This window comes from Acidiphilium sp. C61, assembly GCF_905116885.1.
Taxonomy (GTDB): Bacteria; Pseudomonadota; Alphaproteobacteria; order Acetobacterales; family Acetobacteraceae; genus Acidiphilium.
Map to the genome: position 1 here is coordinate 345474 of NZ_CAJHNI010000005.1, position 228689 is coordinate 574162.

Consider the following 228689-nt stretch of genomic DNA (forward strand, 5'->3'; position numbering starts at 1 on the left):
GCGGATCGGTCTGCCCGGCCGGCATGAACGACAAGCCGGCGTCACGGGAAGGGATGATTTTTGGAAAACCCAACATGACAACCACAAACCTCATCGAGGCACTGCACGCGGACACGCGCGCGAAACTCGCAGTCCTGCACACGCTCCGGGACCTCCACGAAGCGGTGGCGGTGCTGACCGAAACGATCAACCTGACGCGCACAGCGCCGGACGATCGGTCCCATGCCGCCTTGGGTGAAGATCCTGAACGGCGTCTCGCCTGCGATCTGCTGATGCTCGAGACCGCGCGCGCGGATCTCGTGACACGCCTCGATACGCATGGCCGCGCCCTCGAGGCCGGCTTGTTCGGCCTCCATCAGGCGACCGACAAAATCTGACCAGAACCCCACCTCGCACTCCGCGGGGTGGGGTTTTGGCGTTTCTGTGCCGGAAAGAACCATGTGAATAAGAATTGTGATGTGGCTTTCGCAACTGCAGATGCCCCCTGACACCGCGATGTGCAACGCACTCGGAAAGTCGCACAGGGGCCGGGAGCGGGATGGCGGGTTGCGGGTCACGCACAGAGGAAAGCCGATTTTCAGGCCAGGACCGGCATTGGCCCGAGTCGACCCTTCTGCGACATCAGATCCAGATTTGATTGCACCCGAAAGCGGACATCGCTCGAATGTGCCGGCGGGCCGGGTTCGCTGTAGCGACAAACGACATGCTCGCCGGGGCCTGGTAGGTGCGGCCAGAGACGGATTTCGAGTAACGCGACCGCAGGAGCTTCGCTAGTGAACGTGCAGCCGGAATAAGGTGAACAGTGCAAGCCCGATCAGGCTTGTCGCTCCCATCAGTAGCACGATGATGGTTTCCGAACGGTTCTCAGAGTTCGTTTTCCGCGGATGGGCTGGCGGCATCGTATGTCTCCTGTCCAGGCGCTTTTGCGAGTTGCTGATATAGGGAGAGACTGGCGCTGATCCAGATTCTCGCTTTGTGCCCGGTGCAGGCTGAGCTGGTCAGGCATTGGTGGGATGTTTCTTCTGTCGTTGAGCCATTCGCCTTGCCGGATTTATGCCTCCCACCCAGAGCAACGCAGACTTTCATCAGACCGGCAAAGCGCAGCTCCTCAAATAAAAATCAAAAAATTATTCGCCTCCTGTATCCGATCGACGGTTTTAGCCGTTCTTTAGCATGAGACAGAAGACGCAACCCGCGACGCCGGGTGTAAAAGTTCTATGAAGGAAGAGACCAATGGAAGGCAACGAAGCGGATCGTGACAGGCGGGCGCGCCGAGGTGGCGCCGTTATGGTAAAATTGGCCATTGGGGTCGCGCTGTCGTGCGGGATTGTCACGTCGGCTCATGCCCAGAACGCGTTGTTTGCACCGGGTCGGCTGGCGGCGACCGGCGGCATCACGGACATCGATGGCTCGGCCGGCGGTGGCATCAACCCCTGGGCCGTGATTGCCGGCTACGGAACGGATGACCAGATCGGCGGAACTGTCGCCTATACCCATGTGGGCCTGGCGAATTACGGACTTAACGATTTCGCCGCGGCGATCGGGTTGTATGACCGGGTTGAGCTCTCTTACGCCCACCAGCAGTTCAACCTGGGCAGTACTGGCGCGGCACTCGACGGTGCAATTGCCGGGTTCTTCAACGCGCCGGTTTCGGCCCTGCCGCCGCAATTGCAGTTCGGCAACAACTATTCGTTCAAGCAGGACGTGTTCGGCGTGAAAGTGAGGCTGCTTGGCAATATCGTCTATGACCAGAACACGCTGGTGCCTGAGGTTTCGGTCGGGTTTCACTACCGGCACAACGAGAACGGCGGCACGATCCGCGCGATCGGCGCGCGTCCGAACGGCATGGATTTCTATGTCGCTGCGAGCAAGTTGTTCATCGACGGCCTGTTCGGCCGCTACACCTTCGTCGATTTCACCCTCGATGTGACCGACGCGAACCAGGATGGCCTGCTGGGCTTTGGCGGGCTCGCGCGTGACGGCAGCTATCAGCGGAACTACTCGGTCGAACCCGCCGTCTCTGTGGCCCAGTTCATTACCCGCCGGATTGCCGTGGGCTACGAGTTCCGTGCGATGCCGCAGAACCAGCTGGTCGGCTACAATGCCCTCGGCAATGCGGTGAGCAAGACCGACCCGTGGCAGGACGTGTTCGCCGCCTTCTTCATCAACAAGCATTTGTCGCTGACTGCGGCTTACACGCATCTGGGCCGCATCGCCTCGGTGCCGCACCAGAACGGCTTCTATATCTCGCTCACCGGCAGCTTCTGAACGCGAAAGGTCACTCAGTCATGAAAGCTCGTCTTGAAAGCACCATCGCCATCTTGGGGTTCGTCGCAGGCATGGCGCTCGCAACCCCCGCGGCGCGCGCATCGACCTCCTACTACCAGCAATTCGGCGGCGAAAGCGGCATGCACTCGCTGGTGAACGACTTCGTCAATCGCGTCACCTCGGACACGCGGATCGATTTCTATTTCGCGCATACGAATATACCGGCGCTAAAGGCCGCGCTGACGACGCAGTTCTGCATGCTCGAGGGCGGAGGCTGCAAGTTCGACATGAGCATGAAGAGCGTGCACCAGGGCCTGAACATCACCCAAGCGGCCTTCAACGCGCTAGCCAATGACCTGAATATCACGATGGACAAACATGATATTCCGGTCGCCGCCCAGAACAACCTGCTGGCCAAGCTTGCGGCGATGGAGTCGCAGGTCGTGACGAAATAGCTGGAGACAGCCGACCGCAGGATTAACCCACGCGCGCTCTTCACCAATCGTTGTCCAGAGGCGGCAACAAAAAAGACGCCGCAGGCACATCGCGGCACGGGTGAGAGTACGAGGCGGATGATTTGTGAGGTTGTACGACGCCTTGATTGGAACAACAAAACTAGGAGCGTGACAGCACAACACCGGTATCCAAGTGCACTTGCTCAAAAGCGGTCATTCCGCTGTCCAACCAAGCCGGTCGACCCGTTACACGTCCACGAGTGTCGGCTTCGGAGCATGTCCTCAGCAATGCCGGGCGCCCGGAACGGGCGCAGAGCGGACAGGGCACATAACCCCGTGCTTTGTTACGAGCGTGTCCTCACGGTCGCCGCGCAAGCGAGAAAATCGACACATCGGCACATGGCAAACCGTCCGTGTATGCGCTTTGCACATATCAAGGCGTAATAGCTCCGCTTCCAGAGAAATCGCGGTCGCCGCGCAAGCGAAAATTCGAGCGAATAGAAAAATTTTTCGAGATTCAAAGGGGCAAGTTTCAGCGGACGCGGCGACCGATGCCTGATGAATGGGGTGTCTCATTTTTTTGGAGACACCTCGGATGGCACCAGATAATGCCAACCAACCTACCCTTCAGGCTCCCACAGACCCACGCAGGGTACCGCCCGTCGCAAATAGCAGCACCAAGCGCCGCGGATCACGCACGAAGGTATTGCCGCCACTCCAGATGGAAATGCCGGAGGCACTTGTCGTAACCGACGCCGAAGTCGATCTGGTGCTCGGCACGCTCGGTGCTACCATCGCGAGGATCTTGAGGGACGACGCATGAACTCGATCACATCCCCCCGGCCGCAGCACACACGCCACGTAAAAGCGCCGACCAGCGGAATCGATGGGCCCGGCCGTGTGGCTATCTACGCACGGGTCTCGACCGGCAAGCAGGCCGAGCAGGACCTCTCAATTCCTGATCAGATCGCCCAGGCAGAATCCTGGGCGGCTCAGAAAGGAGCGGGTGTCATTGCCCGTTTCATCGAGCCTGGCGCATCCGCCACCGATGACCGCCGGCCCGAGTTCCAGCGGATGATCGACGCCGCCACCGGCCCTGATCGGCCCTTCGACACCGTGCTGGTGCATTCGATGTCGCGCTTCTTTCGCGATCAGTATCTCTGCGAGATGTATCTCCGCAAACTCGCGAGGGCGGGCGTTGCGGTGGTCTCGATCACCCAAAACTTCGCGGACGACCCAACCGGCCAGTTGATTCGCAAGGTGGTCGGGATCTTCGACGAATATCAGAGTGCCGAGAACGCCAAGCATACGACCCGTGCCATGAAGGAGAACGCCCGACAGGGGTTCTGGAACGGATCAAAGCCACCCTTCGGCTATCGCGCCGAGGCCGCCGGACAACGGGGGGCGAAAATCAAAAAGCGCTTGGTAATCGACGATGCCGAGGCAGCCACGGTTCGGCGCATTTTTGGAATGGCGCTCGGGCGGGAGGGGCCGCTGATGGGCGTCAAGGCCATCGTCAGCCGACTGAACGGTGAAGGTGTCTCGTTCCGCGGCAAGCAATTCCAGATCTCCAACGTGCACCGGCTTCTCACCCGGCGCACCTATCTCGGCGAGCATGCGTTCAACCTGCGGAACGCAAAAACAGGCCAGCCAAAACCAGAGAGCGAGTGGGTGGTCACCTCGATTCCGCCGATCATCGATCGCGTGGACTTCGATCGCGTCCAGCAGACGCTCGATGCCCGGAACCCGAAAAAGAACCCGCCTCAGGCAATCTGCGGCCCGACATTGCTGACCGGGCTCATCCGCTGCGCGCATTGCGGCAGCGGGATGACGATCCGCACCGGCAAGAGCGGGCGGTATCGCTACTATGTCTGCGCCGGCCGCGCCCAGAAGGGTGAATCAAAGTGTCGGGGCCGCTCGATTGCCATGGAGGCGCTCGACGGCATGATCCTCGACGCCTTGTCTGACCGCCTGTTCACGCCCGACCGCCTGCGCGTCATTCTGGAGACCTACATCTCCCGAAGTGCTGAGGCCGACAGCGAACGCCAGCGTCGGCTTTGCCTCGCGAAGAAGCGTCAGACGGAAATCTCGGGAAAGATCAACAGGCTGCTGGACCTCGTAGCCAACGGTCTGATGGAACCCGAGGACTCCTCGCTCGCAGAAAAACTGTGGGCGTTGAAGGCAGAGCGGGCAACCGTCGAGCAGGACATCAACCTGCTCGCCAGTTCAGCCTCGGATTCAGGTGCCTTGATCACCGATGCGAAAATCGAACGCTTCGCTCGGGCCATGCGACAAGCGATGCACAACGACGATCCAACGTTCCGGAAAGCTTATTTGCGGATGTTCGTCAGCGAAATCGTGGTTGCAATCGATACAGTGACCGTAAACGGTCCGCATTCAACCTTGGTGACAGCCGTCGGGCGAGACCTTTGGCCCGGTAAGATTGATGGTGCCCAGATCCATCGCGAGTGGCGTCCCGTAGGGGATTCGAACCCCTGTTATCGCCGTGAGAGGGCGACGTCCTAGGCCTCTAGACGAACGGGACCGCGTGGTCGTGGGGTAGCGGAGTGGCGGGGGCAGGTCAAGCGGGGGATGCGTCGATCAGGATCAGACTTACCGTCGTGCGGCCATTCCATTGCTCTGCGCGAATGTGACCGGCGAGATTCAGTGGTTCCCCGCCCGGGCGGCTTAGCGCCGCCGCAAGGTCGCTGATGCCCGCACGAAACAGAATTGTCTTGAGCCGCCCGCCTGTCTCACCCTCGACAATGGCCCGGATCGTCTTTTCGTTACGCCCGATCCTGTCGGAGCGGACGATGCGGGCGCGAGGGACGACAAAGACCGGCTCCTCATTGCCGGCGCCAAACGGCCCCACCCGGCCGATCGCAGCCGCAAGTGTCTCGTCGATTCCGGTAACCGCGGCGGTGCCCTCGATCGGCAGATCCGGAGCGTCGGGCAGCATTGCTGCCGCTGCCAATCGTTCGACCAGGAAATCACGTAACGCGTCGATACGCCCCGCCTCGAGTGTGAATCCCGCGGCCATTGCATGGCCGCCCCCTTTGATCAGCAACCCCGCGTCACGCGCGGCAATGATCGCGCCGCCGAGATCGATCCCGGATACCGACCGGCCGGACCCGACCGCCCTGCCCTCCGCGATTCCCGCGACCAGGGCCGGGCGGTTGAACGCCTCCTTGATCCGGCCGGCGATGATACCCACGACGCCCGGATGCCATTGGTCGCCGGCAACCAGTGCTACAGCGGCGCCGGCAGCGAATTGCGCTTCCGCCTGAGCCATCGCCTGATCAAGCAAACCAGCCTCGACCGCCTGGCGTTCGCGGTTGATCTCGTCAAGGCGGCGGGCCAGCACGGCGGCGGTCGCCGGTTCGGGGGCAAGCAGTGTCCGCAGGCCCAGATCGGCTTCATCGATGCGGCCGGCGGCATTGATGCGGGGGCCGATCGCAAAGCCGCAGGTCATCGTGCCCGGCGCCTCCTTCACCTGGGCAACATCGAGCAGCGCGGCAATGCCCGGCCGTTCCCGCCGCGCCATCACCTTTAGCCCCTGCGCCACCAGCGCGCGGTTGAGGCCTGTGAGCGGCATCACGTCGCAGACGGTTGCAAGAGCAACCAGGTCGAGCATGGAAATGAGGTCGATTTCACGCCGTGCGGCAAAAAAGCCGCGCCGGCGGAGTTCGCGCTGCACAGCGACGAGGGCGAGGAAGCTGATCGTCGCCGCACAAACGTTTCCAAGACCGGAGAGATCGTCAGGCCGGTTCGGGTTTACCGTTGCCACGATGGCCGGCGGCGCCCCCTCGCTCTTGTGGTGGTCGAGCACGATGGCGTCAGCCCGGCCGTTCAGGGCCGCAAGGGCATCATGTGCCGCCGTCCCGCAATCGACGCAGACTACCAATTCCGCCCCCTGCGCTGCCAGAGCCAGCAAGGCCGGCGCATTCGGCCCGTAACCCTCGCGTTGCCGGTCGGGCACATAGTTGATGGTCCGGGCGCCAAGCCCCCCGAGCCCGGACGCCATAAGTGCGCCCGAGCAGGCCCCATCGACATCGTAGTCGCCGAAGATCGCAATGGTTGCGCCACGCTGCACTGAGTCAGCGATACGCGAAGCGGCGACATCCATGTCGGTCAAAGCCGAAGGATCCGGCAGATAGGCGCGCAAGGTCGGGCCGAGAAAATCGGCGGCGCGATCAGGCATCACGCCACGCCCGGCGAGCAGGCGTCCGATCACGTCTGGAACGCCGCAGCGCTGGGCGATCGCCTGCGCAATGCGATCTTCGGCAGAACGCCAGAGCCAGCGCCGGCCAGACAGGCTGCGCTCGACCCCAAAGGCCGGCGGGATCTCGCTCAGACGTGCGCCCACGGCTTTGTCTGGAAGTTGTGATGCGCCTCGATGTAGCGGACCGTGCCGGATTTCGAACGCATCACGATCGAGTGCGTCACCGCGCCTGTGGCGTAGCGGCGCACGCCGCGCAGCATCTGGCCCGTCGTCACGCCGGTTGCCGCGAACATCACGCTGCCGGATGCCATCTCATGCACCTGATAGAGGCGGGAAGGATCGGTGATGCCCATGCCCATCGCCCGTTCGATCTGGGCATTGTCCTCGAACATGAGGCGTCCCTGCATCTGCCCTCCCGTGCAGCGCAGCGCCGCCGCCGCAAGAACCCCCTCGGGGGCGCCGCCGGAGCCGACATACAGATCGATCCCTGTTTCGGGCTGGGCCACCGCGATCACGCCAGAGACGTCACCATCGCCGATCAGGGTAATGCGGGCACCGGCCTGGCGGCAGCGGGCGATCAGCTCGGCATGGCGCTCGCGCTCCAGCGTGCAGACCATGAGGTCGGAAATGTCGCAGTTCTTGGCGCGGGCGAGGTTGCGGAGATTTTCCTCGACCGGCGCATCCAGCGTTACAACCCCCTCCGGCAGTCCCGGGCCCACGGCGATCTTGTCCATATATATGTCGGGTGCATGCAGGAATTTACCTCGCTCGGCCAAAGCGATCACCGCGATCGCGTTCGGCGCCCCCTTGGCGGCGATCGTCGTACCCTCCAGCGGGTCAACGGCAATGTCCATTTCCGGCCCGCCGGCGCCGACGCGTTCACCGATATAGAGCATCGGCGCCTCGTCCATCTCGCCCTCGCCGATCACCACCAGACCAGCGATCGCGACGGCGTTGAAGGCCTGGCGCATCGCACCGACGGCAGCCCCGTCCGCACTGTTCTTGTCGCCCCGTCCAATCCAGCTCGATGCGGCAAGCGCGGCGGCTTCGGTCACGCGAACGAGTTCGAGGGCAAGGTTACGGTCCGACTGGTCCGGGGTCTTGGCGTTGTCCATCTACGCGATCTCCTTGGGTCGAGCTTCTGTCAGGCTTGTTCGATGCGGATCAGCGCCGGCGGTTCCTGCACCGCCGGAAGTGCCGCGATCTGCACCAGGGCCGCCGCCATCGCGGCCTCTCCGGTCTCATGGGTGATGATCACCACCGGCACCACATCACCCGGGCTGCGGCCGCGCTGGAGCATCGTCTCGAGCGAAATACCGTGGTCGCGCAGCACCGCGGTGACATCGGCGATCACGCCCGGCTGGTCCAGCACCATCAGGCGCAGGCAATAGGCCCCGCGATGCGCTGCCATCGGGACCGATGCCTCTGCGCGCAGCGCATCTGGCGCCATGCCCAGCATCGGCGTCTGCCGGCCGCGGGCAAGGTCGATCAGGTCGGCGACCACGGCCGAAGCGGTCGGCCCCGCCCCGGCGCCGCGCCCCTGGATCACGATATCGCCCACAGGCTCGCCGCTGATCACGACAGCGTTGTTCACCCCATCCACCTTTGCCAACGCCGAGGTCTCAGGCACCATCGCAGGATGCACACGGGTTTCGATCCCCGCTGCGCTCGCGCGGGCGATGCCGAGCAGCTTGATCCGGTAGCCAAGCTCGTCGGCGAAGGCGATATCGACGGCGCTGATGCGGCGGATGCCCTCGACATGCACGGCACCGAAATCGACCTGGCGGCCGAAGGCGATGGCCGCAAGAATCGCGAGCTTGTGGGCGGTGTCCACCCCGTCGATATCGGCCGAGGGGTCTGCCTCGGCATACCCCAATGCCTGCGCCTCGGCGAGCACGTCGGCAAACTCCATCTTCTCGTCGCGCATGCGCGTGAGCATATAGTTGCAGGTGCCGTTGAAGATGCCGGAAACGCTGGCGATGCGGTTGGCGCCAAGCCCCTCGCGTAGCGCCTTGATGACGGGAATGCCGCCAGCCACCGCCGCCTCGAAGCGGATGCCCGGCCCGCCGCGGATCAACCCGGCGAGCTCGCCGCCCGCCTGGGCAATCAGCGCCTTGTTCGCCGTCACCACCGGCTTGCCGGCGGAAAGAGCCGCCTCGACGAGATCGCGCGCGGCGCCTGAAGCGCCACCAATCAGCTCGACGACGACATCCACCGCGGGATCGGTGGCGAGCACCAGCGGATCCTCGACCCAGCGAATGCCCTCCAGAGAGACCCCGCGGTCACGCGTGCGATCGCGGGCGGACACCGCCACCACCCGCACCGGTCGCCCGGCCCGCGCGGCGATGATGCCGGCATTCTCCCGCAACAGCCGCACGACACCGGCACCGACCGTCCCGAGACCGGCGATTCCGACCGACAATTCGCGATTCATGCCGAGACGTTCTCCTGCTGGGACGGCGCATTGCCCGGCGCCATGAAGGCGCGGATGTTGCGCACCGCCTGCCGGAGCCGATGGGTGTTCTCAACCAGCGCGATGCGGACATGGCCATCGCCATACTCGCCAAAGCCGATCCCCGGCGCGACCGCGACCTTGGCGCGTTCGAGCAGCAGCTTCGCGAAATCAACCGAGCCGAGATGCGCGTACCGCTCCGGGATCGGCGCCCAGGCGAACATGGATCCCGCCGGGCTCGGCACGTCCCAGCCGGCCTGCGCAAGGCCCTTGATCAGCACGTCGCGCCGCTCGCGATAGAGCGTGCGCATCTGCTCGACGCAGTCCTGCGGGCCGTTCAGCGCCGCCGTAGCCGCGACCTGGATCGGCGTGAAAGCGCCGTAATCGAGATAGGATTTCATGCGCGCGAGGGCGGAGACCAGCCGCGGGTTGCCGGCAGCGAACCCCATGCGCCAGCCCGGCATCGAATAGGTCTTCGACATCGAGGTGAATTCGACCGTGATGTCTTTCGCCCCCTCGACCTGCAGCACCGAAGGCGGCGGCTCGCCCTCGAAATAGATTTCGGCATAGGCGAGATCGGACAGGATGAAGATCTCGTGCTTGCGGGCGAAGGCGACGATTTCCTTGTAAAAATCGAGCGTCGCCAGATACGCCGTTGGATTTGAGGGAAAATTCACGATCAGCGCCGTCGGCTTCGGCACCGAATGGCGCACTGCACGGTCGAGCGCGCGGAGCATCTCGTCATCGGGCGTGGCCGGCACCGAACGGACCGAGGCGCCGGCGATGATGAAGCCGAACTGGTGGATCGGGTAGGACGGATTGGGCACCAGGATCGTGTCGCCCGGCGAGGTGATCGCGTTGGCGAGGTTGGCCAGCCCCTCCTTCGAGCCCAGCGTGGCGATCACCTCGGTTTCCGGATTGAGCTTCACGCCGAAGCGCCGATCGTAATACGCCGCCAGCGCACGACGCAGGCCGGAAATGCCCTTGCTGGTCGAATAGCGATGGCTGCGCGGGTCGGCAACGGTTTCCACCAGCTTGGCCACGATATGGGGCGGGGTCGCGCTGTCCGGATTGCCCATGCCGAGGTCGATAATGTCTTCGCGCCGGTTGCGCGCAGCCGCCTTGGCCTGGTTGACCTCCGCGAAGACGTAGGGAGGAAGACGGCGGATTCGGTGAAATTCCTCGGTCATGATCGGTCCTGGGCGTCCGGTGTGGTGGAAAGATCGCGGGGGTATATCACCTGCGCCACGCCACCGCGACCGCCTGCAAGCGCTTCAATGCGGATATCCGAAGGTGGCACGCCGGCAGCTTCCAGCGCGTTGGCAACGGCCGTGGCGCGCAGCAGGGCGAGGCGCAGGCTTTCAGGCTCGTCTGCCGGCGCGAATCCGGCGGCAATGACCGGATGGCCGCCCCGCCGGGCAGCGAAACCCCGCAGCAAAGCAACTTGCGTCGATGACAGCACAGCCCCGCGCGGAGCAAATCCCAGACGCAAGGGTGGCACGGCCGGCGCGGGCGGGGCCTGTTTCGGTGACGCCGGCGGGTGCCCACCCAGGCTGTTCTGGCCGCGATTGGCCGCCTCGAGGCGGGTGCGGATCGCAGTCTGGGCAGCGGGCGAAAGAGAAACCGGACGCGCCGGCACGGTCGCCAGATTGGGCCATGGGGATTGCAGGCCCGGTGCCGGTGGCGGCGCCGAATTGATCACCCCTCCCTCGTAGCGATGGAGCAGTGCTTCAGGGCTGTAGGCCGCGCAGCCCGAGAGGGCGAGGCCGGCCAGCGCCATGATTGCAAACGCGATACGGCGCGGGGTTTCGGGATCAGGCGGAATCTGGCTATAGGTCACTTCGGCTCCTCGCTTGCACCCTAGACCTTAGCGCCTGCATCCCGGAGCCGGAAGGAGCGTCAATGGCCGAACAGCAAAATCCGCGGACTACCGAGCCGAACATGTCCGATCCCGCGGCCTATTCGCGGACCATGGCCGACATTGCGGCCAGGTCGCAGCGAATCGTCGCCGAGTGGCTGGACCGCCAGCACGAGGTCGACGTCGCGATCGATCCGCTCAACATCGGCAGCGCCTTCATGGAGATGATGGCCAAGCTGATGTCCAATCCGTCCATGCTCATCGATGCGCAACTCGGGTTCTGGCAGGACTATGTCACGCTTTGGCAGCATTCCACGCGCCGGATGATGGGGCTGGAGACGGCTCCGGTAGTGCCGCCCGATCCGCGGGACAAGCGCTTCCAGCATGAGGAATGGAAAGAGAACGAGATTTTCGACTTCATCCGGCAGAGCTACCTGCTCTCGGCGCGGTTCGTGCAGGATGTGGTCAGGCGGGTCGACGGGCTCGATCCGAAAACGGCCCAGAAGGTCGATTTCTACGCGAGGCAGTTCGTCGATGCGATGAGCCCGTCCAACTTCGCGCTGACCAATCCGCAGGTCTTGCGCAAGACGGTCGAAACCCGGGGGGAGAATCTGCTGCGGGGCCTGTCCAACCTGCTGCGCGACCTCGAGGCCGGGCGCGGCCAGCTCCACATCCGCATGACCGATGCCGAGGCCTTCAGCGTCGGCGGGAATATCGCGGTCACGCCGGGAAAGGTCGTCTTCCGCAACGAGTTGATGGAGCTGATCCAGTACACGCCGGCAACGCAAACTGTCCGGAAGACACCGCTGGTGATCTTCCCGCCCTGGATCAACAAGTTCTACATCCTCGACCTGCGCCCCAAGAACAGCTTCATCCGCTGGGCCGTCGAGCAGGGGCATACCGTCTTCGTCGCGAGCTGGGTGAACCCGGATGAGCGCCTCGCCGAGAAGGATTTCGCCGACTACATGAAACTCGGCGTGTTCGCCGCCCTCGACGCGATCGAGCAGGCCACAGGCGAACGCCAGGTGAACGCGATCGGCTACTGCCTCGGCGGCACGCTGCTGGCGGCCACCCTCGCGGTGATGGCGCGCCGGCGGGACAACCGGATCAAGTCAGCGACGTTTCTTGTGACATTGACGGATTTCGCTGATGTCGGCGAACTCGGGGTCTTCATCGACGAGGAGCAACTCGTCGCTCTCGAGGAGAAGATGAACCGTCGCGGCTATCTCGAAGGCTCGGCGATGGCCACCACCTTCAACATGCTTCGCTCGAACGACCTGATCTGGAGCTTCGTGGTCAACAACTACCTGCTCGGCAACGAGACCTTCCCGTTCGATCTGCTGTACTGGAACTCCGATTCCACCCGCATGCCGGCGGCGATGCATTCGTTCTATCTCCGGAACATGTATCAGAAGAACCTGCTGAGCCAGAAGGATGCCATCACGCTGGACGGCACGCCGGTCGATCTCCGGCGGGTCAAGGTGCCGGTCTATTTCCTCTCCTGCCGCGAGGATCACATCGCCCCCTGGGCGAGCACCTACCGTGCGACCCAGATGATGGCAGGGCCGAAGCGCTTCGTGCTCGCCGCCTCCGGCCACATCGCCGGCGTTATCAACCCGCCGGACAGCGGCAAATACAACCATTTCGTCAACGCGACCCTGCCGACAAGCCCCGAGGATTGGTTCGCCGGTGCGACCGAAGTGGCAGGCTCCTGGTGGCCGGATTGGCAGCGCTGGATCGCGGCGCAAGGCAGCGAACAGGTTCCCGCCCGCGGACCGGGCGACGGCGCGCTTCCCGCCCTCGCCGATGCACCCGGCAATTACGTGAAAGTCCGATCTGCTTGAACCAGCCGGACTCGGCCGGCAGCATCGCGATGGTGCTGCCGGCCAGTGAAGCCTTTTCCCCTGGCCGGGCCGGCGCGATCGCCCTGGTTGTCCGGCGGCTCGCTGCTGCGACCGGCGCTTCGGTGATCGGCGCAGCCTGTCCGGAGCCGAGCTTTGCCGGCATTCCGTATAATGCGGTCAGCTTCCGCGCGCCGCTTGCCTACAATGCCGGCGTGCTGCGCCGGCTGCGGCGGCTGCGCCCGGCCAATATCGACATCCACCAGCAGCCGCGCCTTGCCCGGCTTGCGGCACGTTTGCTGCCCGCCAGCCGGGTGATGCTGTTCCTGCACAACGAACCGACGACGATGCGCGGCCTCACCAGCCCGCAGGCCCGGGCGCGCACGCTGCGCCGCCTGCACGCGGTGGTGTGCGTGTCCGATCATCTCCGCGCCCGCTACGCGACCGGCCTTGCCGACACAGCCGGCCTCGTCACGCTGCACAACCCGCTCACCCTCGCCGGACTACCGGCCTCTCCCGCGATACGGCAGCACGAAATCCTGTTTGCCGGCCGCATCGTCGAGGGCAAGGGGATCGCCGATTTCATCGCCGCCAGCGCCGCCGCTTTGCCACGCCTGCCAGGCTGGTCCGCGCGCATCATCGGTGGCGACCGCTTCGGGCCGGACAGTCCGGAAACCCCGTTCGTGCGCGAGATGCAGGCCCGCGCAAACGCCGCCGGTATCGCCTGGGGCGGCTATCGGCCGCACGAGGAGGTTGTAAGGGCGATGGCCAGCGCCGCGATCGTCGCGGTCCCGAGCCGATGGCCCGAGCCCTTCGGCCTGACCGCGCTCGAGGCAATGGCGACCGGTGCCGCGCTGGTCGCGGCACGGGCGGGTGGGCTGCCGGAGGTGGTGGGCGAGGCCGGGCTGCTGGTGCCGCCCGGCGACGCCTCCGCTTTGGCAGCCGCCTTCCTGCATCTGGCGGGCGACTACGCGGCGCGCGACCGCCTTGCCGCCGCCGGCCGCGCTCGCGCGCGATTGTTCGACACGCCCGTCATCGCCGCCCGCCTGCAGCGGTTGCGCGAAGCGGAAACGCCGGTATGAGCGGAGCATGACGATGCAACGCGCCGCCCTGATCGCCGCCCTGATCCTGCCGTTTGGCCTGCTTTACGCCCGTGCCGGCGCGGAGTTCGCGATGGGGGCGGTCGATATCCTGTTCCTCATCCACTCCGCTCGCACCGGCGATTGGCGCTGGGTGCGGCAACCCTGGTTCGTGCTCGGATGCCTCTGGTGGATCGCGGTGATGATCTGCTCCGCGCCGATCCCGGCCCTCGGCCTCGGGCCGGGCGGCTGGAAATCCTTCACCCAGGCGCTGGTGCTCATCCGCCTGCTGGTACTCGCCGCCGCCCTTGGCCACTGGGTGCTCGACATTGAAGCCGCACGGACCCGGTTCTGGCTCGCCCTCGCCGCCTGCGAAGCCTGGATCCTGCTGCAAAGCTGGCAGCAGGAGATCATCGGTGTGAACATTTTCGGCGACCACCGCTGGGCCGACGGCGCGCTCACCGGCCCATTCTGGGCGCCGCGCGCCGGCCCCCCATTCAGCCACCTGCTGTTTCTCACCGCCCTGCCGGTCATCGCGGCGCTGATCGCGCGGCCCGGAATCGCGTCGAAACTCGCCGCGGCGGCCGTCGGCGGGCTCGGCTTCGCGACAACGCTGGTGATCGGCCAGCGCATGCCCTTCGCGCTGGCCTTGCTTGGCCTCGCCGTCACAGCCCTCGCCTTCCGGCCGATCCGCCTGCCGGCGATCGGCCTCGGCGTACTGATCATGCTCGCGATTCCGGCGCTGAAGCTGGTCTCGCCGCCCAGTTTCGACAAGCTGGTGCTGGAGACCAGCCGCCAGGTCAGCCATTTCGCGAAAAGCCCCTATGGCGAGCTCTACACGCGGGCGACAGTGATGATCGAGCACGCCCCCTGGCGCGGCTATGGCTTCAATGGTTTCCGCGATTTCTGCCCCGAACCGCGGTTCGATCGCGGCCTCCCCGCGCTGGGGGTCGGCCCGACCAGCCTGAAGCGCGGCGCCTGCAACATCCATCCGCATAATTTCTATCTTCAGGCCGGGCTCGATGGCGGGCTGCTCGGGCTCGCGCTGTTCGCCGCGATGAACGCGGCCTGGCTGCTGGCACTTGGCCGCGGGATCATGCGCCGCCCGCTGGCACTCGGCGCCTTCATCGGCGTGCTGACCTATGCCTGGCCGCTCGCCTCGACCGACAATTTCGCCGTCCTGCCGATGGCGGGCTGGCTGTTCCTCATGCTCGGCCTCGGCCTCGCCGCGCCGCGCACTGGTCCGCCCGAGCCCGCCTGCCTATATCCCGCAGCAACGACACGCCCCTCTATGACAGGATCTCCCGCATGAGCGATCTCGTTCCCGTCACCGTCCTCACCGGCTTTCTCGGTGCGGGCAAGACCACCCTGCTCAACCGCATCCTCACCGAGGATCATGGCCGCAAATACGCGGTCGTGATCAACGAGTTCGGCGAGCGCGGCGTCGACAACGACCTCGTCGTCGATACCGACGAGGAAGTCTTCGAGATGAACAACGGCTGCATCTGCTGCACCGTGCGCGGCGACCTGATCCGCATCATCGGCGGGCTGATGAAGCGCCGCAACCGCTTCGATGGCATCATCGTCGAGACCACCGGCCTCGCCAACCCTGCCCCCGTCGCGCAGACCTTCTTCGTCGACGAGGATGTGAAGGCAAAGACGAGGCTCGATGCGATCGTCACCGTGGTCGACGCGAAGAACCTGCCCGCCCGCCTCGCCGATGCGCCGGAAGCCGAGGACCAGATCGCCTTTGCCGACGTCATCGTGCTGAACAAGCTCGACCTCGTCACCCCGAAGGAACTCGCCGATGTCGAGGCGCGGATCCGCACGATCAACCGTTTCGCGCAGATCCACCACACGACCCGCGCCGACGTCCCGGCCGACCGCCTGCTCGGCATCAACGCCTTCAGCCTCGACCGCGTGCTGCAATCGGTGCCGGATTTCCTTGAAGAGGATTCCCACACCCATGACGAGCACATGAGCAGCATCAGCCTGTCGGTGACAAAGCCGCTCGACCCCGAGCTGTTCAACGCCTGGATCGGCGGCATCCTCGCCACCCAGGGGCAGGACATCCTGCGCACCAAGGGCATCCTCGCCTTCGCCGGCGAGGATCGCCGCTTCGCCTTCCAGGCCGTGCACATGATGGCGGATGGCGATTTCATCCGCCCCTGGAAGGAGGACGAGGAACGCGAAAGCCGCATCGTCTTCATCGGCCGCGATCTCAACCGCCCGATGCTGCGCCGCGGCTTCGAAAGCTGCATCGCCGAATGAGCGGCATGGTCACTGATGCGGACGAGATGCTCCGCGTGCGCGGTGTGACGCACGATTGCGCCGAGTTCGTCACCGCCCTCGCTTTCGACCGTGCCGGCGGCACCCTCGGCGCCGGGCTCGGCGACGGGCGGATCGTGCTCCGCCGCGTCAGCGGCGGCGACTTCGCCGAGCACGCCTGCCATGACGGCGCGGTGCTCGCCCTCGTGCCGGATATCGACGAGCGCGGCTTCTGTTCGGGCGGCGATGACGGCGCGCTCAAACGTCTCGATCCGGCGACCGGCGAAAGCACCGAACTCGCCAGCTTCGGCATGAAATGGGTCGAGCACGTCCTCACCGTGCCGGATCGCAAGGCGCCGCTACGGGCTGCCGCGGTCGGGAAGACGATCCACCTGCTCGATGCCGGCGGCGCCACGCTCCGCACCCTCGTCCATCCCTCGACCGTCGCCGGCATGGCGCTCGATCCGAAGCACCGCCGCCTTGCCGCGGCGCATTACAACGGCGCCTCGCTCTGGTTCGTCCGCTCCGAGAACGCGAAGCCGCAGGTCTTCGAGTGGAAGGGCAGCCACCTCGCCGTCGCCCTGCATCCCGATATCGAGGCGATGGTCACCGCCATGCAGGAAAACGAACTTCATGGCTGGAAGCTGCCCGACGGCCAGCACATGCGGATGAGCGGCTACCCGACAAAGCCCGAATCGCTCGACTTCACCCGCTCCGGCAAATGGCTGGCCACCGCCGGCGCCGAGGCCATCGTGATCTGGCCGTTCTTCGGCGGCGGGCCGATGGGCAAGGCGCCGCTCGAACTCGCTGCCGGCGATACCGTGGTCCGGCGCGTCGCCTGCCATCCGCAGCACGAGGTCGTCGCCGCCGGTTTCGCCGATGGCTCTGTCGTGGTGGCCGACATCGCGCGCGAACGCATCCTGCCCGTTGCCGCCGCCGGGCGCGGCGCGGTCTCCGCCCTCGGCTGGAGCCCGAACGGCGCCTATCTCGCCTTCGGCACGGAAACCGGCTTTCTTGCCCTGATCGACTTCTCGCGAAAGGACTGACATGACAGGCATGCCCATCACCGGCGGCGCGCTCGCCATGCCCAAGCTCGGTCTCGGCACCTGGCGGATGAGCGGGCGCGACTGCACCGCCGCCGTCACCCGCGCGCTATCCCTCGGCTATCGCCATATCGACACCGCCGAGATGTATGGCAACGAGGAAGCCGTCGGCGCCGCCCTCGCCAGCAGTTCCATTCCGCGTGACGAGATCTTTCTCACCACCAAGGTCTGGTACGAAAATCTCACCCCGGATGGCGTGCGCCGCGCCATCGAGGCCAGCCTCGCCAAGTTGCGCACCGATCATGTGAACCTCTTCCTGATCCACTGGCCGTCACCGTCGATGAACCTCGCCGCGGTGCTGGCCACCATGGCGCATCTCAAGCACGAGGGACTGGTGCGGCATATCGGCGTGTCGAACTTCACGGTCGCGCTGATGCGCCAGGCGGTTGAGTCGATCGGTGCCGAAATCGCCTGCAACCAGGTCGAATATCACGTCCTGCTCGGGCAGAAAGCGGTGCTGGACTATGCCCGGGCCCACGGCATCACGGTCACCGCCTATTGCCCGCTCGCCCAGGGCCGGCTGGGCGACCATCCGGCGCTCGCTTCGGTCGCTGCGAAGCACGGAGCAACTCCGGCACAGATCGCCCTCAAATACCTTCTCGACCAGGACGGTGTCGCGGCGATCCCGAAAGCGGCGCGCGAGGAAACCCAGCGCGCCAATCTCGCAGCCCTCACCATCGCCCTCGACGACGAGGACCGCGCCGCCCTCGCCGCCCTGCCGAAAACCCAGCGCTTCGTCGACCCGGCCTTCGCGCCGGAGTGGGACTAGGTTCTGTACCTATTGCCATGACTACGGGGCGTCTGATTCAAGTCTGTTCGGAGGACTTGGAACATGGCGGAACTTTTCTGGCTGAACGACACGCAATGGGCTGCGATCGAACCATTGCTGCCGAAGCTTGGCGGCAAGCCTCGGGTTGATGACCGCCGGGTGCTGAGCGGCATCCTGCATCGCTTTCGCGAGGGCTTGCGATGGCGAGCGCTTCCTGAGGCCTATGGGCCACGAACCACTGTGTTCAACCGGTTCAACCGCTGGAGCCAGCGTGGCCTCTGGCAGGAGATCTTCGCGGCGCTTGTCGCCTGCGCGGATCCGCCGCGCATCGCCATGGTGGACAGCACCTCGGTTCGGGCACACCGCGCGGCCGCGGGCGGTAAAGGGGGGCGCAAAGCCAGGCCATCGGCCGGTCGAGGGGTGGACGGACGACCAAGATCCACGCCGTCGCAGATGAGCAGGGGCGCATCGCCGCACTCCTCCTGACGCCAGGACAGGCCTCCGACATCAGCGGCGCGAGGGCGCTTCTGCCCACAATACCGCCACCAGAAGAGCTGATCGCCGACAAGGCCTACGACGCTGATGATCTTCGCGCCTTCCTCACCCGCCAAGGCACCAGGCCGGTGATCTCGCCCATGCCCAACCGCCGCGCCATTCCGCCCTTCGACCCCGTCGCCTACAGAAAGCGCAATCTCATCGAACGCGCCTTCTGCAGGCTCAAGGACTGGCGCGCCATCGCCACACGCTACGACAAAACCGCACGAAATTTCCTCGCAGGTATCTGCCTTGTCCTCGCCGTCACATCATGGATCAGTTGAGTCCAGAGCCTAGAGCACTTTCCGATCCGAAAGGATCGGAAAGTGCTCTAACAAAAAACCGGCCGGCGTTGTCGCGCCGGCCGGTCTACCTCAATTCAGAACGATATTCCCGCCGGATCAGGCGGCGTCGGACGCCCGCTCCGCCTTCTTGCGCGCATGCGGATCGAGATGCCGCTTGCGCAGCCGCACCGCGCTCGGCGTGACCTCAACCAGTTCGTCGTCCTCGATATAGGCAATCGCCTGCTCCAGGCTCATCCGGCGCGGCGGCGTCAGCAGCAGCGCCTCATCCTTGCCGGCGGCGCGGATATTGGTCAGCTTCTTCTCCTTGATCGGGTTCACGTCGAGATCATTCTCGCGGCTGTGCTCGCCGATGATCATCCCCTCGTAAACCTTCTCGCCGCCGCCGATGAACAGCGCGCCGCGATCTTGCAGGGAGAACAGCGCGTATTGCACGCTCTCGCCATCGGCATTGGCGATCAGCGCGCCGTTACGCCGCCCCTCGATCGTGCCCTTCCAGGGGCCGTAGCCGATGAAGTGGCGGTTCATCACGCCGGAGCCGCGCGTGTCGGTCAGGAACTCGCCGTGATAGCCGATCAGTCCGCGGCTCGGGATGTGGAACGTCAGCCGCTGCTTGTCGCCGCCCGAAGGACGGATATCCTGCAACTCGCCCTTGCGGCGGCTCATCTTTTCGACGACGACACCGGAATAGGGCTCATCGACGTCGATCAGCACTTCTTCCATCGGCTCCTCGCGAACGCCGGTCTCCGGATTGTCACGGGTCAGCACGCGCGGCCGGCCGATGGTCAGCTCGAAGCCCTCGCGGCGCATCGTCTCGATCAGCACGCCGAGCTGCAATTCGCCGCGCCCAGCCACCTCGAACGCCTCGGTTTCATTCGAATCCGTCACGCGGATCGCGACATTGGCTTCCGCCTCGCGGAACAGGCGATCGCGAATCTGCCGCGACGTCACCTTCTTGCCCTCGCGCCCGCCGAGCGGGCCATCATTGATGCGGAAGGTCATCGACAGCGTCGGCGGGTCGATCGGGATCGCCGGCAGCGCGGCGCTGATCTCCATGGCACCGATCGTATCCGGCACGGTCGCCTCCTTGAGGCCGGCGACGGCGATGATGTCGCCCGCCGAAACCTCGTCCACCGGCACGCGCTCCAGGCCGCGGAAGGCGAGCAGCTTGGTCAACCGCCCGGTCTCCACCGCGCGCCCGTCGAAGCTGATGGCGCGCACCGGCATGTTCACGGTCGCCCGCCCCTGCTCGACGCGGCCGGTCAGCACGCGGCCGAGGAAGTTGTCGCTCTCGAGAATGGTCACGACCATGGCGAAGGGTGCGTCGGCATCCAGGCCGGGCGCGGGCACATGGCTCACGATCAGGTCGAACAGCGGCGAGAGGTTCTCGCGCGGTCCGTCCAGGGTCGCCGTTGCCCAGCCCTGACGGCCGGAGGCGTAGAGCATCGGGAAATCGAGCTGCTCGTCATTCGCGCCGAGGGCGGCGAACAGGTCGAACACCTCGTTGTGCACCTCGTCGGCGCGGGAATCCGGACGGTCGATCTTGTTGACGACGACGATCGGCTTCAGCCCGCGCGCCAGCGCCTTGCCGACCACGAACTTGGTCTGCGGCAGCACGCCTTCGGCGGCATCGACCAGGACGACCACGCCGTCCACCATGTTCAGGATGCGCTCGACTTCGCCGCCGAAATCGGCATGGCCTGGCGTGTCGACGATATTGATCCGCACGTCGCCCCACTGCACGGCGGTGCATTTGGCGAGGATGGTGATGCCGCGCTCGCGCTCAAGGTCGTTGCGGTCGAGCGCGCGCTCGGCCACCTGCTGATGCGCGCCGAACGAGCCGGACTGCTTGAGAAGATTGTCCACAAGCGTTGTCTTGCCATGGTCGACATGGGCGATGATCGCCACGTTGCGCAGCTTGGTCTCGGTCATGATACAGGTCTTTCGGGGTTCAACGCGGTTGCTCTACACGTTTTGCATTGCAAAAGCGAGCTTCATGACGCAGACGGGATATGAAGAGTTGAAAAAGGGGCGGCCTTAGAGCACTTTCCGATCCTCTCGGATCGGATGTAGTGCTCTATCATATTGATAAACAGAGCATCTTTATCCGATCAGATGACTCAATCTGGTCGGATGATGCTCTAGCCGCCCGCCCGGCAGGCGAAACGTGGTCCCGGCCGTTATTTTGCCGCCGGTGCCGGCGCCGGCATCATGGGCGCACTGCCGTGGACGGGCATTCCGTTGGCGCCCTGAGCCGGCATCATCGAACCGCTCCCCTGCGCCGGCATCGGCGCCCCCATTGCGGCGCCGCCGCTGATCATCGTTATCGCCCGATGGACCAGCATGCGCGCCCTGGCGTAGTCACCGCGTTCGACAGCGCTGCGGGCCCGCCGCACCGCGTCGATGGCCGGTGTGCGGATCATCCCCTGCACACTCCCCTCGACATAGGAGTTGGTCAGCAGATCGGTCTCGGCCCGGCCGAGCGCGACCCGCGCCCGTGTTTTCTGATGTGCCGCCACCGCCTGCCCGGCGATGCCGAGATAGGTTCCGGCCGAGGCGCCATCGGGCAGCGCGCCGCCCATGCGGGTCGGTGCCGGTGCCTGCGCGAAGGCAATGCCACTCGTCAGGGCCAGGACAAAGCCAGTCAGCATGATGGTCTTCATGATGGTCTCCCTCCTTGAAATGAGGTTTCGCAGTCCCCCGCGAAGCCACGTTCCGCCACAGACGTTGGGTGCGGCACCACAGGGAGCAACAGCGCAAGCGTCTCCGTCCGATTAAACCACCGTCACGAAATCCCGCCCGAGGCTTGACGGCGCCGGGCGCGGGACTGGCAAATGGCGGCATGAACCGGATTCGCGCCATCGCCCTGATCGGCCTGCTCGGCTTTTCCTCTGGCTTGCCGCTCGCCCTGTCCGGCTTCACGCTCCGCCTCTGGCTCGCCCGCGCCCATTTGCCCCTGGAGGCGATCGGGTTCACCGCCAATCTAGGCATCGCCTATTCGCTGAAATTCCTCTGGGCGCCGGCGCTCGACCAATTCCGCCCCCCGCGCCCGTTCCGCGCGCTCGGCCGCCGGCGCGGCTGGCTGCTGCCAATCCAGCTCTGCCTCGCCGCCGCCGTCCTCGCTCTTGCCCTCACCAGCCCGGCGCACGCCCTTGCCGCGACGCTGCTGGCCGGCGGCCTCGTCGCCTTCCTCTCGGCAAGCCAGGACATCATGATCGATACCTGGCGGATCGAGATATTCCCCCAACACCTGCAGGGTGCCGCCACCGCCGGCTATGTCTGGGGTTACCGCGCGGCGATGCTGATCTCGGGCTCCGGCGTCATCGCCCTGTCCACCCTCACCGGCTGGCATGTCGCGATCCTCGCGATGGTTCCGCTCCAGCTCGTCGGCGCCGCCGCAACGCTGGCCTGCGCCGAGCCCACCCCACCGCCGGCGCGCGGGCCGGTCTCGATCGGCGCCCGCTTCCGCGAGGCGGTGATCGCGCCGCTCGCCGATTTCCTCAGCCGCGAGGGCGCCTGGATCATCCTCGCCTTCGTCATCCTGTTCCGCCTCGGCGAAGCGCTGGCCGGGGTGATGCTTGCGCCCTACTACACCCATCTCGGCTTCGACCGCGCGACCATCGCCATTGCCAACGGCCCGCCCTCACTGGTGGCCGTCCTCGCGGGCACGGCACTCGGCGGCGTCGCCGTGGCACGGCTCGGCGTCGGGCGCGCCCTGCTCACCGCCGGCGCCTTCCAGACCCTCACGCTGATCCTCTACCCGCTGCTCGGCCTCTACCCGCATCTGCCGCACATCCTGCTCGCGACCAGCGTCGCGGAAAGCTTCGCAGAAGGCATCGCCGATGCCGCCTTCATCACCTATCTCTCCGGCCTCTGCACCAAGGCCTACACCGCGACGCAATACGCCCTGCTCTCCTCCGTCGCAGCGCTTGCCCTACGCACAATCGGCGGCTTCTCCGGCGTCCTCGTCCATGCGATGGGCTGGCTGCCCTTCTACGAATTCACCGTGATCTCGGCGCTGCCCGCGATGGCGGTGATGCTCTATATCCTGCGCCGCTACCCGCCGCCCGCGCCGGCTGCTCTTGCCGCCGAATGAGGCCGGACGGTCAGCCGGCGGCGGCTTCCAGCGCCGCCTCGGCTTCAAGCCAGGCAGCCTCCCTGGCCTCGATCTCGGTGGCGATGGCAGCGAGGCGGATATTGATCGCCGAAATCTCCTCTGGCTTCGCCCGCGCGTAGAACCCGGCATCGGCGAGCTTCGCCATCAGCGTCCGCTTCTCCGCCTCGAGCCGGCCGATCGCCGCCTCGGCGTCGCGTGCGGCCTTGCGCAGCGGCGCTGTCGCCTCGCGGGCAACGGCGCGGGCCCGCCGGTCATCCTTCGCCGCCGGCGCCGCCTTGCGCTCGCCGGTGCCGGACGGCTTCTGGGTGATCAGCCGACGATAGGACTCGAGATCGTCGTCATAGGCCGCGACCCGCCCGTCCGCGACGAGCAGCAGCCGGTCGGCCACGAGGTCGAGCAGATGCGTATCATGGGTCACCAGCACCACCGCGCCGGCGAAATCGGTGATCGCGCGTACCAGCGCCTCGCGGGCATCGATATCGAGATGGTTGGTCGGCTCGTCGAGGATCAGCACCTGCGGCGCGTCGCGCGTGGCGAGGGCGAGGAGAAGCCGCGCCTTCTCACCGCCGGAAAGCTGGCCGACCACCGTCTCCACCCGGTCGGCGTCGAGGCCGAACCGCGCGGCCTGCGCGCGCAGCTCCGTCACCGTCGCCTTCGGCAGCGTGCGGGCGAGATGGCCGAGCGGGGTGTCCGCGAGGTCGAGATCGTCCTCCTGGTGCTGCGCGAAATAGCCGACGGTGATTCCCCTCGTGCGGAATGACGTCCCCGCCATCGGCTCCAGTCGCCCGGCCAGCGCCTTGGCGAGAGTGGATTTACCGTTGCCATTGGCGCCGAGCAGGGCGATCCGGTCTTCCATGTCGATCCGCAGCGACACCTCGCGCAGCACCGGCTTGCCGTCATAGCCCAGCGTCGCGCGGTCGAGGGCGAGCAGCGGCGGGGAGAGCGGCCGCGGCTCGGGAAAACTGAACCGCGTCGGCGCGTCTTCGACGATCGTGTCGATCACCGGCATCCGCGCCAGCGCCTTGAGGCGGGACTGCGCCTGCCGCGCCTTGGTAGCCTGGGCGCGGAAACGGTCGACGAAGGCCTGCATGTGGGCGCGCTGGGCGGCAATCCGCGCCGCCTCGCGGTTCTGCTGCTCGGCCCGCTCGGTGCGGATACGGACGAATTCGGCAAAGCCGCCGGGCGTCAGCGTGATCCTGCCACGGTCGAGATGGGCGATCGAGTCCACCGCGCGGTCGAGCAGGTCGCGATCATGCGAGACCATCAGCACCGCGCCGGGAAACCGGGCGAGCCAGGTTTCAAGCCATAGCGTCGCTTCCAGATCGAGATGGTTGGTCGGCTCGTCGAGCAACAGCAGGTCAGGGGCGGCGAACAGCGCGGCAGCGAGGGCGACGCGCATCCTCCAGCCGCCTGAAAAGCTCGACATCGGCCGGTTCTGCGCCGCCTCGTCGAACCCGAGCCCGGCGAGAATCGCCCCGGCCCGGGCGGGCGCTGATTCAGCGTCGATCGCGATCAACCGGTCATGGATCGCCGCCAGCCGCTCAGGGTCGGCGCTGGCGGCCTCGTCGAGCAGCGCGCCGCGCTCGGTATCAGCGGCGAGCACGACGGCGGCGGGGGTGATTGTGCCGGCCGGCGCCTCCTGCGCGACCGTGCCGAGCCGCGCGCGGCTGGCAAGGCGGATACTGCCGCCATCCGGCGCGTAAATACCGGCGATCAATTTCAGAAGAGTCGATTTTCCTGCACCATTGCGCCCGATCAGACCGATCTTGCGGCCGGGATCGACGACCAGCCCCGCCCCTTCGAGCAAGGCGCGGCCAGCGATGGAAAAGGACAGGTCTTCGATCCGCAACAGGCTCATGGCCGCTTGCTATCCCACAAGGCGGGACTTGCCCACCCCGGCCCGGCCCTGTATGGGCGCGCCCAACAGCTCAACTCCAGACACGAGGCTCCCATGGCAACCGAACGCACCCTCTCGATCATCAAGCCCGACGCCACGCGCCGCAACCTCACCGGCCGCATCAATGCGAAGTTCGAGGAAATCGGGCTGCGCATCGTCGCCCAGAAGCGCATTCACCTGACCAAGAGCCAGGCCGAGGCGTTCTACGGCGTTCACAAGGAGCGTCCGTTCTTCGCCGGCCTGGTCAGCTTCATGACGTCGGGCCCGGTCGTCGTCCAGGTGCTTGAAGGTGACGACGCGGTAGCCCGCAACCGCGCGATCATGGGTGCGACCGACCCCAAGAAGGCCGAAGCCGGCACCATCCGCGCCGAATTCGCCGAGGACATCGAGGCGAACTCCGTCCATGGCTCCGACGCGGCCGACACCGCGGCGCAGGAAATCGCGTTCTTTTTCGCCGGCACCGAGATCGTCGGCTGATCTGGCCAGACGAGACCATCGGCTGATCTGACCCGATCAGCAGGACAACAAAAAAGGGGGTGAAAGCCCCCTTTTTCATGCTTGCTCCGGATGGTGCCGAAGCGGTGGCGGGATTATGGCACGTGGCCCAGATTGATCTGGTTCGGGTTCGTCACAGCACCGCCGATCGCACCCACGGCACCGCCGATCAACGCGCCCGTCGCGGCAGAGCCGCCGGTTGCGGCGCCGAGGATGGCGCCCGTTCCGGCACCGATGGCGCCGCCGGAGAGGGCGCGCTGGCCGGGCGTATAGCCGCAGCCGGCAAGCCCAAGCGCCGTAGCGCAGAGCAGGACGGGCAGGATGAAGCGTTGTTTCGATCTCAAGGCCATTGTCTAGGTCTCCTCATTCCATCCGACGCGATATAGGTCTCGGCGTTGCGTCTGGATGTCCGCCGGATGTCGGCATTGTAACGACGGCGTTTTGGCAACTTCATGGGGCTTTTACGGATACACGGGGCAGGTACGGACGGCCTTGTTAATCTGGCGGGTAGCCTGTAATCCGGCCGCTGCATCGACACTCCGAGTTGAGATGCGTTAACAGACGACATTTACTGAACCAAAGCCAGACTGAAAACCGGCGCCGGGAACCGCATGCGAACCCGGCCTGGCCGTGCGGAAAGGATTTCATGCTCTCCAGACTTCTCGGGCTCATGTCCGCCGACATGGCCATCGATTTGGGAACCGCCAACACCCTTGTCTACGTGAAGGGCCGCGGCATCGTTCTCGACGAGCCTTCCGTTGTTGCGATCGCCGAGGTGAAGGGGCGCAAGCAGGTGCTTGCCGTCGGCGAGGAAGCCAAGCACATGCTGGGCCGCACACCGGGCAACATTTCAGCCATTCGTCCGCTGCGCGACGGCGTGATCGCCGATTTCGAGGTGGCGGAGGAAATGATCAAGCATTTCATTCGCAAGGTGCATAACCGGCGGGGATTTGCCTCGCCGCTGATCATCGTCTGCGTTCCGTCCGGCTCGACCGCGGTGGAACGTCGCGCCATCCAGGAAAGTGCCGAGAGTGCCGGGGCTCGCAAGGTTCTGCTCATCGAGGAACCGATGGCGGCGGCAATCGGCGCCGGACTGCCGGTAACCGAGCCTTCGGGTTCGATGGTGGTCGATATTGGCGGCGGCACCACCGAGGTCGCCGTGATCTCGCTCGGCGGCATCGTCTATGCCCGGTCCGTCCGTGTGGGCGGCGACAAGATGGACGAGGCGATCATTTCCTACCTGCGCCGTGGTCACAACCTCTTGATCGGCGAATCCTCAGCCGAAAAGATCAAGCTGGATATCGGCGCGGCGTGGGCAAATCCCGCGACCAACAACGACTGGCACGAGGTGAAGGGCCGGGATCTGATCAACGGCGTCCCGCGCGAGGTCAGGGTTACAAGAGCCCAGATCGCCGAGAGCCTCGCCGAACCGGTCGGCCAGATCGTGGAAACGGTCAAGGTCGCGCTTGAAAACACACCGCCGGAACTTGCCGGCGACATCGTCGATAAAGGGATCGTCCTTACCGGCGGCGGCGCCTTGCTGCGTGGCCTCGACGACGTGCTGCGCGACGCCACCGGCCTGCCTGTCGTCGTTGCCGACGAAGCGCTGCAATGCGTTGCCAAGGGTACCGGCCGCGCGCTCGAGGAACTGAAGCGCCTGCGGACCGTTCTCTCGACGATGTACTGACTCGCTGCCAACGATGTAGCATCATACGCATCATCGAAGCGGTCTGGAGGAATTGACCATGGCGATCCGCAAGATTCTTCTGCCTCTCGCGGGCGCAGCTTCGGCCCGCGCAGCGCTCGGGACGGCGCTCCTGCTCGGCATGCGCTGGCAGGCGCACGTCCACGCCCTTCACGTTCGAACCGATACGCGCGACGTGGCGCCCCTGGCCGGCGAAGGCCTTTCAGGGGCGATGATCGAAGAGATGATGGCGACGACCGAAAAAGAGGGGAACACCGAGGCTCGCGCCCTCTCGGCATTGTTCGACGCCGAAACCGCCGCCCGCGGCATTGCCGTGGGCGCGCCGGTGCGGGCGGCGGGTGGTGCCGTCGAGCAGGCCAGTGCGTGGTTCACCTCCGTTGTCGGCCGCGAGGATGAGCTGGTTGCCAGCGAGGCGAGGCTGTCGGATCTCATCGTTGTGCCGCATCCCAAATCTGCCGAGGATGTCGCCTCGGCGGACGCGCTTCATGCCGTTCTGTTCGATTCTGGCCGGCCCGCCCTGATTGCTCCCGTCGAGCCGGCGAACACGATCGGCACACGAATCGCGATCGCCTGGAACGGCACGGCGGAAAGCGCCTCCGCCGTCGCCTCAATCATGCCCTGGCTCGCCAGCGCCGGGCATGTGCGGATTTTTCACTCGCCGGACTACCAGCGGCAAGGTCCACCGGCCGCCCAGCTCGCGGCCTATCTCGAACTTCACGGCGTCGCCGCCGACGACACCGAATTCCGCGCCACCGACCGCAGTGCCGGCGCCGGGCTCCTCGCAGCCGTGACCGAATACGGGGCGGATCTGCTGGCGATGGGCGCGTATTCGCACTCGCGCCTGCGTCAGCTGATCCTTGGCGGCGTCACCCGGCACGTTCTTGAATATGCCCGACTTCCGGTGCTGATGAACCGATAGACCGATGTTCGGCGTCGAGGATGAAGCCACGGAAACCGCAGTTCGCGCCTATGTCAAGCTCATGCGCGCAAGCCATTCCGTGCTCAACCGCACGCAACCGCGCCTTGCGGCCGCCGGTCTCACGCATGTTCAGCTCGGTGTGCTGGAAGCCCTGCTTCATCTCGGTCCGCTGACGCAGCGCGACCTGACGCGCAAGTTGCTGACCAGTCCCGGCAACCTGACCGACGTGATCGACAAGCTGGCCCGCCGCCTCCTCGTCGAGCGGGTGCAATGCCCCGAAGACCGGCGACGGGTCAGGGTTGTCCTCACCGACGCGGGGCGTCGCTTCATCGAGGAGCTTTTCCCTCAGCATGCCAATGACATCGCCACCGCGATGCGTGGCCTGGATCAGGACGAACTCCTGGTCTTGCAGGGATTGTTGCGGCGGCTCGGCAGCGTTGCCGCCGAGGATTGAACGCCGGCATCTCCACCCCATATATCATTCGATATCGAATAATATCGCGATCCCTCGGATGGATCGTGCAGGAGAAGAAAGATGATCGACATTCGTCCCTTCGCGACATTGGGCAGTTTCCGCAATGACTGGCTGAATGCGCGCCACCATTTCAGCTTCGGCGGCTATCATGAGCCCGCCCGCATGGGCTGGGGCGCGCTGCGGGTCTGGAACGACGATGAAGTTGCCCCGCAAGCCGGGTTTGATCCCCACCCGCATCGCGACATGGAGATCATCACCTTCATCCGCCAGGGCGCGATCACGCACCAGGACAATCTCGGCAATCGCGGCGTGACGCGCGCGGGAGATGTCCAGGTCATGCATGCGGGAACCGGCATTGTGCATGCGGAATACAACCTGGAGGCGGAGCCGACCCGGCTGTTCCAGATCTGGGTATTGCCCGACCGGCGCGGCGTTGAGCCGGGCTGGGCAACCCGGGCGTTTCCGAGATCGACCGGCGCTGGCCTGACCGTGCTGGCCGGCGGGCGGGAGGGCGATGCCGAACGTGGCGCCTTGCCCCTGCATGCCGACGCCGCCGTGCTGGCCGCTCGCATGGCCCCCGGCGAGCGGATCACCCAGCCCATCGCACCCGGCCGCGCCGCCTATCTCGTTCCCGCCAGCGGCTCTTTCACCGTGAACGGCCATGCGGCTGCAACGCGCGATGGCGCGGCGGTGCAGGGAGAACGCGAGATTGTGATCACCGCGGACGCGGACGGCGCCGAGCTCGTGCTTGTCGACATCCGTGAATGAAACGAGTTTCATGGGGGCGGGATAGTGCTGTTTAGGAACCGCTCTATATGCGCTTTCAGGCGATTGATCCGTTTCGGGAACTGTCCCGCTTGTGGAACGGACCAATAGTCCAGATCGGTGCCCCTAGCCTCTGCCCCTCGCGGGGCAGCCCCTCTTCCGCCGGCGCGGCCGGCCGAACAAGAAGGATAGACTGAATGAACCTGTTCCTCGCCCGCCGTCGGCCCGGGCGCCTTGCCGCCCTCACCGCAGTGATGCTGGCCAGCGCCTCGCTGGCCGCGGTTTCGGCCGGCAGCGCTTTCGCCAACAACCAAGCATACGACGCAACGGCCAAGGTCCAGAAGGACTTCAAACCCATCCCGAGCTTTGCCCCGCTGGTCAAGGATGTCAGCCCGGCTGTCGTCTCGGTCACCGTTCATCTCAAGACCCAGACCGCGAGCGATACCCAGTCGCAGAACGGGCTTCCGCCTGGCATGCCCTTCCCCTTCCCCTTCGCGATGCCGCATCCGCAGCGGCCCCAGGCGGTCGAAGCCAAGGGGTCCGGCTTCTTCATTTCCTCGACCGGCTACCTCGTGACCAACAACCACGTCGTGAAACACGCCAAATCTGTGTTCGTCACCCTGTCCGACGGGTCGAAACTGCCGGCCAAGGTCATCGGCACCGACCCGAGCACCGACCTCGCGGTGCTCAAGGTCACGCGCGACAAGCCGTTTCCCTATCTGCAGCTTGGGGACTCGTCCAAGGTCGTACCCGGCCAGTGGGTGATCGCGATCGGCAACCCGTTCGGCCTCGCCGAAACGGTGACGACCGGCGTGGTTTCGGCACTCGGCCGCGATATCGGCGACGGTCAGTATGACAGCTTCATCCAGATCGATGCGCCGATCAACGAAGGCAATTCCGGCGGTCCGCTGCTTAACCAGAGGGGCGAGGTGATCGGCGTGAACACCGCGATCCTGACGCCATCCGGTGGTTCGGTCGGCATCGGTTTCTCGATCCCGTCGGACATGGTGAAACAGATTTCCGATGAGCTGATCAAGTCCGGCCACATCACCCGCGGCTTCATCGGTGTGCAGGTGCAGACGATCACCCCGGAAATGGCGCAGGCCATGGGCGTCTCCGTGCATGATGGCCATGCCGATGGCGCGCTGATCGCGGAAACGATGCCCGATGGTCCGGCGGCCAAGGCTGGCCTCAAGCCCGGCGACATCATCACCAAGGTCGATGGCAAGATGGTGCGCGATCCGCGCGAACTCGCGCTTGCCATCTCCGGGATCAAGCCGGACGGCAATGCCAGCATTACCTATCTGCGGGGCGGCGCATCGCACGAGCTGAACCTGCGTGTCGAGAAGATGCCGGCAAACGCCCAGGCCGCCTTCGGCCCCGGCGGCAACCAGGGCGGCGGCGCGGTGCACAAGCCGGAACTCGGCCTCTCCCTTGCACCGCTGACCGATGCAGCCCGCCAGCAGCTCAATCTGCCGGGCGGTGTCTCCGGCGCGCTGATCGCGCATGTCGCGCCGAATTCGCCGGCGGACGAGGCTGGGCTCCGTCCCGGCGATCTGATCGTCGGTGTCGGCAGCACGACCGTGAACGATCCCGAGCAGGCGGTTGGCGCGATCCACAAGGCGGAAGCCGGCCACGCCAAGGCGATCGCGCTGCGGGTGATGCGCGGCAACCAGGCTCTGTTCGTTGCGGTGCCGTTGCCGCAGGAAAAGACCTCCAAGTAACGGCAAAGCGTTTCACTGCCGGGCGGGGTGCGCGGGGGAGGAAAAACTCCGCGCGGGCCATCCGGAAACCGGTTTCTGCTCAATTCGCCCCCGGCTCTTGCGAGCCGGGGGCGTTTCTGTTTTCCAAAGGTTATTCCTTACGGAAACGAGGCCCGTCATGAGCGCGACAGAGACTATGACCGCCACGCTGGATGCCGATCTCGCGGCACTCGAGGCGGAAAGCATCGAGATCATCCGCGAGACCGCAGCGGGGTTCCGCAACCCGGTCATGCTCTATTCGATCGGCAAGGACAGCTCGGTGATGCTGCATCTCGCGATGAAGGCATTCTACCCGGCGAAACCGCCCTTCCCGCTGATGCACGTCGATACCGGCTGGAAATTCCGCGAGATGATCCGTTTCCGCGACGAAACGGTACAGCGCCTCGGCCTCGATCTCATCGTCCGCCACAATGCCGAGGCCGCCGCTCGCGGTGTGAACCCGTTCGACTACGGCGCCTCGACCTACACGCAGGTGATGAAGACCGAAACGCTGAAGGCCGGGCTCGACGAGTTGCAGTTCGACGCGGCCTTTGGCGGCGCCCGGCGCGACGAGGAAAAATCCCGCGCCAAGGAACGCATCTTCTCGGTTCGTACCGCCGGCCATGGCTGGGATCCGAAGGCGCAGCGGCCGGAAATCTGGAACCTGTTCAACACCCGCCTCGCCCCCGGCCAGACCATGCGCGTCTTTCCGCTCTCGAACTGGACCGAGGCGGATATCTGGAACTACATCGCCCGCGAGAATATTCCCGTCGTGCCGCTCTATTTCGCGAAGGAGCGCCCGGTGGTCGAACGCGGCGGCCAGCTCCTGATGGTCGATGACGACCGCCTGCCGCTCCGGCCCGGCGAGGTGCCGCAGCTGCGCAAGGTCCGCTTCCGCACACTCGGCTGCTATCCGCTGACCGCCGCGATCGAATCCGATGCCGAAACCCTCGATGCGGTACTCGCCGAAATGCGCGCCTCGCGGATGTCCGAGCGCCAGGGACGGCTGATCGACCACGACGATGCCGCGGCGATGGAAAAGAAGAAGCGCGAGGGATATTTCTGATGAACGCGATGAGCATGATCGCTTCCCGCTCGCTGCTGCGCCTGCTGACCTGCGGCTCGGTGGATGACGGCAAGTCGACCCTGATCGGCCGGCTGCTGTTCGACACCGACAACATCCCCGACGACCAGCGCGCTGCCCTCGAACGCGATTCACGGAAATACGGCACCGACGGCGCCAATATCGACTACGCCCTCCTCGTCGACGGGCTGGAAGCCGAGCGCGAGCAGGGCATCACGATCGACGTCGCCTACCGCTTCATGGCGACGAAACGGCGCAAGTTCATCATCGCCGACACGCCCGGCCACGAGCAGTATACCCGCAACATGGCCACCGGCGCCTCGACCGCGCAGCTCGCCATCCTGCTCGTCGATGCCAGCCAGGGCCTGCTGACCCAGACCCGCCGGCACGCCTTCATCGCCGACCTGCTCGGCATCCGCCACATCGTCCTTGCGGTGAACAAGATCGACCTGATCGGGTTTGACCAGGCGCGCTTCGACGCCATCGCCGAGGAGTTCCGCGCCCTTGCCGCGCGGTTCCATTTCGAGACGATCACCCCGATCCCGCTCTCCGCCCGCCATGGCGACAATGTCGTCCATCGCAGCGCGCGCATGACCTGGCATCACGGCCCGACCCTGCTCGAGCATCTGGAAACCATCGAGCCAGGCGGCACCGGCGCCGGGCCGTTCCGCTTCCCCGTGCAATGGGTCAACCGGCCAGACGCCGATTTCCGCGGCTATGCCGGCACGCTCGCCGGTGGCGAAATCAGGCCGGGCGACGAGGTGTTGGTTGCAGCCTCCGGCCAGCTCACCCGCATCGCCCGCATCGTCACCGCCGATGGCGACCGCCCCGCCGCCCGCGCCGGCGAGGCCGTCACCCTCACCCTCGCCGACGAGGTCGATCTCTCGCGTGGCGATATGCTCGCCAGCCCCGGCGCCCGGCCGGATGTTGCCGACCAGTTCGCCGCCGACCTTGTCTGGATGGGCGAGGCGCCGCTCTTCGCCGGCCGGCCCTACATCGTGAAGCTCGGCACCGCGACCGTCTCCGGCGTCGTCTCGCGCATCAAGCACAAGGTCAACGTCAACAATTTCGACGAACTCGCCGCCGAGTCCCTCATGCTTAACGAGGTCGGCTCGGTCAATGTCGCCCTCGCCACGCCGGTCGCCTTCGACCCCTACACGCTGAACCCGCGCACCGGCGCCTTCATCCTGATCGACCGGATGACCAACGCCACCGTCGCCGCCGGCATGATCCGCCATCCGCTGCGCCGCGCGAGCAACATCCACCGCCAGGCACTGACCATCGACCGCACCGCCCGCGAGGCGCTGAACGGCCACCGCCCGGCGATTCTCTGGTTCACCGGCCTGTCCGGCTCGGGCAAGTCGACCATCGCCAACGCGCTGGAAACAAAGCTGCACCTGCTCGGCGTGCATACTTACCTGCTCGATGGCGACAATGTGCGCCACGGGCTCAACCGCGATCTCGGCTTCACCGATACCGACCGGGTGGAGAACATCCGCCGCGTCGCCGAGGTGGCGAAGCTGTTCGCCGATGCCGGCATGATCGTGCTGGTCAGCTTCATCTCGCCCTTCCGCGCCGAGCGAAACATGGCGCGCGAACTCGTCGAGCCGGGGCTGTTCCACGAGGTTTTTGTCGACACGCCGATCGAGGTCTGCCGCGAGCGCGATCCGAAGGGGCTCTACCGCAAGGCGGGTGCCGGCGAGATCCGCAACTTCACCGGCATCGACAGCCCCTACGAGCCGCCGGAAGCGCCGGAGTTCCACCTCCGCACCACAACGGCAGACCCCGACGCGCTGGCCGACTCGCTCCTCGCCGCCTTGCGTCCGCAACTCGGCCTCGGGCTTTGACCGACCCTTCGCCGGCCGCACCGGGCGGCCGGCGGAGACTGCAGCACGTTCCGATCCATCCGGATCGGATGCCCTGCCCTATCTGATTGGTTATCAAAGCATCCGTATCCGATCAGAGGCTTCCATCCGATCGGATACGGATGCTCTAGGGTTTGTGGGGATTTTGGATTCCCATTTGGGTGTTGCTGTGATTCAAGCTGTGAATGGAACGATTTGTACTGACGGACGCCCAATGGGCGAGGATGGAACCGCATTGTCTTGGCAAGGCGAGTGACCCTGGCCGCAGCGGGCGGGACAATCGGCTGTTTCTGGAAGCGGTACTTTGGATTGTCCGCACTGGCAGTCCGTGGCGTGATCTGCCTTCGATGTTTGGCAACTGGAGCACGGCCTACCGCCGGTTCAACGACTGGCGCCGCGCTGATGTTTTCAAACGGATTTTCGACGCGGTATCTGATGAACCCGATATGGAATACGCCATGGTCGACGCCACGATCGTCAAGGTCCACCGTCACGGCCAGGGCGCAAAAGGGGGACTCAAAGCCAGGCCATAGGCTGTTCCAAAGGTGGCATGACAACCAAAATCCTGGCGCTGACGGATGCCCTGGGCAACCTTGTGCGCTTTCGTCTCATGCCGGGCAATCGCCATGACGGCATCGAGGTCCCGCCACTGATCGACAACGTCGAATTCGGTGGATTGATCGCAGACAAGGCATTCGACAGCAACGCTCTGGTCGCAGAACTCAACGAAAGAGGCGCCCGGGTCGTCATTTCCCAGCATCCGGCCCGGGCACTGAAGCTGAAAATCGACCGCGAAATCTACAAATGGCGTCATCTGGTCGAGAATTTCTTCTGCAAGCTCAAAGAGTTCAAACGCATCGCCCTGCGCGCCTGCAAAACAGACCAGAGCTTCCAGGCAATGATCTACCTCGCCGCAGCCGTCATCAACTCACGATGAATCCCCACAAACCCTAGCGAAACACCGCCGCCAGCGCCTATAAACCGGCATGTCGTACAACAGTTTCGGCCATCTCTTCCGCGTCACCACCTGGGGCGAAAGCCACGGCCCAGCGATCGGCTGCGTCGTCGACGGCGTGCCGCCGCGCATCCAGCTCTCGGAAGCGGACATCCAGCCCTTTCTCGATCGCCGGCGGCCCGGCCAGTCCCGCTTCACCACCCAGCGCCGCGAGCCGGACATCGTCCGCATACTCTCGGGCGTACATGGCGGCATGACCACTGGCACACCAATCGCCCTGCAGATCGAGAACACCGACCAGCGCTCGCAGGACTACGCCAACATCGCCGATCGTTTCCGCCCCGGCCATGCCGACATCGCCTATCACTGGAAATACGGGATCCGTGATCCGCGCGGCGGCGGCCGCTCATCGGCCAGGGAAACCGCATCCCGCGTTGCCGCCGGCGCCATCGCGCGCAAGATCCTGGGCGCACGCGTGCAAATCAGGGGCGCGCTCGTGCAGATGGGCAAGCATGTGATCGACCGCGCCCGTTTCGACTGGGACGAGGTCGACCGCAACGCCTTCTTCTGCCCCGACCCGGTTGCCGCAAAGGAATGGGCCGACGAGCTCGATGCCGTGCGTAAGGCCGGCTCCTCGCTCGGTGCCGTGGTCGAGGTCGTTGCCGAGGGCGTGTCCCCCGGCCTCGGAGCGCCGGTCTATGCCAAGCTCGATGCCGATCTCGCGGCGGCGATGATGAGCATCAACGCGGTCAAGGGCGTGGAAATCGGCGACGGTTTCGCCGCCGCCGCCCTGCGTGGCGAGCAGAACGCGGACGAGATGCGCATGAACGAGGACGGCACGGTCCGCTTCCTCGCCAATCACGCCGGCGGCGTGCTCGGCGGCATCTCGACTGGCCAGCCCGTCATCGTCCGTTTCGCGGTGAAGCCGACCAGTTCGATTCTCACCCCGGTACACAGCGTCGATTCCGACGGCGACGAGGTCGACATCCAGACCAAGGGGCGGCACGATCCCTGCGTCGGCATCCGTGCTGTGCCGGTGGGCGAGGCGATGATGGCTTGCGTGCTGGCCGACCAGCTCCTGCTGCACCGCGCGCAGTGCGGCGATACCGGCTCAGGTCACCTGCCGCTAGAGCACTTTCCGATCCTTTCGGATCGGAAGTAGTGCTCTATCCTATTGATAAACAGAGCATCTTTATCCGATCAGATAACGCCATCTGATCGGATGATGCTCTGGAGCACTTTCCGATCCATCAGGATCGGAAGTAGTGCTCTATCCTATTGATAAACAGAGCATCTTTATCCGATCAGATAACGCCATCTGATCGGATGATGCTCTGGAGCACTTTCCGATCCATCAGGATCGGAAGTAGTGCTCTATCCTATTGATAAACAGAGCATCTTTATCCGATCAGATAACTCCATCTGATCGGATGATGCTCTGGAGCACTTTCCGATCCATCAGGATCGGATGGCGAGCGCTATCATATTGATGCTCTGGCAAAAAAGTGATGGCGGCCCGCCGGCGCGTGAGGTAGACACTTTGCTTATGAACAATTCACGCGCACCGGCCGCAACCCGAAAGCAGATTGTCGCCCTGATCGATCGCGCCGGGCGAAAATCCTGGTCTGCCAGGATCGGTCGTCTGCGTGACGAGGCTGCGGCAAGCCCGCGCTATGGGCGCCTTGTTGTGCTGCGCCATGCGGCCGAATTCGCCGCCGAGAAGGTTGTCCGGGATCTCCCGCTCTCGCCGGCCGATCAGGTGCTCGCCGGCCGCGTGGCGGCTCTTCAATTCCTCGCGGCAGGGCTCGGCAAATCCGGACAGGAGAGGTTTGACGCCGCCCTTGCGACGGATGGAACGCTGATCCCGTTGCTGCATCTCCATGACACCGCAGAGCGGCATCGCGCGATGGGGTTTGAGGTCGAATTCGCGGGGCTGGAGGACGCCACCACGTATGACCTCCTCGCAACGCGCGAAGATACAGCGGTTGAAATTGTTTGCGACACGCTCTCCGCAGAGGCCGGCCGCCTCGTCCATCGCGCCGCGTGGATGCAGTTGATGGATCGGATCGATCCGGATCTGCAGACATGGCTATCCGCCCATCCTGGTCGCTATCTTCTGAAAATGACACTGCCGCGCGGCCTGCGCGTCGTCGAGCCGGATGGTACCACCACCCTCGCCGAACTGCATCGCCGCATCAATGAAATGCTCACCGGCGCGAAGCGGTCGGATCAGGACGAAGCGGCGGTCCTGCGTCTCGATCCGCTCATGCTGGCCGCAGCGCAGGCCAACGAGAACGGGCTGATGAACCGGTTGCGGCACGAATTCGGCCCTGAGGCGAACCTTGCCGTGACCGGCGACGGCCAGGGCGTTTTTGTGCTCGCTGCCCGCGCCGGCAGCGAGAATGAGGTGGCGGTGGCGATGCGTCATCGTCTTGCCGCGCTTGCCCCCGCGCGGCTGACCGGCGCCCGTCCAGGCATTCTCGCAATGTTCATCGAGGATACCGATCGTCTGGAATGGCGCCTGCTGCGCGAACAACTCACCCTCGAAGGCGAGGCACGGCAGTTTCTCACCTTTCCGGAAGCAAGGCCGGTGGTCGCCGTCACCTGTACATCACGGATCGAACTCTGTGCCGAGGACAGGGCCGATGCGCTGCGATTTCGCAATCCCACCCATCCGGCAGGCAAGCTGCCCGCCCTTGAACCCGCCGTATTGTCGGTATGCTAGGCTCAGCTAGAGCACTTTCCGATCCGATTGGATCGGATGTAGTGCTCTATCATATTGATAAGTCGAGCATCTTTATCCGATCAGATGATTCCATCTGATCGGATGATGCTCTAAGCTAGGCTAGGCTACGCCAGCCGCTTGCCCCGGCAGGCATGAAGGGTTGCCAAGGGCTCATGTTTCGGCACAGTCTTCCCTGACCGGCGTCCAAGCCGGTCACCTGACAGGGGAGAGAAACATGAATTCTGGAACAGGGCGCCGGTTACGGCGCAAATCCGTGGGTATGCTCGCTGTCGCCGCACTGACAGGGCTCCCGTTGCTGGCCCAAGCCAACCCGAAGCCGATCGTGGTCGGGATCACCGCCTGGCTCGGCTCGATTCCCGGCCGCTCGATCGCCGACGGCGCGACCCTCGCCGCTGCGGAAATCAATGCCAAGGGCGGTGTGAACGGCCGGTCGATCAAGCTCGTCATCGAGGACAATCACAACTCCACGACCGACGCCATCCGCTCGTTCCAGCGCATGGTACGGCAGGATCATGCGGTGGCCGTCGTCGGCGATTTCACTAGTGAGGTCGGCCTGGCACTCGAGCCCTGGGCGGCGCGCATGCACGAGCCCTTCCTCATCACCGGTGCGGCCTCGAACAAGCTCACCGAATTCGTACATGCGAACTACGCTCAGCATAAATACATCTTCGAGCCGAACGAGAACTCCGCCGAACTGGCGCAGAACATCTGCGACGCCGCGAAATCCGTCCTCGTCGGCAAGCTGCACATGAAGACCGCCGTGGTGATGAGCGAGGACGCCGCCTGGACCCTGCCGCTCGATGCCGGCTTCAACAAGTGCCTGCCCAAGGTCGGTCTCAAGGTACTGAAGGATCTCCGCTTCGCGCCGGATACCACGGATTTCACCCCGATCTATCAGAAGATCGAGGCGATGCACCCGGACGTGATCATCACCGGATGGGCGCATGCCGGCGCCAAGCCGACAACGCAATGGGCCGAGCAGAACGTGCCGATCCCGCTGATGGGCATCAGCTCCCAAGCGACGTCGACGACGTTCTGGAAGGCGACAAGCGGGGCAACGCAGGGTGTCATCACGATCGCGCCAGCCGCCGCCGGCATCGCGATCACGCCGAAGACGCAACCTTTCATGAACGCGTATCAGGCGAAATTCCACACCTCGCCGGCCTATACCGGTTTCACCACCTATGACGCGATGTATGCCCTCGCCGATGCGATCGAGCGGGCGAAATCGACCAAGGCGGGACCGCTGGTTGCCGCCCTCGCCAAGACCGACCGGATCGGCACCGAGGGGCGGATGCAGTTCAACGGGCCGAAGGCGCGCTTTGCCAACGGGACGGTCTATGGCAAGGGTCACATGCGCTGGGTCGACCTGCAATGGCAGGATGGCGAGCAGAAGGTGATCTGGCCCGCCAAGCTGGCCAATGCGCAGCCGAAATTCCCGAGCTTCGTGAAGGTGCCGAATTCGAAATAAGCCCGACAAGAAGCCAGACTGACAGACCCGCGGCCGGAGAAGCCCCTCCGGCCGCGGTTTTTGTATCACCCGGTCTGGACTTCGCGGCCGGTCACCGCGAAAACCCCGGCGTAAACTCGTCCAACGGAGAAATCGCATGCCCCGTCTCACGCTTGAAGCCGCCAACCGCATCATCGAGGCCGCCCGCGCCAAAGGCCGCGACCTCGGCCTCGCCCCCCTGACCGTGGTCGTGCTTGATGCCGGCGGCCATATGGTCGCGCTCGCCCGCGAGGATGGCTCTGGCATCGCCCGCGTCGAGATCGCCACCGGCAAGGCCTGGGGCGGCCTCGGCGTCGGTGCTGGCTCGCGCATGCTGTTCGATCGCTGGAACGCTGGCGGCGCCGGCTTCATCACCGGCCTCGCTGCGGCAACCGGCGGGCGCATGGTGCCGGTGCCCGGTGGCGTTCTGGTTACCGCCGATGGCGCGGTGCTCGGCGCGGTCGGGATTTCGGGGGATACCTCGGACAATGACGAGGCCTGTGCCGTCGCCGGCATCGAGGCCGCGGGGTTCGCTCCCCGCGCGAACTAAGGGCCTCATCCGGCCAGACGTATGAATCGTCTGGCCGGACCGCGCTTTCAGCCGTGCGCCGTGCCCACCGGCACAACGATCCAGCTCGCACCCTGCGGCCCATCGACCAGCAAGGGTACGGCATCGCCGCTGGCCTTCACGCCCTGCTGCAACGCCGCACTGGTCGTCACGAAATGCGGACCGACCGCCTCGATCAGCGTATCCGGCGCGAGCCCGGCCCGCGCCGCGGGGCCATCCTTTGCAACCGTCACAACGATCACCCCCGCCCCGCCGGGATGGGTCGCAACACCAATGCCGAGTGCTGGAATGTCGGTCGGCTTGAGCATCGGCATCGCGGTCTGAAAATGCGCCTTTCCGGCCTTGCCGCGATGCTGGGGGGGTGCCGCAATGGTTATCGCCGCATCTTCGGTCTTGCCGCCGCGTACAAAGATCATCCTCGCCTCATGCCCGACCGGGATCTCCGCCAGCGAGACCCTGAAATCATGTACGGTGGTGACTTTCCGGCCATTGACCGCCGTGACGACGTCACCCGGGCCGAGCTTGCCGGCGGCAGGCCCGCCAGCCACGACACCGCCGATCACCACGCCATCGGTCGAGGGCAGGCGCCACGCCGTTTTCATCTCCTCCGACACATGCTCGATCCGCAGCCCGGCCCAGCCGCGCTTCATCGCGCCCTTGGCAATGATCGCCGCTGCCACCGGCCTGACCATGCTGGACGGGATCGCGAACCCGATCCCGACCGAACCGCCAGAGGGCGAGTAAATCGCCGAATCGACACCCACCACGCGCCCTTTCGCATCCAGCAGCGGTCCGCCCGAATTGCCCCGGTTGATGGCCGCGTCGGTCTGGATGAAATCGTCATACGGCCCCGAACCGATATCGCGGTGCAGCGCGCTCACCACCCCTGCCGACACGCTGAAGCCGAGGCCGAACGGATTGCCGATCGCCACCACCCAGTCACCGAGATCGAGGCGCGAGCTGTTGCCGAAATGCAGGAAGGGCACAGGACGATGCGCGTCGATCTTCAATACCGCGAGATCGGCCTTCTTGTCCGAACCGATCAGCTTCGCGGTGAAGATCGAGCCATCGTGCATCGTCACCTTGATTTCGCTCGCCCCGGCGATGACGTGGTGATTGGTCACGATGTAGCCATCCGGGCTGATGAAGAACCCCGTCCCAAGCGCCTGTTCCGCCTTTGGCGGAACAATGAGGGTGTTCGTATCCGCTTGCTGTGGCTCTGAATGCGCTGCGGCCCCCTGGTCGGGCGTCGGGATTGCCTCGGGCTTTTCACCCTTGGCCTTCGAGGGATCTATGCTTTCGACATCGACGACCGCGGGAAGCGCCGCGCGGGCCACCTGCGCGATCGCGGGCGGTGTCGGCACGGCATGAGCCGGTGGCGTGGAAAGCAGCAGGCCAAGCGCGAGAGCCGTGCCGGCGGTCGGGACCAGAATCAGAAGACGCTTCATGGTATCTAGAGTGAGGCGAGATCACCGATCCGGCAAGAGACCATCTCGCGGATTTGCGCAGGCGTGGCGCCACTTTCCCTGAGTTCGCGCAATGTCGTCGCCCGGTCGCGCTTGGCCAGCCGCCGCCCCGCCGCGTCGCGAATCAGCGGGTGATGGGCATAGGCCGGATGCGGCCAACCCAGCAGCGCCTGCAGCAGCACATGAATATCCGTCGCAGCCCGCAGATCCTCGCCCCGCGTCACATGCGTCACACCCTGCAACGCATCGTCATGACAGACGCAGAGATGATAGCTCGCCGGCACGTCCTTGCGCGCCAGCACCACATCGCCATGCGGCAGCGGATCGGCCTCCACCCAGCCTTCCGCCGCCTCGTGATAGCGCAGCCGCCCTGCGATCGTCGCGGCCCGGTCAACCCGCAGTCGCAGCGCATAGGGCTCGCCTTGCGCCGCCCGCGCGTCTGCCTCTGCCGGGTCGAGCCCGCGGCAAGTGCCGGGATAGGCCGCCTCCACGCCGTGCGGCGCGCCGAGGGCGGCGGCAATCGCCGCCCGCGTGCAGAAACACCGATATAGCAGCCCCATCGCCTCCAGCCGCGCCAGCACCGCCCGATACGCGTCGAAATGCGCCGATTGCACCCGTACCTCGCCATCCCAGCCCAGGCCGAGCCAGGTCAGATCCTCCAGGATCGCCTCGGCGAATCCGGGCCGGCAACGCCCGGCATCGATATCCTCGAGCCGCAGCAGGAACCGCCCGCCTGCCCCACGCGCCAGGTCGTATCCGGCAAAGGCCGAGGCCGCGTGGCCGAGATGCAGGTAGCCGGTCGGGCTCGGCGCGAAACGGGTGACGATGGACATCGGCTTCCACGATGATACGCTCCCCCGCAAATGCAAGGAGCAGGACTTCATGGCTGAACTGGACGGACCGCGCTGGGGCCCGGCAAACGGCGGCAAGGCGCGGCAATTGGTGGTGCTGTGCCATGGCGTCGGCGCCGATGGCAACGACCTGATCGACCTCGCGCCCTATTGGGCCCGCGCGATCCCCGATGCCGCCTTTGTCGCCCCGCACGCGCCCGACCCGTTCGACCTTGCCCCCTTCGGCCGCCAATGGTTCCCGATCGGCACGCTCGACCCGCACGCGCTCGGCGGCGGTGTGCGCCGGGCCCGCGCGGCGCTCGATCCGTTCATCGATGCCGAACTCGCCCGTCTTGGCCTTCCGGCGGATGCCTATGCGCTGATGGGATTCAGCCAGGGTGCGATGACCGTGCTGTTCACCGGCCTGCGCCGGGCGGTGCCGCCGAGAGCTATTCTCGCCTATTCCGGCGCGCTGCTCGCCCCCGAATCGCTGCCGGCCGAGATCGCCGGCCGCCCGCCGGTCCTGCTCGTGCATGGCGAGATCGACGAGATCGTGCCCCCCTCCCGCTCGCGCGACGCCGAGACCGCCTTGCGCGCCGCCGGCGTGCCGGTCGAGAGCCTCTTCGTTCCGAAACTCGCCCACGGAATCGACGATTCCGGCCTCTCGCTCGGCGCCCTCACGCTCCAGCGCGCCTTCGCCGCCCCGGCCTCGCCCGCGTGAAAAGCTGTTGACATTGCGAAACCCGCGCTTGCAGCGCCGCAGACTTGGCGGCATATTCCTTCACATGGATTCGACGCAGTTCATTGCAGGGCGTTTCCAGTCCAAGGCCGGCCGGTTGATCTGGTCGCCCTTCTGGGAGCGGTTCAGTAATGCCTGACGGCGGGCAGAATTTTCCCGCACTCGTCCTGAATGCGGATTTCCGTCCGCTCTCCTATTTTCCGTTGTCGCTCTGGTCCTGGCAGGATGCTGTAAAGGCCGTGTTCCTCGATCGTGTCTCCGTCCTGTCGGAATACGAGCACGAGGTGCACTCCGTCTCCGCGGCGATGCGCCTGCCATCGGTCATCGCGCTGAAGGATTTCGTCCCCGGCCTGCGGCAGCCGGCCTTCACCCGCTTCAACGTGTTTCTGCGCGACGGCTTTACCTGCCAGTATTGCCACAACCGCCTGCCAGCGCCGGAGCTGACCTTCGACCATGTCATCCCGCGCGCCCGCGGCGGCCGCACCACCTGGGAGAACGTCGTCACCGCCTGCGGTGCGTGCAACCTGCGCAAGGGCTCGAAACTCCCCCGCGAATGCCACATGTTCCCCTATGAAACGCCGCGCCGGCCGAACAGCTGGGAGCTGCAGGATCGCGGCCGCGCCTTCCCGCCCAACTACCTGCACGAAAGCTGGCGCGACTTTCTCTACTGGGATACCGAATTGGAGACCTGATCCGGTTTCATCTGCCTGACATATCGGCTATCCGTGCAGGACGGAGAGCCAGCATGAACAAGCCGATACCCAATTCCCTGCGCACCCTGCCCGACGATCGCGGCCGCTTCGGCGAGTTCGGCGGCAGATTTGTCGCCGAAACCCTGATGCCGCTGATCCTCGAGCTGGAAGCGGCCTATGAGGCGGCGAAGGATGATCCCGATTTCATGCGGGAATTCCAGTATTACCTGCAGCATTACGTCGGCCGGCCCAGCCCGCTCTGGTTCGCCGAACGGCTGACCAGGGAACTCGGCGGCGCGAAAATCTATTTCAAGCGCGACGAGCTCAACCATACGGGCGCGCACAAGATCAACAATTGCATCGGCCAGATCCTGCTCGCCAAGCGCATGGGCAAGACCCGCATCATCGCCGAGACCGGCGCCGGCCAGCACGGCGTCGCCACCGCGACCGTCGCCGCCCTCTTCGGCCTGCCCTGTATCGTTTACATGGGCGCCACGGATGTCGAGCGGCAGCAGCCCAACGTCTTCCGCATGAAACTGCTCGGCGCTGAGATCCGTCCCGTCACCTCCGGCGCGGCGACGCTGAAGGACGCGATGAACGAAGCGCTGCGCGACTGGGTCGCGAATGTGCGCGACACGTTCTACATCATCGGGACCGCCGCCGGTCCGCACCCCTATCCCGCCATGGTGCGGGACTTCCAGTCGGTCATCGGCGTCGAGGCCCACGCCCAGATGATGGAGGCCGAAGGCCGCCTGCCGGATGTCGCGATCGCGGCGATCGGTGGCGGATCGAACGCGATCGGCCTGTTCCATGCGTTCCTCGACGAACAGGTGAAGCTGATCGGCGTCGAGGCCGCAGGGCGCGGTCTCGATTCGGGCGAGCACGCCGCCTCGCTCTCGCGCGGCCGCCCCGGCGTGCTGCACGGCAACCGCACCTACCTGCTCCAGGACGATGACGGCCAGATTCTCGAGGCCCACTCGATCTCCGCCGGGCTAGACTATCCGGGAATCGGCCCCGAACATTCCTACCTGCATGACATCGGCCGCGTCGAATACGTCTCCGTGACCGACGACGAAGCCCTCGCCGCCTTCCAGCTCTGCTGCCGCACCGAGGGCATCATCCCCGCCCTCGAACCCTCGCACGCCCTCGCCCATGTCGCGAAGATCGCCCCCGGCATGGACAAGGAGAGCATCATCCTGATGAATCTCTGCGGTCGCGGCGACAAGGACATTTTCACCGTCGCCCGCCATCTCGGAGAACAGATTTGAGCCGCATCGCCGACACCTTCGCCCGCCTCCGCGATGAGGGCCGGGCGGGCCTGATCCCCTTTGTCGAGGCGTTCGACCCCGATCGCGAAACCTCCGCCACCCTTCTCGCCGGCATGGCTGCCCGCGGTGCCGACCTGATCGAGATCGGCATGCCCTTCACCGACCCGATGGCCGATGGCCCGACCATCCAACAGGCTGGCCGACGGGCACTGCGCGCCGGCGCCACCCTCGCCGGGACGCTCGGCCTGGTGCGCGACTTCCGCGCAGCCAACGACACCGTGCCGCTGATCCTGATGGGCTATCTCAACCCCATCCTCTCCTACGGCGTCGAGCGCTTCACCGCCGATGCCGCCGCCGCCGGCGTCGATGGCATGATCGTCGTCGACCTGCCGACCGAGGAGGCGGATCTGCTGCTGCCGCATCTGCGCCAGCACCGCATCGACCTGATTCGCCTCGTCGCCCCCACCACGACAGACGAGCGCCTGCCCGTCGTGCTCAACGACTCCTCAGGCTTCGTCTATTACGTCTCGATCACCGGCATCACCGGAACCCGCACCGCCTCGGCCGAGGACCTCGCCCGCGACATCCCGCGCGTCCGCAAGGCGACGGACCTGCCGATCGCCGTCGGCTTCGGCGTCCGCACCCCCGCCCAGGCCGCAACGGTCGCACGGTTCGCCGATGCGGCCGTGGTCGCCTCGGCCCTGATCGACAAGCTCGCTGCCGGCCTCGATGCGGAGGGCAAGGCGCCGCCCGCCATCGTCGAGGCAGTGCTAGACGATGTCGCCGCCCTCGCCGCGGCGGTGCGCAGCGAACGCCGCGCCGCCTGAGTGGTCAGAGCACTTCCGATCATGATGGATCGGATGATGCTCTACCAGATTGATAAGCCGAGCGTCTTTATCCGATCAGATGACGCCATCTGATCGGATGATGCTCTACCACATCGACAAGCAGAGCATCTTTATCCGATCAGATGACGCCATCTGATCGGATGATGCTCTATACCGCCTTGGCGCCGATATCCCGGCGGCAGAATCCGCCGGGAAAGCCGATCCGCCGCACCGCGACATAGGCGCGGTCGATCGCCTCACGCAGGTCATCGCCCGTCGCCGTCACCGCCAGCACCCGCCCGCCGGCACTTACCAGCGATCCGTCGCGCCGCGCCGTGCCCGCCTGAAACACCGTCGTCTCCGGCAAACCGGCCGCGCCGGTCAGGTCGATCTTGTGGCCCTTCTCATAGGCGCCGGGATAGCCTTTCGCCGCCATCACCACGGTTGCCGCGGCGCCGTCCCGCCAGTCGAGCCGGGTTTCAGCATCGAGACGCCCCCGCGCCGCATCGGCCAGCACCGGCAGCAGGTCGGTCTTCAGCAGCGGCAGCAGCGTCTCGCATTCCGGATCACCGAACCGCACGTTGAACTCGATCAGCCTGGGGCCGGAGGCGGTCAGCATCAATCCCGCGAACAGGAACCCGCGGAACGGCGCCCCGCGCCGCGCCATCGTCCGCAGCGCCGGGCGGACGATCCGCTCCATCGCCGCGCCGATCACCGCCTCCGAGGCCGCCGGCGGCGGCGCGATCGCGCCCATTCCGCCAGTATTGGGCCCGGTATCGCCATCGCCTACCCGCTTGTGGTCGGAAGCGGTGCCGCAGAACAGCGCGGTCTCGCCATCGCAGATCGCGAACAGAGAGATCTCGGTGCCGATCAGGCATTCCTCGATCACGATCTCAGCACCCGAGGCGCCGTGCAGCCCGCCTTCGAGCATCGCCGCGACGGCCTCGCGCGCCTCGGCGTCGGTCGCGGCGACCACCACGCCCTTGCCCGCCGCAAGCCCATCCGCCTTGATCACGATCGGCGCCGGATGCTCGTCGAGATAGGCGCGCGCCGCGTCGGCATCGGTAAAGCTCGCCCAGGCGGCCGTCGGAATCCCCGCCTCATCGCAGATTTCCTTGGTGAACCGCTTCGAGGATTCGAGCCGCGCCGCCACCTCCGTCGGGCCGAAACAGGGGATTCCCGCTGCCGCCAGACGATCCGCGAGGCCGAGCGCCAGCGGCGCCTCCGGCCCCGGCAGCACGAGGTCGATCCGCTCCGCCCGCGCGAACTCGACGAGCGCGTCGATCTCCTCTGCACCGATCCCCACGCATTCGGCCAACGATTCCATGCCCGGATTCCCCGGCGCAACGAAGAGTTTCTCCAGCACCGGGCTCTGCGCGAGCTTCCACGCCAGCGCATGCTCGCGCCCGCCGCCGCCGACAACCAGAACCCGCATGATCAACCCCCATGAGCTTGTGCAACCGGCGCGCGCTTAGCATAGTCCGCCGCCATGAGCGAAACTGCTGACGCCGCCACCGGCAACCTTCCCGAACTCACCGTTTCCGAACTCGCCGGCGCGGTCAAACGCACGGTCGAGACCGCTTTCGGCCGCGTGCGCGTGCGCGGCGAGATCACCGAGATGAAGACCTACGCCTCCGGCCACACCTACATGGCCCTGAAGGACGAGGGGGCGAAGATCCGGGCGATCATCTGGCGCGGCAATGCCGCGCGACTCGGGCTGAAGCCGGAGAACGGCGTCGAGGTCATCGCCACCGGCCGCATCACCACCTATCCCGAGCGCTCGGAATACCAGCTCATCATCGAGCGACTGGACTATGCCGGCGAGGGCGCGCTGCTCGCCCGCATCGAGAAGCTGCGCCTGCGCCTGACCGAGGAAGGCCTGTTCGACGCCACCCGCAAGCGCGCCCTGCCTCTGCTGCCGCGCATCGTCGGCGTCGTCAGCTCGCCCCAGGGTGCCGTGATCCAGGACATCCGCACCACCATCGCCCGCCGCTTTCCCAGCCGCATCATCCTCTGGCCTGTCGCCGTCCAGGGCGAGACCGCCGGCGCCCAGATCGCCGCCGCCATCCGTGGCTTCGGCGCGCTGCCGGAAGGCGGTGAGGTGCCGCGGCCAGATGTTCTGATCGTCGCCCGCGGCGGCGGCTCGCTCGAGGACCTGATGGCCTTCAACGACGAGGAGGTGGTCCGCGCCGCCGCGTCCTGCCCGATCCCGCTGATCTCCGCCGTCGGCCACGAGACCGACACGACGCTGATCGACTTCGCCTCCGACCGCCGTGCGCCGACCCCCACCGCCGCCGCCGAACTCGCCGTGCCCGACCGCATGGCGCTGGCCGCCGATCTCGCGCAGAGCGGCGCGCGGCTGACCGGCGCGCTCACCCGTGTCACCCAGTCGGTCCGCCTGCGGCTCGATCGCGCTGCCGCTGCCCTCCCCGACCTGCCCTCGATGATCGGCACCGCCCGCCAGCGACTGGATGATCGCGGCGAGCGCCTCGCCCTCGCCTTGCCCCACCTTGTTGCCGCAAAGCGAGCCAAGGCGCGGGAAGTCGCCGCCCGCCTCGTGCATCCGCGCGAGATCATCGCCGCTCGCCGCCACAGCCTCGCCCTGCTTGGCCAGCGCCTCGCCGCCCCGGCCCCCGGCCTGCTGCGCGAAAACCGGCTCCGCCTCGGCGCGCTCGCCGCGCGTCTCGAAGCCCTGTCCTATCACGCGACACTCGCGCGCGGCTTCGTGATGGTGGCGACCCCGTCCGGCGATCCCGTCACCACGCGACGCGACGCCGGATCGAAGCGCAGCCTCGTGCTGCATTTCAGCGACGGCACGCTCGGCGTCCGCCCCGAAGCCGAGCGGGCGCCGCCGGAGCAAATCAGCCTCGATCTCTGATCCGGCCGGATATCAGGACGTTGTCGGCGCCACCGGAAGCAGCGGCCCGGCGAAGACGATCGGCATGGTCGGCTTGCCGGTGGGCGAACCGCCAGGCGGCTCGACCGTCACCGCGATCAGCGTATGCGCCCGGCGCAGCCGCGCGGGAACGTCGTTCGCCGGTAGCCTTGTCGCCCCCGCCTGCACGAAGCCGATCGGCACCGGCGCCTCGCCCTTGCCCACCGCCCAGAGCTGCCAGACCTTGCCAGCCGGCGGCGCAGCACGCCCCACCGGCGCGATGTTCAACGCTCCGTTCGTCTTCATCGCCACGGTGAACACCGGGCCCGACTTCGCCGACAGCACCGCGACCATTGCCGGCCCCGTCGCCCCGCGCGGCAACATGAGCACCAACGCCGCCGCCACCGCGCCAGCGAGGGCGATACCCCGCCAGACGAACAGATTGTCCCAGATCTCGCGCAGGCGGTTCCGCCGGACGGGTATGGCCGCGCCCGGGCTCGTCGCGCGCTCGATGGCCGCCCATACCGCCGGCCCCGGATCTACTGGCGGCACCGCGAGCGCCAATGGCAGCAGCCGTTCCTCCCAGGCCGCCACCTCGGCCGCCAGCGCCGGATCGCGCGCGCACGCGACCTCGAAATCCCGCCGCTCTTCGCCGCGCAGAAGGCCAAGAACATAAAGTCCCGCCCGATCTGCTCCGAAATCCGGTGCGTCGCTCATTGTTCGAGACACCTCTTCAGCGCGTCGAGCGATCTCACGATCCAGCTTTTGACTGTTCCCAGCGGCGTGTCGGTGCGCGCTGCGATCTCGCTGTGGGAATAGCCCTCGACATAGGACAGCAGAACCATCTGCCGCCAGTGCTCGGGCAGCGTGGCCAGACAGCCGGCGAGCGCCCGGCCATCCTCGACGGCGATACCCTCTTCGGCGGCAATATCAGGAATTTCATCACCGGTGACCGGCAACCGCCGCTCGCTATCGAGCCGGTCAAGCGCCCGGTAGCGCACGATCCCGATCATCCAGGCCCGCGCCGAACCCCGCGCGCGATCGAAACGCGATGCATTGCGCCAGATCTGCAGGAACGCCTCCTGCAACACGTCTTCGGCCAGCAGGCGATCTCGCAGCAGCCGCAGCGCCACGCCAAGCATGACAGGCGACATGCGCCGGTAGAGTTCCCGCAGCGCGGCCGCATCCTGCCTCTGGCACGCCTCGATCAGCAGGCCGAGACCATCATCCATCGTGTTCGCCCCACGCGGCGACGCCATCAAGATACTGTTTCCCGGACCATCGAACATTGCTTATGGCATTACCGTCGCCGAGACAATCTGGATGCAGCCCGCCGCACCCGATGCCGGATCGCGCGTGAACAATTGAAGAAAATACAATTTAAAAGTGTTTTTTATCTCGATATAACTCTGGATTGCAATCCAGGGAGGCAGGCCATTCCGCATCATCCGCGCCGCTACTGGCTTGAAGTCGTCACGGGTCTCGTCACGCTGCTGGCCGCGAAGGAAACCGAGACCTTCAGGCCGAAAGCCTCGCGGGTCGCGTCCGGTTATCGGCCGCACCCCTTCGGAAAAGGCGCCAGCTGCGGCAACTGCGCCAACTACCGCGACATCACGCAAAGCTGTGCGCGGGTACGAGGGGCTGTTGCGAGCAACGGGTTCTGCAATTTCTACACCCCGCGCAGACCCCGTCTCTAGGCACTTGAACCTGGCGGACGGAATGGGGTGGACCGCGCCGCCGAGATGGTTCACAACGCAGCGGATGGAGACCCGCATCGAACGTCTGTGCGTGGCAAACGGGCTCAGGATGACGGGCCCGCGACGTATTATTGCTCGCGTATTGTCCGAAGCGAATGGCCACCCCGATGTCGACGAACTGCACCGGCTGGCCCATGGCATTGACCCTAGAATATCACTCGCCACCGTCTACCGCACCGTTCGCCTGTTCGAGCAGCACGGGATCCTTGAACGGCGCAATCTCGGCAGTCGCCGTGCGCGGTATGAAATGTCTGGCGAGCATGATCATTTTCATCTTGTTGATCAGGAAAGCGGCCAGGTGATCGAATTTGACGAGCCGGAAACCGAGATGCTGATGCGCAAAGTTGCCGCACGCCATGGTTTTGAACTGGTTTCCCTGAAGATCGAGTTGTTCGGCCGCCGGCTTGGTGCGATGACGCGGACGACCGAAACCATCGACGGAGCGCCAGGCCGATGACGATCCAGCACCCGGCCGACAATATTGTCGCTTTCCCGGAAATCCGCGTCGGCAATCTGGGCGTGCGGCTCGCCACCACCGCCGCCGAGCTCGATGCGGCGCTCGCGCTGCGGTTCCGGATTTTTTACGAGGAACTCGGGGCCCATCCCGACGAGGCAACCCTCGCCTCCGGCCGCGACAGGGATGCGTTCGATGCGATCGCCGATCACCTGCTGGTGATCGATCATGACATCGCGGACGATGCGCGGGGCGTGGTCGGCACGTACCGGCTGATTCGCCAGGATGCGCTCGCCCCCGGCCAGCGGTTCTATTCGGCCAATGAATACGACCTCGCCCCGCTCCAGCATTCCTCCGGCCGCCTGCTGGAGCTTGGCCGTTCCTGTGTCGACCAGGCGCATCGTTCGCGCGCCGTAATGCAGCTGCTCTGGCGCGGAATCGCCGCCTATGTGTTCCAGCATGGAATCGAGCTGATGTTCGGTTGCGCCAGCCTGCACGGCACCGACCTCGACGAGCTGGCGCCGTGCCTGACCTACCTGCACGCCCATCACCTCGCCCCGCAGAACATCCGGCCGCGGGCGCTTGACGCGCGCTATGTCGAGATGCGCCGGTTGGGTGACGACGAATACGACGCCCGGCAGGCTCTCGCCGAGTTGCCGCCGCTGATCAAGGGCTACCTCCGGCTCGGCGGCTTCGTCGGCGATGGCGCGGTGATCGACTGGCAGTTCAATACGACGGACATAGCCGTGGTGGTGCAGACGGATCTTGTGACCGAAAAATATTACCGTCATTACGAACGACAGTCCCGCTGACCAGCCCGGCGCCTTTGCCGGCGCCGCACGCATCCCGACTGCAAGGTGAATTCGACGACATGGCCGAAGACGACGATACGCCGATCCCCGAAAGCCTCCTGCCCTACGATGAATGGACCGAGGACGCGCTTCGCCTCGTCGTGCTGCGCGCGCTCGACCATGCATCGCGCGAGGGCCTGCCGGGCGAGCATCATTTCTACATCACCTTTGCGACAGGCCATCCGGGCGTCATCATGCCGGACCGTCTGCGCGCCCAATATCCGGACGAGATGACGATCGTCCTGCAGCACCAGTTCCGCGAGCTGTCGGTGGATGCCGAGGCGCGCCGCTTCGTGGTCCGCCTCTCCTTCGGCGGCGTGCCAGCGACGCTCGACATCCCGCTCGACGCCATCACCGCCTTCGCCGACCCGGCGGTGCGCTTCGGCCTGCAATTCACCGTCCGCGAAGCCGATGCGCCGGAGGAAGCGCCGGCCCCCGAAACCGAACCCGCGCCGCCGCCAGCGGAACAGGGCCCCGCCGAGGTCGTCAGCCTCGATGCCTTCCGCCGCCGCCCGCCAGCCAAAGACTGAGCCTGGAGAACCGCCATGAACGCGATCACCAAGAAAACGCCCGATTTCGCCTTCAGCACCATGTTCCCCCTGGGCCATGACGAAACGCCCTGGCGCAAGCTCGATCTCGGCGGCGTCTCCACCATCGAGGCGGCCGGCAGGACCATCCTGCAGATCGCCCCGGAAACCCTCTCCGCCCTCGCCTTCCAGGCGTTCCACGACGTCTCGCACCTGCTGCGCCCGGGCCATCTGCGCCAGCTCCGCGCGATCCTCGACGATCCCGAGGCCTCCGGGAACGACCGCTACGTGGCGATGGAATTCCTCAAGAACGCCAACATCGCCGCCGGCGGCATCCTGCCGATGTGCCAGGATACCGGCACCGCCATCGTCTTCGGCAAGAAGGGCCAGCGCGTCTGGGTCGAGGGCGACGAGGAGGAAGCCTTTTCCCACGGCGTCTACCGCACCTATACCGAGACCAACCTGCGCTACTCGCAGATGGCGCCGCTTTCGATGTATGACGAGCGGAACACCGGCACCAACCTGCCGGTCCAGTGCGACATCATGGCCGCCCCCGGCGAGGCCCATGCCGAGGAATTCGAGCTTATGTTCGTCGCCAAGGGCGGCGGCTCGGCCAACAAGAGCTTCCTGTATCAGGAAACGCGGGCGATCCTGAATCCGAAAAAACTTCTCGAATTCATTGAAACTAAAGTAAAAACACTCGGAACCGCAGCCTGCCCGCCTTACCACCTCGCCATCGTCATCGGCGGCACCTCGGCCGAGACCACGATGAAGACGGTCAAGCTCGCCTCCACCCGCTGGCTCGATTCCCTGCCGACCCAGGGCTCGCCCACCGGACACGCCTTCCGCGACCTCGAGCTTGAGCAGCAGATCCTGGAGATGACCCGCCAGCTCGGCATCGGCGCTCAGTTCGGCGGCAAATATTTCTGCCACGACGTCCGGGTGGTTCGCCTGCCCCGCCACGGCGCCTCGCTGCCCGTCGGCATCGGCGTCTCCTGCTCGGCGGACCGGCAGATCCGCGCGAAGATCACCAAGGAGGGTGTCTTCCTCGAACAGCTCGAAACCGACCCGGCGAAATACCTCCCCGAGGTGACCGACACCCATCTGGGCGGCGAGGTGGTGCAGATCGACCTCAACCGCCCGATGGCCGACATTCTCGCCGAACTCTCGAAACACCCGGTCAAGACCCGCGTCGCCCTCACCGGCCCGATCGTCGTCGCGCGCGACATCGCCCACGCCAAGCTGAAGGAACGGCTCGACCGCGGCGAAGGCCTGCCCGACTATATCAAGGACCACCCGGTCTATTACGCGGGCCCGGCGAAAACCCCGGAGGGCATGGCAACCGGCAGCTTCGGCCCCACCACCGCCGGGCGGATGGACAGCTATGTCGAACAGTTCCAGGCCGCCGGCGGCTCGCTGGTGATGCTGGCCAAGGGCAACCGCTCGCGCGCCGTGCGCGACGCCTGCAAGGCGCATGGAGGCTTCTATCTCGGCTCGATCGGCGGCCCCGCCGCCGTGCTCGCGCGCGACAACATTCGCAAGGTCGAAGTGCTGGAATACCCCGAACTCGGCATGGAAGCGGTCTGGCGCATCGAGGTCGAGAACTTCCCCGCCTTCATCGTGGTCGATGACAAGGGCAACGACTTCTTCGCCGATCTCGCCTGAGCCCGCCATGAAGTTCACCGTCGACCGGATCGACCATGTCGTACTGACCTGCTCGGATATCGACGCCACCGCCGACTGGTACGAGCGCGTCCTCGGCATGGAGCGCGAGGAATTCGGCGCAGAGCGGCGGATCGCCCTGCGCTTTGGCGCGCAGAAGCTGAACCTGCACCAGGCCGGGCGCGATGTCGGCCCGCAGGCGGCGAAACCCGCCCCCAGCGCGCTCGACATCTGCTTCGTCACCGCCCTCGGCACCGATTTCGTGGTGAACCACCTCAAGGCCCAGAAAGTCGACATCGTCGAGGGTCCGGCGCCGAAGATCGGCGCGCTCGGCGCCATGCGCTCGGTCTACTGCCGCGATCCGGACGGCAACCTGGTCGAGATTTCCAGCTACCTCGAAGAATGAATCTCACCGATTTCGACTATCACCTGCCGCCCGAGTGCATCGCGGCCGAACCGGCGCGACCGCGCCATGCCGCGCGGCTGCTGCATGTCCACGGCGACGGGCTCGATGACCGCACCATCCTCGACCTGCCCGCCCTGCTTGCCCCCGGCGACCTGCTGGTGGCGAACGACACCCGCGTCATCCCCGCCCAGCTCACCGGGCGGCGCGGCGATGCGCGGATCGGCATCACCCTCGACCGCCCGCTGGCCGACGGCGCATGGCGCGTCCTGCTGCGCAACGCCCGCCGCGCCCGCCCTGGCGAGACCATCACGATCGACGGCGCTGACGGCATCACCGCCGAGGTGATCGCCCGCGCGCCCGATGGCTCGGCGACCCTGCGCTTCGACTGCGACGCAGAAACCTTCCGCACCATGCTCGACCGCGCGGCGAGCCTCGCTTTGCCGCCCTACATCCCCCGCCCCACTGGCATCTCCGAGCAGGACCGGCAGGACTACCAGACCATGTTCGCTGCCGAAGAGGGCGCCGTCGCCGCCCCCACCGCCGGGCTGCATTTCACCGAAACCGTCCTCGCCGCCCTCGCCGCGCGCGGCATCGGCCTCGCCACGGTCACGCTGCATGTCGGCGCCGGTACCTTCCTGCCGGTGCGCGAGGACCAGCTCGAGCGCCACAAGCTCCACGCAGAACGCGGCCTGATCGGCCCGGAGGCCGCCGCCCTGGTCAACGCCACCCGCGCACGCGGCGGGCGCATCGTCGCCGTCGGCACCACCAGCCTGCGCGTGCTGGAAACCGCCGCCGCCGATGACGGCACGCTGGCCCCCTGGCACGGCGAGACCGAGCTCTTCATCACCCCCGGTTACCGCTTCAAGCTGGTCGACCGGCTGATGACCAATTTCCACCTGCCGAAATCGACCCTGCTGATGCTGGTCGCCGCCTTCGCCGGGCTGGAGCGCATGCGCGCCGCCTATGCCTACGCCATAGCACGGGGCTACCGGTTCTATTCCTATGGCGATGCCTCGCTGCTGGAGCGCGCATGACCGGCTTCGCCTTCTACAATCTCGGGCAGGACGGCGCCGCCCGCCGCGGCCGCCTGATCACCGCCCACGGCACCGCCGAAACTCCTGCCTTCATGGCGGTCGGCACCGCCGGCACGGTCAAGGCGATGACGGCGGACGCCGTTCGCGCCACCGGCACCGAGATCGTCCTCGGCAACACCTATCACCTGATGCTCCGTCCCGGCGCCGAGCGAGTCCGCGCCCTTGGCGGGCTGCACCGGATGATGGACTGGCCCGGCATCATCCTCACCGATTCCGGCGGCTTCCAGGTCATGTCGCTGGCCAAGCTGCGCAAGATCGACGAGGTCGGCGTCACCTTCCGCTCGCATCTCGACGGCTCGGCCCACCACCTTACCCCCGAATCCTCGACCGCGATCCAGAACGCGCTCGACGCGACCATCACCATGGCCTTCGACGAGTGTACGCCCTTTCCCGCCACGCATGAGGAGGCCGCCGCCTCGATGCGCCTGTCGATGCGCTGGGCCGAACGTTCGCGCGCGGCCTTCGAACCGCGCCCCGGCTATGGCCAGTTCGGCATCGTCCAGGGCAGCGTCTTCGCCGATCTCCGCGCCGAATCCGCCGCCGCCCTCACCGGCCTCGGCTTCGAGGGCTACGCGATCGGCGGCCTCGCGGTTGGCGAGGGCCAGCAGGCGATGTTGGACACGCTGGATGTCACCACCCCCCTGCTGCCCACCGACCGCCCGCGCTACCTGATGGGCGTCGGCACGCCGGACGACCTGCTCGGCAGCATCGCCCGCGGTGTCGACATGTTCGACTGCGTGATGCCCACCCGCGCCGGCCGCACCGGCCGCGCCTTTACCTCGCGCGGCATCCTCAACCTGCGTAATGCCCGTTTCGCCGCGGAAGACCGCCCGCTCGACCCGGCCTGCCACTGCCTCGCCTGCGCGCGCCACAGCCGCGCCTATCTGCACCATCTCTTCCGTTGCGACGAAATGCTCGGCCCGATGCTGCTGACCACCCACAATCTGAGCTATTACCAGACGGTGATGCGCGGCGCGCGCGAGGCGATCGAGGCCGGACGCTTCGCCGCCTACGCCGCCGCCACCCGCGACGCATGGAGCCAGGGCGATGACCGACACACGCTATGACGCGCTGCAACAACTCGGCCGCGAGAGCCGCATGCCGGCTTCGCCCGAGGCCGCCGTGCTCGAACGCGTCGCCGCCCCGTCGCAGGGGAAGAACTACGTGGTGCGCTTCACCTGCCCCGAATTCACCTCGCTCTGCCCGATCACCGGCCAGCCCGATTTCGCCCATATCGTGATCGACTATATCCCCGAAGCGTGGATCGTGGAGAGCAAGTCGCTCAAGCTCTATCTCGGCAGCTTTCGCAATCACGGCGCCTTTCACGAGGCCTGCACGCTGATGATCGCCGAGCGCCTGGTCGACCTGCTCGCCCCGCGCTGGCTGCGCATCGGCGCCTACTGGTATCCGCGTGGCGGCATCCCGATCGACGTGTTCTGGCAGACCGGCGCCCCGCCCGAGGGCGCCTTCCTGCCCGACCAGGGCGTGCCGCCCTATCGCGGCCGTGGCTGAGACGGATCTCCGCACCGCCATCGCCGCACGCGCCGCCGCTCTCGGCTTCGATGCGATCGGCATCGCCCGCGCCCGCCTGCCCGAGAGCGTCCGCGACAATCTCCGCGCCCATCTCGCCGCCGGCCATAACGGCACAATGGGCTGGATGGAAGATCGCGCGACCCAGCGCGGCGACCCGGCGTCACTCTGGCCGGAGGCGGTCAGCGTCATCTCCCTCGGCCTGTCCTATGCGCCTGACGGCGACCCGCTGGCGACACTCTCCCGCCCCGATCGCGGCAACATCTCGGTCTATGCCCGCAACCGCGACTATCACGACATCATCAAGGGCAGGCTGAAGCACCTCGCCCAGTTCATCGCCGCACGCGGCGCGGGGGTGAAGGTGTTTGTCGACACCGCGCCGGTGATGGAAAAGCCGCTCGCCGCCGCCGCCGGGCTTGGCTGGCAGGGCAAGCACACCAACCTCGTCTCCCGCCGCCACGGCTCGTGGCTCCTGCTTGGCGAGATCATGACGACACTCGCCCTCCCCCCCGATCCGCCGCACGCCGACCGCTGCGGCACCTGCACCGCCTGCCAGACCGCCTGCCCGACCGATGCCTTCCCCGCCCCTTACCGGCTCGACGCCAGGCGCTGCATTTCCTACCTCACGATCGAGCACAAGGGCCCGATCCCGGAAGAGTTTCGCGCCGCCATCGGCAACCGCATCTATGGCTGCGACGACTGCCTCGCCGCCTGCCCCTGGAACAAGTTCGCGGCCGCCGGACGCGAGCAGAAACTCGCTGCGCGCGACGATCTCCGCGCGCCCCGCCTCGCCGATCTCGCCGCCCTCGACGATGCTGCTTTCCGCGCCCTCTTCGCCGGCAGCCCGATCAAACGCATCGGCCGCGCCCGCCTCGCCCGCAATGTCGCCATCGCCATCGGCAATGCGGCCGATCCGGCACTTGCCCCCGCCACCGCACGCCTCGCCGCCGATGACGATCCCGTTGTCGCGGAAGCAGGACGCTGGGCGCAACGCCGCCTTGAAATCGGGCTGGCTCCCGCGCGCAAACCCGGCTAGCCTTCATTCATGCGATCGTGACCGGCTAACGGTCATGAAAAGCAACTGGCCGAAAACGGGCAGTTACATAATGGGAGCATTCGATGTCTGACTCTTTCAAGCCAAAACGGCCCGCCTGGGTCGATGAATTCAAGACCTTCCTGATGCGCGGCAATGTGGTCGATCTGGCCGTTGCCGTTGTCGTCGGCGCTGCGTTCTCCAATATCGTCAAGAGTTTCGTTGCCGATATCGTCAATCCGGTCATCGGCCTGCTCACCGGCGGGGTCGATTTCTCCAACCATTTCGTCACGCTGAAAGGCACGGTCGAACCCACCCTCGCCGCGGCAAAGAAGGCCGGCGCGGTCACGCTGAACTACGGCGCCTTCGTTAACACGCTGTTCAACTTCGTGATCATCGGCTTCGCGATCTTCTGGATGGTCCGACTGATCAGCAAGCTGCACAAGGCACCGGAACCAGCCCCGGCAGCACCGCCCGCACCGACACCGACCGAGCAGCTTCTCACCGAAATCCGCGACCTGATGAAAGATCGCAGCGCGAGCTGAGTACGGGCGCGATCCCAGTCGGTTCATCTCGGCAAGCTCGTCGCCACCGACCCGCCGCGGCGCGCCCGGTGGCGGCTTGTCCAGCAACCGTGTGGAAAACGCTCGATCGGGCCCCTGACAATGCGGGGAAAGCGGACCGGGCAAAAAATATCGCATCCGGCGCGTAACCATCCTGAAGCGGGCAACGTAAGGTATAGGCCGGCTGATTGGCCGGACGGCGTCGCGACGCCGGACTGACGCCCCGCACAGGAGAGCCACGCCGATGAGTTCGACCGGACCCAGACAGGAAGCCGCCGAGGATGGCGTCGCGAACCGCCTGCTTGAGACACTCTCGACGGTTCGCTGGAACCGGTTTCACACGGTAGCGGTGCTGCTGTTCGGCCTTGGCTGGGCGCTGGATGCGTTCGAGGTGACGCTGATCGGCAATGTGCTGGGGGCGTTGCGGCAGCATTTCGGGCTCGGCAGCAACGCGATGTCGGTCATTCTCGCGGCGTGGTTCGTGGGGCTGATGATCGGGGCGGCAGGGTTCGGCGCGCTGTCCGACCGGTTCGGCCGGCGGCGTGTGTTTCTGGCCAGCCTCGTTCTGTATGGCGTGGCGACGCTTGCCACCGCCTTCGCGCCCAATCTCGCCACCCTGCTGGTGCTGCGGCTGCTTGGCGGGATCGGCGTGGGAGCCGAATACTCGGCGATCAACGCGGCGATCGCCGAGCTGGTGCCAAGCCGCTCGCGCGGGCGGGCGGCGGCGATCGTGCTGAATTTCTGGCCGCTGGGCAGTTTCATCGCCGCCTTGCTGGCCTGGCTGGTGCTGTCGTCCCTGCCGCCGGATCTGGGCTGGCGGGTGGTGTTTGGCCTCGGCGGCGTGGTCGCCCTGTCGGCGGCGTGGTTCCGCCGGCATCTGCCCGAAAGCCCGCGCTGGCTGATCGATGCCAACAGGGCGGAGGATGCGCGCGCCATCGTCGCCGGGATCGAGGCGGGGCTGACGACGCTGCCGCCAGCGTCCGCGGTGCCGGTGGCGCACCGGATCCGCCGCGAGGCGGGGCAGTTCGGGCGGCTCGTGCGGCAATATCCGGGACGCCTCCTGCTCGGCGCCGCGCTCGATTTCGCCGAGGCCGCGGGATATTACGGGCTGTTCGCCTTCCTGCCGATCGTGGTGCTGCCGGCGCTGCATCTGCCGGCGGACCGGCTGCCGCTGTTCTACCTCGCCGGCAGCGTCGGCGCCGCCGTGGGCGGGCTCGCCGCGGCGTCGCTGCTCGACCGGATCGGGCGGAGCTGGACGGTGGGCGGATTCTACCTTGCCACCGCACTCGGCCTCATGCTGTTCGCCCTGGTGACCGGGCTCGGTGCCGGGCCGATCATGCTCGGCTTCGCGCTGGTGAACCTGCTGGCGACGGGAAGCTGGATCGCCGCCTATCCGACCTTCTCGGAACTGTTCCCGACCGCGCTGCGGGCGACGGGGATCGGCGCCTCGGTTGCGGTGGGACGGGTGGGGGCGGCGCTCTCGCCCTTCCTGGTCGGCTATGTCGGCTCGCGCTCGATGCCGGCGGCACTCATCATGCTCGCCGGGTTCTGGGCGCTGGGGGCGGTGGCCATCCTGATCTGGCGGCTGCGCGGGGGGATCGAGGCGCGAGGGCTCGCCCTTGAGCAGCTCAGCGCCGCACCCGCGCGCGGCGTATAGGGCGCGGCCGATGCTTGACATGGCGGGAAGCACGAAGGTGGTTGTGCCAGAGGTTGTAGCAGAGAGCATACCGGTGATCAGGGCGGATGGGCCGGTGCTGGTGTTTGGCGGCTGTTACAGCAACCTGCAGGCGACGCGGGCGCTGCTGGAGGCAGCAAAGGCGCACGAGATTCCGCCGGAGCGGATGATCTGCACCGGTGACGTCGTGGCCTATGGCGCCGATCCGCAAGCCTGCGCCGCGCTGATCCGCGACCATGGGATCGCGACGGTGATGGGCAATTGCGAGGAGCAGCTCGGCGCGGGGGCTGCCGATTGCGGCTGCGGCTTTACCGAGGGCTCGTCCTGCGACCGGCTCGCCGCCGCCTGGTTCGCCTATGCCGATGCGCGGATCGACGACGCGACGCGGCGCTGGATGGCCGCCCTGCCCCGGCGGATCGACCTCATGATCGGCGGGCGGCGTCTGGCGGTGGTGCATGGCGCGCCGAGCCGGATCAACCGCTTCCTCTTCGCCTCCGACCTCGATCCCGTGCTGGAAGGGGAAATCGGCATCACCGGCTGCGACGGGGTGATCGCCGGGCATTGCGGCATCGGCTTCACCCGCCAGATCGGCGATCTGGTCTGGCATAATGCCGGGGCGATCGGCATGCCGGCGAATGACGGCACGCCGCGCTGCTGGTATTCGATCGTCACCCCCGCCGACGCCGGGCTGGAGATCGTGCTGCATCCGCTCGACTACGATCATCGCGCGGCGGCGGCGGCGATGCGCTGTGCCGGGCTGCCGGAGGAGTACGCCAGTACGCTGGAGAGCGGGATCTGGCCTAATCTCGACATCCTGCCGCATGCCGAGCGGGCGGCGACGGCGACGCGGCTGGAATGCGCGCCGGCCGCGGATGCCACGGTCGCGCTGGACGCGCTGGAGACGCTCTGGTTCAACACCGGCACGCTCTGCAACCTCGCCTGCGAGGGTTGCTATATCGAAAGCTCGCCGCGCAACGACCGCCTCGCCTGGCTGCGGCTCGACGGGTTCCGCCGGGTGCTGGACGAGGCGGCAGACCGCCATCCGGAGCTGCGCGAGATCGGCTTGACCGGCGGCGAGCCGTTCATGAACCCGGATATCGAGGCGCTGATCGGCATGGCACTCGACCGGGGCTATCGGGTGCTGGTGCTGACCAACGCGATGACGCCGATGCGCCACCACATGGCGACAATCGCGGGGTGGCGGGGGCGGGATTTGCACATGCGCGTCTCGCTCGACCATCATACCGAGGCCGGCCACGCGGCGCTGCGCGGCGAACGCGCCTGGGGGCCGGCGCTGGAGGGGATCGGCGCGCTGTTCGCGTCCGGCTTCCAGCCCTCGATCGCGGCACGGTTCGACCCGACGGTAGAGGACGAGGCGGCGACGCGGGCGGGGTTCGCCCGGCTGTTTGCGGCGCGCGGCTGGGAGATCGACGCGTTCGACCCCGACCATCTCGTGCTGTTCCCGGAGATGGACGTGCCGGCGGCGGCGGCGGGCGTGAGCGCTTCCGCCTGGGCGGCGCTGCGGCCGCGCGGGGTGGATGCGATGTGCCGCACCTCGCGCATGGTGGTGCAGCGCAAGGGGGCGGAGACGCTCTCCATCGTCGCCTGCACGCTGCTGCCCTATGAGGAACGTTTCGATCTCGGCGCCACGCTGGAGGACGCATCCCGGGCGGTCACGCTCGATCATCCGCATTGCGCGCGGTTCTGCGTGTTCGGCGCATCCTCCTGCATGAGTGCGAGGTAAGACAGACATGAGCACGACGACGATCGGCCGCGCGGGGCGGCGGGGCACTGCGCGGGCGCTCGGCTTCGCGGCACTGGCGCTGGCGCTGGTCGCCCTGGTGGTAGCGTTGCAGCGCCAGGGACTTGGCATCGCGCGGCTGGAGGGCGATCTCGCGGGGCTGCGCGCTTCGGTGGCGGCGCATCCGCTCGCCGGGTTCCTCTCCTATTTCGGACTTTATGTCGCGGCAACTTCGCTCTCTGTGCCGGGGGCGGCGGTGCTGACACTCGGCGCCGGCGCGCTGTTCGGCGTGGTCGAGGGCGCGGTGCTGGTCTCCTTCGCCTCGTCGATCGGCGCGAGCCTCGCCTTTCTCGCCGCCCGCTTCCTGCTGCGGGATTTCGCCCTCGCCCGCTTCCCCGCTCTGTTCGAGCGGATCGAGCGCGGCATCGCCCGCGACGGGACGTTCTATCTCGTCTCGCTCAGGCTGGCGCCGGTGGTGCCGTTCTTCGCGGTCAACCTGCTGGCAGGGCTGACCAGAATGCGGCTGCGCAGCTTCTACCTCGCGAGCCAGATCGGCATGCTGCCGGCGACGCTGATCTATGTGAATGCCGGCGCCTCGCTCGCCACGCTCGGCGGGCATGGCCCGATCCTGACGCCACGCCTTGTCATCGGCCTGCTGCTGCTCGCCGCCCTGCCGCCCGTGGCACCGCGCCTGCGCGACGCGCTCGCCGCCCGCAGGCTCTATGCGCGGTTTTCCCGGCCGAAGCGGTTCGACCGCAACCTCGTCGTCATCGGCGCAGGGGCCGGCGGACTCGTTGCCGCCTATGTCGCCAGCGCGGTGAAGGCGAAGGTAACGCTGGTCGAGGCCGGCGAGATGGGCGGGGACTGCCTCAATTCGGGCTGCGTGCCGTCCAAGGCGTTGCTCCACGCCGCGCGCGAGGGCAAGGATTTTCGCGCCGCCATCGCCGATGTCCGCGCCGCGATCGCGGGGATCGCACCGCATGATTCGGTCGCCCGCTACGAGAGCCTCGGCGTCGAGGTCAGGCGGGGACGGGCGGTGATCGAAACGCCCTGGCGCGTCGCGGTCGACGGAGTGCCGATCACCACGCGGGCCATCGTGATTGCGGCCGGAGCAGAACCCTTCGTGCCGCCCATTCCCGGCCTTGCCGAGGCGCCCTATGCCACCTCGGAAACCCTGTGGGACATCGAGGCCCTGCCGCGGCGACTCGTCATTCTCGGCGGCGGGCCGATCGGCTGCGAGATGGCGCAGGCCTTTGCCCACCTCGGCAGCGCGGTGACGCTGGTCGAGATGGCGGACCGGCTGCTGGTGCGCGAGGATGACGAAGTGTCGGCGGCGATGGTGGCGGCGCTGGCGCGCGATGGCGTCGCGATCCACACCGGCCACAAGGCCGAGGCGGTGACGCGCACGGAGGCGGGCTTCGCGCTCGTCGCGACCAGCGGGGCGCAGACCGTCGAATTGCCGTTCGACCGGCTGCTGGTTGCCATCGGCCGCCGCCCGCGGGTGAGCGGCTACGGGCTGGAGGCGCTCGGCATTCCACTCACCCCGACGAAGACGATCGAGACCGATGACGGGCTGCGCACGCTCTATCCCAACATCTTCGCCTGCGGCGACGTCGCCGGGCCCTACCAGTTCACCCATATGGCCGGGTATCAGGGCGGATATGCCGCGCTGGGCGCGCTGTTCGCCCCGTTCTGGCGGTTTCGTCCGCGCTACAAGGCGGTGCCGGCGGTGACCTATACCAGCCCGGAGATCGCCCGCGTCGGGCTGAACGCGCGCGAGGCGGCGGCGCGCGGCATCGAAGCCGAGATCACCCGCTACGATTTCGCCGAGCTCGACCGCGCCATCGCCGAGGGCGATACCGAAGGCTTCGTCACCGTGCTGACAAGGAAAGGCAGCGACCGCATCCTCGGCGCCACCATCGTCGGCACCCAGGCCGGCGAACTGCTGACGAGCTTCACCCTCGCGATGCAGCACGGGCTCGGGCTGAAGCAACTGATGGGCACGATCTTCCCCTATCCGACCCGCTCGGAGGCGGTCCGCGCCGTCGCCGGGCAGTGGCGGCAGGCACATGCCTCGGCGCGCGGGCTTGCGATCCTCGAGCGGTTCCACCAATGGCGGCGCGGCTGACCGTCGTCATCCCGGCGCTCGACGAGGCGGACAATCTTGCCCGCCTGCTGCCGCAACTGCTGGGCGCACCGCGCCTCGTGGAGCAGGTGATCGTCAGCGACGGGGGCAGTCGCGACGGCTCGGCGGCGCTGGCGCGACGGCTCGGCGCGCTTGTGATCGAGGGGGCGGCGGGGCGCGGCGCGCAGCTTGGCCGTGGTGTGGCCGCCGCCGGGCCGGGCTGGCTCTGGCTGCTCCACGCCGACACCGCGCTGCAACCTGACTGGGCGGCGGCGCTGTCCTCATGCCTTGCCACCGCCGATCCGGCGAAGGCCCATTATGGCAGGCTGCGCTTCGCCTCGCCGCGGTGGCAGGCGCGGTGCGCCGAGGCGTTGATCCGCCTCCGCTGCGCGCTGTTCGCCCTGCCCTATGGCGACCAGTCGCTGCTGGTGCTGGGCGCGTTGCTGGCGGCGGCGGGCGGTGTGCCGGAGCTGCGGCTGATGGAGGATGTCGCACTCGCGCGGCGGCTGGGCCGGCGGCGGCTCGCGGCGATGAAACTCGTCGTCATCACCGATGCCGCCGCCTATGAGCGTGATGGCTGGTTGCGGCGCAGCGCGGGCAATCTCTGGCGCCTCGCCCGCTTCCTCGCCGGCGGCGATGCCGGACGACTGGCGGGGGGCTACCAGCGGTAGGGCGCGCGGGGCGGATCAGTCCTTGCCGGATTCGTCCTTCTTGTGGGCCATCAGCGCCATCAGCCTGCGGTCGCGCCAGGCCGAGCGCGCGCCGAGTTCGGACTCCGGCAGGATAGCGCGGCGCTGGCGCTCGACCTCGCTAATCAGCCCGTCGGTCCAGCCCAGCGTCACACCGCGGGCGCTGGCGATGGTGTCGTACATGCCGCGGAAGCGGCGGGCGTAATCGGCCACGCCGCCGGGGGCGTTGAGGTCGATCGTCTCGAACGGGCCCATGAAGCTCCAGCGCAGGCCAAGGCCGGCGGAGACCGTACGGTCGAGATCGGCGACGGAAATGATGCCCTCGTCCACCAGGCGGAAGGCCTCGGCGAGCAGCAGGCCCTGCAGGCGGTTGAGGGCGAAGCCCTCGATCTCGCGGGTCAGCTCCACCGGCTCCTGGCCGACCTGTTCCATCAGCGCGCGAACCCGCTTCACGACATCCGGCCCGGTCCAGGGCGCCGGCACCAGCTCGACCACGGGGATGAGATAAGGCGGGTTGACCGGATGGGCGATCAGGCAGCGCGCGCGGCAGGCGACATGATCGGTGAAGGCGGAGGCGGGAATGCCGGAGGAGGAGCTGCCGACCAGCGTATCCGGGCCCAGCACCGCATCGAGCGCCGAGAAGATCAGCCGCTTCTGCTCGACCGTCTCGAACACGCTTTCCTGCACATAGACGGCGCCGGCAACCGCCTCCTCCAGCGTGGCGGCGAGGCTGACGCGGGGGAGGATGGCGGCGGCACTCTCGACCAGGCCTGCTTCCTCGAGATCGCGCAGGCGCGCCTCGATCAGGCTGGCGGCGCGGGCGGTGCCGCCCTCCGCCGCATCGAATACCGCGACATCGTGCCCGGCGCGGGCGAACACGATGGCCCAGGCCGAGCCGACAAGCCCGGCGCCGACGACAGCAATCTTCATGCAACTCTCCATCATGCCTTAGAGCGTCATCCGATCGGATGGAGTCATCTGATCGGCTAAAGATACTCGGTTTATCAATATGCTAGGGTTTGTACCGGGAATGGCGGGCGGCGCGGCTCAGAAGCCGACGCGGTCCGCCCCCTTGAGCGACAGGATCTCCCGCGCCTCGTCCGGTGTGGCGATGCCAAGGCCGAGGCCCTCGATGATCTGGCGGACCTTGCGGACCTGCTGGGCGTTGGACTCGGCAAGGCGGCCAGCGCCGATCCAGAGCGAATCCTCAAGCCCGACGCGGACATTGCCCCCCATCGCCGCGGCCTGGGCGGCGATCGGCAGTTGGTTGCGGCCGGCGCCGAGGACGGACCAGCGATACTGGTCGCCGAACAGCCGGTCGGCGGTGCGCTTCATGTGCATCACGTCTTCCGGATGCGGGCCGATGCCGCCGAGAATGCCGAAGACGGTCTGGATGAAGAGCGGCGGCTTCACCAGGCCGCGGCCGAGGAAATGGGCGAGATTGTAGAGATGGCTGGTGTCGTAGCACTCGAACTCGAAGCGTGTGCCGGACTCGCCCAGCGTGCGCAGGACGTATTCGATGTCGCGAAAGGTGTTGCGAAAAACGAGGTCACGCGAGTTTTCCAGCATCTCGGCTTCCCACGGATGGCGGAACTCCTTGAAGCGGTCGAGCATCGGGAACAGGCCGAAATTCATCGAGCCCATGTTCAGCGAGGCGACCTCGGGGCGGAAGCTGGCTGCGGGGCGAACCCGTTCCTCGACCGTCATGTAGGGCGCGCCGCCGGTGGTCAGGTTGATGACGGCGCCGGTGCGCTGCTTCACCCGCGGCAGGAAGCGGGCGAAAGCCTCGGGCGACTGGTCCGGCCTTCCATCCTGCGGATCGCGGGCGTGGAGGTGGAGGATGGCGGCACCAGCCTCGGCGGCGGCGACGGCGGAATCGGCGATCTCCTCCGGGGTGACCGGCAGATGCGGCGACATGCTCGGCGTGTGGATCGCGCCGGTAACGGCACAGGTGATGATGACCTTGCGTGGTGATCCGCGCGACTCGCTCATGATGTTTCCCCCGGTTTCGGCGCCCCCCGTTCCGGGGCCGTTTCATGGCGGCAAACAGGACATGTGCGCGGCTTTTTGGCAAGCGCGGCGGCGGCAGGGCTGCCACGGCGAGGCCGAAGCAGAGACCTCGGACATAATATCAATATTTTGTTAATTTATAATCATCAATCGATACAAGAACTTGCTTCGGCATTCAATTGAAATGGGCTAGTTATATTTCGTTGATCGGACGTTCGTATTGACGTTTCGGCAAGGAAGAGACGGCTATGAAATTAAAGACTACGGTTTTGACTTCCGCTTTATTGATATCGATCTGTTCTCCCGCGGCGCAAGCGACGCTCGAGACCTATAACCTGCAATCTCCCGCGTTCGGCGGCACCAATGCCTATTCTGCCGGGCTGGCGCAGCAGACCTATTCGAGCAAGGAATCCAAGATCCAGGCGCAGATCTCGGCGTTGAAGGCGGCACAATCGGCGGCGGCGCAGGCAGCCGCCAGCAGCCCCTCCGCCCAATTCACCAACTCCATCCTGTCGCAGTTGAACGGGCTGGTGGCCTACAACATCGCCTCGAAGATCGCGAACGCCACGCCCGGCAGCACCGGAGCGTTCCAGTCGGGCAACAATACAGTGTCGTATGTGAATTCGGGCGGGGTGACGACAGTCACGATCACCTCGCCGAATGGCACGACCACCCTCGCACTTCCCTCGAATTGAAGGTTTACGCCATGCCCGGACCTGCCATCCGCAAGGCGGCTGTCGCCGTGGCCTCGCTGGTGTTTCTCGCGGGATGCGCGGTGCCGCCGCCGCCCTCGGCCAAGGTCAATCTGAACCTCACCCGCCCGATCGCGATCGCGGCCGGCAAGACGCCCGCCGCACCGGTCTATGTCGGCGTGTATAGTTGCACTGACACGACCGGACAGCACGCGCCGACCGGGGCGATCGAGGAACTCAGCACCGCGGTGCCGCAGGATTGCACGCCCTATCTGATCAGCGCGCTGGAGGCGATGCCGCACGGTTATTACGACGTGCTGGAACGCGAGCATCTGAGCAACCTGCTGACGGAGCGTCAGCTTGCGGGGCTGATGCTGACCGACCGTGCGGCGCAGCTCAAGGCGGCACACAAGAAGGCGGCGCTGCCGCAGGTGCCGCCGCTCTCGATCGCCGAGATCGAGATGGTTGGTCAGGTCGTCGCGTATGACCGGCAGGTGACGCAGGCCTCGGCGGGGCTCGCCATTGGCGGGATCGGCGGGCAGGCGAAATATGTGACCGACCTGATTACTTTCAGCCTGCGCGCCGTCTCGGTCACGACCGGGCGTGTGCTCAAGCAGGTGACTGTTACCAAATCTGTGACATCGCTGGAGGCCGGCGGAACGTTGGACGCGGCCTACTCGACCACTCTTCTGAACGCCGAAGCCGGCGGCTCGACCAACGAGCCGGTGGGACTGGCGCTTGCACTGGCGGCCCGCAAGGCCGTGGCGGTGCTGAGCCGGGACGGCGTTCAGCAGGGCTGGTGGCACTTCAAGGGAAAGCCGAAACCGGTTTCCTGACGCGCCCCCAGTATTTTTAATGACTAACGAACTCCGGAGCAAAAAATGTCTCGCATGAAACTCTCGCTGATGGCCGGCGTGGCGATGCTGATCGCCGCCCCCGCCGCGTTCGCTACATCGCCGAACATCCTGAACCTGAACTCGGCCACCGGCAGCGTGGGCGGCACCGTAACGGCGGGCACGATCACCAGCCTGAAGACGACGCAGGATGCAACGGCCGGCGGCAACCAGATCGGCTCCACAAACACGCCGTTCTATGTCGAGGGCGCGTGGAACACGCTCAACATTTCGCAGAGCGGCGCTGGCAACACGCTGAACGGCGCTATCAACACCAACACCGCCGCTGGCTCGACCGCGAGCGTTACCGCCACCTATTCGGGCGGTAGCAACGTGCAGACCCTGAATATCGGCCAGAACTCGGCGCCGAACTCGGTTGCCTCGACCATCAGCGTCACCAATAACGGCGCCGGCACCAACACGCTGACCAGCAACCTCGACACCACGGGCGCGCTGACCTTCAACCCGACCGTCACCGGCACCTCGAACACCCTCACCGACACGGTGGCGGGCGGCACGGCCGCGGCGAGCCTGACGAGCAACGTGACCGGCGACAGCAACAACCTCACCAACAAGGTTGGCACCGTTGCCGGCTTCACTGGGAGCAATACGCTGGCGACCACCGTTTATGGCGGGTCGAACACGATCTCCAACACGATCGACGGCAACACCTCGGCGTCGACCTACACGACCAATGTCGGAACCGCGGCGACGGCAGCCTCCGGTAACACCCTGACCCTCGCCTCGACCACGCCGGGTGCTGCCACCTACAACATGACGGTCGACACCACGGGCAACACTGTGGGCACGACGATGAACCCGGCTTCGGGCAACTCGTCCGTGACCGCGACCGTTGGCACCGGCAGCCTGGTGAATGCGACCATCGCGACCGCGGCGCCGGGTGGCTCGATCAACATGTCTCTGACTAATGTGACAGGTGCAACGGCCACTCCGGTTAATGTGACACAGACCTCCGCGGCCACGGGTGCAACCCTGAACCTGACGGTTAACGCCGTTGCCGGGACCACAACCGGCACGGCTGGCATCAGCGTCACACAGGCGCAGGCCGGTTCGAGCGTGAACATTAACTCCGCCCCGTCCACCAACGGCTACACGATCAGCGTCAGCCAGTAATCCGGCGGGGCTAGTTTCCCCGGGTCCGTCAGCGCGCCGGCAGAATTCGGTGTGGCGCTGGCGGGCTGGTCATGCAGGTGGCGCAGCCGCGCCACCTGTTTTTTTATGCGTGGGCAGAGCGGGTGTGCGGCGCGTCAGCCGGTTCGGGCGATGGCGGGACCGCGGAGCTGGCGCAACAACTCGGCCTCCGGCACCGGGCGGGAGAAGAAATAGCCCTGCGCCCAGTCACACCCGAGGCTCGTCACGTAATCGAGCTGGACGGCGGTTTCGACACCCTCGGCGGTGACCGGCAGGTTGAGCGCCGCGGTCATGCCCATGATTGCCTCGAATATGGGTTGGCGGTCGCCCGGGGCGCGGATGCGGGAGAGGAAGGATTTATCGATCTTGACGACGTCGACCTTGAACGTGTCGAGATAGGACAGCGAGGAATAGCCGGTGCCGAAATCGTCGAGCACCAGCATCACGCCGCGTTCGCGCAGATTTTGCAGCAGGCGGGCGCTGGCGGCGTTCTGCGAGAGCAGCACCGATTCGGTAATTTCGAGCTTGAGACGGTTGGCGGGCAAGCCGGTCGCTTCAAGGGCCTCGGTGACGGTGGTGCGGATGTCGCCGATCTCGAACTGGCGGGGCGAGACATTGACGGAGATCTTGACGTCGCCCGGCCAGGCGCTGGCGGCGGCGCAGGCGCGGTGCAGCACCCAGGCGCCGAGGGCTGCGATCTGTCCGCTTTCCTCGGCGAGCGGGATGAATTCGGCGGGCTGGATGAGGCCGCGGACCGGATGGTGCCAGCGGACCAGCGCCTCGACGCCGACGATGCGGCGGGTCGCGAGATGGACGATGGGCTGGAAATCGAGCCTGAACTCGCCGCGGCCGAGCGCGCCGGCCAGCTCGGCGCGCAGGCGGCGGCTGGCCTCGTCGGCCTGCAGCATGTCGGGGTGGAAGAGGCGGTAGGTGCCGCGGGCGCGGGACTTGGCGACATAGAGCGCACGATCGGCCTGACGGTAGAGGGCATCGGCGTCGGTCTGCCCGGGAAGAGCGACGGCGACGCCGATCGAGGCGCCGGCGGGCAGGGAGATGCCATCGACCTCGAAAGGCTGGCGAAGCGCAGCGAGAATACGGTCGGCCAGCGCCAGCGCGTCGGGCGGTGCGGATACGCCGGTCTGCATGATGACGAATTCATCGCCGCCGCAGCGGGCCAGCAGATCGTGCGAGCGCAGGCAGAGGCGCAGCCGGGTAACAAGCTGGCGCAGCACGGCATCGCCGGTCGGATGGCCGTGCTGGTCGTTGATTTCCTTGAAATAGTCGAGATCGAGGCAGAGCAGCGCGGTGAGGTTGCCGGGCGCCTGGTGCTGGAGCTGATCGGCAAGGCGCGCGAACAGGGTGGCACGGTTGGCGGCACCGGTCATGTAGTCGAAACTGGCGGCGTAGCGGAGTTGCTGCTGGACGAGGCGCTTTTCCGAGACGTCGCGCAGGAAGAGCGAGATGTCGCTGCCCTCGGCGGCAATGGTGGCTTCCAACCACCGGTCGGTCGGCGGCCAGAACAGCTCGAAATGGGCGCCTGCGCCGGTTTCCATCGCCCGATTCAGCGCGGCGCAAAGCTCGCGGCAATGGGCGGCGGCGAAGAGACCATCGGTGGCGATGCCCTTCGGCGGCGCATCGAGCCCGAGCAGGGGGGCAAGCCGCGCATTGGAGAAGGTGACGGCGCCTGCGGCATCGAAGACGATCACGGCATCGCCGCTGGCTTCCAGCACCCGCAGGGCCAGCGCCTCTGAGGCGTTGCGCGCGGCCTCCGCGGCCCGCCGGTCGGTAATGTCCTCGAGTGTACCATACCAGCGCAGGATCTGCCCGGCTTCGTCGCGGCGGGCGGCGGCGCGGGCGCGCACCCAGGCATAGGCGCCACCAGCGGCACGGATGCGGAACTCGACATCGACCGGATCGCCGCTGGCGAGGCTGTCCCCCCAGGCGGCAAGGGTCGGCGCGAGATCGTCCGGGTGAACGGCGGAGGTCCAGCCGAAGGGCATGGTCTCCTGGCGGGTCATGCCGGTGATGGCGAGCCATTGCGGGCCGACTTCGAGAATCCCGCCATCCCGACCGGCGGTCCAGGGGATTTGCGGGTGCAGCTCAACCATATGGCGGTAATGGTCCTCGCTTTCGCGCAGCGCCGCCTCGACCCGGCGGAAGGGGGTGACGTCCTGCGTGGTGCCGCGCAGCTGCGCGATTCGGCCATCCGCCCCGATCACCGGCTCGGCGTGGGTGAGGACGGCGTGAACGGCGCCATCGGGCAGGATTGTCCGGTATTCAAGGGTAACCGGCGTTGCAGTGTCGACCGCCTCGCGGAAGCAGGCCATTGCGTACTGGTAGTCATCGGGATGGATCATGCGGCGGAGCTGGTCGTAATCCATCTCGGCGGCTGCACCCTCGATGCCGAGCAGCCACATGGTTTCGGCCGACAGCCAGACGATGTGGCGGGTGAGATCCCACCGCCAGGCGCCGACACGGGCGAGGCGGTGGGCGCTGACAAGTTCCTCGGTGCGGCGGGCGAGCTCGGCGGCGAGGGTGGCGAGACGGTCGGTCTCGGCGCTGCCGGCGGCACCGGCGGCAAGACCGGGCAGCGCGCCAAGATCGACGGTGATGCCGGCGAGGCGGAGCGCGCGGCCGGCCTCGTCGCGCCCGACGGGATGGAAGCGGGCGAGGCACCACCCCTTGCCCGGCTTGGCCCCGGCGCGGCGGAAGATGAGATCGAGGCCAGGACTGCCGGGGGCTGTGGCGGCGGCAAGGGCGGCGTCGGCCCGGGGGCGGTCGTCCGCATCGATCAGGGCGAGAAAATCTGCGACCGGCGCGGCCGGGGGCGGCGGCTTCGCCGGGCCGGCGCCACTGCCAGGCAGCTGGCGGATGAGCCCGGCGAGCGGATCAATCTCCCAGGCGGCGACGCCGCGCACGCCGGCGAGCCCCTGGCCGGTTACCGTCGGCGGCCCGGTATGCCGGCCGCTCATGAGATCTCTCCAGCCGCGAGAGGCGGCGGTTCGGCCGGTAGATCGCGTAACAGAACCGGCATGTCGGGCGGCGCCAACGGCCGATGCAGGCCGGCATGGTAGCGGCTGAAGCCACCCCGCCCGGCATGCTTGACCGCGTAAAGCGCCCGGTCGGCGCGTTCGAGGAGAATGTCGGGATCATCGCCGTCGAACGGGCAGAGCGCGAGGCCGACAGAAGCGGTGACAGCGAGCGGTTCGGGCTGGGCGGCGAGCGGCTGGCCGATCGCAGCGACGATGCGCCCGGCAAGGTTGAGGGCGTGATCCTCCTGCGAGATGCCGCGCTGGATGACGCAGAACTCATCGCCGCCGAGGCGGGCGACGGTATCGCCGGCGCGGATCACCCCGCCGAGCCGGCGCCCGATGATGCGCAACACGCTATCGCCAACGATGTGGCCGAACCGGTCGTTGATCGGCTTGAACCCGTCGAGATCGACGAGCAGGACGGCGACAAGTTCGCCGCTGCGCTGGGCGGCGGCGAGCGCTTCGGCGAGGCGCTGGGTGAACTGGCCGCGATTGGGCAGCCCGGTCAGGCCGTCATGCGCGGCGAGGTGGCGGGCGCGGGCCTCGGCCTCGCGGAAGCGCGTCACGTCCGACAGGACGGCGATGATGAATTTGGTGGGGCCGGCTACAGTGTCGAGCTGGATCAGGCGCTTGCGGGTGATGACGATGCGCCGCTGGCCACCGGCACCAGTGACGATTTCCTCGGTCTCGTCGCTCTCGCCGGTGGCGAAGACCCGGTCGTCGATCCGCCAGTAACCCTCGAGCAGCGCAGGCGGCACCCTTCCCTCGCTACTGCGGCCGAGGATTGCTTCCCGCTCATAGCCCACGAAATCGGCCATCGCCTGGTTGATCAGCACGAGCCGGTGATCGCGGTCGATCAGGAAGACCGGATTCGGTAGCGAGTCCAACAGGGTTTGCAGGACCTCTACAGTAAGGATGATCGACGACGGATCGAACAAGGACAATCTCTGGGGCACAATTTCAGGTGGATCAAGCGACTCACCATCGCGTGATATAATGAACTTTTAGTTAACTTCATATATGCAGCGGCACAAACCGGACACTCAAACCTGCTTGCCGCGGGCGGCGCGCAGCAGGTTCCGGTAGGTACCGTCGAAAATCGTGCCGGTGGCGGAGGTCCAGCGCGAGGACTGGCCAAGCGTGTCGCGGCTGGCATGGATGCGGCGGGAGCGCAGCTCGCGCGCCGCGGCTTCCTCGGGCGGCATCGACGCCAGCTCGAGCGCTGGGTCTGCTGGCACCACGGTAAGCTGGAGGATGGGCTCGCCCTGGCGGAATACATGGGTGGCGCCCGCTTGCGGCGCCTTGAAGACAACAAACGAGATCATCGGCCACCAGGCGGTTCGCAGCAATGCCGGAACGGCGAGTGGCACGTCGCCGGTCTCGTCGGTGAAATAGCGAGGGTGGGGCTCGACTCGGACGGCCATGTCCTCGTCCACAGCGATGTCGAGCAGAAGCTGGCAGGTGTAGTAGCCGGGGCCGAAGGGGCGGAAGGGCGGCCAGTTGACGCCGGTGCCCGGATCGGGGCCCCAGTCGCTCTCCAGCGTCACGTGCCCGTCAGTCCGGGTGACGCGCAGCTCATTGCGGTAGGGGTAGAAGACCTCGATCCCGTATTGCGCGCCCTCGACGAAGGGTGCGCAATGCCAGGGCTGCTCGTGCGCGCCGTCGCCCCGCTTCTCGGGCGAGCCGCCCCAGCCCGGCACGTCGAGCCGGGTGCGCCGTGGTGCGAGCCCCGGCTCGAAATAGCGCAGCCTTACCTTCGTCGTCATCGCCCTCCCCTCTCCCGGCGGCGCCGGCCCGGCGCCAAGTTCAACGCCAGTTTCAACGCCAGACTCAACGCCAGTCTGGCTGCGGATACGTGCCGTAATAGCCGTAATACCCGTAATAGCCGTGATGGTGGTGATGATGATGGTGGTGCTGGTAGTAGCGGTAGCGGCGATAGGCATGGTGGTGGTGATGGTGGTGGTGGTCGACCAGGTCCAGCCGGGCCGGCGGCGCCTCTGCCCTGGCGCGGGCGAGCAGCGCGTCATGCGCGCGGAGAATGGCGGCGGGCGCCTCCACCGGGGCAAGCAGCTCGGCATAGTTCGCGGCCTGGGGTAGCGGCGCGGGCTCGGCCAGGGAGGTTGCGGGTGCGGCGGCGGCGAGACCGCCCAGCGCGCCGAGAAGCCCGATCGTGGTTCGTTCCATCTGCGCTCTCCTTTCGGTTGCAGCGTCATAGAAGCGGTGGGGCGTGTCATTTCTGTGACTGAACTGCGGCGGAATCCATAAATCCATGTCATTCGGTTGCCCCAGGGGATAGGCCGGCGATGCGCAAGGGCGGCATTTGACGCAGTCGCGGACTTGGCGCAGGATTTTGGAATTCCGAATGCGAATGGAACACGGATGGAGCGGATCGAGACCGCCGAGACGCTGATCGACCAGGTCTATGAACGGGTGGTGGAGGCGATCGCCGATGGGGCGCTGCCGGCGGGCACGCGCATCCGCCAGGGCGAACTCGCAGCACGGCTCGGCGTCTCCCGCCAGCCGGTCAGCCACGCGCTGCATCTGCTGCACCGCCAGGGGCTGCTGCGCGAGAGCGGCCGCAAGGGGTTCGAGATCGCCCCGGATGACCCCGCGCGGATCGCCCAGATCTATGACGTGCGCGCGGCTCTCGACGGGCTGGCCGCAAGCCGCGCCGCCGCCCGGCGGGATGAGGCCGCACTTGCCGAGCTTGACGCCATCATCGCCGCGACGAGGAACGCCCAGGGCATTCCGGCGCTGCTGCGGCTCGACCTTGCCTTTCACCGCGCGCTCTACCGTGCCTCGGGCAATCCGGTGTTCGAGGCGATGACGGGCCCGCATTTCCCCGCCCTCGCCCGTGCCATGGCGGCGGTGCTGGAAGCCGAAGACTACCGCGCCCGCGCCGCGCGCGAACACGAGACGATCCTCGCCAGGGTGCGCGAGGGCGATGCGGCGGGGGCCGAGGCGGCGGCGCGCGACCATGCGCGCAATGCCGGCGAGATCACCGCCCGCCGCCTCGCCGATCGTGCGCAGGCGGGCTGACGTTCAACATAATACGGACCAGGAGGAGACAACATGAAACTGACCCAGCAGCAGATCGAGGATTTCCACCGCGAGGGCTGGCTGTTCCTACCCGAGCTGTTCAGCCCCGAGGAGGTGGCGCTGCTCAAGTGTGAATCCGAGGCGATCTATCGTGAGCATCGCCCGGAAGTGTGGCGCGAGAAGAACGGCGCGCCGCGCACCGCCTTCGCCGCGCATACGTATAACGAGGCCTTCGGCACGCTCGGCGCGCATCCGCGGCTAATCGGGCCGGTCGAGCAGATCTTCGGCGAGCAGGTGTACATGCACCAGTACAAGATCAACGCGAAGGCGGCCTTTACCGGCGAGGTCTGGCAGTGGCACCAGGATTACGGCACCTGGAAGCGCGATGACGGGATGCCCGAACCGCGGGCGATGAACATTTCGGTGTTCCTCGACGAGGTGATGCCGATCAACGGCCCGCTGCTGCTGGTGCCGCGCAGCCATAATGCCGGCGACCTGGAAGCGCGCCACGATGTCGAGACCACCTCCTACCCGCTCTGGACGCTGGACGAGGCAACGGTGAGCCGGCTCGTCGCCGAAGGCGGGATCGTCGCCCCTACCGGCAAGCCGGGCGGCGTGCTGATGTTCCACGGCAATCTCGTGCATGGCTCGGCCGGGAACATCACGCCCTATCCGCGCCGCATCGTGTATCTGACGCTCAATGCGGTTTCCAATTACATCCGCACGCCGACGCGGCCGGAATTCATCGCGCATCAGGATTTTGCGCCGATCCTGCCGGTGGCGGACGACGCGCTGGCGCGGCTCGCGGCGCACACGCCCCGCGCGGCGGCGGAATGAGGCGATGAACCTCTCCCACCTCCTCGCCGCCCGGGCCGATGCCGGGCGGCCGGTCCGTGTGCTGCTGATCGGCGCCGGGAAATTCGGCTCGATGTTCCTCTCCCAAGTGCCACATACGAGAGGCATCGAGGTCGCCGCCATCGCCGATCTGCGGCCGGACGCCGCGCGCGCCGCATGCCGCGCCGTCGGCTGGGACGAGGCACGCATCGCCGCCACGATCTTCACCGACGACGCAATCGCCGAACTGCGCCGCGAGGATATCGACGTGGTGATCGAGGCGACCGGCAACCCGCCCGCCGGCATTGCCCACGCCCGCGCCGCCTTCGCCGCCGGCAAGCCGGTGGTGATGGTCAATGTCGAGGCCGATGCGCTGGCCGGCCCGCTGCTCGCCGCCGAGGCGGATGCGGCAGGAGTGACCTATTCGCTCGCCTATGGCGACCAGCCCGCCCTCGTCGCCGAGATGGTGGACTGGGCGCGGGCCTGCGGGTTTTCCGTGGTCGCCGCCGGCAAGGGCACGAAATACCTGCCGCTCTATCATGGCGTCACCCCGGATACGGTGTGGCAGCATTACGGGCTGACGGCGGAGCAGGCGCGCGAGGGCGGGATGAACCCGCAAATGTTCAACTCCTTTCTCGACGGCACCAAATCGGCGATCGAGATGGCGGCGATCGCCAATGCGACGGGGCTGGCCGTGCCCTCGTCCGGCCTGCATTTCCCGGCCTGCGGGGTGGATGATCTGCCGCATCTGCTGCGCCCGCGCACAGCGGGCGGGATGCTGGAGCGGTCCGGCATGGTCGAGGTGGTCTCCTCGCTGGAGCGCGACGGGCGGCCGGTGTTTCGCGACTTGCGCTGGGGTGTCTATGCCGTGTTCGAGGCGCCGAACGACTATGCGGCCGCCTGCTTTGCGCAGTACGGGCTGCGGACCGATGCCTCGGGCCGCTATGCAGCGATGTACAAGCCCTATCACCTGATCGGGCTGGAGCTGAACGTCTCGGTACTGTCGGTCGCGTTGCGCGGCGAGCCGACCGGGCGGCCGCGCGGGTTTGCCGGCGATGTCGTCGCCATCGCCAAGCGGGATCTGGCGGCGGGCGAGGTGCTCGATGGCGAGGGCGGCTATACGGTGTGGGGCAAGCTGCTGCCGGCGCAGGCGAGCCTTGCCGCCGGCGCCCTGCCGATTGGTCTCGCGCATCACGCGCGGCTGCGGCGCGGCATCGCCGAGGGCGAGGTGGTGGGGTGGGACGATGTCGATTTCGCCGCCGCCGGATCGGCGCTGCAGACTGCGATCGCGGCACGGCGGGAGATGGAACGGCGCTTCGCCGCCCCCCGCGCCGCGGCGGGCGCCGCCTGAGCGCAAGCCGCAGCGTCCTTGATCTCGATCAAGGACGCTGCGGCCCCGGCGGCTCAGAGAAGATGCATGGAACAGGCCCTTCTCGCGCGCTATGACCGCCCCCTGCCCCGCTACACCAGCTATCCGACCGCGCCGCATTTCTCCGCCGCGACCGGGGCGAAGGACTATGCCCTCTGGCTTGCCGCGATTGAGCCCGATGCCCGCGCCTCGCTCTACCTGCATGTGCCGTTTTGTCGCAGCATGTGCTGGTTCTGCGGCTGCACCACCAGCGCGGTGCACAGCGTCAGCGCGCTGGAGCGCTACGCGACGGCGCTGGAAACCGAGATCGGCCGCGTCGCCGCCGCGATCGGCCATCACCTGCGAGCCGGGCAGATCCATTGGGGCGGCGGCACGCCGACCGCCCTGCCCGCACCGCTGCTGCGCCGGGTGCATGCGGCGCTCGCCCGCCATTTCACGCTTGATGACACGACCGAAATCGCCATCGAGATCGACCCGCGCACCCTGCCGGACGACGCCACGGCGCTGCTGCGCGATCTCGCCGTCACCCGCGTCAGCCTCGGGGTTCAGGATTTCGCCCCCGCGGTGCAGGCGGCAATCGGGCGACACCAGAGCGTCGCCCAGACCAAAGCCGCCGCCGATGCGGCGCGGGCGGCGGGCATCGCCTCGGTGAATTTCGACCTCGTCTATGGCCTGCCGTTCCAGACCATCGAGTCGCTGGAGGCGACGATCGGCGAGGTTCTCGCCCTCGGGCCGGACCGCGTCGCGCTCTACGGCTATGCCCATGTGCCGTGGACGCGCAAGCGCCAGCAGGTGATCGCTGAGCGCGCCCTGCCGGACACCGCGGCGCGCTTCGCCCAGCAACAGCGCGCCGCCGAACTGCTGGTCGCCGCCGGCTACCGCCAGATCGGGCTCGACCATTTCGCAAGGCCCGAGGATATGATGGCGCGCGCCGCCGGCACCGGCGCGCTGCGGCGCAATTTCCAGGGGTATACGGTCGACCCCTCCGACCTGCTGATCGGCCTCGGCGCCTCGGCGATCTCGCGTCTGCCGCAGGGCTATGCGCAGAACGCGGTTGGCACCCAGCCCTACCTCGCCGCGATCGAGGCCGGCGGGCTCGCCATCGCCAAGGGGCTGGCGCTGGATAACGAGGACCGGCTGCGCGGGGCGATCATCGAGCGGTTGATGTGCGACCTCGAAGTCGATCTCGCGACGTTCGACGCCGATCCTGAGCGTTTTGGCGCCGAAGGCGCGGCGCTGGCGCCGATGGAGGCGGATGGGTTGCTACGCCGCGAGGGCAGCCGCGTGATCGTCACCGAGGCCGGGCGGCCGTTCCTGCGCCATGCCGCCGCCGCCTTCGATGCCTGGCTCGGCCAGGCGGGGCGGCACGCCGCGGCGATCTGAGCGGGGTCAAAATTCCGACTCGCGGATCGCCTCCCAGACCCGCAGCGGGGTGCAGGGCAAAGGCGGCAGCGTCGCACCGATCGACCGCAGCGCGTCCGCCACCGCATTGGCAACCGCCGGCAGCGCGCCGGTCGTGCCCGCCTCGCCCAGCCCCTTGGCGCCAAGCGGATTATTGGGCGATGGGGTCGGCAGGTCGAGCGTGACGAAACCGGGAACGTCGGCCGCGCGGGGCATCGTGTAGTCCATGAAACTGCCGGTCAGCGGCTGGCCGGAGGGATCATAGCGCATCCCCTCACCCAGCACGCCGCCTACGCCCTGGACGATGCCGCCATGGATCTGCCCCTCGGCGACACGGGGATTGACCAGCACGCCGGAATCATCGGCCGCGACGTAGCGCACCAGCCGGACCAGCCCGGTCTCGCGGTCGATCTCCACCTCGGCGATGTGGCAGCCGGAGGGGAAGGTCGCGGCGACGGGTTTTACCCCGGTAACGGCGATCTCGCCGCCGGCGGCCGCAACCGCCGCGGCGAGGGTCATCACCGGGGAGCCGTCGCGCCGGAGGATGGCGCCGCTGGCAATGGCGAGGTCCTCCGGTGCTTCGTTGGCGCGCAGCCCGGCGAGGGCGAGCAACCGCGCGCGCAGGGCGGCACCGGCATCGGCCACCGCGCTGCCGGCGCTCACCGTCGAGCGCGAGCCGATCGAGCCGGCACCGGCCAGCGTGCTGCCGGGCGGGCTCGCCGCGAGTTCGATATCTGCCGGGTCGAGCCCGGTTTCGCGGGCAAGGATGAGGGCATAGGTCTCCGCCTGGCTCTGCCCACTACCGCCGGTCACCGTCTCGATCCGGGCGACGGCGCGACCGTCGGCGAGGGACAGCGTCACCCTCGCCTCGTCCTGCGCCGCGGCACCGCCGCCGGCGATCTCGGTAAACAGCGCGGCGCCGCGCCCGAGAAGCGCGCCACGCGCGGCGGCTTCGGCGCGGCGGGCGGCGATATCGTCCCAGCCGGATCCCACCCGGGCGGCGGCGATCAGCGCGGTATAGTCGGCGCTGTCATAGGTTGCACCGAAGGCGGTGCGCCAGGGAAAGGCAGCGGCGGGGATCGCGTTGCGCGCCCGCAGGTCGAGCGGGTCGGCGCCGGTCGCGGCCGCGGCCTCATCCACGAGGCGTTCGACCAGCAGCGCGATATCCGGCCGCCCGGCGCCGCGATAGGGGCCGAGCGGCCCGGCATTGGTGAAATATTGCGCGAACCGCGCATGCGCCGCCGGGATCGCGTAGGTGCCGGTGCCCGATTGCAGCGCGTTATGGACGTTCACGAAGGCGCCGACGGTGGTGACATAGGCGCCGAGATCGGCGTGATACTCGATCTCGATCGCGGTGAAGCGGAGATCGGCATCGAGCGCGAGGCGGCCGGAGAGCCTGGTCCCGCGGCCATGATTGTCGTTGAGGAAGGCTTCGCCGCGGGTCGGCACGTAGCGCACCGTCCGGCCGGTGGCGCGGGCGGCGAGCAGGAGAGCGGCGTGCTCGGGATAGGCCGGGCTGCGCAGGCCGAACCCACCGCCGACATCGGGCAGCTCGATCATGATGCGCGAGGCCGGGACGCCGAGCACGGCCTCGAGATCGAGCCGGATCTCGTTGATACCCTGGTGCGGGGTGGCGAGGTGATAGACGGCCGAAGCCGCGTCATACCGCGCGACGATGCCGCCCGGCTCCATCGTGGAGGGGGCGAGGCGCGGCAGGTCGAACCGCACTGCGGCCACATGCGCCGCCGCGGCGAAGGCGGCGGCGACCGATGCGGCATCGCCCGCGGCATGCAGGAAGGCGAGATTGCCCGGCGCCTCTTGATGGATCGGCGGGGTGTGAGGTGCTGCGTCGAGCCCGACCACCGGGGGCAGCATGTCGTATTCCACCGCGATCGCCTCCGCCGCATCCATCGCCGCGGCAAGGGTTTCAGCGACCACGCAGGCGACCGGCTCGCCGGCATAGCGCACCCGCCCCTGCGCCAGCACCGGACGGAACGGGGCGATGAGCGGGCGCTCGCCCTCGGCGCCGTAGCGCATCAGGGCGCGGAAATTGCCGAAGCCGGCGGTGGCGCAATCCTCGCCGGTCAGCACCGCGACGACGCCCGGTATCGCCCGCGCCGCCGCCGCATCGAGCGAGACGATCGCGGCATGGGCGTGAGGCGACCGCAGGAAGGCGGCCGCCAGCGCGCCCGCCGGCTGGATATCCGCGACATAGCGCCCTGCCCCGCTGACCCAGCGGGTCCGGTCGCGCGCCGATTGCGTGGGGCGGCCCGAACCGACCGATCCGTCCGTCTCTCGCACCTGCGACGCGGCGTGTGGGGAGGTCATCTCAACAACTCATCTCGATGGTTCACTCAATGATTCACCAGGGCAGTTCGGCGCCGGTATAGTCGAAGAAGGCGAGGCCGGGCGTGCCGCGCCGGGCGATCAGCTGGTCGACCACGCGGGGGATGCTCTCGCCGATGGAGAGCGTTGCCTGCGGGCCGCCCATCTCGGTCCGCACCCAGCCGGGGGCGACGAGGGCTAGGCTGCGGGACGAGCCCTTGTGACGGACGGCGTAGCTGCGCATCAGCGTGTTCAGCGCCGCCTTGCTGGCGCGATAGGCCTCGAACATGCCGGTCGTGTTGTTGGCCACACTACCGAGGCCGGAGGACATCAGCCCGATCCCGCCATCCGGTGCCACGAGGTCGCCCAGCGCCTCGACCGCGCGCATCGGGCTGAGCGCGTTGGTCACCATCAGCTCGACGAAGGTTTCGGTGCTGACCGCGCCGATCGGCGCCGCCGGGTCGTTGGCGATTCCGGCATTGACGAAGAGCTGGTCGAATACCTGCCCCTCCAGCCGGGCGCGCAGGGCAGCGAGCTGGCCGGGATCGTTGATGTCGAGCGATTCGATAACGAGCCGCCCGCCGTCCCGCCCGGCGAGGTCGTGCAGGCCGGTGCGGGCGGCGCCGCGCACCGTCGCAGTGACGTGCCAGCCGCGGCCGAGATACTCCTCCGCCATCGCGAGGCCAAGGCCGCGCGAGGCGCCGATGATGAGACAGGATGGGTGCGTTGCCATGCGATTCTCCACTCCGATGCGCCAAATTTACGGCGAGGCTACGACGATTCCCGCGCATCCGGCCAGACGCGGCCGGGGCAGGCGTGGCGAAGCGGAACATTTCGCTGCCGCCGCAATCGCCGCCGCTTTACAGGACCGCGGGGTTCATTTAGGTGCCGCGTAACGAATATGAGAACAACGCCCGGTTGCGGGCCTACTGAACATGGGGAACATTCATGACAAACCGACACAGGGCCGTGCTCGCCCTGGCAGCCGCCGCGATGCTGGCGCTGCCCGGGATTGCTTCGGCAGGCTGCGCGAGCGGCGATTTCACCACCGCACAGGCGACGACCGGCAAGACCCTCTACGATACGAACTGCGCTGCCTGCCACATGACGAATCTGGAGGGCGGCTCGGGCCCGGCGATCGGCGGGGCGAAGTTCAAGTCCTATCTCGACTTCACCAAGATCACCGGTACGCAATTGCTTGCCTTCATCAAGTCGCAGATGCCGTATCAGGCGCCCGGCAGCCTCAAGCCGGCCGAATATGACGCGATCTTCGCGTATATCCTGCAGCAGAACGGCTATCCGTCCGGCGCCACAGCGCTCGACGCCAAGACCGCCTCCTGCGTCAAGATGCTGCCTTATCCTGGCAAGTCCTGACGTTGGGCGGACTGCCGGCTGCCCGCGTGCGGCCGGATCTGGCTGAAACCACAGGGGAAACTCACAAAATGACAACAACGGACAATCAATCCCGCCTCATGCGCCGGGTTCGGCTTGCCGCGCTGCCGGCGGCAGCACTGCTCGGCCTCGCCCTCGCGCAGTCGGCACAGGCCGGCGCGGTGAAGGCCGAGGGGTCGGAGACCGGCGGGCAGACCGCGAAGGTCGGCAAGACCATCACCTCGGACGTCAATGTCTCCACCACCATGCTGGAAGCGGCGCCGAAGGCGGATGCGAACTGGCTGGTCAACGGCCGCGATTTCGACAATTCGCGCTTCTCGCCGCTCAAGCAGATCGATTCGGCCAATGTGAAGGATCTCGCGCCGGTTGCAATCGCGCAGACCGGCTACAGCGCGAGCTTCGAGACCACGCCGCTGGTGGTCAATGGCGTGATGTATCTGACCACGCCGATGGTGAACTCCAAGCAGGCGCTGATCGCGATGAACGCGACCAACGGCCAGACGCTGTGGACCTATACCTACACCGACGGCCAGAACCAGATCTGCTGCGGCCCGGTGAACCGCGGCGCGGCGGCGTCGAACGGCAAGGTCTACATGCTGACGCTGGACGATCATCTCGTCGCGGTGAACGCGAAGACCGGCGAGCAGGAATGGTCGACCACGGTTGCCGATCCGCGCTATGGCTATTCGGAGACGATGGCGCCGACCGTCTACAAGAACATGGTCATCATCGGCAGCGCCGGCGGCGAGTGGCCGATCCGCGGCTTCGTTGCGGCCTATGACGCGACGACCGGCAAGCAGATCTGGCGCTTCCATACCACCGACAGCAAGGCCGGCTGGGAAGGCGATTCGTGGAAGACCGGCGGCGGCACCGTGTGGACGACGCCGACGGTCGATCCGAAGCGGGGCCTGCTGATCTTCGCGACCGGCAACCCGAACCCCGACCTCAACGGCTCGGCGCGCAAGGGCGACAACCGCTATACCGACTCGATCGTCGCGCTGAACATCAATACCGGCAAGCTCGTCTGGTATTACCAGGAAGTGAAGCACGACGTGTGGGACTATGACGCCGTCAGCAACGCGATGCTGTTCGACGTGCGGGATCACGGCAAGATGGTTCCGGCCGTCGGCGAGGCGGGCAAGACGGCGTGGTACTACATCGTCAACCGCGAGACCGGCAAGCTGATCCGCAAGTCCGAACCGTTCGACATGCAGAAGAACATGTTCGCGCAGCCGACGACGAAGGGCGTGCAGATGCTGCCGGGTGCGAATGGTGGCGCCGAGTGGTCGCCGCCGGCGTTCTCGCCGATGACCCGCGACGTGTACGTGATGGGCATGAACCAGCTCATGACCTTCACCAACGAGAAGAGCAGCCCGGCCATCCCCGGCCAGATCCGCCTCGGCAGCACGTTCAAGAATGTCGATCACGGCATCCAGAACGGCACGCTGACGGCGATCAACGTCGATACCGGCAAGATCCGCTGGAACGACACGCTGCCGGAGCCGATGATGGGCGGCGTCCTGGCGACGGCGGGCAACCTGGTGTTCACCGGGGAGGGCAATGGCTGGTTTGACGCGATGGACGCGAAGACCGGCAAGCGCCTGTGGCGGTTCAACCTCGGCGCCGGCGTGAACGCCCCGCCGGTTGCCTATTCGGTGAATGGCCGCGAATACATCGCGGTGGCCGCCGGTGGCAATTTCCAGCTCAGCTATCCGTATGGCGACGCGGTGGCGATCTTCGCGCTGCCGAAGAAGTAAGCTGGCCGCATGGCTTGAAGACGGGCCGGGGCGCGACGCGCTCCGGCCTTTTTCATGTCCCCGATCCGGGGAGACCTGATGCTTCAGCTGCCGCCAGGAAAGCCGCCAAGCGGGCTGGGGTTGAAGTTGATCTGCTCGTCCATCATCGCCTTCGCCATCTCCATCTCGGCGCGGGCCATGTGCATCATCGCCTCGTGCTCGCGCCGCGGCGCGATGGCAAAATCGGTATGATAGGTTCGGTTGATCTTGGTGATCAGCGTTTCGACATGAGTGATATCAGCCTTCATGGCGGCGGTCTGTTGCGGCGAGCGGGCTGTCGCGGCATCGCCCTGCTGGGCGAGGGCCGTGCCGGTGCCGGCGAGCGCGAGGGCGCCGAGCAGAAAGATTGTTTTCATCGTATCCTCCTTGCGTGATCCGTCGTGCGGATCGTCGCCGCCTCCCGCCTCCGCCCTTCCGGCATCGCTTCGTGCGGCTTCGTAAAGATGCCGGCTCAGGCTCGGGGATTCCAATGCCGTTTGATTATCGTTTCGATGCCGTGAGAGGCTGGGCGGGCGGCTCCTCGCATGAACCCAATGGCCGCCGGGTACTGAGCGGCATCCTGCATCGCTTTCGCGAGGGCTTGCGGTGACGAGCGCTTCCTGGGGGCTACGGGCCACGAACCAGTGTGATCAAGCGGTTCAACCGCTGGAGCCAACGAGGCCTCTGGCAGGAGGTCTTTGCGGCTCTTGTCGCCTGCGCGGACCCGCCGCGCATCGCCACACGCTAGAGCACGTTCCGATCCATCCGAATCGGATGCCGTGCTCTAACTTATTCATAAACAGAGCATCATCCGATCAGATGACTCCATCTGATCGGATGATGCTCCAAGACAAAACCGCACGAAATGTGCTCGCAGGTATCTGCCTCGTCCTCGCCGTCACATCATTGATCAGTCGAGTCCAGAACCTGGATCGACTTTGGAACGGCCGCTTTTCCGACGTGCCAACCGGGAAGCGGACCGACCGGTGTCGGCCCCGGCCTGGTTCACCCGTGCAGACCGGGTGCCTCCTGGCCCGTGCGGGCCACGTATTCGGTATATCCGCCGTCATAGTCATGGATACCTTCCCGGGTGAGCTCCAATACCCGGTTAGAAAGCGCGGCGAGGAAGTGGCGATCATGCGAGACGAACAACATGGTGCCCTCGTAGTTCGAGAGTGCGGTGATGAGCATCTCCTTCGTCGCGAGGTCGAGATGGTTGGTGGGCTCGTCAAGGACCAGGAAATTTGGCGGGTCGTAGAGCATCAACGCCATGACGAGCCGCGCCTTCTCCCCACCCGAGAGCTGGCGGCAGCGCTTTTCCACCTCGTCACCTGAGAAACCGAATGCCCCGGCCAGCGTACGCAGGCTACCCTGGCCCGCATGCGGGAAGGCAGCATCGAGTGTTGCGAAGATTGTGGCGTCGCCGTCCAGCTGGTCCATGGCGTGCTGGGCGAAGTAACCCATCTTCACGCTGCCCCCCAGGGTCACCGTGCCGGTATCGGGCGAAGTGCTGCCGGTTACCAGCTTCAGCAGCGTGGATTTGCCCGCGCCATTCACGCCGAGCACGCAGCAGCGCTCCTTGCGGCGGATCAGCAATTCGAGGCCGTCATAGATCACCTTGCTGCCATAGCGCTTGGAGACGCCGCGCAGCTTGGCTACGTCATCACCCGAACGCGGGGCGGGGCGGAACTCGAAGGCGATGGCCTGGCGTCGCTTGGGTGGCTCCACCCGGTCGATCTTGTCCAGTTTCTTCACCCGGCTCTGCACTTGCGCGGCGTGCGAGGCACGGGCCTTGAAGCGCTCGATGAACGCGATCTCCTTGGCGAGCGTCGCCTGCTGGCGCTCGAACTGCGCCTGCTGGTGCCTCTCATTCAGGGCGCTCTGGCGGGCGTAGAACTCATAGTCGCCGGAGAAGCTGGTGAGATTGCCGCCGTCGATCTCGATGACCTTGTTGATGATGCGGTTCATGAATTCGCGGTCGTGCGAGGTCATCATCAGCGCGCCGTCGTAACCGGCGAGGAACTGCTCCAGCCATATGAGGCTCTCCAGGTCGAGATGGTTGCTTGGCTCGTCCAGCAACATCACGTCCGGGCGCATGAGCAGAATGCGCGCAAGTGCCACGCGCATCTTCCAGCCGCCGGAGAGCAGGCCCACGTCGCCGTCCATCATCTCCTGGCTGAAGCCGAGGCCGTCGAGCACCTCGCGCGCCTTGCCCTCCAGTGCGTAGCCGCCCAGCTCCTCGAAGCGCGCCTGGACCTCGCCATAGCGTTCCAGGATGGTGTCCAGCTGGTCGGCCTTTTCGGGATCGGCCAGAGCGGCTTCGAGCTTTGCCAGTTCCTCACCCACCTCGCTCACCGGCCCGGCCCCTGCGATCACCTCGGCTACGGCGCTGCGGCCCGCCATCTCGCCGACATCCTGGCTGAACAAGCCAATGCTGATTCCGCGATCGATGAGGATGTTGCCCTCGTCGGGAGGCTCCTGACCGGTGATCATGCGAAACAGCGTGGACTTCCCAGCACCATTGGGGCCAACAAGGCCAATCTTCTCGCCCCGCTGCAAGGCAGCTGACGCCTCGACAAAGATCAGGCGGGTGCCGTTCTGCTTGCTGATATTATCCAGACGAATCATGAGTCCTCGGTGGCCGGAATTGCCGGAAGTTCTTAAAGCAACTCCCCGGGACCGTGAACCGCAGGGGCGTTGCCGAAATCAACCCGAAGCTCGGGTGCATCCGATCGCGTTCCAGCGGCTATATTCGTTGAGTTAAAAGTCATGGATCCGGTGGCGTGCCTTGCGCGGCTCAAGTCTTGATCGGGGCTCCGGCGACTCGCTTGTTGGCGGCGAATGGGCTTCCCGCACAGCCACCGCATGACCACCACCTTGGTCGCCGACCCGCGCATGACCAGCATGGTCGCGCCCATGGTGCTTGATGGGCCGATCAACGGCTACTGATTCGCAGCCCGCATTGCATTTATCCTTGTCCCGGAACTGCGGCCGGGCGACGTCGTCATCATGGATACCCTGTCGAGCCACAGACGTGCATCGGTGCAGGTGCTCATCGAGGCCGCAGGCGCAACACTACGCTTCCTCCCGCCCTATAGCCCTGACTTCAACCCGAACGGAAAAGCCTTCGCCCGCCTCGAGGCCATGCTGCAAAAAGCCGGTGAGCGAACCGTCTCTGGCATGTGGGACCTCGTCGGCAGGCTCGCCGATATCTTCAAGCCCGCCGAGTGCGCCAACGACTTCCGCTCATGCGGATAAGAACTTGATTGAGCGTAAGACGCTTGAGATGTCCTCGAATGGATCGGAACAACTGAAGGATTCAGCACTGCTGTGGAGCGGTTGCAGCGGAATTTCGGGTTCTCTGTCCCGGAGCAGATCCCTCGTGAGAATATGGCGTCCAATCAGCTGGACACCCGCAATAACCCTGTGAAGGTTGTTGAATTCGTGATTCACTGAGCGGGTCGTGAATTGGAGGCGGGTGGATGGAGGCGTGGTCGCTATTCGGGCTCTCGGAGCATCTTGAGCGTCTGAGCAAGACGGGGGACCCGCTGGAGGTTCTGGAAGCGACGGTCGATTTCGAGCATTTCCGTGGCTGGCTGGTTGAAGGGCTGGGCTACGGGGACGGAGCCAGGGGTGGCCGCCCGCCCTTCGACCCTGTTTCGATGTTCAAGGCGCTGATCCTTCAGGCCCAGCAGAATCTGAGCGATGCCAGGATGGAGTTCATGATCCGGGACCGCCTGTCCTGGATGCGCTTCCTGCGCTTTGATCTTGGCGGGCCGACGCCGGATGAGAACACGATCCGGCTGTTCCGTAACAAATTGACAGAGACGGGCACGCTGAAGCGGGTGATGAAGGCGTTCGACTGGCAATTTGAACCGCCCCGGGTTTGCCGGAGGCCATTTGAGTTAAGCTAAGCGGCGATCTTCATCTGGTCGAGTGTGGCGAAATATCGTTGTTCGGCTTCGGCGGGCGGGATGTTGCCGATCGGCTCGAGAAGGCGCCTGTGGTTAAACCAGTCGACCCATTCGAGCGTTGCGAACTCGACGGCCTCCAACGATTTCCACGGCCCGCGACGACGGATGACCTCGGTCTTGTAAAGGCCGTTGATGCTCTCGGCGAGAGCGTTGTCGTAGCTATCGCCGACACTGCCGACGGACGGTTCGATGCCGGCCTCCATCAGGCGCTCGGTGTATTTGATCGAGACATACTGGCTGCCCCGGTCGCTATGATGGACGAGCCCGCCGCTACGCACCGGGCGTCTGTCGTGAAGAGCCTGTTCCAGGGCATCGAGGACGAAGCCGGCATGCGCCGTGCGGCTTACCCGCCAGCCAACGATACGCCGGGCGAATGTATCGATGACAAACGCCACATACACAAAGCCCTGCCAGGTCGCGACATAAGTGAAGTCGGAGACCCAGAGCATATTCGGCGCCGGCGCCTGGAACTGGCGGTTGACGCGGTCCTGTGGGCAGGGTGTCGCCCTGTCGCTGATCGTCGTCCTGACCGGCTTGCCGCGGATCACGCCCTGCAGGCCGATGATCCGCATCAACCGCTCCACCGTGCAGCGGGCAACAGCGCATCCTTCCCGCTGCAACTGCCGCCAGACCTTGCGCGCACCGTAGACCTCGAAATTCTCCGCGAACACGCGCCGGATATCCGCCTCGAGCGCCTCATCCCGCCGGGCGCGTTCTGACCGCCTCTCGGGGTTGGCCCGCTTCGCTATATGCTCGTAGTAGGTCGATGGGGCGATCGGCAGGACCCTGCAGATCGGCTCGACCCCATAAGCCCCGCGGTGATCATCGATGAACGAGATCATGGTTTGAACCGGCGGTCGAGCTCCGCCTGGGCAAAATATGCCGACGCCTTGCGCAGGATCTCATTCGCCTGGCGAAGCTCGCGGTTCTCGCGTTCCAGTGCCTTCAGCTTCGCCGACACTTCCGACGGAACACCAGGCGAGCGGCCGCTGTCGCGATCCACCTTCTGCACCCATTCACGCAGCGTATGCGGTGAGCAGCCAAACTTCGCGGCTATCGACACCATCGCCCCTCCGCAGCATTCCACCTGCCAAGGCAGGCGGAACCTTGGCTGCTTCGCCCACCGCGAGGGAGTTCGCCCTCGTGCTCCAGCACCATCCGCACCGCCCGCTCGCGGACTTCAGGAGAAAACTTGTTCGTCGTCAGACTCGTCATGGCTCCATCCTATTTGGGAGTTGGAGCCTCCGGCAAACCCGGGGCGGTTCATTCGTGGAGATGCAGCATGAGCAAAACTCCTGCCGCCGATGCCGCACGTCTCGCCTTTCTCCTCAACGAACTTCGCCTGCCCAGCATCAAGCATCTCTGGCCCGATCTCGCCGCCCAGGCCGACAAGGAAGCCTGGCCTGCCGCACGCTTCCTGGCAGCGCTCGCCGAACACGAACTGGCCGACCGCGAACGGCGCCGCATCGAACGCCATCTCCTCGAAGCTCATCTGCCAATCGGCAAAACACTCGACAATTTCGACTTCAACGCCGTGCCGGTCATCAGCAAGGCCCACATCACCGCTCTCGCCTCCGGCAATGCCTGGATCGAACACGGCGCCAATTGTCTCGTGTTCGGGCCGCCCGGCGTCGGAAAATCGCATCTCGCTTCAGGTCTCGGCCGCGCCCTCATCGAAGCCGGCTTCCGCGTGCTGTTCGCCAGAACCACAGACCTCGTCCAGCGCCTGCAGGTCGCCAGGCAAGACCTCGCCCTCGAAGCCGCCATCACCAAACTCGACCGCTATCATCTGCTCATCCTCGATGATATCTCCTACGTCACCAAGGATCAGGCCGAGACCTCCGTGCTCTTCGAGCTGATCAGCCGGCGCTACGAGCATCGCTCCATCATGATCACCGCCAATCAGGCTTTCGGAGAATGGAACAAGATCTTTCCCGACCAGGCCATGACCTTGGCCGCTGTCGACCGCCTCGTTCACCACGCCACCATCATCGAAATGAATGTCGAAAGCTACCGGCGCCGCACCGCTATCGCGCGCAAACGAGCCACAGGAAGGCCGCCAGCCAGGCAAACCCCAAATTCAGAAACCTGATCGACGCCGCCTGATCGCCGCTCAGCGACAATCAACAAAAACCCACTTGCCATCCAACTCAAAACCCATATCCTCACCCCCGTCGCCGTCAGCTTTTCTCATGCTGATTGTCGCTCCTTCTCACCCAGATTGTCGCGCTACAGGGCGGTGACCTCGGCCGCGCAACCGGATGGGCGGATGCTGTCGCGACTGGTGAGCACACAGAATTCCTCCTCGGAGGTCTGGGCCGACAGCGCCTATCGCTCGCAGACAAACGAGAAATGGCTGGCATCAAGGATGTTGGTCAGCCGCATTCGCCGGCGCAAGCCGGCCGACAAGCCGATGCCGCGACATGTCGCGCGGGCCAATGCCGCGAAATCGTCGATCCGTGCCCATGTCGAACACGTCTTCGCCCACCAGAAGAACAGGTTCGGCCTGTTCATCCGCACCCGCCCTGCACGCCGCTTGCCGGGCCGCGTTCCCCGCCTGGAATGTCACGCCCGCCGAAATAGGGGCGATCCTGACCGCCGCCGGGTGGAAGCATCTCCAGTGGCGGGAAAGGCGCGGAAATCCTGACAATCGGGTGCGGGGATATCAGCCGCACCGGCTGGGGGAAGTAGGACGGGCGAGCAACGGTTAACCACCGCGCGCGCGTCTAGTTTCGTTGTGGCGTGACGCGTTCTGTCAAAGGAATTGATGTTTTTAGATTTGGTCTACCAACTTTTTTCAAAACGAAAAATCCATATTCAAATTTTTATCCTCACCAGCAATAGTTTTGCCATATTTCACTTGATCGCATTGCGTCTTACTTGGCTTAAAATGTTGGAAATTTAAAATCGATATAAAAAAATTCTCTATTTTCTTATCTTTTGTTTTTGTGTTCATTGTTGGATTAATAAATAAGTATTGATGATAATAATATAATTGATTAAATATAACCTGTTTATACCAAGAGTTTGAACGAATGTTGCACGTGTATGCAACATAGGCAACAATCACATTATGCTTCAAATCACTTATTTCTGATTTATTTTGCTCGTCTAATTTCCTTTGATCTTTGTATAAAAGTTGTTGAAGGGGAGATTTATTTCTGTCGGTTGTTCCTGCATTTATTATATCATTCCCTATAGACGCAAGATATTTCTCCACAATCCTGCTATGCTTCCAAGTGGAAATAGATATGGGTGGGGCTGCAATTCCGCTCGCAGGGTAAGCGGCCATGATCATAGCCAAGAGACAGTAGATAGATCTCACCGTTGACCTCCCATGATCATGGAGCCAAGCACAGATGACGCTTGTTCCTCAATCGTTTGTGTTCTGTTTTAGAAATTATCTGCCTCGTAATACCTCCGCGACCGTTTCCATTCGCTCACACGCCGCGCCCGGTGCGGACTGCGGACATGTTTTGCGGACCTGCACCCAGCCGGAGACAGGGCGGGCGAAATCCCCGCAGGTCGCATGGCTGGGGGAGGATCCATAGTTGCCGGGCCGGAGGTGCGACCTCGCCCGCCTGACCGCACAACATGCCGCAACCTTACGCGCGTGCGTGTATGCGTATTGCTTGCCTAACCCCCCTGATCCCCGACCGGCGAGGCGGACGAATCGAGAGCGGCGGAGACGATCACGCAACCGTCATTCGGACGCGACCGGAGACACCAAATTGCCGACGAGTGCGGTCCCGTTGGTATCCCGAACATATTCAATTTTCGCTAATGTTTCGCACAACCACTTGAAAACGTTGGTGGAGCCAATCGGAATCGAACCGACGACCTCCTGAATGCCATTCAGGCGCTCTCCCAACTGAGCTATGGCCCCACCGTGCGTGAGGGCCCTATTAGACCGAGTTCGCGCCCGCGGCAAGAGCATCGGAGGACAAACCGGCCATGAAATATGCCGTGGGCAATATGGGGAGGCATTGCAGGCGGCAGTTCGGGTGCCGGGCGAGGCGGAAAAACTGTACAAATGTTCAATTTCGGATCGACACGAGAGACCTAGGCCGGTAGTGTGGCGGTGCACCAGGGAGACGACGCCATGTCCATGATCGTCGACAGACGCGACCTCGACTTCATCCTGTTCGACCTGCTCGGGATGGAGCAACTGCTGCACCACGAGCGCTTCGCCGGATTCGACCGCGATGCCTGCGCCCAGATGCTCGACACCGCGCAAGCCATCGCCGAGGAGCAGTTCCTGCCGATCGCCGCCGAGGTGGACGCAAACGAGCCGCGCTTCGTCAATGGAAGGGTCGAGATGCCGGAGGGCACCGGACGCGCGCTGCGCGCATGCGCCGAGGCGGGGTTCTTCGCCCTGCCCTTCGCGCTGGAGCATGGCGGGTTGCAGGCGCCGCGCGTGCTGCACACGGCGGCCAGCGGCATCTTCACCTGTGCGAATACGGCCGTCGCCAATTACGCCTTCCTCACCGTCGGCGCGGCAAACCTGCTTGCCGCCTTTGGCAACGAAGCGCTGCGCCGGCGCTTCCTGCCGCCGATGCTGGAGGGACGCTGGTTCGGCACGATGTGTCTTTCCGAACCGCAGGCCGGCTCGTCGCTCGCCGACATCACCACCACCGCGACACCGCGCGACGACGGCACGTTTTCGCTCCGCGGCAGCAAGATGTGGATTTCGGGCGGGGATCAGGAAATTTCGGAAAATATTGTCCATATGGTGCTCGCGCGGATCGCCGGCGCGCCGGCAGGAACGCGCGGCATTTCGCTGTTTCTCGTGCCCAAGCGCCGCGTTGATGAAAGCGGCGCCGTTGGCGAGCACAACAACATCGCCCTTGCCGGGCTGAACCACAAGATGGGCCAGCGCGGCACCACCAACTGTCTGCTCAATTTCGGCGAGAGCGGCGAGACGATCGGGCATCTGATCGGCGCGGCGCATCGCGGCCTCGAATACATGTTCCAGATGATGAACGAGGCGCGCATCGGCGTCGGCCATGCCGCGACCATGTCCGCACTCGCCGGCTATCGTCATTCGGCGGAATACGCCCGCACCCGCACGCAAGGCCGCAAGGCCGGGCAGAAGGACCCGTCCGCCTCGCCCGTGCCGATCGTCGAGCACGCCGATATCCGCCGCATGCTGCTGGCCCAGAAGGCGGCGGTGGAGGGCGCGCAGGCGCTCTGCCTCTATGCCGCGCAACTGGTCGACCGGCAGGAGATCGCGACCGACGCGGATGAGGCCGAATGGCTCGGCACGCTGCTCGGGCTGCTGACGCCGGTGGTGAAATCCTGGCCGTCGGAGCATTGCCTCGAAGCCAACAAATGGGCGATGCAGATCCTCGGCGGCTATGGCTACACGCGGGACTATCCGCTGGAGCGGCTCTATCGCGACAACCGGCTGAATCACATTCACGAAGGCACGTTCGGCATCCAGGGCATCGACCTCGTGGGCCGTAAGCTCGGCGGCGACAATGGCGATGCGCTGCGCCGCTTCGCCGCACAGATGCGCGAGACCGCCGCCATCGCCGCCCCGCATCCGGCCCTCGCGAACGAGGCCGCCCGCCTCGTGGCGGCACTCGACCAGCTCGGCGTCACCGCCAATGCCCTGCTCGCCTGCGCCGACCTGCCACGCCGCCTCGCCAATGCGACCTTATTTCTCGACGCATTCGGCCATGTCGTCATCGGCTGGCTCTGGTTGTGGCAGGCACTCGTTTCGGCCGCCTCGCTGGACGGTAACCCTCCACCGCCCGACAGGCTCTTTCACGAGGGCAAGCTACTGACATGCCGTTATTTCATGGCGCATGAGCTGCCGCTGGCGGTTGCCCGACTTGCACTTTGCGCGACCCTCGAGACCAGCAGCCTCGACGCGCCGGCAGCGCTGTTCGCTCTCTGACGCAGGGCGGCAGCCCATGGTGCAGGATCGCAGCCTACGCACAAAACAGCGGATTCATGAAGGTGCCGTCAGCGTTCTTGCCAAGGGCGGGGTTGCCGGGCTTACCCATCGCGCGGTCGCTGCCACCGCAGGTGTCAGCCTCGCCGCGACAACATATCATTTTGAATCCAAAACAGACCTCATCGCCAGCGCCTCACGCCATCTGATGAGCGGCTATCTCGACGCCTTCGCCCGGCTCGAACGCCGCGTCAGCGCCGGCGAGGCGACCGGGGTTGCGCGGATCGACGATCTTGTCATGCGCGTCGTGCTCAATGCGCTGGGGCGCGAGCGGACGCGCTCGCTGGCCTGGTGCGAGCTGATCCTGCATGGCGGGCGCGGCGATGCGGGACGGCTACTGGCACAGGGATGGTACGCACGGCTCGATGAAATCTGGCATGCCATCGGCCAAAATCTCGGCTTCGGGCAGGACCGCAGCGTGGCCCGCGCGGCGATCGACCGGGCGATCGGGCTGACCTTTCTGCTCCACCCGCTCGGGCTTGAGCAGGAAGCGGCGCGCGATTTCATCGAAGGCCGGCTCGATCCCGCGCAACTCGGCCCGCCCGCCCCCACGGCGGACGACGATGCCGTCCCCGCCAGCGCCCGCCATTTCGAGACCCGCGAGCGGATCGTGCAGGCGACGATCGACATTCTCGTCGAGTCAGGCGCCGGGGCAGTAAGCTGGGCCGCCATCGCCCAGCGCGCCGGCCTCGCCCGCAGCGGCCCGGCCTATTATTTCCCGGCGATCGGCGCGCTGCTCGCCACGGCACAGGTCGCGCTGTTCGACCGGGCGAAGGCGCGCTACCGCGCAGGCTTCGGCGCGATCGACCCCGCCGGGATCGATGAGGTGCGGCTGGTCGATCTCACCACGGCGATCTGGTTTCGCGAGGTGCTGGAACATGCGCGCGAGGCGCTTGGGCATTACGCCGTGTTTCTCCGCGCCGCCCAGGCTCCAGGAGAAAGCATGGTGCTGCGCGCGGCTCTCGCGGCCACGCTGCGCGACCAGCACGGCGCCTGGCGCCGGCGGCTGGCGGCGATCGCCGTAGCACCGCCGCACCCTGCCGGCCCGCTCGCGGTGCAGGCCCTCTTCGTCGGCAAGCTGATCCGTGCTGCCGCCACCGGGGCGGACACGGCGCTGCTCGCGCTGGCGCGGGAGGATTTTGCCGCCGCGATCGCCGGGGCAATCCGCCCTGAAAAACCGTACGCTCATCCAAAACCGGCTTGCCAGCCGGGCCCGCCTGGCTTAGCTGAACAGAGCGAAGCGCCGCTTCGCGGCCCGGAACCATAAGGGAGGACCGGCATGATCGACCCGGCATCACTGTTTTCGCTGCAGGGGCGTGTCGCCCTCGTCACTGGCGGCTCGCGCGGCATCGGCCGGATGATCGCCGAAGGGTTTCTCGCCCAGGGCGCGCGGGTCTACATCTCGGCGCGCAAGGCGGAGCAGTGCCACGCCGCGGCGGCCGAACTCGGCCCCGATTGCATCGCCGTGCCGGCGGATATCTCGACGGTCGAGGGCGCGCGCGCGCTGGCCGCGACAATCACCGCGCGCGAACCGGCGCTCGACATCCTGGTCAACAACGCGGGTGCGGCCTGGGGCGCGCCGTTCGAGAGTTTCCCGGAACATGGCTGGGACAAGGTGTTCGACGTCAATGTGAAGGCGCCATTCTTCCTCACCCAGGCGCTGCATGGCGCGCTGAAGGCAGCGGCGCGGCCCGACCGCCCGGCCAAGGTGATCTGCGTCGGCTCGATCGACGGGCTGCGCGTCAATGCCTGGGAGACCTACAGCTACCAGGCCTCGAAAGCGGCGATCCATCACCTGATGCGGCGCATGGCGGCACGGCTGATCCACGACAATATCGTCGCCAGCGCGATCGCCCCCGGCGCGTTTCCCTCCGAGATGAACCGCGCCGCGCGCGACCGGGGCGAGGCCGTCGCCGCCGCCATTCCCGCCCGCCGCATCGGCCGCGCCGAGGACATGGCGGGTGCTGCGATCTATCTTGCCAGCCGCGCCGGCGATTACGTCGTCGGCCAGGTGCTTACCGTCGATGGCGGGCTCGTTGCCGCCAACCCGGTGGAGACGGCCGAACCCTGAGTCCGTCCCACCCATTTTCCGCCAGAGGAGCGAACAGACATGCGTGACGCCGTGATCGTCTCGACCGCCAGAACCCCGATCGGCCGCGCCTATCGCGGTGCCTTCAACGCCACCCCCGCCCCCACCCTCGCCGCCCACGCGCTGCGCGAGGCGGTGCGCCGCGCCGGGATCGACCCCGCCGAGATCGACGACTGCCTGATCGGCAGCGCCCTGCCCCAGGGCGGGCAGCACACGATCGGCCGCACCGCCGCCCTCCGCGCCGGCCTGCCCGTAACCGTGCCTGGCATGACGATGGACCGGCAATGTTCCTCGGGCCTGATGGCCATCGCCACCGCGGCGAAGCAGGTCATCGTCGACCGGATGGACGTGGTGCTGGCCGGCGGCGTCGAGTCGATCTCGACGGTGCAGACCGAGGCGATGCGGGTGGATCGCGATCCCGAACTCCTCGCCCTGCACGCCAACACCTACATGCCGATGATCGACACCGCCGAGGTGGTGGCGAAGCGCTACAACGTCTCGCGCGAGGCACAGGACGCCTACGCCCTGCAATCGCAGCTTCGCACCGCCAGCGCCCAGCAGGCCGGCCGGTTCGATGCCGAGATCATCCCCGTCACCGCGACCAAGACGGTGACGGACCGCGCGACCGGCGCCGCCAGTCAGCAGACCGTCACCCTCGCCGCCGATGAGGGCAACCGGCCGGAGACGACCGCCGAGGGCCTCGCCGGGCTCAAGCCGGTGCGCGAGGGCGGCTGCATCACCGCGGGCAATGCCAGCCAGCTCTCGGATGGCGCCTCGGCCTGCGTGGTGATGGAGGCGAAGCTCGCCGAGCAGCGCGGCCTGCAGCCGCTCGGCCGCTATGTCGGCATGGCCGTTGCCGGCACCGAGCCCGACGAGATGGGCATAGGTCCGGTCTTCGCGGTGCCGAAGCTGCTCTCGCGCTTCGGGCTCAGCGTCGGGGATATCGGCCTGTGGGAGCTGAACGAGGCCTTTGCGGTGCAGGTGCTCTATTGCCGCGACCGTCTCGGCGTACCCGACGAACTGCTCAATGTCGATGGCGGCTCGATCTCGATCGGCCACCCCTATGGCATGTCCGGCGCGCGCATGGTCGGCCACGCGCTGATCGAGGGCAAGCGCCGCGGAGCGCGCCACGTGGTGGTGACGATGTGCGTGGGCGGCGGGATGGGTGCTGCCGGCCTGTTCGAGGTTCTGTGAGCGCCCCGGCGCTCACCCTCGCCGACTATCGCGCGCTGGTCGGCGCCGAGGTCGGCTGTTCGGACTGGATGGAGGTCGGCCAGGCGCGCATCGACGCCTTCGCCGAGGTGACTGACGATGACCAGTTCATCCATGTCGATCCCGAGCGCGCGCGCGAAACCCCGTTCGGCGGGACCATCGCGCACGGCTTTCTCACCCTCTCGCTGCTCAGCCGCATGGCCTACGATACGCTGCCGCGGCTCGCGGGGGTGGCGATGTCGGTGAATTACGGGATGAACAGCCTGCGGTTTCTGGCCCCGGTGCGCGCGGGGGCGCGCATTCGCGGCCGCTTCGCCCTTGCCGGCCTCGCCGAGAAGGGCGAGGGCCGCATCCTGCTCACCCATGACGTGACGGTGGAAATCGAGAACCAGCCGAAGCCGGCGCTGGTCGCGCAATGGCTCTCGATGCTCGCCCTCGCGTGATCGCCCCTGCTCTGGTCGGGGCTGCGCGCCCCGGCTAACCTCCGACCCTTGCCCGCCACGGGCTGAACCGTTCGGAGGTCCCTGATGGAATACACGAAACTCGGCGCCACCGGCCTTGAGGTCTCGCGCATCTGCGTCGGCTGCATGAGCTTCGGCGTGCCCGACCGCGGCAACCACGCCTGGACGCTCGACGAGGCGAACAGCCGCCCGATCATCCGCCGCGCGCTCGAAGCCGGCATCAATTTCTTCGACACCGCCAATGTCTATTCCGACGGCACCAGCGAGGAAATCGTCGGCCGCGCCCTGCGCGACTACGCACGGCGCGATGAGGTGGTGATCGCGACCAAGGTCAACGGCCGGATGCGCCCCGGGCCGAACGGCGCCGGCCTGTCCCGCCGCGCGATCATGACCGAGATCGACAACAGCCTCCGCCGCCTCGGCACCGACCATGTCGATCTCTACCAGATCCACCGCTGGGACTATTCGACGCCGATCGAGGAAACGCTGGAGGCGCTGCACGACGTGGTGAAGGCGGGCAAGGCCCGCTATATCGGCGCCTCCTCGATGTTCGCCTGGCAATTCGCCAACGCGCTGGCCATCGCCGAGCGTCATGGCTGGACGCGCTTCGTCTCGATGCAGAACTACCTCAACCTGCTCTATCGCGAGGAGGAGCGCGAGATGCTGCCGCTCTGCCGCGCCGCCGGCGTCGGCGTGATCCCCTGGAGCCCGCTCGCCCGCGGCCGCCTCACCCGCGACTGGGACGACGCCACCGCCCGCGCCGAGACCGACGAATTCGGCAAGACGCTCTACGCCGCCACCGAAACGGCCGACCGCAAGGTGGTCGAGGCCGTCGCCACGATCGCCGGCGAACGCGGCCTCAAGCGCGCGCAGGTCGCCCTCGCCTGGGTGCTGTCACGCCCTGGCGTCACCGCGCCGATCGTCGGCGCCACGAAGCTCGCCCATCTGGAGGACGCGATCGAGGCGATCGGCGTCACCCTCGGCGCCGAGGAGATCGGCCGGCTCGAAACCCCCTACGTGCCACACGCGGTGGTCGGCTTCTCGTAACCGGGATCGGACGGGCCTGGATCAGGCGCTACGGAATCAGACGGGAAGCCTGTCCTCGGCGTCGGTCAGTCCCGGCGCCGTCGCCCAGGCGAGTTCCACCAGCGTGACGATCCGCCGCCCCGCCCCGTCGAGCTGGCAGACGATCAGCCCCTGCTCTTCCATATAGGCGAGCAGCCGCCGCGCCCGGCCAAGCGAGCGGGTGCCATAGGCCCGCGCAATCGCCGGGTCGCCCGGACAGGGCAGGCCGTCGCGCGCGGCGCGGGCGATCATCAGGTAAATCCCCTGCATGTCCTCGGGCAGGATGGCGGCGCGGCCCAGCACGTCCTGCCAGACCGCGTCCTCCGCCATCGCCGCACTGATGCCGGCGCGCGCGCGGGTCAGCATCCGGCGGAAAGCGGCGAGATCGGGGGCGGCAGCGCCGAGTGCCTCGATCCGGCAGCGGACGAGAAAATCCTGATACAGTACACCGACCGGGCGGAATCCCGCCTCGGGATCGGCCAGGAGATCGGCAAGGATGCGCTCGAGCCGCGCCTGAAGCTCGGCCCGTTCGGCCGGGCTCTGCGGCGGCTGCGCCTCGGCGCTCGTCTCCTCCACCACCGGCCGGGCCGCCATCAACTGGCTCAGCAGGTCGGGCGGCGGCGGGGATGGGGCGCGACGCGGCGGGCGCGCGGCCTCGGGCGGCGGCGGGGCGAGGATGACGGTCTGCGCATCCTCGATCGCGGCCTGGGGCAACGGGGTGAGGCGCGGGGTTGCATGCCGCGCCTCGGTCTCGGTCGGCCCGATCCGCAGGGCGAGCGGCCGGCGCGACAGGGCGGGGCCGAGGGCGATGAAATGCCCGCGCTCCAGGTCGCGGAACGCCTCCGCCTGCCGCCGCTCCATGCCGAGCAGGTCGGCGGCGCGGGCCATGTCGATATCGAGAAAGGTCCGCCCCATCAGGAAATTCGAGGCCTCGGCGGCGACGTTCTTGGCCAGCTTGGCCAGCCGCTGGGTCGCGATGATGCCGGCGAGCCCACGCTTGCGGCCGCGGCACATCAGGTTGGTCATCGCGCCCAGCGAGAGCTTGCGCGCCTCGTCCGACACCTCGCCGGCGGCGGCGGGGGCGAAGAGCTGCGCCTCGTCGACCACGACCAGCATCGGATACCAGTGATCGCGCGGGACCTCGAACAGCCCGCCGAGAAAAGCGGCGGCCCGGCGCATCTGGTTCTCGGCGTCGAGCCCCTCGAGATTCAGCACGGCGGAGACACGGTGCGCGCGGGCGCGCTCGCCGGCCAGTTGCAGCGTTGGCTCGGAATGCGCTTCGGCATCGATCACCAGATGGCCGAATCGGGCGGCAAGGGTGACGAAATCGCCCTCGGGATCGATGATCGCCTGTTGAACCCAGGCAGCACTCTGCTCGAGCAGGCGGCGGAGCAGGTGGGACTTGCCGGAACCGGAATTGCCCTGGACCAGCAATCTCGTGGCCAGCAGTTCCTCAAGGTCGAGAACGGCAGGCGCGTTGCCGGCCGCCATACCCATCTCGATCGCCACTGTCATGGTCCGATTCGTCGCCTCCTGATGCGAGTCCCTGCCGGGCCGGCCGGTCTGCCGGGGCGGGACTGCGTGCTTCGTCAATGGGATAGGCGCGGCATCCGGCCTTGCCTGGTGCGTGACCCGCTCCGGGGGGTTCGGCTTATCAACCAGGGGCCACCGCGTCGAGACGCGATAACAGGATACGGTGGGCAAGATTGACGAAATTATGTGTAATTCTGTGCTTTGCCGTAACGTATCGTTAAGTTTTGCGGAGTACATACAGTCTTGCACGAGCGCAAAACAGCGTGCGCCGGCTGCAACAACCGCTGCCGCAGGCCGTGCAAAACGCACGGGGACCGCGCCCGCCGCCGAAAAATGTCGTCGGCAATTCGGTGACTGCCGTGAGAGAGCGGCACCTTTCTGCCCCTCCCCGCCTTGCGGGGCCCCGCGCGACAGGGGTGATAGGTAAATGCGCGGGATGGAGCCATGCAGCGCAGATTCGTGCTGCACGGAAGCTTGGTGAACAGGATTGCGATGGACAGAGCGACTTGGCGCAGAGTGGTGCGGCTCAGGCGGCGAGCAGCGATGCAAATCCAGTCATCCAGAATTCGGCATTCGCCAGGTCGTTGATGCAGAGGCAGCCTTGCGGGGCGAAGCGGGTCGCCCGTTCGAGAAGCTGGATGTCCGCCTCGTGCTCGCGCGCCACATGCGGATCCTCGAAGAAGATCAGCCGCCGGCAGCGCCCTTCCAGCACCTCCTCGGCGATCTGCGCGTCGCCGCCCCGCGGGCCGGACTGGAAGGCGGTGGACCAGCCCGGAACGGGCGGAGGCAGAACCGGGCGCAGCGACGCCGCCTCGGCCGCCATCCGCGCCGGAACCTCGCCGTTCAGCAGCCCGCCGGTCGTGCCCGTGGCAAGGCGCCGGCCGAAGCGCGACAGAAGCGCATGGTGCCGCCGGGCGAATTCCAGCATCACCTTCTTCTGGGTGTCGTGGGCGATCAGCCCGATCGTCTCGGACGCGACGGCTTCGGGCCGCATCCAGTGTGCGAGTTGCGCGGCAAGACCGGTGCGGTCGATGCCGGCGAGGCTGTGCCAGACCAGGGCGAGCCATTCCGAGGCCGCACCGCGGTTGGTCAGGAACGGCCGCCCATGCACGACGCATTGCCGCTTCAGCGCCTGCATCTCGGGGAACACGCCGATCGGGTCGACCGGGTCGATCAGGTAGATCACGAAATCGAGCGCCGCACGGCCGGAGGCGTCCGGCACCACCATCGAGGTCAGGGTGATCACCCCGCCCTCGCGCGCGGGGCGCAGGCGGGTGGGCGGGTTGGCGCCGAGCAGGCCGGAGGCGAGGATCGCGTCGCAGGTGGCGCCCACCGCATGCAGTCGCACAACGGGTGCTGCGAGGAGCGGTGCGAAGTCACGCAGGAGGGCGAACAGCGGCGAAGCCGTGCCACCGCGCAAGGCCGCCGACGCCGCGATGCCGATCCGCACGACGCCCGTTTCATCGCCGCCCGTTTCATTGCCGCGCGTCACTGTCATGTCCCGCCTCCCTGCCATGCCATTCGCCTGCCGCAACACGGAGAGTCCGAGCCGGCGGCGGAAAAATCAATAGGGCGCAGCGGGACGCGGAGGAGCGATTCAGCCGCCATTAACTATTATATTGTATCCAATTTTTAGAACGATTTGTAACTGAATATTTTTGTTTTATTATCAGGAGTTTGCCGATGGAATTGCGTTTTCTCGGCGGATACCGACATCTTCACGCGGCCGTGGACGCGATGGCCGGTCTCGTGCGGGTGGATGCAAATGGCGCGATCATCGATGCAAACCCGACATTTTGTGCGCTGCTTGGCGGCGCGCGGGCGGATTTCGTCAGCCGGGATCGGGCTGGGCTGATCGGCGACGTCGTCGATCCGGACTATCTCCGCCATCTCGCGGAGGGAACGGGATGGGAAGGCACGCAGACGCTTCTCGGCCCCGGAGGACGCAGGGTGCCGGTCCGGCTGGTGGCGCAGCGGGTGGATGGCGGGGCGGGCGAAACGGCAGAGCTGGTGCTGGCGGTTTCGGAAGCGGAGTTGCGGGAGATGCACGAGGCGCGCGGCCTGCGGACCATCGCAAGCGGACGCGGCATGATCGAGTGCGCGCCGGATGGCACCATTCTCGACGTCAACAACAATTTTCTCCGCGCGGTCGGCTACCGGCGGGACGAGCTGATCGGCCGGCATCACCGGGTGCTGACCGTGGCGGACGAGGCGACGAGCGAGGCCTATCGCCAGTTCTGGGAACGGCTGCGCGCCGGCGAGCATTTCGTCACCGAAATCGCCCGGCGCCACCGTGACGGCCATACGGTCTGGCTGGCCGAATCGTACAATGGGATGCGCGATGCCGCAGGTGCGGTGACCAGCGTAATGATATTCGCCTCGGACGTGACCGACCGGGTGCAGGCCGTCGAGACGATCAAGCAAGCGCTGGATGGGCTCGCGACCGGCGTGCTCGATGTATCGCTGCCGGAGGGGCTGCCAGCGCCGTTCGATGTGATCGCCGCAGACCTTAACGGCGCGGCCGCCGCGCTCAGGACCACATTGCGGCAAGTGCGGGATTCCTCGTCCGTGATCGATGGAAGCCTGCGTGAAATCCGCGCGGCGGCCGACGACCTGGCACGGCGCACGGAGGGAGAGGCTGCAAGCCTCGAACAGTCGTCCGCGGCCCTGGCCCAGCTCGACAAGCACCTGCGTGCCACCGCCAATGAAGCGAAGCAGGCCGGGGAAACCGCGGCGGCGACTGCCGGCAAGGCAGATGAATCGAACCGGCTGGTGAGTGAAGCGGTCGATGCGATGCGAGCGATCGAGTCCTCGTCGGCAGAAATCGCACAGATCATCGACCTGATCGAGGAAGTCGGGTTCCAGACCAACCTTCTGGCGTTGAATGCCGGGGTGGAGGCGGCGCGGGCCGGCGAGGCCGGGCGCGGCTTCGCTGTGGTCGCATCGGAAGTGCGGGCCCTCGCCCAGCGCTCGTCAGACGCGGCGAAGCGGATCACCCCTCTCATTCTCGGCTCGCGCCGCCAGGTGGCGGCCGGCGTCGATCTGGTTGGACGAACCGGCGAGGCGTTGCAGGGGATTTTCCGCGACGTCGAGGCGATGAACAGGCGGATTGCGGAGATGGCAACGGCGATTACCGCACAATCGGACGACATCGGCGCAATCAATTCCGCAATCGGCTATCTCGACCAGGCGGTCCAGCAGAACGCGGCGATGGCCGAAGAGGCGAATGCCGCCACCGCGACGCTTGCCGGTCAGGCGGAGGCGCTTTCGCGGATCGTCGGGCGGTTCAGCTTCGACTCCAGCACGGCGCGGCAGGTTGCGCCCGTGCAGCTGCGCGTGGTTCGGGCCCGGGCGTCGTGAGCCCGCGCTGCGCGAGGGGTCAGGGGGACGGTTGCGCTAGAGCACGTTCCGATCCATCCGGATCGGATGCCGTGCTCTATCTTGTTGATAATTCGAGCATCTTTATCCGATCAGATGATTCCATCTGATCGGATGATGCTCTAGGTGCGCCGGGTGCAGCGAGCTGCCCCGGGCGACGAGGCGCAGCCCGACCTCGATGCGCTCGGGTGAAAGGATTTCGCCGCGGCGGCTTGCGGCGACCGCGCGGGCCAGCATCGCCCCGGCGCGCTCACCGATTCCCCGCGCATCGACCGCCACGGTACTGATCGCCGGCACAGCGCAGCGCGACACCTCGAAATCGCCGAAGCCGCCGATCGCGATCCGCTCCGGCACGGCGATGCCCCGTCGCTGGCATTCGCCGATCGCGCCGAAGGCGATCAGGTCGCTCGCGCAGACCACCGCATCGGTCTCCGGCCAGCGTTCCAGCAGCCGCGCCATTCCCTCAGCACCGTGCCGCATCGACAGCGGCGGCTGGCCGTGGCGGAAGACCAGCGGCGGGCCGAGCCCGGACGCCGCCAGCGTCTCCTCATAGCCGCGGCCGCGCTCCTCGCCGCGTGGATCACGCCGCGAGGCGCCGCCGAGAAAGGCGATGCGCCGCCGCCCGATCGCGGCGAGATGCGCCGTCATCACAGCGCCCGCCGCGCGGTTGGAGAAGCCGACCACCCCGCCGATGGGGGATGCGGGCAGATCCCATGTCTCGACCACCGGCAACGCCGAGCGACTGAGCAAGGCGGCAACGCGCCGGCTATGCGCTCCGCCGGTCAGCACGATTCCCTCCGGCCGGTGCCGCATCAGCGTCTGCAGCAGCTCTTCCTCGCGCGCGCTGCTGTAGAGCGTGGTGCCCAGCAGCAGGTCCAGTCCGGCCTGGCGCAACGCCGCCTCCAGCCCGGCGACGGTTTCGGCGAAGTTCGAATTGTCCATCGAGGGCACGATGGCGGCGACGAAACCCGACCGCCGGCTGGCCAGCGCGCCCGCCGCCGCATGCGGGACATAGCCGAGCCGGGATACCGCCTCCATGATCCGCGCCCGCGTCGGCGCCGCCACCACAGCACCGCGCAGCGCCCGCGAGACGGTCATTTTCGACACGCCTGCAGCGGCGGCGACATCGTCCATCGTCGGCGCGCGGCGGAGCGGCGGAGCCATCGCGCCGGCGCCTAGAAGGCGAGCTGGACCTTCACCGCTCGCGCCTTGTCCGCCGCGAGCGCGAAGGCTTCCACCGCCCGCTCGGCCGGCAGCACCGCGCTGAGCAGCGGGTCGGGGTCGATCGCGCCAGAGGCGAGCAGCGCCACCGCCTCGGCGAATTCGGGGCCGAAGCGGAAGGCGCCGGCCAGCTCGATTTCCTTGCTTACCAGTGCCATCAGCGGCAGGGTCATGTCACCGCCGAGGCCGAGTTGGACGATCCGCCCCTGCGGGCGCACCACCCCGATAAGCCCGGCGAGCGAGGATGCCGCGCCCGATGCCTCGATCGCGACGTCGAACCAGCCCTTGCCTTCGGCGAAGCGGGCCAACCCGTCCTTCTCGCGGGCGAGATCGACCGTTTCGGTGGCGCCCAGCCTTGCCGCGAGGGCGAGCGGGCCGCCAAGCACATCGCAGGCGACGATTTCGGCGGCACCGCGATGCCTTGCTGCGAGCAGGGCGAGCAGGCCGATTGGCCCCATCCCCGCGATGATCACCCGCATCCCCGGCCCGATCGCCGCCCGTGTTGCGGCGTGCAGGCCGACGGCAAGCGGCTCGGCGAAGGCGGCGCGCTCGACCGTCAGCCCCGCCGGCAGCCGCACGAGTTGGCGCGCCGGCACCGTGATCGCGGCGCGGAACGCGCCGTGGATGTGCGGCCGGCGCATCGCGCTGCCGAAGAACCGCATGTCGGTGCAATGCTGTGTCACCCCGGCAGTGCAGAACCGGCAGGTGCCGCAGGGCAGCGACGGGTCGATCGCCACCGCCTCGCCGGGCACAAAGCCCGATGCTGCGCCGGCATCCTGCACCTCGCCGGCGACCTCGTGGCCGAGCACCATCGGCTCGGCCAGCCGCACCGGGCCGAAGCCGCCGTGGCGCATGTAATGCAGGTCCGAGCCGCAGATCCCGCCGCGGCTTATTCGCACGCGCACTTCGTCCGGCCCTGGCGGCGGCGCCGGGCGGTCCTCGATCCGGAGATCGCCGGCACCGTGGATCACGATCGCGGTCATGGTGATTTCCTCCTTGAGCGGTGGGCCGGGTTCGTGTTACGCCATGAAATTGTTACCGCTAACATGCGCCGGTTTGGGCGCTTCGGCAAGCATCCGGCGTGAGCTGGCACGAAATTCGAGACCGGCGCGGGCCGGCGGATCAGAAAAATGACCGGCGCAGACCGGTCGAGGGATGGATACGTGGGACTGAAGCTGTTCGACCTTTCGGGCCGCAGGGCCCTGATCACCGGCGGGCGCAGCGGCATCGGCCGCGCCATCGCCACCGGTCTCGCCGAGGCCGGGGCGACGGTGATCCTGAACGCGCGTGATGCCGGCCGGCTGGAGGCCGCCACCGCCGAGCTGCGCACCCTTGGGCTCGACGCCCATGCCGCCTGTTTCGACGTCACCGACGCCGACGCCACCGCCGAGGCCATCGCTCGGATCGAGGCGGAGGGGCCGATCGACATTCTGGTCAACAATGCCGGGCTGCAGCATCGCGCCTTGGCGGCGGATTTCCCGCTCGACGCCTTCGACCGGATCATGGCGCTCAACGTCCGTGCCGCCTTCGTCACGGCGCAGGCGGTCGGCCGGCGGATGCTCGCCCGCAATCGCGGCAAGATCATCAACATCGCCTCGGTGCAGAGCGAGCTCGGCCGCGCCTCGATCACCCCCTACACGATGAGCAAGGGGGCCGTCCGCCAGCTGACCCGCGGGCTCTGCGCCGAATGGGGCGGGCGGGACATCCAGGTCAACGCCATCGCGCCCGGCTATTTCCGCACCGAGCTGACCGCAGCCCTCACCGAAGATGCCGATTTCTCCGCATGGCTCGCCGCGCGCACGCCGGCCGGCCGCTGGGGCGAGCCGGACGAGCTGAAGGGCGCCGCGATCTTCCTCGCCAGCGCCGCGTCGGATTTCGTCAACGGCCAGATGATCTTCGTCGATGGCGGGCTGACGAGCGTCGTATGACCACGATCGGGCTGATCGGCGCGGGGGTGATGGGCAGCGCGATCGCCCGCCGCCTGCTCGCCGCCGGCTTCAGCCTGCGCGTGCATGACCGCAATCCCCCCAAGCTCGCCGCCCTCGCCGCTCAGGGCGCCCTGCCCGCCGCCACCCCGGCCGAGGCCGCGCGCGGCTGCGGCTTCGTCATTCTCAGCCTCAACGACGCCGCCGGCATCCGCGCCGTCACGTTTGGCGATAGCGGCATCGCCGCCGTCGCCGGGCCTGATACGCTGGTGATCGACATGTCCTCGATCGACCCGGCGGCCACCCGCGCGCTGGCCACCGGATTCACCGCCGCCTGCGGCGGGCGGTGGCTCGACGCCCCGCTCTCCGGCGGCGCGCCGGGCGCGCTGGGTGGGCGGCTTACCGTGATGGCCGGCGGCACCAGCGCGGATTTCGAGGCCGCCCGCGCGGTGATCGATCATCTCGCCGCCCGCTTCACCCTGATGGGCGGCACCGGCGCCGGGCAGGCGGCCAAGCTGGCCAACCAGCTGCTCTGCGGTGTCGGCTTTACCGCTCTTGCCGAGGCAATAGCCCTCGCCGAGGCCGCCGGGGTCGATGCCGCACGCCTGCCCGAGGCGCTTGCGGGCGGCCGTGCCGACTCCGCCATCCTGCGCGAGTTCGGCGCCAAGTTTGCATCCCGCGACGAAACCCCGACCGGCCGGCTCGACAACATGGTGAAGGATCTTGCCGGCGCCGCCGGCCTCGCCACCGAGGCAGGCCTCGCCCTGCCGCTGCTCGACGCAGCACTCGCCACCCACCGCGCCCGCATCGCCGAGGGACTCGGCGGGGCGGATACCGCCGCCCTGATGCGCGCCTTCCCTCGCAATGCAGGCAGCCCGCCATGACCGCGCCGCTCCTCGCCATGCGCGGCATCTGCAAGAATTTCGGCGGCACGCGGGCGCTGGATACGGTCGATCTCACCGTCAACGCTGGCGAAATCGTCGCCTTGCTCGGCGAGAACGGGGCCGGCAAATCCACGCTCATCAAGATCCTTGCCGGCGTCTACCCGATGGATCGCGGCGAGATCAGCTTTCGCGGCGCGCCGGCCACCCCCGGCGCCCTGCCGGTGCGGTTCATCCATCAGGATCTCGGCCTCGTCGACTGGATGACGATCGCCGAGAATTTCGGCCTCGCGCTGGGCTTTCCACGTCGCCTCGGCCTGATCGACCGGCGTGCCGCCGCCCGCCGTGCGGCCGCCGCGCTGGCGGAGCTTGGCGTCGATCTTCACCCCGAAACCCGCATTCGCGACCTCGCTCGCGCCGAGCGCGCCCTCGTCGCCATCGCAAGGGCGCTGGCTGGCGAGGGCGAGATGCTGGTGCTCGACGAACCCACCGCGAGCCTGCCCGCCGCCGAGGTCGAGCGGTTGTTCACCGCGCTGCGCCGGCTGCGCGCGAAGGGCGTGGGGATGCTCTATGTCTCGCACCGGCTGGACGAGGTGTTTGCGCTCGCAGATCAGGCGGTGGTGCTGCGCGACGGGCGGCTGGCGGGTGCCGGCGCGGTCGGCACACTCGATGCCGGGGCGCTGATCGGCATGATCGTGGGCCGCGCCGTCGCTCGCCACCGCCGCGCCGAGACCGCACCCGGCGCGGTCCGGCTGGAATGCCGGGATCTCTCGGTCGCCGGCGGCCCGCCGGTCAACCTTTCGGTCCACGCCGGCGAAATCCTCGGCCTCGCCGGGCTCGTCGGCGCCGGGCAGGAGCGCCTCGGCCGCGCCCTGTTCGGCCTCGCCCCGCGCAGCGCCGGCAGCCTCCTGCTCGACGGTGTCGCATCCGCGCCGGATTCGCCGCAGGCGGCGATGGCGCTCGGCATCGGCTTCGTCGCCGGGGACCGGGTGGGTGAGTCCACCGCGCCGCGCCTGACCGTCGCCGAGAACGCCTTCCTCAACGCCTATGCCCACGGCATGAAGCCGCTCGCCATCGTCCCGCCCGGCCGCCTTGCTCGCCGCGCCGCCGCCCTTGGCCGCACCGTCGGCCTGCGGCCGAACGATCCCGCGCTGCCGATCGAGCAGCTCTCCGGCGGCAACCAACAGAAGGTCGTGGTCGGCCGCTGGCTCGACCAGGCCGCCCGCCTGCTGGTGTTCGAAGACCCGACCGCCGGCGTCGATGTCGGTGCCAGGGCCGACATCTACCGCCTCTTCGCCGCCGCCGCCGCGTCCGGTGCGGCAATCGTCGTCGTCTCGTCGGATTTCGAGGAGATCGCCGAACTGTGCGACCGCGCGCTGGTCTTCGACCGCGGTGCGGTGGTCGCCGAAATCGCCGGGGCGGCGCTGACCATGGAACGCCTGCTCGCCGCCGCCTCCGCCGGCATCGCGGCGGCAGCACCACCTGAAGCCGGGGAGATCCGCGATGGAATCGCTTAAGTCCGACGCGCTGGAGCCGAGCGGGGCAGAGCGCGCCGCCCTGCCGCGCGCCGAACTCCGCCGCCGCCAGCTCACCGTCTATGGCCTGCCGATCCTCACGGTCGCGCTGATCGTCCTGTTCTCCGTGCTGCTGCCGGACACTTTCCCCACGGCGGGCAACATGAGGGCGATCTTCGTGGTGAAATCGGTCGTCGCCCTGCTGGCACTCGCCGCCCTGCCGCCGATGATCGCCGGGCGGATCGACCTGACCGTGGGCTACGGCATCGTGCTGTGGTCGATCATCGCGATCAGCCTGCAGGTGCAGTATCACTGGCCCTGGCCGCTGGCGGTGCTGGCAGTGCTCGGCCTTGGCGGGCTGTTCGGGCTGATGAACGGCATGCTGGTCGAGATCGCGCAGATCGACAGTTTCATCGCCACACTCGGCACCGGCACCATCATCTACGCCCTCGCCGAATGGTATACCGGCGGCGAGCAGGTAGTGGGCACGCTGCCCGCCGCCTTCACCGCCATCAATGACGGACGCCTGTTCGGCGTCGTGCCCTTTCCCGCGGTCTACGTGCTGGTGGTGGCGCTGCTGCTCTGGCTGGTGACCGAGCGGATGCCGCTCGGCCGCGTGCTCTACGCGATCGGCGCCAATCGCCGCGCCGCCGAGCTGAACGGCATCGTGGTGCGCCGGCATGTCATCCTCGTCTTCGTCGCCTCCGGCGTGCTGACCGCGTTCGCCTCGGTGGTGCTGGCCGCACAGCTGCGGATCGGCGCGACCAGCCTCGGGCTCAGCTACCTGCTGCCTGCCCTGGTCGGCGCCTTTCTCGGGTCGACCACGATCCGCCCCGGCCGGGTGAATGTGTGGGGCACGGTGGTGGCCGAGCTGCTGCTCGCGGTCGGCATTTCGGGGATCGAGCAGCTCGGCGGCGCGTTCTTTGTCTCCAGCCTGTTCAACGGCGTCACCCTCGTGGTCTCGATCGGCCTGGCCGGTCTCGCCCAGCGGCGGCGCGGCGTTCTCATCAAGGCGGTGCCACCGACGCCCGCCGCAACCGGGGAGGATTCATGAAAAAGACAACAATATTGCTGGCGGCACTGTCCGTCGCCGGCTTCGCGACACAGGCGCTGGCAGCGCCGTCGATGCTCGCGACAGCACGGCAATATGTCGCGGCGGCGACCAATCCCGCCCTGCCCTATACCGGGCCGACCACCGGGCCGAAGGCGGTGGAAGGCAAGTTCATCGTCTATGTCTCGTCGAACCAGTCCAATGGCGGGGCGCGCGGCGTGGGCAAGGCGGTGCGCGCGGCGGCGAAGGCGATCGGCTGGCGCTTCCGCCTGCTCGACGGCAAGGGCACGGCGGCCGGGCAGAATGCCGCCCTGTCCGAGGCGATCGCGCTGAAGCCGGCCGGCATCGTTCTCGGCGGGCTGGATGCGACGCAATCCGCCCCGTTCATCGAACAGGCCGACAAGGCCGGGATCAAGGTAGTCGGCTGGAATGTCAGCCCGAAGCCGGGACCGATCGCGAAACCTGCCGTCCTCTACAACGTTGCCCAGGACCCGCTGGAGGTCGCCCGCGCCGCTGCCCTCTACGCCATCGCCCGCTCGGACGGGCATGCCGGCGTCGTCATCTTCACCACCAGCGAGTTCTCGATCGCGCTCGCCAAGTCGAACCGCATGGCGGCGATCATCCGCGCGTGCAAGGGCTGCCACCTGCTCGGCATTGAGAACGTGCCGCTGTCCTCGACTGCGACGCGGATGCCGCAGGTGACCGCCGCCCTGCTCGCCAAATATGGCAAGAGCTGGACCTACTCACTCGCCATCAACGACCTCTATTACGACTACATGGCGCCGGGCCTGTCCGCCGCCGGGCATCGCGGCGATGGCCCGCCCTATAACGTCTCGGCCGGCGACGGCTCGCAATCCGCCTTTCAGCGCATCCGCTCGAAACAGTTCCAGACCGCGACCGTCGCCGCCCCGCTGGAGCTTGAGGGCTGGCAATGCGTGGACGAGTTGAACCGCGCCTTCGCCGGGCAGAAAGCGGTCGCCGAGCCTGATCCCGTGCATATCTTCACCCCCGAGAACGTCAATGAGGACGGTGGCGACAAGGATGTGTTCAACCCGCCGAACGGCTACAAGAAGGTGTTTCTGCGGATCTGGGGCCGCGCCGGCTGACCCCGGCGCGCAACACTCACACGCCGGTTGATCCCGGCGTGCAACACTCACGCGCCGGTTGCCCCCCTCGTGCAGCACAGACACGCTGATTTCGCGGTGACGGCGCGGGGGGAGGTTCCTGTATAAAAACTTCACACCAGCACGCGGCGGTGGGGTAGAGCTTCCCCATCGCCGCGACTGCGTGAAGGAGTGCAGCCATGCCGACCACGATCGAACTGCCCGACCGGATCATCGTCGATCCTGCCATCACCGCGCTGCGACGACAGATCCGCCACTGGCAGCATGTTCAGGACAGGGCCGGGCTGATTGCCTTCATGCTATTTGCCGCAACGTCACTGGTCATCACGCTGGCGCTCTGACACGGGCGGCAGGCGGCCCGACGCCCCCGGCTCAGACCACGCGGTTGACGGGAGACTGGCCGGCGAGGATCGCCTCGATCCCGTCCAGCGCCAGCATGCCCATCGCAAGGCGGGTCTCGCGCGTGGCACTTCCAAGATGGGGCAGCAAGACGACATTCTCGAGGCCGAGATAGATTTCGGGCACGGCGGGTTCGGCAGGAAAGACGTCGAGCCCGGCAGCGCCGAGATGGCCGCTGGCAAGTGAAGCCGCGAGGGCTTCATCGTCGATCGTGGTGCCGCGGCCGGTATTGATCACGATGGCGCCGGGCTTGAGGCGGGCGATGCGCGCGGCGTTCAGCCAGTGCAGCGTCGCGGCACCGCCGGGCAGGTGGATCGACAGCACGTCCGCCGCGGCGAGGAAGTCGGCCTCGTCGGCGATGAAGGCGGCGCCACCCTCCTGCTCCGGCTTCAGGCGGCGGCGGTTGTGATAGACCACGCGCATCGACAGACCCTGCGCCATCCGCGCCAGCGCCTGGCCGATGCGGCCCATGCCGAGGATGCCGAGCGTCTTGCCCTGGAGGCTGGTGCCCAGGAGGTAAGTCGGGGTCCAGCCCGGCCAGGCGCGGGCGCGGACGATGCGCTCGCCCTCGGCGGCGCGGCGGGCGGCGGCGAGCATCAGCGTGAGGGCCAGCTCGGCGGTGGCGAAGGAGAGCACATCCGGCGTGTTGACGACGGCGAGGCCCCTCGCCTTCGCGGCGTCGAGATCGATATGGTCGGTGCCGACGGAGAAGGTGGCGAGGACGCGTAGGCTGGCGGGGATGCGGGCGATCGAAGCTGCATCGAGCCGGTCGGCCGGGGTGATCAGGGCGGCGGCGGCGCCATCAAGCGCGGCGAGGAAGCCAGCGGCGTCGAAAGCGCCGTCCTGCGCGAGGAACCGGGCTTCGAAGCCCTCGGCGGCGCGGGCCTCGACCGGTTCGGGCAGCACGCGGGAGATGGTCAGTCCTGGTTTCATGGGCGGTCCTTGAGTTCGGCCAGCGCGTCCCGCGTGTCGAAATCGCGCAGGACTGCATCGTCGGGCATTTCGACCTCGGCGATCCGGTCGACATGGCGGGCGAGGATGTGGCGCGCGCCGGCATCGCCGGTGAGGGCGGCGATTTCGGGGAAGAAGCTCCGGTCCCAGAGGATCGGGTTGCCACGGCGGCCGCGATGGGTGGGGACAACGATGGCACGGCCCTCATCGGGGTCGTAGGCGGCGATCAGCCGGTCGATCGCGGCTGCATCGACCAACGGCATGTCGCCCAGACAGATCAGCGCCGCCGCCGTGTCCGCCGGCAGAGCGTTGATGCCGGCGGCGAGGCTCGCGGCCATGCCGGAGCCGAAGGCGGCGGCGTGGACGAAGCGGACCGGGCGGCCGGACAGCGCCTCGCGCACCGCATCGTCCTGATGGCCGGTGACGACGAGGACGAGCGCGGCGCGGGCGGCCAGCGCGTGATCGACCGTCGCGGCGACGAGGGCGCGGCCATCCTGCAGGCAGGCGAGGAGCTTGTTCTGCGGGGCGGCGCGGGAGGAGCGTCCGGCGGCCAGCACAATGACGGCGATTTTCGGCGCGGTACGGCGGGCGGCACGCGGCACGCGGGGTTCGGGGCGGGGGGCGAAATCCTTGAGCAGGCCGCCGATACCCATCGAGGCGATCAGCGCATCGTCGAGCGGTTCGCCGGCGAAAACGCGGTCGAGCACGAAATCGATGCCGTTGAGCCGGGGGCTGCGGGCGCAGCCGGGCAGGACGATGGCGGGCACCGCACCGATGCGGCCGAAGCAGAGCAGGTTGCCGGGATCGACCGGCATGCCGAAGCGGTCGATCCGGCCACCGGCCTCGGTAATGGCGGCGGGGGCGACATCGGCGCGGTCGGTCACGGCGGAGGCGCCGGCGATCAGCACGAGATCGGCCCCCTGGGCGAGAAGCGCGTCGATCGCGGCGCGGATCGGCGCGGTTTCGTGCGGGGTCTCGATCGGATCGAGCAGGGCACCGCCGCGGGCGGCGACGCGCTGGCGGGTGGCCTCGATCGTGTTGCGGATCGCCGCGTCCTTCAGCTGCGGCAGGCGGGAGAGGACGAGGCCGGTGCGCAACGGCCGGAACGCCTCGATCCGCAGCGGCGCGCCCGCGCCGAGCAGGGAGGCGGCGTGCGCCATCACCGCGCCGGGGACGGCGAAGGGGACGATCTTGAGGGTTGCCAGCATGTCGCCGGGGGCGACGGGGGTGGCATCCGGCAGGGTGCCGAGGGCAATCGCCTCGTCGAGCCCGTTGAGGGCGGCGATGGCGGCGGCATCGAGGCGGAACAGGCCGTGGGCTTCGGCGAAGACGTTGACGCGGCCATGCACCGGGGCGGCGACGCGCAGACCGGGACCGGCGAAATGGGCGCCGAGGCGGCGGGCGGCGTCCTCCTCCGGCACATCGCCCGGTTCGAGCCGGGCGACGGTGACCTCGGCGTGGCCGGCGGCGCGCAGGGCGGCGATCAGCACATCATCCAGCACCGCACCCTTGTGGATCACGCGGTCGCGCGTCTTGAGGCTATGGGCGAGGATGGCGCCGGCAAGATCGGCCGCAAGCGGGGCGGCGCCGAAGATCATGGCGCGGCGAGGCGACCGCGGCGGGCGGCGACGATTTCGGCGATGATCGACAGGGCAATTTCGGGCGCGGTGACGGCGCCGATATCGAGGCCGACCGGGGCGCGGATGCGGGCGAGCGCGGCATCATCCACCCCGGCGGCGCGCAGGCGATCGAGCCTTGCGGCGTGGGTTTTCCGCGAGCCGAGCGCGCCGACATAGAACGGATCGGCGGCCAGCGCCCGGCGCAGCGCCGGATCGTCGAGCTTGGGGTCGTGCGTGAGGGTGACGACGGCGGTGCGGGAATCGAGGCCGAGGCTGTCCAGCGCCTCGTCAGGCCAGTCGGTCGCGATGGCGACGCCGGGGAAGCGATCCGCGGTGGCGAAGGCGCGGCGGGGATCGACCACGGTGACGGCGAAGCCGGACGCCAGCGCGAAGGGCACCAGCGCCTGGGCGATATGCACCGCGCCGACGACGAGCAGCCGGGGGGACGGGTTGCGCGACTCGATGAACCAGGCATCGTCGCCGATCGTGACGGTGCCGCTCCGGTCGGCGGCAAGCATGGCGGCGGCCTCGGCAGCGAGGGCGGCGGGCGCGGCCTCGTCCGGCAGAATGAAGGCCACGCCAGTGGCAAGGTTGGTCGCGAAGGCGACCGGGCGGCGGGCGGCGGCGGCTTCGCGCAGGGCGGCGAGATGGGCGGCCTTCACGAGAGCTTTTCCACGAAAACCGAGACCTTGCCGCCGCAGGCGAGGCCGACTTCCCAGGCGCGTTCGTCAGTAACGCCGTAATCGAGGCGCTGCGGCGTGCCAGTTTCGATGCTGCGCTGGGCAGCCTCGGCCACCGCGCCCTCGATGCAGCCGCCGGAGACCGAGCCGGCGATGCGGCCGGAGGCGGTGACCGCCATGCGGCTGCCGACGCGGCGCGGCGAACTGCCCCAGGTGCTGGTGACGGTGGCGATGGCCACCTGTTCGCCTTCCGCGTGCCAGGCAGCGGCGATTCCGAGAATGTCCTCGGCGTCGGATGCGGTGTCGCTCATTGGCGGGTCTCCCACAGGGCGGCGGCCTGCAGTCGCGGCGGCGCCTCGCCCGACAGGGCTTGGACCAGACTGCGCAGGCTGGCCAGGTTATGCACCGGGCGGAACTCGTCGACATAGGGCAGCATCGCCCGGGCTCCTTGCGATTTCGGCGCGAAGCCATCGTAGCGCAAGAGCGGATTGAGCCAGATCAGCCGGCGCGAGGAGCGGTGCAGCCGCGCCATGTTGTCGGCGAGGCCGACCGCACCCTCGCGGTCCAGCCCGTCGGTGACGAGAAGGACGACGGCGCCTTGCGCCAGCACGCGGCGGGCCCAGAGCCGGTTGAACTGGCCGAGCGCCTCGCCGATGCGGGTGCCGCCCGACCAGTCCGGCACCGCGCCGGCGACCTGCTCGAACGCCTCTTCCGGGTCGCGCCGGGCGAGCTGGCGCGAGATGTTGGTCAGTCTTGTGCCGAAGAGGAAGGTGGTCACGCGGTCGCGCTCGTTGGCGATGGCGTGGAGGAAGTGCAGCAGGATCTGCGCGTAGCGGGCCATCGAGCCGGAAATGTCGCACAGGACGACGAGCGGCGGCGGACGGGTGAGCGGCACGCGGCGAGCGATGTCGAACACCTCGCCGGAATGGCGCATCGAATCGCGCAGGGTGCGCTTGAGATCGACCCGGCTGCCGCGGGCGGCGAGGCGGAAGCGGCGGGTGCGCCGTTCGTCGAGCGGGAGGGTGAGGCGGGCGATCTCGGCCTTGGCGGCGGCGATTTCCTCGGCACTCATCGCTTCGAAATCGAGGGATTCGAGGCGTTCCTGGCTTGAGGCGGAAAGCAGCGCGTCGACCTCGCGGCGTTCGTCGGGGCGGGGTTCCTGCTCGCGCGACCTGGCCGCCTGCATCGCCTCGGCCAGGCGGCGGGCGCCGGCGGCGGCCTTTTCCTCACGCGGGGCGCGGCCATCCATCGCTGCCAGCATCTGGGCGAATTTGGCGGCGTCGGGGTTGCGCCAGAAGACCGAGAAGGCCTGATCGAACAGCAGCGCGTGCTCGTGCCGGCGCAGCATCACCGCCTGCAGCGCCGCGCGCATCACCCGCCGGTCGGTGATGTCGACATGGGTAAGCGCCTCGGCGGCGGCGATGACCTCGCCGGGGCCGACGGGCAGGCCGGCGCGCCGGAGCAGGCGGGCAAAGTGCATCACGTTCGGCGCGAGCCGGCCCGTATCGGAGGCACTCATGCCGCCTGGATCGCCTCCCCGGTAAGGCGGGCGGCGGTCTCGCCACGGATTTTGGCGATGTCGTCCTGGTATTTCAGCAGGGCGCCGAGCGTGTCCTCGACTGCGGCGGGGGCAAGTTCGACCTCGTCCAGCGCGGCAAGGGCGGAGGCCCAGTCGATGGTTTCGGCGACGCCGGGGAGCTTGAAGATGTCGGTCGAACGGATACGCTGGACGAACTCGACCACCTGCGCGGAGAGCTTCGCCGGCACGCCCGGGGCGCGAGCCGCGAGGATTGCGCGCTCGCGGGCGGCATCGGGGTAGTCCACCCACTGGTAGAGGCAGCGACGGCGGATCGCGTCGTGCACCTCGCGGGTGCGGTTGGAGGTGATGACGACGACGGGCCGGGTGGAGGCGGCGATGGTGCCAAGCTCGGGGATGGTGATCTGGAAATCACCCAGCAATTCGAGGAGGAAGGCCTCGAAGGGCTCATCCGCGCGGTCAAGCTCGTCGATCAGCAGGACGGCGGGCGGCAGGCCTGGATCGATTGCCGAGAGCAGCGGCCGGCGGAGCAGGAATTCTGCGGAATAGAGCGTCTCGCGCAGGGCTGCGCGGCTGGCGCCGCCAGATTCGGCGAGGCGGATTTCCATCAACTGGCGGGCGTGATCCCACTCATAGGCGGCAGCGGCGAGATCAAGCCCGTCATAGCATTGCAGGCGGACGAGGCGCCGGCCGAGTTGCTCGGCCAGCACCTTGGCGATCTCGGTCTTGCCGGTGCCGGGCTCGCCCTCGAGGAAGAGCGGGCGGCCCATGGCCAAGGCGAGATGGACGCTGGTAGCCAGCGCCCGGTCGGCCACATAATTACCGCGGGCGAGCAGTTCGGCGGTTTCGGCGACGTTGCGCGGGAGGTTTGATCCGGTCATCCGATGTACTTGGAGAGGACCAGCGCCACGACAACCGCCGAAATGATGATCGGCACCCAGATCCCAAGCGGCAGGCCGGCGATGACCGGGTTGCTGCGATCCTCGCCATGGGCGGGGTGGGCGTGATCGTGGGCGTGGTCGGCCATGCTGGCGATCTCCTTGGTCGGGGTCGGTGCGGGGGCCGGGACGGCTTCCGGCGCGGGGGCGACTTTTTCGGAAAATTTGGTGAAGAAGGATTCAGCGTAGGATTTCGCCACCGAATCGATGAGGCGGGCGCCGAGCTGCGCCATCTTGCCACCGATCTGGGCGGAGACCTGGTAGGTCAGCTTCGTGCCGCCCTCGGCATCGGCAAGCTGGACCTTCGCCCCGCCCTTGGCGAAGCCGGCAACACCACCCTGCCCTTCGCCGGAAATCGTGTAGGCGTTCGGCGGATCGAGATCGGCCAGTGTCACCTTGCCATTGAACCGGGCGGAAATCGGGCCAATCTTGGCAGCAACCGTCGCGGTCATCTCGGTATCGGAGAGCTTATCAATGGATTCGCAGCCCTGTATGCACGCCTTGAGGACATCGGGGTCGTTCAGCGCTTCCCATACCGCTTCGCGCGGCGCGGCGATCAGCCGTTCTCCCGACATTTCCATGGGGCCTGCTCTCCTTCGTGACCGTGTTCCGTTTCAGCATCTTTAGTTTGAGGGCGCCGCGCGCGCAAATCCGCCCTGCCCTGCACCGCTTCGTCTTGAAAGGCAGCAGGCGATGCCCCCGCAGGTAAGCGGGCTTGCGGCGCTCGCGCCGTTCTTCGGCACGCTGGCGAGTTTTGCCCTGCTGCCGGGGCTCGCACCGCGTCTGTGGCACCGGCACATGGTGCGGATCAGCCTGTTCTGGGTGGCGCTCGGTTTTGTGATCGGGGCGGCTTCGGCCGGGCCGGCGGCGGCGGCTTCGCAGCTGTGGCATTCGGGGCTGGTGGATTTCCTGCCCTTCATCGCAGTGCTGATGGCGCTCTACACGCTGGGCGGCGGGGTGCTGATCGCCGGCGGGCCGTGGGGGCGGCCGGGCGGCAACCTGCTGCTGCTGGCGGTGGGCACGCTGCTCGCCTCAGCAATGGGGACGATCGCGGCCTCGCTGCTGCTGATCCATCCGTTGCTGGCGGCGAACGCGGCGCGGCGCGAGGTGAGGCATCTGGTGCTGGCGTTCATCATCGTCGTCGCCAATGCCGGGGGGGCGCTGACACCGCTCGGCGATCCGCCACTGCTGATCGGCTTCCTGCGCGGGGTGCCGTTCTTCTGGCCGCTGTTCAACCTTGCCGGGCCGATGCTGGTGGTGGTGGTGCCGGTGCTGGCCCTCGCATTCGCGGCCGATTGGTGGCTGGCGCGGCGCGAGCCGGTGCGGCAGGCCGAGCGGCTCAGGGTTCGGGGCGGCGGCAATCTCGCGATGCTCGCCGCCTTCATCGCGGTGCTGACGCTGGCCGGGATCAAACCCGGGCCGGAGGTCGCGATCGGGCCGGCATCGCTGCCGGCGGGGCAGATCGCGATCACGCTGACGGCAATCATTTTCGTCGCGATTTCCGAACGGGTGACACCGCGGGCGATCCGCGCGCGCAACCAGTTCGCCTGGGAGCCGATGCGCGAGATCGCCATCCTGTTCTTCGCGATCTTCGCGACGATTCCGCCAGTGCTGCGCACGGTCGCGGCGGCGGGGCTGCCGCAATCGGCGGGTTTGTGGTTCTGGGCCTCTGGCCTGTCCTCGGCGTTTCTCGACAGCGCGCCGACCTATCTGATGTTCTTCGAGGCGGCGGGGGGGAATGCGGCGCGGCTGGTCGCCCCGCCGGCGACGCTGCTGACGAGCTTCGCCGCCGGCTCGGTGTTGTTCGGCGCGCTGACCTATCTCGGCAACGCGCCGAATTTGATGATTCGTGCGATCGCGGCGCGGCGGGGTGTGCGGATGCCGGGCTTCATTGGCTACATGCTGGCGGCCTCCGCCGTGCTGCTGCCGCTGTTCGCTCTGGCGACGCTTGTATTCTTCGCCGGCTGACGCCGGGCGCTGATGTTTTCCGCCGGCTAACGCCGGGCGGGGGACTCAGCGCCGCAGGGCGGCAGCGGCGGCAGCGCGTGCGGAGATGGCCCGCCAGTCCCCGGCGCGGAGCAGATCGGCCGGGGTGAGCCATGAGCCGCCGACGCAGATCACGTTGGCCAGTGCGAGATAGTCGGGCGCTGAGGCCGGGGTGATGCCGCCGGTCGGGCAGAAGGTGACCTCGTGGATCGGCGCGCCGATCGCCTTGAGCATCGGGATGCCGCCAGCCTGCTCGGCGGGAAAGAATTTCTGGTAGCGGAAGCCGGCCTCGAGCAGATGCAGCACTTCGGTCGGGGTTGCAGCACCGGGGAGGAAGGGCACGCGGCTCGCCGCCGCCGCGGCGTGAACGGCTGGGCTGGAGCCGGGCGAGACGACGAATTTGGCACCGGCTTCCGCGACCTCGCGATATTGCGACGGGGTGAGCACGGTACCGGCGCCGACGACCATTTCGGGGACCGCTGCGGCCATCGCCGCGATCGCCTCCATCGCTGCCTTCGTGCGCAGCGTGACCTCGACGACGCCGACGCCGCCCTCGATCAGGGCGCGGGCGAGCGGGACGGCGTCGGAAGCGCTGTCGATGGTCAGGACCGGGATGACCGGCGAGACAGCGAGCAGGGCGTCGAGCCCGTCCTGGCGGTTCATGCGAAGACGCTCGCGCCGAGATCGGCCCCGGCGACGGCGGCGCGGAAGGCGCCGAACAGGTCGCGGCCGATGCCGTGGTGATGCGCCGAGAGATCGACCTCCGGGAGCGGCCGCGCCGCGAATTCCGCCTGATCCACCTGAACCTCCAATATGCCGGCCTCGCAGTCGAGCCTGATCATGTCGCCATCCCTCACCTTCGCCAGCGCGCCGCCGCAGGCGCATTCCGGCGTCACATGGATCGCCGAGGGCACCTTGCCGGAGGCGCCGGACATCCGCCCGTCGGTGACGAGGCCGACCTTGAAGCCGAGATCCTGCAACACGCCGAGGGGGGGTGTGAGCTTGTGCAATTCGGGCATCCCGTTCGCCTGCGGGCCCTGATGGGTGACGATGGCGACGAAATCGCGGTGCAGCTCGCCGGCCTTGAACGCCTCCTGCATCGCTTCCTGGCTGCGGAAGACGCGGGCCGGGGCGATGACGACGCGGTGCTCGGGCTTGACGGCGGAGATTTTGGTGACCGCCTGGCCGAGATTGCCGTGCATGATGCGCAGGCCGCCATCCTTGCTGAAGGGCTCGGCCGCGTCGCGCAGGATGTCGCGGTTGAGGCTTGCGGCCGGGGCGGGTTTCCAGCGCAGGATTTTTTCCTCCAGCACCGGCTGGTCGCGATAGGCCTGCAATCCGTCCGGGCTCCAGACGGTGCGGGCATCGCCGTGCAGCAGGCCGGCATCGAGCAGGGCGCCGATCAGCACCGGCATGCCGCCGGCTTCCTGGAAATGATTCACGTCGGCACTGCCATTGGGATAGATGCGGGTGAGCAGCGGGATGTGTTCGGAAAGATCGGAAAAATCCTGCCAGGTGATGGCGATGCCGGCGGCGCGGGCCATGGCGACAAGGTGGATGGTGTGGTTGGTCGAGCCGCCGGTGGCGAGCAGGCCAATCATGCCGTTCACCACCGTCCGCTCGTCGACCATCTGGCCGACCGGGGTGAATTCGTTGCCGCGGGCGGTGATTTCGAGGATGCGCTTCGCAGCCGCACCGGTCAGCGCGTCGCGCAGGTCGGTGCCGGGGTTGACGAAGGAGGCGCCGGGCAGATGCAGGCCCATGATCTCCATCAGCATCTGGTTGGAGTTCGCGGTGCCGTAGAAAGTGCAGGTGCCGGGGCTGTGATAGGCGCCGATTTCGGATTCGAGCAGTTCCTCGCGGCCGACCTTGCCCTCGGCGTAGAGCTGGCGGACGTGGGATTTCTCGGTGTTGGAAATGCCCGATGGCATCGGCCCGGCGGGGACAAAGATCGACGGCAGGTGGCCGAAGGACAGGGCAGCGATCACGAGGCCGGGGACGATCTTGTCGCAGACGCCGAGCAGCAGCGCGCCATCGAACACGTCGTGCGAGAGGGCGATGGCGGTGGCCATGGCGATGACGTCGCGCGAGAAGAGCGAGAGCTCCATCCCTTCCCGCCCCTGGGTGACGCCGTCGCACATCGCCGGCACGCCGCCGGCGACCTGGGCGATGCCGCCGGCCTCGCGCACCGCGTGCTTGATGAGGTCGGGGAACCGGCCGAAGGGCTGATGCGCCGAGAGCATGTCGTTATAGGAGGTGACGATGCCGATATTCGGCTTGTCGTCGCGCTTGAGGTCGTCCTGCTCGGCCTTGGCGCAGCCGGCCAGGGCGTGGGCGAGATTGGCGCAGCCGACCGCGCTGCGGTGCACGCCGCGCGAAATCATCGCTTCGGTGCGGGCGAGATAGGTCGCACGCCCGGCCTCGCTGCGCGCCCTGATCCGGTCGGTGACCCGTGCGATCGCATCCTGAACCATGTTTTTGCTCCTCGCAATACGCGCGCCCCCTTTGAGGAGGCGTGTCAGTCGCCGGCGCCGTAGCCGGCCTGTTCGTCGAACCAGGTGCGGCCGTCGCGGACGATCATCGCCACCGCCTCGGACGGGCCCCAGGTGCCGGCGGTGTAGAGCTTGGGACGATCGCCGGCGGATTTCCAGGCATCCAGGATGGATTCGGTCCATTCCCAGGCGGCCTCGACCTCGTCGCGCCGCATGAACAATGTGGCGTTGCCGCGCACCACATCCATCAGCAGGCGCTCATAGGCATCGGGCATGTGATTGTTCTTGAAGGTTTCGGCGAAGCTCAGATTGAGCGGGGCGTTGCGCAGGCGCAGCCCGCCGGGGCCGGGTTCCTTCGTCCAAAGATGCAGGCGGATATGCTCGTCGGGCTGCACGCGGATGACGAGGCGGTTCGGCATCGCGCGGTCCGAGCCAGTGGGGAAGATCCAGTAGGGCACCGGCTTGAACTGGATGACGATTTCGGAAACCTTCTCGGGCATCCGCTTGCCGGTGCGAAGGTAGAACGGCACGCCAGCCCAGCGCCAGTTGCGGACCTCGACCTTGAGGGCGGCGAAGGTTTCGGTGGTGGAGCCGGGGGCGATGTCGTTTTCCTCGGCATAGGATTTCACCGGGCCGCCCTTGATGGCGCCGGCGCGATACTGGCCGCGGACAGTTTTCGTTGCGATATCGTCACGGGAAATCGGGGCGAGGGATTTCAGCACCTTGATCTTTTCGTCGCGCACTTCCTCGCGGTCGAGCGTGGCGGGCGGTTCCATCGCCACGAGGCAGAGCAGCTGCATCAGGTGGTTCTGGATCATGTCGCGCAACGCGCCGGTATGATCGTAATAGCCGCCGCGATCCTCGACGCCGACGGTCTCGGCGACGGTGATCTGCACATGGTCGATCCCGTCATGGTTCCAGACCGGCTCGAACAGCGAGTTGGCGAAGCGCAGCACCAGCAGGTTCTGCACCGTTTCCTTGCCGAGATAGTGATCGATGCGGAAGATGTTGCGTTCCTCGAACACCGCGCCGACACGGTCGTTGATGGCGCGGGCGGAGGCGAGGTCGTGGCCGATCGGCTTTTCCAGCACGATGCGGGTTTCGGGCGTTTGCAGCCCGTGGGCATGGATGTTGTCGGCGATCGGGCCGTAGAGCTCGGGGGCGGTGGCAAGGTAGAAGACGCGGATCTGGCGCGGCGCATCCCCGAGCAGGGCGGCGAGTTCGGGCCAGCCGCGCGCGGCCTTGGCATCGACCGAGACATAATGCAGCCGGGCGAGAAAGCGGGCGAGGACCGCCTGGTCGAGCTTGTCGGCGATGAATTCGCGCAGGCTCGCCTCGACCAGGTCGCGGAATCCCGCGGCGGACAGTTCGGTGCGGGCGGAGCCGACGATGCGCGAGGAATCCGGCAGCTGGCCGTCGAGATCCCGGAGGTAGAGCGCGGGCAACAGCTTGCGGCGAGCGAGGTCGCCAGTGCCGCCGAACACAACGTAGTCGAACGGGTCAATGATGGGCTGGGAAAAATTCATGGGTCAAAATAATTCCTTGTTGCCGCCATCCGGTATAGGCCGGGCCGCCGGGCACTTCAACACCGGCGACCCGCGCACGTTCAGTTCATGCAGTTGCCGCCATCGACGTTCAGCGTCTGGGCGATGATGTATTCCGCCTCGTCGGAAGCGAGGAAGATGGCGGCGCCGACGAGATCGTCCGGCCGGCCCATCCTGCCATAGGGCACGGCGAGGCCGACCTGGCGCTTCTTCTCGCCGATCGAAAGGTTTTCGTAGTGAGCGAACAGCGCATCGACCTGCTGCCACATCGGCGTATCGACCACGCCGGGGGAGATGGCGTTGACGCGGATGCCGTGGCGGATCAGGTCGAGCCCGGCGGACTGGGTGAGGCTGATCACCGAAGCCTTGGTGGCGCAGTAGACGCCGACCAGCGCCTCGCCGCGGCGGCCGGCCTGCGAGGCCATGTTGATGATCCGCCCGCGCCGGCCATTGGCAATCATCTGCCGCGCCACCGCTTGCAGGGTGAAGAGCAGGCCCTTGACGTTGACGGCGAAGAGGAGGTCGTAGCTCGCCTCGGTGATGTCGGCGATCGGCGCGAGGTCGAACACGGCGGCGTTGTTCACCAGGATGTCGAGCCCGCCGCGCGCGGCGGTGAAATCGGCGAAGGCGGCGATCGAGTCCATCTCCGCCACATCGAGCGCGCAGGCATGCGCCTGCGGCCCGAGTTCGCGCGCTATGGCTTCCGCCGCCTCACGCGAGCGGTCGGCGATGCAAACCCTCGCCCCCTCGGCGATGTAGCCGGCGGCCATCGCCCGGCCGATCCCCCCTGCCCCGCCGGTGATGGCGGCGTATTTGCCCTGCAGGCGCCCGCTCATCGCCGCCTCACCAGACCGTGTAGCCGCCATCGGCGAGGACGATCGAGCCGGTCATCAGGCTCGACGCATCGGAGGCGAGGAAGAGCACCACCGAGGCGATTTCGTGCGGCTGGCCAACGCGGTGCATCGGCGTCATGTCGAGCCAGATGCGGTTGAGCTCGGGATCTTCCATGCCGAAGCGGGTCAGCGGCGTGTCGATATAGGTGGGGGCGACGGCGTTGACACGCACACCGCGATCGGCCCATTCGCCGGCGAGCGAGCGAGTGAGGTGATGCACCGCGGCTTTCGAGGCGTTGTAGAAGGACTGCTTCTGCGGCTTGTTCGAGATGAAGCCGGACATCGAGCCGGTGTTGACGATGACGCCGCGCTGGCGGGCGAGCATCGCGCGGCCGAAGGCGCGGGCGCACCAGAACACGCCGTTGAGATTGACGTTGATGACGTCGAGCCAGTGCTCGTCGGTCACGTCCTCGGCGGCGACGCCCGAGCGGGCGATGCCGGCATTGTTCACCAGGATGTCGATCGCGCCGAGCCTCGCGTTAAGCGCGTCGGCCGCCGCGTTCACCGCTTCGGGATCGGTGACGTCGAGCACAACGGATTCGGCGGTATGGCCGAGCTTCGCGAGTTCGGCCTTGCCCTCCTCGCAGACATTGGCATCGCGATCGGCGATGATCACATGCGCGCCGGCTTCGGCCAGAGCGGTCGAACAGGCGAGGCCGATCGCGCGGCCGCCGCCGGTGACGACCGCGTTGCGCCCCTTGAGGTCATATTTCTCGAGATACATGTCCGCTCCTTGTGTTGTCCGGCACTGGCTACGTGCTCAGTGCAGGTGGAATTCGCGCCGCAGCAGCGCCTTGCCGTCCGGTCCGAACAGGACAGCGCGGGTGGATTGCGGCTTCATGCGCACGGGATCGCCCATGCGCACGCCGGCGAGATCGTCGGCCTTGACGATCATCTGCTTCTCGCCGGGGCGCTTGACGTAGACCAGGGTTTCGTTGCCGAGATGCTCGACGAAATCGGCGGTGCCGCCGATCTCGCCATCGGCGGCGAGCGCGGTGTGCTCGGGCCTGGTGCCGAGGGTGACGCGCAGGCCGGGGGCGGCGGCGATGTTCGCCGCCTCGACGCGGATTGTGCCGCCATCATCGAGTTTCACATCCGCACCGGCATCGTCTCGCGCAGCGATCTCGCCTTCCAGCAGGTTCATCTTGGGCGAGCCGATGAAACCGGCGACGAAGAGATTGGCGGGGTTGTGGTAGAGTTCGAGCGGCGAGCCCACCTGCTCGACGATGCCGCCGTTCAGCACCACGATGCGGTCTGCCATCGTCATCGCCTCGACCTGATCGTGGGTGACGTAGATCATCGTGGTCTCCAGCTGCTTGTTCAGCTTCACCAGCTCGGTGCGCATCTGCACGCGCAGCGCCGCGTCGAGATTCGACAGCGGTTCGTCGAACAGGAATCCTTTCGGATTGCGAACGATGGCGCGGCCGATGGCCACGCGCTGGCGCTGGCCGCCGGAGAGTGCCTTGGGGCGGCGGGCCAGCACCTTGTCGAGTTGCAGCATCTCGGCGGCGTGGGCGACCTTCCGCTCGATCTCGGCCTTGGGCACCTTTGCCATCTTGAGCGCGAAGCCCATGTTTTCCGCGACCGTCATATGCGGGTAGAGCGCATAGGTCTGGAACACCATGGCAAGGCCGCGCTTGTCCGGGGGGATCTCGTTGGCGCGGACACCATCGATGCTGAAATCGCCGCCGGAGATTTCCTCGAGCCCCGCGATCATGCGCAGCAGCGTCGTCTTGCCGCAGCCCGAGGGACCGACGAAGACGACGAACTCGCGATCGTCGATCGACAGGTCCACGCCCTTGATGGCGTGGAAGCCTTCATATCGCTTCTCGACCTTTTCAAGCAGAAGTTTCGCCATGATCCGCTCCTATTTCACCGCGCCGAATGTGAGCCCGCGCACGAGGCGGCGCTGGGTCAGGCTGCCAAAGACCAGAATGGGGGCGACCGCGAGAACCGAGGCCGCCGAGAGTTTCGCCCAGAACAACCCCTCCGGCGCCGAGAACCGCGCGATGTAGGCGGCGAGCGTCCCGGCATGGGAGGCGGTGACGTTGATGCTCCAGAATGCCTCGTTCCAGGCGAGGATGACCGAGAGCAGTGCCGTGGAGGCCACCCCCGGACCCGCGAGCGGGAGCAGCAGATGGATCATCTGCTGGCGGGGGCCAACACCGTCGACGCGCGCGGCTTCGAGAATTTCGTGAGGTATGTCCTTGAAGAAGGAGTAGAGCATCCAGACCACAATGGGCAGGTTCATCAGCGTGTCGATGGCCACGAGACCAAGCCGCGTGTCGAGCAGGTGGACGTTCTTGAGGAAGAGATAGATGGGCATGAGCACGCCGACCGCCGGGAGCATCTTGGTCGAGAGCATCCACATCAGGGTAAATTCCGTGCGCTTGCCGGGGAAGAAGGCGAGCGCGTAAGCGGCGGGAAAGGCGATGGCGATGGCGAGCACGGTCGCACCGACGCTGACGATCACGCTGTTCAGCGCGAAGAGCAGGTAGCCGGCATTCTGCGTCGCGTCGAAAAAGCTCCTGAGCGTCGGCGCAAAGATCAGCAGCGGGGGAATGGCGATGGCCTGGCCTTCGGTCTTGAAGGCGGTGACGAGCATCCAGAGGATGGGAAAGAACATGATGAACGCGGCCGCCCAGGCGAGGAGGCCGAGGACGACGCGGCTGGCGAGGGAGGATTTCATCGGCGGGGCCTCACGCCTGCAACGTGCGCGAGACCGCGCGGATGAGGAAGAAGGCGAGGATGTTGGCAAGCACGATCGCGAACACACCTGCCGCAGAGGCGCTGCCGATCGAAAAATCGTTGAGCGCGCGGATGAAGATCATGTAGGTCAGGGTCGTCGTCGCATCGCCAGGGCCGCCATTCGTGGTGGTGTAGATGACGGCGAAGGCCGAGAGCATGAAGATCGATTCCAGCATCACCACGATCGAGATCGGCCTTCCGAGATGCGGCAGCACAATGTAGCGCAGGCGGGCGAGGCCCTTCGCACCATCCATCCGCGCGGCTTCGAGCTGGTCGGTATCGAGCGATTGCAGGGCGGTGAGCAGGATGAGGGTGGCAAAGGGAATCCAGCGCCATGAATAGATGATCACGATCGAGAGCATCGGATAGACGCTGAACCAGGCTATGGGTTTGAGGCCGATCAGCGTCATCAGCCAGCCGGCGAGGCCGCTGACCGGATCGAGCAGCAGGTTCTTCCAGATCAGGGCGGCAACCGGCGACATCACGAAAAAGGGCGCGATCGCCATCAGCCGGGCGATGTTGCGGCCGGGGAAGTCGTTGTTCAGCAGCAGGGCGATGAGCGTGCCGAAGACGATCGAGGCGGCGAGCACGCCGGCGACCAGCACAACGCTGTTCCAGATCGCCGTCCAGGTCGAGGAATCGGTGAAGAGATAAGTGTAATTGAGGCCGCCATTATAGGCAGCGGGCGGCTCCATCAGATTGTAGTGCTGAAACGAGTAGAGGATCGTCTGCAGCAGCGGCAGGATCGACCAGAGGAGCAGAAGGATGACCGCGGGCAACAGCAGCGGCAGGGTTCTCACCTGGCGGCGCTGCGTGGCGTCCGATCCGCTCGGCGTTATCGTGGCTGACGTCGACTGGCTCATCGCACGCTCCCGCTTTCCGAGGGGGGGGCGTCGCTCCAGTCGACCCGGAGCGACGCCACCCTGTTGCCGCAATCAGTGGTAACCGGCTTCCTTCATCGTCCGCGCCGTGGCGTTCTGGGCCTGGGCGAGGGCGGCGTCGACCGATTTCTGCCCGGCGAGGGCGGCTGCGAGCTGCTGGCCGACCTCGGTGCCGATCCCCTCGAATTGCGGGATCGCGACGAACTGCACGCCGGTATAGGGGACTTTCTTGAGCGTCGGATTATTCGGATCGGCGCTCAGGATCGCTTCCTTCACCTTCGAGGCGAAGGGTGCGGCCTTGATGTAGTCCGGGTTGCTGTACGTCGAAATACGGGTACCGGGCGGAACCTGCACCCAGCCGAATGTATTGCCGACGAGCTTCAGATAGGCCTTCGACGTGGCCCATTCGAGGAACTTCATGTCGGCTGCCTTGTGACGCGTGGTCTTCGGCATGGCGAGCGCCCAAGCCCAGAGCCAGTGCGCGCCGTGCGGCGTGACCGCGACCGGAGCGGACGCCATGCCGACTTCATTTGCGACCTTCGAGGTCTTCGGATCCCACAGCGTGCCGGCGGCAACCGTGCTGTCGATCCACATACCGCATTTGCCCTGGCTGAACAGCGCGAGATTCTCGGTGAAGCCGTTCGAGGTGACGTTCGGCGGACCGTATTTCTTCTCGAGGTTTACATAGAAATTGGCGGCCTTCTTCCAGGCCGGGCTATCGATCCGCGGCTGCCACTTCATGTTGAACCAGCGGCCGCCGAACGTGTTCACCAGCGTGGTGAAAAAGGCCATGTTCTCGCCCCAGCCGGGCAGGCCGCGCAGGCACATGCCGTAGATGCCTTTCGAGGGGTCGTTGATCTTGGCGGCGAATTTCGCGATCTCGGTATAGGTCGGGTGCGCCGGCATGGCGATGCCGGCGGCCTTGAAGAGATCCTTGCGGTAATAGGTGGCCGAGCTTTCGGCATAGAACGGCAGGGCATAGAGCGTGCCCTTGTAGGACAGGCCCTTACGGACGGTGGGGAACAGGTCCTTCGCGTCGTAGTTTGCGGGCAGGTTCTTCACCGGGGCGAGCCAGCCGGCCTTGCCCCAGATCGGCACTTCGTAGGAGCCTACGGTAACGATGTCGAAATTGCCGGAATTGGTCGCGATATCGGTGGTGACGCGCTGGCGCAGGGTGTTTTCCGGCAGCACCACCCAGTTCAGCTTGATGCCGGTTTCCTTGGTGAACTGGGGCGACAGTTTCTGCATTTGCAGCATGTCGGGGTTGTTGACCGTCGCGATCGTCAGCGTCGTCGCGTGCGCGGCGGCGATGCCGAGGCAGCCGAGGGCGAGTCCGCCCATCGCAGTCCTGATCTGTCGTTTCATGAACGTTTCCCTCTCGAACAATCCGGTTCATCGACTGAAGCACGGCGCCTCCAAACCGCGCGCCGGAACGTGCGCAGACAAGGCTGCGCGAGGTGAGCCCGTTTCGGGCTGGTTCAACCAGGGGAGTTGCCGCCCGCCGTCCCTCGCAGGGGCGGCCGGAGGTCGGGTATCCCCCCTTGCGTTGCGTCCAACAGGCCGGCGCAACTTGTGATTCGCAGGTAGCTAACTTTCGATTGGAAAGTCAACGACAAAATCATGTCGCGTTGCAACATCAAAAGATAGGAATTTGAAATATAAATTTGGGAAAAATAGCGAAAAATCTGGCTTGCCGGAGAAAACCCGTCTTTCGTTTCGAAACCTATAGACTTCCGCCCAGGTTGCTGGCATCGATGCCGTATGGAACGCTCCGGGGCATCGGTTTGACGGTCGGCGCAAAGAGCGCGGTGTTGCAGCGACGGTTGCAGATCGCCGACTGGATCCGTCAATACGGGCAGATGCGCGTCGATGAACTCAGCACGGCGCTGAAGGTTTCCGAGGTCACAATTCGCGGCGACCTGACCTATCTCGAGGAGCAGGGGCTCATCGTCCGCAGTTTCGGCAAGGCGATCGCGGCGAAATCGGCAGCGCCGCGCGACCGGCCGGCCGGCGCGCCGCTGACCAAGGCGCAGTTGGTGCCGATGCTGCGCCGGGCGCAGGCGCTGATCGGGCCGGACCAGACGGTGCTGGTCGGGCCAGGACCGCTGGCGACGCAGGTGATCCCGTGGCTTGCCGAAATTCCGGGACTTTCGGTGGTGCTGACCAGCGCCGAGGCGATCCCGCTCGCGCGTATCTGCCTCGATGCGCGGATCCATCTGCTTGGCGGCGAAATCGCCCCCGACAGCGGCATGATCGAGGGCGCTGGCGCGCTCAGGATGCTCGACCATTTCGCGCTTGGCTGGTCGATCTTCGAGGCGGATGCGCTTTCGGCCGATGCCGCCCTGCTGCTCGCCGCCAAGCCCGCCGAACGGCTGGCCGAGGCGGCGATCCGGCGCAGCACGCGCAGCATCGTGCTGATCGGCAACCCTGCGCTCTCGCTCGAACGGCGGACCGCCCAGCTTGGGCTTGCCGGGATTTCCGACCTGATCCTGCCCGGGCTGCCGAGCAACCGGCTGCGCGACATCCTGCTCGGCGCCGGGTTCAGGCCGGTGGAGGCAGAGGGCGGCAGCGAAGCGCATTTCTCCAGCCACCCGGCGCGCCAGCGCGGCGGCGTGCGGGCTTTCGGCGAGGCGTCATGACCGGCATGATCGTGACCATGGGTGAAATCCTCGTCGATATTCTCGCCGAGGAACGCGGCCAGGGCTTCCACGAGCCCGGCCGGCTGCTCGGCCCCTTCCCCGGCGGCGCGCCGGCGACCTTCATCGCCCAGGCGGCACGGCTCGGCGCCGGCGCGGGCATCATCTCCTGCATCGGCGATGACGATTTCGGCTGGCTCTGCGTCGATCGGCTGCGGCGCGAGGGGGCGGATGTGAGTGCCGTGCGGATCGAGCCGGACCAGGTGACGGCGAGCGCCTTCGTGCGCTACCGCGAGGATGGCGACCGCGACTTCCTGTTCAACCTCAAGCGCAGCGCCGCCGGGCGGATCACGATCGACGCGGCGGCGCGGGCGATGCTCGCCCAATGCGCGCATTTCCACATCATGGGCTCGTCGCTGTTCTCGTTTCATATCATCGACGAAATGAAAAAGGCGATCGAGCTGGCCAAGGCCAACGGCGCGGTGATTTCGTTCGATCCGAACATCCGCAAGGAAATGCTGACGATCCCGGAAATGCGCGCCGGGCTCGAATTCATGCTCGGCTATACCGACATATTCCTGCCCTCGGGGCCGGAGATCCTGCTGCCGACCGAGGCGAAATCGGAGCGCGCGGCGGTCGAGGAATTGCTCGATCTCGGCGTGCGGATGGTGGTGATCAAGCGCAGCCGCAAGGGGGTCAGCTTCCGCTCGCGCGAGGAGCAGTTCGACCTTCCGGCCTTTCCGGTGGAGGAGGTCGACCCGACCGGGGCGGGCGATTGTTTCGGCGCCGCCTTCGTCACCTGCCTGTTGCAGGGAATGGGGACGCGGCGCGCGCTCGACTATGCCCGCGCGGCGGGCGCGCTGGCCGTCAGCCGCAAGGGCGGGATGGAGGGGATCGCCGATCTCGCGACACTCGACGCCTTCATCGCCGATGCCGGCTGAGCCGTAACCGGGACGAGGAGAACCGCCATGAGCCATGCTGAAATCCCTGTCGTCATCGGCGTCGATGTCGGCACCGGAAGCGCGCGCGCGGGCGTGTTCGGCCTCGATGGGGCGATGCATGGGAGTGCGACGCGGGCGATCGGCGCCTGGCGGCCGCGGGCGGAGTTCATCCAACAATCGAGCGCGGATATCTGGGCGGCGGTGAGCGAGTGCGTGCGCCGCGCAATGGCCGAGGCCGGCGGCGGGCTGGTGGTGCGGGGCATCGGGTTCGATGCGACCTGCTCGCTCGTGGTGCTGGATGCGGCCGGCGCGCCGCTGCCGGTGGAGCCGGACGGCGACCCGGCGCAGGACGTGATCCTGTGGGCGGATCATCGTGCGCGGGCGGAGGCGGAGGAGATCAATGCGGGCGGGCACGAGGTGCTGCGCTATGTCGGCGGGCGGATCTCGCTGGAGATGGAGACGCCCAAGCTGCTGTGGCTGAAGCGGCACGCCCCGCGAAGCTGGGCGGCGGCGCGGCATGTTTTCGACCTGCCGGATTTCCTCACCTACAGGGCGACCGGTGCGACCAGCCGCTCGCTCTGCTCGACCGTCTGCAAATGGACCTATCTCGGCCATGAGGGGCGCTGGGACGAGGCGTATTTCCGGGCGATCGGGCTTGGCGAACTGGCCGATGAGGGATTCGCGCGGATCGGCACCACGATCCTGCCGATCGCGACACCGGTGGGCGGCGGGCTCTCGGCCGAAGCGGCAGCGGCGTTCGGGCTGACGCCGGGGATTCCGGTGGGCACCTCGGCGATCGACGCGCATGCGGGCGGGATCGGGGTGATCGGCGCGGCGCTCGACGGGGTAGCGCCGGATGCGGCCGCACTCGGGCGGCGGGTGGCGCTGATCGGCGGGACGTCGTCCTGCCACATGGCCGTGGCGCCGGAGCCGCGCTTCGTGCCCGGCGTGTGGGGGCCATATCACGCGGCGATGCTTCCGGGGCTGTGGCTGAACGAGGGCGGGCAGTCGGCGACCGGGGCGCTGATCGACCATGTGGTGACGACCCATGCCGCCTATCCCGCACTTGCTGCCGCGGCGAAGGCGGAGGGGGCGAGCATCTACGAGCGGCTGAACGCGCTGGTCGGGCAAATGGCGGCTGCGGCGGGCTCGACCGCGGCGCTGACCGGGGATTTGCACGTGTTTCCCGATTTTCACGGCAACCGCTCGCCGCGGGCCGATGCGAGCCTGCTCGGCATGATCTCGGGCCTGAAGCTCGCGGCGGACGAGGCGGATTGCGCGCGCCTCTATCTCGCGACGATCCAGGCCGTGGCCTATGGCACGCGGCACATCATCGAGACGATGAACGAAAACGGCTACGCGATCGACACGATCATGGCGACCGGCGGCGGGACGAAGAACCCGCTATTCCTGCGCGAGCACGCGGATGCGACGGGATGCCGGATCGTGCTGCCGGCGGAGCCGGAGGCGGTGCTGCTCGGCAGCGCCATGATCGGCGCCGTGGCCGGCGGCGCCTATGCCGACCTGCCGGCGGCGATGGCGGCGATGAGCCGGGCCGGGGCGGTGATCGCGCCGGAGGCGGCGAGTGCTGCGTTCCATGCCCGCAAATATGCCGTGTTCCGGCGGATGCATGACGACCAGATGGCGTATCGGGCGCTGATGCGGGGCTGAGCCGGCCGGGACCTGCCGGATCAGCCTTATTGGTGTATTGTTGTTGCCATGCCGAACTCACTCCTCGCCGTGCGAGTCGCGCGCGGCCATCCCCGCCTCTTTACCGGACTGCTTTGCGGCCTTCTGGCCGCGGTGGTGCTGCCGGCCACGATCGCACCGACGCTGCGCGCGGTGCTGTGCTGGGATATCGCGGTTGCCGCCTATGTCGTGCTGGCGATGGCGCATTTCAGCCGCGCCGATCACCGCCGGATCGGGGACGACGCGGTGCGGCAGGAAGAAGGCGAATGGACGATCTTTGGCCTGAGCATCGCCGGCGCGCTGATGAGCTTCACCGCGATCGTGATCTTCGCCGCGCGCGGCAAGGGAGCGGGCGCGGCGGCGCACACGCCCTATGTCGCGCTGGTGGCGGCGACGCTGGTGGCCTCGTGGCTGATGACGCAGATCACCTTCACCTATCGCTACGCGCATGAATATTATGCGGCGACGGCGAGCGGTCCTGCGGGCGGACTCGCCTTTCCGGGCAGCGAGGCGCCCGACTATCTCGACTTCGTCTATTTCTCGTTCGTGCTGGGGATGACGTTCCAGGTGTCGGACGTGAACATCCTCAGCCGCAAGATGCGCCGGCTCGCGACGTTGCAGGGCGTGATCGGCTATCTGTTCAACACCGTGGTGCTGGCGCTCGCCATCAACATCGCGGCCGGGCTGTTCTGATCCGGGCTATTTCGCGGCCTTGTAGGCGGCGGCCTCCTCGGCGCTGGCGACACCGCCATGCTTCGCCGACCAGGCCACCGGGTCTTCCAGAAAGCGGCGCACGCCGGCGAGCGTCGCCTCGGGGAAATAGTCGCCGCCGCGGCAGGCTTCCAGCACGTCCCACCAGGTGCAGAGATGGTGCAGCGACATGCCCATCTCGGCCAGCGTGTTGAGGCTGCCGGGGAAGACGCCGTAATAGAATACCACGAAGACATGGTTGCAGATCGCCCCGGCCTCGCGCAGCGCGTTGGCGAAGTGGATTTTTGATCCGCCATCGGTGGTGAGGTCTTCGACGAGGAGGGTATTCTTGCCCTCCGGCACGTCGCCCTCGATCTGGGCGTTGCGGCCGAAGCCCTTGGGTTTCTTGCGGACATAGGCCATCGGCAGGCCCATGCGGTCGGCCATCCAGGCGGCGTAGGGGATGCCCGCGGTCTCGCCGCCGGCGACGGCCTCGATCGTCTCGAAGCCGACATGACGATAGAGCTTCTCGACGCCGAGCTCGCAGATCTTGGCGCGGGCGCGGGGGAAGTAGATGATCTTGCGGCAGTCGATATAGACCGGCGCCTTCCAGCCCGAGGTGAAGGTATAGGGTTCCTCGGGGCGGAAATTCACCGCCTTGATTTCGAGCAGGATACGGGCCGCGGTGAGCGCGGCGTCACGGTCCCAGTCGGTCGCGTGGCCCAGGCCAGACGTCATGTCGATCCTCCAAGTCTGGCCGCCGTCCTAGAACACCCCTGCCCTGCCGTCCACCGTCTTGCGGCGGGCGGGGCGCATGGCTAGACCGTCGCAAACTGCCGCAAGGAGCTTCGGAATGGCCAAGATCAAGGTTAAGAACCCGATCGTGGAGATGGACGGCGACGAGATGACCCGGATCATCTGGGGGTTCATCAAGGACAAGCTGATCCTGCCCTATCTCGACATCGACCTGAAATATTTCGATCTCGGGATCGAGAACCGCGATGCCACCGACGACAAGGTGACCGTCGATTCGGCGCTGGCGACACGGGAATACGGCGTCGCGGTCAAGTGCGCCACGATCACGCCGGACGAGGCGCGGGTCAAGGAATTCAACCTCAAGCAGATGTGGCGCAGCCCGAACGGGACGATCCGCAACATCCTCGACGGCACGATCTTCCGCGAGCCGATCATCTGCGCCAACGTGCCGCGCCTGGTGCCGCACTGGTCGCAGCCGATCGTGATCGGCCGCCATGCCTATGGCGACATCTACCGCGCCGCCGAAACCAAGATCCCCGGCCCGGGCAAGGTGCAGCTCTCCTATATCCCGGCCGATGGCAGCAAGCCGCTGATCCTTGACGTGCACGACTTCAAGGGCCCCGGCGTCGCGCTCGGCATCCATAACACCAAGGCCTCGATCGAGGGCTTCGCCAGGGCGAGCTTCAATTACGGGCTGGCGCGGAACTATCCGGTCTATCTCTCGACCAAGAACACCATCCTCAAGGCCTATGACGGCATGTTCAAGGACGTGTTCCAGGATATCTTCGATGCCGAGTTCAAGGCTGAGTTCGACAAGCGCGGCCTGACCTACGAGCACCGGCTGATCGACGACATGGTCGCCTCGGCGCTGAAGTGGAACGGCGGCTATATCTGGGCCTGCAAGAATTATGACGGCGATGTGGAGAGCGACATCGTCGCGCAGGGCTTCGGCAGCCTCGGGCTGATGACCTCGGTGCTGATGAGCCCGGATGGCAAGACGGTGGAGAGCGAGGCAGCGCACGGCACCGTGACCCGCCACTATCGCGAGCACCAGAAGGGCCGCCCGACCTCGACCAACCCGATCGCCTCGATCTTCGCCTGGACCCGCGGCCTCGCCTATCGCGGCAAGTTCGACGAGACCCCCGAGGTAACCGAATTCGCCGAGACGCTGGAGCGCGTCTGCGTCGAGACGGTGGAAAGCGGGTGCATGACCAAGGACCTCGCGCTGCTGATCTCGAAGGAGCAGCCCTGGATGACCACGCAGGACTTCCTCGCCAAGCTCGACGAGAACCTGCAGGCGGCGATGGCGAAGCGCCAGGCCGCATGATGGTGGGGCCCTGCGATCCATCCCCGGATTGCAGGGCCGAACACCAGGCAGCATTATTGACTGAAGGACGGGCTGCCTTCCCTATATGGGAATGATGGAAAGCATCCCGTTCTCGGTTCTCGATCTCGCCCCCGTGCCGGATGGCGCGACACCGGGCGACGCACTCCGCAACAGCATCGACCTCGCCCGCCACGCCGAAGCCCTCGGCTTCAACCGCTACTGGCTGGCCGAACACCACAACATGCCCGGAATCGCGAGTGCCGCCACATCGGTGGTGATCGCGCATGTGGCGCAGGCGACGACGCGGATTCGCGTCGGTTCAGGCGGGGTGATGCTGCCCAACCACGCGCCGTTGGTCATCGCCGAGCAATTCGGCACGCTGGCCGCGCTGCATCCGGGGCGGATCGATCTCGGACTCGGCCGCGCGCCCGGCACCGATCCGCGCACCGCCCACGCGCTGCGGCGGAACATGGAGGGGACCGAGGCGCGCTTCATCGAGGATGTGATCGAGCTGCAATCCTATTTCCAGCCGGCGGAGCCGGCGCAGGCGGTGCGCGCGGTGCCCGGCGCGGGGCTCGGCGTGCCGGTCTGGCTACTCGGATCGAGCACGTTCTCGGCCGATCTCGCCGCAGCTCTCGGCCTGCCTTTCGCCTTTGCCGCGCATTTCGCGCCCGACCTGCTGGGGACGGCGCTGATGCGCTATCGCAGCCGATTCCAGCCTTCGGCACAACTGCCCAAGCCGCATGCGATGGTCTGCTTAACCGTGTGCGCCGCACCGGATGACGCGGAGGCAGCGTTCCTGTTCACCTCGCAGCAGCGCGCCTTCGTCAATCTGCGGCGCAGCCAGCCCGGGCTGCTGCCGCGCCCCGCCCCGCTCGACGGGGTCTGGAGCGAGCGCGAGCGCGCCGGGGTGGAGCATGCGCTGGCCTATGCGATGGTCGGAGGCCCTGCGCGGGTCGCAGCAGGGCTCGCCGGCTTCATGGCGGAATTCCGCCCCGACGAGCTGATGATCGCCTGCCAGATCCACGACCACGCGTTGCGGCGGCGCAGCTACGAGATCGTGCGCGAGCTGCGCGGCGGCCTGAGCAAGGCCGCCTGAGTCGTCTCAGCCGGCGGCGGGCGGCTCGTTATGTTCCCAACCGCCGCCAAGCGCCTGGTAGAGCGTGACGAGATCGGCCGAAATCTTGGCCTGGCTTTGCGCCTGCGCCTGTTCGGCGGCCAGCACAGATTGCTGCGCGGTGAGAACCTGGAGATAGTCGACCAGGCCTTCGCGATAGCGTTCCTGGGCGAGTGACAACGCCCGGCGGGTCTGGGTGACGTCGGTCTGCAGCGCTGCCTGGGTTTTCTGTTCGCCGTCATAGGCGGTCAGCGCGTTGTCGACCTGGTGGAAGGCGGTGAGGACGGTTTTTGCGTAGTTCACCGCGGCCTCGCGCTGCTGCGCCTTGCGCAGGTGCAACTCGCCGCGCAGGCGCCCACCCTCGAACAGCGGCATGGTGATCTGCGGCCCGATCGCGTAGGTGACGGCGGAAAGCTGGTTCAGGTTGGAAAATTGCAGCGCCTGGAGCGATACCGAGCCCGCCAGCGAGATGTCCGGGAAGAAGCTCGCCTTCGCGACACCGATCTCGGCGGTGGCTTCATGCAGGCGGGCGGTGGCCTCGCGAATGTCGGGGCGGCGCTTGAGCAGTTGCGAGGGCAGGCCGATCGGCACCACCGGGGGGACCGGCGGGATCGGCTTCGCGGTGATCAGCCGGGCGCGGAGGGCTTCCGGCCCCTCGCCAAGCAGGAGGCTGAGCTGGTTGATGTCCGCCGCGATCGAGGTTTGCAGGGCGGGGATCTGGGCGCGGATCGACGCGGTCTGCGCCTCGGCATCGGCGACATCGAGCGCGTTGGCGAGGCCGGCCTGCTGGCGCTGGCGGATCAGCCCGGCGATGTTGCCGGCGCTGGCGAGATTGCGCCGGGTGATGGCGAGCACCGCCTGCTCGGCGCGCAGGTTGACATAGTCATGCGCCACCTCGGCCTCGGTGTTGAGCAGGACGGCGCGGCGGGCATCGCGCGAGGCCTGCACAGCGGCGAGCGAGGCCTCGACCGCACGGCGGTTCTTGCCCCAGAGATCGAAATCGAAGACCGAGGAAAACCCGTACTGGAAGAGATCGAACGGTTTGAGCTGCGCGCCGGGAAGGCCGCCGCCGCCGATCGATGTCGAGGCGCCGCTGGCGGTGGAGCCGGCATTGGTGCTGGTCGAGGTCGATCCGCCGCCGCTGAGTGCGGTGAACACGCCCTTGTTGCTCGGCTTCTCGCGCGTGTAGGAGCCGGCGAAATTGAGGTTGGGATAGAGCGCGGCACCCTCGATCTGCGCCTGGGCCTCGGCTTCGGCGAGGCGCTGGGTGGCGGCCTTGACGTCGAGATTGCGGGCGATGGCCTGCTGCTCGAGGCTGGTGAGGGCCGGATCGTCGAAGCTCTGCCACCAGGCGAGATCGACCTTGCCCTGGCTGACCGTCTCGGGAGAGGTCAGTGCCGGGCGATGAGAGAAGAAGGATGAAGCCGCGCTGGTCCGCGGCGGGTGGAAATTGGGCCCGAGTTCGCAGCCGCCAAGTGCGAGGGCAGCAAGCAGCGCCGGGCCCATGAGGGCGCCCCAGCGCAGGCGGGCGGCAAAAACGTCAGATTTCATAAACCACTCCTTCGGCGGCACGGGCTGACGGGGTACCGAGCAGCAGCACGACCGGCCAGACCAGCAGGGCCATCAGACCCAGAATATGGAACAAATCAAGATAGCTCATGAACGCTGCCTGATGTTGCACCGCCGCGGCGACCTGCGAAAGGGTCCTTCCGTGCAGGCTGACATACGGAGTAACGGACTCGGCAAGCCTTGAATGATGGAACTGGGTGCGCCACGCGAGCATCGAGGTGACAAAGGAGATGCCGATGCTGCCGCCGATATTGCGCACCTGGTTGATGATCGCCGAGGCATCGCCGTTGCGGGCGGGCGGCAGGCCGACATAGGAGAGCGCCGAGATCGGGATGAACAGGAAGGGCAGCGCGATTACCTGCAGCACCCGGTCGATCGAGATGGTGAAGAACGAGGCGGTGGGCGCGAGGTGGGACTGGAAGACCAGCGCAATACCGGTTTCGAGCAGGCCGCCGACCAGCAGCACGCGCGCGGGGATGATCCGGCCGGTGACGATGCCAGCGACGGGCATCAGCCCGATCGTGGCGAGCCCGCCGAGGGCGAGCGCGAAGCCGGCGGTTTCCGAGGAGTATCCCATCAGCGTCTGGGTGAGCTGGGGCAGCAACTGCGTCGTGCTGAGCAGGATGAAACCGATGACGAACATCACGAGGCAGCAGATCGCGAAGTTGCGGTAGGCAAAGAGGCGGACATTCACTACCGGCGCCGGATGGTTCCATTCCCATACGACGAGAGTGACGAGCGAGACCGACCAGAGAACGAAGAGGAAGCGGATGAAAACGCTACCGAACCCGTCATCGATCGAGAACTTGTCGAGGAAGATCTGCAGCGCGCCGAACCCGACGGCGACGAGCAGGAGGCCGAACCAGTCGAACCGCAGGCCGCCGGCGAGGCGGGCGGCGCGCTCGCGGACCAGAAGCTCGGGCTCGTCGACGAAGATCGCGATCAGGGCAAAGGCGATGAGGCCGATCGGCAGGTTGATCAGGAACACCCAGTGCCAGGACAGATGGTCGGTCAGCCAGCCGCCGAGGATCGGCCCGGTGGCCGGAGCGACGATGATCACGACGCCGAATACCGCGAAGACCTGGGCCCGCTGCGAAGCAGGAAAACTGTCGGCATACATCGACTGGGTGACGGGTTGCAGGCCGCCGCCGCCGATGCCCTGCAACACTCGGGAGATGATCAGCATGGACAGCGAGGTGGAGAGCGCGCACAGCACCGAGCTTGCGGTGAAGAGGGCGACACAGATCAGGAACAGCCGCTTGCGACCGACCACCTCCTGCAGCCAGCCGGTGATCGGCAGGATGATGCTGTTCGAGACGAGATATGAGGTCAGTACCCAGGTGCTTTCGTCTGGGCTGACGGCCAGTGAGCCGGCGATATGGGTGAGTGCGACATTGGCGATGGTGGTGTCGAGCACCTCCATGAACGGCGCGAGCGCCACCATCGCGACGATCAGCCAGGGATTGTAGATGCCGGCGGCCGAACGCGGCGTGTTGGGCCGCGTGGCGTAAAGCAGGCTCATTGGCCCCGGATGCGGATATACGGCTCGACGGACATGCCAGGCGCGAGCAGGTGGTTTCGGATACGTTTGTCGTCGAAATTGATGCGCACGGGAACGCGCTGGACTACCTTCACGTAGTTGCCGGTGGCGTTCTCCGCCGGGAGCAGCGAGAAAACGCTGCCAGTGCCGTGCTGGATACTGGCGACCTTGCCCTGAAACGCGATTCCGGGAACGGCATCCACATAGACCCGCACCGTCTGGCCAGGATGGATCCGCCCGAGCGCAGTCTCCTTGAAATTGGCGGTCACCCACAGACGGTCGCCAACGATCGCCATCAGCCCGGCGCCGGGCGCCACCACGTTGCCGGCGCGCACGCTTTTCTGCGCAACCCAACCGGAAACCGGGGCCCGGATTTCGGTATAGCCAAGTTTGAGCCGGGCATCGGCGACATCCACTGCGGCAGCCTTGAGCGCGGCTTGCGCGGCAGCGACCGCGGCGGCGGCGGCACCAACCTGCTGGCGGGCCGCATCGGCGCGGGCGACGGCACCACGCAGCGTGGCGGCAACGGAATCGCGCGTCGTCGGCGTGATCGCACGAGGGTCGATCCTGGCGTAGCGCGCCTCGTCCCGGCGAGCGCGAAACAGTGTCGCGTCGGCAACCTCGACATTGGCGCGGGCAACCGCCAGATCGGCCTGCCGTGCGGCAAGATTCGCCTTTGCCTCCGCCTCTCCGGCCTCGGCATGATCGAGCGCCACGCGCTGCGCCCGCGGGTCGAGACGGACAAGCACCTGCCCGCGGACGACGTGCTGGTTGGTCCTGACCGGAACCGCCACGACCTTGCCCTGGATGCGGGCAGAAATCGTGTGGATCGCGCTATCGATCTCCGCATCCGAGGTGGATGCGAAATCGCGGGTGCTCCGCCAATAGGCAAAGCCCGCCGCAGCGAGACCGATGAGCAGAAGCGCCAATATAATGAAAGGACGCCGGCTGCGGCGCGAGGCGACAGCAGGCGCTGACGACGAGGCCGCGCTGCGGCGCAAGTCGGTCTCGGTCAGGTCATTCATACGATCATATTAACCTATCGGCAGGATCATCGCCACAGCCGGCGCCACACTCAGCGCCGCAGTCAGCATCAAGACCGCAGTTACACACATAACGAAGCCGCAACAACGCGGCGGCGATCAAATTGCCATCAACAAAGTTTCAGCGGCGATGACGATTCGGCTTGAATCCTAAGACATGATGAGTATTACTATCTTAGGTAGTATTTTGTATCTTAACATGATGATTTGGATGAAAAATGACGCAGTTTCAGAGCATGGACAGTTACCTGCGCGACCGGATCAGGGCATGGCCACAGACCCCGCCGGGGCTCGAACCTGCAGATACGGACGAGCGCGGCGTTTGGCTGCGGGCGCGGCCCGGGCCGGTGCAGGAAAGCGAGGCCCCTGCCCTGAAAATTCCCGGCGCATCGCGGATGCGAACCTTTCCGGACGGTCTCTGGCTGTGGTTTGGCGGCAGCAACGCCGACCGGTTCGTCGATCTGTTCGCAATCGAGATTTGCGGCAGCTTGCAGAACCTGCTCGACAAGCGGTCGCGCTATGCGCCAAGCCTGCATTCGCTGCTGGTCTCCTGCCCCGCCGGGTGGATGCGCCGGCCGGTCTGCGCGCAGGATCCGACACAGCGATGGCAACGGATCGGCCTGTTCGACGCAGCGCCAGAAACGCCGATTGCCCTGCCAGTGCGCGACATCCGGGTTCTTTACGCGCTGAAACCCAAGCATTTCCGTGAGTTCACCGCCGGCAGCATCGCGCATCCGCACGAATTGTTCGCTCCCGTGGACATATTGCTTGATGAGGCGGGCTGGCAGGCGCCAGGGCTGCGGCGGTTTCTCTTCCACGCCGCGCGGCGGGCAAATTACTGTTGGGGTGGACGGCCCAACGGCATCCAATGTGCCAATATAGGGTCGAACAACGAACCTAATGAAAGGGCCGCCCAATGGAATTTAAGCGGATTTCTATAGACACGTCCAAGCATGTTTTTACGATCCATGGGGTCGATGACCAGGAGCGCCCGTTACTCCGGCGCGAGATCAGGCGGGCTCAGGTTGAACCGTTCTTCGTCAAATTGGCTCCGACGGAGGTGGTTCTTGAAGCTTGCGCAGGCTCGCACCACTGGGGGCGGGTGTTGGGCGGTATGGGCCACCGGGTCAGGTTGATCCCACCGCAATATGTGAAGCCCTTCGTGAAGCGGAGTAAAAATGATCGCAACGACGCAGAAGCGATCAGTGAGGCAGCATCCCGCCCGACCATGCGCACGGTTCCGGTCAAATCGGTGGATGAGCAAGCGGCAGCAATCATCGTGAAGCACCGGGAACTCTTGGTGAATCAACGAACCCAGGCGATCAACGCGTTGCGGGGGCACGCGGCGGAATTTGGCATCGTTGCCGCCAAGGGCTGCGCGAACGTCTCAGCATTGCTTGTTCTCCTGTCTGCCGAGGAAGCGATTCCAGCAATTGCAAAGGCGATGTTTGAGCAAATGGGTCAGCATGTGACGGATCTCGATGCAAAGATCGACGCACTGGAGAGACAGCTGCTCGAACAGCACAAGGCCAACGCGGTCAGCAAGCTCCTCGCCGCGATTCCCGGCGTTGGGGCAATCACCGCGATCACCATGGCGCTCAATGTGAACCCCGCGAATTTTGAGACCGGGCGGCATTTTGCAGCGTGGCTCGGGCTGACTCCGCGAGAGCATTCCACCGGCGGCAAGCATCGTATGGGAAAGATAAGTAAGGCAGGCAATGAGAGGTTGCGGCAGTTGCTCGTGGTCGGGGCGATGGCGGTGATCCGCTTCGCTAAACCAGGCAGCAAATCAGCGACCGCTTGGCTGTTGCAATTGCTGGAGCGGAAGCCGCGCAAGGTCGCGGCGATCGCTCTGGCCAACAAGATGGCCCGGATCATCTGGGCCATGATGGCGCGTGGTGAAGCGTATCGGCGTCAGCCGGTAGCCGCCTGATCCGCGCGCCGGTGCCGAGGGTTTAGGGGCAAACAGGAGATGGTTATCGGTCGAACCGACGAGCAACAAAATCCGTCTGAATCTACGGCAGTTCCATGCCGCAATTTCTGTTTGGATGTTGCTCGCGGCACCCATCTGGGCCAGCGGTCAGACCACCGCGTCAAAGGCCGGACACATGACCGCATTCGAACCGATACCAAATTCTGCTTTAACGACTTGAACCCAACGGGCCGTCCACACATGGGATTCAGCTTCGTGCGGCGGCAACGAAACCGGGTGCGGCGACCTGCGACCCGGCGCGCAGAATGGCATTGCGGGCAAGATCGGGGCGATCGGAGATCATGCCATCGACGCCAAGGCCAATCATCCGGTCAAACGCATCGGCGGTGTTGACGGTCCAGGGCAACACGAGAAGGCCGAGCGCGTGGGCCTCGCGGACCTCGTCCTGCTGGAGCGTTCCATGAAACGGCGCCCAGCACACAGCACCCGTGGCGGCAACCGCGCGCGGGAGATGGCCGCCGAATGCTTCTAGGTCGGTGCCGTCAAGCCAGAGGGATGCCGCCTCCAGCGTATCCGGAGCGGTGAGGCAGCAGCGGCGCAGGCCCGGCTCGATGGCGGCCGCTTCCCGCAGCACACGCCAGTCGAAGGCGAAAAGCAGCGCGCGGTCGATTGCGCCGTGGCGGCGAAGCGCGTCGATCATCGCGGCGGCCATGCGGGCGGGAGGGGCAGTGAGGTCGGGATGGTCGGGGAAGGTCTTGATCTCGACCAGAAGGTCGCGTCCCGGCAGCGCCTCGATCACGGCATCGAGCGTGGGGATCCGCGCGCCATCCGCCGGCGCCTGCACGGGATAACGCGCTTCATACGCCGTTCCCGGGCGCAGCCGGCCGACATCGAAGGTGGCAAGCTCGGCGAAGCGGCGTTCGCGGAGCAGCGGGGCGACTTCGAGTGCGAGCCAGGCGCCGGACGGATCGCGCGCGATATCGGGGTTGAGACGCGCATCGTGGTGGACCACTGCGACATCGTCGGCGGTCAGGCCGACATCGAATTCGGCTCCGGTCAGGCCGAGCGCGGCGATCGCGGCGAACCCCTCGATCGTGTTCTCGGGCCGGAGGCCGCGGGCGCCGCGATGGCCGAACAGGGCGATGGAACGTGGCGATCCGGCGGTGCTGATCATGGCGGGTCTTTCAGGTTAGAGTATCATCCGATCAGATGGCGTCATCTGATCGCATGATGCTCTAGGCGGTCTCGGCAGCGTCGACGCGGGCATGGCCGCCTTCGCCCCGGCTGACGCGCAAGCGCCGCGGATGCAGGCGGATCAGGCTTTCGTGATGGGCGATCGAGACGATCTGCATCGCCGGCAGGCGGGCACGCAGCAGGGCAAAGAGGCTGGCGGCCGATTCCTCGTCGAGCGCTGAGAGCGCCTCGTCGAGGAACAGCCAGTCCGGCCGCGCGACCAGTACGCGCGCGAGGGCGAGGCGCTGTTGCTCGCCGCCCGACAGGCGCAGCGCCCAGTTGTCGACATGCTCGAGGCGCAGGCCAAGGCCGCCGAGCCCGACCTCGGCGAGTGCGGCGCGCACGGTTTCGTCGTCCACCTCGTATTCCTGCTGCGGATAGGCAACCGCGCGCTTGAGCGAGCCGAGTGGGAAATAGGGTTTCTGGGGCAGGAACATCGCCGTGCCGGACGGCCGGGCGACGCGGCCGCGGCCGAACGGCCAGATCCCGGCGAGGGCGCGAAAGAGCGTGGATTTTCCGGTGCCGGAGGGGCCGGTGATCACCACCGGCTCGCCGCGCTCGATGGCGAGGCTGGCGCCGTCGAAAAGATGCCGCCCGTCGGGCAGCGAGACGGTGAGATCCTCGGCATGCAGTGCCGAATCCGCAGCCATGGCGACATGGTCGGGCCGGTGCGCGTGCGCCTGTTTCACCGCGCGCTCGAACCCGTCGAGACGCTGCACGGTGGCGCGCCAGCCGACCAACTGCGGATAGGCAGAGACGAACCAGGAGAACGAGCCCTGCACGTTACCGAAGATGTTATTGATCTGCAGCAGCAGGCCAAGGGTGAAAAGGCCGGAGAAATAGCCGGGAGCGGCGATCAGGATCGGGAAGATGATCGCGACCTGGCTGAAGCCGATGGTGAAGAAGTTCAGCGCCTTGGTGCGCTTCATGATCTTCCACCAGTTCAGGTAGATCGCATGGAAGCGCTGCTTCAGGCCGACCCCCTCCTCGGCCTCGCCACCATAGAGCGCGATCTGCTCGGTGTTCTCGCGCACACGGATGAGGTTGAAGCGGAAATCGGCATCGACCTGCTGCTGCTGGAAGCTCAGCGGGATCAGTTTCCAGCCGATCACATGGGTCAGGTAGGTACCGATCAGCGAATAGACGATCGCGATCCAGACCAGGTAGCCGGGGATGACGAGGCCGAGCAGGTGCAGCGGCGGCACCAGGAACCACAGCACGAAGATGAAGCTGAACAGGTTCACGATGTTGGAGATGAAGCTGATGCCGAGGGAGAGATTGTTGGAGACGAAGCTGCGCAGGTCGTCGGCGATGCGCTGGTCCGGGTTGTCGAGCGGGCTGCCGGCCTCGGCCTTCAGGCTGAGCTGATAATGCGCGCGGTTGGTCAGCCAGTCGGCCACGAAATTCTCGGTGATCCAGCGGCGCCAGCGGATTTCCAGCATCTGCTGGAGATAGAAGGCGTACACGCCGACAAGGATGTTCAGCGTGGCGATCTCGGTGAAGCCGGGAACAAACCACGGATAGCCCTTGATCATCCGGTAGGTGAAGATCGACTGCCAGAAACCGGCCGCGTCCTTTGCCTGGAGCGCGTTGTAAAAAATCTTGTACCAGTAGGAATAGAGGACGTTGAGATAGACCGAGACAAGGTTGAGGGCGATGATGGTGGCGAGCAGGGCCAGCGCCGGCCAACGCTCCTTAGAGGCGAAATAAGGCCGGGCGAGGCGCCAGGCATCGGCCAGGGCGGCGATCACCGTGCGCAGGAACCTCATGAACGCGGCTCCGCTGCGCGGGAGATCGCGTCGAGCCAGCGGCGCAGCCGGGCGGCGTTGGCGCCGAAATCCGAATAGCCATAGACCGAGTGAGAATAGAGGATCAGGTCGCTGCCGCCGGCCGGATCGGGGCGGATCGCGGCGGTCACCACATCGGGGAAGTTCGCGACCGGCGTGCGCGCGACCCAGGATTGCTGCATCCGGGCAGGATCGGCCGCGAGCGGATAGGTTCGCGGCTCGGCCGCCGCAACCCGGGCGACGAGCGCATAGAGTGCTGCGGGCGGCAGGGCGTAGCGCGGCGTGTCGAAAGTGGGTTTCGGGGTGAAGCCGGCGGGGGCCGCCAGCGCCTTGTTGGGCGAGGCCGGGAGGACAAAATGCGCGAAATCGATCGGCTCCGGCGGCGCCGCACGCGGGGAACACGAGGCTGAGCAGCAGGGGCAACAATCCAACGGCCATCAGGCGGACTCTCCGGAAGGAAGGGCGGGCAGGCCGAGGCGAATGACGCCCCGCACGGCATCGGGGGCGATCGCCTTGCCCTTGCGCAGGATCACGATGCTGCCCTCGCGGGCAAGATCGACCGCGGTGCGGCGGATGGCGGGGAGGTGATGGCGCCAGGCCTCGGGCGCGGTTTCGCCACGGGCGGTGGCAAGCTGGCGGGCGGCATCGGTCGGGCAGATCGTGGCGCCGGGCCGGCAGGCGGCCAGGGCGCCGCGGATCGCACGGCCGGCTTCGTCGGGACTGGCGGGATGCGGAGCACGAGTCATGCGACCATGTCTGGCGCGGATCGGGCGTTCCGGCAAGCGTCCGGGTGGCGCGGACTTCGCGCGGTCCGAAGCGCGCAGGGCAGATCAGCTGTCGGCCGGCAACCGCGCGCGCAGCATCTCGGCTGCCATGGCGGGCCCGATCCAGGGGCCCTGTACCTCGGCTACTCCAAGCTCACGAGCTTTCTGCAATTCGGTCTCGGTTTCCACTCCGTCGAGCAGGACGGTTACGTCGAACCGGCGGGCGATGTCGATCGCGGCACGGATCAGCACGACGTCCGGCCCGGCCGGATCCGCCACGAGGGCGCGGACCAGCCGCCGGTCGAATTTGAGCCCGCTGAACGGCAGGCGCGACAACAGAGCCAGGCCGCCGAAATCATGGCCGAAGCCTTCGAGGATGACACCGATTCCAGCATCGCGCAGGCTGGCGATCTGCTGCTGCAGATGCTCGCCGCCGATCACGAGATCGGCTTCGTCGATCAGGATATCGAGCCGCTGGAGGTCGACGCCGAGCGGCTCGAAGGCCTGGCGCACGAGGCTGGCGGTGTATCCATCTCCGAGGGTGGCACCGGGAAGCGGGACGCCGACATGCCAGCGCGGCGGCCCGGCGGCGAGTTCGGTGGCGACGGCACGCAGCGTATAGGACAAGATATCGTGACGCAGCATCGATCGGTCGATCCCGCGCAGCAGCGGAGCGACCGGCATCAGGCCGCGGCGGCGGTTCGGCAGCCCGAGCCAGAGATCGGCGCCAACGAACCGCTCGGCGGCGGGGGCGAGGCAAAGTCGCGGCACGTAACGGCGGACGAAACTATCCTGCCTCAGGGCATCGGCGAGGCGGGCCGCCCGCTTGCGCTGCTCGCCAGCTTCGAGACGGCGGAGCGAAGCGCGCTCGCGGCGCTCCGTTTCAGCCGAACCGGACTCCGAAACGCCCGACCGAACCGGCGCAGTGGCAAGTGTCGGCCGAAAGTCCGGTGACTGCGATACACTCAAAAGACCCTACTCCATCGACGCGTCCCATTCAGCGTGATGATGAGGCAGGATGAGTAAAATATACCTTAACGTGACACAATAAATGCGATCTTACGCAGTTTTCCGCGCATTTCAGACACCGATCGTGTCGAGCAGGCGGGTCGTGCCGAGACGGGCGGCGGCAAGCAGGCGAGCGCCGGAGTCGAGTGTTGCGAGCGGTACGAGGCTCGCCTCGTCGACGAGTTCGAGATAGTCGAGGACGAAGCCGCCGGCGGCAAGCGTCTGCCGGCTCGCGGCAAGGGTCGCGCCGACCGGGGCGCCTGCGCGCAGTTCGTCGCGCGCGCGCAGCAGGACACGATGGAGCAGCGGCGCGCGGGCACGCTCAGCGGCGTCGAGATAGCGGTTGCGCGAGGACATTGCGAGACCGTCCGCCTCGCGCAGGGTCGGTCCGACGACGATCTCCACCGGCAGGAACAGGTCGTTCACGACGCGGCGGATGACCTGCACCTGCTGCCAGTCCTTCTCGCCGAAATAGGCGGCGTCCGGCCCGACCTGCCCGAGCAGCTTGGCCACCACCGTCGCAACACCCCGGTAATGGCCGGGCCGGACCGCACCCTCCAGCACGGTGGACAGCCCGGCGACGTCGATCATGGTGGCATCGCCGGGCGGATACATTGTCGCCACCTCGGGCAGCCAGGCGAGCGCGCAGCCGGCTTCGGCGAGGAGCGCGCAGTCGCGCGCGGGGTCGCGCGGGTAGCGGGTGAAATCCTCGTTCGGGCCGAACTGGGTTGGGTTGACGAAGATCGAGGCGGCAACGACGTGGCCGGCCGCGCGCGCGGCGCGCACGAGCGAGAGATGGCCCTCGTGCAGCGCGCCCATCGTCGGCACCAGCGCGAGCCGGGCGCGGCCGCCTCCTGCCAGCGCCGCGCGGGCGGCGCGCAGGTCGTGGAGATGACGGACGATCTGCATGATGTGTCTCCGTGAAAACCGGCTTGTGGCGAGGGTTTTGGGGGAATCCGGCCGCTGCGTCCATGCCCGGCGGCGGAAGGCAGCTCCGCCGGCGTCGGGGACGGTTACACATTCGTGAAACCATAAACTATGCGCGAGCGGCGTGCTGCGAGAGCAGATGCGGACTTTGGAAATCGGTAGAGTAACTATATGTAGCGGTCATGGTACGCCAATCGTCTCCCGCGAAACAGTGGATCGGTCAGGAAATCAGGCTTGGAGGACGGCGCGCCCGGCTCGCCATCGGGCTCGGCATCGCCTCCACCATCATCGCGATCGGGCAGATCGCCTGTGCGGCCGGGTTGCTCGCTGCGGCGATCGCCCCGGGGCGTCTGCCCACCGCGCTGCTCGGGCTCGGCTTCATCACCGCCGCCCTGCTGCGGGCGGGGCTGATCGTCGGCCAGGAACACGAGGCGAGCCGGCTCGGCATCGCCGCCCGCCGGCGGCTGCGCAGCGACACGCTGGGCCGGCTCATGAGTGCCGGGCCGGGGCTGCTGCGCGGGCGGCATTCGGCGGAGCTGTCAATCATCGTGGTCGACCGCGTCGAGGCGATGAACGGGCTGCACGGGCGCTGGATTCCGGCGGCCCGGCTCGCCGCGATTGGGCCGGCGCTGGTGGCGCTCGCCGCCGCGACCGCGGACTGGCGCAGCGGGCTCATCCTCGCCGCGACCGGCATTCTGGTGCCGGTATTCATGGCGATGACCGGGATCGGCACAGGTGTTGCGGCGCGGCGCCAGTTCACCGCGATGGCACGGTTGCAGACCCGCTTTCTCGATCGCGTGCGCGGGATCGCCACCATCGTGCTGGCCGGGCGCGCGGAAGCCGAGGCGGCCTCGCTCGGCCGCGCCGCCGACGAGTTGCGCCACCGCACCATGCGCATCCTGCGCATCGCCTTCCTCAACGCCACGGCGCTGGACCTGCTGGCTGCGGCGGCGCTGGTGGGGATCGCCATCCGCTTCGCCGGACCGCTGCTCGCCGGCCAGGCGGCGCTGGCGCCGACCGCGCTGTTCTGCGTGTTGCTGGTGCCGGAATTCTTTGCGCCGCTGCGTGCGTTCTCGGCGGTGTATCAGGACCGGATGACCGCGCAGACCGCGGCGGAAGACCTGGTCGACCTGCCCACGCCGGAGACGGTGGCGGTAGCGCCGGATGCCGTGCGCACGGTAACGACGCGGGGCATCACGATCGGCTTCGAGCAGGTCAGCTTCGCCTGGAGCGAGGCGCGCGGCCCGGTGTTGCAGGATCTCAGCTTCCAGTTGCCGGCCGGCGAGATGATGATGCTGGTCGGGCCGTCGGGGGCCGGAAAATCCACCATCATCGAGCTGCTGCTCGGCTATATCAGGCCGCAATCGGGGCGGATCACACTGAATGGCGCGCCGATCGAAACGATCGTGCCGGCCGCCCTCGCCCGCATGACGGCGCTAATCAGCCAGCGGCCGGTGCTGTTCGCCGGGACGATCGAGGAGAATATCCGCATGGGACGGCCGGAAGCGAGCGAGGCCGATCTGCTCGAAGCGGCGCGACTCGCGCGGGTGAGCGAGTTCGCCGACCTTCTGCCCGAGGGGCTGGCGACACGCATCGGCGATGGCGGCTATGGGCTGTCGGGCGGCCAGGCGCAGCGGATCGCGATTGCCCGCGCCTTTCTCAAGAATGCCAGCCTGCTGCTGCTCGACGAGCCGACCGCACAGCTCGACCCGGCGACCGAGCGCGAGGTGGTGGACAGCCTCAGGCGGCTGGCGATCGGGCGGACCGTGGTGCTTGCGAGCCACTCCGCCTTCGCCCATGAATTCAGCGGCCGCAAGCTCGATCTCGGCGCCGCGCTGGCGGCTCGGCTCGAAGGGGTGGCATAATGAGGGAGGCTGTCCTCGTACCGCTGCTGCGGGTGATCCTGATCTGGCGGCGGCAGGCACCGGCGATCGCCTTCGGTGCGCTGGTGGCGCTGGCCTCGCTGGCCTCGGGCATAGCCCTGATGGCCGGCGCCGGACACTATATCGCGGCCTCGGCGATCGGCCTTGCGATTGCCGTGCCGGTGGCGCTGGAGGTGACCGGCGTCGCGCGCGTGGTGCTGCGCTACCTGGAGCGGCTGACGACGCATGACGCGACGTTCCGTGCGCTCGGCGCGTTGCGTCTGTGGTTCTATCGCGGGCTCGCGCGAAGTGCCGCCGGCGGGCTTGGGTTCCGGCGCTCGGGCGATGTGCTGGCCCGGCTGGTCAACGATATCGAGGCGCTGGACGGGGTGCTGCTGCGCCTGCTGATCCCGCTGCTCGGCGCCGTGATGCTGGTGCCGGCACTGCTGGTCGTGGTCGGCCAGGACGATACGGCGGCCGCTGTGCTTGTGCTGGCGCTGTTCGCCATCGTCGCGTTTGTGATGCCGTGGCGGGCGATGATCGCGGCGCGCGCGGCCGCGGCGGACGAGACCGAGGCCGGCGGCGCCTTGCGCGTCGCCGTGCTCGACACGCTGACGGGGCTGCGGGAAATCAAGGTTTACGAAGCCGAGGGGCGGATGCTCGCCGGGATGCAGTGGCAGGAATCCCGGCTGTTCCGCGCCGAGCGCGACCTCGCCGCGCGGGGGGCGGCATTGCAGGGCCTCGCCTTCCTCGCCACCCAGGGCGCGCTACTCGCGGTTTTGCTGATCCATGGCGCGCATCCGCTGGCCGTGGTGGTGGCGGTGTTCGTTGTCGTTGCCGCGTTCGAGGCCGTTGGCGGGATGCCGCGTGCGGGCGTGATCGCGGGTCGGGCCTCGGCGGCGGCGACGCGGGTTCTCGAGGCGGCCGAGGCCGCACCGCCGGTGCGCGACCCCGAGCGCCCGGCGCCGATGCCGACCGGCAACGCGCTCGCCTTCGAGCATGTCGGGTTCCGCTGGACGCCGGAAGGCCAGGCGGTGTTCGAGGATCTGTCGCTCGACGTGCCCGCCGGAGCGCGGGTGGCGGTGCTCGGGCCGTCAGGGGCGGGAAAGTCGACGCTCGCCGCACTGGCGCTGAAGCTCGCGGCACCCGAGCGGGGCCGGATCCGGCTCGGTGGGACGGATATCGACACGCTGCGGGCCGACGATGTGCGCGCGCGGATTGCCTGGCTGTCGCAGGCGACGCATCTGTTTGCCGACACGATCCGCAACAACCTGCTGATCGGGCGCGACGATGCCGATGACGAGGCACTCTGGGCAGCGCTGGAGGCGGCGCGGATCGCCGATGTCGTGCGTACGCTGCCGGACGGGCTGGACACCTGGGTCGGCGAACAGGGTTCGCAGTTTTCCGGCGGCCAGGGGCGACGCCTTGCACTGGCGCGGGTGTTGCTGAGCACAGCGCCGATCCTGATTCTCGACGAACCGTGTTCGGGTCTCGACCTCGAGACCGAGCGCGCCTTCCTCGCGACGCTGAACAACACGCTGGAGGGACGGACGGTGCTGATGATCACCCACCGGCTGACCGGGGTGGAGAGGCTCGACAGGATCTACCGGCTGCAGAACGGAAAGCTGACGGCGGCGACAAGATAGGCGCCGCATTGCGGCGACAAGACAGGCTCGCCGCTGAGCTGCGGGGCAGCTCAGGCGACGGCGGCGAGATCCGGCGCGGCGGTGCTGACACGGCGGTAATTCGCGGCGTCGGCGAACAGGCTGCGTAGCAGCAGGTTGTTGAGCCGGTGGCCGGTCCGCGCACCGACAAAGCGACCGCGAAGGGCGGCGCCGGCCAGCGCCAGATCGCCCACCACGTCGAGCAGCTTGTGGCGGACAAACTCGTCCGGGCTGCGCAGCCCCTCGGGATTGAGGATGCTGTCACCATCGACCACCACGGCATTGCCAAGGGTGCCGCCCAAGGCAAGGCCGGCCTCGCGCAGACGGTCGATATCCTGTTTCATGGTAAAGGTACGCGCACGGGACAGTTCACTCGTGAAGCTATCCGGGGTGATTTCGAGCGACAGCGCCTGGCGGCCGATCGCGCCGGCGGGAAAGTCGATCTGTAAGGCCGCGGTGAAGCCGTATTCACCCGAGGCTGCGGGGCGCAGCTCGGCGCAGGCGGCGCCGTCGCTCACCCGGACGGGGCGGCGGATCTCGATGATATCGCGCGGGGCCGCGGTTTCAACGATGCCGGCGCAGCGGATGAGAAACACGAATTCGGCGGCGGAACCGTCGAGGATCGGGATTTCCGGGCCATCGACCTCGATCAGCGCATCGTCGATGCCGAGGCCGGCGAGCGCCGCCATGATGTGTTCGACCGTGCCGATCCGCGCCTCGGGCCGGCGCGGATCGGCGAGGACGGTGCAGAGCCTCGTATCCGCCACGAGGTCGTGACGGGCGGGGATGATGATGTCGAGATCGGTGCGGCGGAAGCGGATGCCGGTACCGGGTTCGGCGGGGACAAGGCGCAGATTCGTCTCCTGCCCGCCATGCAGGCCGATGCCACGGCAGGCGATGGCCGCGCCGAGGCCGCGCCGCTTCACGAGGCTGTCCTGCCCGGCGATGAGGGGTCGGCTGAACGGAATGGCGGTGGACATCATGCGGAGAAAGCCTTGTGTTGAACCCGGGCGCCTGCGACAGGCGCCTTATTGCAGTGCAAACTAGCCCGGGGAGGCTGCGGTGGGAAATCAATGAATATTTCTGATTATTTCGATATAAACCTATGATTTTGTTATTTTCATGGCGTGGCTGACACAATCGGCTCACAACCTCGCGCGGCACGGTTTGCCTTTGCCGGCTGGTTCTGCTTTCAGGAAGGCCGCAGCGCGGCGCCGCCGCGCGAGACCGGGGAACCCATGACTGTCGCACTGATCGTCGCCGCCGGCCGTGGCCATCGCCTCGGCGGCCCCATTCCGAAACAGTATCGCCTGCTCGACGGCGTGCCGATCCTTCGCCGCACGGCGGAGGCATTGCGCCGGCATGCGGCGGTGCGGGCGGTGCGGGTGGTGATCAACCCCGCCGATCGCGGGCTGTATGACGAGGCCATGGGGGGGCTCGGGCTTGCGGAGCCGGTGACGGGTGGCGCCTCGCGGCAGGAATCGGTGCGCAACGGGCTTGAATCGATCGCCGCCCTCGCCCCGGAGACCGTGCTGATCCATGACGGGGTGCGGCCCTTCGTCGATACCTCGACGATCGGCGCGGTGCTCGACGCGCTGGCCCGCGTGCCCGGGGCGGTGGTCGGCGTACCGGTGACCGATACGCTGAAGCGATGCCGCGGTGCCGTGGTGACCGGAACGGTGGACCGGGCGGATCTGTGGCGGGCGCAGACACCGCAGGGTTTCCGCTACGAGGCGATCCTCGGCGCGCACCGGCGGGCGCATGCGGCACATCCGGGCCGGGACTTCACCGACGATTGTGCGGTCGCGGAACTCGCAGGGCTCACGGTTGAAATGGTTCCCGGCAGCGAGGAGAATTTCAAGATCACCACCGAGGCCGACCTGCTGCGCGCCGAGGCCATGCTGCGCGAACGAGGTCGTTTTCTGGCCGTTGCCAGTTAGAGCATCATCCGGTCGGGTGGAGTCATCTGATCGGTTAAAGATGCCCCAAGACCGCCGCCACGCCTCCCCTGCCCTGCAGCGCTTCCGGCTCAGCCGATGCCCGCGGCGGCGATCAGCACCACGCCGAGGCTGACCAGGGCGAGACCAGCCAGCTCGCCGCGCCGTGTGCGCTCGCCGAGGAAAAAATGGCCGACCGCGAGGGTGAACAGGATCTCGATCTGCCCGAAACCGCGCACCAGGGCCGCGCTGGTCAGTGCGAAGCCGGCGAACCAGCAGCCCGACCCGCAGGCGGAGAGCAGGCCGACGGGTGCCGCCCGCCGCCACAGGGTGAAGCATCGGGCCAGTTCGTCGCGGTTTCGCAGCGCCATGACGCCGCCCTGGACCAGGGTTTGCAGCAGGTTGGTGACGGTGAGGGTGAGCACGGCCTTGAGGATGACCGGCGTCGCGGGGCCGAGCGCGAGCGTCGCCCGCCGCAGCAATATGGCGGTGACGGCAAAGCCGAAGCCGGACCCGAGGCCGCACAGAGCCGCGGGCTGCACCGAGGCGCGCAGCAGATCGGCCGGGGAGAGTTTCTGACCGGCAAAGGACAGCGCCAGCACGCCGATCACCGCGAGCATGATCCCGATAATGGCGAGCGGCGGAATCCGCACCCCGAGCACAAGAACCGAGAAGATCACGAGCTGCGCCGCCTCGGTCTTGGCATAGGCGGTGCCGACCACGAAATTGCGATGGGCGAAGGCCATGATCAGCAGCATGGTGCCGAAGATCTGGGCAATGCCGCCGGCCAGGCAATCGAGCAGGAAAACGGGCGGAATCGCCGGCAGCGCGCGGTGCAGCAGGACAAGTGCAGCACCCAGCAGCAGGAGATCCGCTGGCAGCGCGTAAACGAACCGGACGAAGCCGGCCGCCGGGGCGCTGAGCGCGCCGCGCAGCCGCGCCTGCAGCGCCGTTCGCCAGACCTGGAACAGCGCGGCGGCGATGGTCACCGGTATCCAGGCGGGAACGATGCTCATGCCAGGGCCGCGACATGGGCGCAGAAGCGCGCGGCGAGCGCCACGAGATCGGCGACGACCGCCTCGCCGAGCGCGGCATCGGCGCCGGTGGCATCGGCGGTGGCGGAGGCCGGCGCGATCTCGGGATATTCGGCCGGGGCATCGATATCGACTCCCTCGAAGCCGATCGTGCCGAAGCCGATGACGGGGCAGCCGAGCAGGCTGGCCCCCGCGGCAGGCTTGCGGGCGAGATCAGGCCGGCAGGCGTCGGGGCGGAGGCAGAGCGCGATCGAGGCGAGCGGCTCGGCACCATGACCGAACCGCCCTGACGCGGGGCCGATGCGGGCCTGCATCAGGCGGCTTGCGACCTTCCAGAGATAGAACGAGGGGACCACCGGACCGCCGGCGCGACGGATGGCGAGGGTTACCTCGTGCACCAGCGGCGCATTGCCGCCATGGCCGTTGAGGATGACGATGCGATCCAGCCCGTTGCGGCGGAGATCAGCGATCAGGTCGGCGAGCACGGCGCGGAACGTGGCGGGGGCGAGCGCGAGGCCGCCGGGCACGGCGCCGAAATGATCCGCCGCACCGAAGGGCAGCGCCGGGGCCGCGAGGGTCAGCGTGCCGGACTCGGTCGCGGCGCGCGCAATTCGCCCGGCCAGCGCCGCAGCGAGGCGGAAATCGCCCATCGGGGCATGCGCGCCCTGGTCTTCCTGACTGCCCAGCGGCAACAGCACCAGCGGCCGGCGCGGCAGGAGGACACGCAGTTCGGCACTGGTCAGATCCTCGATAGCTGCTTTAAACATTTATTCATCCTCCTGCGGGGGACCATGCTGGACGCAAACGTTGTGCGCTGGCAATGGAATGCATCCAATTTGAGGGAATTTGCATGTCAGGACTGACCCCTTTGCCTGCGCACTCGCCAATGGCTGGAATTGCGCCAGTGATCCTCGCCGGTGGAACCGGGACGCGGCTCTGGCCGGTTTCACGCAAATCGTACCCGAAGCAGTTCTGGCCGCTGGTGTCGTCGCGGACCATGCTGCAGGAGACGGCAGCGCGGGCCCAGGGTGAGCGCTTTGCCCCGGCGATCGTGGTGGCGAACGAGTCGCATCGCTTCATCGTCGCCGAACAGCTGCGCGGCGAGGGCCACGAGGGAACGCGGATCCTGCTTGAGCCAATGGGACGGAACAGCGCGCCGGCCATCGCCGCCGCGGCACTGCTCATCGCCGAGACCAATCCCGATCAGGTGATGTGGATCATGGCGGCGGACGCCTCGATCGCCGATGCGGACTCGCTGGGCCGCGCCCTGACAGTCGCCGCCGCTGCCGCGCGGGACGGGCAGATCGTCACGTTCGGGATGCGGCCGGACATGGCCGAGACCGGCTATGGCTATATCGAGCAGGGCGAGGCCCTGGCCGGGCATGAGGGCGCGTTCCGCATCGCCCGCTTCGTCGAGAAGCCGGATTCGGCGACGGCGGCGAAGCTGATCGCCGACGGGCGGCATTACTGGAATTCCGGCATGTTCGTCGCGACCGCGCGGACCATGCTGGCGGAGATGGAACGGCTCGCGCCAGAAGTCGCGCGCAGCGTGCGGGCGGCGTTCGACGCACGGATCCCCGATCTTGATTTCATCCGGCTCGACGCCGCCGCCTTCCAGAGCGCGCCGGAGATCAGCATCGACTACGCGATTGCCGAAAAGACCGACCGCGCCGCCGTGGTGCCAGCCTCACTCGGCTGGTCGGATGTCGGCTCATGGTCGGCCATCTGGGACATCGCCGAGAAGGACGCAGCCGGCAACGCGGCGCTGGGCGATGCCGTGATCGAGGATTCCGTCGGCTGCTATGTCCGCAGCGACGGCGCGATGACCGCCGTTCTCGGGCTCGAGAATACCGTTGTGGTGACGACGCCGGACGCCGTGCTGGTCGCCCATCGGGACAAGGCGCAGAACGTCAAGCGCGTGGTCGATGCGCTGAAGCGGCTGAAGCGGCCCGAGGCGGAAGAGCACAACCGCGTCTATCGGCCCTGGGGGTTCTATGAGAGCCTGATCCAGGGCGACCGCTTTCAGGTCAAGCGGATCGTGGTGATGCCGGGTGCGAAGCTCAGCCTGCAAAAGCATTTCCACCGTGCCGAGCACTGGGTGGTGGTGGCCGGATCGGCACTGGTGACGCGGGATGCGGAAACGCATCTCGTGCGCGAGAACGAGAGCATCTATCTGCCGCTCGGCTGCATTCACCGGATGGAGAATCCCGGCAAGATCCCGCTGACGCTGATCGAGGTGCAGTCCGGCTCGTATCTCGGGGAGGATGACATCGTCCGCTACGAGGACACGTACGGACGGAGCTGAATTTCGTTCGTGTTCTTGTTTTGTTCTTGACAGCGCGGGTGATTTCCGGTGTGCTGCTCACGAACGGAGCACGAACATGGACATTTTCATACCGCGTGGCCTCCGGCCCGACGGCCGTGGCACCAGGCTTGCCCCACCCAACCGGTTCGAAACCGCGCGCTATGACGCGTTCGATGACGGGTGGGGCACGCTGGACGAGGAGGAGACAGCTCCCGAGACGGTACTGATCCGCGATGCGACGAAATCGATAATCAGCCGCAACGAGAGCCCGGATCTTGGCTTCGATCGCGGGCTCAATCCCTATCGGGGTTGCGAACATGGCTGCATCTACTGCTATGCGCGGCCGACCCATGCGTGGATCGGCCTGTCGCCGGGTCTCGATTTCGAGACGAAGCTGGTGTTCAAGCCCGAGGCGGCGTCGCTGCTCGAGCGCGAGGTGTCGCGCAAGGGCTATCAGCCGGCGACGATCGTGCTTGGCTCGAATACCGACCCGTATCAGCCAGTCGAGCGGCAGCTGCGGCTGACGCGCGCGGTGCTGGAAGTGCTGGAGCGGTTCGGCCACCCGGTTGCGATCGTCACCAAATCGGCCGGGGTATTGCGGGATGCCGACATTCTGGCGCGGATGGCGGCGCGCAACCTCGCCCGCGTGCATCTCTCGGTGACAACGCTGGATGCGAGGCTCGCACGGGCGATGGAACCACGCGCGGCGACACCTTCACGGCGGCTCGATGCGATGGCCGGTCTCAAGAAGGCGGGGATCCCGGTCGGCGTGCTGGCAGCGCCGATGATTCCGGGGCTCAACGATCCCGAGCTGGAGCGGATTCTCGAAGCAGCAGCGCGAGCGGGCGCGTCATCCGCCAACGCGATCCTGCTGCGCCTGCCGCACGAGCTGGGCGCGCTGTTCGAGGACTGGTTGAACCGCACCATGCCGGATCGCGCGGCACATGTGCTCGGCCTGATCCGCCAGACCCGGGGCGGCGCGCTGAACGACGCCGCCTTTGGCAGCCGGTTTCGCGGCACCGGAGCCTATGCCGGGCTGCTGCGCGCGCGCTTCGAGCGGGCGGCGCGCCAGTTCGGGCTGAGCGAGACGCCGCCGCCGCTCGATTGCGGCCAGTTCGCGAAGCCGCGCGCGAGAGACGCTGGGGCGCAGCTCTCGCTGTTCTGAATCCCGCCCCGCCCAAGTCCAGCGGCCCCGGCGTCAGGCGCGGCCGAGACGCTCGGCACCACCGCCGCGAGCGGGCAGCGCGGTCGGGTCTTCCTCATCCTCCCCCAGATCGCCCACCAGGGTTTCCGTGGTCAGGATCAGCTTGGCGACCGAGGCGGCATTGCGCAGCGCCGTGCAGGTGACGCGGACGGGATCGATGATCCCGGCATCGTACATGTTCTGGAACGTGCCGATGGCTGCATTGTAGCCGAAGCCGCCATTCACCGCCGAAACCTGGGCGATGACATGATCCGGATCGCCACCGGCATTGGTCACGATGCGCCAGAGCGGGCGGGTAAGGATGGAGCGGACGAGCTTCACCCCTTCCGCGACATCGCCGCTGGCGCCGGCCAGAACCTCGTCGAGGACCGGCCCGATCTGCGCTAGCGCGGTGCCACCGCCGGCAACCACACCCTCCTCGCTCGCAGCACGCACGGCGGCGAGCGAATCCTCGATCAGCTGGATCGTGCGCTTCTGCTCGACCGGCGTCGCCCCGCCCGCATAGAGGATCGCGGTGCCGCCTGAAAGTTTCGCGAGGCGCTCGCGCAATTTGTCCTGCTCGATGTTGGGAGGCGCGGCATCGTGCATCCGCTGGACCTGCGCCCGGCGCGCAGCGATCGCGGCCGTATCGCCGGCGCCGCCGATGATCGCGGTGTGGGTCGCACTGGTACGCACCCGCTCGGCAGCGCCGAGATCGGCTTCGGTGACATCCTCGACCCGGCCGCCGAGATCGCGGGCGATGACGCGGCCGCCGGTGATGATGGCGATATCCTCCATCATCGCCTTGCGCCAGTTGCCGTATTCGGGCGGATGGACGACAAGGTAGCGGCCGGGTCCGTCGCGCCCGAGCAGGCTGACGACGACCTCCGGCGCCACCTCCTCGGCGATCACCAGCAGCGGGCGGCCAACCCCGGCGGCAAGCGCACGCGCCGCATCGAGCGCATGGGGATCGCGGATCTTGAGATCGGTCATCAGGATCAGCGGCCGTTCGAGCACGGCTTCCATCTTCTCCTGATCGGTCACCATGTGATGCGAGATATAGCCGCGATCGAAGGACATGCCTTCGACGACCTCGAGCGTGGTGGCCGTCGTCACGCTGAAATCGGTGGTGATGACGCCCTCGGCGCCGACGCGCGCGAAGGCCTCGGCCACCAGCGCGCCGAGATGCGGCTCTGTCGCGGCGATGTTGGCCACCGCGGCGAGCATGCCGTTGCCGGACGCAGGCCGGGCGGCCGCCTTGAGGGAGGAGGCCACACGCTCGACCGCGAGATCGATCCCGCGGATGAGATCGACCGCGCGAGCGCCGCGCTCGCTGGCCTCGACGCCGGCCTGGACGAGCGCATTGGCCAGCACAATCGCGGTGGTGGTGCCATCGCCCGCGAGTTCGTTGGTCTGCATCGAGACCTCGCGGACAACCTGCGCGCCCATGTTCTCGAACCGGTTCGGCAGCTCGATCTCCACGGCGATGCTGACGCCATCGCGCGTGACCATCGGCGTGCCGATCGGCCGGTCGATCATCGCATTCATTCCCTTGGGTCCGAGCGTGGGCTCGACGGCCGCCGCCAGCCGGCCCACACCGCGGGCCAGCGCACGCCGAGCTTCAGAATTATGCAGAAGCAGCTTAGCCATTTTGTCTCCCTTCGGCCGGACGGCCGGCGTGCTGCGTGGACTGGAGCATCATCCGATCAGATGGAGTCATCTGATCGGATTAAGACGCTCGGCTTGTTCGTATGATAGAGCACGACATCCGATCCAAAAGGATCGGAAAGTGCTCTAGCCTATTCCGCGGCGACCGCGAGCGGCGCTGCCGCAAGCGCTGCCTTCTTCGCCGCGATGTCGATGCCGTAGAGCTTCGCGGCATTCAGCCCGAGGATCTTTTCCTTGATCGCGGGGGTGAGATCGACACCGCGCTCCTGCTTCACATCCTCCGGCAGCTCGAAGTTCCAGAATTTCTCGACCAGCCAGCGCGGCGTCCAGATCGCGTAGTCGGAGCCGAACAGGATGCGGTCCTCGCCGAGCCAAAACAGCAACTCGCCCATGATTTCGGCGAAGTAGCGCGGCCGGGAGTGGATGAAGGGGAGAACGACGGCGAGCCCGCCATAAACATTGGGCTCCTGCACCGCGATCCAGCAGAAATCGTCGATCCGGGGCTGGCCGCAATGCTCGACGACCCAGTTGAGATTGGGGAAGTCGGTCGCGGCGTAATCGACGTCATGGACGTCGAAGGCGTCCTTGCTCAGCGGGATGATGGTCGGGCCCTTGTGGACGTGCATGTTCCTGATGCCGAGTTTCTCGCACAGCTCGAAACATTTGTAGGCCTCGGGATCGTTCAGCCGCCAACCGCGGGAGGCACCATTCCATTCGGCGGTGTAGAGTTTCACACCCTGGATATTATATGTTTCTTTCATGTAATGAATATATTCGAGCGCCTTCTCGCCATCCCGCGGGTCGAACGCGCCATTGACGATGAAGCGCTCGGGATAGCGGGCGGCGACGTCCGCATTGCGTTCGATCGTATTGAAACCGGTCTTGTAGAAATCCTTGAGGTAGGTCGACTGCACGATCGCGACATCGTCGGGGCCGTCGATGAAAAGGTCGCGATAGAGATCATCGGCGCTGTATTTCTCGAATTTCTCCTTCGGCCACAATTTGTCGGCCGGGCTGAGCGCGTTGTGATAAGCGAAAAAGCACTCGATGAATTGCTTGCCGTGAATGTTGCTCTGGTTCGCCGGGCTGCCGTCCCAGAAATGGGTGTGGCCGTCGACGATAAAGATTTCCTTGCCCTCGGGCGTTACGAACATTGTTTTCCTCCACGTGTTGATTGCTTGCTGGGCGGCGCGCCACGCGGGGTGCGCGGGCGCGCCGGCGTGCCGCGGTTCAGATGTATTCGAAGACGTCGTCCATATTGCCGAACAGGATCACGGTGTTGTCGTCGACGCGGACCATGCGGCCGTAATGCGTCGAGGTGTTGACCTCGAAGATCTCGGCCGTCATGTCACGGCCGAGATACTCGCCGATCTCGTCCATCTTGAAGATCAGCTTGCCGTGGCCGTCGATACGGATCAGGGCGGGCTGGTAGGTGACGGTGACGCCGGGCTTGTCGCTCATGAATTCGGCGATGGCGCGGGCCTCGACCGAATCGTTCATGGTGACACCGCACTGATCCGAGATGGTCTGCTCGAAGGTGATGTCCTTCATCTGCTTGAAGATGGTCGAATGGGTCGCGTCGCGTGCTGCTGTTGACATGATGTTATTTCCTGTGCGGGGCGTCAGGCGAGGCCGAGTTCGCCGAGGATCTTGCCGATGCGCTCCTGCGATTGCGCCCTGACATCCTGGAACGAGACGGGTTTGGAATGGGGCATCGACCAGATCGGTTGCAGGCCGAGGGCCGCCTTGTCGGCGAGGGCGCGGTGCTTTTCGAGCCAACCATGGAGGATGGCCCGGTTCTCGCCGCCATGTTTCTCGTCGTTGGCGAGGAGGTAGATGAGGTCGATCGTGTTCGCGAGGTTGCGTTCGTAATCGGCCTCGGCGGCGGAGATCACCGGCGGGGTAACGAAGTCGTTGTTGGCGGCGGCGACCTGCATCAGGAAGCCGGAGCGGAACAGCTCGCCCACCAGGGGTTCGAAGATGATGTTGATCGCGAAATACTGCTCGAGATAGTCGCTCGAGCCCATGATCGTCTCGACCGCCTCGCGCGTACCCTGCCAGATCGGGTCCTCAAGCCAGGCGATCTTGCCAAGCTCGTCGTTCCAGCCGGGAATGTCCATGCCGATTTCGGCGAGGTAGAGCGTGATGTCCTGCGCGAGGCGCATCTTGTAGGAGGAGTTGGTCAGCGTCGCGTTGTTGATCATCTGGGTGTAGCCGTAGCGCTGCGCCTGCATCAGCGAGGTGCCGAGGCCGAATTCGGCGTGTTTCCATGCGCCGAGATGGGCTTGCAGGATGCGCTGCCAGGCCTTGTCGAAACTGGCCGGCGCGCCGGCGCGACGGGCATTGGCAATGACGCTCTGTACCATCGTCTCGATGCGGGACTGGCGCTGGTAGTGCGTGCGTTCCCATTCCTGGTCCGGCGCGCGGAAAGCATGCCAGTTGCTGCTTTTCAGCGCCGTGGCGTCCTTCACATAAGCGCCCTTGCCGTTGGCGAAGGAGATGATCCAGTTCTGGATCAGGTAGCGCTCGGGATCGGGCTGAACATCGACCGTGACGTCTTCGTAATGGGTGGCACGCTTGCCGCGCGGCTCGAAATAGCGGTAGCGGCGGCTGTCGGAATCCGCGAAGATCGCCGCTCCCGCGGCACCCGATCCGACTGAACTCGACAAGGCTGGCATGGTGTCTCTCCCTGGTTTCGGTTGGTCCGTGCGGCGCGCGATCAGTGACCGGCGGGCACGGGAACGCTCGAGGATGTGGTGAACCTGTCAAAGAAGACGCGATCGCTTTCGAAGCCGTTCATGAACAGCACCGGCTGCAGCGCATCGATCATGGGTGGTGGCCCGCAGGCATAGACGTCGCCCTCGCCATCGATACCGAGCGCCTTCAGCCGGGCATCGACGCATTCATGCACGAAGCCGCGTTCGCCCGCCCAGCCGGCATCGAAGCTGGCGTGCGAGAGAACGGGGATGAATTCGAGCTCCGGATGGCGTTCGGTGAGTTGCGCGATGCGATCGAGAAGGAACAGATCCTCCTGCGTGCGCGCGCCGTAGAAGAAATAGACCGGCCGGCTTTCGCCGCTGGCGAGATGGTCGTTCAGGATCGACCAGATCGGCGACATGCCGGAGCCGGCGCCGACGAGGATCAGCGGTCCGGTTCGTCCCTCCCGCCGGAAGCAGGTGCCGTAGGGTCCGGTGAGGGAGATGTCGGCGCCGATCCTGATTCCGCCGCTGTCGAGCTCGCCGGAGAATTTTCCTTCGGGGTATTTTTTGATGATGAAGGAGAGGCTTTGGGCTTGGTCCGGCGTATTTGCCATGGAAAACGAGCGCGTAATCGTCTCCCCTTTTTCCGTGGTGACGGTGATGTCGACATATTGTCCGGCCCAGAACTTGATCGGGGTGTCGAGATCGATGGTGATTCCGCGAATGTCGTGCGTCAGCCGCGTAATCCCGCCGATGCGGCCGCGGAAGGTGCGGACCGCGATCGCCCGCGCCAGCACCTCCTCGTCGTAGTTGAGGAGTTCGACCTCCATGTCCGAATAGGCGATCGCGCGGCAGAGCAGGATATGGCCGCTGTCGCGTTCCATGTCGTTCAGCGCGAAGGTCGAGTATTTCAGCATGTCGACCTCGCCGTCCGTCAGGATGCACTTGCAGGCCGAGCACTGGCCCTCCTTGCAGCCATGCGGCAGGGCGATGCCCTGGCGGAAGGCGGCGTTGAGCACCGTCTCGCCATCCTCGACCTCGAACTCGACCCCGACCGGCTCGAGCCTGACCGTATGCGTGCCACCCATCTGGCCGATCTCCCGAAAGTCCGTCACGCGCCCGCGGGGTGACGGAGATATCGCGTTGAGAAGGATGCGGGAGCCGGGGCGAGCGGCTCCCGCGCAGTCCGCCGTGTCAGTTGAACGGCGTGATCGTGAAGCCCGCGCGATATTCGGCGATATGCTTCGCGCGATCCTCCGGGCTCATCTCCCGCAGCAGGGTGAGCGGCGAGAGGAGGGTGTGGCCGCGCACGTCATCGAGCGTCCACAGTTCGCTATCGTCGAAGCGCAGGTGCGGCTGAGGCACCAGGGTCTTGCCGTCGGAGCGGACGAAGTTCAGATCCTTGATCGCATCCGCGAGATCCCAGCCATGATAGACCGTCTCCCACTCGCGCTTGCCGCTGAAGCGACCCATCGCGGGCGTCGGGCGGCCCTGATACTCGTCGGCGAAGGCCTCGACGGCGGTCCAGCGATCGAGCTCGTGGGCGAAGGTGTGCAGCTTGCCGTCGATCTCGTCGACCACAATGTCCTCGCGGATCAGGCAGGGGACGAGGCAGCTCCAGCAGCGATGCGGATAGACGTAGCCGACGTCCTCGTTGAAGGTGATGACCTTCTCGCCGCGATGGCTGAGCTTGTCGTACCACTTCCAGAAATCGCCGAACTTCGCGTACCAGCCAGGATATTTCTGCTCGAACCACTCGAAGTCAGCCTCGCGCTGGGCCTCGATGCGCCAGAAATTCACCGGCCAGCCAACGGCGAAGAACTGGGCGACGTGGTGGACGTACAGCTTCTCGGTCAGGCGCTTCCAGGCGGCCTGGACGTCGTCGTGATGCACCTTGATGCCGTATTTCTCGAGCGGCAGCATGTAGGTGCGGTAGTAATCCTCGAAGATCCAGCGGTGCCACATCTCCGCGTAGGATTCCTTCGACTTGTCGCGATTGGTGGTGCCATATTCGATGAAGGTGCCAATCGCGGCATCGACGATCGCGTGGTTCTGCCAGAAGGCGTAGCGCAGGTCGCGCTCGAGCAGGAGGTGGTTCTCCGGCTCCTTGAGGGCTGCCATCAGCATCGAGTGCCCGTTGCCGATATGCCGGCTCTCGTCGGACTGCACCGAGAGGAAGACGGTCGGCAGCGCGTAGTCGCCATTGCGGGCGGCCTCGGAGGGCATGGCGACGAACAGCGTGTTGGTGAACGCGGTCTCAGCGACCACGGTGAGATACATGCAGGCGGCGGTCATCGTGTCGCCGGTGATGAAGCCCTCGCCGAACTGGCGGCCGATCGTGGTCGCGTAGCATTTGCCGAAGGCTTCCTCGGTAATGTCGAAGCCCGCCGGGTCGATGTAGTTTTCCATGTACCATTTCTTGAGGTTCATCTGGATGGTCGAGTGACGGAACTCGTCGACCATCTGCATCGTGAACCCGGTACGCAGATCCTCGCCCGGCGCGAGGCGCGCGACCATCGCCATCGAGCGCGCCGCGGAGATTTCCGGGAAGGGGATGATCGCGAGGAACAGCTTCATCCATTCGACCCAGCGCGGCTCGACATTGCGGAACATGTCGCCGCGCAGTGCCGCATCGAGCGCGCCGTAGACGCGGTTGTCCTTCTCTTCCTGCATCGGGAAGTAGGAGCGCAGCACCTGCTTCATCGGATCGCGCGGTGCCTTGGTGATCTTGTAGTCGGTCGGGTAGGTCATCGCCTCCTGGACATAGGTCGGATTCCACCCGAGATCGGAAATCTTCCTGGTCGCCTCACCGACGGATATGCCGCGCTGCGAGGTGATCTTGTTGAGCGTCAGGGACGTCATGTCTTAAAACCTCCACCTTGTTTGCGCCGCGGGTCCCGTGACCCGGGCGGAAAGCGGCGCAATGCCGCCGTGCGAGTTTCCAGGCGGCGGGTGCCGGAGTTGCGGCCGCCTGCCTGCCGGATCCCGGCAAAGGTCTTCGAACGATCCTGATCGGTGACGGTGAAGTGCCGCGCAAAGCCGATCCGGTTTCCTCCGTTCCTTCGTTCTTCTGGCACCGCGCGGGGCGCGATGGTTTTCTTCTGCGGACATCACAGCAAATCCCGTGCCAACGGATCACGGGGCGCGAAAGCCTGCCAGCAACCTCGATATTGCAGCGCACCATGTAAAGGAAATTTACATCTGTAAATGACAAGTGTAATACTTGTTTCGTTTCAAATATTGCTAAGATTGACTTGAGTTAATCAAATTGACTTTCGCCCGCCCGGGCGGCTAATTCTTGCCATGCGACGGTTTTCGCGCGCCCGCGCGGCGATCGCGGCAAGGAGGCGCAGATGCCCGACAAACAGCGACCAGACCAGGATCCGACATCGCCGGCTTCAGGCGGCGACGTGACCGAGCAGCTGATCCGGCTGATGTCGCGCGACCTCGTGTTCACCATGACCTTTCTCGGCGAAAGCCAGCACCGGATGCAGACGCATTTCGAACACTTCATCGCTGCCTCGCTCGCTGCCGCCGGGGTGAACCAGGCCACGCACCCGATGATCCGGCTATTCGTCGAGCGGCATGCCGCGCTGTTACGCGAGTTCGTGTTTTCCGGCGTCGCCCTGTCACGCCAGTTCGGGATCGGCGAGATCGAGCATCTGATCGGCGATGCCTCGTCGTTGCTGCGGATCGATATCTGGGACCAGTTGCGCAACCATATCGAGATGGCGGAGACGCGGTTCCGCGCGCAGCTCCCCGACCTGCCCCGTCAGCTCGCGGATTTCGCCGCACCGGATGCGGCGCGGGGCGAGGCGCCATGAGCAGCACCGATGCCGAGCGACACATTCTGCTCGAGCGGAGGCTGGCGCTTGTGGGTGCCATGTCCGCGCTGAACGCCGAGGCACTGCGCACCCTGCAACAGCTGGCCGGCATCGAGATCGACGTGCAGCGGCTCGAGGACGAGGCAGGCGATGGCGAGATGCGGGATGCCACCGCGTTGCGCGCGGCAACAGACAAGGCCGCCGCGTTGCGCGCGGCAACAGACAAGGCCGCCGCGTTGCGCGCGGCGGAGGCCGACTGCGCGGCGCGGATCGGGACAGTGGAGGCAGAGATGGCCGAGATCGACCGACGCCTTGCGGCACTCGCGGGCAACTGAACCGGGGAGATTGGCGATGAACCAGACCGCGACGAAACACCTCACGCTGTTCGACCTGCTGGGCCGCACGTGGCAAGCCGCGGCGCCGGCGGGCCCGCCGTGTTTCAGTGCCGATGGCAAGGCGATCGCCTTCGGCTGCGCCGACGGCACGGTGATTGTGGCGCCGACCGAGGATCCCGAGCCGCCGGAGACGCGCATCCGGGTCAGCGGCGATGTCGGCCAGGCGACGATCCGCCCGCGCAGCCGCCCGGCGCCGCTGCCGGCCATATCCGATTCAGTGCATCAGGACATCCCGCCCATCGTCGCCGGCGAGGATGGCGGTTTCCTGGTCGGCGCCGGGGATGGCGGCGTGCTGACGCTCGGGCCGGATGGCGCGGTGCGCGGCATGCGCGCCCGGATCGACACGCCGGTCATGGCCCTCGATCACGCGCGGGCGGCGGCTCTCACCGCCATCGCCGGCGCCGATGCGGTGCGGCTGTGCCAGGGGGCGGGCGCACTCTCCGATCCGCTCGCCGATGATGGGGAGGGCGAGGTCGTCGCCATCCGGCTCTCGCCCTCGGGCCGGCAGCTCGCGATCGCGCGGGCGGAAAGCCTGAGCATCGTCGCACTCGATGGGAGCGGCAGGGCGCCGATGGTGTTTGGCCTGCTGTCGTGCCCGCTGTCGCTCGCGTGGCGGGACGACGGGGCCTGGCTTGCCTGCACGCTGGAGGCGGGCGGCTTCCTGATGGTCGATCACGCGCGCGGGCGCAGCGGCACCGTCACCGGTTTTCCGATGGCAACACGCGATGCCGCGTGGAGCGTCCCCGCCGCGTCGATCGTCGCATCCGGCGCGTATCGCGTCGCCGCCTGGTCGATGGCGACGCCACCGCTCGATGGCGACATGACCGGCGCGCTGGTAAGCGGCCGGGCCGGGCTGGTGGCGGTGGAGAGCGTTGCCGCCCATCCGAAGCGGCCGCTCGTCGCCGCAGGCTATGCCAACGGGCAGATCCTGCTCGTGCAGATCGGCGGGCGGGACGAACTGCTCGTCCGCCCCGAGGGCTGTGCGGTGACGGAGCTCGGCTGGTCGGAGGACGGGCACCACCTCGCCGCCGCCGGGGCGGACGGCATGGTGAGTATCGTCACGTTTCCAGAGCGGATGTTCAAGTGACCACAGGCACAGAGAGGGAGACCGACATGCAGGTGCAGATGACCGACGAGGAACGCAGCAAGGACGCGTTCTTCCAGCGCGTGGCCCAGCTTGCGGAGGAGATGGTGGCGCGGCACGGGCTGGAATTCACCATGGGCACGCTGGTTCTGGCGGCGCGCTGGATCGCGGAGAACCGGATCGGCAGCGGGGCGGCGCCGACCTGACGTCGTTCAGGCGCCGCGCCGGCGGTAGAGGATGCAGGCCGCGCGCAGCAGGGAGGCGAGATTGCCGATATCGCCCAGCCGGTCCACCCCCTCGTCATGCAGCAAGGCGATGAGGCGGGGGACGGAAACGCCCTCGGCCGCGGCAATCTCGCCCAGCGCGGTCCAGAACACGCCTTCGAGCCGCACGCTGGTCGAGCGGCCGGCCAGCCGGATCGAACGGCTGGTCTGGGCGAAATGCCCCGGGTTCTGCCCCTGCAACAGATTGCACATTGTTCCTCCCCGAAGGCGCCTTGCGACCCGGCGCCCGCGCCGGACGATTTCCCCGTTTCAGATGTTGAACAGCAAAAGCCATGCCAGACGCCGGGAGCGGCAGATTTCGGAGCCGCTTCGATAACGCGGTGTTCTGAAACGGAGCGGTTGCGCCCCGCCACTGTTCTGCTTCCGGCCAGCACCTGCCGGCCCGCCCGGCACCGCCGGCTTGGGGATGTCTGCTCGGCCGGCGTCGGCCTATACAGCACCATTGGAAACCGCGCCGACCGCCCCGGCGCCGAACAGGAGAACTGGCATGGCCAAGGCAATCCACAGCATGATCCGCGTGCTCGACGAGGCGAGGTCGGTGGCGTTCTACGAGCAGGCGTTCGGCCTTGCGATCGCCGACCGATTCGATTTCGACACGTTCACGCTGGTCTACATGCGCAACGCGGAAAATGATTTCGAACTCGAACTGACGATCAACAAGGGTCGCACCGAACCCTATGCGCTCGGCGACGGCTATGGCCACATCGCCTTCTGCGTCGACGATCTGGACGCCGCGCACGCGCGCTTCGAGGCAGCGGGCTGGGCGCCGCGCAAGATCGTCGAGTTCAAGCGCGACGGCATCCTGCTCGCGCGGTTCTTTTTCGTTGCCGATCCGGATGGATACCAGATCGAGATGCTGCAACGCCACGGCCGCTATCGCTGAGCGGCCGGGGCAGGCTCAGCGGAAGGCGCAGCCCGGCTTCACCCCGAGCCGCCGCAGCAGCATGGCGGCGGGGCAGAAGCCGGTGATGCCGGCCTGGAACAGGTTGAGCCCCACCAGCGCGGTGAGGACGTAGAACCACGGGCTGACCAGCCAGCCCAGTGCGAGGCTGAGCAGGACCATGAAGCCCGCGAAGCTGAGAACGGTCTTGTCCACATTCATGACGGCATGTCCCTTGCCTGGAACACCTTCCGATCCTGCCGGGTCAGAAAATGTTCTATTATATTGATAAACAGAGCACTTTTATTCGGTCAGATAACTCCGTCTGATCCGATGATGCTCCGAACATCACGCCGCCGCCGCGAGGTGGCGACGCGCGAAATCGACGATGGCCTGCGCGCTCATCGCCCCGGCACTCTGGCCGATCACCCGGCCGCCCCTGAGCAGGAACAACGCCGGGATGCCGCGCACGCCGAGGCGGGCGGAAATCTCCGGCGCCTCGTCGGCATTGAGCTTGAGCAGCCGGACCTCCGGTTCGAGGATCGCCGCCGCCTGTTCGAATTGCGGCGCCATGATCCGGCATGGTCCGCACCAGGGGGCCCAGATATCGAGCAGGAGGGGAATGCCGTCCCGCTCGGCATGGCGCTCGAAGCCAGCCTGGTCGACCGCGACAGGATGACCATCGAACAGCTTGCGGTGGCAGGCGCCGCATTGCGCGGCGCCGGCCGGGCGCGCCGGCGGGATGCGGTTCACCGCCCCGCATTGCGGACAGACGATATGGGTTGCGTCAGCCATGGCCCGCGCCTTTCGCCGTCTTGCGGTCGTTGTGGTGCAGCTTGTGGATGTTGAGCTGCTTCATCAGGAAGCGCTCGTAGAAGGGTTCGCTCTCGCCGGCGCGGATCTTGCGGAGAAAATATTTCTCGAACCCGATCTTCGCCAGATGCACCCAGGCGCCGGTCGAGGCCCAGTTGACGTCGCGCGGCGGGATCTGCGGCTGGGCGACGAAGGCCACGCCGCCATCGCCGAAATCGGCGAGGCAGACGGCGTTCCATGTCGCCCGCGCGTGCGGTTCCTCGCCGCGCAGCAGCGCGCCGATATTGTGGGCGGTGGCGGTGACCATCGATTCGATCATGAACCCTGTTTTCGGCACGCCGACCGGCACCGGCGTCTTGCCGACCGGCGGGATCGCGACGCAGACGCCAACGCCGAAGACGTTCGGATAGGCCGGGTTGCGCTGATGCTCGTCGATCAGCACGAAGCCGCGCGGGTTGACCAGCCCCTCGATGCCGCGCAGCGCCGGCACGCCGCGGAAGGCGGGCAGGAACATGGTGAAGCGGCTGGGCAGTTCGTGGGTTGCGATCGTCTGCCCGTCATTGCCGACTTCCTCGGCCACCACCTTGTCGGCATCCACCGCGGCGATCTTCGCGTTGGTGATCCATTTGATGTGGCGGTGGCGCAGCTCGCTCTCCATGAGCGACTTGGTGTCGCCCACGCCATCGAGCCCGAGATGGCCGATATAGGGCTCGGAGGTGACGAAGGTCATCGGCACCTTGCTGCGCAGGCGGCGCTTGCGCAGCTCGCGATCGAGGATGAAGGCGAATTCGTAGGCCGGGCCGAAGCAGGACGCGCCCTGCACCGCGCCGACGACAACCGGCCCAGGGTTGGCGCAGAACAGCTCGAACGCCTCGAAGGCGGCGGCGGCGTGATCGGTCTGGCAGATCGAAACAGTGTTCTGTGCGGGGCCGCAGCCGGGGATTTCGTCGAAGGCGAGTTCGGGGCCGGTGGCGATGATGAGGTAGTCGTAGGGGATGCTCTCGCCGCCATTGAGCTCGACGCGGTTCTCGGCCGGGTGCACGCGGGCAGCCCCCTCGGTGCGCAGCGTGATGTTCTTGCGGCGCATCACCTTGTCGAGCGAGACCTCGATCTCGGCGCGGTCGCGCCAGCCGACGGCGACCCAGGGATTCGACGGCGTGAACTGGAACATGTTCCGCTCGCCGATCAGCGTGATCCGGTCTTCTGGCCGGATCTGCGCCGCGGTTTCGAACGCGGCGAGCGTGCCGCCGAGCCCCGCACCGAGGACCACAATCTCTGCCATGCTTTCCTGCCTTTCCGAGCGCTCCGGCGAAGGCGGCGCTCCGCCGCGCCCGGGGCGATGTTAATTGGTTTGCGGCGACGCCGGCTTGACCTGGATCAACGCCCGCGCCGGCAGCCGGGAGAACACTGCCAGGGCGCGATGCGGCCGGACGTTCCGGCGCCGCCACGTTTGACAATATATGCATATATTCGTATATACGCAAGTATGAAACTGGATATCGACGCGATGAACCTGGCGGCCGACGAGGCCAGCGATCTGCTGAAATCGCTGGCCAACCGGCACCGCCTGCTCATTCTCTGCCAGCTGCTCGACGGCGAGCGGTCGGTGGGCGAGCTGGTCGCGTTCCTGCAAATCCGCGACAGCGCGGTCTCCCAGCACCTCGCGCTGCTCCGCAAGGACGGGCTGGTGACCGCGCGGCGCGAAGGGCAGAGCATCCGGTATTCCATCGCCAGCGCGCCGGCGCGCACGGTGATTTCAGCACTTGCCGGGATCTATTGCAGCCCGGAAGGTGCTGCCTGCACAGTGCCCGACCCTTCATCGACAACGGAGATTTCGAGATGACCACATCTTCACCCCTGCGCGACCTCGACCCCGCCACCGTGCATGACGACCTGCGCGCCGGCCGCATCCTGCTGGTCGATGTGCGCGAGCCGCAGGAATTCGCGGTGGAGCGGATTCACGGCGCGATGCTGTTTCCGCTCTCCACCTTCGATCCGGCGATGCTGCCGCAAGACCCCGGCAAGCCGATCGTGTTTCAGTGCGGCTCGGGCAAACGCTCGGCGATGGCGGCGGCGAAGTGCCGCGAGGCCGGCATTGCGGTGAATGCGCATCTCGCCGGCGGGATGATGGCGTGGAAGGCGGCGGGGATGCCGTATGTCGCGCTCGATTCCGCCACCGGCCAGGTGATCGACCGCCGCTGACCTCCCGCCGCCACCGCGCCGTCCCGGACAAGGAACGCCAGCATGCCCCGCACGCCCTCCCTCCCCGCCCTGCTGCTGCCGCTCCTGCTCCTGTTCGGGGCGGCGCCGGCCGGCGCGGCGTCACCGCCCGCGACCTTCACCGTCGCCGCCCGCATCGTGGCGGACCAGAAGGCGGTATTTGCTACCGTCGAGAGCCGCAACGTGGTGCCGGCGCGCACCCGGATCGGTGGTACCGTCGCCGCCCTGTCGGTGCATGACGGGGACAGCGTGACGGCGGGGCAGGTCATCGCCACCGTGCATGACCGCAAGCTCGAATTGCAGATCAAGGCGCTGGACGCCGAGATCGCAGGGTTGCAGGCCAGCCTCGTCCAGGCGCAGACCGACCTGCGGCGCACCACGGCGCTGGCGCATAGCGGCGCGGTATCGCGCCAGCAGCTCGACCAGGCGCGGACGGCGGTGGATGTTGCCGCCAGCACGCTCCGCGCGCGGATCGCGCAACGCGCCGTGGCGGCCCAGCAGCAGGACGAGGGCGCGGTGCTGGCGCCGATCGCCGGGCGGGTGCTGAGCGTGCCGGTGACCGATGGCACGGTGGTGCTGCCGGGCGACACGGTCGCAACCGTCGCCGAGCAGAACTTCATTCTCCGCCTGCGGATTCCCGAGCGGCACGCGCTGCACCTGAAGGTGGGCGACATGGTGCGGCTGGATGGCGGCGAATTCGGCCTTGCCGGCGCGCGGTTCGGCCGCATCACCCTGGTCTATCCGCAAATCGTCGGCGGCGATGTGCGCGCCGATGCCGAGGTAAAGGGGATCGGCAGCTATTTCGTGGGCGCGCGCGTGCGGGTTTTTGTCCCCGCCGGCGAGCGGCGAACGATCGTGGTGCCCGCCGGTTTCGTGTTCACCCGCTTCGGCCAGGATTATGTGAGGCTGCGGCAGGGCGATGGCAGCGTGATCGACGCGCCGGTGCAGCGGGGGCTGCCGCTGCCGACCCGCGCGATGCCGGACGGGTTGCAGATCCTCGCCGGCCTCGTGCCGGGTGACGTGCTGGTGCGGCCGTGAGGCTCGGCATTTCCGGGCGGCTCGCCCGCGCCTTCATCCGCTCGCCGCTGACGCCGCTGTTCCTGCTCGCGGCGCTGGCCGCCGGGCTGGTCGCCATCACCACCATTCCGCGCGACGAGGACCCGCAGATCCATGTCCCGATGGTGGACGTGATGGTGCAGGCGAACGGGCTGAAGGCAGCCGATGCCGCGGAACTCGTGACCAAGCCGCTCGAGACGATCCTCAAGGCGATCCCCGGTGTGAAGCACATCTACAGCCAGACCCGCGACGACCAGGTGCTGGTCACCGCCCGCTTCGAGGTGGGGACCAACGAGGACGCGGCGGTGGTGCGGGTGAACGACAAGATCCGCGCCAACATGAACCGCATCCCGATCGGCATTCCGCCGCCGCTAGTGGTCGGGCGCGGGATCGACGATGTCGCGATCCTCACCCTTACCCTCGCGCCGAAACCGGGATCGGCGACGCACTGGACCCAGGGTGCGCTGTCGCAGATCGCGACCAAGCTGCAGGACCAGCTGATCAAGGTGCCGAATGTCGGGCTCAGCTATATCGCCGGGTCGGACCCGATGCAGATCCGCGTCGAACCCGAACCCGACAAGCTGATGCTCTACGGCGTGACGCTGCAGCAGCTCGCTTCACGGGTGGCCGATGCCAATCGCAGCTTCATCGCAGGGCGGGTGTTCGACCGCGGCGGGCTGCGCGACGTCGCGGCGGGGCAGACGCTGTTCGGCGTGCCGGATATCGGTCTGCTGCTGATCACCACGCGGGACGGGCGGCCGGTCTATCTGCGGGATGTCGCGCATGTCGTCGTCGGGCCGGTGCCGCTGGAGAGCCATGTCTTTGCCATCACCCATGAAGGCAAGGCGTGGCGCACGGCGCCGGCGGTGACGGTGGCGCTGGCCAAGCGCGCGGGCAGCAACGCCGTGGTGGTGGCCGATGCCGCGCTGACGCGGGTGAAGAGCCTGGAAGGATCGCTCATCCCCTCAGACATCTCGGTGCAGGTGACGCGGGATTACGGGCGCACCGCCAACGAGAAGGCGAACGAGCTGCTGTTCCATCTCGGGCTGGCGACGATTTCCATCGTCGTGCTGATCGCCTTCGCGGTGGGCTGGCGCGAGGCGGTGGTGACGCTGGTGGTGATCCCGACGACCATTCTCGCCACCGTGTTCGCCTCGGAGCTGATGGGCTACTCGATCAACCGGGTGAGCCTGTTCGCGCTGATCTTCGCGATCGGCATCCTGGTGGACGACGCGATCGTGGTGGTGGAGAACATCGCCCGGCACTGGGCGATGCCGGATACGCGCTCGCGCCGGCGGGCGGCGATCGAGGCGGTGGCGGAGGTGGGCAACCCGACCGTGGTCGCGACGCTGACGGTGATCGCCGCATTGCTGCCGATGCTGTTCGTCTCCGGGCTGATGGGGCCGTATATGGCGCCGATCCCGGTGAACGCCTCGGCGGCGATGGCGTTCTCGTTCTTCGTCGCGATGGTGGTGGCGCCGTGGCTGATGTACAGGCTGGCCGGGCGCGACCGCTTCACGGAAGAAGACCGCGCCGGCGAGATCGAGTTCCTCGAACTGACGACCCCTGCCCTCGCCCATGAGGCGGGTGCCGCGGCGGCGCATCCGGACCGGCTGGGGCGGCTCTACCGCGCCGTTGCCGCACCGATCCTGCGCACGCGGCGCCGCGCCGGGCTGTTTCTCGCCCTGGTCGGCATCGCCACCATCGCCGCCTGCGCGATGTTCTACACCGAGGCGGTGACGGTGAAGCTGCTGCCGTTCGACAACAAGTCGAGCCTGAACGTGCTGATCGACCTGCCCGCCGGCAGCGCCGTGCAGCAGACCGAGCAGACGCTGTTTGCCGCGGCGCGGATCACCGGGACGATGCCCGAGGTACGATCCATGCAGGTTTATGCCGGCACGCCGCAGCCTTTCGATTTCAACGGGCTGGTGCGGCATTATTACCTGCGCGACCAGCCCTGGCAGGGCGACCTGCATGTGATGCTGTCGCCCAAGGGCGAGCGGTCGCAGCAGAGCCACCAGATCGCGGGCGAACTGCGCCGGCGCCTGCTGAAACACCTGGTTCTGCCGAGGGGCGCGGTGCTGAAAGTGGTCGAGGCACCGCCCGGCCCGCCGGTGTTCGCAACCCTGCTCGCCGAGATCTACGGTCCGAACGAGGCGACGCGGCTTGCAGTGGCGGAGGAGGTGAAGACGCTGTTCAGGAAGGTGCCCTATATCGTCGATGTCGACGATTCCTGGGGGCATCGGCAGAAACAGCTGCATATCGCCATCGACCAGGACCGGCTGGAATATTTCGGCGTGCGGCAGGCCGATGTCTATGACACGATCCAGGATCTCTTCGGCGGCATGAAGGTCGGCTATTCCTACCGCGGCGAGAACCGGCTGCCGATCGAGATCGCGATCGGCCTGCCCAACCGCGCGCTCGACTGGAGCCAGCAACTGGCGGATACGCCGGTACCGGCCAATGCGGTGCCGGCGGACAAGTCGGTCGTCGAACTCGGGCAGGTGGTGCATGCGACCCGCAGCGAGGGCTCGCGCGTGCTCTACCGGCGCGACGGGCATTTCGCCGACATGGTCACCGCCGAGCTGGACGGAAAGTTCGAGGCGCCGATCTATGCGATGTTCGCGGTGGACAAGCTGATCAACCAGCATGACTGGGGCAGTCTGCCGAAGCCTGCGATCAGCTTCCGCGGCCAACCGACGAGCGAGGCGCACCCGACCCTGCTGTGGGATGGCGAATGGGAGATCACCTATGTCACGTTCCGCGACATGGGGGCGGCGTTCCTCGTCGCGCTGCTCGGCATCTATGTGCTGGTGGTCGCGCAGTTCCGCAGCTTCAAGATCCCGCTGCTGGTGCTCACCCCGGTGCCGCTGACGCTGATCGGCATCATGCCCGGGCACTGGCTGCTGCACGCGCAGTTCACCGCGACCTCGATGATCGGCTTCATCGCGCTGGCCGGCATCATCGTGCGGAACTCGATCCTGCTGGTGGACTTCATCCGCCACGGCGCGCGGCCGGGGCTGACGCTGCGCGAGGTGCTGCTGGAGGCCGGCGCCATCCGCTTCCGGCCGATCCTGCTGACGGCGCTCGCGGCGATGATCGGCGCCTCGACGATCCTGCTCGACCCGATCTTCCAGGGCCTGGCGATCTCCCTGCTGTTCGGCCTTGCCTCGTCCACCCTGCTGACGGTGCTGGTGATCCCGGCGATCTACGTGGTGATGCGCGACCCGGACCGGATCGTGTCCTGATCGGCCCCTGACACGTCGCCCGGCGCGCCGCTGCGTGCCGGGCGCATTCCTGCTGCGAACAAAATGCGTGCCGGTATGAGCTGCCGATTATTTATGATGGCTCAAACGCATGAGATGATGTTTCATACATGATTTCTTCCGGTCAATTGAAGGCGGCGCGCGCCCTGCTCGGCATCGACCAGCGGGATCTGGCGGAATTGTCCGGCCTGTCGCTGCCGACCATCCAGCGGATGGAGGCGAGCGAGGGGGTAATCCGCGGCAATGTCGATTCGCTGATGAAGCTGCTGGACGCGCTGGACCGGGCGGGGATCGTGGTGATCCGGCCCGGCGATGTATCGGATGCCACCGGCGGGCGCGGCGTGCGCCTCAAGAGCGGGACGTGACGGCGGCGCTGCTGCTCTGCGCCCTGGCCTGGCTCGCGCTCGGCGCGGCCGGCGCAGCACTTTCCCGCCGCGATGCCGGGCGCATCGTGGTCTATGGTGGGTCGCTCGGCGTGTCCCTGATCGCGCTTGGGGTGGCTCTCGCGTCGCTTGGCGGCGAGGCGCGGGGCATCACCCTGCCGCTCGGCCTGCCGGGGATCGGCATGCGCTTCGCCGTCGATCCATTATCGGCCGCGTTCCTCGTGCTGGTCGATCTCGCCGCCGCCGCCGCCAGCCTGTATGCGCTCGGCTACGGGCGGCACGAGGCCGAACCCTGGCGGGTGCTGCCCTTCTACCCGGTGTTTCTGGCGGCGATGAACCTCGTGGTGATCGCCGCCGACGCCTACGGGTTCCTGCTGTTCTGGGAGTTGATGTCGCTCGCGTCCTGGGCGCTGGTGATGGCGGATCATACAAGGGCGGAGACGAGGCAGGCCGGGTTCGTCTATCTGCTGATGGCAAGCGCGGGGACGTTGCTGCTGCTGCTCGCCTTCGGCCTGCTCGCGGGACCGCACGGAGAGTACGGATTTGCCTCCATCGCCGCGGCGCACAGGGTGCGATGGGCGGGGGCGGCGGCGATGCTGCTGGCGCTGCTTGGCGCGGGCTCCAAGGCGGGGCTGGTGCCGCTGCATGTCTGGCTGCCGCGCGCGCATCCCGCGGCGCCGAGCCATGTCTCGGCGCTGATGAGCGGGGTGATGACGAAGGTGGCGGTCTATGCCTTCATCCGCATCGCCTTCGATCTCGCCGGGCCGGCCGCCTGGTGGTGGGGGCTGGTGGTGCTGGCCGCGGGGGCGGTTTCCGCCGTGCTGGGCGTCTTGCAGGCGCTGCTGGAGAACGATGTGAAGACCGTGCTCGCCTACAGCACGATCGAGAATATCGGACTGATCTTCGCGGGGCTGGGCCTCGCCCTCGCCTTCCGCGCCGATGGCCTGGCGCTGGCCGCGAGCCTCGCACTCACCGCCGCACTGTTCCACGCCTTCAACCACATGCTGTTCAAGAGCACGCTGTTCTTCGGCGCCGGCGCGATCCAGCACGGCGCCGGCACGCGGCGGCTCTCCGAGCTTGGCGGGCTGATCCACCGGATGAAGGTCAGCGCGGTGCCGATGCTGGTCGCGGCGATGGCGATCGCCGCCCTGCCGCCGCTGAACGGGTTCGCCTCGGAATGGCTGCTGTTGCAGGCGGTGCTGCTCAGCCCGTCGCTGCCGCAATTCGGGCTCAAGCTCGCGGTGCCGGCGGCGGGCGCGCTGCTGGCGCTGGCAGCGTCCTTCGCCAGCGCCTGCCTGGTCCGGCTCTACGGCATGGCCTATCTCGGCCGGCCGCGCAGCACGGCCGCCGCCACGGCGCATGAGGCCGACGGGATGTCCCGCGCCGCGATGATCGGGCTTGCGTCGCTCTGCGTGCTGTTCGGTCTGATGCCGACGCTGGTGCTCAGCCATCTGGCACCGGTGGCGCGGGAACTGACCGGGATATCGTTGCCCGCACGGCCCGGCTGGAGCGCGCTGACGCTGCTGCCGGTGCCGGCGCGGCAGAGTTCGTACGATCCGCTGCTGATCGCGCTGTTCATCGCGGTGACCGGCGGTCTTGCGGCGCTGGGGCTGCACCGCTTCGGCTCGCGCGCCCTGCGCCGGGCGGTGCCCTGGGGGTGCGGCTTCCTGACGGAGGGTAGTGCTGCGCTGCCCGCGGGGGCGCAATATTCGCCGGCGGGATTCAGCCAGCCGATCCGCCGCGTGTTTGCCACGACGCTGTTCCGCGCCCGCGACGAGGTGACGATGCCGCCGCCGGGGACGACCGCGCCGGCCCGTTTCGCCAGCCGCATCACCGATCCGGCATGGGATGGCGGCGCGCTGGGTCTGGCCGCGCTGGTCGGCCGCGCCGCCGACCGTGCCAACCGGCTGCAATTCCTGACCATAAGGCGCTATCTCGCGATGGTGTTCGTCACGTTGCTGATCCTGCTCGCGACGGTGGCGCTATGGGCCTGATCGTGCATCTCGCCCTGCAGGCGCTGGAAATGGCGATCGCGCTGGCCGCGGCGCCGCTGCTCACCGGCTTCGTGCGCAAGGTCAAGGCGCGGTTGCAGCGCCGCGCCGGGCCGCCGGTGCTGCAGATCTATCGCGATCTCGCGCGGCTGGTGGCGAAGGAGGCGGTGGTGCCGGAGGACTCCTCGTGGCTGTTCCGCGCCTCCCCTTACGCGATCTTCGCCGCCACCTGGGTCGCCGCGGCGCTGGTGCCGGAATTCGCGACCAATCTGCAATTCTCCTGGTCGGGCGACCTGATCGTGATCGTCGCCCTGCTCGGCAGCGCACGCTTCTTCCAGATGCTGGCAGCACTCGATTCCGGCACCGCCTTCGGCGGCATCGGTGCGAGCCGGGAGGCGATGCTCGCCTCGCTCGCCGAGCCGGCGATGCTGATGATCGTTTTTACCGTCGCCCTCGTCGCCGGCACCAGCCAGCTTTCGACGATCGCCACCTACATGCATTCCGGCGCCGAGGGGCTCAGGCTGTCGCTCGCGCTCGGCCTGGTCGCGCTGGTGATGGTGGGGCTGACCGAGACCGGGCGCTTCCCGGTCGACAATCCGGCGACGCATCTCGAGCTGACCATGGTGCATGAGGCGATGGTGCTGGAATATTCCGGCCGACACCTCGCGCTGATCGAACTCGCCGGGGCGATGCGGCTGCTGCTCTACATGTCGCTGATCGCCTGCATCTTCGCACCGTTCGGCATCGCGCCGCCGGGTGCGGGGCCCGCCTCCCTCGCGCTCGGGCTTCTGAGCTATGCCGGCAAGCTCGGCGCGGGCGCGGTGGCGCTGGCCGGGTTCGAGACGACGATCGCCAAGATGCGCGTCTTCCGGATTCCGAATTTCGTCGGTGCCGCACTGATGCTCGGCCTGCTCGGCACGCTGCTGCTGTTCATGTCGGCCTCGCTGTGACGCTGATGCTGGCCCCCTTCACCCCTGGCGCCACCGCCTTCGGCCTTGCCCATGTGCTCGCCGGCGGGCTGGTGCTGGTCAGCCTGATGATGCTGTATCAGGACCGCCTGCCGGCGCTGATCAACGTGCTGGCGCTGCACGCGGCCCTGCTAGGTGTCGCGGTCGGCTGGCAGGCCTGGCTGCAAGGGGCGCCTGAACTCTACATCACCGCGGCGATCGCGATCGGGTTCAAGGCGGTGGCGATTCCGCTGGCGCTGCACCGGATCATCGAGCGGCTCGACATCCATCGCGAGGTCGAGACGGTGGGTGGGATCAGTCTGACGATGCTGGCGGGGATCGGGCTGGTCGCGCTGTCGCTGCTGGTGATGCTGCGCACCGCCGCCGCGGCGGATGCGCTGGCGCGGGAGGATCTCGCACTTGCGCTGTCGGTCATCCTGATCGGGATGCTGATGATGGTAACGCGGCGCAACGCGGTGAGCCAGATCGCCGGGTTCATGATGCTGGAGAACGGGCTGATCCTCGCCGCCGCGGGGGCGCAAGGCATGCCGCTGGTGGTGGAGATCAGCGTCGCCTTCTCGATCCTGATCGCCTTCATCGTGATCGGCGTGTTTCTCTTCCGCATCCGCGAGCGGTTCGACACGGTGGACAGCGCGGCGCTGGACGCGTTCCGGGGAGAGTTGCAATGACGGGCGCTGCCTTTGCCGCGGTGATCGCCACCCTCGCCATTCCGGCGGGTGCCATGCTGCTGCTCGCCACCGTATCCTCCTGGCGGCTGGCGGCGCGGCTGAACGCGATGGCGAGTTGCGCGACGGTGGCCGCTGCCGCCGTGCTGCTGGTCCACCGGCCGGCACCGGACGGGCTGTTCCTGGTGGATGGGCTGAACATCGCCTTCCTGCTGCTGAACGGGCTGGTCGGCTTCACCACCAGCCTGTTCAGCGCGAGCTATATCGGCCACGAGATCGGCACCGGCCGCCTCGCGCCGCATCACCTGCGGCTCTATCACGCAATGTACCAGGCGATGATGCTCGGGATGAATCTCGCGCTGGTCAGCAACAATCTCGGCCTGATGTGGTTTGGCGTCGAACTCGCCACGCTGTCGACGGTGATGATGGTGGGACTCTACCGCAGCCCTGCGGCGATCGAGGCGTCATGGAAATATCTCATCCTCGGCAGTGTCGGCATCGCACTCGCGCTGTTCGGCACGATCCTGGTCTATCTGGCCGCTCAGCCAACGCTGGGCGGCGGGATGAGGGCAATGCAGTGGACCGGCCTGCTCCGGCATGCCGCCTCACTCGACCCCTCGCTGCTCGATGTCGGGTTCGTGTTCCTGCTGATCGGCTATGGCACCAAATCCGGGCTGGTGCCGATGCACGCCTGGCTGCCGGACGCCCATGCCGAGGGGCCGACGCCGATTTCGGCCGTGCTGTCCGGGCTGTTGCTGAACGTGGCGCTCTATGCGCTGCTGCGCTTCAAGATCCTGCTTGCGGCGAGCCATGCCAGCGTCGCCGCCGGGGCCCTGATGGAGGGGTTCGGCCTTGCCACGCTGTTCTTCGCGGCCATCATGCTCTACCGGCGGCGGGACATCAAACGCCTGTTCGCCTATTCCTCGATCGAGCACATGGGCATCATCACCTTCGCCTTCGGCATTGGCGGGCCGATCGGCAATCTCGCAGGGCTGTTGCAGATGGCGATGCACAGCCTGACCAAGTCGGCGATCTTCTTCGCGGTCGGGCATGTGGCGCAGGCCAAGGGGACGCAGAAGATCGCCGAGGTCAGCGGGCTGACGGCGAGCCATCCCTTTCTCGGCTGGACGCTCGTGGCGGGCATCGCGGCGATTGCGGGCCTGCCGCCCTTCGGCATCTTCACCTCGGAATTCCTGCTGATCACCTCGACCTTCGCCCGCGCCCCGCTGCTTGCGGTGCTGCTCGGCCTCGGCATCCTGCTTGCCTTCGGCGCGCTGCTGCTGCGGATGACAGGCCTGTGCTTCGGCCCGCCGAGCCCGGGCAATGCACAGAGTTCCGCCGCGGCGATGCCGCTGCTGCTGCATCTCGGCCTCGTGCTGGCCGTCGGCATCGCGCTGCCGGGATTTCTCTATGATTGGTTCGCCCATGCCGCCGCCCTGCTCGGCTGACGCGCCGGTGATGGTCGACGCCGCCGGATGGCGCGCGGCGGGTGCGGCTCTCGCCGCGGGAGCGGATGCGGCTCTCGCCGCAGGGCAGCGCGTGCTGGTCGCGGTCTGGGCAGCACCGGACGATGCCGGGACGCGCGTTCATCTGGCGACGCGGCGGGCAGACGGGGGCGATCTCGCGGTGATCGCCCTGCGTGCGGAGGACGGCTCCTATCCGTCGATCGGGCGGCATCATCCGGGAGCAATCCTGATGGAGCGGGCCTTGCAGGATGCGAGCGGGCTCCGCGCCGAGGGATTGCCCGATCCGCGCCCCTGGCTCGACCATGAGCGGGATTTCGCCTTCCTGCCCGCCGAGGGCGAGGGGCTGCACCGGATACCGGTAGGGCCGATCCATGCCGGGACGATCGAGCCGGGCCATTTCCGCTTCACGGTGAACGGCGAGACGATCGTGCGGCTGGAGGCGCGGCTCGGCTACACGCACAAGGGCACGCTCGGGCTGATGCGGGGGACGACACCGGATGCGGCGTCGCGTCTCGCCGGGCGGGTTTCGGGCGATTCGACCGTCGCCTATGCGTGGGCGTTTGCCCGCGCGGTGGAAGCGGCGCGCGAGCTTGCCGTGCCGAGGCGGGCGTCGGCATTGCGCGGAGTGATGGCGGAGCTCGAACGCCTCGCCAATCATGCCGGCGATTTCGGGGCGATCTGCAACGATGCCGGTTTCCCGCTGATCAACGCCCATGCCGGCGCGCTGCGCGAGACGATCCTGCGCCAGGCCGAGGCCTGTTTCGGCCACCGGCTGATGATGGACCGGATCGTCCCCGGCGGGGTTGCCGCCGATCTCGCGCCGGCTTCCGCCGCTTCCCTGCGTGCCGAATTGCCGTCCTGGCTCGCGCGGTTCGAGCGACTGGTCGATCTCTATGGCAAGACCGCCTCGTTGCAGGACCGGGTGGTCGGCGCCGGGCGGCTTGCCCCCGATCTTGCCCGCCGCCTCGGCTGCGGCGGCTATGTCGGCCGCGCCGCGGGGCAGGATTTCGACGCCCGGCGCAATGCGCCCTACCCGCCCTATGACCGCCGCATGCCTGACATACCCGTGCTTGCGTCTGGCGATGTCGATGCGCGGGCGCGGATCCGGAGTGCCGAGATCCGCGCCAGCGTCGCCCTGATCGGCGATCTGCTCGGCGATCTGATGGGCGATCTGGCGGCCGGCGACATTCGCGCGCCATTGCCGGAGAGCGAGGCTGAGGCGTTCGGCTGCGCACTGGTGGAGGGGTTCAGGGGCGATGTCTTCGCCGCGGTGCGGCTGCGCGGCGCGGTGGTGGCGGATGCGTTCCTGCGCGATCCGTCATGGTTTCTATGGCCGGCGCTGGAGGCGGTAATCGAGGGCAATATCGTCGCCGACTTCCCGCTCTGCAACAAGAGCTTCAACGCCGCCTATTCGGGGTGCGACCTGTAATGCGCAGAACGCTTTTCGAAAGCCTCCATCGCGGTACCCTGACCGAACCGGCCCCGCCGCGCGATGCCGAAACCGCCGCGCTGGTCGCGGAACTCGACCGGGCGGCGCTGCGGCGGCTCGGCCGGTCGCTGGCGATCCGCGCGGTGGATGCGGGATCGTGCAACGGTTGCGAGCTGGAAATCATCGCCCTCGGCAATGTGCTGTACGATCTGGAGCGGTTCGGGTTGAAACTGGTCGCCTCGCCGCGCCATGCGGATGTGCTGCTGGTGACCGGCCCGATGACGCGGAACATGAGTGCCGCGACCCGGCTCGCCTACGAGGCGATGCCGGCGCCGAAATTCGTGGTCGCCGTGGGCGATTGCGGGCGCGATGGCGGGGTGTTCGCGGCAAGCCCGCATTGCCTGGGCGGCACGGCAGCGGTCCTGCCTGTCACGCTCACGATTCCCGGCTGTCCGCCTGCGCCGGCGGCCCTGCTGCGCGGGCTGATCGGCCTGCTCGGCTAGAGCACTTTCCGATCCGATTGGATCGGATGTAGTGCTCTAGCATATTGATAAGTCGAGCATCTTTATCCGATCAGATGATTCCATCTGATCGGATGATGCTCTAAAGGACCGGCAGCCAAAGGACCGGCGGCGCGGCCGGCGCTTCAGCCGTGGCCGCCGATCTCGATCGAGAGCAGGTCCTGCATGTCGGTCGCGTGCTCGCTTTCCTCTTCGAGGATGTTGGTGAGCATCAGCGCAGTGACCGGGTCGTGCGGCTCGAAATGGTCGATCATCCGGCGGTAGAGGCCGATCACCTCGCGCTCGGCGGCGAGGTTCTGTTCGACGAGGCCGGCGAGATCCGCCCTGGTGCCGAATTCGCCGAAACGGGTTTCGAGTCCGTGCGGGGAGAAATCAGGCGTGCCGCCGAGTTCGCGGATGCGCTGGGCGATGGCGAGCATGTGGCGGCGCTCGTCATTTGCCTGTTCCTGGAACTCGACGCCGATGCGCGGCTGTTTCAGCCCGGCAAGCGAGACCGACATCATGGTGTAGCGCCAGATGCAGAGAATTTCGGCCGTAAGCGCGCTTTGCAGCAGGATCAGCGCGGGGTCGGCACCCACCGCCTGTTCCTCGTGAAACGCGCCCTGCATCCGTGCCGAGACGGCGCGCACATCGTTGAGAAAAGCGTTCGGCGCTGCATGTTCGACCTGGTCCATCACGCTGTCCACTCCGCTGATCGCCGCCTCGCTGCGGCAATCTCATGATGACAGAATCGCGACGCCGACTCAACGCGCGCGACGGCCGCGCGCGAGTTCGGTGACGATGCCATGCAGCGTGCGCAATTCCTGTTCCGTCACCTCGCCGCGCTGGAAGAAATGGCGGATGTTGCGCACCATGCCGGGGCGCTTCTGCTCGTTGCGCAGGAAGCCGGCCTCGTCGCATTCGGCGATCAGGTGGGTGAGGAAATTTTCCAACTCGCCCTTGGTCGCGACATGGGTCTTGTGGGTCTGCAGCGTGCGGACCGGGGCGGCCTCGCCGGCAATCCACCATTCATAGGCCATCACCATCACCGCCTGGGCCAGGTTGAGGGACATGAAGCGCGGGTTGAGCGGGTAGCGGATCAGGCTGTCGGCGCAGGCGATGTCGTCATTGTCGAGGCCGGCGCGCTCGGGGCCGAACAGGATGCCGCATTTGAGGTCGCGGGCGCCGATCTCGCGCAGTTCGGCGGCGGCACCACGGGCGGTAAGCAGCGGCTTGACGATATGGCGCGGGCGCGGACAGGTGGCAAAGACGCGGTGAAGGTCGGCCACCGCATCGGCCACCGTGTCATGCACCGTCGCGGCTTCGAGGATGCGGTAGGCGCCGGAGGCGGTGCGCATCGCCCGGTCCTGCGGCCAGCCGTCCCGCGGGGCGACGAGGCGGAGATGGAACAGCCCGCCATTGCCCATCGCCCGCGCGACCGAGCCGATATTCTCGGCAAGCTGCGGGCGGACCAGAATAATGACCGGGGACGGGTCGATCGGTGCGAGATCAGCACCTTCGTCGCGACCGGTCATGCGCGCCGCCAGGTGGTGCCGCCGGGACCGTCCTCGAGCAGGATGCCGGCGGCGGCGAGTTCGGCGCGGATCGCATCGGCGCGAGCGAAATCCTTGTTCCTGCGCGCAGCGAGACGCTCGGCGATCAGCCCGTCGATCCGCGCATCGTCGGTCGCATCGCCGCGGAACCAATGGCCGGAGGCGTGATTGAAAATCCCGATCATTTGGCCGGCGGCGCGCAGGCCGGCGGCGCTGGCGGCATCGCCCTGCATCGCCGCGTCGGCCAGAGCGTGGAGTTCGGCGATGGCGCCGGGCGTGTTCAGGTCATCCGCCAGCGCCTCGATGAAGGCGGCGGGCGGGGTGGCGGCGGGCGCGGGGTCGGCGTGTTTTTCCAGCGCGCGGTAGAACCGGTCGAGCTCCCGCTTCGCCTCGGCCAGCGCGGCGGCGGAGAAGTCGAGCACGCCGCGATACTGCGTCTTGAGCAGCAGGAAGCGCACGGCCTCGCCCGGGGCCTCGCCCAGCACGTCCTGCACGGTGCGGAAATTGCCGAGGGATTTCGACATTTTCTGCCCGTTCACCTGCAACATGCCGGCATGCACCCAGACACGGGCGAGTTCGGAGCCGGGAAAGGCGCAGCAGGACTGGGCAATCTCGTTCTCATGATGCGGAAAGATCAGGTCGGCGCCGCCGCCATGGATATCGATGGTCTCGCCGAGAGTGGCGTGGATCATCGCCGAGCATTCGATATGCCAGCCCGGCCGGCCGCGACCCCAGGGGCTGTCCCAGCCCGGCAGGTCGGGCGGCGAGGGTTTCCAGAGCACGAAATCGCCCGGATCGCGCTTGTAGGTGGCGACATCCACCCGCGCGCCGGCGAGCAGTTCCTCGGGCGAGCGGCCGGAGAACTTGCCGTATTGCGCATCGGTCGCGACGGCGAACAGGACATGGCCCTCGGCGGCATAGGCATGGCCGCGGGCGATCAGCCGCTCGATGAGGGCAATGATGTCGCCGATATGTCCGGTGGCGCGCGGCTCGATGTCGGGCGGGACGCAATAGAGCGCGGCAATGTCCTCGTGGAACCAGCGCGTGGTCCGCGCGGTGATCTCGCCGATCGACTCGCCGGTCTCGGCGGCGCGGGCGTTGATCTTGTCGTCGATGTCGGTGATGTTCCGCACATAGGTCACGCGCGGAAACAGATGGCGCAGCAGCCGGACCAGCGTGTCGAACACCACCACGGTGCGCGCATTGCCGAGATGCGCGCGGTCATAGACCGTGGGACCACAGACATAGAGCTTCACATGCGCGGGATCGGCGGGGGCGAAGGGCTCGCGCCGGCGTGTTTTCGTGTTGTGCAGCTTGATCTGGATCATGGCCGCGGATTTCCTCTCCGGGCAAGCGGAAGTCAACCGGCGCGTCGGCGGCAGCGCTGAAACGGCCCGCTCGTTGACAGGACCTGAGAGGTCCTGTATCCATCGTGATCAGTAATTGAGAATAATTCTCATTCTCAATTTATCCCGGAGACCGCTCTTGTCGCAGACCGCCGTGTCACCGCGTTCCCGCCGTTCGCGCCTGCCCTTTCTCGCCGTGCTCGGCCCCGGCATCGTGGTCATGCTCGCGGATACCGAGGTGGGCAGCATCATCACGGCGTCGCAATCCGGCGTCGCCTGGGGGTATCGGCTGCTGCTGCTGCAGTTCATCCTGATCCCCATCCTGTATGTCGTGCAGGAGCTTACCGTCCGGCTTGGCATTTTCACCGGCAAGGGCCATGGCGAGCTGATCCGCGACACGTTCGGCAAGGGCTGGGCGTGGCTTTCGGCCGCGGGCCTCGCGGTCGCCACGATCGGCGCGCTGTTGTCGGAATTCTCCGGTGTGGCCGGCGTGGGCGAGTTGTATGGCATCCCCCGCGCGGTGACGCTGACGCTCTCGGTGGTGTTCCTGCTCGTGGTCGCGTTCACCGGCTCCTATCGCCGGGTCGAGCGGGTGGCGATCGGGCTCGGCCTGTTCGAGCTGGTGTTTTTCGTCATCGCCTTCGTCTCGCGGCCGGATGCGGGGCAGATCGCCGCGCAGACCTTCCAGCCGGCGCTCGGCGATCCGGGCTATCTCTACCTCGTCGCCGCCAATATCGGCGCCGTGATCATGCCGTGGATGATCTTCTACCAGCAATCGGCGGTGGCGGATAAGCGGCTGACGCCGGCGGATTTCAAATATGCGCGCTGGGATACCGCGATCGGCGCCATCGTTACCCAGCTCGTCATGGCGGCGGTGCTGATCTCGACCGCCGCGACGATCGGCCGGCACAACCCCAATGCCAGCCTGAACACGGTGGGCGACATCACCGCCGCCCTCACCCCCTATCTTGGCGTGGCGATGGGCAAGCTCGTGTTCGGCGCCGGCGTGCTTGGCGCCGGGCTGGTCGCGGCGATCGTCGCCTCGCTTGCGCTGGCCTGGGGGCTTGGCGAGGTGGCCGGGTATCGCCGCTCGCTGGAGGATCATCCGCTGCGCGCGCGGTGGTTCTACGGGGTCTATGCCGCCTGCCTGATCCTCGGCGCGGTGCTGGTCGGCGTGGTGCCGAATCTCGTGATCCTGAACATCGCCGTCGAGGTGATGAACGCGCTGCTGCTGCCGCTGGTGCTCGGCTTCCTGGTGATGCTCGGCCTCAAGGCGCTGCCGCCGCAGGTGCGGCTGCGGGGCTGGTATGCCGGGCTCGCGATCGCGATGTCGGTCCTGACCGCGGGGCTTGGCGTCTATGGCGGGCTGTCCGGGGCCGGGCTGTTCTGATCCTGCCCGCCCTTCCTTGACAGGGGAAGCCCCGGCTCCTCAAATCGGGCCCAGAAGAACGGGGGGCTCAATGACACTGGATCCGGATCTGGCGGCAAGGGTGATGAGCGCCGTGGATGCCGGGTTCGAGGAGCAACTCGCCTTCACCCAGGCGCTGGTGCGCTTTCCCTCCACCCGCGGCGCCGAGGCGCCGATCCAGGATTTCGTCCATCGCGCGCTGCGGGACCGTGGCTATGCGATGGACCGCTTCAACATGGACCGCGACGCGCTGGCACGACACGAGGGTGCTGGGCGGATTTCGGCCGAACATTCCGACGCGCCGATCGTGATCGGCACCCACCGGCCACGGCGCGACACCGGCCGCTCGCTGATCCTGCAGGCGCATGTCGATGTCGTGCCGACCGGCCCGGCGGACATGTGGCGCCATCCGCCCTTCGAGCCGGTGATCGCGGAAGGCTGGATGCACGGGCGGGGCGCTGCCGACATGAAGGCCGGCCACGCCGCCAATATCTTCGCCCTCGATGCGCTGCGCCGCGCCGGTGTCCAGCCGGCCGGAACCGTGCATGTCGAATCGGTGGTGGAGGAGGAATCGACCGGCAATGGCGCGCTGATGACGCATCTGCGCGGCTATCGCGCCGACGCCGCGCTGATTCCCGAGCCGCAGGACGAGCGACTGGTGCGCGCGAATGTCGGCGTGCTCTGGTTCGAGATCGAGGTGCGCGGCGCGCCGGCGCATGTCCGCGCCATGGCGGAGGGGGCGAACGCGATCGATGCCGCGTATCGCATCATCGCCGATCTGCGCGGGCTGGAGGCGGAGTGGAACGCGCGCAAGGACGCGCATCCGCATTTCGCCGCCGAGCCGCACCCGATCAACCTCAATCTCGGCCGGATCGAAGGTGGGGACTGGGCCTCCTCGGTGCCGAGCCGATGCCGGCTTTCCTGCCGGATCTCGCTCTACCCGGGCACGCGGGCGGGCGATGCCGCGCGCGAAATCGAGGCGCGGATCACAGCCTTCGCCGCGACCGACCCGATGCTCGCCGCCAATCCGCCGCGCGTCAGCTTCAACGGCTTCTTCGCCGAGGGCTACGTGCTGGAGCCGGGATCGGCGGCGGAGGCGGCGCTGGCCGGCGCCCACGCGATGGCGACCGGCGCGCCGCTCGGCACGATGATAACCGGCGCCTATCTCGATGCGCGGGTGCATGCGCTCTACGATCGGATTCCGGCACTGTGCTACGGCCCGGTCTCGCGCGGGATACACGGGATCGACGAGGCGGTGGACCTCGCCTCGGTGCGGCGGGTGACGAAGGCGATCGCGCTGTTCGTCGCCGCCTGGTGCGGATTGGAGCCGGGCTGAACCGGCGGAGACAACAGGAGCAAAAATGACCGAACTCTGGCGCCTTACCGCATCCGACCTCGCCGCGCGCATCCGAAGGCGCGAGATTTCCGCGCGCGAGGCAGCCGCCGCCGCGCTCGCCCGGCTTGACGCGGCGAACCCGGCGATCAACGCCGTGATCGACCATCGCCCGGAGCAGGTGCTGGCCGCCGCGGCCGGGATCGACGCGGCGCTCGCCCGTGGCGACGATCCCGGCCCGCTTGCAGGCGTTCCCGTCACGGTGAAGGTGAATATCGACCAGAAAGGCTTCGCCACCACCAACGGAATCCGTCTGCAGAAAGACCTGGTCGCGCAGCGCAGCAGCCCGGTCGTCGACAATCTCGAACGCGCGGGGGCGGTCATCATCGGCCGCACCAATACCCCCGCCTTCTCGATGCGCTGGTTCACGACCAACCTGCTGCACGGCGATACGCGCAATCCGCACGACCCGGCGCTGACGCCCGGCGGCTCGTCCGGCGGGGCGGCGGCGGCGGTCGCGAGCGGGATCGGCGCCTTCGCCCACGGCACCGACATTGCCGGCTCGATCCGCTATCCCGCCTATGCCTGCGGCCTGCATGGATTGCGGCCGAGCATTGGCCGTGTCCCGGCGTTCAACGCCTCGGGGCCCGAGCGCGGCATCGGGGCGCAGATCACCGCCGTCTCGGGCCCGATCGGGCGCAGCATGGCGGATCTGCGGCTGGCCCTCGCGGCGATGGCGCAGCCCGACGCCGATCCGGACGGGCCGCGCGACCCATGGTGGTGCCCCGCACCGCTCGACGGGCCGGATCTGCCGCGGCGGGCGGCACTCTGCCTGCGCCCAGGCGGGATGAAGGTGGTCCCCGAGGTCGAGGCGGCGCTGATCGCGGCGGGCCGCGCGCTGGAGAGTGCGGGCTGGACGGTCGAGACGATCGACGACCTGCCGCACATGCGCGAGGCGGTCGAGGTGCAGATCCAGCTCTGGCTCGGCGATGGTTTCGACACGCTGGCCGCGACCGTCGCGCAGGAGGGCGATCCGGGCGCGATGACGGTGATCGAGTCCTTCCGCGCGCAGGCGAAATCCTGGCCGGGCGACGTGGTCGCGCTGGCGCTGAAGCGTCGCGCCACCATCGCCCGCGCCTGGCGCCAGCTGCTCGCCCGCTTCCCCGTGCTGATGATGCCCACCTCCGGCGAACTGCCCTTCCGCGAGGGGCTCGACCTTGCCGGGCCGGACTCGTTCCGCCGTGTGTGGGACGCGCAGGCGACGCAGATCGCGCTGCCCCTGGTCGGCCTGCCGGGACTGAATGTCGCGACCGGGTTTGCCGGCCGCGCGCCGCTGGGCGTGCAACTCGTCGCAGCCCCCTTCCGCGAGGACGTGCTGCTCGCCGCCGGTGCCGCGATCGCACGGGACGATGCACCGGTCATGCCCATCGATCCGCGCAGCGCGGGCTGACCCTCCGGGCCGACCCGGCCAGCACCGGCCAGCGTTGCGCGAAACGCCGGGCGATATCCACATGGATCAAGGCGCAGACAGGCACCATCGAGCAGTCTTGCGCTAGAGCATCATCCGATCAGATGGACTCATCTGATCGGATAAAGATGCTCTAGTTATCAACAAGATAGAGCACGACATCCGATCCTGATGGATCGGAACGTGCTCTAGTGATCCTGTGGACGAAGGAGACTCGATCATGAACAGGCTGAAATGGATTGCGGCACTCGCCGGGCTCGCCGCCCTGCCGGGCCTCGCCTTCGCGCAGGCCGGGCCGGGGCCGGGAGGGTTCGGCTACGGGCCAGGCATGATGTGGTGGGATGACGGGTGGACGACGATGTTTCTCGGACCTTTTTTCATGATCCTCGCGCTCGCCGTGATCGTGATGGTCGCGGTGGCGGTGCTGCGCTCGGCCGGAACGTTCAGCCACGGGACAGCGCATCCGCCGCAGCGCACGGCGCTCGACATCCTAAAGGAGCGGTTCGCCCGCGGCGAGATGGACGCCGCCGAATTCGAATCGCGGCGACGGCTGCTGGGCGAGTAGAGCACGACATCCGATCAGATGACCCCATCTGATCGGATGATGCTCTGGCCCCCGGCGCCGCCGGAGGGCCACGCCGTTACAGGATGCCGTTACAGGATGAAGCGGCCGAGATCGCCGCGGGCGGCGAGCGGGGCAACCTTGTCCTCGACGAGTGCTGCATCGACCGTCACCGTCTCGCCGGCGCGGTCGGTCGCGGCGAAGCTGATCTCCTCGAGCAGCCGCTCCAGCACCGTGGCCAGGCGCCGCGCGCCGATATTCTCGACCCGGTCGTTGATGTCGGCGGCGAGCGCTGCCACCGCCTCGATCGCATCGTCGGTGAAGTGCAGGTCGACATTCTCGGTCTTGAGCAGGGCGACATACTGCTTGAGCAGGGAATGTTCCGGCTCGGTCAGGATGCGGCGGAAATCCTCGCGCGAGAGCGAGGCGAGCTCGACACGGATCGGCAGCCGCCCCTGCAGTTCCGGCAGCAGGTCCGACGGCTTGGCGACGTGGAATGCGCCGGAGGCGATGAAGAGAATGTGATCGGTCTTCACCGGGCCGTATTTGGTCGAGACCGTGGTGCCCTCGATCAGCGGCAGCAGGTCGCGCTGCACCCCCTCGCGCGAGACGTCGCCGCCGCGAAAGCCGCTCTCGGTACGCGCACAGATCTTGTCGATCTCGTCGAGGAACACGATTCCGTGGGTCTCGGCATGCAGGCGGGCATCGGCGTTGAGCTGTTCGTTGTCGAGCAGGCGGTCGGCCTCCTCGCGCTCCAGCGCGGCGCGGGCGGCCGCGACGGTCATGCGCTTGCGGCCGTGCTGGCGGCCGAACATCGACTTCATCATGTCGCCAAGGTTGATCGCCCCGCCCGGCGGCATGCCCGGCATGTCCATCTGGCCGATCACGTTGGGCGGCGTCTCGCTGACATCGACGTCGATTTCCTTGTCCTCCAGCTCGCCGTCGCGCAGCATGCGGCGGAAGCGATTGCGCGTCTCCGACGAGGCGCCTTCGCCCACCAGCGCGGTGAGCAGCCGGTCCTCGGCGGCGAGTTCGGCGCGGGCCTGCACGCCCTTGCGGCTCATCTCGCGCAACATGGTGAGGGACACCTCGACGAGGTCGCGCACGATGCCCTCGACATCGCGGCCGACATAGCCCACCTCGGTGAATTTCGTCGCCTCGACCTTGATGAAGGGCGCCTGGGCGAGCTTCGCGAGGCGGCGGGCGATCTCGGTCTTGCCGCAGCCGGTCGGGCCGATCATCAGGATGTTCTTCGGCACCACCTCCTCGCGCAGCCCCTCGGGGAGCTGCTGGCGGCGCCAACGGTTGCGCAGGGCGATGGCGACGGCGCGCTTCGCGTCCTGCTGGCCGATGATGAACCGGTCGAGCTCGGAGACGATTTCGCGCGGCGTGTAGGTCGGGCTGTCGATCACAGGATTTCCACCGTTACGTGATGGTTGGTGTAGACGCAGATGTCGCCGGCGATCTTCATCGCCCGCCTGGCGATCTCCTCGGCGGTCATGCCGTCCACCGAGATCAGCGCGCGCGCCGCGGCGAGGGCGTAATTGCCGCCGGAGCCGATGGCGATGATGCCGTCTTCGGGTTCCAGCACGTCGCCATTGCCGGTCAGGGTGTAGGCGTGAGTGCGGTCGGCAACCGCCATCATCGCCTCCAGCCGCCGGAGATAGCGGTCGGTCCGCCAGTCCTTGGCGAGTTCGACGCAAGCGCGCTCGAGCTGATTGGGGAAGCGCTCCAGCTTCGCCTCCAGCCGTTCGAGCAGGGTGAAGGCGTCGGCCGTGGCGCCAGCGAACCCGGCCACGACATTGCCGTTGCCGATTCGCCGCACCTTGCGCGCATTGCCCTTCACCACGGTGTTGCCGAGCGAGACCTGGCCATCGCCGGCCATGGCCACCTGCCCGTCCCGCTGCACACAGAGAATGGTCGTGCCGTGCCAGCCGACCGGATCATGCGAGTTCATCATCCTCTCCAGATGGCACCGCGCGAACGGCCGGGCAAGGCGCCGAAGGTAGCAGGCCGCGCGCCCCGGTCCTCGTTTCATGCTGCAAGCGGTGGCGAAAGCCGCTATGCTGCCGCCGCGCTTCGGGGAGACCACGGGATGGACCGCCGGTTCGGCAGCAGGGCCTACCAGTATTTCGAGTTCATCGTCGTCCAGGCGGTGACGCTGCTGATGGCGATCGTGGTGACGGCAGCGCTCGTGCATCTCATCGTCAACATCGCGCACGACATCCTCGCCACCACCTTCGATCCCACCAACGCGGCGGTGTTCCAGTCGGTGTTCGGGGGGATCTTCACCGTCGTCATCGCGCTGGAATTCAAGCGCTCGATCCTGGTGACCAGCGAGCGCGACGAGGGGCCGGTGCGCGTGCGGGTGGTTATCCTGATCGGGATGCTCGCGATCGTCCGCAAGCTGATCATCATGGATCTCGCGCATGAGAACGCGCTGCAACTCCTCGCACTCTCGGTCGCGTTCCTGTCGCTCGGCATCGTCTACTGGCTGGTGCGCGACCAGGACCGACGGGAACAGCGGGACTGAGCGGCGCTGATCGGACCCGGCTTGCCAGGCTTCCGGACCCCGGCTTAGTGTGAGACATCCACATTTACCGATAAAAAACATGTCAGGGAGGATCACATGCAGGGCCGGACTGCGGCGACGATCGCCGCCCGCCTCGACCGCCTGCCGCCGTCGCGCGCGGTCTGGACCATCATCGTCCTGATCTCGCTGGGCGGCATTTTCGAGTTCTATGACCTGTTCTTCACCGGCTATGTCGCGCCCGGCATGGTCGGCGAGGGGCTGTTCAAGCCCGAATCGCTCGGCTTCCTCTCCGGGCTCAGCGTGCTGAAGGTCGCCGGCTTCGGCACCTTCGTGTTCGCCACCTTCGCCGGACTCTGGGTCGGCGCGCTGCTGTTCGGCCAGGTCGCCGACCGGTTCGGCCGCCGCGCGGTCTTCACCGGCGCGCTGCTGTGGTACATGGTCTGCACAGCGATCATGGCGTTCCAGACCAGTGGCCTCGCGCTCGATGCCTGGCGCTTCATCGCCGGCATCGGCATCGGCGTCGAGCTCGTCACCATCGATACCTTCATCTCCGAGATCATTCCCCGCCGCGAGCGCGGCAAGGCTTTCGCGGTCAACCAGTTCATCACCTTCCTCGTGGTGCCGCTGATCGCGTTCCTGGCCTATGCGATGAAGGGCAGCAAACCGTTCGGGCTGGACTACTGGCGGGTGTTGATCCTGATCGGCTCGGTCGGCGCGGTAGTGGTGTTTGCCTTGCAGCGGGGCATTCCCGAGAGCCCGCGCTGGCTCGCCCGCCACGGGCGGATGGCGGAGGCGGAGGCGATCGTCGCCGATCTCGAGCGGCGGGTGGCCGCCGAAACCGGCCAGCCCCTGCCGCCGCCGCAGCCCGCCGCACCGGAAGAGAGCGGCGCGGGGTCGATCATGGAGATTTTCGGTGCCGAATATCTGCGGCGGACCATCATCCTGTCGGTCTTCAACATGGCGCAGGTGATCGGCTTCTACGGCTTCGCCGCCTGGGTGCCGACGCTGCTGATCCATCGCGGCATCACCGTCACCCACAGCCTCGAATATGCCTTCATCATCGCCATCGCCAATCCGTTCGGCCCGCTGCTCGGCACCGTCTTTGCCGACCGGATCGAACGCAAGACGCAGATCATCGGCGCGCTCGTCATCATGGCGGTGGTGATCGGCCTGTTCGCGCAGAGCTCGGCGCCGCCGGTGCTGATCGCCCTCGGCGTGCTGTTCACGCTGGCCTCGAACGTGATGTCCTTCGCCTATCACGGCTACCAGCCGGAGCTGTACCCCACCCGGATCCGCGCCCGCGCGGTCGGTTTCGTGTATTCGTGGAGCCGGCTGGCGGCAGCCTTCGCCGGCCTCGCGATCGGCGTGCTGCTCGCCCGGTATGGCGTACCGGGCGTGGCGGTATTCATCGGCATCGCCATGCTGGTGGGCATCGCGATGATCGGGCTCGGCCCCTCGACCAGGGGGCTCGCGCTCGAACAGATCAACCACTGAGCGAAGTTTCGCCGGCCGGCTGATTGGCGGGCCGGCGAAATTGGGCTAGGCCAGCCCCCATGAGCCGAACCGCAAGCATCACGCGCACCACATCCGAAACCTCGATCGAGCTGATGCTCGACCTCGATGGCGCCGGCAATACCGACATCGCCACCGGAATCGGGTTCTTCGATCACATGCTGACCGCGCTCGGCCGGCACGCCATGCTCGACCTGATCGTCCGCGCCGAGGGCGACCTGCATATCGATGCCCATCATACGATCGAGGATGTCGGCATCGTGCTCGGCCAGGCGCTCCGCGAGGCGCTGGGCGACAAGCGCGGCATCACCCGCTTCGGCTTTGCCGCAACTCCGATGGACGAGGCGCTGTGCGAGGCCGCGATCGATCTTTCCGGGCGCGGGTTCCTGGTGTTCGACGTGCCGTTCGAGCGGCAGACGATCGGCGACATGGACACCCAGCTCGTGCAGGAATTCTTCCAGGCGCTGACCGCCAATGCCGGCTTCGCGCTGCATCTGACCCGCCGCGCCGGGCACAACGCGCATCACGTGGCCGAGGCCGCGTTCAAGGCCGCGGCGCGGGCGCTGCGCATGGCGGTCGAGCCTGATCCGCGCGCGGCCGGCGCAATTCCCTCGACCAAGGGGGTGCTGTGAGGATTGCGGTCATCGATTACGGCAGCGGCAATCTCGCCTCGGCGGCGCGCGGGCTTGAGCTCGCCGCCTCCCGGCTCGGGCTCGACGCGACCGTCTCGATCACCGACGATGCCGAATTCGTCGCCGGTGCCGACCGCATCGTATTGCCCGGACAGGGCGCCTTCGCCGATTGCGCGCACGGGCTCGCCGCCCGCCCCGGGCTTGCCGCCGCGATGCATCGCCGGGTCGAGGCCGGGGCGCCGTTCCTTGGCATCTGTGTCGGCATGCAGCTGATGGCCGAACGCGGGCTCGAACACGAAATCACGCCCGGCTTCGGCTGGATCAGCGGCGATATCGCACAGATTCGCGCCGATGGCCTGCGGCTGCCCCACATGGGCTGGAACGAGCTGGCCTTCACCCCCGGCGCGCATCCGTTGCTGGAGGGGCTGGTGCCGGGCGATCATGCCTATTTCGTGCATTCCTACGCCCTGCACACGGACGACCGCAGCGCGGTGATCGCCACCACCTCGTACGGTGAAGAAATCGTGGCAATGGTTGCAACCGGGAACCGGGCGGGTACACAATTCCACGTTGAGAAAAGCCAGGAGGTCGGCCTGACGATCCTGGGGAATTTCCTGCGCTGGACACCATGATGACCCGATCCGACCTCTGCGACCTGCCGCCACCTTCAAGCATGCAGGTGGACCGCCTGACCGCGCTCGCCGATGACGACATGCAGACCTTGTGCGAGGCGGCCGATGCGGCAATCATCGATGGCGGCGGGTTCGGCTGGCTGCGCCCGCCGGGTCGCGCGGCACTCGAACAGTATTTCCGCGGGGTGGTGATGGTGCCGGAGCGGGAGCTGTTCGTCGGCCGGATGGATGGCGTGATCTATGGCGCCGCCCAGCTCGTCCGCCCGCCGCGCAACAACGAGGCGCAGGCTTTCGGCGCGACGCTCGCGCATAATTTCGTCGCCCCCTACGCGCGCGGCCACGGCCTCGCCCGGCTGATCGTCCAGCGGGTCGAGGACCGCGCACGCGCCCTCGGCTATCAGGTGCTCAACCTCGATGTCCGCGAGACCCAGACCGCCGCCATCGCGCTCTACGAGGCGGTCGGCTTCATCCGCTGGGGCACCCACCCGGCCTATGCCCGCACTGACGGGCAGACGATCGGCGGGCATTTCTACTACAAGATGTTGCAGGCGTCCTGACATGGCTTTGACCCTCTACCCGGCGATCGACCTCAAGGATGGCGCCTGCGTGCGGCTGCGCCGCGGCGAGATGGATCAGGCGACGGTCTATGCCGAGGACCCTTCCGCCCAGGCCCGCGCCTTCGAGGCTGCCGGATTCGTGGCACTGCATGTGGTCGACCTGAACGGTGCCTTCGCCGGCCGGCCGGTGAATGGCGAGGCGGTGCGCGCGATACTCGCCGCGGTGTCGATGCCGGTCCAACTCGGCGGCGGCATTCGCGACATGGCGGGCATCGCCGCCTGGATCGAGCTTGGCATCTCGCGCGTCATTCTCGGCAGTGCCGCGGTGAAGAACCCTGCCCTGGTGCGCGAGGCGGCCGCCGCCTTTCCGGGGCGGATCGTCGTCGGCATCGACGCACGGGACGGCATGGTCGCAACCGAAGGCTGGGCCGAAACCTCGGCGCTGCCGGCGACCGAAATGGCGGTGCGGCTGCAGGATGCCGGCATCGCCGCCATCATCCACACCGATATCGCGCGCGATGGGATGCTCCAGGGCCTCAATCTCGACGCCACCGAGGCCCTCGCCGCCGCCATCGCCATTCCGGTGATCGCCTCGGGCGGTGTGGCCGGCATCGAGGATATCCGCAACCTGCGCGCCGCCGCCGCACGCACGCCGAACCTTGCCGGCACGATCATCGGCCGCGCCCTCTACGATGGCCGGATCGACCCGCGGGAAGCGCTGGCGGAGGCCGCCGCATGCTGAAGCTGCGAGTCATTCCCTGCCTCGACGTCAAGGACGGGCGCGTGGTCAAGGGGGTGAACTTCGTCTCGCTGCGCGATGCCGGCGACCCGGTGGAGCAGGCCGTGGTCTATGACCGCGCGGGCGCCGACGAACTCACCTTTCTCGACATCACCGCGAGCCACGAGAACCGCGACACGATCATCGACGTGGTCGGCCGCACCGCAGCCAGAGTGTTCCTGCCGCTGACCGTGGGCGGCGGCATCCGCAGCACGGATGACATGCGCCGCCTGCTGCTGGCCGGTGCGGACAAGTGCAGCATCAATTCGGCCGCCATTTCCCGCCCCGATTTCATCAACGAGGCGGCGCGGAAATTCGGCAGCCAGTGCGTTGTCGTCGCGGTCGATGCACGGCGCGGCGGCGAGGGCTGGGAGGTGTTCACCCATGGCGGGCGGCGCGGCACCGGGATCGACGCGGTGGGCTGGTGCGCCGAGATGGCCGCGCGCGGGGCGGGCGAGATCCTGCTGACCTCGATGGACCGCGACGGCACGGGTCTCGGCTTCGATCTCGACCTGCTGCGCGCCGTGACCACGCGGGTCAATATCCCCGTGATCGCCTCGGGCGGCGTCGGCACGCTCGCGCATTTCGTCGAGGGTGCGGCGGCGGGTGCGACCGGCCTGCTCGCCGCCAGCGTGTTCCATTTCGGCCAGTTCACCATCGCCGAGGTGAAGGCCGCTCTTGCCGCCGCCGGCCTGCCGGTTCGTCCGGTCGACCCGCGCTAGAGGTTCCCATGCCCAAGAAACCCGTGAAATCCACCCTGCCCGACACCAAGGCGAAGAAGGCCGACGGCAAGGCCGCCGCCAAGCCAAAGGCCAAGCCAAAGGCCAAGCCAAAGGCCAAGCCGAAGGCCAAGCCCGGGGCCAAGCCCGGGGCACGCGCGGTCGCGACCCATCCGCCGGTGCCGCCGCTGAACCCAGCCGCCCCCAACGCGCAGGTTCTCGACCGGTTGTGGTCCACGATTATCGCCCGCAAATCGGCCGATCCGCTGGTCAGCCATTCGGCCCGGCTGCTGTCGCGCGGGATCAACAAGGTGGCGCAGAAATTCGGCGAGGAATCGGTCGAGTGCCTGATCGAGGCCGTCTCCGGCAACCGTGCGGCGCTGATCGCCGAGAGCGCGGACGTGCTGTATCACCTGCTGGTGATGTGGGTGGCGGCGGGGCTGCGGCCGGAGGATGTCTGGCTGGAACTCCAGCGCCGGGAAGGCATTTCCGGGATCGCTGAAAAAGCGTCCCGCCCGATGCTGCTGTCGATCGCGGAAACAAGGAAAATTCCATGAAACCAGGTGTGAGCGGCAAACCGCCCTATGACGAGCAGAACGTCTTCGCCAGGATCCTGCGCGGCGAGATCCCCTGCCGCAAGGTGTTCGAGACCGAATTCGCCCTCGCCTTTCACGACATCAACCCCCAGGCGCCGCAGCATGTGCTGGTGATCCCGAAGGGGAAATACGTCTCCTTCGCCGATTTCTCGGCCGCCGCCAGCGATGCCGAGATCGCCGGCTTCGTGCGCGCGGTGGGCGAGGTTGCGCGGCAGATCGGCGCGGAAGGGACCGGCTACCGGCTGCTCGCCAATATGGGGCCGGACAGCCATCAGGAAGTGCCGCATCTGCACGTGCATGTCTTTGCCGGCCGTCCTCTGGGGCCGATGCTCGTCCGCTGAGCCGATGCTGATCGCGGCGGACCGCCTGTTCCGCGACGGGGCGATCACCGGCCCCGGCGCACTCGTGATCGAGAACGGGCGGATCACGGCAGTGCTCGATTACGATCCGGCGAACCCGGACCTGCGACTCGAAGGCGGCATCCTCGCCCCCGGCCTGATCGACCTGCACAATAACGGCGCCTTCGGCATCGATTGCGCCGAGGCGGATACCGACGGGTTCCGCCATCTCTGCCGGGCCCTCGCCGCCCGCGGCGTCACCAGTTTTGCGCCAACCGTCATCACTGCGCCGTTCGCCGCCCTGCACGGTGCTGCGCGGCGCCTGCGCGCAGCGATGGCGGCGATGGCGGGCGAGACGGTCGCGCGGATGCCGGGCCTGCATCTCGAAGGCCCGTTCCTCGCACCCGACCGGCGCGGCGCCCACCGCGCGGAGTGGCTGCGCGATCCGACCGGCGCAGCGCTGGACGAGCTTCTGGCCGACCCCGATCTCACCGCCACGCTGAAGCTCGTCACCCTCGCGCCGGAACGGCCGGGCGGGCTTGCGGCAGTGCGGCGGCTGACGGGCGCCGGCGTGGCGGTCGCGCTGGGCCATAGCGACGCCGACGCGGCAGACGCGCAGGCCGCGATCGAGGCCGGCGCCCGGCTGGTGACGCATGTGTTCACCGCGATGCGGCCGTTTCATCATCGCGATCCGGGGCTGATCGGCGTCGCCCTCGCCGATCCGCGGGTGCATGCGTGTTTCATTGCCGATGGCGTGCATGCGGATGCGCTGGCGCTGCGCTTCGGCTTCGCCGCCGCAGGGGCGCGGGCAGTGGCGGTGACCGATTCGGTCAGCCTCGCCGGCCTGCCCGAGGGCAGCATGACACGCTTCGGCGGCGATTCCGCGCAGGCGCGGGACGGCGCCGCACGGCGGCCGGACGGATCGCTCACCGGTGCGACGATCACGCTCGATGAAGGGCTGCGCCGCCTGATCGGCGCCGGCATCGCGCCTGCTTCCGCGCTGTCCGCGGTGACCGAAGCCCCCGCCGCAGCCCTCGGCCTGACCGATCGGGGACGGCTCGCCGCCGGGTGCCTGGCCGATCTCGTCTGGTTCGACGATCGATTCGAGATCCGCAATGCCTGGATCGGCGGCACGGCGCTGCATCCCCTGCCCGTCCCGGCGCGCCACGCCCCCGCCATGCCGGCGACGGAGACGATCCGCCGCGATATCGACGAGCTCGACCGCGCGGACAGCGCCACGATCATGGGCGCGTTGCTGGATCAGGAACAGGGAGCGGCGGCGGCGGTGAAACGCGCGATCCCCGCCCTCGCCCGCCTGGCGGAGGGCGTGACGGCGCGGCTCGAAGCCGGTGGGCGGCTGTTCTATGCCGGTGCCGGAACCTCCGGCCGCCTCGCGGTGCTCGATGCGGTGGAATGCGGGCCGACCTTCTCGCTGCCGGACGGGGTGATCATTCCCCTGATCGCCGGCGGCGGCGCGGCGGTAACCGGCGCGGTCGAGGGCGCCGAAGACGATGAGGATGCCGCCGCCGCCTTGCTCGATGAGCACAAGGCGGGCCCGGCGGATGGTCTCGTCGGCATCGCCGCCTCCGGGCGGACGCCGTTCACCCTCGGCGCGCTGCGCGCCGCCGCCGCGCGCGGCCTGCTGACCGGGGCGATCGTCAATGCCGATGGTCCGCTCGCCGCTTCGGCCGACATCGCGGTGGTGATCGCGACGGGTGCCGAAGTGCTCGCCGGCTCGACCCGGCTTTCTGCCGGCACCAGCCAGAAACTCGCGCTCAACGCGCTCTCCACCACGGTGATGATGCGTCTCGGCAAGACGTTCGGCCCCTATATGGTCGATCTCCGCGCCACCAACGCGAAGCTGCGCGCCCGCGCCATCCGCATCGTCGCCGCGATTGCCGGCGCGCCCGAGGCCGATGCGAAAGATGCACTCGAAACAAGCGGTTACGAAGTAAAAACAGCCATCGTCATGCTGGTGTTGCGAATCGGCACGACCGAGGCACGGCTGAGGCTCGGCAAGGCGGGCGGACGATTGCGCGCCGCTCTGGAAAGGGCATAGTCCCTCCCGCACCGGCCTGCTCCCGGCCGGAAATGGAGGAACTCATGAGCCAAACGGCAGAGCAAGGCTTCGAAAGCGTCTTCACGCTCGAAGCCACCCAGTTGAAATACGGTATCGGCGCGGCTGACGAGCTCGGCTGGGAGGCGAAGCGCCTTGGCCTTCGCCATGTCATCCTCGTCACCGACCCGATGCTGCACCAGTTCGGCCTGATCGAGCGGATCGAGGGAATCCTCGCTGCCGCCGGCATCACCTTCGACCGGTTCGAGGACATCCATGTCGAGCCGACGATCGACAGTTTCGCCCGCGCCGCCGCCTTCGCGGAGGCGCATCCCTGCGACGGGTTCATCGCCCTTGGCGGCGGCTCGACGATCGATACCGCGAAAGTCGCCAATCTGATCAGCACCCATGGCGGGGCGGTGATCGACTATGTGAACCCGCCGATCGGCGGCGGCCGGAAGCCGCCCGGACCGCTGCGGCCGCTGATCGCGCTGCCCACCACCTCCGGCTCCGGGTCGGAGGCGACCACAGTCGCCGTGCTCGACATCCCCGAACTCAAGGTCAAGAGCGGCATCTCGCACCGCTACATGCGGCCGACGCTCGCGATGGTCGACCCCTCCCTCGCGCGGACGACACCCGCCGGCGTCACCGCCTCGGCCGGGCTCGATGTCATCTGCCACGCGGTCGAGAGCTATATCTCGAAACCGTTCAACCAGCGGCCGAAACCAGCTTCGCCGGATGATCGCCCGCCCTATCAGGGCTCCAACCCGGTGGCCGATATCTGGTCGCTGCAGGCAATCGAGTTCGGCGGGAAATATCTCGCCCGCGCCGTGGCCGATGGCGAGGATTACGAGGCGCGCGGGACGATGATGCTCGGCGCCACCATGGCCGGCATCGGCTTCGGCACCGCCGGCGTGCATATCCCCCATGCCTGCGCCTATCCGATCGCGGGGCTCAAGCACGTCTATCACGCGCCAGGCTATTCGCGGAACCACGCCTTCGTGCCGCACGGGTTTTCGGTGATCGTCACCTCGCCGGCTGCTTTCCGCTACACCTATGATGCGGCGCCCGAGAAGCACATCCGCGCCGCCAGCCTGCTGCGCGGCCACGCTATCGAAAACCCCGGCCCGGACTCGCTGCCCGCGGCACTGATCGAGCTGATGAAGGAAGTGGGCGCGCCCTCGGGCATCGCCGAACTCGGCTACACCGAGGCCGATATTCCCGCGATCATCGACGGCGCACTGAAGCAGCAGCGCCTGCTCGCCGGGTCACCCAAGCCGGTGGATGCCGTCATTCTGGAGACGATACTCCGCCAGTCGATGCGCAACTGGTAAACGTCAATAACGAAAGGGCAAGGAAAATGTCAGACATCAGGCTCTACATGTTCAGCTGCGGCACGCTGAAGACCGTGACCGCCTCGATCAAGATGAACCAGGGCAACGATCCCTACGAAATCCCGGTGCCGTGGTTCCTGATCACCCATCCGAAGGGCAATATCGTGATCGATGGCGGCAATGCCGCCGAGGTCGCCGAGGACATGCGGGCGCATTGGGGGGCGGTCTGCGATGTCTACCTGCCGGTGATGTCGCGCGAGGAGGCGTGCCTGCCGCAGTTGCAGAAGCTCGGCATCGATCCGGCCAGCGTGCGCTACGTGCTACAATCGCACCTGCATCTCGACCATACCGGGGCGATCGGCCGGTTTCCGAACGCGACCCATCTCGTGCAGCGGACGGAATATGAATATGCCTACACGCCGGATTGGTTCGCCGCCGGCGGCTATATCCGCAAGGATTTCGACAAGCCCGGCCTGAAATGGCAGTTCCTCAACGGCGCCGCCGATGATTTCTACGATCTCTATGGCGATGGGGTGATCCGCACCGTCTTCACCCCCGGCCACGCGCCGGGGCATCAATCGTTCCTCGTCACCCTGCCGAAGGCGGGACCGATGCTGCTGACGGTGGATGCCGCCTATACGACCGATCACTGGGATGAGAAGGCGCTGCCGGGCTTCCTTGCCAGCACGGTGGATACCGTGCGCTCGGTGCAGAAGCTGCGCACGCTCGCGGAGAAGACCGGTGCGACGGTGGTGACTGGCCATGATCCGATCGCCTGGCCGAGCTTCAAGCACGCGCCTGGATATTACGACTGACTCTGGCCCGTTGCTGAAACGATAAACCCGCCCGGAGATGATCCGGGCGGGCTTTTTTCTTGGTTATCGATAACGTGCGATCAGAACTGCACGCCGCGGGTCAGCGCGCCGTCGACCACGAGGTTGGTGCCGGTGACGAAGCTCGCCGCGGGGCTGGCGAGGAACACCACGCCGCGCGCCACCTCGTCCGGCCGGCCCATGCGCCCGGTCGGGTTGAGGGCGAGCGCCTCCTTGTAGAGCGCGGGATTGCCGTGCTCGATCTTTTCCCATACGCCGCCGGGAAAGTAGGTATTGCCCGGCGAGAGCGCGTTGACGCGGATGCCCTTGCCGGCCAGCTGGAACGACAGACCCTTGGCGTAGTGGATCAGTGCCGCCTTGAACACGCCATAGGGGCCGGCGGCGAAATCCACCTCGCGGCCCGACACCGAGGAAATCACGACGATCGATGCCGCGCCGGATTTTTCAAGGAACGGCATCGCCGCGTTCACCGCGGTGACCGTGCCCATCATGTCGGTCTCGAATTCCGCCCGCCAGGAGGCCTCGTCCTGCCCGATCGACAGCGCCGAGACATTGGCGACGACGATGTCGATCCCGCCAAACTCGGCGCCGACATCGGCAATCCAGGTCGCCAGCGCCGCATGGTCCGAAACGTCCACGGCGCGGCCGGTGACGCGCACGCCCGCCCGGCGCAGCTCCGCCACCGCGCTCTCGACTTCCTGCGCGTTGCGCGCGCAGATTGCGACATCGGTGCCTTCCTGCGCCAGCAGCTCGGCCACCGAGCGACCAATCCCCTTGGTGCCGCCGGTGATGACGGCGCGTTTGCCTTTAAGTCCCAGATCCATGTCAGCCTGTCTCCCCATCGATGTATTTCTTCAGGATACCGGCGCCGACCGTGTAGTTCGGGTCGACGAAATTGCCGAGCCGCACCCGGCCGCACTGGCTCAGCATCATGTAGGCGTCCCACCGGTCGAACCCGTATTCCGCCTCGAGCCAGAGGACGAGATCGCGATAGGCGATGCGCGTCGCGTCCTCCAGCGGCCGGGCCGAGCCGATCGCCATGATGAAATCTTCCCGCTCCAGCCGCGGCCATTCGAGCGCCCAGTTCTTGATCAGGTCGACCCGGATGGTGGTTTCCGAAGCGTATTCGACCGCCGTGCCGCACACTTCGCCATCGCCCTGGCAGGCATGGGCGTCGCCGATGAACAGCCGCGCGCCCGGTGAGCGCACCGGCAGGTAGGTGATGCTGCCCGGCCCCATGTCCGGCAGGTCCATGTTGCCGCCATGCGCGCCGGGCGTCAGCGAGTTGATGCTGTCGATCTCCGGCGAGGTGGAGAGGGTGCCGATATGCGGGGCATAAGGCAGCACGACGCGCGCGCTCCAGCGCACTTCCTTCTCGTTGACCGGCACCTTGCGGGTGATTTCCGGCAGCGGCGGGTTGAGCGTCGCGGTCAGCGCGGTGCCGGTGAGCGCGCCGAATTGCGGGATCATGCAGCAGGTGCCGTGCGGATCCTCGCCGCGCGGGCGCATCCGCTCGATATGGACCGCGATCGCATCGCCGGGTTCCGCGCCCTCAATCATGATCGGGCCGTTCTGCGGATTGACAAAGGGCATGCGCAGGCGACGGCTCGGCTTGTCGCGCTCGGTGCGGATCGCGCCCTCGAAGGCGTCGCGGGTCTCGACCACGATGCGGTCGCCCGGCTCGATTGTCAGCACCGGTTCGGAATAGGGGCCGATCGTGTAGTGATACTGGCCCTGCATCTCCTCGGTGAGCTTGTGGACCCGCGGCTTACGGGCCCAGCCGACGCCGCGCCGTGCCACGATCGAGCTTGCAATCCAGTTCGTCGCCTTCGCCATCATTCCCCTCCATCACCGCGCGACCGCATGGCCCGGCGGGCGCGTGTGCCGTCGTGTCTCGGGCCGGATGATGCGGCCTTCGGGCGCCCCGCGCAATTGCATCCCGCCCCCGGAACCCCACATCCGCCGTCATATCCGTGCCGTCACGAAACAATTTGTCGAAGGAGAAACCGATGGACCTCGCCCTGAGCGGAAAACGCGTGCTGGTGACCGGCGGCTCGAAGGGAATCGGCTTCGCCTGCGCCGCGGCGTTCATCGCCGAGGGGGCGGAGGTCGCGATCTGCTCGCGCCAGCAAGCCAATCTCGATGCGGCGAAGGCGACGTTGCGGGTGGGCGCGGCCTTCGCCACCGATCTGAGCGATCCTGGCCAGGCGGGCGACATGGTGGCGGCGGCCGAGGCCGAACTCGGCCCGATCGACATTCTCGTCAACAGCGCCGGCGCGGCGCGGCGCACCCCGCCCGACGAGCTGACGCCTGCCCATTGGCGGGCTGCGATGGATGCCAAATATTTCAGCTATATCAACGTGATCGATCCGCTGGTCAAGCTGATGGCGGCGCGCGGGCGCGGGGTGATCGTCAATGTGATCGGCAATGGCGGCAAGATCGCCTCGCCGGTGCATCTGGCCGGCGGGGCGGCGAACGCGGCGCTGATGTTGGCGACTGCAGGCCTCGCCACCGCCTATGCGAAACAGGGGGTGCGGGTCGTCGGCCTCAATCCGGGCCTGACCGAGACCGGGCGCGTCGCCGAGGGGCTTGCCTCGGATGCGCGGCTCGCCGGCATCAGCATCGACGAGGCGCGGGCCCGCGGCATTGCCCGCATCCCGCTCGGCCGGATGGCAACGCCGGAGGAGATCGCCAATACGGTGCTGTTTCTCGCCTCGCCTCGCGCCAGCTACGTGACGGGCGTCAACATCACGATGGACGGCGCGGGCACCGCCTGCGTCGTTTGACCACGAAAGGATGGATGACATGACAGACCAGGCCGAGCCGCGTTATCGCCGCGCCCTGATTGTCGGCGCCGGCAGCGGGCTGAGCGCCGCCCTCGCCCGCCGTTTCACCGCCCAGGGGATGAGCGTAGCACTCGCCGCGCGCAATCCCGACAAGCTAGCAGGACTCTGCACCGACATCGGCGCGCAATCCTTCGCCTGCGATGCCGCCGACGCGGCTTCGGTCGCAGCGTTGTTCGAGCGGGTAAATGCCAGCAGCGGCGCGCCGGATGTGGTGGTCTACAACGCCTCGGGACGGGTGCGCGGCCCGGTCGCCTCGCTCGATCCCGAGGCGGTTGCGCGCGCCCTCGCGGTTTCGGCTTTCGGGGGATTTCTCGTCGGCCAGCAAGCGGCGCGGAGAATGCTTGGGACTGGACACGGCGCCATCCTGTTCACCGGCGCCTCGGCCAGCGTGAAGGGCTATGCCGAATCCTCGGCCTTCGCGATGGGCAAGTTCGCCCTGCGTGGCCTTGCCCAGAGCATGGCGCGGGAACTCGCGCCGAAGGGCATCCATATCGCGCATTTCGTCATCGATGGCGGCATCCGCTCCGCCAGCCGCCCGGTGCCGGCGGACGCGCCGGACAGCCTGCTTGACCCGGAGGCCATCGCCGAGACCTATCTCCATGTCCTGCACCAGGCCCGCAGCGCCTGGACATGGGAGATCGAACTCAGGCCGTGGGTCGAGCGGTTCTGACCGGCAGCCGCGCCCGGCGATTGCGCGCGAAGGTGGTTTGACGCATGGTTCGCGCACAAAGAATCCAAAGAATGGGAGCCGTCCATGCTGGGTCTGATGCAGCACCATGAACTGATGATCTCGGACTTTCTGGTCCACGCCGCACGGCATCATCCGCGGGCAGAAATCGTCTCCCGCCTCGCCGGCGGCATTCATCGCCAGACCTGGGTGGATACGGCGCGACGGGCCCGCCAGCTCGCCCGCGCGCTCGGCCGGCTCGGTGTGCGGCCGGGGGATCGCGTCGCCACCCTCGCCTGGAACAGCCACCGCCATGTCGAGCTCTATTTCGCGATTTCCGGCTCGGGCGCCGTGGTCAACACCGTCAATCCGCGCCTCGCACCCGACGATATCGCCTATATCCTCGAACACGCCGAGGATGGCGTGCTGTTTGCCGAGGCCGATTTCGCATCCCTCGTCGAGCAGGTCGCCGGCAAACTGCCGCAGGGCCTGCTCCGCCAGGTGGTGTTTCTCTGCGACGCGGCGGAGTTGCCCGGCATCGCCCTGCCCGCCGGGATTGCGATCACCGATTACGAAAGCCTGATCGACGCCGAGACCGACGACTACGACTGGCCCCGGTTCGACGAGCGGACCGCCAGCGGTCTGTGCTACACCTCCGGCACAACGGGGCGGCCGAAGGGCGTTCTCTATACCCATCGCTCCACCGTGCTGAAGGCGATGGCGGTAAACGCGGCGGATGCGATCGGCCTCAAGGCGAGCGACCGGTTGATGCCGGTGGTGCCGATGTTTCATGTCAATGCCTGGTCCCTGCCCTACGCCGCCGCTGCCGCCGGCACCACTCTCGTGATGCCCGGCCGCTTTCTGGACGGGCAGAGCCTCTATGAGCTGATCGAGGCCGAACGCGTGACCTATGCCTCCGGCGTGCCGACGGTCTGGCTCGGCGTGCTCGCCCATGTGCAGAAAACCGGCGCGCGCTTCACCACGCTCGAACGCATGGCCGTCGGCGGCTCGGCCTGCCCGGAGGCGCTGTTCGATGCGTATGACGCGCTCGGCGTGACCATCGTCCATGCCTGGGGGATGACCGAGAGCAGCCCGATCGCCACGGTGGCGACCCCGGTGCCCGGCGTTGACGCCGCGACCGCGCGGCGGCAGCGGCTGAGCCAGGGGCGGGTGCTGTTCGGGATCGACCTGCGGGCGCGGCGCGGTGCGGAGGAAGTGCCCTGGGACGGCGAGACCGCCGGCGACATCGAGCTGCGCGGCCACTGGGTGACCACCGGCTATTACCGGATGCCGAAGGGCACGACCGAGGATGGCTGGTTTCCAACCGGCGATGTCGGCATGGTCGATCCCGACGGGTTCGTGATTCTGACCGATCGCAGCAAGGATCTGATCAAATCGGGCGGCGAGTGGATCAGCTCGATCGACATCGAGAACATCGCGGTCAGTCACCCGGCGGTCGCCGAGGCGGCGGCGATCGCGGCGAAACACCCGAAATGGGACGAGCGGCCGGTGGTGATCGTCTCCCTCAAACCGGGGGCACACGCCAGCCGCGAGGAACTGCTCGCAGTCTATGAGGGCAAGGTCGCCCGCTGGGCGGTGCCCGACGACGTGATCTTCGTCGACGAACTGCCGCATGGCGCGACCGGCAAGCTCCTCAAGACGGAACTGCGCGCGCGCTACGCCAATTACCTGATCGCCAAGGCGGACAGCACGAAGGGTTAGAGCATCATCCGATCAGATGTGATGGAGCCCTGTCCCATCCATCAGGATCGGATAGGGCTTCATGCGGCGGCACCCTCAGCCGCACAACCGGCGCAGCCCGCGCGCGGCGACCAGCAGCGCTGCGAGATCGGGCATCAGGGCGGCCTCGTGCGCGAGCGTGATGGCGCCTTCGGCGGCATTGCCGAGGGCGAAGCGCAGGGCCGCCGGATCGCCGCCGCCCTCCAGCGCGGCCTCGACCAGCGCGCCCTGGATCTCGTTCAGTTCGTCCGCCAGCGCGCCGACCGCCCGTGTCGTCCAGCCGCTGCCGGCCGAAACGCCGGCAAGCGCCGCGCGCAACGGGTTGAGCATGAAAACCTCGCCCGCGTCGGACCAGATCATGTGCACCATCTGCGGTGCGCGACCGTGCCGGGCCGCGAGGCGAACCACGATCGGCGCCACCATCAGCTCCGGCAGGGCAACGGCGAAGGCGGCGAGCGGTTGCGGCACGCCATGTGCCACAAGGGCGCGCACGTCGTCCGAATCCGCGAGCCGCGCACAGGACGCGGCGGCGAGTTCGGCAAGGCCGGACCGCAGCGCCTCGACCTCCTCGCCGATCTCGCGCAGCTTTGGCCCGGCCAGCAGGGTGCGCGCTGCCGCTTCCTGCAGGCGACGCAAGGCAAGGAGCAACGCCAGGCGCTGCGCCGCCGGCACCGCCATGCCCAGCGCCTCGACCTCGCGGAAACGGTCCGGCAGGTCGAACGCGGCGGCGGCGACCAGTGCCGCCTCCGCGATCGCCGGCGGCTCATGCCCGGATTCGAGGGTGATTCGTCCGAAGGACGCGGCCCCCATCCGGTTGATCAGCTCGTTGGTCACCGCCGTGCCGATCAGCGCGCGGCGCAGCCGGTGCCCGTCGATCTCGGCGCGAAACCGCTCGCGCAGCGTGTGCGGAAAATAACCGGCGAGCAGGTGGCCGAGGGCTGGATCGTCGACCAGCGTCGAGGCGTCGATCGCAGCGCCGACATGCAGCTTGGCATGCGCCATCAGCGTGCAGAGTTCGGGACGGGTCAGCGGCTGGCCGGCGGCCGCGCGCGCCGCCATCGCCACCGCATCCGGCAGGCCGGCCACCGCGCGGTCGAGCACCCCGGCCGCCTCCAACTGGCTCATCAGCGCGTTCTGTGCCGGCAGATCGGCCGCACCGCCGAGTGCATCGAGCGAGATCGCCTGCGATTGCTGGTGATTGTCGCGCAACACGAGCGCGGCCACCTCGTCGGTCATCGAGCCGAGCAGATCGACCCTCTGATGCGCCGTGAGCCGGCCCGCCTCCATCGCGCTCGCCAGCAGGATCTTGATGTTGACCTCATGGTCGGAGGTCGAGACGCCGGCGGAATTGTCGAGCGCGTCGGTGTTCAGCCGCACGCCGGCCTGCGCCGCCTCGATCCGTCCCGCCTGGGTGACGCCGAGATTGGCCCCCTCGCCGATCACCCGCGCGCGGATCTGCCGGCCATCGACGCGGATCGCATCGTTCGCACGATCGCCGGCATCGGCCTGGCTTTCGGTCCCCGCCTTCACATAGGTGCCGATCCCACCGAAATAGAGCAGGTCGACCCGCATGGTCAGGATCGCGCGCATGACCCGCTCGGGCTCGTGCGCGCCGGCATCGAGGCCGAGCATCGCCGCCGCCTGCGCGCTCAGCTCGACGGTCTTGGCGTGGCGCGGAAACACCCCGCCGCCGGCGCTGATCAGTGCCGCGTCGTAATCGGCCCAGGATGAACGCTTCAGCCCGAACAGCCGCCTCCGTTCCGCGTGACTTTTCGCCGGGTCGGGATCGGGGTCGAGGAAGATGTGGCGATGGTCGAAAGCGGCCAGCAGCCTGGTATGGGGGCTGACCAGCAGCCCGTTGCCGAACACGTCGCCCGACATGTCGCCGACGCCGGCGCAGGTGAAATCCTCGCTCTGGATATCGTGGCCGAGCTCGTCAAAATGCCGGGCGATATTCACCCAGGCGCCGCGCGCGGTGATGCCCATTGCCTTGTGGTCGTAGCCGACCGAGCCGCCGGAGGCGAAGGCGTCGCCCAGCCAGAAGCCGCGGGCGACCGCGATCTCGTTGGCAATGTCGCTGAAGGTCGCGGTGCCCTTGTCGGCGGCGACGACGAGATAGGGATCGTCGCCATCGCGCCGGACGATCCGCGGCGGTGTGGTCACGACGCCGCCTTCGAGATTGTCCGTCACGTCGAGCATCGCGTTGATCAGCAGCCGGTAGCAGGCGATGCCCTCGGCCATGAACGCCTCGCGATCGGCATTGGCATCGCCGCTCGGCGCCGGCGGGCGCTTGAGCACGAAGCCGCCCTTGGCGCCGACCGGCACGATGACGACGTTCTTGACCATCTGCGCCTTCATCAGGCTCAGGATCTCGGTGCGGAAATCGTCCCGCCGGTCGGACCAGCGGATGCCGCCGCGCGCGATCATGCCGCCGCGCAGATGGCACCCCTCCATCCGCGCGCCATGCACGAAGATCTCGAACATCGGCCGTGGCAGCGGCATGTCCCCGGCGCGCGCGCTGTCGATCTTGAGGGCGATCACGGGGGTCGCTTCATCGTGGAAATTGGTCCGCAGCACCGCGTCCAGCAGCCGGCGGTAGCGGCGGAGAATGCGGTCCTCCTCGGGATTCGCGACCGCATCGAGCAGGTCGCTCCAGCGCGACTCCAGCGCCGCCTCGGCCTCCTGGGCGCGGGCCCGTTCGGGGTCGAAGCGGAGATGGAACAGCTCGACCAGCAGCCGCGTCGCCGCAGGGTTGGCAGCGAGCGCCGCCTCCACCGCGTTCTGGCTGAACGGTGCCCGCACCTGGCGGCACCATTTGAACATCGCGCGCAACAACCAGACCTCGCGCCAGTCGAGCCCGGCGCGGAGGACCAGGCGGTTGAAGCCGTCGACCTCGGCGCGCTGGTCGGCTTCCGCCTCGATCGCGTCCAGCACCGCGCCAGCCCGTCCGGCAAGGTCGAAGACGGCGCCATCCGCCGTCTCCAGCGTGAGGCGCTGGAGCATCACCGCGCCGTCACGCGCCGCGAGGCGATACGGCACCTCCTCGATCACCCGCAGGCCGAGGCTTTCGATCAGCGGCACGATGTCGGACAGCGCCACCGCCTCGCCGGCGCGGAAGAGCTTGAGCACCACGCGGTCCTCCGCCATGCCGAAGGGCCTGGCGAGGGCGAGGCGAAAGCGGCCGGACGCACGCGCCGCGGCGGCGGCCTCGATATCCCGCACGGCGACATGGGCGGGGGTCGAGGCGGCATATTCCGGCGGGAAGGCATCGCCCCAGCCGGCCAGCGTCGCCGCCGCCGTCATGTCGCCCTGCTCGCCGGCCAGCGCATCGGCCAGCCTTTCGCGGAAGCTGCGGGCTGCCTCCTTCATCGCCGCCTCCAGTGCGGCCACATCCAGCGCCCGCGCCCGCTGCGGGTCGGCGGCGATGATGAAGTTCACCCGTGCCAGCGGCCCATCACCCATCGCGGTCGCGTAGCCGGCGAGCTCGCCGCCCACGGCGCGGTTGATCATCTCCGCGAGGGCGAGGCGCAGCGCCGTGTCGAACCGGTCACGCGGGACGAACACGATGGCCGAGACATGGCGCCCGAATGGATCGCGCCGGAGGAACAGCGCGAGTTCCGGCCGCACCTGCAGCTCCATCACCCGCATCGCCGCGGCGAGGATGTCTTCCGGCGGTCCCTGAAAGAGATCGTCGCGCGGCCAGGTGTCGAGAATGTGCCGCAGCGTCCGGCCGTCATGCCCGGAGAGGCCGACGCCCGAATCCTGCATGATCCGCTCCACCTTCTCGCGCAGCATCGGAATGCTGCGAGGGTTGCGGTTGTAGGAATCGGGCGCGAACAGGCCGGCGAACAGGGTGAGACCGACCGGCCGACCCTGCGCGTCGCAGCGCTTCACCACGACGACATCATAGAGCTGGGACCTCTGCACGCGGCTGCGGATGTCGGCCTTGGCGACGGCGACGCGGCCAAACCGGTCGAGCGCCTCCTCCGCCACCGCCTGCCACGACCCATCATCGCGCAGGATGTCGAACAGCGCGACCTCTTGCCCGCGCAGCACGCCAAGCCCCCCGGCGGCGGGGATGAGGGCGAGGTCCGGCCCGAAGCCGATCTGCCGCACGCCGAGCAGGATGAAATTGTCATCGGCGATCCAGCCCAGCAGGTCGCGCTCCGGCCCTTCGGCCAGTTCGGCGAGTTGCGCGGCGAGCTGTTGGCTCATCACGGCAGCATCGGCCACGGCGGCTTCGGCATCCTCCATCGCGCGGCCGATCTCGCTGCCGATCGTCTCGAGCCGGGCCGGATCGGTCTCGGGGCCGAACGCGACCTGGATCATCGATTCCGCAGCGCCGGCACCGATGCGCCGCAGCGCCCCGGCCTCGTCGCGCTCGACCGCGAGCACCGGATGCACCAGCGCATGCACGGGCAGATCGAAACGTTGCAGCACCGCAAGGGCGGATTCGACGAGAAACGGCCGGTCGTCGTTGATCAGCTCCAGCACGGCGTTCGCATGGCCCCAGCCCTCGCCGCCGCCGCGCGGGTTGAAGACCCGCAGCCGGCTTTCGCCCGGCCGGCGTTCCCGGGCAAAGGACCAGAGCGACAGCGCTGCCGCCGCAACCTCCTCCGCCGGCCGCGCCGCGAGATCCGCCGTCGCGATCCCCGCCGCGTAATGATCGAGGAAGATGCAGGCCGCCTCCGCCTGCGGCCCGTGCAGGCCGCGCCGGATGGCAGCGGCGACGCCACCGAGAAGCGCCTCGCGCCCAGGCCCCTGCCGCGCGCCCACGAGACCGTCCTTGCCGCCCGACACGCCGTCCGCGGGGCTCATGACCGACCCTCGCCGCAATCACGAGCGCGATCCCGAGAGGGGGCCGGAATGACGCACGGAATTCGCCTTGCGCCGGACATCGCCGCCGCCTCTCCGACACTGGTCGCTGGCTCGAGCATGACGCGCTTCCCTTCGTCCGCCGTGTCGGCGAACTGTCCAACCGGGCCGGAAGCTTGTCAATTCACGTCTCCCGCAGCTTGCCTCTCGCCCCGCACGTCCGGTTTGATCCGGCTCAAGGCGGGCGGAGCCGGGAGGGCTAGAGCTCTTTCCGATCCGGTTGGATCGGATGTAGTGCTCTATCATATTGATAAGCCGAGCATCTTTATCCGATCAGATGAGTCCATCTGATCGGATGATGCTCTAGACTGTCGGCGCAACCTTCAGGGCCAGACGGACATGGACATCAGGCGCGAGCACAAGATCAATTTCTGGTTTCTGATCGCGGCGATGATCGGCGTGCTGCTGATCCAGACCCTCATCGCCCGCCCGCCGGATGTGCGCACCATCCCGTACAGCACGTTTCTCTCGCTGGTGAAGTCCGGCGGGGTGACCGACCTGCGGATCGACCAGGACAGGATCACCGGCCGCTTCACCAATCCCGCGCCCAAGACGCCGGCAACCTTCGAGACCAACCGCGTCGATCCCGCACTGGCAACGACGCTCGGGGCCGCGGGCATCAGCTTCGCCGCCACACCCGGCCCCACGCTGATCGAGCGCGCGCTCGGCTGGATCCTGCCGGTGTTTCTCTTCGGGCTCATCTGGCTGTTCCTGATCCGCCGCATGGCCGGGGACTCCGGCGTCGGCGGCATGATGTCGATCGGCAAGAGCCGGGCGAAAATCTATGTCGAGAAGGACATCAAGGTGACGTTCGCCGACGTGGCGGGGGTCGACGAGGCGAAGGCCGAGTTGCAGGAGGTGGTCGATTTCCTGCGAAACCCGAAGGAATACGGGCGGCTTGGCGCCCGCGTCCCGAAGGGGATTCTGCTCGTCGGCCCTCCGGGCACCGGCAAGACGCTGCTGGCCCGCGCCGTCGCCGGCGAGGCGGGGGTGACGTTCTTCTCGATTTCAGGGTCGGAATTCGTCGAGATGTTCGTCGGCGTCGGCGCGGCCCGTGTGCGCGACCTGTTCGAGCAGGCGCGGCGGCAAGCGCCGGCGATCGTGTTCATCGACGAGCTTGACGCACTCGGCCGCGCGCGGGGCGGCATCTTCACCGGCGGCGGGCATGACGAGAAGGAGCAGACGCTGAACCAGTTGCTCACCGAGCTCGACGGGTTCGACAGCAGCACCGGCGTCGTTCTCCTCGCCGCAACCAACCGCCCCGAGATTCTCGACGCGGCGCTGCTGCGCGCCGGCCGGTTCGACCGCCAGGTCCTGGTCGACCGGCCCGACCGCACGGGACGCATCGCCATTCTGGGCATCCACGCGAAGCGGATCACCCTGGCCGCGGATGTCTCGATCGAACAGGTCGCGGCGCTGACCCCGGGCTTTACCGGTGCCGATCTCGCCAATCTGGTGAACGAGGCCGCCTTGCTCGCCACCCGCCGCCGGGCCGATGCCGTGACGCTGGAGGATTTCAATCAGGCGATCGAGCGGATCGTCGCCGGGCTGGAGAAACGCAACCGGCTGCTCAACCCGCATGAGCGGGATATCGTCGCCCATCACGAAACCGGCCATGCGCTGGTCGCCATGGCGTTGCCGGGCGCCGATCCGGTGCAGAAGATCTCGATCATCCCGCGTGGGATCGCCGCCCTCGGCTACACGATCCAGCGCCCGCTGGAGGATCGCTACCTGATGGACCGGCGGGAGCTGTTTCAGCGGATGACGGTGCTGCTGGCCGGGCGGGCGGCCGAATCGCTGGTGTTCGACGAGGTCTCGACCGGGGCCGCGGACGATTTCGTGAAGGCCACCGAAATCGCCCGCAGCATGGTGCTGCGCTACGGCATGGTGCCCGAGCTGGGGCTGGTCGCCTATGAAGCGGATTCCGGCAGTGCCTGGCTCGGCGGTGCGGCATCCGCCGATCTCCGGCAGCGCCGCTATGGCGAGCGGACGGCGGATGCGATCGATGCCGCCGTGCGGGAGATTCTCGATACCGCCTTCGAGGCGGCGCGGCTGATCCTGCGGCAGAACCGCGCCCTGCTCGACGAGGTGGCGGACGACCTGCTGCGCCGGGAAACGCTCGCCGCCGCCGAGCTCAGGCTCGTCGAGGCCCGGGTGGTCCGGCCCTCCGCCCTGCCCTTCCTGCCGGCGCCGGATCAGCCGCCGGCGGCGGCGAGCGTCACCACGATCGGGTGATGGTCCGAACTGCCGCGCGCGAGCACCCGCGTCTCGTGCGCCTGCAGGCCGCGCACCATGCAGCGGTCGAGCCGGAACGGCACCATCTCGCCGGCGCGGCAGGTGGTCTGACGCGGCCCGACATCGCGAAACCCCCTGAGGCGGATCGGGCCGACCGCGTTGTAATCGCCAAGGATCGCCGCCGGACCATCGAGATGGCGGGCGATGTGACGAAGTTGCAGCCGGTTGAGCATCTGGCCGTGCGAGAGATGAACGTTGGCAAATGTGATCCCGCCCGCCTCCACCAGCAAGGCGAGGCGCGGCGGCACCCGGCCGGGCATCACGGAGGCGGGCAGCCGCACCGTTCCGGGCTCGGCCAGCTTCACCGGGCTCCATGCCGCAAGCCCATAGATCCGCCCCTGCATCGGCGCGCGATAGAACCAGCCGCCGCAGAGATCCGTCACCTGCGCGATCGATTCGGTGGCCTCCTGCATCAGCATCAGGTCGGGGCTGTATTCATCGATCAGCGCCGCGACCTCGCGAGCCTCGGCGCCAACCCGGCGAAGCAGGTTCCAGCTGATCAACCGCATCCGCACGCCTCCCGTGATCCACGCGGCGGGACCGGCCTGCCGCGGGTTACCTCAGGGGATATGGTGGCAACGCCCCGATCTTGTGTATGCATGTCGGCATGGCAGCCCATGACGGATGGCGCGGATGCCGCCGCTGATCCTCCTGGCTCTGGCGATCCATGTCGGCATCGCCATCGCGGTGACGCGGCACGCCCTGCTGCGCAAGGCGGATGTGCGGGCGGCTCTCGGCTGGATCGCGGTGGCCTGGCTGTCGGCAATCATCGGCGGCCCGCTCTACTTCGCCTTCGGCATCAACCGGATCAACCGGCGCGCGGGGCGTCTTTCGGCGCAGGCGGAAACCCGCGGCGTCCGCTTCGGCGATGCAGCACCACCCGACGCCCCGCCGCCGCTGCAGGCATTGGCCCGGGTCGGCCAGCGCGTCACTGGCGTCGCGGTACGGCAAGGCAACGCCATCGCGATCCTGCATGGCGGGGACAGGGCCTATCCCGCCATGCTGGAGGCGATCGGCGGGGCGCAACACAGCGTCGCCCTCGCCTCCTACATCTTCCGCCATGACGATGTCGGCCGCCGCTTCATCGCGGCGCTGGCGGCGGCGCAGGCGCGCGGGGTCGCAGTGCGCGTTCTCGTCGACGGCGTGGGTGGCGGCTGGCTGCGCGCACCGGCGATCCGCGCGCTGCGCCGCGCCGGCGTGCCATGCGCGAAATTTCTCCACAGCTGGGCGCCCTGGCGCATGCCGCTGCTCAACCTGCGCAACCACAAGAAGCTGCTGATCATCGACGGCGAAGCCGGCTTTACCGGCGGGCTGAACATCGGCGCCGAGAATCTCGCGCATGGCGAGGCCCGGAAGCGGGTGGACGATGTTCACCTGCGCATCGACGGGCCGCTCGCCCGGCAATTGATGGCGAGTTTCGCGCAGGACTGGCTGTTCACCACTGGCGAGGCGCTGGAGGACGAGGCCTGGTGGCCGGAGATCGCGGATGCCGGTGCGACCCCGGCGCGCGGCATTCGCTCCGGGCCGGACGGTGACCTGTTCAATCTCGAGACGGTCCTCGGCGCCGCGCTGACCCTCGCCACGCGCCGGATCAGGATCGTCACCCCCTATTTCCTGCCCGATACGCGGCTGGAATTCGCCCTTGCCCAGGCGGCGCTGCGCGGGGTGGACCTGCAGATCGTTATCCCGGCGCGGAGCGATCACCGGCTGATGGACTGGGCGATGCGCGCCCATCTGCGCTTTTTCCCCGCCATCCGCCCGCATGTCAGGCTCGGCGCTGCGCCCTTCAACCACGCCAAGCTGGTCACGATCGATGGCGCCTGGTGCCTCATCGGCAGTTCGAACTGGGATACGCGGAGCCTGCGGCTGAATTTCGAGTTCGACGTCGAATGCTACGATCCCCGGGTCTGCGCCGAGATCGATGCGCTGATCGACGGCAAGGTTGCAGCCGCGGCGGCACTGTCGCCGATGCCGGTATCGGCAGGTCTAGCGCCGCTGCGCGACGCGGCGGCGAGACTGCTCCTGCCCTATCTCTGAGGCGACCACCACATCGCCGATCCCGGTGCAGGCGTCAGGTCGGGGCAGGATAATGCTCTAGGACAGCAACCCGAGCGCGGTGCGGGTCAGCTCGCCATCCGGGCGGCGCAGCGCGTCCAGGATGGTGAAATGATCGGCGCCCGCGACCGGCACCAGCGGCCCCGGCGCATGGCTCGCCGCGCGCAGGGCGTGCAGGTCGCGACTATCGCTGACCAGAGCCGCGAGTTCCCGGCTTCCATAGGCGATGGCGAGCGGCTTGGCGACCGCCGGCAGCCGGAGCGGCGAAAGCGCGGCCACCTGCTCATCGGTGAGGTGGAGCTTCTCGTCGAGATAGGTATCGCGCAGCGGCCCGAGCTCGAACACGCCGGAAATGGCGAGCCCGGCCGTCACGCGCCGATGGTTGAGCCCCATCGCCGCGAGATGCCCGCCGGCCGACCAACCCGAGAGCACCACCTTGCCGGACACGCCATGGGCGGCGCCGTGGACAGCGAGCCAGTCCAGCGCCTGATTGATCTCGGCGACGATCTCGGCAAGCGTGGCCTCCGGTGCGAGCGTGTAGCCGGGCAAGGCGCAGGACCAGCCATGCGCGCGCACGCCCTCGGCGAGGCAGGCGAAATCCTCCCGCCGGTTACGCTGCCAGTATCCGCCGTGAATGAACACGAGGCAGGGGGCATCAGCGGTCCCGGCCGGGTAGATGTCCCACAGATTGCGCTCGCGCGGGCCGTAGCGGAGGTCGAGCGCCTCGGCGTGGCGGGCGCGGTATTCACGGGAGGCGGCGATCCGCGCCTCGTTCAGCGCCGGGCTTTCCGGTACCGCCGAGCTGTTGTCATAGGCGCGGTCGCGCTCGATGCGGCTCATCCGGCCCCATTCGGCACAGAGCCCGCGCAAGGGCGGCATGGTCATGTGTTGTCTCTCCCGGCAGCAGGGTCAGCGATGGCGGGAGACAGCATAATCCGCCGCCTCCATCATCAGCGCGCGCAGCGGATCGTCCGGCAGCGCGGCCAGCGCGGCCTTCGCCTTGCGCGCGAAGGCGTCGGCTTCGCGCACGGTCTGCCCGATGGCGTCGTGCCGGGCGATCAGTTCGAGTGCTGTGGCCAGATCGGTCTCGGTCTGCTCACCGGTCTCGATCGTCCGCCGCCAGAACCCGCGCTCGGCGTCGTCGCCGGCGGCATGGGCGACCAGGACCGGATAGGTCAGCTTGCCCTCGCGGAAATCGTCACCGACGGTCTTGCCAAGCTCGTTCTGGTCGGCCGCGTAGTCCAGCGCATCGTCGACCAGCTGGAACGCCATGCCAAGGGCGGCGCCATAGGCTGAAAGTGCGGCGCAGATGGCCTGGTCGCACCCGGCGACAACACCGCCAACCTCGCAGGCGGCAGCGAAGAGCGCGGCCGTCTTGCCCTCGATCACCTTGAAATAGCGCGGTATGTCGGTGCCAAGATCGTTCTGGGTCGAAAGCTGCAACACCTCGCCCTCGGCGATAGTAGCCGACGCGTTGCAGAGAATCCGCAGCACCTCCAGCGAGCCATCCTCGACCATCAGCTCGAAGGCGCGGGCGAACAGGAAATCGCCCACCAGCACCGAGGCCTTGTTGCCGAACACGGCATTCGCGCTGGCCAGTCCGCGGCGCAGCTCGCTGTCGTCCACCACGTCGTCATGCAGCAGCGTGGCGGTGTGGATGAACTCGACGCAGGCGGCGAGGCGGATATGCCGCTCGCCGCGATAGCCGCAGAGCCGCGCCGCCGCGAGGGTGAGCAGCGGGCGCAGCCGCTTGCCGCCCGCGGCCACCAGATGCGCCGCAAGCTGCGGGATCAGCTGGACGTCGCTCGCCATGCGGGCGACGATCGTCCGGTTCGTCGCGTCCAGATCGTCGCGCAGGACAGAGGCAAGCCGATGCAGGGAATCGTCATGCGAATGCATGCGCGGGTTTCCGCCGTCCTGTCCCGAGGTGAGCAGCCCATCCACAGCCGGTGTCAACCTTGTGTTTCCATTGAGATACGGACAGCATATCGGCCGGAAGGTTGAGGGGTCAAGGCGGCGGACCACGAACCCCAGCGCACGGGAGAGGAGCGGCGTGGAAACGATCATTGCGTCCAACGACACGATCCGGCTGAATTTCCTGATGGCCCTGCTGCGCGATGCCGGGCTGGCGCCGGTTCTGCTCGACCAGAATATCGCCGCGATCGAGGGCAATATCGGCGCCTTTCCGCGCCGGATCGCGGTGGCGGCGGACGAGGCGGCGCAAGCCCGGCGCATCCTGCACGAAGCCGGCGAGGCATGACCCGCACCGAGGGCACGCTGCTCGCCGGCCGCGTCCGCTATGCCCAGCCGGCGAGCGGACATCGCAGCGGAATCGAGCCCGTGCTGCTTGCCGCCGTCGTGCCGGCGCGGCGTGGCGACCGGGTGATCGAGGCCGGGACCGGCGCCGGCGCCGGGCTGCTCTGCCTTGCCCATCGCGTGCCGGGGCTATCTGGCGCCGGTATCGAGCGCGACCCCGCAATCGCGGCCATCGCCCGCACCAATCTGCGGGCGAACGGCCAGGAGGGACTCGCCGTCATCGCCGCCGACATCACCCGCCCGCCTTTGGCCGGACCGTTCGACCATGCCTTCGCCAACCCGCCCTGGCGGGCCCCTGCCGACACGCCATCGCCCGATCCCGGCCGGCGACTCGCCTATGAGGCGCCAGGCGGGCTGCTGGCGGCCTGGACGGCGGCGCTCGCAAGCCTGCTGCGCCCGCGCGGCAGCCTGTCGTTGATCCTGCCCGCCGCCTCGATCGACGCAGCGCTCGAAGCCACCCGCGCCGCCGGCTGCGGCGCCACGCGGCTGCTGCCGCTCTGGCCGCGGCTAGGCCGGCCGGCGAAATTGTTCATCCTCCAGGCTACGCGCGGCAGTCGCGGCCCGACGGTGCTGCTGCCGGGGCTTGTCCTGCATGAGGGCGAAGGGTTCAGCGAAGCCGCCAATCTCGTACTGCGGGACGGTGCGGCGATCGATCTCTGAGGCGGCGGCCTTATCGCCGCACGGGCCGCGCGGGATGCAGGCCGGCCGGCAGAACCGGCTCCAGATGCGGCCAGAGATCCGGGTCGGGCACTTTCACCAGATCATGCGCGAGGGTGCCGATCAGGTTGCGCGCCGGCAGCGGGCCGAGGGCGTCGCGCAGCGTCGCCAGCAAGCGTGCCGGAGCCACAAGGATCAGCCCGCCGAAACTGCCCTCCGGCAGGGCGTTCAGCTCGGAGGCGATGGTGCGGGCAAAATCGGATTTTTCCACCTGATGCGGATCATGCCGCGGCTGGACCGCGTGATGCGCCGTCGAGAAGCTGTGAAACGCGGCGCCGGGGCCGTCGCTGCGCAGGTCCGACGATCGCAGATGCGCGGTGACGGATTCGAAACGCCGCTCGGTCTCGAGCTTGCCCGGAGGGCGGATCCGCACGAAGCGGGCCTGCGCGCCATCGGCGATCACGATCAGGAGATTCTCGCTGCTGGTCATCATCGTGGGCTCCACGCGAATTGGTCTGGTAAGTCTAGACCATCGGGCCGGCGGCGGGAGTTGTCCGATCGGACGACGCAGCGAACAGCGATCCGCACGCCAGCCATGCGCAACAGAAGCGGCAAAGCCCGGATTTGCTTGATTTCGCTCATTGAAACGTTTCGCAACCGCGAGCACACCGCACAGCCGGAAACACCGGCAACGCAGGGAGTTCACGCGGAATGTATCGTGACCGGATCAGGCTGGAGACGCTCTGGGGCAAGGTGATGTCGGCCGAGGAGGCCGCGCTGTCGATCAGGGACGGAATGGTGATCGGCATGAGCGGGTTCACCCGGGCGGGTGACGCCAAGGAGGTTCCGGTGGCCCTCGCCGAGCGCGCCCGGCACGATCCGCTGCGGATCACGCTGATGACCGGCGCCTCGCTGGGCAACGATATCGACAAGACGCTGGCCGAGGCCAACGTGATCGCCCGCCGCATGCCCTTCCAGGCCGATCCGGCGCTGCGCCGCCGCATCAATGACGGCGAGGTGATGTTCATCGACCAGCATCTGTCAGAAACGGTTGAGCAATTGCGCGCGCGCCAGCTTCGCCCGGTCGACATCGCCGTGGTCGAGGCGACGGCGATCAACGAGAAGGGCGGCATCGTGCCCACCACCTCGGTCGGCAACGCCGCGAGCTTCGCCGTGCTGGCGGAGAAGGTGATCGTCGAGATCAACATGACGATGCCGCAGGAACTCGAAGGCTTGCACGACATCTATTTCCCCTCGCGCCGCCCCTATCGTGAGCCGCTCGGGGTGATGCGGCCGAGCGACCGGATCGGCCTGCCCTATGTGCCGATCGACCCGCAGAAGATCATCGGCATCGTCATCACCAGCAAGGCCGACAGCCCCTCGCGCATCGAGCCGCCCGATGACGACACCGCCGCGATCGCCGGGCATCTGCTGGAATTCCTCGACCGCGAGGTGCGCGAGGCGCAGCTGTCGCCCTCGCTGATGCCGTTGCAGGCCGGCATCGGCAGCATCGCCAACGCGGTGCTGCACGGCTTCACCGAAAGCCGGTTCAGCAACCTCACCATGTATTCCGAGGTCTTGCAGGACAGCACGATCGCCCTGCTCGACAGCGGCCGCCTCGTCTTCGCCTCCGGCTCGTCGATGACACTGTCGAAGCCGCTCTACGAACGGGTTCTCGGCGATATCGGCCGCTACCGCGACCGGCTGGTGCTGCGCCCGCAGGAAATCAGCAACCATCCCGAAATCGTCCGTCGCCTCGGCATCATCGGCATCAACACGGCGCTGGAGGTGGACATCTACGGCAACGTCAATTCCACCCATGTCGGCGGCACGCACATGATGAACGGCATCGGCGGCTCGGGCGATTTCGCCAGGAACGGCCATCTCTCCGTATTTGTCACCAAGTCGCTGGCCAAGGAGGGCAGGATTTCGAGTGTCGTGCCGATGGTCTCGCATGTCGATCATACCGAGCACGACGTGGACGTGATCGTCACCGAGCGGGGGCTGGCCGATTTGCGGGGTCTTGCCCCGCGCGAGCGGGCAGCGCTGATCATCAGCAACTGCGCGCACCCGCTCTACCGCGATGCGCTGCGGGATTATTTCGATGAGGCGATCCGCACACGGGGCGGCCAGACCCCGCATCTCATCGAACAGGCGCTGTCCTGGCACGCCCGCCTGCGCGAGAGCGGCTCGATGCAGTGATGATGCTCTGTTCGTCAATATGATAGAGCACTACATCCGATCCATTCGGATCAGATGTAGTGCTCCAGGGTTTGGCACCGCTTGGTCAGACCCGCATCGGCATGAGAACGAAAATCGCGCTCTCGTCGCCGGCGGCGCGCACCAGGGTCGGTGCCGCGCCATCGGCGAAGCAGAACTCCACCTTGCCCTTGATCTGCTCCGTCACGTCGTTGAGGTAGCGCGCCTGGAAACCGATCTCGAGCGGTGTCGAATGATATTCGACCTGCGCCTCGTCGAGTTCCTCCGTCGCCGTGCCCTGGTCGGGGCTGGTGGCTGAAAGCACAAGGAGGTCGCGCCCGACGGAGAGTTTGACCGGCTTGTTGCGCTCGGAGGTAATGGCCGAGACGCGCGCGACCGCGGCAGAGAAGTCCGCCGTCTCGACGCGCAGCACCTTGTCGTTGCCGATCGGGATGACCTTGGAATAGTCGGGATAGGTGCCATCGATCAGCTTGCTGGTCATCCGCATCGTGTCCAACTCGAACTGGATGCGGGTTTCCGACAGCGCGATCGAGACATCGCCGGAGACCTCGTCGAGCAGCTTGCGGATCTCGTTCACCGTCTTGCGCGGGACGATGACGCCCGGCATCCCCGCCGCACCCTCGGGCAGAGGTTCCTCGACCCGGGCAAGACGATGCCCATCCGTCGCCACCGCGCGGAGGACCTGCAAGCCATCCGATTCGGCGGCGTGCAGGTAGATGCCGTTGAGATAATACCGCGTTTCCTCGGTCGAGATCGCGAAGCGGGTGCGGTCGATCAGCCCGCGCAGCGCCTGCGCCGGCACCGCGAAGCGATGGGTCAGCTTGCCGGCATCGAGCTTCGGGAATTCATCCGTCGGCAGCACGACGAGCTTGGTCGCATAGCGTCCGGCGCGCAGCGCGAGCGGTGCGTCGCCGCCCGGATGGTCGAGTTCGATCTCGGCATTGTCCGGCTGGCGGCGCACGATCTCGTAGAGTGTCGCGGCCGGCGCGGTCACCGATCCGTCACGCATCGTCGTCGCGGCGACTTCCTCGATCAGCGCGATTTCGAGGTCGGTCGCGGCAACGGTCAACCGCCCTTCCCGCACCGCCAGCAGCACATTGGCCAGGATGGGAATCGTGTTGCGTTTTTCGACAACGTTCTGAACATGGGCCAGCGCTTTCAGCAGCGTTGCCCGATCCGCCTTGAGCTTCATGCGATCCTTCCAGTCAGCCTGACCGGGCGGCTTCCGCACCCGGGTCTTGCTGCATAGCCCAGTTCGAACCGGAATTGAACCATCCCGCGCATCGGCCGGTGGGTGACAGCAGCGGAAAGCCGGGCTAAGGCAGGGCAGGCGGGGTGCAGCGCCCGGCTTCAGTTCGACAATCGGCACTCGTTTCAAAGCGGATCGGCACATGACACGACCAGTCCCGCCCGCCCTCGTTCACGGTCGCCGGCTGCCCAACGCGTGGGACGCCGCGGCGATCGCCCTCGTCTTCGCCTTGCTGATCGGTGTTGCGCATGTGGCGCGGGGCACGCTGACGCCGCTGGCGCAGATGCAGTCCGGCCACATTCATCTCGACCCGGCCTGGCTGCCCGGCTACGCGCTGCGCACCACGATGCGCATGTTCGCCGCCCTGCTGGTCTCGCTCGGCTTCACCTTCACCGTGGCCACCCTTGCCGCGAAAAGCCGGCGCGCGGCGATCATCGTCATTCCGGTTCTCGACATCCTCCAGTCGATTCCCATTCTGGGCTTCATCTCCTTCACCGTGCTGTTCTTCCTGCACCTGTTCCCCGGGCAGGAACTCGGCGCCGAACTGGCCGTCGTCTTTGTCATCTTCACCAGCCAAGCCTGGAACATGGCGTTCAGCTTCTACCAGTCGCTGACCACGGAGCCGGCGGACCTGATCGAGGCCTGCCGCAGTTTCGGGCTGACCCCCTGGCAGCGCTTCTGGCGGCTCGACGTGCCTTTCGCCGTGCCCGGCCTCGTGTGGAACACCATGCTCTCGATGTCCGGCGGCTGGTTCTTCGTCGTTGCCTCCGAGGCGATCACGGTCGGCAACACCACTTTCACTCTGCCGGGTATCGGCTCCTATGTCGCGGTCGCACTGCAGCACCGGGATTTCGCGGCGATCGTCTATGCGCTGCTGGCCATGCTGGTGGTGATTTTGCTCTATGACCAGCTGCTGTTCCGCCCGCTCGTCGCCTGGTCCGGCAAGTTCCGGTTCGAGACCGTGCCCTCCGCCGGCGAGACCGAGCCGTGGGTACTGCGGCTGCTGCGCCGGACCTTTCTGCTCCGCGCGGCGGGGGACTGGCTGAGCGACCAGTTTGCCCACATCGTCCGCCTGCGCCTCGGCCGGGCGGAACGGACGTTCGTGTCCGCGGGGCGAGCCCGTGGCGCCAGCCGGATCGGCGACGCCGCCTTTTATGCCGTCGTGATCATCGCGGCCGGGATCGCCTCGGCGCAGGTGGTCGAATTCTGCGCGCGGACGATGCACTGGAGCGATCTTGCCCGATGCGTCGTTCTTGCCTTCTACACGCTGGCGCGCGTGATCGCGGCGCTGGCAATCTCGTGCCTGGTCTGGGTGCCCGTCGGCGTCTGGGTCGGGTTCCGGCCCTGGGCGACCCGGCTGGTTCAGCCGGCAGCGCAATTCCTCGCTGCCTTTCCGGCAAATCTGGTCTTCCCGGTCGTGGTCGCCGGCATCGTCTATTTCCGCCTCGCCCCGGACATCTGGCTGACGCCGCTGATGGTCCTCGGGACGCAGTGGTACATCCTGTTCAACGTGGTCGCAGGTGCCGCCGCCCTGCCCGGCGATCTCAGGGAGGCCGCGGCGAATTTCCGCCTGCGCGGGCTGCTGCGGTGGCGCCGGCTGATCATTCCCGGGATACTGCCCTATTTCGTCACCGGCGCGCTGACCGCGACGGGTGCCGCCTGGAACGCCTCGATCGTCGCGGAGGTGGCGTCCTGGGGCCACACCACGCTGGTCGCGCGCGGGCTCGGCGCCTATATCGCGCAGGCGACCGTGGCGGGCGATACCAGCCGCATCGTGCTCGGGGTGGCGGTGATGGCGGCGTTCGTGCTCGGCTTCAACCGGCTGGTGTGGCGGCCGCTCTACGCCTATGCGAGCCGACGGACCAATTTCGGATAAGGAGGAGAGATGGACCAGCAAACCCCGCCCGGCATCCTGCTCGATGTCCGCAACTGCCGGCAATCCTACCCGAAGGAAGCCAACAGCGAACTCATCGTGCTCGATGACGTCAACGTGACGCTGCGCGAGGGCGAGATCGTCGGCCTGCTTGGCCGCTCGGGCTCGGGCAAGTCCACATTGCTGCGGATCATTGCTGGCCTGCTGCGCCCGACCCGTGGCGACGTGTCGTGGAAGGGCACGCCGGTAAGCGGCCCGGTGCGCGGTGTTGCCATGGTGTTCCAGAGTTTTGCGCTGTTTCCCTGGCTCACGGTGCAGGAAAACGTCGAACTCGGGCTGGAGGCGCAGGGCGTGGCGAGGCGCGAGCGCGAGGAGCGCACCGAGGAGGCGATCGACCTGATCGGCCTCGGCGGCTACGACGGCG

General features: G+C 67.2%; 207 protein-coding genes, 2 tRNA genes, 2 pseudogenes and 1 other annotated feature (1 of these 212 only partly in view). Of the genes and pseudogenes, 126 read left to right on the forward strand and 85 right to left on the reverse strand.

Going from position 1 to position 228689, the window contains the following annotated elements; translation table 11 throughout:
* Positions 1–23 precede the first annotated feature (23 nt).
* From HUW10_RS04410 to HUW10_RS18660, 4 genes and pseudogenes are all read left to right on the forward strand, one after another.
* Positions 24–377 carry a hypothetical protein gene (locus HUW10_RS04410; protein ID WP_174502393.1) on the forward strand — a complete coding sequence of 118 codons (354 nt, stop codon included), beginning with the start codon at positions 24–26 and terminating at the stop codon, positions 375–377.
* Positions 378–1287: 910 nt separating this feature from the next.
* Entirely contained in the window at positions 1288–2268 is a 981-nt protein-coding gene (locus HUW10_RS04415; RefSeq protein ID WP_174502394.1) for a DUF3034 family protein, read from the forward strand.
* Positions 2269–2288: 20 nt separating this feature from the next.
* Positions 2289–2723: a group 1 truncated hemoglobin gene (locus tag HUW10_RS04420; protein WP_174502395.1), complete on the forward strand. Its 435-nt coding sequence runs from the start codon at positions 2289–2291 to the stop codon at positions 2721–2723.
* Positions 2724–3542: 819 nt separating this feature from the next.
* Positions 3543–4625: pseudogene (locus HUW10_RS18660) on the forward strand (recombinase family protein); the annotation flags it as partial.
* A 567-nt stretch (positions 4626–5192) separates the two neighbouring features.
* Here HUW10_RS18660 and HUW10_RS04440 read toward each other — a convergent pair.
* The 6 genes from HUW10_RS04440 to HUW10_RS04465 all read right to left on the reverse strand — a co-directional run bounded on the left by HUW10_RS04440 (position 5193) and on the right by HUW10_RS04465 (position 11237).
* A tRNA-Glu gene (locus tag HUW10_RS04440) sits at positions 5193–5268 on the reverse strand.
* A gap of 36 nt (positions 5269–5304) precedes the next feature.
* Positions 5305–7089 (reverse strand): single-stranded-DNA-specific exonuclease RecJ, encoded by a 1785-nt coding sequence (recJ, locus tag HUW10_RS04445; RefSeq protein ID WP_174502396.1) that lies wholly within the window; start codon positions 7087–7089, stop codon positions 5305–5307.
* Entirely contained in the window at positions 7074–8060 is a 987-nt protein-coding gene (gene glpX, locus HUW10_RS04450) for a class II fructose-bisphosphatase (RefSeq protein WP_174502397.1), read from the reverse strand. Before glpX ends, recJ begins: the two co-directional genes overlap by 16 nt.
* Positions 8061–8089: 29 nt before the next feature.
* Positions 8090–9379 carry a homoserine dehydrogenase gene (locus tag HUW10_RS04455; RefSeq protein WP_174502398.1) on the reverse strand — a complete coding sequence of 430 codons (1290 nt, stop codon included), beginning with the start codon at positions 9377–9379 and terminating at the stop codon, positions 8090–8092.
* On the reverse strand, positions 9376–10587 hold the full coding sequence (locus HUW10_RS04460; RefSeq protein WP_174502399.1) for an LL-diaminopimelate aminotransferase: 1212 nt from the start codon (positions 10585–10587) through the stop codon (positions 9376–9378). Before HUW10_RS04460 ends, HUW10_RS04455 begins: the two co-directional genes overlap by 4 nt.
* Positions 10584–11237: a hypothetical protein gene (locus HUW10_RS04465; RefSeq protein ID WP_174502400.1), complete on the reverse strand. Its 654-nt coding sequence runs from the start codon at positions 11235–11237 to the stop codon at positions 10584–10586. Before HUW10_RS04465 ends, HUW10_RS04460 begins: the two co-directional genes overlap by 4 nt.
* Before the next feature lie 62 nt (positions 11238–11299).
* Between HUW10_RS04465 and HUW10_RS04470 the strand changes: the two genes are divergently transcribed.
* The 7 genes from HUW10_RS04470 (at position 11300) to HUW10_RS04500 (ending at position 19133) form a co-directional block, all read left to right on the forward strand.
* Complete coding sequence (locus HUW10_RS04470; RefSeq protein WP_174502401.1) at positions 11300–13099, forward strand: alpha/beta hydrolase; 1800 nt, start codon at positions 11300–11302, stop codon at positions 13097–13099.
* Positions 13096–14178, forward strand: a complete 1083-nt coding sequence (locus HUW10_RS04475) for a glycosyltransferase family 4 protein (protein ID WP_174502402.1) — start codon at positions 13096–13098, stop codon at positions 14176–14178. The genes HUW10_RS04470 and HUW10_RS04475 overlap by 4 nt, the downstream gene beginning before the upstream one ends.
* A 13-nt stretch (positions 14179–14191) precedes the next feature.
* Positions 14192–15487, forward strand: coding sequence for an O-antigen ligase family protein (locus HUW10_RS04480; protein WP_236656209.1), 1296 nt, complete (start codon positions 14192–14194; stop codon positions 15485–15487).
* On the forward strand, positions 15484–16446 hold the full coding sequence (locus HUW10_RS04485) for a GTP-binding protein (protein WP_174502404.1): 963 nt from the start codon (positions 15484–15486) through the stop codon (positions 16444–16446). The genes HUW10_RS04480 and HUW10_RS04485 overlap by 4 nt, the downstream gene beginning before the upstream one ends.
* Positions 16443–17489, forward strand: coding sequence for a WD40 repeat domain-containing protein (locus tag HUW10_RS04490; RefSeq protein ID WP_174502405.1), 1047 nt, complete (start codon positions 16443–16445; stop codon positions 17487–17489). The genes HUW10_RS04485 and HUW10_RS04490 overlap by 4 nt, the downstream gene beginning before the upstream one ends.
* 1 nt (position 17490) lies before the next feature.
* Entirely contained in the window at positions 17491–18315 is an 825-nt protein-coding gene (locus tag HUW10_RS04495) for an aldo/keto reductase (RefSeq protein WP_174502406.1), read from the forward strand.
* A 63-nt stretch (positions 18316–18378) separates the two neighbouring features.
* Positions 18379–19133, forward strand: a protein-coding gene (locus HUW10_RS04500; protein ID WP_371808615.1) for an IS5 family transposase whose coding sequence is annotated in 2 segments (ribosomal slippage) — positions 18379–18699 and positions 18702–19133 — 753 coding nt in all. Because the reading frame shifts where the segments join, the coding sequence is not laid out codon by codon here.
* Positions 19134–19250: 117 nt separating this feature from the next.
* On the opposite strand, the gene typA is transcribed toward HUW10_RS04500, so the two are convergent.
* Together typA and HUW10_RS04510 are read right to left on the reverse strand one after the other, a co-directional pair.
* The gene (gene typA, locus HUW10_RS04505; protein WP_174502408.1) at positions 19251–21083 is read right to left on the reverse strand and encodes a translational GTPase TypA; all 1833 of its coding nucleotides are present in this window, start codon (positions 21081–21083) and stop codon (positions 19251–19253) included.
* 248 nt (positions 21084–21331) lie between these two features.
* Complete coding sequence (locus tag HUW10_RS04510) at positions 21332–21814, reverse strand: hypothetical protein (RefSeq protein WP_174502409.1); 483 nt, start codon at positions 21812–21814, stop codon at positions 21332–21334.
* A gap of 179 nt (positions 21815–21993) precedes the next feature.
* Between HUW10_RS04510 and HUW10_RS04515 the strand changes: the two genes are divergently transcribed.
* Complete coding sequence (locus HUW10_RS04515) at positions 21994–23247, forward strand: AmpG family muropeptide MFS transporter (protein ID WP_174502410.1); 1254 nt, start codon at positions 21994–21996, stop codon at positions 23245–23247.
* A gap of 10 nt (positions 23248–23257) precedes the next feature.
* On the opposite strand, the gene HUW10_RS04520 is transcribed toward HUW10_RS04515, so the two are convergent.
* Positions 23258–25126, reverse strand: a complete 1869-nt coding sequence (locus HUW10_RS04520) for an ABC-F family ATP-binding cassette domain-containing protein (protein ID WP_174502411.1) — start codon at positions 25124–25126, stop codon at positions 23258–23260.
* A 93-nt stretch (positions 25127–25219) separates the two neighbouring features.
* On the opposite strand from HUW10_RS04520, the gene ndk reads away from it, so the two are divergent.
* Positions 25220–25642 carry a nucleoside-diphosphate kinase gene (gene ndk / locus HUW10_RS04525; protein ID WP_174502412.1) on the forward strand — a complete coding sequence of 141 codons (423 nt, stop codon included), beginning with the start codon at positions 25220–25222 and terminating at the stop codon, positions 25640–25642.
* 113 nt (positions 25643–25755) lie between these two features.
* On the opposite strand, the gene HUW10_RS04530 is transcribed toward ndk, so the two are convergent.
* Positions 25756–26010 carry a YMGG-like glycine zipper-containing protein gene (locus HUW10_RS04530; RefSeq protein ID WP_236656211.1) on the reverse strand — a complete coding sequence of 85 codons (255 nt, stop codon included), beginning with the start codon at positions 26008–26010 and terminating at the stop codon, positions 25756–25758.
* Between the two features lie 296 nt (positions 26011–26306).
* Here HUW10_RS04530 and HUW10_RS04535 point away from each other — a divergent pair, with 296 nt between their 5' ends.
* The 12 genes from HUW10_RS04535 (at position 26307) to HUW10_RS04590 (ending at position 39955) form a co-directional block, all read left to right on the forward strand.
* Positions 26307–27347: a rod shape-determining protein gene (locus tag HUW10_RS04535; protein ID WP_174502413.1), complete on the forward strand. Its 1041-nt coding sequence runs from the start codon at positions 26307–26309 to the stop codon at positions 27345–27347.
* Positions 27348–27405: 58 nt separating this feature from the next.
* Positions 27406–28284, forward strand: coding sequence for a universal stress protein (locus tag HUW10_RS04540; RefSeq protein WP_174502414.1), 879 nt, complete (start codon positions 27406–27408; stop codon positions 28282–28284).
* A 4-nt stretch (positions 28285–28288) separates the two neighbouring features.
* Positions 28289–28738 (forward strand): MarR family winged helix-turn-helix transcriptional regulator, encoded by a 450-nt coding sequence (locus tag HUW10_RS04545; protein ID WP_174502415.1) that lies wholly within the window; start codon positions 28289–28291, stop codon positions 28736–28738.
* A gap of 81 nt (positions 28739–28819) precedes the next feature.
* Complete coding sequence (locus HUW10_RS04550; protein ID WP_174502416.1) at positions 28820–29527, forward strand: pirin family protein; 708 nt, start codon at positions 28820–28822, stop codon at positions 29525–29527.
* A 194-nt stretch (positions 29528–29721) separates the two neighbouring features.
* Complete coding sequence (locus tag HUW10_RS04555) at positions 29722–31248, forward strand: trypsin-like peptidase domain-containing protein (protein WP_174502417.1); 1527 nt, start codon at positions 29722–29724, stop codon at positions 31246–31248.
* A 157-nt stretch (positions 31249–31405) separates the two neighbouring features.
* Positions 31406–32332 carry a sulfate adenylyltransferase subunit CysD gene (cysD, locus tag HUW10_RS04560; protein WP_174502418.1) on the forward strand — a complete coding sequence of 309 codons (927 nt, stop codon included), beginning with the start codon at positions 31406–31408 and terminating at the stop codon, positions 32330–32332.
* Positions 32332–34197: a sulfate adenylyltransferase subunit CysN gene (gene cysN, locus HUW10_RS04565; protein ID WP_174502419.1), complete on the forward strand. Its 1866-nt coding sequence runs from the start codon at positions 32332–32334 to the stop codon at positions 34195–34197. The genes cysD and cysN overlap by 1 nt, the downstream gene beginning before the upstream one ends.
* Positions 34198–34400: 203 nt before the next feature.
* Positions 34401–35152 (forward strand): IS5 family transposase gene (locus HUW10_RS04570; protein WP_174502420.1). Its coding sequence is split into 2 segments (ribosomal slippage): positions 34401–34731 and positions 34731–35152, totalling 753 coding nucleotides; the frame shifts between segments, so codons are not numbered across the junction.
* Between the two features lie 49 nt (positions 35153–35201).
* Positions 35202–36332 (forward strand): chorismate synthase, encoded by a 1131-nt coding sequence (gene aroC, locus HUW10_RS04575; RefSeq protein ID WP_174502421.1) that lies wholly within the window; start codon positions 35202–35204, stop codon positions 36330–36332.
* A 384-nt stretch (positions 36333–36716) separates the two neighbouring features.
* A complete protein-coding gene (locus HUW10_RS04580; protein WP_174502422.1) occupies positions 36717–37895 on the forward strand; it encodes a hypothetical protein in 1179 nt (392 codons plus the stop codon).
* Positions 37896–38175: 280 nt separating this feature from the next.
* The gene (locus tag HUW10_RS04585; RefSeq protein WP_236656499.1) at positions 38176–39387 is read left to right on the forward strand and encodes an ABC transporter substrate-binding protein; all 1212 of its coding nucleotides are present in this window, start codon (positions 38176–38178) and stop codon (positions 39385–39387) included.
* A gap of 136 nt (positions 39388–39523) precedes the next feature.
* On the forward strand, positions 39524–39955 hold the full coding sequence (locus tag HUW10_RS04590) for a heme-binding protein (protein WP_174502424.1): 432 nt from the start codon (positions 39524–39526) through the stop codon (positions 39953–39955).
* 47 nt (positions 39956–40002) lie between these two features.
* Here the strand turns inward: HUW10_RS04590 and HUW10_RS04595 are convergent, their stop codons facing one another.
* Positions 40003–41421, reverse strand: a complete 1419-nt coding sequence (locus tag HUW10_RS04595) for a trypsin-like peptidase domain-containing protein (RefSeq protein ID WP_174502425.1) — start codon at positions 41419–41421, stop codon at positions 40003–40005.
* A gap of 5 nt (positions 41422–41426) precedes the next feature.
* Positions 41427–42272, reverse strand: a complete 846-nt coding sequence (gene gluQRS, locus HUW10_RS04600; protein ID WP_174502426.1) for a tRNA glutamyl-Q(34) synthetase GluQRS — start codon at positions 42270–42272, stop codon at positions 41427–41429.
* Between the two features lie 49 nt (positions 42273–42321).
* Here gluQRS and HUW10_RS04605 point away from each other — a divergent pair, with 49 nt between their 5' ends.
* The 4 genes from HUW10_RS04605 (at position 42322) to trpA (ending at position 45795) form a co-directional block, all read left to right on the forward strand.
* The gene (locus HUW10_RS04605; RefSeq protein ID WP_174502427.1) at positions 42322–42990 is read left to right on the forward strand and encodes an alpha/beta hydrolase; all 669 of its coding nucleotides are present in this window, start codon (positions 42322–42324) and stop codon (positions 42988–42990) included.
* Positions 42991–43139: 149 nt separating this feature from the next.
* Entirely contained in the window at positions 43140–43700 is a 561-nt protein-coding gene (locus tag HUW10_RS04610) for an HNH endonuclease (protein ID WP_174502428.1), read from the forward strand.
* Positions 43701–43753: 53 nt separating this feature from the next.
* Positions 43754–44968: a tryptophan synthase subunit beta gene (gene trpB / locus HUW10_RS04615; protein WP_174502429.1), complete on the forward strand. Its 1215-nt coding sequence runs from the start codon at positions 43754–43756 to the stop codon at positions 44966–44968.
* Positions 44965–45795, forward strand: coding sequence for a tryptophan synthase subunit alpha (gene trpA / locus HUW10_RS04620; RefSeq protein ID WP_174502430.1), 831 nt, complete (start codon positions 44965–44967; stop codon positions 45793–45795). Before trpB ends, trpA begins: the two co-directional genes overlap by 4 nt.
* 169 nt (positions 45796–45964) lie before the next feature.
* Here trpA and purD read toward each other — a convergent pair whose 3' ends face one another.
* Positions 45965–47230, reverse strand: a complete 1266-nt coding sequence (gene purD, locus HUW10_RS04625) for a phosphoribosylamine--glycine ligase (protein WP_174502431.1) — start codon at positions 47228–47230, stop codon at positions 45965–45967.
* Positions 47231–47284: 54 nt separating this feature from the next.
* On the opposite strand from purD, the gene xseA reads away from it, so the two are divergent.
* A complete protein-coding gene (gene xseA / locus HUW10_RS04630; protein ID WP_174502432.1) occupies positions 47285–48673 on the forward strand; it encodes an exodeoxyribonuclease VII large subunit in 1389 nt (462 codons plus the stop codon).
* Positions 48674–48685: 12 nt separating this feature from the next.
* Here xseA and HUW10_RS04635 read toward each other — a convergent pair whose 3' ends face one another.
* From HUW10_RS04635 to HUW10_RS04645, 3 genes are read right to left on the reverse strand one after another with little or no spacing between them, the layout of a single operon-like run.
* Entirely contained in the window at positions 48686–49387 is a 702-nt protein-coding gene (locus HUW10_RS04635) for an anti-sigma factor domain-containing protein (protein WP_236656212.1), read from the reverse strand.
* Positions 49384–49959: a sigma-70 family RNA polymerase sigma factor gene (locus HUW10_RS04640; protein WP_174502434.1), complete on the reverse strand. Its 576-nt coding sequence runs from the start codon at positions 49957–49959 to the stop codon at positions 49384–49386. Before HUW10_RS04640 ends, HUW10_RS04635 begins: the two co-directional genes overlap by 4 nt.
* A gap of 3 nt (positions 49960–49962) precedes the next feature.
* Positions 49963–50289 carry a hypothetical protein gene (locus HUW10_RS04645; RefSeq protein ID WP_174502435.1) on the reverse strand — a complete coding sequence of 109 codons (327 nt, stop codon included), beginning with the start codon at positions 50287–50289 and terminating at the stop codon, positions 49963–49965.
* 142 nt (positions 50290–50431) lie between these two features.
* On the opposite strand from HUW10_RS04645, the gene HUW10_RS04650 reads away from it, so the two are divergent.
* From HUW10_RS04650 to HUW10_RS04715, 14 genes are all read left to right on the forward strand, one after another.
* On the forward strand, positions 50432–50884 hold the full coding sequence (locus HUW10_RS04650; RefSeq protein ID WP_174502436.1) for a Fur family transcriptional regulator: 453 nt from the start codon (positions 50432–50434) through the stop codon (positions 50882–50884).
* Positions 50881–51693, forward strand: a complete 813-nt coding sequence (locus tag HUW10_RS04655) for a GNAT family N-acetyltransferase (protein ID WP_174502437.1) — start codon at positions 50881–50883, stop codon at positions 51691–51693. Before HUW10_RS04650 ends, HUW10_RS04655 begins: the two co-directional genes overlap by 4 nt.
* Before the next feature lie 59 nt (positions 51694–51752).
* Entirely contained in the window at positions 51753–52262 is a 510-nt protein-coding gene (locus tag HUW10_RS04660; protein ID WP_174502438.1) for an SspB family protein, read from the forward strand.
* A gap of 15 nt (positions 52263–52277) precedes the next feature.
* The gene (locus HUW10_RS04665; protein WP_174502439.1) at positions 52278–53924 is read left to right on the forward strand and encodes a fumarate hydratase; all 1647 of its coding nucleotides are present in this window, start codon (positions 52278–52280) and stop codon (positions 53922–53924) included.
* Positions 53925–53931: 7 nt separating this feature from the next.
* The gene (locus tag HUW10_RS04670; RefSeq protein WP_174502440.1) at positions 53932–54327 is read left to right on the forward strand and encodes a VOC family protein; all 396 of its coding nucleotides are present in this window, start codon (positions 53932–53934) and stop codon (positions 54325–54327) included.
* Entirely contained in the window at positions 54324–55361 is a 1038-nt protein-coding gene (gene queA / locus HUW10_RS04675; protein WP_174502441.1) for a tRNA preQ1(34) S-adenosylmethionine ribosyltransferase-isomerase QueA, read from the forward strand. Before HUW10_RS04670 ends, queA begins: the two co-directional genes overlap by 4 nt.
* Entirely contained in the window at positions 55358–56488 is a 1131-nt protein-coding gene (gene tgt, locus HUW10_RS04680; protein ID WP_174502442.1) for a tRNA guanosine(34) transglycosylase Tgt, read from the forward strand. The genes queA and tgt overlap by 4 nt, the downstream gene beginning before the upstream one ends.
* Entirely contained in the window at positions 56469–56933 is a 465-nt protein-coding gene (gene queF, locus HUW10_RS04685; protein WP_174502443.1) for a preQ(1) synthase, read from the forward strand. The genes tgt and queF overlap by 20 nt, the downstream gene beginning before the upstream one ends.
* Positions 56926–57987 carry a tRNA epoxyqueuosine(34) reductase QueG gene (queG, locus tag HUW10_RS04690; protein ID WP_174502444.1) on the forward strand — a complete coding sequence of 354 codons (1062 nt, stop codon included), beginning with the start codon at positions 56926–56928 and terminating at the stop codon, positions 57985–57987. Before queF ends, queG begins: the two co-directional genes overlap by 8 nt.
* An 83-nt stretch (positions 57988–58070) precedes the next feature.
* Entirely contained in the window at positions 58071–58529 is a 459-nt protein-coding gene (gene mscL / locus HUW10_RS04695; protein ID WP_174502445.1) for a large-conductance mechanosensitive channel protein MscL, read from the forward strand.
* A 262-nt stretch (positions 58530–58791) separates the two neighbouring features.
* Positions 58792–60204 carry an MFS transporter gene (locus HUW10_RS04700; RefSeq protein ID WP_174502446.1) on the forward strand — a complete coding sequence of 471 codons (1413 nt, stop codon included), beginning with the start codon at positions 58792–58794 and terminating at the stop codon, positions 60202–60204.
* Positions 60205–60277: 73 nt separating this feature from the next.
* Positions 60278–61966 carry a radical SAM protein gene (locus HUW10_RS04705; RefSeq protein ID WP_236656213.1) on the forward strand — a complete coding sequence of 563 codons (1689 nt, stop codon included), beginning with the start codon at positions 60278–60280 and terminating at the stop codon, positions 61964–61966.
* 7 nt (positions 61967–61973) lie between these two features.
* Positions 61974–64091 (forward strand): FAD-dependent oxidoreductase, encoded by a 2118-nt coding sequence (locus HUW10_RS04710; RefSeq protein ID WP_174502448.1) that lies wholly within the window; start codon positions 61974–61976, stop codon positions 64089–64091.
* Positions 64076–64759, forward strand: coding sequence for a glycosyltransferase (locus tag HUW10_RS04715; protein WP_174502449.1), 684 nt, complete (start codon positions 64076–64078; stop codon positions 64757–64759). The genes HUW10_RS04710 and HUW10_RS04715 overlap by 16 nt, the downstream gene beginning before the upstream one ends.
* Positions 64760–64774: 15 nt before the next feature.
* Here HUW10_RS04715 and HUW10_RS04720 read toward each other — a convergent pair whose 3' ends face one another.
* Positions 64775–65707, reverse strand: a complete 933-nt coding sequence (locus tag HUW10_RS04720; RefSeq protein WP_174502450.1) for a 3-hydroxyacyl-CoA dehydrogenase — start codon at positions 65705–65707, stop codon at positions 64775–64777.
* A 117-nt stretch (positions 65708–65824) separates the two neighbouring features.
* On the reverse strand, positions 65825–66769 hold the full coding sequence (locus tag HUW10_RS04725) for a 3-keto-5-aminohexanoate cleavage protein (protein WP_174502451.1): 945 nt from the start codon (positions 66767–66769) through the stop codon (positions 65825–65827).
* 302 nt (positions 66770–67071) lie between these two features.
* On the opposite strand from HUW10_RS04725, the gene HUW10_RS04730 reads away from it, so the two are divergent.
* The 3 genes from HUW10_RS04730 to HUW10_RS04740 are packed head-to-tail and all read left to right on the forward strand — an operon-like array spanning position 67072 to position 69506.
* Positions 67072–67482: a curli assembly protein CsgF gene (locus HUW10_RS04730; RefSeq protein ID WP_174502452.1), complete on the forward strand. Its 411-nt coding sequence runs from the start codon at positions 67072–67074 to the stop codon at positions 67480–67482.
* A gap of 11 nt (positions 67483–67493) precedes the next feature.
* Positions 67494–68315 (forward strand): CsgG/HfaB family protein, encoded by an 822-nt coding sequence (locus tag HUW10_RS04735; protein ID WP_174502453.1) that lies wholly within the window; start codon positions 67494–67496, stop codon positions 68313–68315.
* 45 nt (positions 68316–68360) lie between these two features.
* A complete protein-coding gene (locus tag HUW10_RS04740; RefSeq protein WP_174502454.1) occupies positions 68361–69506 on the forward strand; it encodes a hypothetical protein in 1146 nt (381 codons plus the stop codon).
* Positions 69507–69640: 134 nt separating this feature from the next.
* Here HUW10_RS04740 and HUW10_RS04745 read toward each other — a convergent pair whose 3' ends face one another.
* From HUW10_RS04745 to HUW10_RS04760, 4 genes are all read right to left on the reverse strand, one after another.
* Positions 69641–72496, reverse strand: a complete 2856-nt coding sequence (locus HUW10_RS04745) for a bifunctional diguanylate cyclase/phosphodiesterase (protein ID WP_174502455.1) — start codon at positions 72494–72496, stop codon at positions 69641–69643.
* On the reverse strand, positions 72493–73512 hold the full coding sequence (locus HUW10_RS04750) for a GGDEF domain-containing protein (RefSeq protein ID WP_255540012.1): 1020 nt from the start codon (positions 73510–73512) through the stop codon (positions 72493–72495). The genes HUW10_RS04745 and HUW10_RS04750 overlap by 4 nt, the downstream gene beginning before the upstream one ends.
* A gap of 87 nt (positions 73513–73599) precedes the next feature.
* Positions 73600–74322: a hypothetical protein gene (locus tag HUW10_RS04755; protein ID WP_174502457.1), complete on the reverse strand. Its 723-nt coding sequence runs from the start codon at positions 74320–74322 to the stop codon at positions 73600–73602.
* Positions 74323–74386: 64 nt separating this feature from the next.
* Complete coding sequence (locus HUW10_RS04760) at positions 74387–74740, reverse strand: hypothetical protein (RefSeq protein WP_174502458.1); 354 nt, start codon at positions 74738–74740, stop codon at positions 74387–74389.
* 195 nt (positions 74741–74935) lie between these two features.
* Between HUW10_RS04760 and HUW10_RS04765 the strand changes: the two genes are divergently transcribed.
* The 4 genes from HUW10_RS04765 (at position 74936) to hemN (ending at position 79181) form a co-directional block, all read left to right on the forward strand.
* Positions 74936–75595: a GntR family transcriptional regulator gene (locus tag HUW10_RS04765; protein ID WP_174502459.1), complete on the forward strand. Its 660-nt coding sequence runs from the start codon at positions 74936–74938 to the stop codon at positions 75593–75595.
* A 33-nt stretch (positions 75596–75628) separates the two neighbouring features.
* Positions 75629–76432, forward strand: a complete 804-nt coding sequence (locus HUW10_RS04770) for a phytanoyl-CoA dioxygenase family protein (protein ID WP_174502460.1) — start codon at positions 75629–75631, stop codon at positions 76430–76432.
* Positions 76433–76436: 4 nt separating this feature from the next.
* Positions 76437–77780, forward strand: a complete 1344-nt coding sequence (locus HUW10_RS04775) for an NAD(P)H-dependent oxidoreductase (RefSeq protein ID WP_174502461.1) — start codon at positions 76437–76439, stop codon at positions 77778–77780.
* Positions 77781–77846: 66 nt separating this feature from the next.
* Entirely contained in the window at positions 77847–79181 is a 1335-nt protein-coding gene (gene hemN, locus HUW10_RS04780) for an oxygen-independent coproporphyrinogen III oxidase (RefSeq protein WP_174502462.1), read from the forward strand.
* Positions 79182–79187: 6 nt separating this feature from the next.
* Here the strand turns inward: hemN and HUW10_RS04785 are convergent, their stop codons facing one another.
* Both HUW10_RS04785 and HUW10_RS04790 read right to left on the reverse strand, forming a co-directional pair.
* The gene (locus HUW10_RS04785) at positions 79188–81527 is read right to left on the reverse strand and encodes a xanthine dehydrogenase family protein molybdopterin-binding subunit (RefSeq protein WP_174502463.1); all 2340 of its coding nucleotides are present in this window, start codon (positions 81525–81527) and stop codon (positions 79188–79190) included.
* A gap of 34 nt (positions 81528–81561) precedes the next feature.
* Positions 81562–82257 (reverse strand): SDR family NAD(P)-dependent oxidoreductase, encoded by a 696-nt coding sequence (locus tag HUW10_RS04790; RefSeq protein WP_174502464.1) that lies wholly within the window; start codon positions 82255–82257, stop codon positions 81562–81564.
* Between the two features lie 215 nt (positions 82258–82472).
* Here HUW10_RS04790 and HUW10_RS04795 point away from each other — a divergent pair, with 215 nt between their 5' ends.
* Both HUW10_RS04795 and HUW10_RS04800 read left to right on the forward strand, forming a co-directional pair.
* A complete protein-coding gene (locus HUW10_RS04795; RefSeq protein WP_174502465.1) occupies positions 82473–82898 on the forward strand; it encodes a c-type cytochrome in 426 nt (141 codons plus the stop codon).
* A 68-nt stretch (positions 82899–82966) separates the two neighbouring features.
* The gene (locus HUW10_RS04800) at positions 82967–84673 is read left to right on the forward strand and encodes a PQQ-binding-like beta-propeller repeat protein (RefSeq protein ID WP_174502466.1); all 1707 of its coding nucleotides are present in this window, start codon (positions 82967–82969) and stop codon (positions 84671–84673) included.
* Between the two features lie 83 nt (positions 84674–84756).
* Here HUW10_RS04800 and HUW10_RS04805 read toward each other — a convergent pair whose 3' ends face one another.
* Both HUW10_RS04805 and HUW10_RS04810 read right to left on the reverse strand, forming a co-directional pair.
* The gene (locus HUW10_RS04805; RefSeq protein WP_174502467.1) at positions 84757–85068 is read right to left on the reverse strand and encodes a hypothetical protein; all 312 of its coding nucleotides are present in this window, start codon (positions 85066–85068) and stop codon (positions 84757–84759) included.
* 628 nt (positions 85069–85696) lie between these two features.
* The gene (locus HUW10_RS04810) at positions 85697–87319 is read right to left on the reverse strand and encodes an ABC-F family ATP-binding cassette domain-containing protein (protein ID WP_174502468.1); all 1623 of its coding nucleotides are present in this window, start codon (positions 87317–87319) and stop codon (positions 85697–85699) included.
* A 342-nt stretch (positions 87320–87661) separates the two neighbouring features.
* Here HUW10_RS04810 and HUW10_RS04815 point away from each other — a divergent pair, with 342 nt between their 5' ends.
* Both HUW10_RS04815 and HUW10_RS04820 read left to right on the forward strand, forming a co-directional pair.
* Positions 87662–87949 (forward strand): transposase, encoded by a 288-nt coding sequence (locus tag HUW10_RS04815; RefSeq protein WP_304503475.1) that lies wholly within the window; start codon positions 87662–87664, stop codon positions 87947–87949.
* Positions 87950–88173: 224 nt separating this feature from the next.
* Positions 88174–88605 (forward strand): transposase, encoded by a 432-nt coding sequence (locus HUW10_RS04820; RefSeq protein ID WP_236656215.1) that lies wholly within the window; start codon positions 88174–88176, stop codon positions 88603–88605.
* Here the strand turns inward: HUW10_RS04820 and HUW10_RS04825 are convergent.
* Positions 88602–89880: pseudogene (locus HUW10_RS04825) on the reverse strand (IS3 family transposase). The gene HUW10_RS04820 and the pseudogene HUW10_RS04825 overlap by 4 nt on opposite strands.
* Positions 89433–89549, reverse strand: a sequence feature (AL1L pseudoknot). Its footprint overlaps the pseudogene before it by 117 nt.
* A gap of 67 nt (positions 89881–89947) precedes the next feature.
* Here HUW10_RS04825 and istB point away from each other — a divergent pair.
* Together istB and HUW10_RS04835 are read left to right on the forward strand one after the other, a co-directional pair.
* Positions 89948–90757, forward strand: coding sequence for an IS21-like element helper ATPase IstB (gene istB, locus HUW10_RS04830; protein ID WP_174502469.1), 810 nt, complete (start codon positions 89948–89950; stop codon positions 90755–90757).
* 177 nt (positions 90758–90934) lie between these two features.
* Positions 90935–91312, forward strand: coding sequence for a transposase family protein (locus HUW10_RS04835; protein ID WP_236656216.1), 378 nt, complete (start codon positions 90935–90937; stop codon positions 91310–91312).
* A gap of 150 nt (positions 91313–91462) precedes the next feature.
* Here the strand turns inward: HUW10_RS04835 and HUW10_RS04840 are convergent, their stop codons facing one another.
* Both HUW10_RS04840 and HUW10_RS04845 read right to left on the reverse strand, forming a co-directional pair.
* Positions 91463–91957, reverse strand: coding sequence for a hypothetical protein (locus tag HUW10_RS04840; protein ID WP_174502470.1), 495 nt, complete (start codon positions 91955–91957; stop codon positions 91463–91465).
* Positions 91958–92475: 518 nt separating this feature from the next.
* Positions 92476–92551: transfer RNA gene (locus HUW10_RS04845), tRNA-Ala, on the reverse strand.
* A 216-nt stretch (positions 92552–92767) separates the two neighbouring features.
* Between HUW10_RS04845 and HUW10_RS04850 the strand changes: the two genes are divergently transcribed.
* From HUW10_RS04850 to HUW10_RS04875, 6 genes are all read left to right on the forward strand, one after another.
* Entirely contained in the window at positions 92768–94567 is a 1800-nt protein-coding gene (locus HUW10_RS04850) for an acyl-CoA dehydrogenase (RefSeq protein WP_174502471.1), read from the forward strand.
* Between the two features lie 16 nt (positions 94568–94583).
* Positions 94584–95891, forward strand: coding sequence for a TetR/AcrR family transcriptional regulator (locus HUW10_RS04855; protein ID WP_174502472.1), 1308 nt, complete (start codon positions 94584–94586; stop codon positions 95889–95891).
* A gap of 12 nt (positions 95892–95903) precedes the next feature.
* Positions 95904–96695 (forward strand): SDR family oxidoreductase, encoded by a 792-nt coding sequence (locus tag HUW10_RS04860; protein WP_174502473.1) that lies wholly within the window; start codon positions 95904–95906, stop codon positions 96693–96695.
* Positions 96696–96734: 39 nt separating this feature from the next.
* The gene (locus tag HUW10_RS04865) at positions 96735–97907 is read left to right on the forward strand and encodes an acetyl-CoA C-acyltransferase (RefSeq protein WP_174502474.1); all 1173 of its coding nucleotides are present in this window, start codon (positions 96735–96737) and stop codon (positions 97905–97907) included.
* Positions 97904–98368 (forward strand): MaoC family dehydratase, encoded by a 465-nt coding sequence (locus tag HUW10_RS04870; protein WP_174502475.1) that lies wholly within the window; start codon positions 97904–97906, stop codon positions 98366–98368. Before HUW10_RS04865 ends, HUW10_RS04870 begins: the two co-directional genes overlap by 4 nt.
* A gap of 84 nt (positions 98369–98452) precedes the next feature.
* Positions 98453–99433, forward strand: a complete 981-nt coding sequence (locus tag HUW10_RS04875; protein ID WP_174502476.1) for an aldo/keto reductase — start codon at positions 98453–98455, stop codon at positions 99431–99433.
* A 36-nt stretch (positions 99434–99469) separates the two neighbouring features.
* Here the strand turns inward: HUW10_RS04875 and HUW10_RS04880 are convergent, their stop codons facing one another.
* A complete protein-coding gene (locus tag HUW10_RS04880) occupies positions 99470–100966 on the reverse strand; it encodes an ATP-binding protein (protein ID WP_174502477.1) in 1497 nt (498 codons plus the stop codon).
* 544 nt (positions 100967–101510) lie between these two features.
* Entirely contained in the window at positions 101511–102482 is a 972-nt protein-coding gene (locus tag HUW10_RS04885; RefSeq protein WP_174502478.1) for a methylglyoxal synthase, read from the reverse strand.
* 185 nt (positions 102483–102667) lie between these two features.
* Here HUW10_RS04885 and HUW10_RS04890 point away from each other — a divergent pair, with 185 nt between their 5' ends.
* Entirely contained in the window at positions 102668–104344 is a 1677-nt protein-coding gene (locus HUW10_RS04890; protein ID WP_174502479.1) for a methyl-accepting chemotaxis protein, read from the forward strand.
* Positions 104345–104446: 102 nt separating this feature from the next.
* Here HUW10_RS04890 and HUW10_RS04895 read toward each other — a convergent pair whose 3' ends face one another.
* Both HUW10_RS04895 and HUW10_RS04900 read right to left on the reverse strand, forming a co-directional pair.
* The gene (locus tag HUW10_RS04895; RefSeq protein ID WP_174502480.1) at positions 104447–105526 is read right to left on the reverse strand and encodes a LacI family DNA-binding transcriptional regulator; all 1080 of its coding nucleotides are present in this window, start codon (positions 105524–105526) and stop codon (positions 104447–104449) included.
* An 11-nt stretch (positions 105527–105537) separates the two neighbouring features.
* A complete protein-coding gene (locus HUW10_RS04900) occupies positions 105538–106566 on the reverse strand; it encodes an L-idonate 5-dehydrogenase (RefSeq protein WP_174502481.1) in 1029 nt (342 codons plus the stop codon).
* Positions 106567–106713: 147 nt separating this feature from the next.
* Between HUW10_RS04900 and HUW10_RS04905 the strand changes: the two genes are divergently transcribed.
* The 6 genes from HUW10_RS04905 to HUW10_RS04930 all read left to right on the forward strand — a co-directional run bounded on the left by HUW10_RS04905 (position 106714) and on the right by HUW10_RS04930 (position 112419).
* Entirely contained in the window at positions 106714–107511 is a 798-nt protein-coding gene (locus HUW10_RS04905; protein ID WP_174502482.1) for a glucose 1-dehydrogenase, read from the forward strand.
* Positions 107508–108392, forward strand: a complete 885-nt coding sequence (locus HUW10_RS04910; protein ID WP_174502483.1) for an NAD(P)-dependent oxidoreductase — start codon at positions 107508–107510, stop codon at positions 108390–108392. Before HUW10_RS04905 ends, HUW10_RS04910 begins: the two co-directional genes overlap by 4 nt.
* On the forward strand, positions 108389–109906 hold the full coding sequence (locus HUW10_RS04915; RefSeq protein WP_174502484.1) for a sugar ABC transporter ATP-binding protein: 1518 nt from the start codon (positions 108389–108391) through the stop codon (positions 109904–109906). Before HUW10_RS04910 ends, HUW10_RS04915 begins: the two co-directional genes overlap by 4 nt.
* Complete coding sequence (locus tag HUW10_RS04920; RefSeq protein ID WP_174502485.1) at positions 109893–110957, forward strand: ABC transporter permease; 1065 nt, start codon at positions 109893–109895, stop codon at positions 110955–110957. Before HUW10_RS04915 ends, HUW10_RS04920 begins: the two co-directional genes overlap by 14 nt.
* Positions 110954–112060: a substrate-binding domain-containing protein gene (locus HUW10_RS04925; protein ID WP_174502486.1), complete on the forward strand. Its 1107-nt coding sequence runs from the start codon at positions 110954–110956 to the stop codon at positions 112058–112060. The genes HUW10_RS04920 and HUW10_RS04925 overlap by 4 nt, the downstream gene beginning before the upstream one ends.
* Before the next feature lie 197 nt (positions 112061–112257).
* Complete coding sequence (locus HUW10_RS04930; protein WP_174502487.1) at positions 112258–112419, forward strand: hypothetical protein; 162 nt, start codon at positions 112258–112260, stop codon at positions 112417–112419.
* A 31-nt stretch (positions 112420–112450) separates the two neighbouring features.
* Here HUW10_RS04930 and HUW10_RS04935 read toward each other — a convergent pair whose 3' ends face one another.
* The 7 genes from HUW10_RS04935 to HUW10_RS04965 are packed head-to-tail and all read right to left on the reverse strand — an operon-like array spanning position 112451 to position 118783.
* Complete coding sequence (locus HUW10_RS04935; RefSeq protein WP_174502488.1) at positions 112451–113410, reverse strand: D-glycerate dehydrogenase; 960 nt, start codon at positions 113408–113410, stop codon at positions 112451–112453.
* Entirely contained in the window at positions 113407–115026 is a 1620-nt protein-coding gene (locus HUW10_RS04940; protein ID WP_174502489.1) for an NTP transferase domain-containing protein, read from the reverse strand. The genes HUW10_RS04935 and HUW10_RS04940 overlap by 4 nt, the downstream gene beginning before the upstream one ends.
* The gene (locus HUW10_RS04945) at positions 115023–115709 is read right to left on the reverse strand and encodes an XdhC family protein (RefSeq protein ID WP_174502490.1); all 687 of its coding nucleotides are present in this window, start codon (positions 115707–115709) and stop codon (positions 115023–115025) included. Before HUW10_RS04945 ends, HUW10_RS04940 begins: the two co-directional genes overlap by 4 nt.
* Positions 115706–116038, reverse strand: coding sequence for an XdhC family protein (locus HUW10_RS04950; RefSeq protein WP_174502491.1), 333 nt, complete (start codon positions 116036–116038; stop codon positions 115706–115708). The genes HUW10_RS04945 and HUW10_RS04950 overlap by 4 nt, the downstream gene beginning before the upstream one ends.
* Complete coding sequence (locus HUW10_RS04955; protein WP_174502492.1) at positions 116035–117246, reverse strand: VWA domain-containing protein; 1212 nt, start codon at positions 117244–117246, stop codon at positions 116035–116037. Before HUW10_RS04955 ends, HUW10_RS04950 begins: the two co-directional genes overlap by 4 nt.
* Complete coding sequence (locus HUW10_RS04960) at positions 117243–118145, reverse strand: MoxR family ATPase (protein WP_174502493.1); 903 nt, start codon at positions 118143–118145, stop codon at positions 117243–117245. Before HUW10_RS04960 ends, HUW10_RS04955 begins: the two co-directional genes overlap by 4 nt.
* A complete protein-coding gene (locus tag HUW10_RS04965) occupies positions 118142–118783 on the reverse strand; it encodes a carbon monoxide dehydrogenase subunit G (protein ID WP_174502494.1) in 642 nt (213 codons plus the stop codon). The genes HUW10_RS04960 and HUW10_RS04965 overlap by 4 nt, the downstream gene beginning before the upstream one ends.
* Positions 118784–118895: 112 nt before the next feature.
* Here HUW10_RS04965 and HUW10_RS04970 point away from each other — a divergent pair, with 112 nt between their 5' ends.
* Positions 118896–120170, forward strand: a complete 1275-nt coding sequence (locus HUW10_RS04970) for a sodium:proton antiporter (RefSeq protein WP_174502495.1) — start codon at positions 118896–118898, stop codon at positions 120168–120170.
* A gap of 45 nt (positions 120171–120215) precedes the next feature.
* On the opposite strand, the gene eda is transcribed toward HUW10_RS04970, so the two are convergent.
* From eda to HUW10_RS05015, 9 genes are all read right to left on the reverse strand, one after another.
* Positions 120216–120851 (reverse strand): bifunctional 4-hydroxy-2-oxoglutarate aldolase/2-dehydro-3-deoxy-phosphogluconate aldolase, encoded by a 636-nt coding sequence (gene eda, locus HUW10_RS04975; protein WP_174502496.1) that lies wholly within the window; start codon positions 120849–120851, stop codon positions 120216–120218.
* Complete coding sequence (gene edd, locus HUW10_RS04980; RefSeq protein ID WP_174502497.1) at positions 120848–122662, reverse strand: phosphogluconate dehydratase; 1815 nt, start codon at positions 122660–122662, stop codon at positions 120848–120850. Before edd ends, eda begins: the two co-directional genes overlap by 4 nt.
* A 44-nt stretch (positions 122663–122706) precedes the next feature.
* Positions 122707–124206 carry a glucose-6-phosphate dehydrogenase gene (zwf, locus tag HUW10_RS04985; RefSeq protein ID WP_174502498.1) on the reverse strand — a complete coding sequence of 500 codons (1500 nt, stop codon included), beginning with the start codon at positions 124204–124206 and terminating at the stop codon, positions 122707–122709.
* Positions 124207–124286: 80 nt separating this feature from the next.
* Positions 124287–125060 carry an L-iditol 2-dehydrogenase gene (locus HUW10_RS04990; protein ID WP_174502499.1) on the reverse strand — a complete coding sequence of 258 codons (774 nt, stop codon included), beginning with the start codon at positions 125058–125060 and terminating at the stop codon, positions 124287–124289.
* Between the two features lie 7 nt (positions 125061–125067).
* Positions 125068–125841 carry an SDR family NAD(P)-dependent oxidoreductase gene (locus tag HUW10_RS04995; RefSeq protein WP_174502500.1) on the reverse strand — a complete coding sequence of 258 codons (774 nt, stop codon included), beginning with the start codon at positions 125839–125841 and terminating at the stop codon, positions 125068–125070.
* Between the two features lie 36 nt (positions 125842–125877).
* A complete protein-coding gene (locus HUW10_RS05000) occupies positions 125878–126975 on the reverse strand; it encodes an ABC transporter ATP-binding protein (RefSeq protein ID WP_174502501.1) in 1098 nt (365 codons plus the stop codon).
* 9 nt (positions 126976–126984) lie between these two features.
* The gene (locus HUW10_RS05005; RefSeq protein WP_174502502.1) at positions 126985–127806 is read right to left on the reverse strand and encodes a carbohydrate ABC transporter permease; all 822 of its coding nucleotides are present in this window, start codon (positions 127804–127806) and stop codon (positions 126985–126987) included.
* 10 nt (positions 127807–127816) lie between these two features.
* The gene (locus HUW10_RS05010) at positions 127817–128728 is read right to left on the reverse strand and encodes a carbohydrate ABC transporter permease (RefSeq protein WP_174502503.1); all 912 of its coding nucleotides are present in this window, start codon (positions 128726–128728) and stop codon (positions 127817–127819) included.
* A 72-nt stretch (positions 128729–128800) separates the two neighbouring features.
* Positions 128801–130111, reverse strand: coding sequence for a sugar ABC transporter substrate-binding protein (locus tag HUW10_RS05015; protein WP_174502504.1), 1311 nt, complete (start codon positions 130109–130111; stop codon positions 128801–128803).
* Between the two features lie 419 nt (positions 130112–130530).
* Here HUW10_RS05015 and HUW10_RS05020 point away from each other — a divergent pair, with 419 nt between their 5' ends.
* The 4 genes from HUW10_RS05020 to HUW10_RS05035 are packed head-to-tail and all read left to right on the forward strand — an operon-like array spanning position 130531 to position 134705.
* Positions 130531–131385 (forward strand): DeoR family transcriptional regulator, encoded by an 855-nt coding sequence (locus HUW10_RS05020; protein ID WP_236656217.1) that lies wholly within the window; start codon positions 130531–130533, stop codon positions 131383–131385.
* Complete coding sequence (locus HUW10_RS05025; RefSeq protein WP_174502506.1) at positions 131382–132323, forward strand: sugar kinase; 942 nt, start codon at positions 131382–131384, stop codon at positions 132321–132323. Before HUW10_RS05020 ends, HUW10_RS05025 begins: the two co-directional genes overlap by 4 nt.
* Before the next feature lie 27 nt (positions 132324–132350).
* Positions 132351–133994, forward strand: a complete 1644-nt coding sequence (locus tag HUW10_RS05030) for an FGGY-family carbohydrate kinase (protein WP_174502507.1) — start codon at positions 132351–132353, stop codon at positions 133992–133994.
* A gap of 48 nt (positions 133995–134042) precedes the next feature.
* Positions 134043–134705: a DUF1345 domain-containing protein gene (locus tag HUW10_RS05035; protein ID WP_174502508.1), complete on the forward strand. Its 663-nt coding sequence runs from the start codon at positions 134043–134045 to the stop codon at positions 134703–134705.
* A gap of 6 nt (positions 134706–134711) precedes the next feature.
* On the opposite strand, the gene HUW10_RS05040 is transcribed toward HUW10_RS05035, so the two are convergent.
* Positions 134712–135440, reverse strand: a complete 729-nt coding sequence (locus HUW10_RS05040; protein ID WP_174502509.1) for an orotate phosphoribosyltransferase — start codon at positions 135438–135440, stop codon at positions 134712–134714.
* A 115-nt stretch (positions 135441–135555) separates the two neighbouring features.
* On the opposite strand from HUW10_RS05040, the gene HUW10_RS05045 reads away from it, so the two are divergent.
* Positions 135556–136785, forward strand: a complete 1230-nt coding sequence (locus HUW10_RS05045; RefSeq protein WP_174502510.1) for an NADP-dependent isocitrate dehydrogenase — start codon at positions 135556–135558, stop codon at positions 136783–136785.
* Between the two features lie 85 nt (positions 136786–136870).
* Complete coding sequence (locus tag HUW10_RS05050; RefSeq protein ID WP_174502511.1) at positions 136871–137884, forward strand: LLM class flavin-dependent oxidoreductase; 1014 nt, start codon at positions 136871–136873, stop codon at positions 137882–137884.
* A 6-nt stretch (positions 137885–137890) separates the two neighbouring features.
* On the opposite strand, the gene HUW10_RS05055 is transcribed toward HUW10_RS05050, so the two are convergent.
* The 3 genes from HUW10_RS05055 to HUW10_RS05065 are packed head-to-tail and all read right to left on the reverse strand — an operon-like array spanning position 137891 to position 141940.
* Entirely contained in the window at positions 137891–139453 is a 1563-nt protein-coding gene (locus HUW10_RS05055) for an efflux transporter outer membrane subunit (protein ID WP_174502512.1), read from the reverse strand.
* Entirely contained in the window at positions 139443–140993 is a 1551-nt protein-coding gene (locus tag HUW10_RS05060; protein WP_174502513.1) for a DHA2 family efflux MFS transporter permease subunit, read from the reverse strand. Before HUW10_RS05060 ends, HUW10_RS05055 begins: the two co-directional genes overlap by 11 nt.
* The gene (locus tag HUW10_RS05065; protein ID WP_236656219.1) at positions 140990–141940 is read right to left on the reverse strand and encodes an HlyD family secretion protein; all 951 of its coding nucleotides are present in this window, start codon (positions 141938–141940) and stop codon (positions 140990–140992) included. Before HUW10_RS05065 ends, HUW10_RS05060 begins: the two co-directional genes overlap by 4 nt.
* A gap of 332 nt (positions 141941–142272) precedes the next feature.
* Here HUW10_RS05065 and HUW10_RS05070 point away from each other — a divergent pair, with 332 nt between their 5' ends.
* Together HUW10_RS05070 and HUW10_RS05075 are read left to right on the forward strand one after the other, a co-directional pair.
* Positions 142273–142995 (forward strand): hypothetical protein, encoded by a 723-nt coding sequence (locus tag HUW10_RS05070; RefSeq protein ID WP_174502515.1) that lies wholly within the window; start codon positions 142273–142275, stop codon positions 142993–142995.
* On the forward strand, positions 142971–143987 hold the full coding sequence (locus tag HUW10_RS05075) for an IS110 family transposase (RefSeq protein ID WP_013640371.1): 1017 nt from the start codon (positions 142971–142973) through the stop codon (positions 143985–143987). The genes HUW10_RS05070 and HUW10_RS05075 overlap by 25 nt, the downstream gene beginning before the upstream one ends.
* Positions 143988–144234: 247 nt before the next feature.
* Here the strand turns inward: HUW10_RS05075 and HUW10_RS05080 are convergent, their stop codons facing one another.
* The 6 genes from HUW10_RS05080 to panC all read right to left on the reverse strand — a co-directional run bounded on the left by HUW10_RS05080 (position 144235) and on the right by panC (position 149688).
* Positions 144235–145161, reverse strand: coding sequence for a glycerophosphodiester phosphodiesterase (locus HUW10_RS05080; RefSeq protein WP_174502516.1), 927 nt, complete (start codon positions 145159–145161; stop codon positions 144235–144237).
* Positions 145162–145222: 61 nt separating this feature from the next.
* Entirely contained in the window at positions 145223–146989 is a 1767-nt protein-coding gene (locus HUW10_RS05085; protein WP_174502517.1) for an ABC transporter ATP-binding protein/permease, read from the reverse strand.
* Positions 146986–147438: a DUF1499 domain-containing protein gene (locus HUW10_RS05090; RefSeq protein ID WP_236656221.1), complete on the reverse strand. Its 453-nt coding sequence runs from the start codon at positions 147436–147438 to the stop codon at positions 146986–146988. The genes HUW10_RS05085 and HUW10_RS05090 overlap by 4 nt, the downstream gene beginning before the upstream one ends.
* Before the next feature lie 6 nt (positions 147439–147444).
* Positions 147445–147753 (reverse strand): DUF3253 domain-containing protein, encoded by a 309-nt coding sequence (locus tag HUW10_RS05095; protein WP_174502518.1) that lies wholly within the window; start codon positions 147751–147753, stop codon positions 147445–147447.
* A gap of 84 nt (positions 147754–147837) precedes the next feature.
* The gene (locus tag HUW10_RS05100) at positions 147838–148740 is read right to left on the reverse strand and encodes an EAL domain-containing protein (protein ID WP_174502519.1); all 903 of its coding nucleotides are present in this window, start codon (positions 148738–148740) and stop codon (positions 147838–147840) included.
* Between the two features lie 111 nt (positions 148741–148851).
* Complete coding sequence (panC, locus tag HUW10_RS05105) at positions 148852–149688, reverse strand: pantoate--beta-alanine ligase (RefSeq protein WP_174502520.1); 837 nt, start codon at positions 149686–149688, stop codon at positions 148852–148854.
* A 200-nt stretch (positions 149689–149888) separates the two neighbouring features.
* On the opposite strand from panC, the gene cydD reads away from it, so the two are divergent.
* Together cydD and cydC are read left to right on the forward strand one after the other, a co-directional pair.
* On the forward strand, positions 149889–151571 hold the full coding sequence (gene cydD, locus HUW10_RS05110) for a thiol reductant ABC exporter subunit CydD (RefSeq protein WP_174502521.1): 1683 nt from the start codon (positions 149889–149891) through the stop codon (positions 151569–151571).
* Positions 151571–153214, forward strand: coding sequence for a thiol reductant ABC exporter subunit CydC (gene cydC, locus HUW10_RS05115; RefSeq protein ID WP_174502522.1), 1644 nt, complete (start codon positions 151571–151573; stop codon positions 153212–153214). Before cydD ends, cydC begins: the two co-directional genes overlap by 1 nt.
* Positions 153215–153264: 50 nt before the next feature.
* Here cydC and lpxC read toward each other — a convergent pair whose 3' ends face one another.
* Positions 153265–154212 carry a UDP-3-O-acyl-N-acetylglucosamine deacetylase gene (lpxC, locus tag HUW10_RS05120; protein WP_174504747.1) on the reverse strand — a complete coding sequence of 316 codons (948 nt, stop codon included), beginning with the start codon at positions 154210–154212 and terminating at the stop codon, positions 153265–153267.
* A 258-nt stretch (positions 154213–154470) separates the two neighbouring features.
* Between lpxC and ispD the strand changes: the two genes are divergently transcribed.
* Positions 154471–155172, forward strand: coding sequence for a 2-C-methyl-D-erythritol 4-phosphate cytidylyltransferase (gene ispD / locus HUW10_RS05125; RefSeq protein WP_174502523.1), 702 nt, complete (start codon positions 154471–154473; stop codon positions 155170–155172).
* Between the two features lie 89 nt (positions 155173–155261).
* On the opposite strand, the gene HUW10_RS05130 is transcribed toward ispD, so the two are convergent.
* Positions 155262–156185, reverse strand: coding sequence for a DMT family transporter (locus HUW10_RS05130; protein ID WP_174502524.1), 924 nt, complete (start codon positions 156183–156185; stop codon positions 155262–155264).
* A complete protein-coding gene (locus tag HUW10_RS05135; protein ID WP_174502525.1) occupies positions 156182–156970 on the reverse strand; it encodes a creatininase family protein in 789 nt (262 codons plus the stop codon). The genes HUW10_RS05130 and HUW10_RS05135 overlap by 4 nt, the downstream gene beginning before the upstream one ends.
* 119 nt (positions 156971–157089) lie before the next feature.
* Here HUW10_RS05135 and HUW10_RS05140 point away from each other — a divergent pair, with 119 nt between their 5' ends.
* Both HUW10_RS05140 and HUW10_RS05145 read left to right on the forward strand, forming a co-directional pair.
* Positions 157090–158508 (forward strand): mannose-1-phosphate guanylyltransferase/mannose-6-phosphate isomerase, encoded by a 1419-nt coding sequence (locus HUW10_RS05140; protein WP_174502526.1) that lies wholly within the window; start codon positions 157090–157092, stop codon positions 158506–158508.
* A gap of 76 nt (positions 158509–158584) precedes the next feature.
* A complete protein-coding gene (locus HUW10_RS05145; protein ID WP_174502527.1) occupies positions 158585–159673 on the forward strand; it encodes a PA0069 family radical SAM protein in 1089 nt (362 codons plus the stop codon).
* Between the two features lie 33 nt (positions 159674–159706).
* Here HUW10_RS05145 and HUW10_RS05150 read toward each other — a convergent pair whose 3' ends face one another.
* The 6 genes from HUW10_RS05150 to HUW10_RS05175 all read right to left on the reverse strand — a co-directional run bounded on the left by HUW10_RS05150 (position 159707) and on the right by HUW10_RS05175 (position 166920).
* Positions 159707–161341, reverse strand: coding sequence for a molecular chaperone GroEL (locus HUW10_RS05150; protein WP_174502528.1), 1635 nt, complete (start codon positions 161339–161341; stop codon positions 159707–159709).
* 149 nt (positions 161342–161490) lie between these two features.
* Positions 161491–162513 (reverse strand): amidohydrolase family protein, encoded by a 1023-nt coding sequence (locus tag HUW10_RS05155; protein WP_174502529.1) that lies wholly within the window; start codon positions 162511–162513, stop codon positions 161491–161493.
* 76 nt (positions 162514–162589) lie between these two features.
* The gene (locus HUW10_RS05160) at positions 162590–162958 is read right to left on the reverse strand and encodes an MmoB/DmpM family protein (RefSeq protein ID WP_174502530.1); all 369 of its coding nucleotides are present in this window, start codon (positions 162956–162958) and stop codon (positions 162590–162592) included.
* Positions 162959–162981: 23 nt separating this feature from the next.
* Positions 162982–164037 carry an aromatic/alkene monooxygenase hydroxylase subunit beta gene (locus tag HUW10_RS05165; protein ID WP_174502531.1) on the reverse strand — a complete coding sequence of 352 codons (1056 nt, stop codon included), beginning with the start codon at positions 164035–164037 and terminating at the stop codon, positions 162982–162984.
* 41 nt (positions 164038–164078) lie between these two features.
* Positions 164079–165146, reverse strand: a complete 1068-nt coding sequence (locus HUW10_RS05170) for an NADH:ubiquinone reductase (Na(+)-transporting) subunit F (protein WP_174502532.1) — start codon at positions 165144–165146, stop codon at positions 164079–164081.
* A 106-nt stretch (positions 165147–165252) separates the two neighbouring features.
* A complete protein-coding gene (locus HUW10_RS05175; RefSeq protein WP_174502533.1) occupies positions 165253–166920 on the reverse strand; it encodes an aromatic/alkene/methane monooxygenase hydroxylase/oxygenase subunit alpha in 1668 nt (555 codons plus the stop codon).
* 491 nt (positions 166921–167411) lie between these two features.
* On the opposite strand from HUW10_RS05175, the gene HUW10_RS05180 reads away from it, so the two are divergent.
* Genes HUW10_RS05180 through HUW10_RS05195 form a run of 4 tightly spaced genes read left to right on the forward strand, consistent with a single transcriptional unit; the run spans position 167412 to position 169567 of the window.
* Positions 167412–167882: a hypothetical protein gene (locus HUW10_RS05180; RefSeq protein ID WP_174502534.1), complete on the forward strand. Its 471-nt coding sequence runs from the start codon at positions 167412–167414 to the stop codon at positions 167880–167882.
* Positions 167879–168217 (forward strand): hypothetical protein, encoded by a 339-nt coding sequence (locus HUW10_RS05185; protein ID WP_174502535.1) that lies wholly within the window; start codon positions 167879–167881, stop codon positions 168215–168217. Before HUW10_RS05180 ends, HUW10_RS05185 begins: the two co-directional genes overlap by 4 nt.
* 16 nt (positions 168218–168233) lie before the next feature.
* Positions 168234–169364 (forward strand): WD40 repeat domain-containing protein, encoded by a 1131-nt coding sequence (locus tag HUW10_RS05190; RefSeq protein ID WP_174502536.1) that lies wholly within the window; start codon positions 168234–168236, stop codon positions 169362–169364.
* The gene (locus HUW10_RS05195; RefSeq protein WP_174502135.1) at positions 169361–169567 is read left to right on the forward strand and encodes a hypothetical protein; all 207 of its coding nucleotides are present in this window, start codon (positions 169361–169363) and stop codon (positions 169565–169567) included. The genes HUW10_RS05190 and HUW10_RS05195 overlap by 4 nt, the downstream gene beginning before the upstream one ends.
* 6 nt (positions 169568–169573) lie before the next feature.
* On the opposite strand, the gene HUW10_RS05200 is transcribed toward HUW10_RS05195, so the two are convergent.
* On the reverse strand, positions 169574–169837 hold the full coding sequence (locus tag HUW10_RS05200) for a ribbon-helix-helix domain-containing protein (protein WP_174502537.1): 264 nt from the start codon (positions 169835–169837) through the stop codon (positions 169574–169576).
* 295 nt (positions 169838–170132) lie between these two features.
* Here HUW10_RS05200 and HUW10_RS05205 point away from each other — a divergent pair, with 295 nt between their 5' ends.
* The gene (locus HUW10_RS05205; RefSeq protein WP_174502538.1) at positions 170133–170528 is read left to right on the forward strand and encodes a VOC family protein; all 396 of its coding nucleotides are present in this window, start codon (positions 170133–170135) and stop codon (positions 170526–170528) included.
* A gap of 15 nt (positions 170529–170543) precedes the next feature.
* On the opposite strand, the gene HUW10_RS05210 is transcribed toward HUW10_RS05205, so the two are convergent.
* The 3 genes from HUW10_RS05210 to HUW10_RS05220 all read right to left on the reverse strand — a co-directional run bounded on the left by HUW10_RS05210 (position 170544) and on the right by HUW10_RS05220 (position 172620).
* Positions 170544–170747, reverse strand: coding sequence for a DUF2892 domain-containing protein (locus HUW10_RS05210; protein ID WP_174502539.1), 204 nt, complete (start codon positions 170745–170747; stop codon positions 170544–170546).
* A gap of 126 nt (positions 170748–170873) precedes the next feature.
* A complete protein-coding gene (locus tag HUW10_RS05215; protein ID WP_174502540.1) occupies positions 170874–171320 on the reverse strand; it encodes a thioredoxin domain-containing protein in 447 nt (148 codons plus the stop codon).
* Entirely contained in the window at positions 171313–172620 is a 1308-nt protein-coding gene (locus HUW10_RS05220; RefSeq protein ID WP_174502541.1) for an NAD(P)/FAD-dependent oxidoreductase, read from the reverse strand. Before HUW10_RS05220 ends, HUW10_RS05215 begins: the two co-directional genes overlap by 8 nt.
* A gap of 225 nt (positions 172621–172845) precedes the next feature.
* On the opposite strand from HUW10_RS05220, the gene HUW10_RS05225 reads away from it, so the two are divergent.
* The 11 genes from HUW10_RS05225 to HUW10_RS05275 all read left to right on the forward strand — a co-directional run bounded on the left by HUW10_RS05225 (position 172846) and on the right by HUW10_RS05275 (position 185285).
* A complete protein-coding gene (locus tag HUW10_RS05225; protein WP_236656222.1) occupies positions 172846–173181 on the forward strand; it encodes a helix-turn-helix transcriptional regulator in 336 nt (111 codons plus the stop codon).
* Positions 173178–173540 carry a rhodanese-like domain-containing protein gene (locus tag HUW10_RS05230; protein ID WP_174502543.1) on the forward strand — a complete coding sequence of 121 codons (363 nt, stop codon included), beginning with the start codon at positions 173178–173180 and terminating at the stop codon, positions 173538–173540. Before HUW10_RS05225 ends, HUW10_RS05230 begins: the two co-directional genes overlap by 4 nt.
* A gap of 42 nt (positions 173541–173582) precedes the next feature.
* The gene (locus HUW10_RS05235; protein WP_174502544.1) at positions 173583–174596 is read left to right on the forward strand and encodes an efflux RND transporter periplasmic adaptor subunit; all 1014 of its coding nucleotides are present in this window, start codon (positions 173583–173585) and stop codon (positions 174594–174596) included.
* On the forward strand, positions 174593–177862 hold the full coding sequence (locus HUW10_RS05240; protein ID WP_174502545.1) for an efflux RND transporter permease subunit: 3270 nt from the start codon (positions 174593–174595) through the stop codon (positions 177860–177862). The genes HUW10_RS05235 and HUW10_RS05240 overlap by 4 nt, the downstream gene beginning before the upstream one ends.
* A 128-nt stretch (positions 177863–177990) precedes the next feature.
* On the forward strand, positions 177991–178245 hold the full coding sequence (locus HUW10_RS05245; RefSeq protein WP_174502546.1) for a helix-turn-helix domain-containing protein: 255 nt from the start codon (positions 177991–177993) through the stop codon (positions 178243–178245).
* On the forward strand, positions 178242–180257 hold the full coding sequence (hyfB, locus tag HUW10_RS05250; RefSeq protein WP_174502547.1) for a hydrogenase 4 subunit B: 2016 nt from the start codon (positions 178242–178244) through the stop codon (positions 180255–180257). Before HUW10_RS05245 ends, hyfB begins: the two co-directional genes overlap by 4 nt.
* Positions 180248–181204 (forward strand): respiratory chain complex I subunit 1 family protein, encoded by a 957-nt coding sequence (locus HUW10_RS05255; protein ID WP_174502548.1) that lies wholly within the window; start codon positions 180248–180250, stop codon positions 181202–181204. The genes hyfB and HUW10_RS05255 overlap by 10 nt, the downstream gene beginning before the upstream one ends.
* A gap of 5 nt (positions 181205–181209) precedes the next feature.
* Complete coding sequence (locus HUW10_RS05260) at positions 181210–181890, forward strand: hydrogenase-4 component E (protein ID WP_174504748.1); 681 nt, start codon at positions 181210–181212, stop codon at positions 181888–181890.
* On the forward strand, positions 181887–183335 hold the full coding sequence (locus HUW10_RS05265; RefSeq protein WP_174502549.1) for a hydrogenase 4 subunit F: 1449 nt from the start codon (positions 181887–181889) through the stop codon (positions 183333–183335). Before HUW10_RS05260 ends, HUW10_RS05265 begins: the two co-directional genes overlap by 4 nt.
* Positions 183298–184782: an NADH-quinone oxidoreductase subunit C gene (locus tag HUW10_RS05270; RefSeq protein WP_174502550.1), complete on the forward strand. Its 1485-nt coding sequence runs from the start codon at positions 183298–183300 to the stop codon at positions 184780–184782. Before HUW10_RS05265 ends, HUW10_RS05270 begins: the two co-directional genes overlap by 38 nt.
* A complete protein-coding gene (locus tag HUW10_RS05275) occupies positions 184782–185285 on the forward strand; it encodes an NADH-quinone oxidoreductase subunit B family protein (RefSeq protein ID WP_174502551.1) in 504 nt (167 codons plus the stop codon). The genes HUW10_RS05270 and HUW10_RS05275 overlap by 1 nt, the downstream gene beginning before the upstream one ends.
* Positions 185286–185428: 143 nt before the next feature.
* On the opposite strand, the gene HUW10_RS05280 is transcribed toward HUW10_RS05275, so the two are convergent.
* The 3 genes from HUW10_RS05280 to cysS all read right to left on the reverse strand — a co-directional run bounded on the left by HUW10_RS05280 (position 185429) and on the right by cysS (position 188163).
* Positions 185429–185977, reverse strand: a complete 549-nt coding sequence (locus tag HUW10_RS05280; protein ID WP_236656224.1) for a bacterioferritin — start codon at positions 185975–185977, stop codon at positions 185429–185431.
* 69 nt (positions 185978–186046) lie between these two features.
* Positions 186047–186817: an RNA methyltransferase gene (locus HUW10_RS05285; RefSeq protein WP_174502553.1), complete on the reverse strand. Its 771-nt coding sequence runs from the start codon at positions 186815–186817 to the stop codon at positions 186047–186049.
* Positions 186814–188163, reverse strand: coding sequence for a cysteine--tRNA ligase (gene cysS / locus HUW10_RS05290; protein WP_174502554.1), 1350 nt, complete (start codon positions 188161–188163; stop codon positions 186814–186816). Before cysS ends, HUW10_RS05285 begins: the two co-directional genes overlap by 4 nt.
* Before the next feature lie 157 nt (positions 188164–188320).
* On the opposite strand from cysS, the gene HUW10_RS05295 reads away from it, so the two are divergent.
* The 4 genes from HUW10_RS05295 (at position 188321) to HUW10_RS05310 (ending at position 192955) form a co-directional block, all read left to right on the forward strand.
* Positions 188321–189571 (forward strand): NRAMP family divalent metal transporter, encoded by a 1251-nt coding sequence (locus HUW10_RS05295; protein ID WP_174502555.1) that lies wholly within the window; start codon positions 188321–188323, stop codon positions 189569–189571.
* A 70-nt stretch (positions 189572–189641) separates the two neighbouring features.
* A complete protein-coding gene (locus HUW10_RS05300) occupies positions 189642–190925 on the forward strand; it encodes an ArgE/DapE family deacylase (protein WP_174502556.1) in 1284 nt (427 codons plus the stop codon).
* A 25-nt stretch (positions 190926–190950) separates the two neighbouring features.
* On the forward strand, positions 190951–192372 hold the full coding sequence (locus HUW10_RS05305; RefSeq protein WP_174502557.1) for an amidase family protein: 1422 nt from the start codon (positions 190951–190953) through the stop codon (positions 192370–192372).
* 238 nt (positions 192373–192610) lie between these two features.
* Positions 192611–192955 (forward strand): SHOCT domain-containing protein, encoded by a 345-nt coding sequence (locus HUW10_RS05310; protein WP_174502558.1) that lies wholly within the window; start codon positions 192611–192613, stop codon positions 192953–192955.
* Positions 192956–193044: 89 nt separating this feature from the next.
* Here the strand turns inward: HUW10_RS05310 and hslU are convergent, their stop codons facing one another.
* Together hslU and hslV are read right to left on the reverse strand one after the other, a co-directional pair.
* Positions 193045–194361, reverse strand: a complete 1317-nt coding sequence (gene hslU, locus HUW10_RS05315; RefSeq protein WP_174504749.1) for an ATP-dependent protease ATPase subunit HslU — start codon at positions 194359–194361, stop codon at positions 193045–193047.
* A complete protein-coding gene (gene hslV / locus HUW10_RS05320; RefSeq protein WP_371808616.1) occupies positions 194361–194912 on the reverse strand; it encodes an ATP-dependent protease subunit HslV in 552 nt (183 codons plus the stop codon). Before hslV ends, hslU begins: the two co-directional genes overlap by 1 nt.
* A 135-nt stretch (positions 194913–195047) precedes the next feature.
* Here hslV and HUW10_RS05325 point away from each other — a divergent pair, with 135 nt between their 5' ends.
* From HUW10_RS05325 to attM, 12 genes are all read left to right on the forward strand, one after another.
* Positions 195048–195485 carry a phosphate-starvation-inducible PsiE family protein gene (locus HUW10_RS05325; RefSeq protein ID WP_174502560.1) on the forward strand — a complete coding sequence of 146 codons (438 nt, stop codon included), beginning with the start codon at positions 195048–195050 and terminating at the stop codon, positions 195483–195485.
* Between the two features lie 96 nt (positions 195486–195581).
* On the forward strand, positions 195582–196979 hold the full coding sequence (locus tag HUW10_RS05330) for an MFS transporter (RefSeq protein ID WP_174502561.1): 1398 nt from the start codon (positions 195582–195584) through the stop codon (positions 196977–196979).
* A 59-nt stretch (positions 196980–197038) separates the two neighbouring features.
* Complete coding sequence (gene hisB / locus HUW10_RS05335) at positions 197039–197629, forward strand: imidazoleglycerol-phosphate dehydratase HisB (RefSeq protein WP_174502562.1); 591 nt, start codon at positions 197039–197041, stop codon at positions 197627–197629.
* Positions 197626–198261 (forward strand): imidazole glycerol phosphate synthase subunit HisH, encoded by a 636-nt coding sequence (hisH, locus tag HUW10_RS05340; RefSeq protein WP_174502563.1) that lies wholly within the window; start codon positions 197626–197628, stop codon positions 198259–198261. Before hisB ends, hisH begins: the two co-directional genes overlap by 4 nt.
* Positions 198258–198818 (forward strand): GNAT family N-acetyltransferase, encoded by a 561-nt coding sequence (locus tag HUW10_RS05345; protein WP_174502564.1) that lies wholly within the window; start codon positions 198258–198260, stop codon positions 198816–198818. Before hisH ends, HUW10_RS05345 begins: the two co-directional genes overlap by 4 nt.
* Position 198819: 1 nt before the next feature.
* Complete coding sequence (gene hisA / locus HUW10_RS05350) at positions 198820–199560, forward strand: 1-(5-phosphoribosyl)-5-[(5-phosphoribosylamino)methylideneamino]imidazole-4-carboxamide isomerase (RefSeq protein ID WP_174502565.1); 741 nt, start codon at positions 198820–198822, stop codon at positions 199558–199560.
* Entirely contained in the window at positions 199554–200318 is a 765-nt protein-coding gene (gene hisF, locus HUW10_RS05355) for an imidazole glycerol phosphate synthase subunit HisF (protein ID WP_174502566.1), read from the forward strand. The genes hisA and hisF overlap by 7 nt, the downstream gene beginning before the upstream one ends.
* An 8-nt stretch (positions 200319–200326) precedes the next feature.
* Positions 200327–200872: a phosphoribosyl-ATP diphosphatase gene (locus HUW10_RS05360; RefSeq protein ID WP_174502567.1), complete on the forward strand. Its 546-nt coding sequence runs from the start codon at positions 200327–200329 to the stop codon at positions 200870–200872.
* Positions 200869–201252, forward strand: coding sequence for an HIT domain-containing protein (locus HUW10_RS05365; RefSeq protein ID WP_174502568.1), 384 nt, complete (start codon positions 200869–200871; stop codon positions 201250–201252). Before HUW10_RS05360 ends, HUW10_RS05365 begins: the two co-directional genes overlap by 4 nt.
* A gap of 4 nt (positions 201253–201256) precedes the next feature.
* Positions 201257–203308 carry an N-acetylglucosamine-6-phosphate deacetylase gene (gene nagA, locus HUW10_RS05370; RefSeq protein ID WP_174502569.1) on the forward strand — a complete coding sequence of 684 codons (2052 nt, stop codon included), beginning with the start codon at positions 201257–201259 and terminating at the stop codon, positions 203306–203308.
* Between the two features lie 44 nt (positions 203309–203352).
* Positions 203353–204639, forward strand: a complete 1287-nt coding sequence (locus HUW10_RS05375; protein WP_236656225.1) for a hydroxyacid-oxoacid transhydrogenase — start codon at positions 203353–203355, stop codon at positions 204637–204639.
* 26 nt (positions 204640–204665) lie between these two features.
* On the forward strand, positions 204666–205454 hold the full coding sequence (gene attM, locus HUW10_RS05380) for an N-acyl homoserine lactonase AttM (RefSeq protein ID WP_174502571.1): 789 nt from the start codon (positions 204666–204668) through the stop codon (positions 205452–205454).
* An 80-nt stretch (positions 205455–205534) separates the two neighbouring features.
* Here the strand turns inward: attM and HUW10_RS05385 are convergent, their stop codons facing one another.
* Positions 205535–206296, reverse strand: coding sequence for an SDR family NAD(P)-dependent oxidoreductase (locus HUW10_RS05385; RefSeq protein ID WP_174502572.1), 762 nt, complete (start codon positions 206294–206296; stop codon positions 205535–205537).
* Between the two features lies 1 nt (position 206297).
* Positions 206298–207308 carry an acetamidase/formamidase family protein gene (locus tag HUW10_RS05390; RefSeq protein ID WP_174502573.1) on the reverse strand — a complete coding sequence of 337 codons (1011 nt, stop codon included), beginning with the start codon at positions 207306–207308 and terminating at the stop codon, positions 206298–206300.
* 173 nt (positions 207309–207481) lie between these two features.
* On the opposite strand from HUW10_RS05390, the gene HUW10_RS05395 reads away from it, so the two are divergent.
* From HUW10_RS05395 to HUW10_RS05405, 3 genes are all read left to right on the forward strand, one after another.
* Positions 207482–208258, forward strand: a complete 777-nt coding sequence (locus HUW10_RS05395; RefSeq protein ID WP_174502574.1) for an SDR family oxidoreductase — start codon at positions 207482–207484, stop codon at positions 208256–208258.
* 19 nt (positions 208259–208277) lie between these two features.
* Positions 208278–208988 carry an SDR family NAD(P)-dependent oxidoreductase gene (locus HUW10_RS05400; RefSeq protein WP_174502575.1) on the forward strand — a complete coding sequence of 237 codons (711 nt, stop codon included), beginning with the start codon at positions 208278–208280 and terminating at the stop codon, positions 208986–208988.
* Between the two features lie 84 nt (positions 208989–209072).
* Positions 209073–210707 (forward strand): long-chain-fatty-acid--CoA ligase, encoded by a 1635-nt coding sequence (locus tag HUW10_RS05405; protein ID WP_174502576.1) that lies wholly within the window; start codon positions 209073–209075, stop codon positions 210705–210707.
* Positions 210708–210782: 75 nt separating this feature from the next.
* On the opposite strand, the gene HUW10_RS05410 is transcribed toward HUW10_RS05405, so the two are convergent.
* Positions 210783–215543: an NAD-glutamate dehydrogenase domain-containing protein gene (locus tag HUW10_RS05410; RefSeq protein WP_174502577.1), complete on the reverse strand. Its 4761-nt coding sequence runs from the start codon at positions 215541–215543 to the stop codon at positions 210783–210785.
* A gap of 396 nt (positions 215544–215939) precedes the next feature.
* Here HUW10_RS05410 and ftsH point away from each other — a divergent pair, with 396 nt between their 5' ends.
* On the forward strand, positions 215940–217835 hold the full coding sequence (ftsH, locus tag HUW10_RS05415; RefSeq protein WP_174502578.1) for an ATP-dependent zinc metalloprotease FtsH: 1896 nt from the start codon (positions 215940–215942) through the stop codon (positions 217833–217835).
* On the opposite strand, the gene HUW10_RS05420 is transcribed toward ftsH, so the two are convergent.
* Positions 217796–218404, reverse strand: a complete 609-nt coding sequence (locus HUW10_RS05420) for an endonuclease/exonuclease/phosphatase family protein (protein WP_174502579.1) — start codon at positions 218402–218404, stop codon at positions 217796–217798. The genes ftsH and HUW10_RS05420 overlap by 40 nt on opposite strands.
* A gap of 124 nt (positions 218405–218528) precedes the next feature.
* On the opposite strand from HUW10_RS05420, the gene HUW10_RS05425 reads away from it, so the two are divergent.
* On the forward strand, positions 218529–219932 hold the full coding sequence (locus HUW10_RS05425; protein WP_174502580.1) for a phosphatidylserine/phosphatidylglycerophosphate/cardiolipin synthase family protein: 1404 nt from the start codon (positions 218529–218531) through the stop codon (positions 219930–219932).
* A 57-nt stretch (positions 219933–219989) separates the two neighbouring features.
* On the opposite strand, the gene HUW10_RS05430 is transcribed toward HUW10_RS05425, so the two are convergent.
* Complete coding sequence (locus HUW10_RS05430) at positions 219990–220835, reverse strand: alpha/beta hydrolase (protein ID WP_174502581.1); 846 nt, start codon at positions 220833–220835, stop codon at positions 219990–219992.
* 24 nt (positions 220836–220859) lie between these two features.
* Positions 220860–221894: a polyprenyl synthetase family protein gene (locus HUW10_RS05435; RefSeq protein WP_201712636.1), complete on the reverse strand. Its 1035-nt coding sequence runs from the start codon at positions 221892–221894 to the stop codon at positions 220860–220862.
* Positions 221895–222003: 109 nt separating this feature from the next.
* On the opposite strand from HUW10_RS05435, the gene HUW10_RS05440 reads away from it, so the two are divergent.
* The gene (locus HUW10_RS05440) at positions 222004–222210 is read left to right on the forward strand and encodes a DUF2007 domain-containing protein (RefSeq protein ID WP_174502582.1); all 207 of its coding nucleotides are present in this window, start codon (positions 222004–222006) and stop codon (positions 222208–222210) included.
* Complete coding sequence (locus tag HUW10_RS05445; protein WP_174502583.1) at positions 222207–222926, forward strand: tRNA1(Val) (adenine(37)-N6)-methyltransferase; 720 nt, start codon at positions 222207–222209, stop codon at positions 222924–222926. The genes HUW10_RS05440 and HUW10_RS05445 overlap by 4 nt, the downstream gene beginning before the upstream one ends.
* 10 nt (positions 222927–222936) lie before the next feature.
* On the opposite strand, the gene HUW10_RS05450 is transcribed toward HUW10_RS05445, so the two are convergent.
* Positions 222937–223416: a host attachment protein gene (locus HUW10_RS05450; protein WP_236656227.1), complete on the reverse strand. Its 480-nt coding sequence runs from the start codon at positions 223414–223416 to the stop codon at positions 222937–222939.
* A 218-nt stretch (positions 223417–223634) separates the two neighbouring features.
* On the opposite strand from HUW10_RS05450, the gene HUW10_RS05455 reads away from it, so the two are divergent.
* Complete coding sequence (locus tag HUW10_RS05455) at positions 223635–225125, forward strand: acetyl-CoA hydrolase/transferase family protein (RefSeq protein WP_174502584.1); 1491 nt, start codon at positions 223635–223637, stop codon at positions 225123–225125.
* Between the two features lie 85 nt (positions 225126–225210).
* On the opposite strand, the gene dnaN is transcribed toward HUW10_RS05455, so the two are convergent.
* Positions 225211–226335 carry a DNA polymerase III subunit beta gene (gene dnaN / locus HUW10_RS05460; protein WP_174502585.1) on the reverse strand — a complete coding sequence of 375 codons (1125 nt, stop codon included), beginning with the start codon at positions 226333–226335 and terminating at the stop codon, positions 225211–225213.
* 199 nt (positions 226336–226534) lie between these two features.
* Between dnaN and HUW10_RS05465 the strand changes: the two genes are divergently transcribed.
* Both HUW10_RS05465 and HUW10_RS05470 read left to right on the forward strand, forming a co-directional pair.
* Positions 226535–228268 carry an ABC transporter permease subunit gene (locus HUW10_RS05465; protein ID WP_174502586.1) on the forward strand — a complete coding sequence of 578 codons (1734 nt, stop codon included), beginning with the start codon at positions 226535–226537 and terminating at the stop codon, positions 228266–228268.
* 9 nt (positions 228269–228277) lie between these two features.
* Positions 228278–228689 carry the 5' end (the start) of an AAA-associated domain-containing protein gene (locus tag HUW10_RS05470; RefSeq protein ID WP_174502587.1) on the forward strand. The gene runs 908 nt beyond the window's last position, so 412 of the gene's 1320 nt are visible here — the first part of the coding sequence; the start codon lies at positions 228278–228280; its stop codon lies off the right edge, out of view.

Coding starts and splice junctions, on each gene's coding strand:
- HUW10_RS05130 (WP_174502524.1), bottom strand. CDS start 156,185: ATGAGCATCGTTCCCGCCTGGATACCGGTGACCATCGCCGCCGCGCTG.
- HUW10_RS04930 (WP_174502487.1), top strand. CDS start 112,258: ATGCCGACCACGATCGAACTGCCCGACCGGATCATCGTCGATCCTGCC.
- HUW10_RS04955 (WP_174502492.1), bottom strand. CDS start 117,246: ATGAGTGCCTCCGATACGGGCCGGCTCGCGCCGAACGTGATGCACTTT.
- HUW10_RS04860 (WP_174502473.1), top strand. CDS start 95,904: ATGATCGACCCGGCATCACTGTTTTCGCTGCAGGGGCGTGTCGCCCTC.
- HUW10_RS04800 (WP_174502466.1), top strand. CDS start 82,967: ATGACAACAACGGACAATCAATCCCGCCTCATGCGCCGGGTTCGGCTT.
- hslV (WP_371808616.1), bottom strand. CDS start 194,912: ATGATGAACTCGCATGATCCGGTCGGCTGGCACGGCACGACCATTCTC.
- HUW10_RS04745 (WP_174502455.1), bottom strand. CDS start 72,496: ATGAGCGGCCGGCATACCGGGCCGCCGACGGTAACCGGCCAGGGGCTC.
- HUW10_RS04410 (WP_174502393.1), top strand. CDS start 24: ATGAACGACAAGCCGGCGTCACGGGAAGGGATGATTTTTGGAAAACCC.
- lpxC (WP_174504747.1), bottom strand. CDS start 154,212: ATGTCCACCGCCATTCCGTTCAGCCGACCCCTCATCGCCGGGCAGGAC.
- HUW10_RS05230 (WP_174502543.1), top strand. CDS start 173,178: ATGACCACATCTTCACCCCTGCGCGACCTCGACCCCGCCACCGTGCAT.
- HUW10_RS04970 (WP_174502495.1), top strand. CDS start 118,896: ATGCCCCCGCAGGTAAGCGGGCTTGCGGCGCTCGCGCCGTTCTTCGGC.
- HUW10_RS04555 (WP_174502417.1), top strand. CDS start 29,722: ATGAACCTGTTCCTCGCCCGCCGTCGGCCCGGGCGCCTTGCCGCCCTC.
- HUW10_RS05135 (WP_174502525.1), bottom strand. CDS start 156,970: ATGTTTAAAGCAGCTATCGAGGATCTGACCAGTGCCGAACTGCGTGTC.
- HUW10_RS04765 (WP_174502459.1), top strand. CDS start 74,936: ATGGAGCGGATCGAGACCGCCGAGACGCTGATCGACCAGGTCTATGAA.
- HUW10_RS05375 (WP_236656225.1), top strand. CDS start 203,353: ATGAGCCAAACGGCAGAGCAAGGCTTCGAAAGCGTCTTCACGCTCGAA.
- HUW10_RS04665 (WP_174502439.1), top strand. CDS start 52,278: ATGAACGCGATCACCAAGAAAACGCCCGATTTCGCCTTCAGCACCATG.
- HUW10_RS05155 (WP_174502529.1), bottom strand. CDS start 162,513: ATGTTCGTAACGCCCGAGGGCAAGGAAATCTTTATCGTCGACGGCCAC.
- HUW10_RS04865 (WP_174502474.1), top strand. CDS start 96,735: ATGCGTGACGCCGTGATCGTCTCGACCGCCAGAACCCCGATCGGCCGC.
- HUW10_RS05160 (WP_174502530.1), bottom strand. CDS start 162,958: ATGTCAACAGCAGCACGCGACGCGACCCATTCGACCATCTTCAAGCAG.
- attM (WP_174502571.1), top strand. CDS start 204,666: ATGTCAGACATCAGGCTCTACATGTTCAGCTGCGGCACGCTGAAGACC.
- HUW10_RS05345 (WP_174502564.1), top strand. CDS start 198,258: ATGATGACCCGATCCGACCTCTGCGACCTGCCGCCACCTTCAAGCATG.
- HUW10_RS05030 (WP_174502507.1), top strand. CDS start 132,351: ATGAGCCATGCTGAAATCCCTGTCGTCATCGGCGTCGATGTCGGCACC.
- HUW10_RS05405 (WP_174502576.1), top strand. CDS start 209,073: ATGCTGGGTCTGATGCAGCACCATGAACTGATGATCTCGGACTTTCTG.
- HUW10_RS05360 (WP_174502567.1), top strand. CDS start 200,327: ATGCCCAAGAAACCCGTGAAATCCACCCTGCCCGACACCAAGGCGAAG.
- HUW10_RS04510 (WP_174502409.1), bottom strand. CDS start 21,814: ATGAAGACCATCATGCTGACTGGCTTTGTCCTGGCCCTGACGAGTGGC.
- HUW10_RS04530 (WP_236656211.1), bottom strand. CDS start 26,010: ATGGCCTTGAGATCGAAACAACGCTTCATCCTGCCCGTCCTGCTCTGC.
- typA (WP_174502408.1), bottom strand. CDS start 21,083: ATGACCGAGACCAAGCTGCGCAACGTGGCGATCATCGCCCATGTCGAC.
- HUW10_RS04535 (WP_174502413.1), top strand. CDS start 26,307: ATGCTCTCCAGACTTCTCGGGCTCATGTCCGCCGACATGGCCATCGAT.
- HUW10_RS04820 (WP_236656215.1), top strand. CDS start 88,174: ATGGAGGCGTGGTCGCTATTCGGGCTCTCGGAGCATCTTGAGCGTCTG.
- HUW10_RS05170 (WP_174502532.1), bottom strand. CDS start 165,146: ATGGGTGGCACGCATACGGTCAGGCTCGAGCCGGTCGGGGTCGAGTTC.
- HUW10_RS05385 (WP_174502572.1), bottom strand. CDS start 206,296: ATGGATCTGGGACTTAAAGGCAAACGCGCCGTCATCACCGGCGGCACC.
- HUW10_RS05000 (WP_174502501.1), bottom strand. CDS start 126,975: ATGGCGAAACTTCTGCTTGAAAAGGTCGAGAAGCGATATGAAGGCTTC.
- HUW10_RS05185 (WP_174502535.1), top strand. CDS start 167,879: ATGAGCAGCACCGATGCCGAGCGACACATTCTGCTCGAGCGGAGGCTG.
- HUW10_RS04710 (WP_174502448.1), top strand. CDS start 61,974: ATGAGCACGACGACGATCGGCCGCGCGGGGCGGCGGGGCACTGCGCGG.
- HUW10_RS05450 (WP_236656227.1), bottom strand. CDS start 223,416: ATGATGACCAGCAGCGAGAATCTCCTGATCGTGATCGCCGATGGCGCG.
- HUW10_RS04655 (WP_174502437.1), top strand. CDS start 50,881: ATGACGATCCAGCACCCGGCCGACAATATTGTCGCTTTCCCGGAAATC.
- HUW10_RS05015 (WP_174502504.1), bottom strand. CDS start 130,111: ATGAAACGACAGATCAGGACTGCGATGGGCGGACTCGCCCTCGGCTGC.
- HUW10_RS04720 (WP_174502450.1), bottom strand. CDS start 65,707: ATGAAGATTGCTGTCGTCGGCGCCGGGCTTGTCGGCTCGGCCTGGGCC.
- HUW10_RS05430 (WP_174502581.1), bottom strand. CDS start 220,835: ATGACCATGCCGCCCTTGCGCGGGCTCTGTGCCGAATGGGGCCGGATG.
- HUW10_RS04715 (WP_174502449.1), top strand. CDS start 64,076: ATGGCGGCGCGGCTGACCGTCGTCATCCCGGCGCTCGACGAGGCGGAC.
- HUW10_RS04650 (WP_174502436.1), top strand. CDS start 50,432: ATGGAGACCCGCATCGAACGTCTGTGCGTGGCAAACGGGCTCAGGATG.
- HUW10_RS04920 (WP_174502485.1), top strand. CDS start 109,893: ATGGAATCGCTTAAGTCCGACGCGCTGGAGCCGAGCGGGGCAGAGCGC.
- HUW10_RS04735 (WP_174502453.1), top strand. CDS start 67,494: ATGCCCGGACCTGCCATCCGCAAGGCGGCTGTCGCCGTGGCCTCGCTG.
- HUW10_RS04905 (WP_174502482.1), top strand. CDS start 106,714: ATGACCGGCGCAGACCGGTCGAGGGATGGATACGTGGGACTGAAGCTG.
- HUW10_RS05010 (WP_174502503.1), bottom strand. CDS start 128,728: ATGAGCCAGTCGACGTCAGCCACGATAACGCCGAGCGGATCGGACGCC.
- HUW10_RS05265 (WP_174502549.1), top strand. CDS start 181,887: ATGACGGGCGCTGCCTTTGCCGCGGTGATCGCCACCCTCGCCATTCCG.
- hisF (WP_174502566.1), top strand. CDS start 199,554: ATGCTGAAGCTGCGAGTCATTCCCTGCCTCGACGTCAAGGACGGGCGC.
- HUW10_RS05300 (WP_174502556.1), top strand. CDS start 189,642: ATGACACTGGATCCGGATCTGGCGGCAAGGGTGATGAGCGCCGTGGAT.
- istB (WP_174502469.1), top strand. CDS start 89,948: ATGAGCAAAACTCCTGCCGCCGATGCCGCACGTCTCGCCTTTCTCCTC.
- HUW10_RS04755 (WP_174502457.1), bottom strand. CDS start 74,322: ATGACGACGAAGGTAAGGCTGCGCTATTTCGAGCCGGGGCTCGCACCA.
- cydC (WP_174502522.1), top strand. CDS start 151,571: ATGAGGGAGGCTGTCCTCGTACCGCTGCTGCGGGTGATCCTGATCTGG.
- mscL (WP_174502445.1), top strand. CDS start 58,071: ATGTCTGACTCTTTCAAGCCAAAACGGCCCGCCTGGGTCGATGAATTC.
- HUW10_RS04900 (WP_174502481.1), bottom strand. CDS start 106,566: ATGACCGCGATCGTGATCCACGGTGCCGGCGATCTCCGGATCGAGGAC.
- hisB (WP_174502562.1), top strand. CDS start 197,039: ATGAGCCGAACCGCAAGCATCACGCGCACCACATCCGAAACCTCGATC.
- HUW10_RS04610 (WP_174502428.1), top strand. CDS start 43,140: ATGCCTGACGGCGGGCAGAATTTTCCCGCACTCGTCCTGAATGCGGAT.
- HUW10_RS04595 (WP_174502425.1), bottom strand. CDS start 41,421: ATGAAGCGTCTTCTGATTCTGGTCCCGACCGCCGGCACGGCTCTCGCG.
- HUW10_RS05055 (WP_174502512.1), bottom strand. CDS start 139,453: ATGAAATCTGACGTTTTTGCCGCCCGCCTGCGCTGGGGCGCCCTCATG.
- HUW10_RS04850 (WP_174502471.1), top strand. CDS start 92,768: ATGTCCATGATCGTCGACAGACGCGACCTCGACTTCATCCTGTTCGAC.
- queF (WP_174502443.1), top strand. CDS start 56,469: ATGACCGACACACGCTATGACGCGCTGCAACAACTCGGCCGCGAGAGC.
- HUW10_RS04460 (WP_174502399.1), bottom strand. CDS start 10,587: ATGACCGAGGAATTTCACCGAATCCGCCGTCTTCCTCCCTACGTCTTC.
- HUW10_RS05455 (WP_174502584.1), top strand. CDS start 223,635: ATGTATCGTGACCGGATCAGGCTGGAGACGCTCTGGGGCAAGGTGATG.
- xseA (WP_174502432.1), top strand. CDS start 47,285: ATGAGCGAAACTGCTGACGCCGCCACCGGCAACCTTCCCGAACTCACC.
- HUW10_RS05080 (WP_174502516.1), bottom strand. CDS start 145,161: ATGATCAGCACCGCCGGATCGCCACGTTCCATCGCCCTGTTCGGCCAT.
- HUW10_RS04960 (WP_174502493.1), bottom strand. CDS start 118,145: ATGACCGGATCAAACCTCCCGCGCAACGTCGCCGAAACCGCCGAACTG.
- HUW10_RS05275 (WP_174502551.1), top strand. CDS start 184,782: ATGCGCAGAACGCTTTTCGAAAGCCTCCATCGCGGTACCCTGACCGAA.
- HUW10_RS04940 (WP_174502489.1), bottom strand. CDS start 115,026: ATGATCTTCGGCGCCGCCCCGCTTGCGGCCGATCTTGCCGGCGCCATC.
- HUW10_RS04855 (WP_174502472.1), top strand. CDS start 94,584: ATGGTGCAGGATCGCAGCCTACGCACAAAACAGCGGATTCATGAAGGT.
- HUW10_RS05245 (WP_174502546.1), top strand. CDS start 177,991: ATGATTTCTTCCGGTCAATTGAAGGCGGCGCGCGCCCTGCTCGGCATC.
- HUW10_RS04790 (WP_174502464.1), bottom strand. CDS start 82,257: ATGGCAACGCACCCATCCTGTCTCATCATCGGCGCCTCGCGCGGCCTT.
- HUW10_RS04875 (WP_174502476.1), top strand. CDS start 98,453: ATGGAATACACGAAACTCGGCGCCACCGGCCTTGAGGTCTCGCGCATC.
- HUW10_RS05205 (WP_174502538.1), top strand. CDS start 170,133: ATGGCCAAGGCAATCCACAGCATGATCCGCGTGCTCGACGAGGCGAGG.
- HUW10_RS05005 (WP_174502502.1), bottom strand. CDS start 127,806: ATGAAATCCTCCCTCGCCAGCCGCGTCGTCCTCGGCCTCCTCGCCTGG.
- HUW10_RS05165 (WP_174502531.1), bottom strand. CDS start 164,037: ATGCCAGCCTTGTCGAGTTCAGTCGGATCGGGTGCCGCGGGAGCGGCG.
- HUW10_RS04420 (WP_174502395.1), top strand. CDS start 2,289: ATGAAAGCTCGTCTTGAAAGCACCATCGCCATCTTGGGGTTCGTCGCA.
- HUW10_RS05210 (WP_174502539.1), bottom strand. CDS start 170,747: ATGAATGTGGACAAGACCGTTCTCAGCTTCGCGGGCTTCATGGTCCTG.
- HUW10_RS04545 (WP_174502415.1), top strand. CDS start 28,289: ATGTTCGGCGTCGAGGATGAAGCCACGGAAACCGCAGTTCGCGCCTAT.
- HUW10_RS05200 (WP_174502537.1), bottom strand. CDS start 169,837: ATGTGCAATCTGTTGCAGGGGCAGAACCCGGGGCATTTCGCCCAGACC.
- HUW10_RS04590 (WP_174502424.1), top strand. CDS start 39,524: ATGCCCCGTCTCACGCTTGAAGCCGCCAACCGCATCATCGAGGCCGCC.
- HUW10_RS04965 (WP_174502494.1), bottom strand. CDS start 118,783: ATGGAAATGTCGGGAGAACGGCTGATCGCCGCGCCGCGCGAAGCGGTA.
- HUW10_RS04485 (WP_174502404.1), top strand. CDS start 15,484: ATGAGCGATCTCGTTCCCGTCACCGTCCTCACCGGCTTTCTCGGTGCG.
- ftsH (WP_174502578.1), top strand. CDS start 215,940: ATGGACATCAGGCGCGAGCACAAGATCAATTTCTGGTTTCTGATCGCG.
- HUW10_RS04455 (WP_174502398.1), bottom strand. CDS start 9,379: ATGAATCGCGAATTGTCGGTCGGAATCGCCGGTCTCGGGACGGTCGGT.
- HUW10_RS04740 (WP_174502454.1), top strand. CDS start 68,361: ATGTCTCGCATGAAACTCTCGCTGATGGCCGGCGTGGCGATGCTGATC.
- HUW10_RS04495 (WP_174502406.1), top strand. CDS start 17,491: ATGACAGGCATGCCCATCACCGGCGGCGCGCTCGCCATGCCCAAGCTC.
- HUW10_RS05060 (WP_174502513.1), bottom strand. CDS start 140,993: ATGAGCCTGCTTTACGCCACGCGGCCCAACACGCCGCGTTCGGCCGCC.
- HUW10_RS05395 (WP_174502574.1), top strand. CDS start 207,482: ATGGACCTCGCCCTGAGCGGAAAACGCGTGCTGGTGACCGGCGGCTCG.
- HUW10_RS05330 (WP_174502561.1), top strand. CDS start 195,582: ATGCAGGGCCGGACTGCGGCGACGATCGCCGCCCGCCTCGACCGCCTG.
- HUW10_RS05305 (WP_174502557.1), top strand. CDS start 190,951: ATGACCGAACTCTGGCGCCTTACCGCATCCGACCTCGCCGCGCGCATC.
- cysN (WP_174502419.1), top strand. CDS start 32,332: ATGAACGCGATGAGCATGATCGCTTCCCGCTCGCTGCTGCGCCTGCTG.
- HUW10_RS04785 (WP_174502463.1), bottom strand. CDS start 81,527: ATGACCTCCCCACACGCCGCGTCGCAGGTGCGAGAGACGGACGGATCG.
- HUW10_RS04480 (WP_236656209.1), top strand. CDS start 14,192: ATGCAACGCGCCGCCCTGATCGCCGCCCTGATCCTGCCGTTTGGCCTG.
- HUW10_RS04585 (WP_236656499.1), top strand. CDS start 38,176: ATGCTCGCTGTCGCCGCACTGACAGGGCTCCCGTTGCTGGCCCAAGCC.
- HUW10_RS05150 (WP_174502528.1), bottom strand. CDS start 161,341: ATGGCTAAGCTGCTTCTGCATAATTCTGAAGCTCGGCGTGCGCTGGCC.
- HUW10_RS04775 (WP_174502461.1), top strand. CDS start 76,437: ATGAACCTCTCCCACCTCCTCGCCGCCCGGGCCGATGCCGGGCGGCCG.
- HUW10_RS04885 (WP_174502478.1), bottom strand. CDS start 102,482: ATGACAGTGACGCGCGGCAATGAAACGGGCGGCGATGAAACGGGCGTC.
- HUW10_RS05145 (WP_174502527.1), top strand. CDS start 158,585: ATGGACATTTTCATACCGCGTGGCCTCCGGCCCGACGGCCGTGGCACC.
- cydD (WP_174502521.1), top strand. CDS start 149,889: ATGGTACGCCAATCGTCTCCCGCGAAACAGTGGATCGGTCAGGAAATC.
- HUW10_RS04910 (WP_174502483.1), top strand. CDS start 107,508: ATGACCACGATCGGGCTGATCGGCGCGGGGGTGATGGGCAGCGCGATC.
- HUW10_RS05425 (WP_174502580.1), top strand. CDS start 218,529: ATGCCGCCGCTGATCCTCCTGGCTCTGGCGATCCATGTCGGCATCGCC.
- cysS (WP_174502554.1), bottom strand. CDS start 188,163: ATGATCCAGATCAAGCTGCACAACACGAAAACACGCCGGCGCGAGCCC.
- HUW10_RS04810 (WP_174502468.1), bottom strand. CDS start 87,319: ATGATTCGTCTGGATAATATCAGCAAGCAGAACGGCACCCGCCTGATC.
- hemN (WP_174502462.1), top strand. CDS start 77,847: ATGGAACAGGCCCTTCTCGCGCGCTATGACCGCCCCCTGCCCCGCTAC.
- gluQRS (WP_174502426.1), bottom strand. CDS start 42,272: ATGTCCATCGTCACCCGTTTCGCGCCGAGCCCGACCGGCTACCTGCAT.
- HUW10_RS05180 (WP_174502534.1), top strand. CDS start 167,412: ATGCCCGACAAACAGCGACCAGACCAGGATCCGACATCGCCGGCTTCA.
- HUW10_RS04840 (WP_174502470.1), bottom strand. CDS start 91,957: ATGGCCGCTTACCCTGCGAGCGGAATTGCAGCCCCACCCATATCTATT.
- HUW10_RS05260 (WP_174504748.1), top strand. CDS start 181,210: ATGCTGGCCCCCTTCACCCCTGGCGCCACCGCCTTCGGCCTTGCCCAT.
- HUW10_RS04950 (WP_174502491.1), bottom strand. CDS start 116,038: ATGAGCGACACCGCATCCGACGCCGAGGACATTCTCGGAATCGCCGCT.
- trpB (WP_174502429.1), top strand. CDS start 43,754: ATGAACAAGCCGATACCCAATTCCCTGCGCACCCTGCCCGACGATCGC.
- HUW10_RS04415 (WP_174502394.1), top strand. CDS start 1,288: ATGGTAAAATTGGCCATTGGGGTCGCGCTGTCGTGCGGGATTGTCACG.
- zwf (WP_174502498.1), bottom strand. CDS start 124,206: ATGAATTTTTCCCAGCCCATCATTGACCCGTTCGACTACGTTGTGTTC.
- HUW10_RS04605 (WP_174502427.1), top strand. CDS start 42,322: ATGGCTGAACTGGACGGACCGCGCTGGGGCCCGGCAAACGGCGGCAAG.
- ndk (WP_174502412.1), top strand. CDS start 25,220: ATGGCAACCGAACGCACCCTCTCGATCATCAAGCCCGACGCCACGCGC.
- queA (WP_174502441.1), top strand. CDS start 54,324: ATGAATCTCACCGATTTCGACTATCACCTGCCGCCCGAGTGCATCGCG.
- HUW10_RS04890 (WP_174502479.1), top strand. CDS start 102,668: ATGGAATTGCGTTTTCTCGGCGGATACCGACATCTTCACGCGGCCGTG.
- aroC (WP_174502421.1), top strand. CDS start 35,202: ATGTCGTACAACAGTTTCGGCCATCTCTTCCGCGTCACCACCTGGGGC.
- HUW10_RS04725 (WP_174502451.1), bottom strand. CDS start 66,769: ATGAGCGAGTCGCGCGGATCACCACGCAAGGTCATCATCACCTGTGCC.
- edd (WP_174502497.1), bottom strand. CDS start 122,662: ATGGTTCAGGATGCGATCGCACGGGTCACCGACCGGATCAGGGCGCGC.
- HUW10_RS05400 (WP_174502575.1), top strand. CDS start 208,278: ATGACAGACCAGGCCGAGCCGCGTTATCGCCGCGCCCTGATTGTCGGC.
- HUW10_RS05325 (WP_174502560.1), top strand. CDS start 195,048: ATGGACCGCCGGTTCGGCAGCAGGGCCTACCAGTATTTCGAGTTCATC.
- HUW10_RS04700 (WP_174502446.1), top strand. CDS start 58,792: ATGAGTTCGACCGGACCCAGACAGGAAGCCGCCGAGGATGGCGTCGCG.
- HUW10_RS05365 (WP_174502568.1), top strand. CDS start 200,869: ATGAAACCAGGTGTGAGCGGCAAACCGCCCTATGACGAGCAGAACGTC.
- panC (WP_174502520.1), bottom strand. CDS start 149,688: ATGCAGATCGTCCGTCATCTCCACGACCTGCGCGCCGCCCGCGCGGCG.
- HUW10_RS05390 (WP_174502573.1), bottom strand. CDS start 207,308: ATGGCGAAGGCGACGAACTGGATTGCAAGCTCGATCGTGGCACGGCGC.
- eda (WP_174502496.1), bottom strand. CDS start 120,851: ATGAACCGCCAGGACGGGCTCGACGCCCTGCTCGCTGTCTCGCCGGTC.
- HUW10_RS04805 (WP_174502467.1), bottom strand. CDS start 85,068: ATGAAAACAATCTTTCTGCTCGGCGCCCTCGCGCTCGCCGGCACCGGC.
- HUW10_RS05420 (WP_174502579.1), bottom strand. CDS start 218,404: ATGCGGTTGATCAGCTGGAACCTGCTTCGCCGGGTTGGCGCCGAGGCT.
- purD (WP_174502431.1), bottom strand. CDS start 47,230: ATGCGGGTTCTGGTTGTCGGCGGCGGCGGGCGCGAGCATGCGCTGGCG.
- HUW10_RS04515 (WP_174502410.1), top strand. CDS start 21,994: ATGAACCGGATTCGCGCCATCGCCCTGATCGGCCTGCTCGGCTTTTCC.
- HUW10_RS05045 (WP_174502510.1), top strand. CDS start 135,556: ATGGCCAAGATCAAGGTTAAGAACCCGATCGTGGAGATGGACGGCGAC.
- HUW10_RS05085 (WP_174502517.1), bottom strand. CDS start 146,989: ATGAGGTTCCTGCGCACGGTGATCGCCGCCCTGGCCGATGCCTGGCGC.
- glpX (WP_174502397.1), bottom strand. CDS start 8,060: ATGGACAACGCCAAGACCCCGGACCAGTCGGACCGTAACCTTGCCCTC.
- HUW10_RS05050 (WP_174502511.1), top strand. CDS start 136,871: ATGGGAATGATGGAAAGCATCCCGTTCTCGGTTCTCGATCTCGCCCCC.
- HUW10_RS05465 (WP_174502586.1), top strand. CDS start 226,535: ATGACACGACCAGTCCCGCCCGCCCTCGTTCACGGTCGCCGGCTGCCC.
- HUW10_RS04915 (WP_174502484.1), top strand. CDS start 108,389: ATGACCGCGCCGCTCCTCGCCATGCGCGGCATCTGCAAGAATTTCGGC.
- HUW10_RS05270 (WP_174502550.1), top strand. CDS start 183,298: ATGATTGGTTCGCCCATGCCGCCGCCCTGCTCGGCTGACGCGCCGGTG.
- HUW10_RS05215 (WP_174502540.1), bottom strand. CDS start 171,320: ATGGCTGACGCAACCCATATCGTCTGTCCGCAATGCGGGGCGGTGAAC.
- HUW10_RS05445 (WP_174502583.1), top strand. CDS start 222,207: ATGACCCGCACCGAGGGCACGCTGCTCGCCGGCCGCGTCCGCTATGCC.
- HUW10_RS05095 (WP_174502518.1), bottom strand. CDS start 147,753: ATGACTCGTGCTCCGCATCCCGCCAGTCCCGACGAAGCCGGCCGTGCG.
- HUW10_RS04635 (WP_236656212.1), bottom strand. CDS start 49,387: ATGAGCGACGCACCGGATTTCGGAGCAGATCGGGCGGGACTTTATGTT.
- HUW10_RS04935 (WP_174502488.1), bottom strand. CDS start 113,410: ATGAAACCAGGACTGACCATCTCCCGCGTGCTGCCCGAACCGGTCGAG.
- tgt (WP_174502442.1), top strand. CDS start 55,358: ATGACCGGCTTCGCCTTCTACAATCTCGGGCAGGACGGCGCCGCCCGC.
- HUW10_RS04990 (WP_174502499.1), bottom strand. CDS start 125,060: ATGAGCGGGCGCCTGCAGGGCAAATACGCCGCCATCACCGGCGGGGCA.
- HUW10_RS04670 (WP_174502440.1), top strand. CDS start 53,932: ATGAAGTTCACCGTCGACCGGATCGACCATGTCGTACTGACCTGCTCG.
- HUW10_RS05035 (WP_174502508.1), top strand. CDS start 134,043: ATGCCGAACTCACTCCTCGCCGTGCGAGTCGCGCGCGGCCATCCCCGC.
- HUW10_RS05310 (WP_174502558.1), top strand. CDS start 192,611: ATGAACAGGCTGAAATGGATTGCGGCACTCGCCGGGCTCGCCGCCCTG.
- HUW10_RS05040 (WP_174502509.1), bottom strand. CDS start 135,440: ATGACGTCTGGCCTGGGCCACGCGACCGACTGGGACCGTGACGCCGCG.
- HUW10_RS04760 (WP_174502458.1), bottom strand. CDS start 74,740: ATGGAACGAACCACGATCGGGCTTCTCGGCGCGCTGGGCGGTCTCGCC.
- HUW10_RS04470 (WP_174502401.1), top strand. CDS start 11,300: ATGGCCGAACAGCAAAATCCGCGGACTACCGAGCCGAACATGTCCGAT.
- HUW10_RS04550 (WP_174502416.1), top strand. CDS start 28,820: ATGATCGACATTCGTCCCTTCGCGACATTGGGCAGTTTCCGCAATGAC.
- HUW10_RS04660 (WP_174502438.1), top strand. CDS start 51,753: ATGGCCGAAGACGACGATACGCCGATCCCCGAAAGCCTCCTGCCCTAC.
- HUW10_RS05075 (WP_013640371.1), top strand. CDS start 142,971: ATGGAATTTAAGCGGATTTCTATAGACACGTCCAAGCATGTTTTTACG.
- HUW10_RS05140 (WP_174502526.1), top strand. CDS start 157,090: ATGGCTGGAATTGCGCCAGTGATCCTCGCCGGTGGAACCGGGACGCGG.
- HUW10_RS05175 (WP_174502533.1), bottom strand. CDS start 166,920: ATGACGTCCCTGACGCTCAACAAGATCACCTCGCAGCGCGGCATATCC.
- dnaN (WP_174502585.1), bottom strand. CDS start 226,335: ATGAAGCTCAAGGCGGATCGGGCAACGCTGCTGAAAGCGCTGGCCCAT.
- HUW10_RS04770 (WP_174502460.1), top strand. CDS start 75,629: ATGAAACTGACCCAGCAGCAGATCGAGGATTTCCACCGCGAGGGCTGG.
- HUW10_RS05255 (WP_174502548.1), top strand. CDS start 180,248: ATGGGCCTGATCGTGCATCTCGCCCTGCAGGCGCTGGAAATGGCGATC.
- HUW10_RS05225 (WP_236656222.1), top strand. CDS start 172,846: ATGAACCTGGCGGCCGACGAGGCCAGCGATCTGCTGAAATCGCTGGCC.
- ispD (WP_174502523.1), top strand. CDS start 154,471: ATGACTGTCGCACTGATCGTCGCCGCCGGCCGTGGCCATCGCCTCGGC.
- HUW10_RS05025 (WP_174502506.1), top strand. CDS start 131,382: ATGACCGGCATGATCGTGACCATGGGTGAAATCCTCGTCGATATTCTC.
- HUW10_RS04580 (WP_174502422.1), top strand. CDS start 36,717: ATGAACAATTCACGCGCACCGGCCGCAACCCGAAAGCAGATTGTCGCC.
- HUW10_RS05280 (WP_236656224.1), bottom strand. CDS start 185,977: ATGGACCAGGTCGAACATGCAGCGCCGAACGCTTTTCTCAACGATGTG.
- HUW10_RS04895 (WP_174502480.1), bottom strand. CDS start 105,526: ATGGCTCCGCCGCTCCGCCGCGCGCCGACGATGGACGATGTCGCCGCC.
- cysD (WP_174502418.1), top strand. CDS start 31,406: ATGAGCGCGACAGAGACTATGACCGCCACGCTGGATGCCGATCTCGCG.
- HUW10_RS05410 (WP_174502577.1), bottom strand. CDS start 215,543: ATGAGCCCCGCGGACGGCGTGTCGGGCGGCAAGGACGGTCTCGTGGGC.
- HUW10_RS04490 (WP_174502405.1), top strand. CDS start 16,443: ATGAGCGGCATGGTCACTGATGCGGACGAGATGCTCCGCGTGCGCGGT.
- nagA (WP_174502569.1), top strand. CDS start 201,257: ATGCTGATCGCGGCGGACCGCCTGTTCCGCGACGGGGCGATCACCGGC.
- HUW10_RS04995 (WP_174502500.1), bottom strand. CDS start 125,841: ATGTATCTCGAGAAATATGACCTCAAGGGGCGCAACGCGGTCGTCACC.
- HUW10_RS05190 (WP_174502536.1), top strand. CDS start 168,234: ATGAACCAGACCGCGACGAAACACCTCACGCTGTTCGACCTGCTGGGC.
- HUW10_RS04835 (WP_236656216.1), top strand. CDS start 90,935: ATGCTGTCGCGACTGGTGAGCACACAGAATTCCTCCTCGGAGGTCTGG.
- HUW10_RS05070 (WP_174502515.1), top strand. CDS start 142,273: ATGACGCAGTTTCAGAGCATGGACAGTTACCTGCGCGACCGGATCAGG.
- HUW10_RS04540 (WP_174502414.1), top strand. CDS start 27,406: ATGGCGATCCGCAAGATTCTTCTGCCTCTCGCGGGCGCAGCTTCGGCC.
- HUW10_RS04640 (WP_174502434.1), bottom strand. CDS start 49,959: ATGTTCGATGGTCCGGGAAACAGTATCTTGATGGCGTCGCCGCGTGGG.
- HUW10_RS04795 (WP_174502465.1), top strand. CDS start 82,473: ATGACAAACCGACACAGGGCCGTGCTCGCCCTGGCAGCCGCCGCGATG.
- HUW10_RS05220 (WP_174502541.1), bottom strand. CDS start 172,620: ATGGCAGAGATTGTGGTCCTCGGTGCGGGGCTCGGCGGCACGCTCGCC.
- HUW10_RS05235 (WP_174502544.1), top strand. CDS start 173,583: ATGCCCCGCACGCCCTCCCTCCCCGCCCTGCTGCTGCCGCTCCTGCTC.
- HUW10_RS04880 (WP_174502477.1), bottom strand. CDS start 100,966: ATGACAGTGGCGATCGAGATGGGTATGGCGGCCGGCAACGCGCCTGCC.
- HUW10_RS05285 (WP_174502553.1), bottom strand. CDS start 186,817: ATGACCGGTCGCGACGAAGGTGCTGATCTCGCACCGATCGACCCGTCC.
- hisA (WP_174502565.1), top strand. CDS start 198,820: ATGGCTTTGACCCTCTACCCGGCGATCGACCTCAAGGATGGCGCCTGC.
- HUW10_RS04520 (WP_174502411.1), bottom strand. CDS start 25,126: ATGAGCCTGTTGCGGATCGAAGACCTGTCCTTTTCCATCGCTGGCCGC.
- HUW10_RS04925 (WP_174502486.1), top strand. CDS start 110,954: ATGAAAAAGACAACAATATTGCTGGCGGCACTGTCCGTCGCCGGCTTC.